This is a genomic window from Aequorivita sp. Q41 (assembly GCF_039831855.1).
GTDB lineage: Bacteria > Bacteroidota > Bacteroidia > Flavobacteriales > Flavobacteriaceae > Aequorivita.
In genome coordinates, this window is the sequence record NZ_JBDPMS010000001.1 from 1,897,277 (window position 1) to 2,069,487 (window position 172,211).

Consider the following 172,211-nt stretch of genomic DNA (forward strand, 5'->3'; position numbering starts at 1 on the left):
AAGCTTCCGCATTAGCTAAAAAAAGTATAATGATTGGTGATAGCCTTGAAGCAGATATTATGGGGGCAAATAAGGCTGGAATGCACACTTTGTTTTTTAATTATAGAAATGAAGCGATAAAAACGCCCTATATTGCAATTAATGAACTTTATGAGATTAAAAATTATTTATAGTAATAATTCAGTGTAAAATTGCGTTAACATCAAGTAAACGACCTATTTATGAATAAAATCATTAATTTTTCAGTTCTTTTGGTGTGTGGATGCTTTCTTTTCTCTGCCTGTATCCAAGATACAGATTTTGAACAGGCAGATGATGTTGCTTTAACTCCAATAGTTGAACTGGATTTAATTTATTTTAATCTTCCTGCTACTCATTTTTACGATTCTATAAATGCAACGCCAATTCTTACTGTTCGTGATACCACTCAAATTAAATTTTTGGATGATAGTTCAATTCAAGATAACTTAATTCGAGCGGAATTTTATTTTAAATTTACTAATAGTATCCCCCGAAGTTTTCTTGTAGATTTTCAGTTTTTAAGCGAACGCAATGATACTACATACGTAACGGCGACATCTGTAAATTCGGGTACGGTAGCAAAACCAGTAAATACAGAGTTTTTCCATAATGTTGCAGGCGAAGACATATTAGAGCTTACAAAAGCAAATAAAGTTGTGGTTTCGGTAACCATTCCCTCTTCTGAAGCAAATCTAGATGGAGTTTTAAACCTGAAATCCAAAACAACATATTTTTTCGAAAAAAACTAGAATGCAGTATATACTTGTCTATATTTTTTGCCTCATAGGGGTGTTTGCTATTTCTCAAAATAAGCAAATACTGTACGGGTTTGACGATGTGCCGCAATCGCTACTGCTTAATCCAGGTGCTAAAGTACCCCAGAAAAAACATTACGGGATTCCTTTTCTTTCACAATTACACTTTAATGGTGGTTCTTCAGGTGTTACGGTATATGATATTTTTAAAGAAGGTACGGGCGATATAAATGATCGGATTACTGAAAAGATATTCGAAATGAAAAATACTGACTTTTTTACGGCTACGCAGCAGTTAGAACTTGTTAATTTTGGTTGGAGAGCTCAGAATGAAATCTACTTTTCTGGCGGAATTTATCAGGAATTTGATTTTATATTTTACTTCCCAAGAGATTTAGCAATTCTTACTTGGCAAGGAAATCGCGATTATTTAGACTACGAATTCAATTTTGGGGAAATAAGCACTACGGGCGATTTTTTAACTGTGTATCATTTCGGACTCAACAAACAGATTACAAATAAATTGAATCTAGGTATCCGCTTTAAGCTGTATTCAAGTATGGCTAGTTTTCGAAGTGTAAATAATTACGGAACTTTTGTAACTACATTGGGCGATGAAAATTCAGAAAATATTTATGAACATACTGTAAAGAATGCAAATGTTAGTGTGCAAACTTCTGGCATAGCTTCTTTAACTGAAATGGAGACTTCATCACAAATAGTTGGTGAAATATTGGGGCGAACACTGTTTGGGGGTAATATTGGTGTTGGAGTGGATTTAGGCTTTAATTACGATATAACTAGTGCATTAAGCGTTTCTGCTAGTGCTATAGATCTTGGTGCTATATTTCACTCAAAGGATGTAGAAACGTATACTGCACATGGAAATTACACGTTGGATGGAATAAACTTACTTTTCCCGCCTTTAAGTCAAGGGGAAACTACATTTCCGTATTATGAAGATCTTGAAGATGAGCTAGAAAGAGAATTTCCAATTGACACAATTTATAGTGGATATACACAGATGCGTCCGGTAAAACTTAATGCAGCGATTAACTATGGATTTGGATTTTTTAATTCCTCAGGTGCTTGCGATTGCCTTAATATGGACAATGGAAATATATATAAGCATAATATAGGTTTGCAGTTTTATTCTATTTTTAGGCCCAAAGGCGCCCAATTGGCAGGTACTTTTTATTACCATAGAAGGTTGTCAGAATTTTTGTCTACTAAAGCGACCTATACTATTGATTCTTACGCAACTTCAAATATAGGACTGGGAATGTCAACTACTATTGGAAACTTAAATTTTTACCTAGCAGCTGATAACCTCTTAAAGTATGGTAATTTGGCAAAGGCAAAAAGTGTATCTTTACAATTAGGATTTAACATTATTATAGACGAAGAATGACACGATTTTTTATACTCTCAATTTCAGTATTACTTACCTTAAATGCGTTTTCTCAAAATAAAAATTTAAGTGACTATAGCTATATTGTAGTGCCCGATCAGTTTGATTTTTTAAATGAAAAAGATCAATTTCAATTAAATTCTATGACAAAGTTTTACTTTGAAAAAAGTGGTTATAATGCTTATTTAAGTGAATTGGCTCCTAATGCCAATCGTTGTGATGGTTTGTATGCAAATGTTGAAAAGCTAAAAATGATTCTAGGAACAAAGCTTCAAATCGTAATAAAAGATTGTAATGATGTTGAAATTTATAGAAGCTCAGAAGGGAAAAGTAAGTATAAAGAATTTGATAAATCTTATCAAGATGCCTTGCGAAAAGCATTCTCAAGCATTGAGGGTATGGGAGTAAAGCAAAAAGATATTGTTTTATTAGCGGATAAGGCCAATGCTACTGCAGCAGAAGAGACACTAAATGAGCCTGTTACAAAGGTAGTTAAGCCTAAGGCGTCTCATGTTTCAGGAAACATACTCCCAGATTCAAAATTTTCTAATTACTCTAGTTCTGGAAAGACATTTCTGCTTCGTAAAACGACAGAAGGTTATTCCCTCTACGAAGAAGCTACAACTGCAGCTGATGGACTTCTTCTAAAAGGCAAAATTATAGTTATGGGTAAAGTTGTAAAATATATGGATGTCTCTGGTAACAGTTATGATGCTACTTTTGATCCTTCGGGAAATTTAACGATCAAGAATGATGCTATGTTTAAGGTTTTTAAAGCAGAAAACTAAAAACTATATTTCTCTTTCCAAAGTTGTTTTAAATATGTCTTTAGTGCGTTTTCTTTTGGATTGTTACCTGGTTTATAAAAGGTGGTGCCTTTAATTTCTTCAGGCAAAAACTCATGGGGGACAAAGTTACCTTCATAATTGTGGGCGTATTCGTATTCTTTTCCATAACCCAATTGTTTCATAAGTTTGGTTGGCGCATTCCGTATGGATAACGGAACTGAAAGGTCGCCGGTTTGTCTTACCAACTGTTGCGCTTCACCAATCGCTTTGTAGGACGCATTACTTTTATGCGAAGTTGCTAAATAAATAGCACACTGACTTAAAATAATTCGTGCTTCTGGATAACCAATTGTGCTAACAGCCTGAAAAGTACTGTTTGCCAATAATAGTGCATTGGGGTTTGCATTGCCAATATCTTCAGATGCAAGGATAACCATTCTTCGGGCAATAAACTTAATGTCTTCTCCGCCTTCAATCATTCGTGCCAACCAATATACTGCTGCGTTTGGATCGCTACCTCGGATAGATTTTATAAAAGCAGAGATTATATCGTAATGTTGTTCGCCAGTTTTGTCATAGAGCACCGTATTTTTTTGTGCTTTTTGCATTACCAGTTCATTTGTAATTACAACTTTTTCTTTTTTTTCTGAAAGAATTACTAACTCTAAAATATTTAGGAGCTTACGTGCATCTCCTCCAGAAAGCCTTATAAGCGCTTCGGTTTCTTTTAAAGTTACTTTTTTTCTAGCTATTATTTCATCCTCCTTTAAAGCTCTGTTTAATAAAGCCTCCATGTCTTGCCGACTGAAAGACTCTAAAACATACACTTGACACCTAGATAAAAGCGCGGGAATAACCTCGAAACTCGGATTTTCGGTAGTTGCCCCAATCAATGTAATCCATCCTTTTTCTACAGCACCTAATAATGAATCTTGTTGTGATTTACTAAAGCGGTGTATTTCATCAATAAAGAGAATAGGATTTTTTGTCGAAAATAAGGTGTCACTCTTCTTTGCTTTCTCAATCACTTCTCTTACGGCAGCCACACCGCTATCCACTGCACTTAGCGTATAAAACGGCCTGCCGCTTTCGTTAGCTATTATATTTGCAAGGGTCGTTTTTCCAGTTCCTGGCGGTCCCCATAATATAATTGAAGGAATCATGCCTGTGTTTAACTGAGAGGTGAGTGAGCCTTTAGGACCAACGAGATGCTGCTGACTTAAATATCCTTCAAGATTTTGTGGTCGGATTCGTTCAGCGAGGGGTGCGTTCATTTTTTATTCTTTAATTTATTTGGATTATAAAGTAGAATTCGGCTATGAGTAACTTTTTTAATCCTCAGTTCAATTAAATCCACTTCAAAATTACAATTTTATTCTCTTGACTGACAATTTATCATTAAATTGATTTGAGGATTGTTTTTTGTAATAGGTTGTATATGTCTACTGAGAATCATCTAAAATTTAGCCCAGAAGTGTTTGGATATCCCTTGCTATTTGTTATAGTAATTTGGATTGTATATTGGGTGGAATCTCGTTTTGGTTTAAATTTTAATTCTTTTGGGGTGTATCCCCGAAAGGTTGAAGGTTTGCGAGGCATTATATTTAGTCCTTTTATTCATGGAAGCTTACAGCACCTTTTTAATAATTCCATTCCCCTATTTGTGCTTACCTCTGCCTTATTTTATTTCTATCGACCAATTCGTTGGCAGGTTTTAATTTTTGGGTTGTTACTTACAGGGCTTGCTACTTGGTTAATTGGTAGGCCATCCCTTCATATAGGTGCCAGTGGAGTGGTGTATTTATTGGCAGCTTTTTTGTTTTTTAAGGGAATTTTTTCAAAACAATTTCAACTTACTGCGCTATCACTAGCGGTCGTGTTTCTCTATGGTGGAATGTTATGGTATGTGTTTCCAGTGAATCCAGACATTTCATGGGAAGGTCATCTTTCAGGGTTTTTTATTGGTTTGGTATTTGCTTTTTTCTTTAAAGGAAACCCAGTTCAAAATAAAAAGTATGAATGGGAGAAAGAGGATTTTAACCCAGATAATGATCCATTTTTACGGCAATTTGATGCCCATGGGAATTTTATAGAGCCTATAAAAGAAGAGCCTATTGAAAATGCTACTACGGAAACAGTTGTGGGGAAAGTAAGGCGAATTAAAATTGTGTATACGCATCGAAAAAATACTGATTCTAAAACAAAATAGGTTTTAGTTTCTTTGGCGTACTACTTCATACAGAAAGGCACCACAAGCTACAGAAACATTTAAAGAGTTTATTTCTCCAAGCAAAGGTAGGGAAGCTTTTTGGTCAACCAAGCTAAGCACTGATTTGGAAACACCTTTTCCTTCTGATCCCATAATTATGGCTAGGGGTATTTTTAAATCTAAAGAATAAATTTGATCGTTTGTTTTTTCAGTAGCTGCAAGAGTTGTAATTCCGGATCCTTGTAGGTAGAAAATAGCGTCTTTAATATGTTCTACTTTACAAATTGGAATTTTAAATATAGCCCCTGCAGAAGTTTTTACAGTATCACCAGATACTGGTGCACCCCCTGTTTTTTGAATAATTACAGCATCAACACCCGTACATTCTGCGGTGCGTAAAATAGCTCCAAAATTTCTCACATCGGTAATCTGGTCTAAAATAAGGAATAGGGGAGTTTTTTCAGCTTCTAAAGCTTTTTCTACTACAGCTTCTAGTGTGTGAAAAGCAACCGGAGAGGTTAGGGCTACAATCCCTTGATGATTTCCTCTTGTAAGCCTATTCAGTTTTTCAAAAGGAACAAGATTTACTTGGATGTTTTCTTTTTCCAGATCTTTAATTAACCAGTCAATTTTATCGCTTTCAATTCCTTTTTGAACATAAACTTTGTCAAAAACAACTTTTGATGCTAAAGCTTCTTTAATAGGATAGATGCCGAATATAGTGTTTGTTTTGTCGCTCATTGAGTGTAAGTAATACTTAATTTATGTAGGGGGCAAAGGTAAGTAGAATAAACAGGATTATACCTATAAAAAAACACCCCTTATAAGTAAGGGGTGTTTTAAGTATATTAAATAAAACTTTTTAAAATTAATTTCTAAGTCCTATTACTGATTTAGTTCCTGAAACTACAGTCGCGCTTCCTTCAATTGCAATTGAAAAGTAGCTACGTTCATCTGTAATTGTAACATCAATTCCAGTTACTTCAATTTCGCCAACTCTAGAGTTAGCTGGAATAACTAGAGAAGATGGAAATGAGTAGTTTCCTGCATCTGTTGGAGGATTAGTTACTGGATCCTCGATAGGTACTTCAATAACATTAAATGTTCTATCTTCAGTAGAAACGTCATTTACAAATACTTTAACAGTAGTTGATTTTGATCCACCTTCTGGAATACTATTAATGTTCTTAGATTTATCTGTAAAACCAACAATGGTAGTACGGTCTGCATCGAATTCATTATTATCAGACTCGCAGGCAGTAGCTAGGACAACTAGTAATCCTAATAAATATAATATTCTAAATTTTTTCATTGTTTTAATTTTTTAAAGATTATTAATATCCTGGATTTTGAGCTATGTTAGGATTCTTGTCTATTGTCGTTTGCGAAAATGGCAATTGAAATAGATTACTTCCAGCTGGTAGTAATAAATCTTCAGAAGGAGTTCCGCTTCCATCTATAATATCTCCAAAATTCTCTCTTTGAACTGGAAGTCCCCATCTTTTTAAATCGAAGAAACGTTGGTATTCAAAAGCTAATTCTAGTCTTCTTTCTAAACGGATAGCATCGCGTAAAGCTGTACCTGTTTCTCCACTTGGAGGCGTTGTATATCTTTTCGTTCTTAATTCATCTAAAGCAGCACGAGCTTCAGCTTCTCTTCCACCAATATTGTATAGTGCTTCAGCACGGTTAAGTGCAGCTTCAGCAGCTCTAAGTATTTTGTAGTCTACAACACCATTACTTAATTGAGTAGTTGCTCCTTGCTTACCAAATAATTTTCTGATTGAATTGTATTCAACCCCTTGAGATTTCCCAGTAAAGATATATGCTTCTTTTCTAACATCATCAGCAGCAAACAAGTTCACTAATTCAAATGAAGCTACGTATTCATTTGTAATAGCAGCTTTTGTTCCTTGAGACCAGCTAACACCAATGGCGTTGTTAGTTGTAGTTTCAGTATTTGGAATAGAAAAGATAAGCCCAGCAGTGCTAGTGTCATCCCAGATATCTACGAAAGAATCCATAGGTGCAATCGCAGTTGTAACTTCAGCAGCTGCATCAGCAGCTTTTTGCCATTCTCCCATGTATAAATAAACGCGAGATAGCAATAAGTTTACTGCATTTTTACCCATTCTTCCTACACCATTGGATACATTGATGTCTTCAACGGCCTCAGTTAAATCTTTAACAATAGCGGCATAGTTCTCACCAACTGTATTTCTTGCTGGAGTTTGAAATTGATCTACACTAGTAACATAAGCAACACCTAGGCTAGAATTTGCGTCAGCAGATTGCGTAGGAATCTTTCCGAAAAAAGAAACTATGTTTAAATGTGCCATTGCTCTAAGCGCTTTAGCTTCTGCAAGGATGTTAGCTTTCGAATCATCTTCAAAGTTATCTGCATTGTCTAATATTAAATTAGCTCTGTAGATAATAGTATAAGCATTATTGTAAACAGTGGTAATTGTTGAATTTCCATTGTAATCCCAGTCATGCAAATCTCTTGCAGTAAAACGACCATTTTGTGAAAGGGTAACGTTATCTGAAAGAATATCTGGAGCACTTAACATAGAGCCAGAACCAATATAACCATACATACCAACAGTGGTAGATAAATCATCTGAAGAGATTAAACCTTCATAGGTACCTCTAATAGCGTTCTCAAAATCTTGAGGAGAGCTATAGGCATTATCGATTGATAATGAATCAAAAGGAATTTGATCCAAGTTGTCTTCACAAGAAGCTAATGCTCCAATAACAAAGACACCTGCTATTATTTTATTAAATATATTTTTCATTTTACTTTTTTTTTAAAAATTAGAAACTTACGTCCAAACCAATTTGAATTGATTTAGTGTTTGGATAGCTATATAAAGTTGCTTCACCAGGAGCTACTGCGTCTGCAAAGCTAATTGTTTCTCCAGAAGAAAGACCTACTTCAGGATCTCCATAAAATTCTGTAAAAGTCAATAGATTTTGTCCTTGAACATAGATTCTAAATGAATTGAAAGGTAGGTTGTCCATATACTTACGAGGAAGGTTGTAAGACAATGTTACGTTTCTCATACGGATATAATCACCTTTTTCAAGGAATCTATCAGAATTAATGTCATTTTCACCAGTAAGTGTAGTTCTAGGATCTGGTAAAACATTAGTGTCACCAGGTTGTTGCCAGTAGTTCAAAGCAGAAACAGCTTGGTTGTCTGTTAAAGCTCCATCAGAGTTTAAGTTAGATCTAACAAAGTTGTTAATCCAGTTTCCAGATTTGAATACGAAATCAGCTCTTAATCCAAAACCTTTATAGTTTAAGTTTGTAAAGAAACCACCTTCTTTATCTGCGATAGTAGACTTACCTTGTAATACACGGTCAGTATCTTGATTGATTTGATCAGCATAAACGATGTCGCCTTCTGCAGTATAATACTGAGGTCTACCATTTGCAGGATCAACACCAGCGTAACGTACTAAGTAATGCTCATTAATTTTAGCACCTTCACGATACAAAATGTTATAAGCAAGTGGTGGAGCTAAGTCATTTCCATCAGGAAGGGAAATAATTTCAGTATCTAGGAAGATGATGTTAGCGCCTAAAGTCCAAGTAAAGTCTGGAGTTCTAAATACATCAGCAGATAAAGATAATTCAAGACCGCTGTTTTCAATTTCTCCTAAGTTACCAGTAACTGTGTTTATACCAGATTCATCAGCTCTTGGAATTTCAAATAAAAGATCTTGTGTATTTCTAATGAAATAATCAGCAACACCTCGTACTCTGTTGTTAAACATGTTAAATTCTAAACCAATGTTTGAAGTAATAGTAGTTTCCCACTGTAATTCAGGGTTTGCAATATTAAAAGGGGTTGAAGATGGTCCTCCTGGATAAGAAAGCGCATAGCTTACTGTTCCTTGAGAAGCGTATCTGTCAATACCATTTCTATTACCTACAGTACCATAAGCTGCTCTTAACTTTAAGTCATCAACAAAATCAGCATTAAAGAAATTTTCTTTAGCAATGTTCCAACCTAAACTGAAACTATAAAAAAGACCCCACTGGTTGTCTTTACCAAAGTTAGAAGAAGCATCGTATCTAGCAGATGCAGATGCTAAGTATTTTTCTTTATAGTCATAATCAGCAAATAAACCATAAGAAAGTAAAGTCAATCTAGATGCACTTGTAGATGCAGCATTTATTTGTGAAGCATTAACTTGTGTAGAAAGTACAGGTGTTGGGAAACCTATATTTCTTGCAACAATGTTTCTAGCTGAATTTACGTTGTATTCGTATAACCCAAGTACGTTTAAGCTGTGATCGTTCTTGTTTAAGTTATAGTTAAGGTTGTTGCTGATTGTAATGTCTGTACGGAATGTTTCTGTATCTAGCTTGTTACCATCTAAATCAGCATTACCAATTGCAAGTTGCAATACACCTCCAGGTATAGAGTAGCTATCTCTTCTGCGATTGTTTGAGGTAAGGGAGTATCTAAATGAGTACGTAAAGTTTTTAGATAATTTTACATCAGCATTAGCACTTGCTAAAAAGCTATTCCAAGAATCAGTAGATGGTTCAGTAAGAATTGATCCAATACCAGCAAAAGTAGTGTTAGTTGGATTGTAAACTGGGTCACCGTATTGGTTAAATATTTGGTTTCCATCAACATCATATGTGTAAAGCTCCTCGTAAGGATTCACATCGTAAAGGAATCTAAATAAGTTTTGAGAGTTGTTTCTATCACGAGGCTCATCACTAATAGAGTGAGAGTATCCAGCATTAACACCAATTGAAAGCCATTCCTTAGCATCAAAATTAACATTCAAACGAGTGTTTGTTCTTTCGAAACCATTTAAGTTATTAATGATACCAGTATTTCTATCATTACCGATAGAGAAAAAGTAATCTACTTTATCAGCACCACCAGAAACAGAAGCGCTATTACTTGAAATAATACCTTCTTTAATTCCTAAATTTTGCCAGTCTGCAGCACGATTAATTAATTCTTGTCTTTCTGGGCTACCAGGTTCTGTTGAAACACCTGGAAGTGCAGCGGATCCAAGACCTAATGCATAAAGCTCAGCTTCATACTGAAGTTTTTGGTCGATGTTCATAATATCAAAATTCTGTTCAATCATAGATGTTACACCATATCTTGAACTGAATCTAACAGTTGCATCTTTATTTCTCTTACCATTTTTTGTAGTAATAACCACAACCCCACTTGCACCACGTGAACCGTATCTAGCAGTAGTAGCAGCATCCTTAAGAATGGTAATGTTTTCAATGTCTTCATTTGCAATCTGACCAAGGTCTTCTTCTCTAATTGTAGCTCCATCCACAATGTAAAGTGGTGATGATGCTCCAGCTGTTAGTGAACCAGTTCCTCGAATACGTACAAACGCTCCTTGTCCAGGCTTACCGTTAGCAGAAGTTACCTGTACACCTGCAGCTTTACCTTGTAAAAGGTTATCGATACTGGTTGTTGGTGCGAGTTCAGAAATTTCAGAAGCTGAAATCGAAACTACCGCCGAAGTTTGCACTGTTTGGTTTCTTGTAGAGTACCCAGTAACAACAACCTCTTCCAGAGAAGCCCCTGGGTTTAAAGTAATGTTAATGCTATTTTGAGCTCCTACTTTTACTTCCTTGGTGTCAAAACCTACATAACTAAAGGTAAGTGTCTGTCCCACATTGGCAGCGATGGTGTAATTTCCATCAAAATCCGATTGTGTTCCAGAGCTCGTGCCCTTGATTATAACGTTTGCACCAGGCAATGGCAGACCTGTGTCGTCCGTCACTGTACCTGTAATAGTTTTTTGCTGTGCGAAGGTAAGCTGCACAACTAACGCCAATACTAGCGTTAAGATTCCACTAAACTTTGTTCTCATTTTTATAAATTATTTGAATTAGCCAACGGCAAAAATCATAATAAAAAGTTAATTACACAAGTATTTGCTCCCAATTTTTGCGTTTTATTTGCGAAGTAAGGCGGTTTTAAGACAGAAATCTTAAAATTTTGAAGAAACACTGATGTGTATTTTTGTGTTCGAAAAGTTAAAGTCTTGGCTGTCTGAATTGCCATTTGCGATATTAAATTTGAATAAACCGGCTTTAGTGTTAAGTCCGAGGCCAACCCCATAGCTGTAGAGGTTTTGTTTTAAAGATTGTGTTTCGTTTTCAAAATAGCCAAAATCTATAATGCTGTGTATGTATACCCCATCATTAAATTGATATCTGTACTCGGTGTTTAAAATTGAAAAAAGCGATGCGTCTATGCTGTTTTCATTAAAACCGCGAATGCTGTTTATGCCTCCAAAACGAAACAGTTCATTAACTAAATATGTGTCACTAAAGAGAACGCTGGTTATGTTTTGTAAGAAAATCGAATTTTTAAAATTTAAATTGAATATGTTATTGAGAGTTGCTTCCACTCGTAATTGATCTTCGGTCTTGCCTTCTGTATCGCGTATTCCTATACCTGCATCAATAGAAATAGCGGTTTTAATTGGGAAAAGAATCTTGTTTTGTGGTTTTAAGTAAGTTGCGCCAGCGATGAGGAATTTTGATTTAAAATTCTCCACAGGATTTCCTGCAACTGCAATGTCTAATAAATTACTAGAGTCGTAGCTTCTATAGCCGATATAGGTAGTTGAAGTTGGGTTTATTTGATACGTTGCTTTTAATTGTTGTTCTGTTGTTATAAAAGTGCTGTCTCTTTTAAAAATTTTTAATTCTCCACTAACCCCAAATGGAGTTTTAAATACATATGGAAGTGTTAGTTTGGTTCTAAAATTAACCTGTTCTTTTCCGTCAGATTTGTAGTTTATTAATAATTGCTCCCCGTAATTCAGGTTGTTGTTTAGTTCTAAGTTTAAATAGCCATTAAATTCCAGTTTTTGGGTGTCTTCGTTTGTAGCAAAACCGAGAATACCATCAAAAAGATTGTTGTTTTGTTTTTCTAAATAAAAATATACCACGGTAGAGTCTTTTCTAAAAAGTGCTTCAGGGGGTTTTATGGTGGAGACAAAACCGAGGCTGTTTAGGTTTTCATTTTGTGTAATCAATTTTTGTTGATTAAAGACAGCTCCTTTTTTTACTCCAGCGTAATATCTTATAAACGATTGTGGAAATTTTTCATAGCCTTTAATTGCGATCGAGTCTACGATTCTTATGTTTCCATTTGCAACAGCTAAGGTTGCGGAAAGTTTGTCGTTTTCATCCTTTGTAAAATCGATAAGTCGTAATCGGGCAAAGGCATTTCCTTTTTGATTGCGAAGCGCGGTAAGTTTTTTTAATGAATTCGGGATTGTTTCAAAAGGAAGGATAAAATAGGTGTCTGTTATTTCGGAGGTAACCCGTTGCAATTCTTTTTGATTGAAATCTTCTTCCGAATAAAATATTTTTAATTCGTTGTATTTTTTTCCAAAGAAAAAGTGTGCGGTGTAGCTGCTGTCGTTTTCTTTTTGTATTTCAAGAAGTTCACTTTCAATATAGCCCATTCGTTGTATTTTTAAATGAATGGTGTCGGTTTCTTTTTTTAGCGATGCAAAATCGCTAAAATTTGTTTGCATTTGTAAAGAATCTAGCGTGGCTTCGGTAATTAGCTTTTCGCTTTTTATAGAAAGACTGAGTTCCTGTGCTTTTATTCCGAAGAAAAAACAGGTATATATATTAAGGTATACGAAAAAGTATAAAATTTGTTTCAAAAACTGCGAAAATTAACTCTGTAAAACTAACGTTTCAAGTTGCGATTTCATATTCAAAATAAAAAAATAATGAAAGTATGCTGAAAATTAATTCACTAAGGTTTGATTAGTGAAAAAAATATTCTACATTTGCATCCCCTAAAAATAGGGGTGTTTTATTTTTAAACAGTAATAATACATATTTTATATGCCAACAATTTCACAATTAGTACGTAAAGGAAGAACCAAAATAACCAAGAAGAGTAAATCGGTTGCTTTGGATTCGTGCCCACAACGTCGTGGTGTTTGTACGCGTGTATATACTACTACACCTAAGAAGCCAAACTCTGCTATGCGTAAAGTAGCAAGGGTAAGGTTAACAAACGGTAAGGAGGTAAACGCATACATCCCAGGCGAAGGACACAATCTCCAAGAGCACTCGATAGTATTGGTTAGAGGTGGAAGGGTAAAAGATTTGCCAGGAGTTAGGTATCACATTGTTCGTGGAGCATTAGACACCGCTGGTGTTGCAGGCCGCACACAACGTAGATCTAAGTACGGAGCAAAACGCCCAAAGAAGTAAAAATGAAAACGGGTTAAATTATTCGTAGCTGTGCAATTTATTGCATATAGGTTAAAAACGAATTGATTTACCATTAACAAACAACAAATGAGAAAAAGACAGGCCAAGAAAAGACCCCTTTTGCCAGATCCAAGGTTTAACGACCAGTTGGTTACGCGTTTCGTAAACAACATGATGTGGGATGGAAAAAAGAGTGTGGCTTTCAAAGTTTTCTATGATGCAATTGACATTGTAGATGAAAAGAAACAAGACGACGAAAAAACAGCGTTGGAGCTTTGGAAAGATGCACTTTCTAATGTTATGCCTCACGTAGAGGTGCGTAGTCGTAGAGTAGGTGGGGCAACCTTCCAAATACCTATGCAAATTCGTCCAGACCGTAAAATTGCAACTGCAATGAAGTGGTTAATTACCTATTCAAGAAAAAGAAACGAGAAATCTATGGCTGCGAAATTAGCAGGTGAGATTCTTGCTGCAGCAAAAGAAGAAGGTGCTGCTGTAAAGAAACGTATGGATACTCATAAAATGGCAGAAGCTAACAAAGCATTCTCACATTTCAGATTCTAAAAAATGGCACAAAGAGATTTAAAATACACAAGAAATATTGGAATTGCTGCGCATATTGATGCTGGTAAAACCACTACTACAGAGCGTATCCTTTTTTACACAGGGGTAAGCCATAAAATTGGTGAGGTTCACGATGGAGCTGCAACCATGGACTGGATGGAGCAAGAGCAAGAACGTGGTATTACTATCACATCTGCTGCTACTACTTGTACTTGGAAGTTTCCATTAGAAAACGCACAGCCACTTCCTGAAACTAAAGACTACCACTTTAACATTATTGACACTCCTGGTCACGTAGATTTTACCGTAGAGGTAAACCGTTCGTTACGTGTTCTTGATGGTTTGGTTTTTCTTTTTAGTGCAGTAGACGGTGTTGAGCCCCAATCTGAAACAAACTGGAGACTTGCGGATAACTATAAAGTGCCTCGTATTGGTTTCGTAAATAAAATGGACCGTCAAGGTGCAAACTTTATGGCTGTTTGTCAGCAAGTAAAAGAAATGTTAGGCTCTAATGCAGTGCCAATCGTTTTGAATATTGGTGATGAAGCAGACTTTAAAGGAATTGTGGATTTAGTGAAAAACCGTGCTGTAGTTTGGCATGATGATTCATTTGGGGCAACATTTGATGTTGTTGAAATTCCTGAAGAATTAAAAGCTGAAGCAAAGATTTTACGTGGTAAACTTATTGAAGAAGTTGCTGCATATGATGAAAACTTGCTTGAAAAATATATGGAAGATGAAGATTCTATTACTGAAGATGAAGTGCACGCTGCACTTCGTGCTGCTGTAATGGATATGTCTATTATACCAATGGTGTGTGGTTCTTCATTTAAAAATAAAGGAGTTCAGTTTCTTTTAGATGCTGTATGTCGTTATTTACCAGCTCCAACAGATAAAGAAGGTATTATTGGTGTAAACCCTGATACTGAAAAAGAAGAAATCCGTAAGCCTGATGTATCAGCTCCTTTCGCAGCATTAGCATTTAAGATTGCTACAGATCCTTTCGTAGGTCGTTTGGCTTTCTTCCGTGTGTATTCTGGTCGTTTGGATGCAGGTTCGTATATTTTGAACAACCGTTCAGGTAAAAAAGAACGTATCTCTCGTATCTACCAAATGCACTCTAACAAGCAAAACGCTATCGATTATATCGAAGCTGGAGATATTGGAGCAGCAGTTGGATTTAAAGACATTAAGACTGGTGATACCATGTCTGATGAAAAAAACCCTATTGTTTTAGAAAGTATGGACTTTCCAGATCCAGTAATTGGTATCGCGGTAGAGCCTAAAACAAAAGTGGATGTAGATAAATTAGGTATGGCTTTATCAAAGCTTGCTGAAGAAGATCCAACATTCCAAGTGCGTACAGACGAAGCTTCTGGACAAACTATTATTTCTGGAATGGGTGAGCTTCACTTAGATATTATTGTAGACCGTTTACGTCGCGAATTTAAAGTTGAAGTAAATCAAGGGCAACCACAAGTTGAGTACAAAGAAGCAGTTACTAAAGTTGCAGATCATAGAGAAGTTTACAAAAAACAATCTGGTGGTCGTGGTAAATTTGCTGACATCGTATTTACGCTTGAACCAGCTGAAGAAGGAAAAGTTGGATTGGAATTCATTAACGCTGTAAAAGGTGGTAACGTGCCAAAAGAATTTATCCCTTCTGTTGAAAAAGGGTTCAAACAAGCAATGATCAATGGTCCACTTGCAGGGTTTGAAGTAGATAGTATGAAGGTTACTTTAAAAGACGGATCTTTCCACCCTGTGGATTCGGATGCATTGTCTTTTGAATTGGCTGCAAAAATTGGTTTCAAAGAAGTTGCCAAAAAAGCTGGAGCTGTAATCCTTGAGCCTATAATGAAACTTGAGGTGCTTACACCTGAAGAAAACATGGGTGATATTGTTGGTGACCTTAACCGTCGTCGTGGTACAATTAGTAACATGAGCGATCGTGCCGGAGCTAAAGTAATAAAAGGCGAAGTGCCACTTTCTGAAATGTTTGGTTATGTAACCACATTAAGAACATTATCTTCTGGTCGTGCAACTTCAACTATGGAATTTTCACATTATGCAGAAACACCTTCTAATATTTCAGAAAGTGTTATTGCAGCAGCAAGAGGAACCGCTAACGAATAATAATTTCAGCAATGAGTCAAAAAATAAGAATAAAGTTAAAATCTTACGATCACAATTTAGTGGACAAATCTGCTGAAAAAATCGTAAAGACCGTAAAGAGTACTGGAGCTGTAGTTACAGGGCCAATTCCTTTACCAACACACAAAAAAATCTTTACAGTATTACGTTCTCCACACGTGAACAAGAAAAGTAGAGAGCAATTCCAATTAAGTTCTTACAAAAGACTTTTGGATATCTACAGTTCTTCTTCAAAAACAATTGACGCTCTAATGAAATTAGAGTTGCCAAGTGGTGTAGAAGTAGAGATCAAAGTATAGTTTTCTTGTAGGCGCTCGATGTATCAAGCGCCTACAAAAAACAAAAAAATGTCCTCAACGATGGTTGGGGAAAAACGGAAACAAAATAATATTCAGGGTTGAATTTATTTTGACCCTGTTTTTTTGAATAGAGAATTTAAATAAGTACTAATTATAAATAATTAAATATGTCTGGGTTAATTGGAAGAAAGATAGGGATGACCAGCATCTTTGACGAGAACGGAAAGAACATTCCGTGTACCGTTATTGAAGCAGGACCCTGTGTTGTTACCCAAGTCAGAACCATAGAGGTTGACGGGTACAAAGCTCTTCAACTTGGTTTCGATGACAAGAAGACTGTAACTAAAGCTGCTGAAGGGCATGCCAAAAAAGCAGGAACCGTTGCAAAACGCAAAGTCGCCGAATTCAAGGGATTTGAAGAAGATTACAAATTAGGTGACACAATTACGGTGGAGCATTTTATTGAAGGAGAATTCGTGGATATCGCGGGTACATCTAAAGGTAAAGGTTTCCAAGGGGTTGTAAAACGTCACGGTTTTGGCGGTGTAGGGCAAGCCACACACGGTCAGCATAACCGTCTACGTGCACCAGGTTCTATTGGGGCTGCATCGTATCCTGCGAGAGTATTCAAAGGAATGAGAATGGCGGGCCAAATGGGGAATGAAAGAGTAAAAGTAGAAAATTTAAGAGTTTTGAAAGTAGTTCCTGAAAAGAACCTACTTGTGGTAAAAGGAGCAGTTCCTGGCCATAAAAACGCTTATGTAATGATCGAGAAATAATGAAGGTAGCTGTATTAGATATAAACGGAAAAGACACAGGTCGGAAAGTTGAACTTTCTGCAGATGTGTTCGGAATAGAGCCTAACAATCACGCTGTTTACCTTGATGTGAAACAATACCTTGCCAATCAAAGACAAGGAACTCACAAAGCAAAGGAACGTGCTGAGATCGCTGGTTCTACCAGAAAGATAAAGAAACAAAAAGGAACTGGTACTGCCCGTGCGGGAAGTATTAAGTCTGGTGTATTTAAAGGTGGTGGTAGAATGTTTGGACCACGTCCAAGAAGCTATTCTTTTAAATTGAACAAAAACCTAAAGCGTTTGGCACGTAAATCTGCCTTATCGATGAAGGCAAACGATAAAGCAATTTATGTGGTTGAAGACCTTAATTTTGAAACTCCAAAAACCAAGAATTTTACCGCGGTTTTAAAGAGTTTAGGGCTTAATGACAAAAAATCTTTATTTGTGTTGGGAGACTTAAATAATAATGTATATTTGTCCTCTCGCAATTTGAAAGGTACTGAAGTTATAACTAACTCACATTTAAGTACTTACAAAATTATGAATGCAAACAGCGTAGTGTTGTTTGAAGGTTCTTTGGAAGGAATTGAAACAAACTTAAGTAAATAGAAACGAGATGAACATCTTAATTAAACCTATAATTACGGAAAAAGCTACCAAAGATGCTGAAGACAAAAATGTTTTTGGTTTTGTAGTGAACCCAAAGGCGAATAAGGTAGAAATCAAGAAAGCGGTGGAAGCTGCTTACGGAGTTTCTGTTGAAAAAGTTCGCACAATGAATGTCCGCCCTGATAGGAAGACCCGTTATACAAAGACAGGTGTCCAAACTGGTAAAACGAACGCTTATAAAAAAGCAATCGTACAGGTGGCGGAAGGTGATACAATAGATTTTTACAGTAACATCTAAGGAGACTTAGATTTAATTAGACACAAATGTCAGTAAGAAAATTAAAACCAATCACCCCAGGTCAGCGTTTTAGGGTTGTTAATGGTTTTGACGCCATTACAACCGATAAGCCGGAGAAGTCTTTACTTGCTCCGAACAAAAGATCTGGTGGTAGAAACAGTCAAGGAAAAATGACCATGCGCTACATAGGTGGTGGTCATAAGAAAAAATATCGAATTATCGATTTTAAACGCGACAAAGCGGGTGTTCCTGCTACAGTTGCTAGTATTCAATACGATCCAAACCGTACTGCATTTATTGCGCTTTTAAACTATCAAGATGGTGAAAAGCGCTATGTAATTGCACAAAACGGACTACAAGTTGGGCAAAATATCCTTTCTGGGGAAGCAGTTGCTCCGGAGATTGGAAATGCAATGCCACTTTCAGCTATTCCATTAGGTACTATTATTTCCTGCATCGAGCTTCGTCCCGGTCAAGGAGCTATTATGGCGCGTAGCGCTGGTGCTTTCGCACAATTAATGGCTCGTGATGGAAAATATGCTACCGTTAAACTTCCTTCAGGTGAAACCCGATTAATCTTGGTAAACTGTATGGCAACTATTGGTGCCGTATCAAACAGTGATCATCAATTATTGGTGTCTGGTAAAGCTGGTAGAAGTAGATGGTTGGGTAGAAGACCACGTACAAGACCAGTAGTGATGAACCCTGTCGATCACCCAATGGGTGGTGGTGAAGGTAAATCTTCTGGAGGTCACCCACGTTCTAGAAAAGGTATCCCTGCTAAAGGTTACAGAACCCGTACTAAAACGAAAGCGAGTAATAAATATATCTTAGAACGAAGAAAGAAATAAGTTATGGCAAGATCGTTAAAAAAAGGACCGTTCGTTCATTACAAACTAGACAAGAAAGTTCAGCAAAATGTTGATGATAATAAGAAAACCGTAATCAAAACTTGGTCACGTGCTTCTATGATTACACCAGATTTTGTTGGTCAAACCATCGCTGTGCACAACGGGCGTCAATTTGTACCTGTGTATGTAACAGAAAACATGGTTGGGCATAAACTAGGAGAATTTTCACCTACAAGATCATTCCGTGGTCACGCAGGTGCTAAAAACAAAGGTAAAAAATAATAGGCCATGGGAGTTCGTAAAAGAGAAAGAGCAGAAGCAATCAAGGAAGCAAAGAAAACAATGTACTTTGCTAAATTGAACAATTGCCCCACTTCACCAAGAAAAATGCGTTTAATGGCAGACTTGGTACGTGGTGAGAAAATAGACAAAGCACTTAATATTTTGAAGTTTAGTTCAAAAGAATCTTCACGTAAATTGGAGAAACTACTTTTGTCTGCCATCAATAACTGGCAGCAAAAAAACGAAGACGCTTCAGTAGAAGATGCAGATCTTTTTGTTAAGGAAATCCGTGTGGATGGTGGAACAATGTTAAAAAGACTTCGCCCAGCACCGCAAGGCCGCGCACACAGAATTAGAAAACGCTCCAACCACGTAACACTGGTATTGGCAGCTAACGATAACACACAAAGCAGGTAATTAAATGGGACAGAAGACAAATCCAATCGGGAATCGCTTAGGTATCATTAGAGGTTGGGAATCCAACTGGTACGGAGGCAACGACTACGGCGATAAATTAGCCGAAGACGACAAGATTAGAAAATATGTTCACGCACGTTTAAGTAAAGCTAGTGTGAGTAGAGTAATTATTGAGCGTACGCTTAAGCTTGTAACCGTTACTATAACCACTGCCCGTCCCGGTATCATTATCGGTAAAGGTGGTCAGGAAGTAGACAAGCTAAAAGAAGAGCTTAAAAAAATTACGGATAAAGAGGTACAGATCAACATACACGAGATTAAAAGACCTGAGCTTGATGCATTTTTGGTAGCTGCAAGTATTGCACGTCAAATTGAAAGCCGTATATCATACCGTCGTGCAATCAAAATGGCAATTGCTGCGACAATGCGTATGAATGCAGAAGGTATTAAAGTGCAAATTTCAGGACGTTTGAATGGTGCTGAAATGGCACGTTCGGAATCTTACAAAGAAGGTCGTATCCCATTATCAACTTTTAGAGCCGATATTGACTACGCTTTAGTTGAGGCACACACTACTTATGGTAGATTGGGTGTTAAAGTTTGGATTATGAAAGGCGAAGTATATGGAAAGAGAGAACTTTCCCCATTAGTTGGTCTATCGACTGGCAAAAAAGGTGGTGGTAAAGGAGCTCCAGCAGGACGCGGTGGCAACAAAGCACGTCGCAGAAAGTAATTTTTTAAATAAAAGAAAATGTTACAACCTAAAAGAACAAAATACCGTAAACAAATGAAAGGCCGGATGAAAGGCGATGCCGGTCGTGGCAACCAGCTAGCATACGGAACCTTCGGTATAAAATCGTTGGAATCAGAATTTCTTACAGCAAGACAAATTGAAGCTGCGCGTATCGCTGCTACTCGTTTTATGAAAAGAGAAGGTTCTATCTGGATTATGATTTTTCCAGATAAGCCAATTACTAAAAAACCTCTTGAAGTACGTATGGGTAAAGGTAAGGGTGCTGTAGAATATTACGCTGCTGTAGTTAAACCAGGAAGAGTGCTTTTTGAAGTATCTGGTGTTCCAGTTGAAACAGCAAAAGAAGCATTGCGCCTTGCGGCACAAAAGCTTCCGGTTAAAACTAAATTTGTAATGTCTCGGGATTTCCAAGCATAATTTTTTGAACGATGAAACAATCAGAAATTAAAAAAGCATCAACGGCTGAACTTCAGGAAGCATTTGCTGAATCTAGAAAAGCTTATTCAGACCTTAAAATGGCTCATACCATTTCGCCGTTGGAAAATCCAATTCAACTTAGAACCCAAAAAAGGGTAATAGCAAGAATAGCGACGGAACTAACTAATAGAGAAGTGCAATAATTGTACAGCTGAAAGATGGAAGAAATTAAAAGAAACTTAAGAAAAGAACGTATCGGTGTAGTAACCAGTAACAAAATGGATAAATCCATTGTAGTTGCAGAGGTTAAAAAAGTAAAACACCCTATGTACGGAAAGTTCGTGTTAAAAACGAAGAAATACGTTGCACACGACGAGACAAACAACTGCAATGAAGGCGATACAGTAAAGATCATGGAAACACGACCTTTAAGTAAAACCAAATGTTGGAGATTAGTAGAAATAATTGAAAGAGCGAAGTAATTATGTTACAACAAGAATCAAGACTCAAAGTCGCAGATAATACCGGTGCTAAGGAAGTACTTACCATCCGTGTATTGGGCGGTACAAAAAGAAGGTATGCTTCTATTGGTGATAAAATTGTAGTTTCTGTTAAAGAAGCAACACCAAACGGAAACATTAAAAAAGGTGCCGTTTCTACAGCAGTAGTTGTACGTACTGTTAAAGAAATAAGAAGACCTGATGGTTCTTACATCCGTTTCGATGACAATGCTTGTGTACTTTTAAACCCACAAGGGGAAATGAGAGGAACACGTGTTTTCGGACCGGTAGCAAGAGAACTTCGCGACAAGCAATTTATGAAAATAGTATCATTGGCACCAGAAGTGCTTTAATATGAAAACTAAGATGGCAAAGCTTAAAATAAAATCAGGCGATACAGTAGTAGTTACTGCCGGGGATCACAAAGGTTCAGAAGGTAAAGTAATGAAGGTATTCCTTGACAAAAACAAAGCAATCGTAGAAGGAGTGAACATGGTTTCAAAACATGAGAAACCAAGTGCAAAAAACCCTCAGGGTGGAATTGCAAAAAAAGAAGCTCCTATCCATATTTCAAACCTTTCACTTGTAGATCCTAAAACAGGAAAAGCAACGCGTACAGGATATAAAATGGAAGATGGTAAAAAAGTGCGATTTTCAAAACAATCGAATCAAGCAATATAGTTATGGCTTATATACCTAGACTTAAAGAAGAGTACAAAAGCAGAGTGGTAAATTCACTTACTGACGAATTTGGTTACAAAAACGTTATGCAGGTACCAAAATTAGAACGTATTGTTGTTTCCCGCGGTGTGGGTGCAGCAGTAGCTGATAAAAAACTTATTGACTATTCGGTTGATGAGTTTACAAAGATAACCGGGCAAAAAGCGGTTTCAACAAATTCTAAAAAGGATGTTGCAAACTTCAAACTTCGTAAAGGCATGCCAATTGGTGTGAAAGTTACGTTGCGTGGAGAGCGTATGTATGAATTTTTAGACAGGTTGGTAACTTCATCATTGCCAAGGGTACGTGACTTTAACGGAATTAAAGCAACAGGTTTTGACGGAAGAGGAAATTACTCTTTAGGAATTACGGAGCAAATTATCTTCCCAGAAATCGATATCGATAAGGTGAAGAAAATTGAAGGAATGAATATTACATTCATTACTACTGCAAATACCGATAAAGAAGCGAAATCATTATTACAAGAATTGGGATTACCCTTTAAAAAGAACTAAGAGATGGCTAAAGAATCAATGAAAGCCCGCGAGGTTAAGAGACAAAAAACGGTAGCAAAATATGCAGCCAAGCGCAAAGCTTTAAAAGAAGCTGGTGATTGGGAAGGTTTGCAAAAGTTGCCTAAAAATGCCTCACCAGTTCGTTTGCACAACCGTTGTAAACTTACCGGAAGACCTAGAGGGTATATGAGAACTTTTGGAATTTCACGTGTTTTGTTTCGTGAAATGGCAAATTCAGGGTTAATTCCAGGAGTGCGTAAAGCATCTTGGTAAGAGCAGGTTTTTCTGTTCAAAAGAAAAAAATATAAATTGGTTGAAGGTTTGGAATTATCCAAAAACCACTTCCGCAAATTCAAATAAATGAATACAGATCCAATTTCAGATTATCTAACACGTGTTAGAAATGCTGCAAAAGCCGGACATCGCGTAGTAGAGATTCCAGCGTCAAATCTTAAAAAGGAGATTACAAAAATCCTTTTTGATCAAGGTTACATTCTAAGCTATAAATTTGATGACGAAAGTACCCCACAAGGTATCATCAAAATTGCGTTGAAATACGATAAGCTTACCAAAGAATCGGTAATCAAGAAAATTCAAAGAATAAGTAAACCAGGTTTACGTAAATATGCAGGTTCAACAGAACTTCCTCGTATTTTGAACGGTTTGGGAATTGCTATTGTTTCTACTTCTTCAGGAGTAATGACTGGCAAGCAAGCTAAAGATCAGAAAGTAGGTGGTGAAGTATTGTGTTACGTTTACTAAAAAATAGACAAAGAAATGTCAAGAATAGGTAAAAACCCGGTAGCAATCCCACAAGGAGTTACAGTTGATGTAAAAGACAACGTAATTACCGTAAAAGGAAAATTAGGCGAGTTAACTCAGGAATATGCTGATGTAACCGTAAAGATAGAAGACGGACAAGTATTGGTTGAACTCCCTTCAGACTCTAAAGATCACACTGCGAAGCACGGTCTTTATAGATCCTTAATCAACAACATGATTCAAGGTGTAAGTAATGGCTGGACTAAGGAGTTAGAATTGGTAGGTGTAGGTTATAGAGCTAGCAACCAAGGACAAAAATTGGATTTAGCTTTAGGATATTCTCACAACATTGTTTTGGACATTGCTCCAGAAGTAAAGGTGGAAACAGTATCTGATAAAGGAAAAAATCCAATCGTAAAGTTAACGTCACACGACAAACAATTAGTAGGACAAGTAGCGGCTAAGATTCGTGCTTTCCGTAAGCCAGAACCTTACAAAGGAAAAGGAATCAAGTTTGTTGGTGAAATATTAAGAAGAAAAGCAGGTAAATCTGCATAACAAATAGAGTTATGGCATTATCAAAGTACGAAAGAAGAGAGCGCTTGCGCATGCGAATCAGAAAAACGGTTTCGGGGACTGAAAGTCGCCCACGTTTGGCTGTTTTTCGTAGCAATAAAGAAATATACGCTCAGATTATTGACGATGTAAATGGAAAGACCATTACCGCTGCATCTTCAAGAGATAAAGACATTGACGCTTCTAAAGTAAACAAAGTAGAAGCTGCAAAATTGGTAGGAAAAGCAATCGCTGAAAAAGCTGTTAAGGCTGGTGTAGACACCATTTCATTTGACAGAGGCGGTTACCTATACCACGGAAGAGTAAAATCATTAGCTGAAGGTGCACGCGAAGGTGGCCTTAAATTCTAAGTCATATTATGTATCAAGATTATAAAAACGTAGAATTAGTAAAACCAGGAGGTCTTGAATTGAAAGACCGTTTGGTAGGTGTACAACGTGTAACCAAGGTGACCAAAGGTGGTCGTGCCTTCGGATTTTCAGCTATTGTAGTTGTTGGTGACGAAAAAGGAGTGGTAGGCCACGGTCTTGGGAAATCCAAGGATGTAGCCAGTGCAATAGCAAAAGCTATTGAAGATGCCAAGAAAAACTTGGTTCGTATTCCACTTAACAAAGTGACACTTCCACACGAACAAAAAGGAAAATATGGCGGAGCCCGTGTTAATCTTCTTCCAGCAGCGCCTGGTACAGGGGTTATTGCTGGTGGTGCTGTACGTGCCGTATTGGAAGCAGTAGGAGTTCACGATGTATTATCAAAATCTCAAGGATCTTCCAATCCACATAACGTGGTAAAAGCAACTTTTGATGCGCTGTTGCAAATGCGAAGCGCGCAAACGGTAGCTAACCAACGTGGAATTTCACTTGAAAAAGTATTCAAAGGATAAATATCAGAGCGATGGCAAAAATTAAAGTAACAAAGGTAAGAAGCGTTATAAAACGCCCAAAAAACCAAAAAAGAATCATGGAATCTTTGGGTCTTCATAAAATGAACCAAACGGTTGAACATGAAGATACGCCAAACATTCTTGGTATGATCAATAAAGTTAATCACTTGGTTTCTGTTGAAACCAACTAAGTAAACACGATAATGAATTTAAGTAACTTACAACCCGCCGCTGGATCGGTGAAAAATCAAGGCAAGCGAGTAGGTCGCGGACAAGGTTCTGGTAAAGGTGGTACTGCCACACGAGGACACAAAGGTGCAAAATCACGTTCTGGATATTCTAAGAAAATTGGATTTGAAGGAGGACAAATGCCCTTACAACGTCGTGTGCCAAAGTTTGGATTTACAAACATCAACCGTAAGGAGTATAAAGGAATCAATATTGATACCTTACAACAATTGGTTGACGACAAAAAAATAAAGGATACTGTTGACTTTGAAACGCTAGTAGGTTTAGGACTTGCTGGAAAGAATGAGATGGTGAAGATTTTAGGAAGAGGCGAAATAAAAGCAAAACTGAAGGTATCTTCTCATAAGTTCACTGCATCGGCAAAAGAAGCTATTGAAGCTGCCGGAGGTGAAGTAGTAACATTGTAACAACAGCTAAGGATGAAATTTATCGATACCTTAAAAAATGTTTGGAATATAGAGGAGTTGCGTAACCGCATTCTGCTAACTCTTGGAATGTTATTGGTGTACCGTTTTGGGGCACAAGTAGTACTTCCAGGAATTGATGCTGATATGTTGGCGCAATTTGCAGGTCAATTCGATGCCGGTGGTATTGGAGGTTTGCTTAACGCATTTACAGGAGGGGCTTTCGCCAACGCTTCTGTTTTTGCCTTGGGTATTATGCCATATATCTCTGCCTCCATTGTTGTACAGTTAATGCAAATTGCTGTGCCATATCTACAAAAACTTCAGAAAGAAGGTGAAAGTGGTCGTAAAAAAATCAATCAAATTACCCGTTGGTTAACAATCGGTATCTGTTTGGTTCAAGCGCCAAGTTACCTTGCAGGGCTACCAGCAATGGGCGTGCCGCCAGAAGCTTTTGTTATGGGACAAAGCCTAATGTTTTATGTTTCATCAGTAATTATATTGGTAACTGGAACAATATTTGCAATGTGGTTGGGTGAAAAAATTACCGACAAGGGAATTGGTAATGGTATTTCCATACTTATTATGGTGGGTATCATTGCACGTTTGCCACAATCATTTGCTCAGGAATTTGTTTCAAGAGTAATGGAATCTAACGGTGGTTTGATAATGATTCTTATTGAATTGGTTATCTGGTTTGTTATTATCTTACTTTCTATTATGTTAGTAATGGCAGTCCGTAAAATACCGGTACAATACGCAAGAAGAACAGCAAGTGGCGAGTACGAAAAGAACATATTTGGTGCAAGACAATTTATTCCTTTAAAGCTTAATGCTTCGGGAGTAATGCCGATTATCTTTGCACAAGCAATTATGTTTGTACCTTCAGCTGTAGCGAGTTTGTCCGAAAGTGATTTTGCGCAAGGTGTGCAAGCTACTTTTAGTGATATCTTTGGACTTTGGTATAATGTAGTATTTGCAGTATTGATTATAATATTTACGTATTTCTATACAGCGATTACTGTTCCGACGAACAAGATGGCAGACGATCTTAAGCGAAGTGGCGGTTTTATTCCAGGTATTAAACCAGGAAGCCAAACAGGAGAATATTTAGATCGAATCATGTCTCAGATTACATTTCCTGGTTCTATCTTCTTAGCACTAATTGCAGTATTTCCTGCATTTGTAGTTAAGTTGATGGGAATTCAGCAAGGTTGGGCATTGTTTTACGGAGGTACTTCATTACTAATTATGGTTGGTGTGGCTATCGATACCATGCAACAAGTAAACTCGTATTTATTAAACCGTCACTATGATGGTTTAATGAAAAGCGGTAAAAACAGAAAGGCAGCAGTATAATTATGGCAAAACAAAGCGCAATAGAGCAAGATGGAAGTATAGTGGAAGCACTATCTAATGCAATGTTCCGTGTGGAACTGGAAAACGGTCATATAGTAACGGCCCATATTTCTGGGAAGATGCGTATGCACTACATTAAATTATTGCCCGGAGATAAAGTAAAATTAGAAATGAGCCCGTACGATTTAACAAAGGCTAGAATAACATACAGATATTAATACAAGGGGCCTCACGGTTCGTTGAACTATAAAAACAGAAACAGATGAAACCGGATGGTTCCATCTGACCTTTAAAAATCAAATACTAAAGACAGATGAAAGTTAGAGCATCCGTAAAGAAAAGAAGTGCCGACTGCAAGATTGTTCGCAGAAAAGGCAGATTATATGTAATTAATAAAAAGAACCCAAAGTTCAAACAAAGACAAGGATAAGTTATGGCAAGAATCGCAGGTGTAGATATCCCAAAGCAGAAAAGGGGTGTAATCGCGTTAACATATATCTTCGGAATCGGTAGAAGCCGTGCCCAAGATATTCTGAAAAAGGCCGAAGTTGACGAAGACAAAAAAGTAAGTGAATGGAACGATGATGAAATCGGTGCTATTCGTGATGCTGTAGGGTCTTTCAAAATCGAAGGTGAATTACGTAGTGAAGTTCAATTAAGCATTAAACGCTTAATGGATATTGGTTGTTACAGAGGTATTCGTCACAGATCGGGTCTTCCTTTAAGAGGACAGCGTACTAAGAATAACTCGCGTACAAGAAAAGGAAAACGTAAAACTGTTGCTAACAAGAAAAAAGCAACTAAATAAAACCTAGAGTTATGGCAAAGACAAGTCAAAAGACTACAAAGACAGTTAAAAAACGTAAGGTTAATGTTGAATCTGTTGGTGAAGCACACATTACTGCTTCCTTCAACAACATTATAGTTTCGTTGACAAATAAAAATGGAGATGTTATCTCATGGTCCTCAGCCGGTAAAATGGGCTTCCGTGGATCTAAGAAAAACACTCCCTATGCAGCTCAATTAGCGTCAGAAGATTGTGCTAAAGTTGCACATGATGCTGGTTTGCGTAAAGTAAAAGTTTACGTAAAAGGACCAGGAAACGGTAGAGAATCTGCAATACGTTCTATCCACAATGCAGGAATTGAAGTAACTGAAATTATCGATGTTACACCAATGCCGCACAACGGATGCCGTCCTCCAAAGCGTCGTCGCGTATAATAATTTAAAGTTTTAGGTATACGATTTAGCTTACTAAAATCGTATACCTAAAAAGACATACATTTTAAATAAATATCAACTGAAGGTAGATAGAAACTAAAGGATAAGAATAAGACCTTAATTTAGTTTTCCTTCAAAATTAAACCAAAGAAATGGCAAGATATACTGGTCCAAAAACTAAAATCGCCCGTAAATTCGGGGAAGCTATTTTCGGAGATGATAAATCTTTCGAAAAAAGAAATTACCCTCCTGGGCAACACGGTAACGCACGTCGTCGTGGAAAAAAATCTGAATATGCAATCCAGTTAATGGAAAAGCAAAAAGCGAAGTATACCTATGGTATATTAGAGCGTCAGTTCAGAAACATGTTCAAAAAAGCAACGGCAGCACCTGGAATTACAGGGCAAGTATTGCTTCAATTATGTGAGTCTCGTTTAGACAATGTAGTGTTCCGTATGGGGATTTCTCCAAGTCGCTCTGGTGCTAGACAATTAGTTTCTCACCGTCATATCACCGTTAATGGTGAAAAAGTAAACATTCCATCGTACCAGTTAAAACCTGGAGATGTAGTGGCCGTTAGAGAGAAGTCAAAATCTCTTGAGGCAATCAACAATTCGTTGGCAAATGCAAGTCATGTATATGAGTGGATCACTTGGAATGGTGAAAAAAAGGAAGGAACCTTTGTGGCAATTCCTGAGCGTATCCAAATCCCAGAAAACATCAACGAGCAGTTTATCGTCGAATTATATTCTAAATAATTAAAACACAGAAAGTCAATTATGGCAGTATTTAGTTTTCAGAAGCCTGATAAAGTTATAATGGTAAACTCTACCGATTTCGAAGGGAAATTTGAATTTCGCCCTTTGGAGCCAGGTTACGGACTTACCGTTGGTAACGCATTAAGACGTGTACTACTTTCCTCCTTGGAAGGATTCGCCATCACTTCGGTTCGCATCGAAGGCGTGGATCACGAATTTTCTACCATAGCTGGAGTTGTAGAAGATGTTACCGAAATCATTTTGAACCTTAAACAAGTTCGCTTCAAAAGACAGATTGAAGAAATAGACAACGAAACCGTTACTATTTCAGTTTCTGGAAATGAGCAATTAAAAGCTGGTGATTTCCAAAAATTCATCTCAGGTTTCCAAGTATTGAACCCAGAATTGGTTCTTTGCAATATGGATCCAAAAGTGAACCTAAATTTTGAAATTACTATCGAAAAAGGTCGCGGTTATGTTCCTGCTGAAGAGAACAAAAAAGCGAACGCTCCTTTAGGAACCATCTTTACGGATTCTATCTACACTCCAATAAAAAATGTGAAGTACAGTATTGAAAACTTCCGTGTAGAGCAGAAAACAGATTACGAAAAATTAGTATTCGAAATCGTTACAGACGGATCTATTCACCCAAAAGATGCTTTAACAGAAGCTGCAAAAACGTTGATTCACCACTTTATGTTGTTCAGTGATGAGCGCATTACATTAGAAGCTGACGAGATTGCACAAACTGAAACCTATGATGAAGAATCGCTTCATATGCGTCAGTTGCTTAAAACAAAATTAGTAGATATGGATCTTTCGGTTCGTGCGCTAAACTGTTTGAAAGCTGCAGAAGTTGATACCTTGGGTGACCTTGTGTCTTTCAATAAAAACGACTTGATGAAGTTCCGTAACTTCGGTAAAAAATCGCTTACTGAGCTTGAAGAGCTTGTAAACGTAAAAGGCCTAAACTTCGGAATGGATCTAGCAAAATATAAATTAGATAAAGACTAGAAGTTTTTTTGATTTTAGAGTTACGATTTTAGAAACTCTAAAATCGTAACTCTAAAATCATAACTCTAAAATTAATTTAACCCATCATAATTTGCTCTCCGCCAAACGGATCTGGTAGCAAGATGATGAAAATAAAAATGTCATGAGACACGGAAAAAAAATAAATCACTTAGGTAGAAAAACCGCCCATAGACACTCTATGTTGGCAAACATGGCTTGTTCTCTTATAGAGCACAAACGTATAAATACAACTGTAGCAAAAGCTAAAGCGTTGAAAAAATTTGTTGAGCCATTGGTAACTAAGTCTAAGGAAGACACTACTCATAACCGTCGTTTGGTTATGGCAAAAATGCGTCAAAAAGATGCAGTTGCAGAACTTTTTAGAACTGTAGCTCCAAAAGTTGGTGATCGTCCAGGAGGTTATACTCGTATCATTAAATTGGGTAATCGTTTAGGTGATAACGCTGATATGGCAATGATTGAGCTTGTAGATTTTAACGAAATCTATAATGCAGGGAAAGCTACTAAGAAAAAATCTACACGTAGAAGTCGTCGTGGTGGTACCGCAGCAGGAGCTGAAGCTACAGCTGCTAAAGCTGCTCCAGCGAAAGCTGAAAAAGAAGCAAAGAAAGAAGAAGAATAAATGAATTTAGATTCATTAAATAACAAAGGGATAAGCGTTTTCGTTTATCCCTTTTTTTTATACTATTTTTGCAAAGATTTTACGAAAAGGTAACTTAGAATAAAAATTCTAAATGCATTAAAAATATAGCATCCAAAGCATGAAATACCAAACACGAAAAAAAGCACTTATTTTACTAGCAGACGGAACTGTTTTTTATGGAAAAGCAGTTGGTAATAAAGAAGGTTCAGCCTTTGGCGAAGCTTGTTTCAATACTGGAATGACGGGCTATCAAGAAATTTTTACAGATCCTTCTTATTTTGGCCAAATTATGGTTGCTACAAATGCACATATTGGTAATTATGGTACTAATAAAGAGGAAGTAGAATCTGAAGGAATAAAAATTGCAGGCTTGGTGGTGCGTAATTTTAGCTACCATTATTCACGTGATGCTGCAGATGATTCATTGGAAGGTTTTCTAAATAAAAATAATTTACTAGCCATTAGTGATGTAGATACCCGAGCTTTGGTTAGTTACATTCGCGATAATGGTGCTATGAACGCAGTTATTTCAACTGAAGTTGATAATATTGAGGGGCTTAAAAAGCAATTGGCAGCAGTGCCAAATATGAATGGACTGGAACTCGCTTCAAAAGTTTCAACTAAAGAAGCTTATTTCTTCGGAAATGAAAATGCTAAATACAAAATTTCTGCATTGGATTTAGGAATAAAGAAAAACATTCTACGCAGGCTTGCTGAGCGTGATTGCTATATAAAAGTGTTTCCGTACAATGCTTCGTTTTCAGCAATGGAATCCTTTAATCCAGATGGATATTTTATCTCTAACGGTCCTGGTGATCCAGAACCACTTCATAGTGCAATTGAAGTAGTTAAAAATATTTTGGAAAAGGAATTACCGATGTTTGGAATATGTTTAGGACATCAAGTGTTGGCTTTGGCAAACGGGATATCAACCTATAAAATGCACAATGGCCACCGCGGAATCAACCATCCAATAATGAATTTGGTTACTGGTAAAGGTGAAATTACTTCACAAAATCACGGTTTTGCAATTAATAGAGAAGAAGCAGAAGCGAATCCGAATATCGAAATTACACACGAGCACTTAAACGATTATACGGCAAGTGGAATTAGGCTTAAAAACAAACCGGCCTTTTCTGTTCAATATCACCCAGAAGCAAGTCCAGGGCCGCACGATGCAACCTATCTTTTTGATCAATTCATCGAAAGTATAGAAAAATATAAATTACAAACGGTTTAAATTAAAAATAAGAAATAACCCTATAAATTAGCACTATGAGTATCATTATTGACATCATCGCACGCCAAATATTCGATTCAAGAGGTAATCCAACTGTAGAAGTGGATGTAATTACAGAAAATGGTTTTATGGGTCGTGCTGCTGTTCCTTCAGGAGCTTCAACAGGCGAATATGAAGCTGTCGAACTTCGTGATGGGGGAAAAGATTATATGGGCAAAGGTGTTTTGCAAGCTGTTGAAAATGTAACTGGAAGAATAGCGGGTACACTTCTCGGTATTTCTGTTTTTGAGCAAGAGTTGATTGATAAAACAATGATTGAGCTTGATGGAAGTAAAAATAAATCGAAATTAGGAGCCAATGCAATGTTAGGAGTTTCTTTAGCTTGTGCAAAAGCTGCAGCCAACGAACTGGGGATGCCTTTGTATAGATATGTAGGTGGTGTAAGTGCTAAAACACTTCCGCTGCCAATGATGAACATTATTAATGGGGGGTCACATAGCGATGCGCCTATTGCTTTTCAGGAGTTTATGGTGATGCCTGTAAAGGCAAAAAACTTTACGCATGCTATGCAAATGGGCTCTGAAATTTTTCATAACCTTAAAAAAGTATTGCATGACCGTGGGTTAAGTACAGCTGTTGGTGACGAAGGGGGCTTTGCGCCAACTTTAAATGGAACAGAAGATGCTTTAGAAACCATTGCAAAAGCTACTGAGAAAGCTGGGTACAAATTGGGTGATGAGGTGATGATTGCTTTAGATTGTGCCGCTGCGGAATTTTACGTGAATGAAAAATACGATTACACAAAATTTGAAGGCGATAAAGGAAAAGTGCGAACTTCAAAGGAACAGGCGGATTATTTAGCTGAATTGTGTGAAAAATACCCGATTATTTCAATCGAAGATGGGATGGATGAAAACGATTGGGAGGGCTGGAAATATTTAACAGAAAAAATTGGAAACAAAGTACAATTGGTTGGCGATGACCTTTTTGTAACGAATGTAGAAAGACTTTCCCGTGGAATTGACGAAAATATAGCGAATTCAATTTTGATTAAAGTAAATCAAATTGGTACGCTAACCGAAACAATTGCAGCCGTTAATATGGCGCATAATGCAGGTTATACTTCTGTAATGTCTCACAGAAGTGGTGAAACGGAGGATTATACAATTGCAGATTTAGCTGTTGCTTTAAATTGTGGTCAGATAAAAACAGGTTCTGCTTCTAGAAGCGATAGAATGGCCAAATACAATCAATTGCTTAGAATTGAGGAACAGTTAGGTGACGTTGCTTATTTTCCTGGACAAAACGCTTTTAAAATATAGTATAAAGCCAATATTTTAAGAACCTCGCTTTAAGCGGGGTTTCTTTTTTTATTTTTTTTTTGTGAGACCTATTATTTAAGTATTATTTAACCTAACAAAGCGTAAGAATGTTAAAAAAATCACTTGGAATTTTGTAATTTAGCATTTCTGAATAAATTAAAAAAATACACAATATTTTTATGGCAAAAATGGCGACCCTCGAGATAGAAGGTAAAAAATACGAGTTTCCAATTGTAGAAGGAACGGAGAATGAATTAGGGATAGATATAAAGAGCCTACGGTCAAACACGAGTGGTGTTGTGACCTTAGATCCTGGGTACAAAAACACAGGTGCTTGTGAAAGTGCAATAACGTTTTTGGATGGAGAAAAAGGAGTGTTGCGATATCGAGGATACTCAATTGAAGAGCTCGCAGAGAAAGCACATTTCTTAGAAGTTTGTTACCTACTTATTTTTGGTGAACTTCCAACGGAAGCACAGCTTAGTAAATTTCATACCGATATAAAAGCGCAATCTCATGTAGATGAAGATGTTAAGCGTATACTGGATGGCTTTCCAAAAGCGGCTCACCCTATGGGCGTATTGTCTTCATTGACTTCAGCCTTGGTTGCTTTTAATCCTTCTTCTGTAAATGTAGATAGTGAGGAAGATATGTATAAAGCCATAGTTAAAATACTTGGGAAATTTCCAGTACTAACTGCTTGGACGTATAGAAAACGAATGGGGCTTCCGTTAGATTACGGTGGAGATTCATTGGGGTATGTGGATAACTTTCTTAAAATGATGTTCAAAAAGCCTAGTGGGGATTATACAACTAATGATATTGTTTTAGAAGCATTAGATAAATTATTAATCCTTCATGCAGACCATGAACAAAACTGTTCTACTTCTACAGTGCGAATTGTAGGTTCTTCACATGCTGGTCTTTTTGTTTCAATTTCTGCGGGTATTGCAGCACTTTGGGGGCCACTTCACGGAGGTGCAAACCAGGCGGTAATAGAAATGCTTGAGGCAATTAAAGCAGATGGTGGGGATACCAAAAAGTTTATGGCCAAAGCTAAAGATAAAAATGATCCATTTAGATTAATGGGCTTTGGGCATAGAGTTTATAAAAACTTTGACCCTCGTGCGAAAATCATTAAAAGAGCAGCAGATAACGTTTTAGATAACCTTGGAATTGAAGATGATATTCTTGATATAGCGAAAGCTTTAGAAAAAGAAGCCTTGGAAGACCCCTATTTTGTTGATAGAAAATTATATCCAAACGTAGACTTCTATTCGGGTATTATTTATCGTGCTTTAGGTATTCCAGTAGAAATGTTTACGCCAATGTTTGCTTTAGGTCGTTTGCCAGGCTGGATTGCACAATGGAGAGAAATGCGCTTAAACAAAGAACCAATAGGACGACCACGTCAGATATATACAGGTGAAACCCTGAGAGATTTTAAACCTGTAGATAAAAGATAGAATCAAAAAATTTATAATTTTGAAAGCACTTCCTACAGAGGTGCTTTTTTTTATATTTGTTATATGATTAAACTTAACATTAACGACGAGATTTCAAAATTACGCGCAGTAGTATTAGGACGCGCAGATAGTAATGGGCCTGTTCCCAAGTTAGAAGAAGCTTACGACCCTAAATCTGCAGAACATATTAAAGCAGGTACCTACCCTAAAGATGAGGATATGGTTTGTGAAATGGAAGCCGTAGCGACAGTTTTTAAAAAATATAATGTAGAAGTTTATAGGCCAGTAAGTATACAGGACTACAATCAAATTTTTTCACGCGATATCGCTTTTGTTATAGAAGACAAGTTTATAATTGCAAATATTTTAGAAGATCGCTCTAAAGAAATTGAAGCCTTAGAAGCTGTAATTAGGCAAATAGATCCTTCAAAAATTATCAGATTTCCTGAAAACGCCCATATTGAAGGAGGCGATGTAATGCCTTGGGGTGAATATATTTTTGTAGGTGCATATTACGGCGATGATTACCCTAATTTTATAACAGCGCGCACCAATATGAATGCTGTAAATCACCTTCAAAAACTGTTTCCGCATAAAAAAGTGAAGCCTTTCAATTTAAAAAAGAGCAATACTATAGCAGATGAAAACGCACTACATCTAGATTGTTGTTTTCAACCTTTAGGTAAGGGAAAAGCAATTATTCATAAAGAAGGGTTTTTAATTGAAGAAGAATATGAATGGCTTGTAGATTTCTTCGGAAAAGAAAACTGTTTTCATATTACCAAGGAAGAAATGTATAATATGAACAGTAATGTATTCTCAATTTCACCCGAAATAGTTATTTCAGAAAAAAACTTTACGCGATTAAATACGTGGTTACGTAGCCAAGGATTTACTGTAGAAGAAGTGCCATATGCTGAAATTGCCAAACAAGAAGGCTTATTGCGCTGCTCTACGATGCCTTTGATTAGGGATTGATGTAATTTATGCACTTTAATTCCGATCTAATTGTTTAATTTAAAACTTAAATTAATTAGCAACGGAATTATGAAATTTTTATGCACGCTTGTATTTTCATTAGCTATAATTTTTAATGGCTTTTCACAAGGCAAAATAGATGGTTTCTATAAAGGAAAAAATAATGGAACAATAGTTTTAGGACTAGGTTTCGAAGACCCTAAAAATTATTTTGCAGGCTACGAAAAATTAGACTTAGGAAGAAGCTTATATTATGTTGCTATTTTTTCAGCATACGGAATAACAGATAATCTCGATGTAAATGTTTCCTTGCCCTATTTAAGCAGTAACAAGCAAAGTGGTTTTCAAGATATTTCAATATTTTTTAAACACCGTTTTTTTCAATCTGTTTCTGAAAAAGGTGACTTAGATTTCAGTTTTGGTGTTGGTCTTTCAACTCCTATTTCTAATTATAACATAGGAGGGTTAAATGATCTTGGTCAGCAAGCAACAATACTTGAGGCTCGTGTAATGGCTCATTATAAATGGAAAATAGGGTGGTTTGTCACGCTGCAGAGTGGTTTTTCATTTAAGTTTAAGGAAACACCTAACAGTATTCCTCTTACTTTTAAAGCAGGTAAAGCAGCCGGTAATTGGTATTACGATGTGTTTTATGATTACCAGCATTCCTTAGGCGGTATAGACTATCGTGGAACACCGAGCCCACAAAATTTTAAGGAACTTGGTGTAACGTATCAAAAAGTTGGTGGAACATTGTATAAATCTTTTACAGAGAACTTCGGAACGGCTATAAATCTCTCTTATAGCTTGCAAGGCCGAAACAGCTTTCAAGGACCTTCATACGGTTTATCAATAGTGTACAATTTGTAAGTAGTTGTAACTATTTGTTATTCGGATTAAATAAGGTTTTCAAGGGTTATTTAACAGAAAAACCATCCCCTATTTCACAAAATTTTAGTAAACTTGGCATATTAAAATTTTAACACTTTGAAGAAATTACACTCCCTAACTTTTTTAGCGCTGTTTTTAACAGCATTTTGCCCATTTACTGCCCAGCAGAAGAACGCTACTCTTGAAGAAATTTGGGGTGGCGAATTTAGAACACAGCATTTAGATGTGCTTCGCTCATTGAATAATGGTAAAGAATATGCCGTGCTTAATTTTGATAGGCAAAATAAAACCTCAACCGTAGATGTGTACGATTATAAAAGTGGGAAGAAAGCACGAACATTATTAAATTCAAACGATTTAAAAGGGATTAACTATGTAATTTCGTATGAGTTTAATAAAGACGAATCAAAAATTCTATTTTCAACGGAATTACAACAAGTATACCGTCGTTCTACACTCGGAACATACTATGTGTACGATGTAAAAACAAAAGATTTTAGCCTAGTTTCCACCAATAAAATACAGGAACCAACCTTTAGTAATGATGGCTCTAAGATTGCGTATGGTTTCGAAAACAATCTTTATATAAAAGATTTAAATTCGGGTAATACCAAACAAATCACTTTAGACGGAAAAAAGAATAGTATCATAAACGGGATTACAGATTGGGTTTATGAAGAAGAATTTGCCTTTGTCCGTGCTTTTGAATGGAGCGCAAATGGCGATAAGCTTGCGTATATAAAGTTTGATGAAACTGAAGTGCCGCAATTTAATATGGATGTTTACGGTAATGAGTTGTACCCTACGGCAGACACTTTTAAATATCCCAAAGCAGGTGAAAATAACTCTAAAGTTTCCTTGCATCTTTATAACCTTTCAAGTGAAACAACTTCAGAAGTAAAGCTTTCAGCATACAATAGTTATTACATTCCACGTTTGCTTTGGACTAAGGACAACGATTTGTTAAGCGTACAACTGACCAACCGTCACCAAAATGTACTGGATTTAATTTTTGTAAATGCGGCTACTAACACTTCAAAATTAATCTTGCAAGAGACGGATGAAGCCTATGTAGACATCACTGACAACCTTACTTTTTTAAACAATAACAGTTTCTTTTGGACGAGTGAAAAAGATGGTTGGAATCATATTTATCAATACGATAAGGATGGAAAATTGTTAAACCAAGTTACAAAAGGTTCTTGGGAAGTAACTGAATATTATGGTTTTGATCAAAATACAGGAAGAGTTTATTATCAAAGTGCCGAAAATGAAAGTATAAATCGCGATGTTTATTCTATCCTTCCTTCTGGAAAAAATAAAGTGCGTTTAACGCAACAAACAGGAACAAACGATGCAGATTTCAGTGCTGATTACACGTATTTTATTGGTTCCTTTTCAGATGCAACTACCCCTTATGTTTTTACACTTAATGATGCTAGAACAGGAAAAGTACTTCGTGAAATAAAAAACAACAACGATTTAAAAGATCGATTGGCTTCCTATAAAATTTCACCAAAAGAGTTTTCAACAATAAACATAAATGGTGAAGATTTGAACATGTATCTGATTAAGCCGTTAGATTTTGATGAAACAAAACAATATCCACTTTTTATGTTTCAATACTCAGGGCCAGGCTCTCAACAGGTTGCAAACCGTTGGATGGGAAGTAATGATTATTGGCACCAAATGCTTGCGCAGCAAGGGTATATTATTGCTTGCGTAGATGGTCGTGGAACGGGTTATAAAGGAAGAAAATTTAAAAAAATGACCCAAAAGGAATTGGGTAAATACGAAGTTAAAGACCAAATAGCAGCTGCTAAAAAATTAAGTGAGCTACCGTATATAGATGCTTCACGCACTGGGATTTGGGGCTGGAGTTATGGTGGTTTTATGTCGTCAAATTGTTTGTTTCAAGGAGCTGATACTTTTGAAATGGCTATTGCCGTTGCGCCAGTAACTAGCTGGAGGTTTTATGATAGCATTTATACCGAACGCTATATGCAGACTCCACAAGAGAATGCTTCGGGTTACGATAACAACTCACCGCTTTCGCACGTAGATAAACTAAAAGGAAACTATTTATTGGTTCACGGAACAGCAGACGACAATGTTCATGTTCAAAATAGTATGCGATTAATTGAAGCATTGGTGCAAGCTAATAAACCTTTTGACTGGCGTATTTACCCTGATAAAAATCATGGTATTTATGGCGGGAATACTCGTTTACACTTATATACTTTAATGACCGATTTTATCAAGAAAAATTTATAAAAATTAAAACTAACTAATCTAAAATTATATGTCAGACGCAATTCAATATCAAAAGCAAAAAGAATTATTCGGCCACCCAGTTGGGCTGTACATACTGTTTTTTACCGAAATGTGGGAACGTTTTTCTTATTATGGAATGCGTGCCATTTTGGTGCTTTATTTAGTGGCAGAAGCAACTAGTGGAAACCCAGGCTTAGGATGGACTAATGCAGAAGCTTTATCTCTTTATGGCACCTATACAATGTTAGTGTATGTAGCGTCGATTCCAGGAGGTTGGATAGCCGATAAATTTTTAGGGCAAAAACAATCTGTACTTGTAGGAGGAATTTTACTTGTAGCCGGGCATGGTATTCTTTCAATAGAGGAAATGTGGGCTTTTTATACCGGTTTAGGATTAATTATTGCCGGTGTAGGGATGTTGAAGCCAAATATTTCTACAATGGTAGGTGGTCTTTATAAAGCTGGAGATATTAGAAGAGATAAAGGATTTACTATTTTTTATATCGGAATAAATATAGGTGCTTTCCTTTCTAGTTTAATTGTTGGATATGTTGGTGAAGTATATGGATGGCATTATGGGTTTGGCCTTGCCGCAATTGGTATGCTTTTAGGATTACTTCAATATTTGTTGGGTCAAAAGCACTTAAAGTATGTTGGTAATAATACTAACAATTCTATGGATCCAGAAGAAAAAGCTGCCATGAAAAGACCCTTGTCTAAAATTGAAAAAGATAGAGTGGTTGTACTTTTCATATCTTTTATTTTGGTAATTGTATTCTGGGGAGCATTTGAACAAGCTGGAGGATTAATGAATATTTATGCGTCAGAAAAAACAGATAGATTACTAATGGGCTGGGAAGTTCCTGCATCTTGGTTTCAGTCACTGAATGCTATGTTTATAATTATCTTTGGAACAGCAGTTGCTGCTTTTTGGGCCAAAAGAAAGTTAAAAGGGAAAGTTTCTACTTCACTCTTTAAAATGTGTCTTGGGTTGATAATTATGGGGATGGGCTTCTTTTTCATGACTGCTGCCGCAGCACAATTTAGTAGTGATGGTGCTTCAGCTATGTACTGGTTGGTATTAGCATATTTATTCCACACAGTGGGAGAATTATGTTTGTCACCAGTTGCGCTTTCCTATATAACGAAATTGGCTCCATTAAAATATGCTTCACTTATGATGGGGGTTTATTTTGCAATGACTGGATTTGGAAATAAATTGGCAGGACTTCTAGGAGAATCTGCATCAGATTTAGGAGAATATACTGTATTTACTGGTATTGCAGTGTTTTGTGTGGTTTTTGGATTGTTAGTTTTACTAATAAGAAAGAAACTGGAGAACCTTACTCACGGTGCTGAGGATAACGAACGTAAGATAATGGATGACAATGAACCTTATGAATTGGCAGATCCAGACATAAACAAGTCTAATTAATTATTCAGAATTCAATTTAACGAAAGTATAAGCTGATGAATACCGATATAGAAAACCTATTTAAAGACAAAGTTTTAGGACACCCTGCGGGACTTTTTATCCTTTTCTTCACCGAAATGTGGGAGCGTTTTTCCTTCTATGGAATGCGAATTCTTTTGGTGCTTTTTTTAACAGCACCATTGCTAAGTGATAATCCAGGATGGGAATGGCCTAGAGAACATGCATTAGCCTTAATTGGAACCTATGCGTCGTTGCTTTACCTAACCCCAATAATTGGAGGATGGGTTGCAGATAAAATTACTGGATATAGAATGGCAGTAGTTTTAGGGTGTGTTATTATGACCCTTGGTCATGCTTCTATGGCATTAGAAACAACAACGTCTTTTTATATAGGTTTGGCTTTATTGGTAATAGGAACAGGTTTTTTTAAGCCAAATATTACTTCTATCATTTCTGAAATGTATAAAGGCAAAGAGTCTAAAAAAGACGGTGCATATACCATTTTCTATATGGGAGTAAATGCAGGTGCATTTTTTGGAATGATGCTTTGCGGATATTTAGCTGAAAACTATGGATGGTCTTGGGGCTTTGGTCTTGCTGGTATTTTTATGTTCTTTGGAATGTTACAATTCCTATTGGCAAAAGATCTATTTGGAAATATAGGCGGAAAGCCTTCTAAAGTTCACGAAGTTGAAATTCCACAGAATATAAATGAAAAAGCACCAGAAGTTGATCAAGAGGGTATTGAGGTTGCACCAACCAAATTGAATCCATTTACCATGTTCGACAAGGTGCTCGTAGTTCTATCATCTGTTGGCGGTTTGCTATATCTTTTTAATGACCCCTTGGAGAAAATAGGAGGAACCTCCTTAGTCCCTTTTGAAATGTTTGGGCTTAGTGGAACGAACATAGTAGTTTTAACTGCTTTAGTCTTGTTTTTAATTCTATTAATTGTACGTATTACAAGATATTTGCCAATAGTGCGCGATCGCATTATTGCTGTTTCCATATTTGGACTTTTTACAGTATTTTTCTTTTCGTTCTTTGAACAATCGCTTGGTTCAATGACAATTTTTGCAAGAGATTATACTGACAGAACGTTAGTTGGTGATTCTGCAATGATTTTTAAAATAGTGGATGCCTTATTAACAACGGTGCCTCTTGTAATAATTACTTGGGTAATTTATTTGCTTTTCAAAAAGACTTTTAATAGAATCGGATTTTCAAACATCATACTCGCTATTGCTTTTATAGGTGTGTGGGCGCTTGTTATTTATAGACTATACGATAAATTTTCACAAGAAGGAAACGAAGTAGATGCTACGTGGTTTGGAATATTAAACTCTTTCTTTATAATTACATTGGCACCTCTGTTCTCTAAATGGTGGGAAAGTAAATACAATCCGAGTGCGGCTATGAAATATGGAATAGGTTTAATACTCCTCGGTCTAGGGTTCGCAGTACTTTCTTATGGCGCATACGATATTCCTCAAGGCGCCATGACCGCTAAGGTGAGTATGATTTTCTTAATAGTAGCGTATTTATTTCATACCATGGGCGAACTATGTATTTCTCCTGTTGGTCTTTCATATTTAAGTAAACTGGTGCCAGCACGAATGATTGGTTTTATGTTTGGTGTTTGGTACCTTGCCATTGCTGTTGGACAAAAAGCTGCAAATACGATGGGGGGAATGATTGATAAAATTTCGGCTGAGTATTCCCTTGGAATTTTCTTTTTGATATTTACGCTTATACCTATTGGTGTGGGGCTAATAGCGATGGTTCTTAACCCTGTTCTGAAAAAATTAATGCACGGAATTCGTTAACACACAATACTTTTTACACAATGAGCGTTCCTTTTTTATGGAACGCTTTTTGTTTTAAAACCCAGAATCTTAAATAGCTTATACAATGAAATATTTTTTACTACTATTCCTTATTTTGTCTGTAGGGACTCTCCACGCCCAAAAAATTAATTGGATGACGATGAACGAAGCTTTAGAAGCGCAAAAAAAGGAGCCTAAGAAAATTTTTATGGATGTTTATACTACTTGGTGCGGCCCATGCAAAATGTTAGATAAAAATACATTTAGCGACAAAGAAGTTATTGAGTATGTAAACGAAAATTATTATGCCGTAAAGTTTAATGCTGAAGGTACTGAAGAAGTAAACTATCAGGATTTTGTTTATACAAACCCAAATTATGACCCTAATAGAAAAGGAAGAAATTCACAACACCTTTTTGCACACGCATTAAAAGTAACAGCATATCCAAGCGTTGTGTTTTTTAAAGAAAATGGAGATTTAATCCAAGCTGTGCCAGGGTATAGAACACCTCCACAACTTGAAATCTTTCTTAAAATGATTCACAGTGATGATTATTTAGAGATAACAACTGCAGCAGCATGGGAAGATTATCAGAAAAAATTTAAACCTACATTTTAGACTAGCATTTTCGGTTTCATATTCGAGCTATTCTAATGAGAAAGCTCCTTGTTTAGCAGTATGACTAAACGGGAGCTTTTTTATTTTACAGGTTTTCTCCCAGCGTACTACATAACTGAAATAATTACTTCCATCCGCAAGTATTTGTTTTGGCTTTAAACTATCAATAAGACGGTTTAAATTTACCTTTGGACTGTTTGTAAGGAATAAAGTGTGTATGTTTTTATGCTTCGGAAAAACTCCTAAACTATCTAATACCAATACATTTTTAAGCTTGTATTCAAATACCTTCGGTAGTTTTTCTTCAGAATAGCTTTTAGCATTAACTGCCGTTTTAAAGGATTTAATAGGATGGGTTTCTGTATAAGTCCGTGTAATATCATTACTAAATACAATAAAATCGGTTCCGTTTTTATAACCGATAAGGGTCTGTTTGCTCTTCTGAAAAACGATAAATTGGTTGGAAGAAACCTTGTATGCATCATAGCAATAAATCAATAGCAATATTGAAAAAGCAAGTAAAGAAGTCATTATTCTTCTATAATTCATTTTCTGAAAAAACAATGCAACTACAATAATCAATAGATAACTTCCTAATACTTTTAAAACAGAAAAAGGAATGTCTTTAAATAAAAAATCCTCCTGCATAGCTACCCAATGAATAAAACCATTGAGCCCTTCAATTAAAAAATTATAGCTTTCTGCAATCCAATCTGGTAAGGCGTTTATTGTAGCTAAAAAAACAATTATTAAGCCACCACACATTAAGATTGTTAAAAAGGGGAGCACCACAATATTGGTAATTAAAAATAAACCAGGAAATTGATGAAAATAATACAAGCTTAAAGGTAAAACTCCAATTTGTGCGCAAAGCGTAACCGTTACAATTGACCATACTTTACGAATTAACCAATGTTTAGAATACCCAATTTTGTAAAAAATAGGCTGCAACCATACAATAAAAAACACAGCCAAATAACTTAGCTGAAACCCAATTTGAAAAAGCCATAAAGGATTGATTATTAGTAGTGTTAAAAAAGAAAGAAACAGGGTGTTTATAGCATTTGTTTCTCTATTAAAAAGTTTTGCTGCTGCAAAAAAGCTAAACATTGTTACTGCACGAGTTACTGATGGCGATAAACCAGAAAGCATTGCAAACCCCCATAAAAGTGTGATAATTGAAATTGAACTTACAATCAACCCGTATTTTATCCGTGCTAAGGGTTTGAGTATAAATGCAAGAATAAGGTATAAAATGCCTACGTGAAGTCCGGATACAGCTAAAATATGCACCGCTCCCGCAGCTGCGTATGCTGTGTAAAGAGTTTTGTCAATATCCTTTTTTTCTCCTAAAATAAGTGCTTGAACAATGGCGCGCTCCTCCGTTTTTAACTTTGTTTGTCGAAGTTTTTCAACAATGGTTGCTCTAAAATTTTGTGCAAGCCCAAGGGTGGTTTTTGTTCCTTTTCGGGTTTTTAAAATAACTTTTTCAGAAATACGTAATTGTCCATACACTCCTAGTAATTTCATATATGCTGAATAATCAAATTGATGGGGATTTAGCGGTTTTGGAATTTCAGAAATACGGGCATTTACCAATAAAACTTCATCTGCTGAAAAGGAATTCATCAATGAATCTTTAGAAATATTCAACAGTATTTTTCCTGTCGAAGAAATACCGTTTATAGCATTCACATTGGCAATATATTTATGGTTGAACTTGTCTGGCTTTAAAGATTGACTAATTTTAAGTTGTATTAATTCAAGGTCTGTAGTTGTTTTAAACGAATAATGTGTGGGCTGAAATTGTGGTAACCGGAGTTGATAACTAAAATATCCAATAGTGAAAAAACAGAGGTAGCAGGCAATTCCAAAGTAAATAGTTTGGAAAAATTGCTTTTTCGCCCAAAGCCACAAGGCAAAAACAATAAATACCAGTGCTAAAAGAAAATTAAGTAATAAGGCAGAAATAGGGAAGAAGTGCGCGAAGACAATTCCTAGCACTATAAAAACAGAAAACTTTACTATTATAAAGTTTATGAATTTCATGCCCAAATAAATTAAGTTGATACTTAAATTTTTTGGGGAGGAGATTCTTAAAAGTAACGAATTTTACTTAAGCAAACAATAGTAACAGGTTATTAATTAACTGGTTAGATAATTCGGCGCACTTCAGCAAACGCTTTTTTCCAATAAGCTTCATCAAGAGATGAAATTATAACACCGGCTCGCGTGGTAGAATGTATAAATTTAACCTCACCTCGTTTTGCTTCCACCACCAAACCCACATGTGTGATCGTATTTTTCTTGCTGGTTTTAAAAAAAACTAAATCGCCTTTTTCAATATCTTTAAAGGAAATAAGTATTCCTTTTGTTGCCATATCGCGCGATACGCGAGGTAATGCAATGTTTTCTTTTAAAAATGCAGTATAAACCAAGCCAGAGCAATCCATTCCAGCGACGGTAGTTCCTCCATATTTATAACGTGTGCCTTGAAAAGTTTTGGCGTAATCAATAATTTCTTCCTTTATTTCCTTTGGGCTTTCCTCCTTATCTTTTTCTATTTCCTTGGAGATTCTATTGTTTTTATGCGGACTTACCTTCTTAATTGTTTTTGTGTTGGAATCGCTTTTACCAATTATTTCTTTAGGAATTTTACCTGTATTTTTCGTGCTTCCGCAAGAAATAAGAACTATAGAAAAAAAAGAAAGGAAAAGTAGTTTTCTCATCAATATGGAATAGTGGTTGATTGCCTAAATATATAAAACTTTATTTATTTCACCTTGATTGTGGAATGAATAAGTTTGGCTGTGTTTTCACTGGCTCCTCGACCGCCAAGTGCCTTTTCAAGATGGTAGTATTCCAGAAATATTGTTTCGCGTTTGTTGGAATCTAGAATAGCAGAAAGTTCTTCTTTGACTCTCTTTTTGTTAAAATCTGATTGTATTAATTCGGTAACCACAGTTTTGTTTAAAATGAGATTTACCAATGAAATGTACTCCAATTTAATAACACGTTTGGCAATTTCATACGAAATTTGGTTTCCTTTATAACATACTACTTGTGGAACTTTAAACAAGGCTGTCTCTAAAGTTGCAGTGCCCGAAGTTACCAATGCTGCTTCTGAAATGCTTAAAAGATCATAGGTTTTATTTGTTACAAAGTGTACGTTTTTGGTACTGAGAAATGTTTCGTAAAATGATTTTTCCTGACTAGGTGCACCAGCAATTACAAATTGATATTCTTTAAAATCTGTTGCTGCAGAAATCATAATCTCAAGCATTTTTTTTATTTCCTGTTTTCTACTTCCAGGAAGGAGTGCAATAATTGGACGTTCGTCTAATCCATTTTCTTCTTTAAATTTTTCCGGAATTACTTGGGGTCTATTATGTATGGCATCAATCAAAGGGTGACCCACAAAATGAACAGGAAACTTGTGTTTCGCCTCGTAAAATTCTTTTTCAAAAGGAAGAATCACATACATTTCATCTATATCTCGCTTTATTTCTTTGATACGTCCTTCTTTCCAAGCCCAGATTTGTGGGGAAATATAATAATGTGTTTTAAAACCTTTTTGCCGAGCCCATTTTGCGATGCGAAGGTTGAAGCCCGGGTAATCAATAAATATAATTACATCGGGATTATAGTCTTCTATGTCTTTTTTACAGAATTTAATATTCTTTAAAATAGTGCCAAGATTCATTATTACTTCAGCAAAACCCATAAAAGCTAAATCGCGGTAGTGTTTAACTTCAGTTCCGCCAGCAGCTTTCATTAAATCGCCACCCCAAAAACGAAAATCTGCCTCGGCATCTTCCTTTTTTAAAGCTTTAATTAAATTAGCACCGTGTAAATCTCCGGATGCTTCGCCTGCAATGAGGTAATATTTCATTTATTAAAAATTAAAAGTTTAAAACCTTTCAAGTTTGAAACTATTTTAGAATATTTTGTAGTAGTATGTCAAAAAAATGTGTCAATGTCATTCCAGCTTCTCGCGCTTGTTTAGGGATGATGCTTTCTGCTGAAAGTCCTGGGTTGGTGTTTATTTCAAGAAAATAAGGCTTTCCATTTTCAATGATAAATTCACTGCGGCAAATACCTTTCATATTCAATAATTTATAGATTCTAACAGCCTCTTTTTGTACCATTTCGGTTTCTTCTGGTGAAATACGTGCTGGAGTAATTTCATCCGATTTTCCTAGGTATTTCGCTTCATAATCAAAGAATTCATTTTCGGAAACAATTTCAGTTACCGGCAGCGCAATAATTTCTTCTCCATTATTATATACCCCCACGGAAACTTCTGTGCCCACCAAAGCAGTTTCAATAATTATTTCAGAATCTTCAGTAAATGCATTTTCAATAGCAGGCATTATTTCATCCATTTCATTCACTTTACTTATTCCAAAACTGGAACCAGAACGATTTGGTTTTACAAAACAGGGCAAGCCTGTTTTCTTAATTATTTCTTCAATATTGATTTCTACACCTTCGTTTACATAATATGAATTAGCTGCCCGAACACCAAAGTTTTTCAAAACCGAAAGGCAATCGCGTTTGTTAAAGCTAAGTGCAGCTTGATAATAATCGGTACTTGTATGCGGAATTTTTAGTAACTCCCAGTAAGCTTGTAGGTAACCATCCTCGCCAGGAGTACCGTGAATAGTGTTGAAAACAGCATCTGGATGGATGGTTTCACTGCCCTTTATAAAACTGAAATCAGCTTTGTTTATAGGGTGCTTTGTTCCATCTTTTGAAACATAGTACCATCCTTCCTCCAAAATATGGATAGGATATACTTCATATTTATTTTTATCGAGTGCATTGCAAACAATTTCGCCGCTGTTCAACGAAATTTTGTACTCGCTGGAATATCCGCCCATGGCAACGGCTATATGTTTTTTTTCCATAACAAATGCTTAAAACCTGCGTTTACAAAAGTATTAAAAATAAAGGTCTGTAGTGTGCTTAAAATTTAAAGTTGCACACTAATTAAACTACGTCACATCTTTTTAAAATAATAAATGTTCTAACGTACAAACTAAAGGAAGCATTCAAGGGTTTAATATGTTTGTAAGTAGCAATTAAAGTTTCATTAAAATTTCAAACTCAACAAAAGATACTACCTTTGGGTTTTATATTTTTGTACATTAACAAAGAAACGTATGAATTTTTTCCAGTTTGTATTAACCAAAGCATTTTTTAAACAATTGCTTTTGGCATTAGTCGCGCTACTTATTTTAGCATTTTTAATATTATGGTGGTTGCGAATTAGCACGAATCACAATGAAAAGATTGAAGTGCCTAATTTGGCCAAAATGTCTTTAGATAAAGTTGAAGAAAGGTTAAATGAAATGGATTTACGCTATGAAATCTTAGATTCTGCAAACTACAATCCAGATTATCCACGCTATTCAGTTATTGAACAGATTCCAAAACCTGGAAAATTTGTAAAGGAAGATAGAAAGCTATATTTAACGCTAAACCCTTCAGGATACAGAAAAATTGATGTTCCAGATGTTTTAGGGCGCACACGTAGACAAGCTGAGCCTACACTTTTGGCGATGGGTTTTGTAATTGGGAAAGTAAGTTATAGACCCCATATAAGTGATAATGTGTTGGAAATGCGCTATAAGGGTGAAAAACTTGATCCAGGAACCCCAATTGAAAAAACAGCAGTGATAGACTTGATCGTTGGTGATCAATCTTTAAATAGAATACAATCTAATGATGATTCTTCGGAGGAAAGTCCAGGCGCGTCAACAGAAAACATAGAAAACGATAATGGCGAATTTTAACGAAGCGGAAATTGATGAAACGGATGGTAATGATGACCTTTATGAGCATTACCGTTTTAAGGCAGATAAGGGGCAGGGCGCACTTCGAGTAGATAAATACTTGATGAACCTGATTGAAAAAGCGACTCGTAATAAAATTCAAAAAGCTGCGGTTGCGGGCAATATACACGTAAACGGAATTCCTGTAAAATCTAACTACAAGGTAAAAGGGAATGATGTGATTACGGTTCTTTTTGAACATCCACCTTACGAGTTTTTGTTAGTGCCTGAAAATATTCCCTTAGATATCGTGTATGAAGACGATGCTGTTCTGGTGGTTAACAAACCCGCTGGAATGGTGGTGCATCCTGGTCATGGTAATTATAGCGGAACGCTAATAAATGCCTTGACCTATCATTTTGAAAACCTTCCCAATAATTCCAGTAATAGACCTGGATTAGTTCATAGAATTGATAAGGATACTAGTGGCTTGTTGGTAGTTGCAAAGACGGAAGAAGCAATGACATTTCTTGCCAAGCAGTTTTTTGATAAAACAACAGAGCGTGAATATGTGGCTTTAGTTTGGGGAAATGTGGAAGATGAGGAAGGTACGATTGAAGGTAATATTGGCCGTCATCCCAAAAACCGTTTACAGAACACTGTTTACGAAAATGATGAAGAAGAAAAAGGAAAACCAGCCGTTACGCACTATAAAGTTTTAGAGCGTTTGGGATACGTTACTTTTGTTTCTTGTAGGCTGGAAACTGGAAGAACACACCAAATTAGAGTACATCTTAAATACATTGGGCATACGCTCTTTAACGATGAGCGTTATGGAGGTGAAAGAATTTTAAAAGGAACAACGTTTAGCAAATACAAGCAGTTTGTAGAAAACTGTTTTAAGGTATTGCCACGTCAAGCACTACACGCACGAACCTTAGGATTTGTGCATCCAGTTACGAAAGAGTTTATGCGTTTTGAATGCGCTATCCCTGATGATATGGAAGCCTGTTTAGATAAATGGCGTAGTTATTCGCAAAATGTTATCGAGTAAGATTATCTACTTTTGTAATTCTTAACTTCAAGAAGGTGGAATATAAAAAAATCCCTTTCCAATTACGGAAAGGGATTTTTGTTATTTTAGAATAACAAGTTGCTTAGTTTTTAATCCACTTTGCTGTTGAAGTATTTTTTCCGTCGGAAATGGTTACGAAATAGATGCCGTTTTTAAGATGCTTTAAATTATAGCTTGAAGTAGTTTCAAGATTTGTTTCTTCTGAAAGAATTACTTTCCCATCTATCCCGAATATTTTTACGGTAGCTTTTTGTATAGCAGCTGGAACTGTAAAGGTCAGCATTCCATTTGAAGGATTGGGAGCAATGTTTATTACATTTAGTTGGGTGTTTTCAGTAATACCAGCCACATCATCAAGCTTTACATAACCAGCACGGGTGTTTTCGCCTTTATAGCCATTGCGTTTTATTGTTGCAGGATTGTAGGGTACGTTTAGGTTATATAGGCTTACATACGTAGAGTCTACACCGCCACCAAAGGTTTGAGTATAACTATTTGCAGTAAGGTCTAACATGCCGTCATCATTCACATCTCCTAACACAGCACCGTTTAAAAATGTAAATCCGCGTGGGCGTAATGGAAAACCATCTATTTCACCCGTACCATCTAATGAAAAGGCATGAATATACCCTATACCATCAGCATCGGTAAGCACACTTGGGAAAACAATATCTAGTACGCCATCGTCATTTACATCAGCTATAGAAAGTACCCCTTCTGTACCACCATATTTATCTATTGGGAAATTAGGTAGGTTCCCTCCATCAGGGTCTAAACCATAGATGGTAGGAAGTAGATCGCCTTGGGTACTGCTCGTGTTTCTATCTGACATAAATATTTCGAAAGTACCGTCATTATCAATATCCAAAACAGTTGCTGGTGAATAGGTCCAACCACCTAGAGCAATAGGCCAGCCAGATTTATAAGTTCCATCGTGTTCCATTACGTAGAAACCTGGGGCATCCCCGTGGTTGCTTCCTATAATCTCTAAATCGTCATCACCGTCAAGATCTGCAAGTATTGGCGATTGGTAGGAATATTTCACATTTGCATCAACCACTGGGAAATTAGGAAAAACCTGTCCTTGATTGTCAAAAATATACATACCTCCGCTTGAAGCTGCAATAACTACATCTGCCTTGCCATCATTATCAACATCTGCAATAGAAGGTGTAAAGGCAGGAGTTGCGCCCACTTCTACAGGCCAGTTTGCATTAATCGAGGTTCCGTCTTTATTTATAACGTGCACAAACCCTTGTGTTCCGCTTACACGTTCGCCAGTAATTATTTCTAGGTCTCCATCACCGTCAACATCTGCGGCAGCTGGCGCGTTAATCATCCAGTGGTCGCTAAAGTTTAGGGGCCAACCAGGAAGGTCGTTTCCATTTGGGTCTATAAGGTAAACCCTACCTGCATTTGGTACGCCACCAGTATTTACAATAATTTCTAGTGTGCCGTCATCATCTAAATCTGCTACGGTAGGTGGTAATAATATTGTTCCGCTAAGGGTTTTATCCCAAAAAACGCTGCCATCGCCTTTAAGAGCGTATAGGGTGTTCCAAATTCCGAATAGAATTTCGTCTACTCCATCGTTATCGATATCTGCCAAGGTAACACCTCGTGTGTTTTTGAATGTAGGATTTGTAGGTTTTCCTAAATGCCATATCCTATCAAAAACTTGGGGTTGTTTTGAATTGTTATAATTATCAGGCAGTATTACTGTTTCAACTGAAATAGTGCCGTCTTCGTTTAAACTTGCTTTTTTACCTTGTTGTTGTGCAGTGGAAATAACTGTCGCTCCAAGGAATATGGCAGATAAGAGGGTAATTGTCTTTTTCATTAATAGGTGTTTGAAGTTAATTTCTCTAAAGGTATAGATTTATTTTGAGTATGCAAAAGCAATGTTTTGGAGGTGTTTGAATGCGGTTTAGCTATGGAGGTATTTTGTAGGTAGTTGTAAGAGAAGTATTCCATTGCGAGTGTGAGTAGAAAATAAGCAGATGGGAATATGTATTGAAAGTTTATAGGAGTATTAGAAAGCCTAATCACATTCATGCGGAAATACTTTCTTAGCGGCTGGAGCGTACTTTTTAAGTTTGCTAAGGAGCATCTCTTAATGAAATGTTAAATTTGCTTTGTTTTTATATTTTTAAAATGGGTTTAGGCTCTTAAAATCGGTATTCCGACTATATTTACTGCTTTTCAAAATTATTTTAAATATAAATTCAGCAATTAATGAAAAATTTTATTCTCTCACTTATTGTCGCTGCATTTGTTATGCCTGTTCAGGCTAATGAAGGTATGTGGTTTTTAATGCACATTGAACGGTTAAATTACCGCGATATGCAAAAAATGGGTCTTCAACTTACGCCCGAAGAAATTTACAGTATTAATAACGCTAGCCTAAAAGATGCTATTGTTCAGTTTAACGGTGGGTGTACTGCTGAAATAATTTCTGGTAATGGTTTAGTGTTAACCAACCATCACTGTGGATATAGCCAAATAGCAGAGCTTTCTACTGCTGAAAACGATTACCTAACCAATGGGTTTTGGGCAGCAAACCATAAAGAGGAATTAAAACCCAAAAGCCTTTCTGTTCGCTTTTTTGTGAGAATGGACGACGTTTCTAAGCGTATTTTAAGTTTAGTAAACGATTCTATGACGGAAGCAGAGCGCGAAGCAACCATAAACCGTGAAATAGCGAAGATTGAGCAAGAAAATAACGAAGGCGGAAAGTTTACTGTTTCTGTGAAGTCTTTCTACCAAGGAAATGAGTTTTATTATTTCGTGTACCAAGATTATACAGATGTTCGTTTGGTAGGAACGCCACCAGAAAGCATCGGGAAATTTGGAGGAGATACAGATAACTGGGAATGGCCAAGACATACAGGCGACTTTTCACTTTTTAGAGTATATGCAGATAAAGATGGAAATCCAGCTGAATATTCTGAAGCTAATGTGCCATTGAAGCCAAAACACCATTTAACGACCAACCTAAACGGTTTTAAAGAAAATGATTTTGCAATGATTATGGGTTATCCTGGTAGAACAAACCGTTGGATGCCAGCAGGTGGAATTGAGCAAAACGTAAAATATGCGTATCCAGCGTGGGTGGAAGCTTCAAAAACATCGATGGATGTTATGAAAAAATACATGAATGAAGATCAGCAAGTAAACCTTGACTATGCTTCTAGCTATGCATCTATCGCTAATTACTGGAAAAACCGTCAAGGAATGATTGACGCTTTAACACAACATAAAACTGCAGAAAGCAAGCGTAAAGACGAAAAAGCATTTCAGAAATGGGCTTCTAAAAAGGGCAATGAAAAGTTTGAGAATGTAATTCCAGTAATCAATAACTATTACGAAAAAACAAACGAAATAAGCAGTCATAACAACTACTTGATTATGATGTTGCGTACTAAAATGGGTATTTTACCATACCGTTTGGGAAGTTCTATTGAATACTATATTGAGCAAAACGAAGCAAAACGTGCTGAGTTATTACCCAAACTAAACGATGATATTGCAAACCTATATGAAGGAGTTCATGTTCCCTTAGAGAAAAATGTTTTGGCGGCACAGCTAAGACTTTATACTTCAAAAGCGAAAAATATAGCTCCAAATATAGCTGAGATTGCTGCTACAAATAAAAACAGCGATGCTGGTTGGGATGAATATTTAAATACTGCTTTTGCGAATAGTATTTTTGAGAGTAAAGAAAAACTAGAAGCATTTTTGGCTAATCCAGATGCTGAGGTATTAAAGAATGACCCCTTGTATTTATTTTCAACAGGTTTATTAGCACGTTACCGTTATAAGTCTGAAGAAGAAAAGCAATTAGCGGATGAATTTGAAGGTGCTTATAGATTGCTTGTTCAAGGAATGCGACTTCAAAATCCTGACGAAAAATATTACCCAGATGCAAACAGTACATTGCGTCTTACGTACGGAAAAGTAATTGCTTTGCCAGAAGACAAGCGTAATGATGCAACAAAAAACTATTACACAACCTTAAAAGGAACTGTCGCAAAATACCAGCCTGGGGATCATGAATTTGATATGCCAAAAGAATTGATTGATCTGTATGAGAAAAAAGACTTTGGGCGCTATGCAGATGCAGATGGCTATTTGCCAGTAAACTTTTTAACTGATAACGATATTACTGGTGGAAACTCTGGGTCTCCTGTACTTAATGGAAAAGGAGAGTTAATTGGTTTGGCTTTTGATGGTAATATTGAAGCAATGGCTGGAGATGTTATTTTTGATGACCAACTGCAACGTACCATCAACGTAGACATTCGTTATGTTATGTTTTTAATTGATAAGTTTGCAGGAGCAAGCCATATTATTGATGAGCTTACCTTGGCGAAGTAAATAGCATAATTAATAAACTTCATATATTCAGAAAGCCCCATAAATCTAGGTGTAGATTTGTGGGGCTTTTTTGTTTCAATTAAATTGCATCCTTAAATAAAACAACTTTATGGCTTCAGGATTTTTCGCAATATTAGATGATATCGCTGTATTACTAGATGATGTGGCAATGATGAGTAAAGTAGCAGCCAAAAAAACGGCTGGAATCTTAGGAGACGACTTGGCAGTAAATGCCGAAAAAGCTTCTGGATTTGCTTCTTCCCGTGAAATTCCTGTATTGTGGGCAATTACCAAAGGCTCGTTTTTAAATAAGTTAATTATTCTGCCTATAGCCTTTTTACTCAGTGCCTTTTTACCGTGGGCAGTAACCATTATTTTAGTGCTGGGAGGTATTTATCTTGCTTTTGAAGGCGCAGAAAAGATATATGAATTCTTTTTCCCACATGCGCATGAAAAGCAATCGTTTGTGGAAGATGGACTTACAGAAACAGAAATTTTAGCTATTGAAAAGGAGCGTGTAAAATCGGCTATCATTACAGATTTTATACTTTCTATAGAAATTGTAATCATAGCTTTAGGGACGGTGGTTGAAGAAACGCTGGCTACCCAAATTATGGTAGTTAGTATTATTGCTATTATCGCTACTATTGGTGTTTACGGTATTGTAGCTTTAATTGTGAGAATGGATGAAGCGGGTTACAAGCTGATAAAAAGAAGTAAAAGTGAAAATAGCTTTTCTAAGAAATTAGGAGTGGTTTTAGTGCAAGCACTCCCGAAAGTAATTAAAAGTTTAAGTATAATTGGTACCATTGCTTTGATTCTGGTAGCAGGAGGGATTTTTGTTCACAACATTGATTTCTTTCATCATTTTTTACCGCAACTACCTTCAATAGTAACGGAATTTATTGTGGGCCTTTTGGTTGGTTTTGCAAGTTTATTGGTGCTAATGGGAGTAAAGAAACTATGGCAGCTTTTTAAAAAGTAAGGTGAAAAGCTGTTGCTTATTAAATAAGCTCGTCTAGCATATTGTCTAGATTCAAATGAAAAATGGTGCCATCTAGTAAATCTTTTACTTGTTCAACTTCTATGTAACTCATAGCGAATGAAACAATTTCTGAAGGGGAAGCCACCAAAAGCGGACGTTTGGTTTCGTCGGCTTTGCAGTCTTCACATAAAGTACAATTTTCAAGGGTTTGGTTTACAGAATTTGAGAAACCTTTTAATTCTTTCATAGAAAGCAATAAACCTGTATAGCGGAAAACGAGTTGCACCTTTTTATAATCATTTGTAGCAGCGGGCTTCCATTGAAACGCAATTCCAAAGTTATTATAGTATATCGTGTTAAGGTCTTCCATGGCTTAGTAACAATCCATTTTTAACTGTCCGTTATGGATTAAAACATCTAATGTTTTATTAGATTTCTCTTTGAGTAATTGTTCCAAAACATCCAAAACGCCGTGTTGCATCGCTAAGGAACCACAAAGCATAAGTACTCCTCCATTAGCAATGGTTTTTAAAATAGCATCACTTTGTTGAATTACTAAATCTTGAACGTATTGTTTGTTTTTTTCTCTAGAGAAACACTTTAGAATAGTTATATCGTGGGTTTTAAGATTTTCAGCATCCAAAATAGCGTCATAAATTTGTGCGGAGTTTATTGAACGCCCACCCCAAAGTAGGTTTATAGTGGCATTACTATTTTCGTTTACCATTCCTAAAAAGGGTGCTATTCCAGTTCCATTTGAAATAAGAACCGCATTTTTTGTTTTCTTCGGAAAATGAAAGGTTGGGTTTGTTTCAATTGCCGCTTTAAATACAGCGCCTTCTTTTAAATTATAGAGATAGGAAGAACCACGGCCAAACGCATGTTTTTTGATGCTTAACACTATTTCATCTCCTATTCTGGCAATGGAATATTGTCGGGCAATGTCAGAGTTGTTTGGAAACACAGCTAGTAAATCCCCCGAAGTGAATGTAGTTTTTCGTTTCGGTTTTAGGCGAAGTAAAAACGTATTATCACTGTTTAATGCTGTTCGTTGAATTACTTTTAGTGGAATTTTATGGAGGGTTTTTTTCTGTTTAGGAGGTTCGATCTTTAAAGGAACATTTGTTTTTTCAGTCCATTTTACAACCCATTTTTTAAAGTCAGTGAAATTGGCATTATTAATTTTATAAAGTGGTAAAACTCCTTGAAAGTTTGTTTTTTCTTGTAAAAGTATATCCACATTAATTGCAAACTGGCAATAATCGGGGTATTCCAAGGAACCAAAACCTATAACAGCGTAGCTTATTTTATTAGGTTGCTGGATTGTTTGTAAAATAGTTTCAAATTTCCGAGCATTTGTAGGTGCTTCTCCTTCGCCATAAGTTGCTGTTAAAACAATAAGGTGTTTTGCCTTTGCGTAGGTGGTATAATTGTTTAATTCAGACAGATAAACTTGTTTTTTTGCAAGCGTCAGAGCGTTGTATAGTCGTGTGGCAAAAGCGAAGGTAGTTCCTGTTTCAGAGCCAACAAGAATAATAAATTCGCATTCGTCTTTGTGGGGCATTTTGGGTGTGGCACTTACTTTTTTTCGTCTTTTTAGTGTCATCACAAAGCCAGAATACATAAAGAAAAGTATGGAAGCGCTTGCTATAAGTAATATTATAGACCATACTACATTGCCTTCGCCAGTATGCAGTGTCATACTTAGCCTTGAAGCAAACACAATAAAAGGGTAGGAGTTGCTCCGAACAATGGTGCCAGTTTGCTGATTAAGCTGCACTTCTTTGTCTTGTAGCGCAATGTGGAAATAATCTTCAGGGGCTTCAGAAAAGGGGAAATCTACCTTTCTTACTTTCGAAAGCATGGTTTCTTTAAAAAAGGGAATTTCTGAAAGGTTTTCAAAAGTTTGACTTTCTTTTGAAATGGGTGTGTTTTGTGTTTTAGGGGTAGCTTCTGGCAATAAATCAAATTTTTCAGCAGATAGGTAAACACCTGTTAAGGCTATAATTAGTATTGGAATAAAAAGGATTCTACTTAGAATAACGTGGTAGCGCATTTCAAAATATTCCTTTTGCACTTTTGAGAAAAATTTTTTTAAGCCTCCTTGTCTTTTCGCTAGCAAGAATATACCCGTACTAGCAATGATAAAAAGTAGGAAAGAAACAAGGCCCACGAAAAACCGGCCGATACTTTTTAGGAATAATGACCGGTGAAGATTGGTGGCAAAACTATAAATTTCAGGGCGTTTTGAAACTTCACCTAGATTTTGAGCTGTGCTTGGATTTATATAAATATCGCGTGTTTCAAAATCTTCGGTTAGCACAGACGCTTTTACAAAACCAGAAGGTTCAATTTCCAAAGAAAACACTTCGTCATAGTTTTCCTTTATAGCCTCCATGGTGGTTGCTAATGAAACTTCCTCCAAATTTTGCACTGCAAACCCTTTTGATTGGTGGGTAATTGGTTCAACCGCCAAAATAATCCCGGTAACCGAAGCAACAATCAAAAACAGGGAAGAAACGACGGCAAGTGCTAAATGACTATACCTCCAGATGGAAATGGTCATGGGTTTGGATGTGAAATATTTGACTTGAGAATGGAGCTGCGGCACTCTACACCCAAGCTATTTGTATTATTGCAGAAGCATACGCACGTAACGAATAAAGCCTTTGCCTTCTTTTTTGCTTTTTAAATTTTCAGTGGTAAGTGGAAACTGGAGATCGTCCTTAAAATAGTTTTGATCTTCAACGGAAGTTTCAAAGCGTAGGCTATACCCTTTGTCAATTTTTGCAACGGGAATTTGTAAAATACTCACAGAGCGTTCCCCACCACTAACAGTTTCACCTGAAATGGCATCGATATTTGGACGGCGTTTGCCATAAAATTTCCACCATTCACTTATTTCACTATACCATTCACTGTCTTTGCCTTGTACGTATAGGGTTTCTTCATATTCGCCTTTTGGGTTCATTAATGAAACCACCACATAAGCACCTTCACCTGTATAATTTACCATTTGTATAAGGCATTTAACGGCTTTGGTTTCAGTTTTTGTAAATCCTGATGTTAAAAGTACTAGGATAAGTATTGCTGGAAATAGTTTAAAAAACTTCATCATCTTAATTTAAAAAATTCAATGGTACATTTTGTTTTTGTAAGAATTCGTTCTCACTTGCTAAATCATAAGCGGTTTCTTCAAAATCAGTTGTTGCTTTTTTATCGGCTCCTATTGAGATTAAATATTTTAATAGTTGCTCATCTTTAGCTTTCATAGCTGCTTGGTGTAAAGCGGTTAATCCTTCAGAGTTTGCTGCGTTTACAGGGATTTCAAAATTTGAAATGCGCTTCATTAAATCCAGGTTGTTTGCTTTTGCCGCAAGATGGTACAGTGTATTGCCATCAGCTTGAATGGTATTTAACTTTAAACCTTTTTCTTGAAGCATTTTTAATTTGCTTTCAAACGCTTCCGTTTTTTGTGAGTTAAAGGATTCAGCCAAATAATATGCCAATGAGTTTCCGCTGGTGTCTTTTGCTAGGGCATCACTCCCTTTTTGCAATAAAAATGCAACAACTTCTGGAGAATTACTTTCAACGGCAAGCATTAGGGCCGTTTGTCCTTTAATATTGGTATCGTTATAATCTTCTATATTTTGTGAAAGCAACTGAACAATTTCCAGATTATTGCGAGAAGCAGCATTTAGAAAGGGGGTGTTGCCAGCGGCATCTTTTTGGTTAACAGCTGCTCCAGCAGCAAGGAAAAACTCAAAAATAGATTTGTCAGTATTGTTTAATGCCAAGCGATGTAATGGGGTGTAGCCAGTATTAGTTATAACATTTGCAACTAGTCCAAGTGTTTTTAAATAGGTGTATACTTCTAGGCTATTTTCAAAGCCGCGTGTACCTTGCGCTGCGAATAAGTAGGCGTTGCCGCCGTTTTTATTAGGAGTTTTATAGTCAACCTCTTTTTTGACAAGCATTTTTAAAAAATCAATATTCCCTCGTTTAGCAGCATAATTGAATATACCATTGCCTTCATTATCTGTACTATTTAGTGAAATCCCTTTGTTGATAAAATACTCCAAATCCTTTTCATTCTTTAAATAAGGAGCTGCGAGCAGCAGCGTATTGGCGCCATCTTGATTTACTTCTTTAGAAAGGATAACCCCATTTTCAATAAACAAATCGTAGATTTCAAGGTTTGTAAGCCCAGAAGCAGCAGCAAAAATAAGTGGGGTACTTTCGTGGCTATCTAAAGCTGTTATGGACGAACCTTTAGCTAATAGTGTTTTTACAACCTCAGTTTTGCCTGCATAAGCAGCCCAATGTAAATAGATTCGGCTATCGTGCGTGCGCTTATCTACAGGATTCCCTTTAAGTGAAAGCAAATAACTTATTACTTTAGGATTTGCTTTTTCTATGATTGCATACACGGTAGCGTCAAAACCATTTTCATTTAAAGCAACCGCATCGTTGCCTTCTGAAATTTTTTCTTCTACTGTCGCTATATCTGGATTTGATTTCCAGAATGCACGATCGTGAAAAATATTTTTTTGCTGTGCTACCGAATTAAACACACACAAAAAAAGAAGGGTTTTGATTATAAGTTTCATAGTTTTATTTTTCAATTAATTTAGAACACCCTTTCTCAACCTCCCTTTTGGAAGGGAGGTGAGAAAAGAAGTATTTATTTTTTTACAAACGACTCGATTACGGCGTCAATTGTAGCTTTGTCGTTATAGTCTTCTTCTTCGAATAAAAACTTGTAAAGCGGTTTGTTGCTTACTTTTTCTTCCAATGAAAGGTCTTGGTTTCGGTTGTAAACCTCCTCCCATTTATTACGAACTAAAGCCCACTTTTCACCATTATCTTTCCACCATTTTGCAGCAACTGCACAACGGCTGTCAGCTACTTTTACGTAGGTGTTATAGCCTTTTTCTTTGGCCAAAATTACATCTTCCTTAGCATTTTCACGAATTACTTTAAGGTTATCTTGGTCGTGAATCCAACCAAAATCTGTTAATTCTACTCTATTCCCACGAACCGTAAGGTTGTAATCGCTTCGAGTTGTGTATTCACGTCTTGGCAAAGGTGCATTGGAAGTATTTTCCCAATAATTTTTGCCATCAACATGTACCCAGCTTCCAGAACCTTCATAACGAGGGCTGTCATCTACTTGATATACTTTTTGCGTCCACTGTCCTTTTACTTCCGCGGCTGGTTTTTTTACATATTTCCATGTATTATCGGCATTATAATCGTAGATAACGGTGTTTTCATACAGCCAATCTTGGCGCCAATGCTTAACAACCATTGGATTTGCTGGGTTACCAACTTGAAGCAAATGTTGAATAACGATTTTATCGTCTTCATCAGTTACTATTTCTGCCCATTCTAGTGCAGATGAAACTTCGGTATGTGAAGGTTTGTACAAGGAATCTTTGCTATAATTGAACGTTTCGGCGAAGTTAAAAGTAACCTCAAAACACCCACACATTTCCTTAATAGATTTTTTGTCTAAATCTTTTTTATCCTGTGCCTGAAGCGTTATTGCTGAAATTGCCAAGGCGAAAAGTAAAGTGATATTCTTTTGCATTATCGTATTAATTTAAGATTAGTTTTTTTGAAATAGTGTTATTCCCAGAAGTGAAGTTTACAAGATACATTCCGCTTTGTAAAGCTGAAAGATTCAATGTTTTATTGAAAAAACCATTGTTAGCATCAACTTTTGATGTGTGAACCAATTGCCCTTGAATGTTGTAAATTGAAATATTATTTTCCTGTGAAGTAGTGTTTTTTAGATTATAAACCAGCGTTACCATCTTGTCTGTTGAAGGGTTTGGGTACATGCCAAAAGCAATACCTTCAGTAATAGTTTCAAGACCTAAAAGATCTGATACATCTTCAAAATTAAAGCTTAGGTTTCCTGTAGCTGAACCTTCAAAAGAGCTGAATGTTAGTCTGTAAACTGTGCTTTCATCATACTTTACGTAATAAGCCATATCGCTATTTACTTCATAACCAGTGCCAGTGAATGTTTTCCAGTCGTATCCAATGGTATTTATTTCTTCAGAATATGTTTGGTTTGGGTCTGGAATACCAGAAGGTTCATCATTTTTGGCAACAGTAACATTTGGGTTGTGTAAAGTTCCTGTTACAAAATAATGTTCCCCAGGAGGATCCAAATAGGTATCGTATTTTCTAAAAACGAAATCCCATGCATCTATTGATGGCTCTGCGATAACTTCTGTATTGTTTTTTAGTGAATAATAGTTGTAGCGGGTAGTTGGATTGCTGCTGTTTGAAACTGTTGTTGTCGTTTCGCCAATCCATGCGGTTCCATTCCAAGTAGCATATTTAAAAGTATAGCCGCCAAAATAATCTTCATTTATAAACTTTCGGTAGGTGCCGTCTGCATACTTTAATACAAAAACGATAGTTCCTTCTACATGATGCGAAATAGGATTGTATTCTCCCCAACCATAGGTGGCAGAACCTTGCATAAACGCACCGTTGTCCCAGGTTGTATTATCATTATAAAGGGGTGTCCATGAAGCTTCGTTAGCAACATTTATAGTGTTAAATGCAGCAGGGTCGTTAGCCGCTTCAAATACTTGAATTCCGGCACCATCATTTACACGGATTCCAATGCTTTGTGCATTTTCACGCAAGAAAGCGATATCCCAATTTTCGGCGGTATAGGTATTTGTTTCACCCGAAGAAAGTTTGTAGTAAACTTCATTGGTGTATCCTGTACCCATAGAGAGATTTACAGCAGTTTGTTGGGCTGTGGCAATAAGGCCGAATAATGCTACGGCGGTTATTTGTAATAGTTTTTTCATAACAATAGTTTTTAGTTTTCTTTTAATAATTCATATTTAAATTCTGGGAAACCACGATCTCCATTATCACCTAATAAGGCTGTAAATTTGAGTTTGTATATGTTGCCGTTAGGATCTTTTACGATATAGAAAATAGTTTTAATAAGTTCTTTATCATCATTCATAACATCTCTCCAGCTTGCACCAATAGCACGCTGATCTTCTTTAAAGTTCCCATCAATTATATTTGAATGGGTAAATGTGTCATATTCATATTGATCGGTTGTTACACTATAGGCTCTTACCCCCCCTTTTCGGTTATGTAAAACACCATCTGAATATCCGTACGAACCAGCATCTTGAATAATATTTGTAAAAACGGTAAAGTTTAAATCCCATTTATCAGCTTCTGGTTCTACATTTACAATAGCATTTGTATTAAAGCTAAAGAATGTTGCATTATACCCAGCTGTTTTATTAATCGTGACTTCTTGATGTGTCGTATCATTTAGGTTTGCATATTGAAGCACATAGCTATCGCCATTTCGCAGTATTCTAATTTTCTTCCAGCCTCGTGCATCTCCTGTTAAACCTACACTTCCTGAGGCTGGGGCTTCAGTGCCAACTTCGTAGCCTAAATTCACTAAATAGACGTTGTTTTGAGTTTCCTCCAGATTAATTTCATTGATAGCAGTTCGGTTTATATCACCGTCAGGATAATCAATGTAGGCTTCATTTTCTGGGTCGAAGGTACCTATGGCAACTTGAGGCATTAAATCTGAAACAGTTGCTTGGGTAATGTTGTCAATATTTGTTTCATTTAATTCGGCAGCAGCCATAAAAATGGATCCATTAATACCAACCCGGAATTCGTCATGCGAAAAGAAAGCAAGGTCCCAAGTATCACGTTGTATTTTTACGGAAGTTTTTTTACTTAAATCTACATATACTTGATATTGCTCATTAGGGCCCCCAATTTCTGGAGCGATGCTTCCGTTGTTAACCGCTTCACTATTTATTTTAAAAACAGAATACCCTCGAATTTCAGCATTTGGGTACGCTATATTTGTTACTGTAAATGCTATTTGTGTGGTTTCATCTAGCGCGGTATTAAGTTTCGTGAATATTAAACTATTGCTAGTACTGCCTTTAGTAATAGGAAGTGTTATTTTCCCGTCAACAATTGCAGGTTCCGTTATAAAATCTGTCCCGTAAATTGCATTTTGAGCTTCTATTGAAAGGGTGAACGCCCCATCTGTTTCAGCATAATCAGAATAAACGATTGAAATGCTTTCGGAACCGTTTATTTCTCCCAAGTTTTTTGAAGACTCTTCAAAAGCCACTACAAATGGGTCGGAAGTAAGGTTGTTGTCATCAGAACTACAGGCGGAAATTCCTATAAGCGTTAAGAAAATACAAAGAATGTTTTTAAAAGGATTCATAGGTTAAAAGTTGAGATTATAAGCTAGTTTTAAAAAGTAGGATCTACCGTACCCCAAAGAGATTTGATTGGCAGCACCGTTATGTGCTCCACCATTAAAAGCACTAGAGTTTAGAGCGGTAACATCAAAAAGATTTCGGCAACCCAAGGTGGTTTCAAAAGCGTTCTTGAAAAATGATTTGCTAATAGTTGCGTCCATCCAGCTGTAACCATCAGTTTTTCCTGCTACAAAAACTTGTTCGCCTTCAGTATTTGTTTTTTCAACAAATTGTTGTTGTTCGCCTGTGTATTTAAAAAATGCGGAAAATGTGGTGTTCCATTTTGGAACGGTATAGCCTAAATTGGCGTTAAGTTGAAGGTTAAAAAGGAAATCATTATCAGCATTACTAGCTTCAATCACTTTTGATTCCCCTTGCACAGAGACTCCTAATTTTCCGCTGAAATTTTCGTAGTAAATCTCATTTTCCGTGAAAACTCCCAGGGTGCGGTAGCTGTCTATATTGCTGTATTGAAACTTCAATGGACTTTGTTCAATTACAATCAGTTCAATTCTATCTTTAAGCCCTAAATAATTAAAGCTTAGTTTGTTTTTCAGTCGAATTTTTCCATCTAATAGTTTGCTGCTTTTCTTTATATGGAAAAAAGAAGAAATTCCTTTTTCTGGCAGTAAATCTGGATTTCCAAGTACAGTATGATTTATATTAACATAGTAGGTGTATAGCTCATCATAATTTGGCGTTCTGTTTGCGGAACCAAGAATAGCACGCACTTCCCAATCATTATTGAAAAGATGCTTCGCACTTAATGACCCAATAAGTTGTGTTTCAAAAATTGTACTAAAGGAAACTCTAGCTCCGGGTCTAATTGAAAAACGTTTTGAAAACTTCATTTCAGCTGAGGCAAAAAAATCATAATTATCAAGACTTTGTGTTATTTTATCACCTCCTTGTGTAATTTCAAGTGAAATGGGGGAACCGCTACCACGCTCATTGGTTAATTCATAACCCGCCTGAAGGCTTGCGGTATTAGATTTAATAAGATTGCTAAAAGTACCACGTGAAAAGAAAACACTACGCGCTTGGTATTCTCCCGCTTCTACATTTTGTTTTTTGTCTTGTCTAATTACATAGGTATAGCGTTCCAAATCTTTTGTTTGCTCTTGGTAGCTTAAAGAAATATTGTAGTTTATTTTTTTGAAAAGTGATCCTGCTGCACTTAAATGATGGTAAAAGCGATTGTTTGTAAAAATTTGATCTTGCGCAATAGGACTTGATGTATTGGTTGATTCATCAGCTCTAGGTTTAACCGTTTGATTGTAATCTTCAATATGCTCATTTAAATAATCGAAGCGATAAAAAACGCTAAAGTCGTTTTTGGTATATGAGAGTAGTGCTTTTGCATTCTGTTGAAGTTTTGGCAACCATTCGTGTCCACGTAAATTATCATCTCTATCGTATTTCTCACCCATACGCCCATTCCAAAATCCTGTGAAATCGTTTCGGGTATATACCACATTTGCATAGAGATTTTCGGTGAAGTTATGCCCTAGTTTTATAGATTGTATATGACGCCCACGATTAAACCACTCGTATTCATTGCCTACACTTTCCTCTTGAAGGTAAGCGCCAATTTCCCAATCTTTTTTAGATGATTTTTTTGTTATAATATTGATAATTCCCGAAACTGCATTTGCGCCGTATTGCACTCCCATTGCGCCTTCAACAATTTCAATACGTTCCACGTCGTCTAGATTTATTAAGGTAAGGTCTGTGTTATTTCCCACACCTTCTTCATTGATTATCGGTACGTTATCAATTAATACTTTAAAATACTGGCTGTCTAAACCAAAAAGGCTGACCCCACTTTTTCCGGTTGAAGGATTGGGAGTAATACTAAGATTAAGTGTGTTGTTTAGAATATCGGCAAGGTTATTTCCCGCTTGGCGTTCAATGTCTTTACGGGAAATTACCTTTACTTCAAAAACTGATTTACCAACCGACTGCGGGTTGTGTTGCCCGGTTACAACGACCGCTTCTAGTTTTTCAATTTTCGTGCTGTCTTTAACGGTTTCATTTTGAGAGAAAAGATTAATTCCTAAAAAAAATAGAGCTAAGAAAAGTAGGTTTTGTTGGGTCATCATTTTGCTAATTCTGGGCAAAACTAATGTTTATTCTTATTTAGAACAAATAAAAATAATATTTTTATCAAATAATTTTTCTTACAAAAAATGGAAGGTTTTATTCGCTAAAAAATAAATGGAGTGACCTTAAACTTTGTTTAATTTTATAAGTCAGAAGTATTAATTGTTCCGTCAAAGGGTTATAATATTTTGTTAAATAAAATTTAGCACATATTGAAGTTGCCCATAAAAATTAGCTTTGTAAGATTTCTAATTTATTGCTTGCAGTTATATTTTCCAGCCACATATGAAGACCAAACACTTAGTTTATGCGCTATTAGTTATAGGGACAATAGCTTTTATTTCCTACAGAATAATTTATAATCAGCAGCAGAATGCTGTTGGAGAAAGAAAGAGTAGTCCAACCATCGCTGTTATTAGTGGGATGATTGCCACTCCTGAAAATTTTGCAGATAACCTTTCCCTTTCAGGAACTTTAGAAGCAAACGAACAAGTAGAAATACGCAGTGAGATTATGGGGGTTGTAGAGCATATTAACTTTGAAGAAGGCGCAAATGTTTCAAAAGGGCAGCTGCTTTTAAAAGTGAATGATATGGAAATGCGTGCGCAGCTTTCCCAAGTTCAAACCGCGCAACAACTAGCAGCCGAAAATGAACGCCGAGCAAAACTGCTACTCGAAAAACAAGCTATAAGTCAAGAGGAATACGACATTGCAAGTGCCGATTTTAAAAGTGCAAAAGCACAATCACAACTTATTTCTGCGCAATTGGCAAAGGCAACAATTCGGGCTCCATTTTCTGGAACCATTGGATTGCGTTACATTTCAGAAGGTACTTATGTTACTCCAACAACCCCAATTGCTTCATTAGTAAATACACAGAAACTAAAAATTACATTTAGTATTCCGGAAAAGTATGCCAGCCGAATGAAACTTAATAGCGAGATTAGTTTTACTACCTCTGGTTCAAAGGAAGCATATACCGCAAAGATTTACGCCATTGAGCCACAAGTTGATATTGCCACCCGTACTTTAAAAATGCGGGCTATTGCTGACAACCCGGAAGGGAAGCTCTATCCAGGAACTTTTGCAAATGTTATTTTTCCGTTAGAAACTGTGGATGATGCTTTATTGGTGCCAACAGAATCTTTAATTCCAATACAGAATGGAAAGATGATTTTTATTTCAAAAGGAGGGAAGGCAAAACAAGTTGAAGTAGAAACAGGTTCCCGAACGGATAGTTTGGTGCGTGTTATTTCTGGAATAAAAGCTGGAGATACCATTCTAACTTCTGGTGTTATGTCGCTTAAAGATGGTGTTCCGGTAAAGGTGAAGTTGGCTAAAAACACTAAAACTACTGTTGCGCAATGAACCTATCAACCCTAAGTATAAAACGTCCGGTGCTAACAATAGTAATGAACCTTGCTATAATTCTTTTTGGCATTATTGGGTATACCTATCTTGGTGTTCGAGAGTTTCCTTCCATAGACCCAGCACAGATTTCTGTACGAACTAATTATTCGGGTGCGAATGCGGATATTATTGAATCACAAATAACTGAACCGCTGGAAAAATCGATTAATTCGATAGATGGAATCCGAAATATTACCTCTTCAAGCAATCAAGGTTCAAGTAGAATTAATATTGAGTTTAACCTTGATAAAGATCTTGAAGCTGCAGCAAATGATGTGCGCGATAAAGTGTCGCAAGCTATACGAAGTCTTCCAGATGATATAGACGCACCGCCTGTAGTTTCGAAAGCAGATGCAGATTCAGATGCAATTATTTCGATGACAGTTCAGAGCGATAATAAAAATGTTTTGGAACTTTCAGATTATGCAGATAATGTAATTGCGCCGCGTCTTCAAACAATTCCAGGAGTGAGTAGCGTTCAGATTTGGGGGCAACGTAAATACGCCATGCGATTGTGGATAGATCCTATAAAATTAGCTTCCTACGGACTTACGGTTGCTGAGGTTAGAAGTGCGTTGTTGGCTCAAAATGTTGAGCTTCCTTCAGGAAAATTAACGGGAGCTAATACAGAGCTTACGGTAAAAACAATTGGCAATCTTGCAACAGAAGAAGAGTTTAATAACATAATTATTTATGCAGATGGTGAAAAAGTAGTCCGAATGAGCGATGTAGGGAGGGCTGTTTTGGAGGCTGAGAATATGGAAACCAAGCTAAGCGATAGCGGACAACCAATGGTTGCTATGGCGATTATTCCGCAGCCTGGAACCAATTATGTGGATATTGCTGATGCATTTTATATTGAATATGAAAAGCTTAAGAAAGACCTTCCAGCAGATTTTAAATTGAATATTGCCAGAGACAATACAGTTTTTGTGAAAAGAGCGATTGTTGAGGTTGTTGAAACACTTGCTATAGCTATAATACTTGTTATTTTAGTGATATTTTTCTTCTTTAGAAATTGGTCTATGGCCTTACGTCCGTTGATTGATATACCAGTTTCGTTGATTGCAACATTTTTTATAATGTGGCTTTTTGGGTATAGTATTAATGTACTTACACTTTTGGCAATTGTTCTTGCTACAGGCTTAGTGGTTGATGATGGAATTGTAGTTACAGAAAATATCTATAAAAAAGTAGAAGAAGGGATGAGTCCAATTGAGGCTGCAATAAAAGGATCTAAAGAAATATTTTTTGCTGTAATTTCAATCTCTGTTACCCTAGCGGCAGTCTTTCTTCCCGTAATATTTTTGGAAGGTTTCGTAGGAAGGCTTTTTCGTGAGTTTGGGGTAGTACTTGGAGCAGCTGTGCTGGTCTCGGCATTTGTTTCGCTTTCGTTAACACCTATGCTTAATGCCTATTTAATGAAACCGGGAAAACAGAAACAAGGTAAGTTTTATAGGGTAACGGAAAAGTATTTTGTAAAAATGAATACATCCTATGCAGAATCCTTAGGTAGTTTTATGAAAAAGAAATGGCTAAGCTTCCCTATTTTATTGGTTTGTATTGTGATGATTGGTCTTTTTTATAGCCTTCTAAAAAAAGAAACAGCTCCTTACGATGATCGTAGTTATATTCGTGCAACGGTTACTGCACCTGAAGGAGCATCTTACAATTATATGGATCGTTTTATGAATGAATTAACCGATTTAATAAACGATTCCATTCCAGAAAAGAAAGTGAACCTTATAATTACCTCTCCAAGTTTTGGGTCCGCATCTGTAAATACAGGTAGGGCAATTATTTCGCTTGTAGATCCTGAAGATAGGGCGCGCTCCCAGCACGAAATAGCAGAAGACTTAACCCGATGGACACGGCAGTATACGGATGCACGGGTAAGTATTTCTGAATCGCCTACAATTGCTGTAAACAGACGTGGCGGAATGCCAATTCAGTATATTATTCAAGCGCAGAATTTTGATAAATTAAAAGAGAAAATCCCACCTTTTATGGACGCTGTTGAAAGGGACCCAACTTTTTCGAATAGCAATGTGGATTTGAAGTTTAATAAACCTGAAATATACGTTACTATAGACAGAGAAAAAGCGCAAAGTTTAGGGGTTTCGGTGTTGGATGTGGCACAAACGCTTCAGCTTTCATTGAGTGGCCAACGTTTTGGTTATTTCTTAATGAATGGAAAACAATACCAAGTAATGGGGCAATTTGATAAAAAAGATCGAAATGCACCAATGGATCTTACTTCTATGTTTGTGAAAAATGACAAAGGCGAATTAATCCAGATGGATAACCTTGTTACAACCGAAGAACATAGCAGCCCGCCCCAATTATACCACAACAATCGTTATATGAGCGCTACGGTTTCTGCAGCTCTTGCTCCAGGCAAAAGTATAAGTGACGGCATAGATGCTATGGAAAATATAAAACAAAATGTGCTAGATGATACTTTTACAACAGATTTAGGTGGTGAATCGCGTGATTTTGTAGAAAGTAGTAGCAATACCTTATTTGCTTTTGGCTTAGCGTTGTTATTGATATTTTTAATTTTAGCCGCCCAGTTTGAAAGTTTTATAGACCCGTTTATAATAATTTTGACTGTTCCGATGGCGGTGGCAGGGGCCGTTTTTTCCCTGTGGTTGTTTGGGCAAACTTGGAATATTTTTAGTCAGATTGGGACCATAATGTTGATAGGTTTGGTGACGAAAAATGGTATTTTGATTGTTGAATTTGCAAACCAACTCCGGGAAGAAGGCATGCAAAAATCTAAAGCAATTATGAAAGCTGCAGAATCGCGTTTACGTCCAATACTTATGACGAGCTTAACCATTGCGCTTGGAGCGTTACCGATTGCCCTTTCGCTGGGAGCAGCATCAACCAGTAGAATTGGAATGGGAGTAGTTATTATTGGGGGAACAATGTTTTCATTAATACTTACTCTTTTTGTAATTCCTGCGCTATATTTAATGTGGTCGCGTGAAAAAGTACACCGTCCAGAATTTGATCAATTGGAAAAATATGAAGCTTAATAAAACACAATATACAGTATTTTTTTTCTTCACTTTCTTCGCTTTTAAAGGTGTTTCACAAGAAAAAGAGTTGCTTACCGTAGAAGAAGCGGTTTCCATTGCGTTAGAAAATAACTACCAAATAAAAATTGTTTCTAATAAGCTTAAAATTGACGAAACCTCTATTAGTCCTGGCTTTGCGGGAATGCTTCCGTCGGTTAATGCTGTTGCGGATTCTAATAACAGCCTTCAGAATATTACCCAAACACGCTCTGATGGAACAAAAGTTTCACTTGATAACGCCAAGAATAACAGTTTAAATTATGGGGTAGCATTGGATTGGACCATTTTTGACGGCCTGAGCATGTTTGCACGCTACGACCAATTGCAAGAAGTTAAAAAATTAGGGGAGGTAGCATTAAAACAAGCTATATTAAGTACTGTAAGCGATGTTATGATTACGTATTTTAATCTGGTACAGCAGCAGCAGCAATTAAATGCACTCGATAGCACGCTGGTAATTTCAAAACAAAGAGTTGTCCTGGCGAATAATCGCTTTAGTATAGGAAAGGCATCTAAACTAGAACTTTTAAATGCCCAAGTAGACGAAAATACGGACCAGACACTTTATTTAAGGCAACAAGAAGGATTTAAAAACGCTAAAATTCGCTTAAATGAAATATTAGCAAGAGATATAAAGACTGATTTCCGTGTTGTTGCTTTAATTTCAGTAGCTAAAAACTTAGAACTTACATCACTAGAAGAACAAGCGAAGTCCCAAAACCCACAATTACAAGCACACCTTATTAATAAAAGAATTGCAGAGCTAGCGTTAAAACAGCTTAAAGGAACACGTTTACCTACATTAAACGCCCAAGCGGGCTATATGTTTGGAGATTCTGAATCTAGTTTGGGGTTTACTACAAACAACAACGCAAAGGGGTTTAATTACGGGCTTTCGGCTAGGTTTAATATTTTTAATGGTTTTAATCAAAACCGAACTGAGAAGATAGCCAAAATTCAAATAGAAAATTCAGAATTACTTATAGCCCAACAAACACAGCTTTTAGCTTCTCAACTAGCAATAGCATACCAGACATATACAACAAACTTAAAATTAATGGAGCTGGAAGTTACTAATGAAATTATTGCCAAAGAAAACCTTGAAATTACTATGGCAAAATACAGAATAGGAACCATTCCGACCATAGAGTTTAGAACAGCACAGCTTAATTACATAAATGCAGTAGTGCGTTCAACAAATGCTGTTTATGAAGCCAAACTTTCAGAAATTACCTTAAAAGAACTTTCCGGTAGCTTAAAGCTTTAATGCCCTCCTTTTTTTTAATTTTTTCTTACAAAATTATTTTCATTTAAAATCCCAGCTTTTTCAGTGCTTTGTGGGATTATTAAAGATATTCTTTAAGACCGATTTAACAAAAAACACAAAATAATGTTAATAAATAGGTTCAGATTTACGATATTTGAAGCGTAATTTAATTGTATGTAAGCAATTATAAGTCAAAAAAAAAATCAGCTTTTATTCTTTAATATTCTCCTCTAATTTCAGAAAAAAGATGGTTGTATTTTCTAATTTATTCAAACACACTAACTAACCAAAATTATCATTTCATGAAAAAAACACTAGTATTGGCCTTGTTTTTATGCTTTAGCTTCAGCGTAATTAGTCAAGAGGAGGAGGTAGATTTAACCAACTATAAACGTAGTTCACTTTACACTTTTATAGTAACAGATCTAGAGCAAGAGCATAGTCAAACCATTCAGGAGGCTTTTATTAATTATCCTATTCCAGATAAATTTAATGATCACAATAGCGAGCTACGTACCTTGCCAAAGTTGGTAGACGAAAATTTATCTAAAAAGGAAATTAAGAAGCTTCAAAAGGATTCTATTTCACAATTTCTTACAAATAGAGCTGTTGCAAAAGCCATGGTTGCAAAGTGGTTTAATAGAAGTGAAGAAGGTGGTTTTAATATGGATTTGATAGCAGAACGAGGTTCGTATAGTGCTTCCGATATCGATATTAAGATAGCGAAACAAAGCGAACGCGGGTTGGCAATGGTAGCTGATGCTGGGGAAGAACTATTAAGCAACACCTTTGTTGTGGTTAACAACTTTAAGTATACCAATAAAGAAGAAGTTGCTAAAAAAGCCAGTGGATTTTTGTCAGTTGTTTCTACAGTGGCGTCTGTTGCTGGTGTTGATGCTGTAAGTCTAGCGGCAGATGCAGCAAGTTTAGGAGTTGGTGTAGCAGGTAAAGGCTATATCATTAAGACTGATGCTCATTTGTATAAACTTGTATGGGATGAAGAAACGGCTGCAATTTTCTATAATGACTATTGGACGGAAGATGGTGCCATAGACCCAGAAAAAGTGGAAGCTTTTGAAAATTCAAATATTTTTAAGCTAGAATACATCGGTACTGAAACTGCTTGGGCAGATTTACAGAGTACTGCATTTACAACGAAAACAGATGTTGAATTAATAACTGTAGCTACTAAAAAAGCGGGGGATGCTGTGATTGCTAAATTGCAAAAAGCATATGAAGTTTTCCGAACTAAGACTCCATTGTTAAGCGGTGATCCTCTTGCTGCAAAAATAGGAATGAAAGAAGGCTTGGAAAAAGGTGATAAGTATGAAGTACTAGAACAAATTATAAACAAAGATGGCCAAACTGAATACAAAAGAGTAGGCGTTATTAAAGTTGAAAAAAATATGATTTGGGACAACCGTTATATGGCAGATGAAGAAAACCCTTCTGAAATTGAATACACCACTTTTAGTGGTTCCAAAAATAAATATTATGCAGGAATGCTAATTAGACAAATAAACTAAAACAATCACTATTTATGAAACTACCTTATTTACTTACTACCATTTTCTTTGTGCTTGTAGCTAATTTTAGTGCACAAGCTCAATGGAAAAAAGAAAAGGCGCTTGAAGATACCAAAATATGGCGTTATGACATTGAATGCGAAGGCATCGCAAAGCAAGGTGCTAAGCTTGTAAAAGTTTGGTCCTACTCTAAAAATCCAAAACACGCAATAGGGAGCACTATGCGTAATGCTGTTCACGGAATTATTTTTAAAGGATATGCTGGGGGTGGCCAAGGATGTACTTCTTTTCAACCTTTAATAAAAGACCCATCTGTAGAAGAAGAAAACAAAGCGTTTTTTGATGCATTCTTTGCTGAAGGTGGGGAATATTTAAAATATGTTTCTGCCGCTACCGATGGCAATATTGCGCCTGGAGACCGATTAAAGGTAAGTAAGCGTGAGTATAAAATTGGGGCTGTAGTAAATGTAATGAGCGATCAACTTCGAAAAAGACTCGAAAAAGAAAACATTATTAAATCTCTAACCAGTGGGTTTTAAAATTTTATAAAAATGAGACAACCAAAATTTATACTATGTCTGTTAGCAATTTTTAGTATTACAATCGCTTTCGGACAAGCAAAAAAACCTACTTTAATGGTAGTGCCAAGTGATGCTTGGTGTATTCAAAATGGATATTCCCTTAGCTTTGACAATCAAGGTTCAATTGTAAAGATACCAGATTATAAACGTGCCTTTCAGGAAAACCCAGAGGTATTGCAGGTTATAAGCCAAATAAACGGAATGATGGCAGATCGTGGATTTCCATTAAAAAACATGGAATCTGCTATAAAGACGATGGAATCTAACAGTGCTGAAGACAATTTAAGACAGTCTAAAGATTCTGGATCTGATATTTCAGAAAGCCCAATAGACGAATTAAAAAAGGCAGCTAAAGCAGACATTATTATTCAACTTACTTGGACAGTAAATAAAACGGGCCCAAAAAAGTCTATCAACTTTAACCTTCAAGGATTAGATTCATATACAGACAAGCAAATAGCGACTGCTACAGGTACTGGAGCTCCTTCTTTTTCTGCGGAAACACCAGTGCTTCTCTCAGAGGCAGTACTTTCACATATGGATAATTTTACGGCTTCACTTCAATCCCACTTTGATGATATGTTTGAAAACGGACGTGAAATCATTGTACGTATCCAAAAGTGGGATGATTGGGATGGCGATCTGGAAACCGAATTTGGTGGAGGTGACGAACTGGGATTTGTAATTGAAGATTGGTTGCAAGCTAACACTGTAAAAGGTCGTTTTAGTACCACTGATATGACAGAAAATATGGCGTTGTTTGAACAAGTACGTATTCCTTTATACAATGACAGAGGAAACGCAATAGATGCAAGAAGATATGTAAGGGATTTGAGTAAATTTTTAAGCAGTGCGCCATTTAATATTCCAAACAAGTTGGTTATGAAGGGGCTAGGTCGCGCAACAATTATTTTAGGAAGCAAATAAAAAAATCAAATTATGAAAAAAATATTTTTTACAATCTGTTTACTTTTTGCCGTTGTGATAGGGACAGCGCAAAATAGCGATTCCAATATTGCATTGGGCACATATATTCCCTATGAAATGGCGCAGGTACCAGCTTCTGCTAGACAAATCTTAGAAACTAAATTGGGACAAATGGTAACCAAAAACGGCATCAGCGATGTTTCATATAATTCACGCTTTATTATCACACCAAATGTTTCAGTGATGAGTAAAGACGTACTTGCAGCTGCACCACCTAAAGTAGTTCTTAACCTAGACATTACACTTTATATTGGGGATGGCGTTAATGGTACCTTATATACTAGTAAAAGCTTTAATGTAAAAGGCGTAGGTTCAAATGAAACCAAGGCTTATATCGCTGCTATTAAAAATATGAAAACCAATAGTCAAGATGTACAAACCTTTGTAACTGAAGGAAAGAAAAAAATCATTGACTTTTTTAACAGTAATTGCGAACTGATTCAAAAAGAAGCAAACACTTTAGCAAACCAAAACAGATATGAAGAAGCATTGGCTTTATTGGTTAATGTTCCAGTAAATAGTACGTGTTATGATAAGGTAGGGGGTAGCTTAAAAACAATGTTTAAAAAGGCTATAGATCGTGATTGCGAAACTCAATACGCACAAGCAACTGCAATTTGGAATGCAGGTCAAGATATAGATTCAGCAAACACAGCTGGAGCTATTTTGGCTAGTGTAGACCCAGCATCTTCTTGTTACTCAAAAGTAAAATCACTTTTCTCAAAAATTGAAGCAAGAGTTAAAGTACTTAGTGACCGCCCTTGGGAATACAAACTTAAGGTGTTGGACGCAAACGTAGCTGTTGCAAAAGGTGCGCAAGAAGTATTAATGGCGTATGCTAAAAATCAACCGAGTACCGTGATGTACAATATAAGAGGTTGGTATTAAGCTTCTTGAAATTACAATTTTTAAAAAGACCACTTGAAGCACAGGTGGTCTTTTTTCTTCACTAAAGCCATTCTCATTAAAGGTTTTGTGTCCTCCTTGCCTAAATTGGTAACTATACTGTAAAAAGTGATAAAAAGGGATGGACAATACTTTCAATTTTACGACATTTGGCCTACAGTTGTTTTTTAATTTGAAAAAAAGAGTAGTCGCCATATCATTATTGTTTATATTATTTGCACCCGTTGCAACGATATATCTATATCTTCAATTTGAAAAATCGGCCATTCGGCGCGAAATAAAATGGAAGATGATTGCCGGACTCGATAAAGATGAATTGGTGCTTTTGAAATTTACAAAAGAAGAAGCTAAAAAGAAACTGCGCTGGGAACATTCTAAAGAATTTGAGTACAATGGGCAGATGTACGACATTGTTTCCACAGAAATAAATGGAGATTCTATAACTTATCACTGTTGGTGGGATCACGAGGAGACAAAGCTCAATAAAAAGCTTAAAAAAATGGTTTCTATGGCCTTTGATCAAGATGAAGACAAGCGTAGAACACAGCAAAATCTACACAACTATTTGTTTTCTTTTTTCTGTACAGCCCCTCCAAAATGGCAGCTTATACCATTTCAAAATTCTAAAATTGTTTTTCATAATATACTACAAACTACAATTTTTAAGCCGCATCAATTAACGCCACCCACGCCGCCTCCCAAGTTAAGTTAATCATTCTTTTAAATTAAACCAATGCCGTTACCATTAAAAGTGGTAGCGCAATCTCTTGTGTTCTTTGAAGAACATATTAACTTAAAACCAAACTTTAAAATGAAAAAAATATTCATATTATGGTTAGTGTTGGGTTTTGTAGGAAGTTCCTTTGCCCAAACAATAATTATAAAAGAACAAGACACCAACGAACCTATAGAGTTGGTTACATTAACTAATGCAAAATCTGGACTTTACGCTACAACGAATGCTAAAGGGGAGGCAGATATTTCGATGTTTAAGGGGCTTGAAAAAATTGAAATTCGCAGTTTAGGATATAAAACCCTCTTAAAGAGCTATACCGAATTAGAAAAAGAAGGATTCGCTATAACTCTTAAAGTTTCTAATTTAAGCTTGGATGAAGTAATAATTTCAGGGTCACGCTGGCGTCAAAATAGCGATGACGTGCCTTCCAAAATTGTTGCTATTTCAGCAAAAGAAGTCGCTTTGCAAAACCCTCAGACAGCGGCAGATCTTTTAAAAATTTCAGGAAAAGTATTCGTTCAGAAAAGTCAGCAAGGTGGTGGCAGCCCCATGATTCGTGGGTTTGCAACTAGTAGGTTGTTGTATTCTGTAGATGGGGTGCGGATGAATACCGCAATTTTTAGGTCAGGAAATTTACAGAATGTAATCAATATAGATCCTTTCGCAATTGAAGGAACAGAAGTGCTTTTTGGCCCTGGTTCTGTTATTTATGGAAGTGATGCAATAGGTGGGGTAATGAGTTTTCAAACCTTGACGCCTCAATTTTCACATACAGACAAACCTTATATTAAAGGAAAGGCAAATGTGCGTTTTTCATCAGCAAACAAAGAAAAAACCGCGCATTTTGATGTGAATTTAGGGTTTAAAAAATGGGCTTTTGTAACGAGTATTAGTTCTTGGGATTATGATCATCTTCGCCAAGGAAGCCACGGGCCAGACGATTATATAAAAGATTATTATGTGCAGCGACAGAACAGTACAGACGTGGTGATTTCGCAAGAAGATAAGTTATTACAGATTCCTTCGGCATATTCCCAGATAAATATGATGCAAAAAATCCGTTTTCAACCCAATGAGAATTGGGATTTTCAATACGGTTTCCACTTTTCTGAAACCTCCTCTTATGGAAGGTATGACAGGCATACACGAGTTCGTACTGGTACCGCTCGTTACGCAGAATGGGATTACGGTCCACAAATCTGGATGATGAATAACCTTAATGTGAATTACAGCGTTACTAATTCAGTTTTTGACCAAATGAGCTTGCGTCTTGCACACCAATGGTTTGAAGAAAGTAGAATTGATAGGTCTTTAAATAATAATGAACGAAATGCCCAAAATGAGGAAGTAGGTGCCTACTCTGCGAACCTAGATTTTAAAAAGGCGATGGGCGCTAAAAACACACTTTTCTACGGTTTTGAATATGTGTATGACGATGTAAATTCTGAAGGCGAACTAACCGATATTTCAACAGGAATAGCTGAAGTTGGCCCAGCGCGTTACCCAAAGTCTTCATGGCAATCAATGGCAGTATATGTAACAGATGAGTTTAAAGTTTCGGAAGATTTTACATTGAGTGCAGGTGCACGTTTTAATCATATTATACTTGATGCAGCTTTTGACACAACATTCTACCCCTTCCCATTTACAGAAGCAAATTTAAAAAACAGCGCCCTAACAGGAAGTGTTGGTGGGGTTTATCGCCCCGATGATTCATGGGTAATTAGTGCAAATCTAGGAACCGCTTTCCGTGCACCAAATGTAGATGACTTAGGAAAAGTATTCGATTCTGAACCTGGTAGTGTGGTTGTTCCTAATCCAGACTTAAAACCTGAATACGCTTATAACGCAGACTTAGGGATTGCCAAAGTTTTTGGCGATGTTTTAAAAATAGATGTTACAGGGTACTACACGCACCTTAAAGATGCACTTGTGCGTCGCGATTTTAAATTGAATGGTTTAGATAGCATCATGTATCAAGGCGAATTGAGCCAAGTGCAAGCAATTCAAAATGCTGCGATAGCTAAAGTTTATGGAGTTCAGATAGGTGCAGAGGTAAAGTTGCCAAAAGGCTTTGGCTTTTCTACAGATGTTAATATTCAAACAGGAGAAGAGGAATTGGATAATGGTACCACCAGCCCGTCACGTCATGCTTCCCCATTTTTTGGAACTTCACGTATAAACTATAAGGCAAATAAGCTTCAAATGGAACTTAATTTGGAGTATCAAGGAAAAGTTGATGCTGAAGATCTTCCTGAAGGTGAAAAGGATAAAACGGAGTTTTATGCTTTAGATGTAAACGGAGATGCCTATGCGCCTTCTTGGTACACGCTTAATTTTAAGGCACTGTATAAATTAACAGATACTTTTGATGTAAGCGGAGGAATAGAAAACCTAACCGATCAGCGTTACCGTCCGTATAGCTCCGGAATTTCGGGAGCTGGGAGAAATTTTATTATTTCCCTGACAGCTCATTTTTAAAATGTATTTTAAAACCTGCTACAAATTAAAAGTAGCAGGTTTTTTTTATCTCTACTTTAAGCTACAAGTTATCATCAAATTGATTCGCAATCCACAAGTTTTTAATAGTTTTGCAGCCTTTAAAAAAATGATATGATTTCAATAGATGGTTTAGCGGTTGAGTATAGTGGTGATACACTTTTTAGTGACGTCACTTTTGTGGTAAACGAGAATGATAAAATTGCCCTCATGGGAAAAAATGGCGCAGGAAAATCTACTATGATGAAGATTATTGCCGGCGTTCAAAAACCCACTCGCGGAAATGTTCGCGCTCCAAAGGACGCTGTGATTGCCTATTTACCGCAGCATTTATTGACTGATGATAATTGTACTGTGTTTGATGAAGCTTCAAAAGCCTTCAAGCAAATTTTTGAAATGCGAGATGAGATGGATCGTCTCAACAAAGAGTTAGAAACTCGAACCGATTACGAAAGTGATGCTTATATGAACATCATCACTAAAGTAGCGGAATTGGGTGAAAAATATTATGCTTTAGAAGAAATAAACTACGAAGCTGAAGTTGAAAAAGCACTTCGCGGCCTAGGTTTTAAAAGAAGCGATTTCCATCGGCAAACTTCAGAGTTTAGTGGTGGATGGCGAATGCGGATTGAATTGGCAAAATTATTACTTCAAAAACCAGACTTAATTTTGCTTGATGAGCCTACCAATCATGTTGATATTGAATCGGTAATCTGGTTGGAAGACTTTTTATTAAACAAAGCAAAAGCTGTAATAGTAATTTCGCACGATCGTAAATTTATCGATACTATTACCAATCGCACCATTGAAGTTACAATGGGTCGTATTTATGATTATAAGGCAAATTACAGTCATTATTTGCAGTTGCGTGCTGATAGACGAGCACACCAAATAAAAGCATACGAAGAACAACAAAAATTTATAGCTGAAACCCAACAGTTTATTGATCGTTTTAAGGGTACTTATTCCAAAACCAATCAAGTAAATTCGCGCGAGAAGATGCTTGAAAAACTTCAAATTATTGAGATTGATGAAATTGATACTTCCGCACTGGCACTTCGTTTTCCACCAGCGCAACGCAGTGGCGATTATCCAGTGACTGCTGAAGGCTTAACCAAAAAATATGGCGACCATGTAGTTTTCAATGATGCCAATATGAGTATTTCTCGCGGTCAGAAAGTGAGTTTTGTGGGTAGAAATGGCGAAGGAAAATCTACAATGATAAAAGCCATTATGGGCGAAATAGATTTTGAAGGAACTTGCGCCCTGGGGCACAATGCTAAAGTAGGGTACTTTGCTCAAAACCAAGCAGCACTTTTAGATAAAGAGCTTACCGTTTTTCAAACGGTTGATGAGGTTGCCAAAGGCGAAATACGAAACCAAATTAAAAATATTCTGGGTCGTTTTATGTTTAGTGGTGATGCTATTGACAAAAAAGTAGGCTTGCTTTCTGGAGGTGAAAAAACGCGTTTGGCAATGGTAAAATTATTGCTGGAGCCAGTAAATGTATTGATTCTTGATGAGCCTACGAATCACCTAGATTTAAAGTCGAAAGATGTATTAAAAGAAGCTTTACTTCAATTTGACGGCACCTTAATTTTAGTTTCTCACGACCGCGATTTCTTACAAGGTCTTTCTGAAAAAGTGTTTGAATTTAAGGATAAACGTGTAATAGAGCACTTTGAAAGCATAGACGATTTCCTTCAACGTAACAGAATTGAAAACTTGAAAGAGATTGATTTAAAGGCGTAATTATTGATTTTTGGCTTGATAAAATAAGCGCGATTTCTTTTTTCTATGATAATTTTTTATCTTTAGAAATAAAGAAGTTATGCAAAAACCAGATTTTTCAAAATTAAAAGTACTTTACATTAATTGTACTTTAAAGCAATCCCCTGAAGTTAGTCATACACAGGGATTAATAGATGTTTCACAAAAAATAATGAAAGCCGAAGGGGTTGCATTCGAAAATATTCGACTTGTAGATCACCCTGTTGCTTATGGTGTATATCCTGACATGACCGAGCATGGAGTGAAAGAAGATGCTTGGCCAGAAATATGGAAAAAAGTGGATGCCGCAGATATATTAATCATAGGTACTCCAATTTGGCTGGGAGAAAAATCTTCAGTCGCTACAAAACTGATTGAACGCCTCTATGCAATGAGTGGACTTCAAAACGAAAAAGGACAATATTATTTCTACGGAAAAGTGGGAGGGTGTATTATTACAGGAAATGAAGATGGTATAAAACATTGTGCGATGGGTATTTTATACGCTTTGCAGCATGTAGGGTACAGTATACCGCCGCAAGCGGATTGTGGTTGGATTGGAGAAGCAGGGCCAGGGCCAAGTTATTTGGATAAGGAAAGCGGAGCGAAGAACAACGATTTTACTAATAGAAATACCACTTTTATGACTTATAACTTGCTTCATTTGGCAAAAATGCTAAAAGATCAAGATGGCTATCCTAAATACGGAAATTCCCGAAGCGATTGGGATGATGGTTCCCGTTGGAATTTTGAAAACCCAGAATATCGGTAGTGAATAGTTTTTAAATTTATCATATTACTCCTTTTCTAACATCATATTTATGTGGAAAGAGTGTTTTTTTAGAGTACCAATTCCTTAAAAAGCCTTTCTAAAGTAGCGTCCAAATTATTGCTAAACCCATTATGGGGGCGCGAAGTTTGTAAAGAAGAACTTCGTTGTGCGGTAAGCCAACGAAATCTATCTGGTTTTTCCCATTGTGAAACTGTTCCACCATCTTTTGCGCCAGAGCAAATTTTATCGAATGCATTTAGGTTTATTTGAATCTCTTCAACTTCCAGTTCGCAGGAAAAAAGTTTTAACTTTTCGGTATTTATCTGTTGTTTACAATTCAAATAATTAGCCTTTTTACTAAACAAAATTATTCCAACGTTCAGAAATTCCTCGCGTTCTACGCGCGGCACCAAACGTATTACCGCGTATTCATACAAGTGTTTTCCTGGCATCACATATCTGTTTTACAAAATTGTTTGAGTTATTTCGTCTTAGCACTAAAAATTGATAATAAACTTCTCTAATTTCTTCTGAATTCATTTTAGAACCTTCCCATTCCAACCAAGTTGTTGGAATTAGATTGGTTATTTCACGCAATTTTTCATCTGGTAAAAGCGCGATCATTTCATCATTAATGTTTTCTACCCAAGAAGCTTGTGGTAATAGCACATGATCTTTTATATATGGAAAAGCACTAAGTGCTGCGTTTTCCCAATTGCTCCAAGCATGGTGGAAATAGAAGGTTGCGCCGTTGTCGATGAGCCACAATTCTTTATGCCAAATAAGCATGTTTGTGTTTTTTACGGTCCGATCTATATTGGTTGTAAATGCATCTAACCATACAATTTTGGATGCTAAACCTGCCTCAACTTCTGTTACCACTGGGTCGAAAGTAAGTGCGCCAGAAAGAAAATGAAGGGCTAGATTTAGACCCCGACTACCTTTTAAAAGATCTTGAATTTCTTCATCACCTTCACTTTGGCCAAAGGCTTCATCAAGATTCGCAAAAACAAGCTCTGGTATTCTAAGCCCTAATGTGCGTGCAATTTCACCCCCTAAAAGTTCCGAGATTAATGCTTTTACCCCGTGGCCTGCTCCGCGAAATTTAAGTACATATTTAAAATCGTCGTCTGCTTCCGCTAAAGCCGGTAAGGAACCTCCTTCGCGCAACGGGGTAATGTAGCGTGTAACGTTTACCGTTCTGAGCTCAATTTTTTCTACAATCATTGTGCTTTCTAATATAATATGTAAAATTAGGCTTATTTGTTAAATATGAACTAAAGTTTAATACTTCTATGTACGAATAAATTGAAATTCTCAAAACTTTTAAGCTTTAAAAGTTCTATTTTTGTGAAAATGAAAAAACCATTTAAAACTTCGATATATAGTTGAATTTAACCATTGAAAACATTCTGCTTGTAGGTTCTTTATTGCTTTTTATAAGCATAATAGCTGGTAAAACTTCTTATAAATTTGGCGTTCCTACCTTGGTGCTTTTCTTAGGTATTGGGATGCTTGCTGGGGAGGATGGTATTGGCGGAATTACTTTTAATGACCCGCATATTACACAGCTAATTGGTGTTATTTCTTTAAATTTCATATTGTTTTCAGGGGGGCTAGATACCAACTGGAAAGCCGTAAAGCCCATTATGAAAGAAGGTATTGCGCTTTCTACACTCGGTGTTTTATTGACGGCAGTTTCACTTGGTACCTTTGTATATTACGTTACCGATTTTACAATTTATGAAAGCTTACTTCTTGGAAGTATTGTTTCATCTACAGATGCAGCTGCGGTATTTTCCATTTTGCGATCAAAAAATCTTGCCCTTAAAACCAATTTACGTCCTACACTCGAAATGGAAAGCGGAAGTAACGACCCCATGGCATACGTACTTACCATTGCTTTTTTAGGATTGGTGGTGAATGAAGACCAAGGAGTTGCTTCTATGATTCCATTGTTTTTACAGCAAATGATTATTGGAGGAATAGCAGGTTTTGCTTTTGGAAAACTTAGCAAAATTGTAATAAATAGAATTCAATTAGATTTTGAAGGTCTTTATCCTGTTTTGGTAATTGCGTTAATGTTTATTACCTTTTCAGCAACAGATTTTGTAGGAGGAAACGGCTTTTTAGCTATTTATATTTGTGCGGTTTATTTAGGTAACCAGTACCTTATCCATAAAAAAACCATTCTAAAAATGTATGATGGTCTTGCATGGTTAATGCAGATTGTTCTTTTCCTTACCTTAGGCTTGCTGGTTTTTCCAACACAAATAATTCCTGTAATTGGCATTGGTCTTGTAATATCTTTATTCTTAATGTTTGTTGCACGCCCTTTGGGGGTCTTTATAAGTTTGATTCCTTTTAAAATGAAGTTGCGGCGTCGTTTTTATATTTCATGGGTTGGATTGCGTGGGGCTGTACCTATTGTATTTGCGACATACCCTTTATTAGCTGGTATTGACAAAGCAAATATGATATTTAATATTGTATTTTTTATTTCACTAACTTCTATTTTAATTCAAGGCACCACCCTTTCTATAGTGGCAAAATGGTTGAATGTTGGGCTTCCTGATACCGTGAAACCCCAAAGCCCAACCGATGCTTTTTTATCAGAACACCCTAAGACTGAAATGCGTGAAATTGGTATTTCCAACGGAAATTTTGCAGTCGGCAAAAAAATTGTTGATTTAGAATTTCCAAAAACAGCAATTATTGCTATGATTAAGAGGGATGATAAATATTTAACGCCAAACGGCGCAACAGTAATTAATGAAGATGATGTTTTAATTGTGCTTTCTGATACTAAAAAAGGAATTCAGAAAGTGTATAAGTCATTAAACATTATTCAGCCTATAGTTTAATAATGCGCTTGTTAATTTAAAATAATACTAGCGTATAAAACTATTTAAATTGAATAAGTAAAATAAAAACGGACAAATAATGAAGCAGTTTTATCTATATTTTTTACTATTTTTTGTTTTTCAGAGTGGTATTTCACAAGATATTTCTATTGGAAAACGCGATGCAATGTATTCGGAAATATTACAACAAAATCGTGAGTTTTCTATCTATCTTCCTCCTTCATACAATACTGCTATAAACCAAAAATATCCTGTTCTTTATATACTAGATGGGGATTATAACTTTCAATATGTAGCTGGTTTTCTAGAATTACAAGGTGCAATAAGCGAAGTTGTCCCGGAAATGATTTTGGTGGCAATTTCAGGAAAAGGTACAACCGAATACAGAAAAAACTGCAAACCAAATGTCGCAGGAGTTGAAGACAGTGGAAATGCTGAAGAAATGACAAGTTTTATAGCAAAGGAATTGATTCCCTATATTAATAAAAACTATAAGGCATCCGACTATAAAATTCTAGGAGGGCATTCTGCAGGGGGAATATTTATTGTGAATACCGCCTTAAACCACCCCAATCTTTTTAATAATTATATTGCTATTAGTCCCGCCTTATATTGGGGGAATAACGCCATGGAAGTGATTATGAAAAACACTTGGGGTGCAACTGAAAGCACAACAGCAAACGTTTATTTTTCGCTTGCTAATGAAAAAGGAATGGGTGTAGCAAGATTTTTGAAAAAAGTACCAAAAAAAATTATGGATAAAAACGTGAAATTTCAAGAATTTCCTGATGAAAACCATAATTCAGTTGGGCTTTTAACTTATAAATGGGCTTTAAGTGCCATTTTCGAAAAATGGTTTGTTGAAAAAGAATATTTTGCTTCTGCAGTAGAAATGAAAAATCATTATGCTGAAGTGCAAAGTCTTTATGGAAGCATTTTCAATATTCCTTACACTGTGATTGGAAATACGCACTATATGCTTCAAAAAGATGAAATGAAACTAAAAGAAGTACAAGCTGCATTAAAAGAACTGAACCCGAATGGTCTTGTGCTTTTTAATACATATCGCGCCGGAAAACTTATTGCCGAGAAAAAATATGATGAAGCTGAAAGCTTATTAAATGAAGCGCTAACCATAAACCCAAATAATTTTGACAGCTATAATGTTTTGGCAAAAGTTAAACTAGCAAAAGGAGATACCGAGGGCGCATCTACTGCAATTAAAAAAGGATTAGATTTTGCAAAACAACAAGAAGCTAGACAATGGCAAATCAATGAATTGCAAGAAACTCGTGACGGAATTCCAAAAAAATAATAACTTTAGCATAAAGAAAATACAATGAATACCTTGAAAAAAATAATTCAAATAGTAGTTCCTTTATTTCTTATAGGCTTTGTTACGGCTTGCGAAGAACCCAAGGAAATAAGCTCGTTTCATCCTAATCATTGGGAAGATCATTATATAGAGTCTGAGGCTTTAAGCAGGAAGAGGGCTTCTTTGGAAAATGGAAAAACCTATTTAAGTATTTACTCTAATATTTATAGTTTTTCATTGAAAAACCCACAAAATTTAACTGCAATTGCAAGTTTAAGAAATGTAAGTGTGACAGATACAATTTACATTTCAAAAGCTGATTACTACAATACAAAAGGACAATTAATTCGTAATTACTTTGAAAAACCTATTTTTTTAAAACCTCTTGAAACGGTTGAAATCATTATAGACGAATTTGATGAACAGGGAGGTAGTGGTGCAAACTTTATTTTTGAATGGGCTACCAATCCAACTACGCCAGAGCCGCTTTTTGAAGCAATTATGACCTCGCTGCGTGGGTCGCAAGGCTTAAGTTTTACCATGCAAGGGAAAAGGATAGAGTAGGAATCACTCACAGAGTTCAAAAGCGTCTCGTGTGATTTTCTTCATTCTTTTAGTTATTTTTGAAGAAAATTAATTAGATGAAAATAGTAGTCTCTCCAGCAAAAACGTTAGATTTTAAATCGGAACTTCCCACCACTCGTGCTACACAACCAATTTTTTTGGAAGAAGCAACTTTAATTAATAACAAACTAGAGGGGAAGAGTAAAAAAGCCATTGGCGAATTAATGGGTATCAGTGCTAAACTTGCCGAACTTAATTACCAACGCTATAAAGAATTTAATACTCCTTTTACTACCAAAAATGCCCGCCCTGCAGTGTATGCTTTTGCAGGCGATGTTTATACCGGTTTAGCTGCTTACACCATCCCTGCTGCAAAAATTGATGTTTTGCAGGATTCTTTACGTATTTTATCTGGTATGTATGGCATGCTTCGTCCATTAGATTTAATGCAACCTTATCGTTTAGAAATGGGAACAAAACTTCCTGTAAATAGAAAAAAAGACTTGTATTCGTTTTGGAAAAACACACTCACCGAAACTTTAAATAATGAATTAAAAACTGATGAGCTTTTCTTAAACCTTGCTAGTGTAGAATACTTTAGTGCTCTTGATGAAAAGAAATTGAAAGTGCCTGTTATTTCTCCAGTTTTTAAAGACTTTAAAAATGGTAAACTTAAAATAATTTCCTTTTTCGCAAAAAAAGCACGGGGAAGTATGGCGCGTTTTGCAATCGATAAAAATGTAAAAACGTTGGAAGAACTAAAAGCATTTGATTATGATGGTTATGCTTTTAGTGAAACACATACAACAGATAAAAATGCCCCTGTGTTTATTAGGTGATGATTATGAAGTTTAAAAGCAGACGCGATTATTTTTTTAGTTTCATAGTATTTGCACTTTGTTTTTTTTTGATTGGCATTACAATTTATGGGCATGTTACTGGTGAAATAAAACCAAGTGAGTATTGGACCTCTATTTTGATTGCTACAGTCGTCGGATTTTTACTTTGGATGTTTTTAGGAACGAACTACGAATTGAATCAAACAGATTTTATTTATAGAAGTGGCCCCATTCGGGGTTCCATAAGTTTAAATAGAATTCGAAAAATTAAAGTAGGAAAAACAATGTGGGTTGGCTTTAAGCCTGCAACAGCAAGAATGGGATTGATTGTATATTATGATAAATATAATGAGATCTATATTAGTCCAAAAACAAACGAAACCTTTGTAAAAGAAATTTTAAAGCTGAATAGTAATATTGAAATTGAAATAAAAAATCAGCTGTAAAAAAATCAACAAATAAAATAAAATTGTTTCTTCACACCCATCCATACCCACCATTTATTCCTGAAAACGCAACAAAACTTATAGTTGGTACTTTGCCGCCCCCAAGATTTACAACGGGGGAATTAAAGGAAGGAGATGTAGATTTTTGCTATGGAAGTAGGGATGGTCAGTTATGGGGAATCCTCGACAGAATATTTAATTTAAATTTAAAATTTGAAACCACAGCTGAAGCTATTGAACAACGAAAACATTTTCTAATAAAGCAAGGTATCGGAATTTGCGATATGGTTGCTTCCGCGAAGCGAGAAAAAATGGATGCTTCTGATATTGGAATGCAGGATGTAGTTTTACGTAATTTATTAGAAGTGCTTCAACAAACCCCAAAAATTAATACGCTTCTTTTTACTGGAGGAAATAGTAAAAATGGCCCAGAATATTTCTTTAGAAAACACCTTAAAGAATATAATATTTCATTAAAAGTAATTTCCAATACGGTTCCGAGGGTGCATTCGCTCGAAATGCCCAATTCTACACGGATAATAAAAACGGTTTCATTAATTGCACCCTCTGGAGCTGCAAATAGAGCAGTAGGAAGTCTTGATTCTTACAAAAAAATGAAAAAATTTTTTCCCGAAAAAACAACTATTGATTTTAGAATAGAACAGTATAAGTCATTTTTTTAAACAATACGCATAAGTGCTTCATTATCAAAAATATATAGTTTTGTAGGAGTAAGATTACTTTTTGGTTTTCATAATAATTTAGACATAAGTTGTTGAAATATTCAATTAAGGTTTATTTTCATTGAGGTTGTGTTTTGTTATTAACAAATATTTATCTTATTTTTAGAGAATATTAACTATAACTAAATTTCAAAATCTTATGAAAAAAACTACTCTTTCATTTTTAATGATGATGGTATTGTCAACATTTAGTTGGCAAGCTAGTGCCCAGTATTGTGTCAGTACATTTTCAAGTCAAGCCTTTGAGTTTCTTACAAATGTAAATTATGCGGGTATTGATAATACGACTACTGGTAGTGGCCCAAATAATGATTATACCGCTATGGTAGCAAGTGTTAATCCAGGTGGTACAAACACTATTTCGGTAACAATTGATCCTGATGGTGGGGATTATATTTATGCTTTTATTGACTGGAACCAAAATGATGTACTTAATGACGCAGGTGAGGTTTATACTATAGCTGCAAATGTAGCTCTTCCAGGTCCTTATACTCTGGATATTACAGTTCCTGCTGCTGCTGCTTTAGGAGATACACGTATGCGAGTAATGGTAGATTGGGGCAATTCTGTTCCAAATCCATGTAGAGCGGCTACGTTTGGTGAAGTAGAGGATTATACCGTGAACGTAAGTAATGTTGTTGGTAATGTACCAACAATTGTATGCCCTGCTACTATTATTGCAAACAATGTTCCTGGAACTTGTGGGGCAGTAGCTAATTTTGCAGGTACCGCTTTTGATACAGAAGACGGTATAATATCTGGTGATATTATTGCTAGCCCAGCTAGTGGAAGTACTTTCCCAGTTGGTGATACAACCGTTACACTTTCTGTTACTGATAGCGATAACAATACATCTACATGTACCTTTACAGTTACAGTTTTAGATGAAGAATTGCCAACGGCTTCTTGCCAAAACATAACAGTAGAAGTTGATCCTGTTACAGGAGTTGCAACAATTACACCTGCAGATATAGACAACGGTTCTATGGATAACTGTGGTATTGCTTCAATGAGTTTAGATATTTCTACTTTCGATTGTTCTATGATAGGTGATAATACAGTTACACTTACTGTTACTGACGATTCAGGAAATATAGCTACGTGTACTTCTACGGTTACAGTTACAGACGAAACTGCTCCTGTTATTGCTTGTCTTGGAGAGCCAGTGGCGGTTACAGCGTATGAAGATTTTGAGGCTGCAACGATTCCAGGAGGATGGTCTACAAATGTACTTGTTGGTACTTGGGACTGGACTTTCGGATCAGGTGCAATGCCAATTGGAGGAGATTTTGCTTCAAATGCGGCTATTTTTGATGATGACGCTGCAGGAGGAGAAGATAATGTTGCTGAATTATTATCGCCAGTTTACGATTTGAGCGGTTCTACAACGGCTGAATTATCTTTTGATTATGCAGTGCAAGATTTTATCGGTTTAGGTTTGTTCCGTGCAGAAGTATGGGATGGAGCTGCTTGGCAAGAAATTTTGCTAGTTGATGATACCGATGTTGCACCAGTAAATTCTGGAATTATAGATGTATCAGCTTATGTAAATGCTGCTTTCCAAGTAAAATTTACTTTTGATGATGAATTAGGATGGAATTGGGGTGCTGGAGTAGATAACTTCTTGTTGGAGTACGAAGCACCAGCTGCTGGAGGTCTTGATGTGTATCTTGATCCCGTTACTGGTACGGTAAGTGTAAACCCGATGGATTTAATACAGAGTGTTGATGAAGCTTGTGGTTACACAGTTACTGCTGGAGGTGGTGGCTCAACTGCAGGATCTATTACTACCTTATTTGACTCTAACAATAATGGTGGTGCTAATTGGACTGTTGTATACGATATTACTGTAGGTCCTAGTGATATTGAAATTACGGATCTTGATATAAACACAAGTGCAACAGGTGCATTTAATTTAGATCTTTACACATTAGTAGGAACATATGTAGGCAATGAGCTTAATGCTTCTGCTTGGGGAGCTCCTGCTGCTTCAGGTACTGGTACCGCTATGGGTCTTAACACACCTAGTAATGCTGTACTTGATACTCCTGTAACACTTTCTGCAAATACTACATACGGAATTGCTATATCAATGGATGTTGCCGTATCTTATTCTGGAACGGGAACAAGCCCATTACCTGGACAACTTAATTACTCAAACGCAGATTTATCTTTAACTTTAGGTAGTGGTATTTCAGGGATATTTAGTGGTTCAGTATTTACGCCACGTATTTGGAATGGAACTATTAACTACAATGTAGGTTCTGGTTCTGGTCTTGAATTTAGCTGTGCTGATATTGGTGAAAACCTAGTTGAAGTTACAGTAACAGATGCTAGTGGAAACTTCTCAACTTGTTTCGCTACTGTTAATGTTATAGACAATACAGCTCCTGTTATTACTTGTGGGCCTATGCCAACAGTTACAACAGAAACTGAAGATTTTGAAGCTGCAACGATTCCAGCTGGCTGGATGACAGACGTTCAGTCTGGTACAAATAATTGGGCTTTCGGTTCAGGTGTTATGCCAATTGGTGATAGTTTCGCAACTAACGCAGCAATCTTTAATGATGACGCTGCTGGAAACGGTTCTGTTAACCTTTTAAGTTTAATATCTCCAGTGTACGATCTTACTGGTGCTTCTAATGTGTCTGTAGGTTATGATGTAGCTTTCCAAGAATTTGGAGATCAAACATTTACTGTAGAAGTATATGATGGCGCATCTTGGCAACAAATTGCACTTTATGATGCAAGTTTAAACCCGAATATCCAAACAGAATCAATTGATGTTTCTGCTTATGCAAACGCTGCTTTCCAAGTTCGTTGGACGTATGATGATCTTGGCGGATGGGGCTGGGGTGCTGGTGTAGATAATTTCGAGCTAAGCTACGAAGTTGCGCCAACCAGTTCTACTGTTGTTATTGAATTAGGTCCAGATGGTACTGCTACTATCGACCCTTATGATATTATTAGTAGTGTAGACGAAGCTTGTGGTATTTCAACTGCGGCTGTAGATGTTACAGAAGTAAGCTGTGCAGATATAGGATCAACGATTACTGTTACTGTTTTTGTAAGTGATGCAAGTGGAAACATTGCTTCTTGTATGGCTGATATTACTGTTGTAGATCTTTTAGGGCCAGAACTTACGTGTCCAGCTGATCAAACTGTAGATCCAGGTCAAGGAAACTTATTCTACGTTTTACCAGACTATTTTGCAACTGGGGAAGCTACTGCAGAAGATAACTGTACAGACCCTGTAACTATTACTAGCCAGAGTCCAGCTGTAGGTACTCCATTACCTGATGGAACACATACTATTACATTGACAGCAGAAGACGAATATGGAAATGTTTCTACATGTTCTTTTGAACTTACGGTAGAAAGCGTTCTTGGCGTTGACTCTAATAGCTTGGATGCAGGTATAGCATTATATCCTAACCCAACTACTAGTATTGTGAACCTTGTGAACAGTACAAATATTTCGTTAGAAAAAATGATGATATATGACATAAATGGAAAACTTGTAAGTCAAGTTGACCTTCGCACTATGCAAAGCCAAAAAGCTGTTGATGTTTCCGCATTAGCTTCTGGAGTTTATGTTGTTCAAATTAGTGGTGATAATGCAAGCACTGTAAAGCGCTTGATTAAAGAGTAGCCACCAATAACCAACCAAATAAGAAAACCCCTTCAGCTTGCTGAGGGGGTTTTTGATTTTAGCAGTAGTGCCAATAATATTTTCGCTATTTGTGTATCTTTAGCTTTCAATTAAAACAGTAGAAAATGAAAAAAATAATTCCTTTTATTGCTTTGATGCTTATTATCGCATCGTGCAATAATTCCAAAGAAAAAGAAAACTCAGCTCAAAACAAACACCAAATGAACAGCACTGAAAACCCGTTACTCTCCGAAAGCACATTGCCTTATGGAACACCGGATTTCTCACTAATTAAAGATGAACACTTTCAGCCAGCAATGATGGAGGGTATTTCGCAACAAAAAAAAGCTATAGAAGCAATTGTTTCAAATAAAGAAGAGCCAACTTTTGACAATACAGTACTTGCATTGGAAAAAAGCGGCGAACTTTTAAACTGGTCCTCGCAGATATTCTATTCGCTTGCAAGTTCAAATACCAATGAAACCCTGCAAGCTGTAGAAGAAGAAATGGCTCCAAAATTTGCAGCTCAGAACGATATGATTTATCTCAATGAAGAATTATTTCAGCGGTTTAAAACATTATACAACAAAAAAGAAACTTTGAACCTTGATGCGGAATCTTTAAAACTTCTTGAAGAGTATTATGAAGATTTTAAAATAGCAGGCGCAAACCTTTCCCCAGAAGACAAAGAAAAACTAAAAGAATACAATGAGAAAATTGCAAGCTTGACAACTAAGTTTGGGAAAACATTACTGGATGCTAATAATGGGGGGGCAGTAACTTTCACAAACAAAGAAGATTTGGCAGGTGTTGCTGAAGATTTTTTAAAATCAAAGGAAAATAAAGAGGGTAAGGGATGGACAATTCCATTACAGAACACGACACAACAGCCACTTTTGCAATCGATGGACAACAGAGCCAGTCGCGAAAAATTATATAAAGCAGCTTGGAATAGAGCCGACGGAAGTGCCAACGATACTAAAAAAATAATAAAAGAGCTTGTGGAAGTGCGTGCACAGAAAGCAAAACTTTTAGGCTTTACTAATTATGCTGCATGGAGCCTTCAGAAAACAATGGCTAAAACTCCAGAAAATATAAATAATTTTTTTGCAGGCCTTATTCCAGCAGCTACAGCTAAAGGACAAGCGGAAGCTGATGAAATTCAAAAAATGGTAAAAGCAAAAGGAGAAGATTTTAAATTAGAACCTTGGGATTGGACCTACTATGCGGAAATGGTTCGAAAAGAAAAATATGATTTAGATGAAAATCAAATAAAACCATATTTTGAACTGAATAATGTACTTGAGAAAGGTGTTTTTTATGCTGCCAACAAGTTATATGGCATTACTTTTAAACAAAGAACAGACCTTCCTACCTATCATGAAGATGTAAAAGTGTACGAGCTTTTTGAAGAAGATGGAACACAATTAGGTCTTTTTTATACAGATTATTTTGCACGCCCAAGTAAAAGAGGAGGTGCATGGATGTCTAACTTTGTTACTCAATCTAAACTGTACGGAAAAAAACCAGTTATCTATAACGTATGTAATTACCCAAAACCTGCGGGTAATGAACCAGCATTACTAACGTATGATGAGGTAGAAACTATGTTTCATGAGTTTGGTCATGCCCTTCACGGTTTCTTTGCAGATCAGCAATATCCGTCACTTTCAGGAACAGCTGTCTCGCGAGATTTTGTAGAATTTCCTTCACAATTTAATGAGAACTGGGCATTGTATCCAGACGTGCTGAAAAATTACGCCTTACATTATAAAACTGGGGAACAAATTCCACAGCAGTTAATTGATAAAATTAAAAATTCAGGCACTTTTAATCAAGGTTATAGTCTTACTGAAAACTTAGCTGCAAGTAATTTAGATATGCAGTGGCACACTATTTCAGCTGAAGAAACAATAACTGATGTAAATGCATTTGAAAAAATGGCGCTAAGCAATACAAAACTAGATGCGGTACATGCAATTCCACCAAGATACCGTTCTACTTATTTTGCACATGTTTTTGCGGGCGGTTATGGCGCAGGTTACTATTCGTATCTATGGACTGAAATGCTACATCATGATGCTTACAATTGGTTTGAGAATAATGGCGGTTTAACACGTGAAAACGGGCAGCGTATTCGCGATATGGTGCTTTCAAGAGGAAATACATTAGCTGTGGAAGAAATGTATAAAAAATGGCGCGGTAGCGACCCAAAAATTGAGCCAATGCTAAAGGCAAGGGGTTTAAAGTAAATAGCTAATAAAACCACAAATCCACGAATAATTTTAAAACTATTCGTGGATTTGTGGTTTTTATACTTAACTAATAATAGCCTTTAGTTTAATTTTAAAATATCAGAATAAAGCTGATATTTAATTTAAAACTGCGTAAGACTACTGTATTACTTCTTTTTCTTCTTCTCTTTCTTCTTAGATTTTTCTTTTCCTTTTTTAGGGTGAACCAATTTTAATTCGGCTATTAAATTTTTTGCACCTGCATATTTGTCTACTATAAAAAGAACATAGCGAATATCTACCATGATGTTTCTAGATAGGGCAGGATCATAGTAATAATCACTCATGGTACCTTCCCAAACTCTATCAAAATTTAAACCAATCAAGTTTCCATGGGCATCAATTGCAGGGCTTCCGCTGTTTCCTCCAGTGGTATGGTTTGTACCTATAAAGTTTATAGGCATTTTGCCATTTTCACCGTATTGTCCATAATCTTTAGCGTTGTAAAGATCGATTAGTTTCTGTGGGACATCAAATTCATAGTCCCCAGGAACATATTTTTGTATCACCCCTTCAAGATGTGTTAGGGGCTCGTAATAAACAGCGTCTACAGGCGAATACCCTGCCACTTTTCCATAAGTAACCCGTAAGGTGCTATTTGCATTTGGAAAAATTCGTGCATCTTTTGGGCTAAGTTCCAGCAAAGCTTTCATATAATCCCGTTGTAAACCAGAGATGCTTAGTTCAAGGGCTTCATATTTTGGCGCTACCTTTTCATAATATGCATCTGCCATTTCTTTAACAATAGCAAACCCAGGGTCGTTGTTTAGCTTTTCTAGAACTGTTTCAGCATCGCCTTCTAAAAGATTTTTAACTGAAGCATAATCAATAAAGGCAGAGTTTTTATAGATGTTTTCAGTGATGGCTTTTGAATTTAAAGTTTTAAAGGAATCTGGCAAAAACTCCTGCGGCACTCCTTCAGCATAGATAGTAAGTAATGCTTCAAAAACGTCTTTATCTACCTGCTTGCTGTAATCTTTAAATTGACCTTCCAGTCTTTCTACAAGGTTATTTCGTCTGTCCTCAAAAGATTGTGCGCCTCGCGCTTCGTATACTTTTTTTAATTGATAGGATTGAAAAGCGGTGCGGAGTAACTCTACATTACGTAAAGCCGTTTCAAGAAAATACTCCCGCGCCAAGGTGTAGGGTTCAATTTCAGTATAATACTTTTCAAACTGTGGTAGTATATGTCCGTATTCTTTTTGTTTTCCTTGCTTGTTAATCTGCGCAGTAAGAGCACTTTCTTGTTGTTTTTTAATTCCTACGGCATCAGATTTTGTAAGGCCTAGTGATTCTCCTTGCCATTTTTTCCAATAGTTTGCAATTCGTGCAAATTTTGAAGCATATTGAATTTTTATTTGCGGATCTGCACGCATGTATTTATCCTGTATGGCCAAAGCAGCATCACGAATGGCTATTCGTGCTGGGTTTACAGTGTTTATAACCTGCTCAATTGCTATGGAAGGCAAATATTCGTCTGTGGTTCCTGGATATCCAAAAACCAAGGTAAAATCATTTTCTGTAACTCCATCTAAGGAAATAGGAAGGAAGTGTTTTGGTGTATACGGCACATTGTCTTCAGCATACTCTGCCGGACGGTTGTTTTTATCTGCATAAATTCTGAAAAGCGAAAAATCGCCCGTATGTCTTGGCCAAATCCAGTTATCCGTATCGCTACCAAATTTTCCGATAGAAGAAGGTGGGGCGCCTACCAAACGAATGTCTTTAAAGGTTTCAACGACAAAAAGCATGTACTGATTTCCTTCATAAAAAGTTCGAACACGGTTTTCTTGCCACGACTCTTTTTTTGAATTTTGAACAACTAAAGCAATATTTTCTTCTACTTTTTTCTGTTTAGCTGCTTCGGTCATTGCATCCGTAATTCCAGTCATTACCTGCGTTGTAACGTCTTCAATACGAACTATAAAGGTGGCAGTAACACCAGGGTTTGGCAATTCTTCTTTCTTGCTCATTGCCCAAAAGCCATCTTGTAAATAATCGTTTTCTAGTGTAGAATGACTTTGTATTTGTGAATAACCACAATGATGATTGGTTAGTAAAAGTCCTTGGTTTGAAATAACTTCGGAGGTACAACCTCCATTAAAATGGGGCACGGCATCTTTTAGACTCGCATTGTTAACATTATAAATATCTGCGGCAGACATTTTCATGCCTAGATTGGTCATTTCGGTTTCATTCATGCCTTCTAATAATGAAGGAATCCACATTCCGCCTTGTTGTGCAAATAATGGAAATGATAAAAAGATAAAGAGTAGTTGTAGTAATTTCATCTGTAGGTGGGATTATTTAATAATAACACGCAAGATAATAATATGGTCTCGATTTTGGGAATAATTATTTGAGGAATGCCACTAAAAATAGGTTTTTTTAAAACTTTTGTAGTGGTAAGTGGCTGTAGTGTTTCTGTGTAAGTTCAAATTAATAAATGAGCATTGAGTAATTCTATAATTATTTTGAATGGAATAGCAAATGGAAGTAAGTGCCTGCGTGCTTAATTAAATTTCAAAAAGTAAAAACCGAGCTGCTGTATTTGATGTAATTTTTAGTTCTGGAATATTTTTAAGCACCAAAGTATCTCTGTGTTCAAGTACTTCTCCATTTACAGTCATTTCTCCACTAATATTTAAAATTAAAATCCCTTTTTCTGTGTTTTTTAACGGATAGGTCTGTTGCGTATTGGTTTCTAAAAAGCCATAATGCAAATAGATGTCTTGCATTACTTTAGGATTAGCGGTATCAGTTTGATAAGGAATTACTTCTTGAAGCCCCGTTTTATTGGTTTCAATAGTAAGAATATGATTTTTTGGTTTTGTATAATTAATATGTGGGGCTATGGAAAACTGAATGCAATTTAATGTAGTCTCTGTAGATTCATTGTATTCAAAGTGCGAAACTCCTGTTCCGGCACTCATTATTTGCATGTTACCAGAAGCTAAATGATAGGTCTCGCCAAGATTGTTTTTTTGCGTCAACTTTCCTTCAATGAGAAATGTAATTAGTTCAATGTTTTTATGCTTGTGTGGTAAAATACCCATATTGGGTTTTATTTCAAAATCTTTAATAGAAACTAAATTTTTGAAATAATTTTCGACAGATAAATTGTTTTTTTCTTTATCGTAACAATAATGAATATTAAAAGCCCCTTTTTTTTCTGAAATTCGATTTTTTGATTTAAGTAAAAATATATCCATTGAGAATCGTTTTCTTTATAGTGCAAAAACTTTTTTTTAAAGCTAAATAAATAAAAATTAGGATTTTAAAAATTTAAAAAAGGGTGTTTTGCTTTTTCAAATATATAGAATTATCGTATAACTTTTAGATTAAATGCATAAATAAACGATGAGATGCGTTTATTTCTTTGTTTTTGGTGGTTTTTGGTGATTTATATTTAATTTCAGGCCGTTTTTTTGCGTTTGAGGAATCAAAATAGAAATATTAATTTTTGATTGTTTGTAGAAATAACGATATTTGATTTCTAGATAGCGATTATAAGGTTACGTTAAAAAAGTTAAACTCTGTATTGTTTTACCCGCCTTAGCTTATCTTCCCAGTATTATTTTCCAGCCCCAATTCGAACATAATAAGCAAACTTTTAAAAAACTTTTAAATGTCGCAAAAAGCGAATAGCTTAATTGATCGTCTTAAATCTGAACTTTCAGTTAAAAAAGATAAAGATTTGTGTGATATGCTAGGCATAAAACACAATACCTTGTCTACATGGAAAAAAAGAGATACACTAGACTTCAATAAAGTTTTGGAGTTATGTGAGCGTAATAATTTAGATTTAAATTTTATTTTCTTTGAGGAAGAAGATGAAAACACTAAAGCAAAACCCCAAGAATCATTAATTGCTGAAAAAAGAAAATCTAAATTGTCTCATTTTTTCTCCGCAAGTTTAGTAAATAAAAGCAGCAGGATATCGATTTTTTACAATCAACTAGAGGCTGATACAGATAAAAATAATGGGGAAATTCTTGTTTGTCAGAAAGTTTCACTAAAAAAAATTACTAAGAATAAACTCTATGTATTTGAGGATATACTTAATACTATTTTTTTGGATACACTGGTATTGGTAAAAGAACAAGGGGCGGATACCTCAAAACTCTATTTAAGCAATAGCAATAAAAATTTTGATTTAAAGACTATTGTAAACGCATGGCAAGTTTTAGAAAAGCCAAATAATATTACAAACTTTATTGGGCGCTTAAACCCCTTGGGAGTGTAATTGGTGTTTTTACCGAAACAGTTAAATAAACCCAGAGAAGATTACAGATTGCCTTTCTGAAACCTCACAAGCATGCTTTTGCAAAGCAAGCCTTGTTTAATTTAGCATTTGCAATGTGATATTTGTTTTTATCCACAATACAGTTGTGAATGATCGTGGAGCCGGAGATTATATAAAATATGATCCCTTGAGCTTGCGTACTGCAATTACAACTGCCAGTGCTTACAGTCCTGGTGTCTATAAACAAAAAAGCCCAATCAAGCGAAAATGCTTGTTGAGCTTTTTTATGTTTTATCCACAATACAGTTGTGAATGATCGTGGAGCCGGAGGGATTCGAACCCTCGTCCAAACAAGCAATTATAATGCTTTCTACATGCTTAGTTTTCAATTAGGTTTTCGTGAACTTGCCGGTCGAAAACTACCAACGCATCCCTTAGCTTCAATTGAGCTTCACGGCACCATCAAAGCCCTGATGCCGCTAGGTTTACTTTTACGAAGCCACTATAGCAACCGCCGTAAACCAAGGCCGTTGAGTGACTTCCTGCTTGCCCACCTTGTGGGCCGAGGCACATCCTACTATGATTCGGATTATGCAGCTAGGGCGTAGTTATTCTCGCCGTTTAAAAAGTGTGAAATATGATATTAACGAGCTGTATCCCAGCGCTCGGCATGCTTACAATACAATTAGACCCGCTGTCAAAACCAGTCGGCCCCATTTAGTAATGAGTATTCAGAAAAGAGGTTTAGTGTGTTAACCGTTAAACTCGAATCCTGAATCGGGCGACAAAGATACATAAAATCCCTATCTTTGACAGCCTATTAATCATTCAAAAAGCATACCATGCCCATTACCTTCGCCATCATTAAAGAACGTAAAAACCCTCCTGATCGTAGAGTTGTTTTTTCACCGATAAAATGTCAAGAAGTCATTAAAAAATTTCCAAACGCAAGGATTATCGTGGAAGCTTCAGACATACGGATCTTTCCAGACGAAGCATATCGGCAAGCAGGTTTTGAAGTAATGAACGATGTTTCTAAGGCTGATGTAATGCTGGGGGTAAAGGAAGTTCCTGTGTCCGCTTTACTTCCTAATAAAAAGTATTTTTTCTTTAGTCATACTATTAAAAAGCAACCTTATAACCGCAATTTATTAAAAGCTATTTTAGCTAATTCGATTGAGCTTTTTGATCATGAAACCATTGTAAGTCAACACAATCACAGATTGATTGGCTTTGGGTATTACGCTGGTTTAGTGGGGGCTTATAACGGTTTTAGAGCCTTGGGATTACGCGATAATTTATTTGAGTTGCCTAAAGTAGAAACGCTAGCTGATTTGGAAGCTGTAAAGGCTGAATTAGACAAAATAACCATTCCAAAAATAAAAATTATTCTTTCAGGAACTGGGAAGGTTACCCGAGGTGCAAAGGAAATTTTAGACCATTTAAAAATTCGTGAAGTTACGGATGTAGCCTATCTTGAAACGGAGTATAACGAACCAGTTTATTGTTTAATTGACGTTTCAGAATATAACAAACGTAAGGATGGTTCTCCCTTTAATAAAGAAGAGTTCTATAACGATCCTTTAGATTACGAAAGTGATTTTATGAAATATGCCAAGGTAAGCGATGTATTTATTGCAGGGCATTTTTATGGAAATGGCGCCCCTTATTTATTTACCCGTGAAGATGCTAAAAGTCCAGATTTCAAAATCAATCTTGTTGCTGATATTTCTTGTGATGTGGATGGGCCTGTGGCAAGTACAATTCGCGCCTCTACAATTGCAGCACCTTTTTATGGATATGATCCAAAAACAGAAGCTGAAACAAACTTTGATGCCCCTGGCGCCATTACTGTAATGGCTGTAGATAACTTGCCATGCGAATTGCCAAAAGATGCCAGTGAAGGTTTTGGTGAAATGTTTTTGGAAAATGTGATTCCGGCTTTTTTTAATGAAGATAAAGATGGAATTTTAAACCGTGCCAAAATCACCACTGAAAAAGGGAAATTAGCGGCCAAATTTGCATATCTACAAGAATATGTAGAAATTGCCGGCTAATTAAATTAACTTTTCGTTAACAATCCATAATTTTGATAACTACTGAACAAAAAACAGGCCTAGCCTTAGTTACTGGAGCAGCCTCGGGACTTGGATTCGAATTATCACTCCTTTTAGCCAAAGATGGGTATGATCTTGTTTTGGCAGATGTTGATGCTGAAAAATTGCAGCAAGCAAAACTTGAGATTGCAGCACTGTATGCTTCAGACATACAATTAATTATTAAAGACCTGAGTAAGTGTAATGTAGCTCAACAGATATATGAAGCGCTCGATGGCAAAGCTATAGATGTGCTTATTAATAATGCTGGTTTTGGTATTTACGGAAGTTTTAATGATACAGATTGGGAGCGTGAGGCCGCAATGCTAAATTTACATGTGCTAACCACAACCCATTTAACCAAGCTTGTTTTAAATGGAATGGTGGCTCGAAATCGAGGCAAGATTTTAAATATGTCTTCGCTTGCAGCATTTCAGCCTGGACCATTAATGTCTTTGTATTATGCTTCAAAGGCATATATTCTTTCTTTTTCTGAAGCAATTGCGAACGAGCTTAAAGGGACCGGTGTTAGTGTTACCTGCTTATGTCCTGGGCAAACCAATACTTGTTTTCAGGAAGTGGTTGCAAATGGTGCTTCGGTTTCTGATAATAAAATTAACTTCAATATTGCCTGCCCAAAACAAGTTGCAAAATACGGATATGAAGCGATGCAAAAAGGAAAAGTTGTAGCTATTCCAGGAAATATCAATAAGTTTTTATCTAAACTCCCTCGGTTTTTATCAAGAAAAACGGCGACTGCAGTTATCCGCAAAATACAAGAAAAAAATAGAGTGTGTAAAACTTAAATTTTCTTCAATTCAATGGGTTCTTCCGATTGAATTTTTACTAGTTCGGTGAAAAATTCCTGTAAAGCTTTATAGGCCTCGGGCGCGAAATTAGGGTTATTTAATTTTACACTTAAGCGAATATTTACTTTGTTTTCCGAGGTGTTATACACCACTGATATTTCTCCAGCTTCATCAGGAATTTTTAACATCCGGCTTTGCGGAATACTAATAATTTCGTATTTATCAGAAACATCTAAAGAAATTATATAATTATTCGCAAAAGGAAACCCAAGGGCTACAGGATAACGTCTGGTTTCATTAATAAAAGGATTTTCAGAAAAATAAGTTTTTAAAATAAAAGGGTATAAATATAACTTATCGCCAACGGTTTGCTCCTGCATTGTAACGGTATAGTTTTCTTTATAAGGCTGTTCGAGATCTTTATCATTTTCATTCTCAAAAGTTTTAATATCTATGGTTTTGTTCTCGCTTTGCTTCTTTTTAATTATTTCTACATTATTTAAATTATAATATCCTTTACGTTTATCAACAGCAATATATCCTGTGGAGATTTCATTTATTTCACCAGAAAAGACACCATTTTCTTCAGCTTTCAATTGAATATTTGCATAGTGCTGATTTTTTATTGGAGGATCTATGGAAGTCCAATAACTTTCTTTCTTGAAATCCAGTACCCTTCCAAAAAAGTTTAAATTGCGAAAGGGAACCATTCCAAAAGGTGAAAATTTATCGGTTGCATCTAAGAGGTATGTTTCTGTTTTAATTTTAAGGTAAACCATCGCATAGTTAAAATCTGTTAGTACCGGATATTTTGTTGTGGGTAAAGGTTGATCGCGTGTGGCTATAAGCATGATTTTAGCATCCAAGCCAGCAGATTCTAGTGCGTTTATAAGTCCTAAATTTATTTCTGAACTGTTTCCAGTTTTATTTTCAAAAGCATCTTTTACACGTATGTCTGAAAGAATTCGGCTTTTATTATTCCAAAACATTGTTTTTTGAAAATAATAATAAATTGCTTTTGCACGCTCTAAATCATCAGTGATTAAAAATAACTCAGTAGGAAGTTGTTCTTTAAAATAGTTTGCATATTTAAGTTGACGTCCTAAATCTTTATCTTTTTTAAATTTTGAATCAACGTCTTCCCATGTGTTTGTATAGGTTTTTTTTAACCCTTGTAAATCTACAATTTGAATTACTTCATATTTTATTTTAGCAATATAGTTTTCTTTTGAAAGCATATATTTCTCTTCCTTGAATGCAGGTAGATTTTTCATAACATAAGTGGCAGATTCACAATCTCCTGGTTTATCAAATCCGTTTAAAACAAAGCAAGTTTTTTTTAATTCAGCATGATTTACAGCTAAAGGAAAATCGCCTGTAAGTATGCGATTATAACTGAAATTGCCTGGTAATTCTGTATGTAGTTCTGAATATAATACGGGTAACTCGCTTTGAAATTCCCAAGACCCAAGTGAAAAAAAATAAGGCGTTTCTATTCTATAAGTGTACTCTAGGATACTGCCATTTTGAATATTTGGAAAAGTAAATTTTTTCTGAGACCAATTCAATGATTCATCAACATCAAAAATAGCATCTTGTTGAACGTGTTCTTTTTTACTGCCATTATGTATAACGGCTTTTAAATTGGTAACTTGTTCCTTAAAATTTTTTTCGTGGTAATATGAAATTGCTACAGTATTGTTTTTAAATTTTTTAGCGTCAAGCACTTTGGTTTTAATGTGGATTTCTTTAATAAGTTGAAGTTGGCCATTTATCGCTTCAACTGTGTAGTTGCCTCTTTTGTATAGAATTACACCTGAAGCTTCTGGGTCGGCAGGAAATTCATTCATTTCAAGCTCTTCTGAAGTAGGTTCTCCAAAAGATTGGATGTTACTAACTTGGGCAATACTAGAAAAAGCAAAAAAAAGGAGGGTAGTGGGTAGTAAATTCCTTAAAAACATAATTTAAATTTTCTTCAATTCAATGGGTTCTTCCGATTGAATTTTTACTAGTTCGGTGAAAAATTCCTGTAAAGCTTTATAGGCCTCGGGCGCGAAATTAGGGTTATTTAATTTTACACTTAAGCGAATATTTACTTTGTTTCCTAAAACATCGTACACAACAGATAATTCCCCATCATTTTCTGGAAGTTTTAAAAGTTTGTTTGAAGGAACATTCACAATCTCGTAAAAATCCTTTGTATCTATAGAAATCAAATAATTGTTTATAATCGGGAAACCAAAATCAATTGGGTAGGATCGTGTATTACTTTTAAAGGGGTTTTCAGAGAAAAAAGTTTGCATTAAAAAAGGATATACAAAGAGTTGGTCGCCAACAGCTTGCTGATGAAGTGAAATATCATAACTTTCTTTGTAGGGTTTTTCCAAATCTTTTTCATTTTCTATAACCAAATTGGAAACTTCAAATATTTCATTGCTACTTTGCTTTCTTTTAATAATTTCTTCTTTTGTGAAATTATTATTTTCTTTGCGTTTATTAACAGCTATATATCCTGTGGCAACTTCATTAGCTTTTCCAGAAAAATACCCAGCTTTATCTACAACAAGTTGCATATTTACATAGTGCATGTTTTTAGCAATAGGGGTAATGGGCTCCCAATAGCTTCCTTTTTTAAAGTCGAGCACACGCCCTTGTAGGCAAAGATCTCTAAAAGGTACTACGCCAAAAGGGGTGTGTTTATCAGTAGCGTCCAAGAAATATTTTTCGTTACCTATTTGAAGAAAAACAAGTGCATAAATAAAATTACTCATCACAGGATATTGCAGGGTAGGCATTGGATAATCACGTGTTGAAATCAATAGTATTTTGGGATCCATTCCAGCTGCTTCAAGCGCATTCATTAGGGAAAGGTTAATTTCTGAACTATTTCCAGATTTGCGCTCAAAAGCTTCTTTTACACGAACTTCAGATAAAATACGGTATTTACCGTTCCACGCCATTTGGTTTTGAATGTAATAATAGATTGCTTTTGCTTTTTCAAGATCAGTAGGTTTTGCATACAGGGATGCAGGCAATGCATCTTTAAAATAACTGGTGTATTTAAGTTGACGCCCCAAGTCTTTATCGTATTGGTAGTACGCATCTATATCTTTCCAACTGCGAGCGAAAGGGTGTTTGCTTCTATTAAAGTCTACATATTCAATTAACTCATACCGCATCCCTGCTAAATAGTTAGCTGACGAAAGCATAAAGTCTTCTTCCTTGGCAGCAGGAACATTTTTCATTGCATAGGTGGCAATTTCACACTCTGCTTGTACATCAAAACCTTCAATAGAAAAACAAGCTAAGGTTTTTTTTGCTTCGTTAAGATAAAGCTTTAGATTTCCGTATAAGGTTCTGTTGTATTTGTAGTTTCCTGGTAATTCGGTATGAAATTCTGAGTATATTTTAGGAAGTGTTCCCTGAAATTGCCACCCGCCAAAATTTGAATAATAACCAGATTCAATTCTGTAAGTGTATTCTAAAATACTTCCGTCTTTAATATTAGGAAAAGTAAATTTTTTTAATGACCAATATGGATTTTCATCTGTTTCAAAAATATCGGAATCCTTTATATAATTTTTTACAAGTCCGTTATGTGTAATTGCTATAATTTTAGCAACGTTTTCACCACTGCCTTTTGGGTTATAATACGGTATTGTAACAGTAGCATGATCAAATTTACTGGCATCAAGTACTTTAATTTTTACGTGAACTTCTTTTATTAGCTGCACATAATTTTCAACTAAAGCAAAATAATTTTTACCACTTTCAAAGAGGACTACCCCTGCAGCCTCGGGATCTTTTGAGTATTCTTTTAGTGCAAAATCTGCTTGTGAAGGTTCTCCAAATTCTGCTGTTTCTCTATTTTGTGAAAAAGCAATTAGACAAACGAAAAATGCTATACTGAAAAGAGTTTTTTTAGATGATATCATAAGTATGAGTTTTGAGAGGTTTTTTTAATTGAGGGCATAGGCGTACATTTTATGAGGGTTTTTATATCAGAATTTTTATATTTTTTTCCAAGCAAGAGGTTCTTCTTTAAGCATTGTTAGCATGGTTCCAAAATATTCCTTTAAAGATTGATAGGCATCAGAATTAAGACGATGGTTATATAAATATTGGTGCCCGAACATTCGCAGTCATCTTTACTTTACTGTTCTTATGAGATCCCATTAAATCTAATTTAAAAATGGAAATTAGAATTAAACAAATTTTTGATTTGAATATGGGAGCTTATTATTTATAAACGACACCGTATGATATTTGCCGAAAAGTCTATAAATATAAGATTTTTTTATAAAAATCCTTCAATTTATAATATAGCAATATTAAAGTATACTTTTTTTGAATATTAATTTTTCAAATACGAGAATTAACAGAAAGCCAATGCCGTAGGCCATCAAGTCATAATAATCGAATACAGAGCCTACTATGGTTAATATGATTTCTGAAGAAATGTTTAATTTTTCAGTAACCTTACTGTATTGCAACATTTCTACAGAACATGCGAAACACAAAACTAATAATGCGGTTTTTAGAACACCTTTCTTAATAAAAATCTTTAAAAAACTATATAGGAGAAGAATCACCAATACATCTCCCACAAAACCTCTTATAAAATTATTAAAATGGAAATACGCAATTAGAATTTCAATAAAGAAAATTATAAGGGTTACTAAAAAGTAATTTTTCTGTATATAAACTTTCATCTAATGCTGATTTGGCTGCCTAAATATTTAGGTTTTGTTTTGAAAATAACATCTAAAAAAGCTTTGCTCCTTGCCAAATATTCTCGCATATTCGTTTTTAAAGCCTTTTTTCCAAAAATTGTTTTAGCATTATAACCTATAGCATTAATACCGTTTTTATTAGCTAAGAAAATAGCCCGGTCATTGTGAAATTTTTGTGAGATAAGCGTGAATGCTGTTAAGCCAAATATTTTTTGTGCTCTTATTACTGAGTCTAATGTGCTAAATCCGGCATAGTCTAAAACTATTTTGTCTTTGGGAATCCCTAGCTTTATTAAATCATTTTTAAAAGTGAGGGGTTCGTTATAATTTGTTCTTCCATTATCGCCACTAACCAAAACAAAATCGATTTTCTGAGCTTTATACAAACTAACAGTTGCTTCAATTCTATAGCGATAATAAGGGTTTGTACTACCATCTTTTAAATATTTTGAAGTGCCCAAAAGCAAACCAACTTTGTTATAGGGAATTTGTTGGGTGTTTTCAAAAGTTTGTCCTTCGGCTTCCATAAGGATATAATTATCCACACAGAGTATTAAAAACAAGCCAAATGGGCTTAGCAATAAAGCCCATTTAGAAAGTTTAATGATTTTATAATAGATTGAATGCATTATCGTTTTATTCATTGTTCCAATCTATTTTTCGCGATGCCAACATAATTACAGCAAGGATTAAAAACAGGCCGATGCTTCCCACTAAAAGCGCGTAGTTTTCTAACTGAATAATCACATAAATAAAACCGTATAAGGAAGCTAGCGACCCACAGATAAGCAGTGGAAATTTGAAGCCTTTTAAGATAAGCCGTGAGTAAATGGTTACTAAGCCAAGCACAGCAAGCGCTGCAATAGTGTAGGCTTTTAAAAAATTACTGTGTTCCGAAATAGATATTAGCAGGGTGTAAAACATCACTAATGCCAAGCCTATCATTACATACTGAAACGGATGTATGTATATTTTACTCACTAATTGTATAAGTAAAAACACGAGTAGGGTAAGACCTATTACCAAAAAACCGTATTTAGCCGTTCGTTCACTTTTTTGATACTCGTCTACAGGAATAATAAGCTTGGTGCCAAAAGCCGAAGCCGAAAGATCTGGAAGCTGTCCAAAAAAAGATTGCTCAAACTGACGGTTAATTTGGAGTACGCGCCAATTGGCAGAAAACCCGTCTTGTGATATTTGTTTGTCGGTATCTTCGGGTAAAAAATTGCCGTCAAAACTAGGGGAGTGCCAGTTAGATGTCATAGTGGCTGTGGTTTCCTTTCCTATGGGTAAGAACTTTAAACTCTCGCTTCCGTTTATTTTTAGATTAAAAGAGAACGGTCGCTGCTCACTAAACAACTCCTTTGCGTTGGCAATGTGGTTGCTTTGTATAGTGTTTAAATAGCTTGTTGCATACTGTGGCGTCATCGCTAAAGCTTGAGTATCTATGTTTACTAGGGGAGTGGTTTTAATACCCTTTAGGTTAGAGGTTTCTAAGAGTATCGTAGCCTTATCCCAAAATATATCTTCTTCGGCTATTTCCATTTCCGAAAAATCTATGATAGGAAATGTACCCTGTATAGCTATAGCCGCGGTATATACTACAGACTCGTAAATACTTCTGTTTAGCGGTTTTGTTTCTACTTGCGAATTAATATCGAGTTTCTCCGGAAAGAAATACGCTTGACTATAGGTTTCATTTGTTTTTGTGTAATACGAATTTGTTTTCTCATTAAACAGCTTCTCTTCGGTACGTATTTTATAAGGTATTTTTACGATAGGACCAGAGAGTAATACTTCATTTCCCCATTTCGTGTTTATTTCGCGAACAACTTCCTCTTGCCTAAAGGCTCTTTCGTCTATAAGCGATTGTACAAACTCTAAGGGTATGAGTAAAACCAATAGTAAAAAGCCTACTACGAGCATTCTTGCTGTAATGGAGTTGCGCATCCAATTACTAAATCTACTTTTTCTCTTTTCCATAATTTTTAGTGTTTAATGTTAATTTTTAATTGAGTGTTAAGTATGCCTGCCTTAAGTGTAGCTAGGTTGTGATAGCTTTTTAACTTGGCGGTTTTTATTTTGTAAGTGTTGAAGTTTTTGCAGCTGTGCTTCGGAAAAAATCACTTTTCTGAAATTTTCAAAATCTGTAGTTAACAACAGTTTATAATCGAAATGATGAAAGCTGTTAAGCTGTTTTCCTATTGCATACGATTTGCGGTAGAAGCTTAAATACTCCGGAAGAAGAACGGTCCCCAATATAAGTACGGCGGTTAAATACGGAGTGCGTTTGCCGTTTCCGAAGCATATATACTGAAGTGCTATTTCATCTTCTACATTAGTGCCAAAACCAGTAAGCACGTGGTAGGCGTCGTGTCGCTCTACTTTTCCTATTAGTTCAAAGCCATTTTTATGGAGAAATACACCCAAATGGTTTCCAAAAGTGTTTTTTGGAAGCGCTAATAGCTCGTTACAACTAATGCCCCAAGCTTCTTTCTTTTTAAATTTTAAATAGAATTTTTGAGACCATTCAAAAAGTTTTTCAATAAGTTTTTTCCGTGCTTTCATATTTATAAAGTACTTTGTATTTCAAAGTGATTGAATAAAAAAATAGTCGTTTTTAGTATTTGGGTTTATTAATAAGACTTTCTAGGGCTTCTATATGTTTTTTAAATTCGGCTTTCCCTAGTTTTGTCGCACTGTAACTGGTATTTGGTTTTCTACCCACAAAGCTTTTTTCTACTAAAATGTATTCTGCTTGTTCTAGCGCTTTAATATGGCTAGCCAGGTTGCCATCTGTAACCTCTAGAAGTTCTTTTAGTCTATTAAAATCGGCGTCTTCATTTACAACCAATATGCTCATTATACCCAAGCGGATACGATGATCAAAAAGTTTATTTATGTTGTCTATTATGCCCACGTTTAGTTTTTAGATTCTTTAAAATACATTATGCTTCCGTAAATAATGTGTAGAAGGCCAAAGCCCAATATCCAAAACCACAAACCATAACCAGGTAGTACGGCACAGATAAGACCGATGCAAATTTCGGTATATCCTAAATACTTTACGTTACCAATAGTGTATTTTGATGCGTTTACTAATGCCAAGCCGTAAAAAATAAGCATTAAGGAAGCTGTGAGTCCGTAATGTTGGCTATTTAGTTTTATAATAATATAGATACCACCAGTAACTAAAGGAATTAAAAAGTTGATAAGCAAACGGCGGGTTGTAGCATCCCAAACTTTTTCATTGTTTTTTTTAGCCTTTCTAGTTGTAATTATATAAGCCGTCAATACACTTAGTAATGCTACACTAGCTAAGAGAGCTAGTAAAAGTTTAAAGTTTAAACTGTGGAGCGTAAGATACTCTCCTGGTTTTGGGAAAAGATAGAAATAAGCAATTACAGCACCTATAATCGCGTACATACCAGCAAAGATTCCTGAAAGTCCACTAAGAGATATAAATCGGGAGGAGCGATTCATTAAGTTTTTTATCTCAGTTATGTCTTTTAAATAATTTTTATCACTCATATTAAAGTACTTTGAAAAACAAAGTAAATGTAAAAACTTCACTTATCCAAGTTTTATTGCATAAATCAAGGATGCATTTTTAAGTAGTTTTTTGACTTTAGAAAAAATCTTTTTAAAAAAGGGGGAAATCCCCCTTGACTAGCTTTATAATAAACATCATCTTTGTACTACTAATAATTAATTGGGGAGTTAATGAATAGTAATTTTAGGGAAGGTCGTCCGTTTCGGATGGCCTTTTTTAGTTTATAAGTTATTGACAGCTAGGATTAATCATTGAAAAAGGGGGATTTCCCCCTTGATTGCTATTGTTTTTTATACCATCTTTGAATAACAATTTTTTTTAGAAGTAATAACGTAACGATTATTACTCTAAATAATATGAGTTCTTTATTTAGATGCCATATTCAAAAGGTTTTGTTTTTAGCCGAAGAGCCCTACTATAATAATATAGCAGGGCTCTTTTTTTAATTTATTTCTAGCTCTATAGTTGGTTAATAGTTTTACGAATGGCTACAAGATCGGTTAATAATTTTTCAAGTAAGTTTAGATTCAGCATATTGGCACCATCGCTTTTTGCGTTTGCTGGATCAAAATGTGTTTCTATAAATATTCCATCTGCGCCCGTAGCAATCCCTGCTCTAGCAATTGTTGAAATCATTTCAGGCCTTCCACCGGTAACACCCGCACTTTGGTTGGGTTGCTGTAGGCTATGAGTGACATCTAAAATTACAGGGGCAAATTGTTTCATTGTTGGAATACCACGAAAATCTACAATCATATCTTGATAGCCAAACATGGTTCCGCGATCGGTAATTGTTACTTGCTCGTTATTGCAGTCTGTCACTTTTGTAACGGCATGCTTCATACTTTCAGGGCTCATAAACTGCCCTTTTTTAAGATTAACCACTTTTCCTGTTTTAGCAGCAGCAACTACTAAATCTGTTTGTCGCACCAAAAAAGCAGGAATTTGCAGTACATCAACATATTCGGCAGCCATTGTGGCGTCGCTAACTTCATGTATATCTGTAACGGTTGGAACATCAAAAGTTTTAGAAACTTTACGAAGAATCTTCAATGCTTTTTCATCGCCTATTCCTGTAAAACTATCTATTCTACTACGGTTTGCTTTTTTAAAACTTCCTTTAAAAATGAAAGGAATTTCTAGCTTATCAGTAATCTTTACAATCTTTTCGGCAATTTGTAATGCCATTTCTTCACTTTCAATAGCACAAGGGCCAGCGAGAAGAAAAAAATTGTTAGTATTTATGTGTTTTATTCTTGGAATTAGTTCAAGTTTCATACTTCATATTTAGTAGGGTAAAGATACGTATTTTGACGTTCTGATGCGATAATATGCTTTTTCAACTTAATTAAAAAGCCCACCTAGTATTTTTAGTAAAAATAATATGATGGGATTTTGCTTCTAATCCACTTATAAACACTACTTTTGCACCCTCTTAAAAAAGGAGTAGCTTTATGAAAATCAAAAACATCGCCATTATAGCCCACGTTGACCACGGTAAAACCACACTGGTTGATAAAATTATGCACCACTGTAGTATTTTTCGTGAAAACGAAAATACTGGAGATCTTATCTTGGATAATAATGATTTAGAGCGTGAAAGAGGTATAACAATTACTTCTAAGAACGTTTCTGTAATATATAAGGACACGAAAATAAATATTATTGATACACCTGGTCACGCCGATTTTGGAGGTGAAGTAGAACGTGTATTAAACATGGCCGATGGAGTATTACTTTTGGTTGATGCCTTTGAAGGCCCGATGCCACAAACACGTTTTGTGCTTCAAAAAGCAATTTCACTTGGTTTAAAGCCGTGTGTTGTTGTAAATAAAGTAGATAAAGAAAACTGTACTCCAGATGAAGTTCATGAAGGGGTATTCGATTTAATGTTTGAATTAGGTGCTGAAGAATGGCAGCTAGATTTTCCAACGGTATACGGTTCTGCAAAGAACAACTGGATGAGTGATGATTGGAAAAATCAAACAGAAAATATTGAGCCATTATTAGATATGGTTTTAGAACACATTCCAGCTCCAAAAATTGAGGAAGGAACCGTTCAGATGTTAATTACATCTTTAGACTTTTCTTCATTTACAGGCCGTATTGCAATTGGACGTTTACAAAGAGGAGTTTTAAAAGAAGGAATGCAGATTGCTTTGGTAAAGCGTGATGGTTCTATAGTGAAATCAAAAATTAAAGAACTTCATACTTTTGAAGGCCTAGGGCGTAAAAAAGTTGCGGAAGTACATGCAGGCGATATTTGTGCCTTGGTTGGTCTAGAAGGTTTTGAAATTGGTGATACCGTTGCCGATGTAGAAAATCCAGAAGCGTTAAAAACCATTGCGATCGATGAGCCTACAATGAGTATGCTTTTCACAATTAACGATTCTCCTTTCTTCGGAAAAGATGGAAAATTTGTTACTTCACGCCACATTAGAGAGCGTCTTGAAAAAGAATTAGAGAAAAACCTTGCGCTGCGAATGGAGCCAACGGATAGTGCAGATAAGTTTATGGTTTTTGGCCGTGGCGTTTTGCACCTTTCAGTTTTAATTGAAACAATGCGTCGTGAAGGTTATGAGCTTCAAATTGGACAACCACAAGTTATCATTAAAGAAATTGATGGTGTAAAATGTGAACCAGTTGAAGAAATGACCATCGATTTACCTGAAACCGTGAGTGGAACCGCTATAAACATGGTTACAATTCGTAAAGGTGAAATGTTGAGCATGGAAGGAAAAGGCGAACGTATGGTTTGTAAATTTACAATTCCATCGCGTGGAATTATCGGCCTTCGTAACCAATTGCTTACGGCAACTGCTGGGGAAGCGATTATGACACATCGTTTTCTTGAATACCAACCACTAAAAGGTGGAATTCCTGAAAGACAAAACGGAAGTTTGGTTTCAATGGAAACAGGTTCCGCAATTCCGTATTCTATCGATAAATTACAAGATAGAGGTCGCTTCTTTGTGAACCCTAACGAAGAAATATATGAAGGTCAGGTTATTGGAGAAAACTCGCGCCAAGACGATATGGCTGTGAATATTACCAAAACCAAAAAGCTTTCAAACGTACGTTCTTCAGGAGCTGACGATAAAGCACGTATTATTCCTGCTATCAAATTTTCATTAGAAGAAGCTTTGGAATACATTCAAAAAGACGAATATTGCGAAGTTACACCAAACCATTTAAGACTTCGCAAAATATACCTAAAGGAAACAGACCGTAAGCGAAACAAGCTTTAATCCTAGTACTTTAAAATTTGGATGACATAAGGTAAGGGCAAGCTAAAGTATAAAAAACTTCAGTTTTAACCGTACATCTTATGTCATCTTGTTTTTGGCTGTTTTTAAATTTAATCGGCTTTCAATTCCATAAACTCACCGTTTTTTAGTTTATTTGCTATTACTAAAAGGTTATTTTAGTGTAAATTAAACAAGTATGAATTTTCTTTATTTCGATCCGGGCATAGGAGCAATGGTGGTGCAAGCATTAGTGGCAGTAGGAGCTGGCATTTTGCTTTTCTCAAAAGGTATTTTGTATAAGGTGAAATCTTTTTTCGGATTGGTAAAAGAGAAAGATGATGCTTACGATTCAATTGATATTGAAGAGAAAGACACCGATACAAATGACAAAAAAGACTGACGCACATCACGCTTCGTTCCGCGACCCTTCTGGATACATGTTTTATGATGGAAAAACCCTGCGAAGGGTAATTAATCCAATCTATTTTCCGCAGTACAACAAACTAACAGAAAGTGGCTTTTTCAAAACATTAATTTCAAATGGGTTATTAATTTCGCATGAAGAGACTTCAGTTTCTTCAGAAGAAATTATTATTACTCCTGAAAAAATTCCATTCATCACAAACCCCTATGAATGGAGTTTTGAACAATACAAACACGCCGCACTTCACACGCTGAAAATTCAGAAATATGCACTTTCAAAAGGATTTATTTTGAAAGATGCCTCCTCCTATAACGTTACTTTTTATAAAGGAAAGCCTGTTTTTATAGACACACTTTCATTCGATTTTTATGAAGAAGGAACTCCTTGGCGTGCCTACAAACAATTCATTACACACTTTTTAGGGCCTTTAGTTCTTGCAAAATACCACGGAACAGAAATTTTTAAAATGATGCAAACGCACATTGATGGAATTCCTGTGAAATTAATTTCTTCATTATTACCAACACGTTCCAAGCTCAGTTCAGTACTTTATCCAAACATCCACCTGCTTGCAAAAATGGAAAGCAAGCACAGTGAAGATTATAAAGCTGAAACTAAAATTACAAAGCTTTCAAAAAAAGCACAGGAAAATATTTTGGAAAGTCTTTATGATTATATCAAAAATTTATCGCTCAAAGAAAGCAGCGAATGGGGTGATTATTACAGCAAAACAAACTATGATGAAGCTGCTTTTGAAGCCAAAAAAACACTGATAAAATCGTGGATAAAACCGTTGGCGCCTCAAAAATTAATTGATGTTGGGGGTAACGACGGTACTTTTGCACGTACAGTTATTGATAGTGTTCCAGATATTATTGTAACCGATATTGATAGTAACGCAGTAGATTTTAATTACCAGCAACTCCAAAAAAATAAGGAAACCAATATGCTTCCTTTTGTTTGCGATGTGCTGCAACCCGCACCAGGTATTGGGTTTAACAATACCGAACGCAATTCTTTAATAAAACGCTTAGCAGCCTATGCGCCAGATGTAACAATGGCTTTGGCGTTGATTCATCACATTACACTTTCTGGAAATGTGCCTTTTGAAAAGTCGGCTGAATTTTTCGCTTCATTTTCTAAATACCTAATTATTGAGTTTCCAACACGAGCCGATTCTTGGGTAACCTCGTTATTGGTTCGTAAGCGTGAGTTTATAAATCACTTTGATTTTTACAACGAAGAAGCGTTTGAAAAAGGGTACCTCAATTATTTCACTCTTGAAAAAAAAGAAACCGTAGAGGGAACCAACCGCTTGCTTTATCTGCTAAAAAATAAACGTTATGAAAGCCAATAAAGAAAAAGGTTTTTTTTCGAATTTTATGAATAATAACAAGGCGTATCCAGTATTAACAGCCCTTGCAGCAAGTTTATATCCTGTTTTGTTTTACTATTCCAGAAATTTCGATATGGTAAAATCTTGGCAACACCTTGTTTATTTTGGGTGCGTTTTTTTGCTTATACCAATCCTAGTTTTTCTTAGTGTTTACAAGTTTTCTAAATTAAAAATATTTGAAAAGTACAGTAACTATGTACTCCCTTTTTTAAATGTATTTGTGTTTTTATTTTTTTTAAAAACCTTTCTTTTTGAACCCATTGAGCGGAAAATGATAGTGGGGATTTTTGTGATAGCTGTTTTATTCGCAAGGTTTTTTCATTCGCACCTTAAAAAGCTTATTGTTATAGAATTGCTTTTGGCATTAATGGGCGTTTTTACTGTTTCGCATATAATATTCAATAAGATTACGTATTCAGATGCTTGGATGCAGCAAGCTGACGATATTGAAAATGTGGTTTTTAAAAAGAAGCCCAATGTGTATTTTATAGAGCCAGATGGGTATGTAAGTTTTGAAACCTTAAAGAATGAACTTTATAATGTTGAAAATAGTGAATTTGAAGGTTTTCTTCAAGAAAATAATTTTAAAACATATCCAGGCTTTCATACAAATTACAAATCTACATTAGCTTCAAACAGTGCTACTTTTATGATGAAGCATCATTATTATGATTTTAACATCCATAAACAGGAAGTTGAGAATGCCAGAGATATAATCATTTCAGACAATCCTGTTCTAAATGCATTTAAGAGAAATAATTACGAAACCTATTTTCTTTCAGAAACATATTATTTTCTTCAGAATAGGCCCAAAATGGGGTATGACCATTGCAGTATAGATTATTCAATTATGCCTTATTTAAACAAAGGCTTGGGTGAAAGCGAACCAATTTTGGAGCCCTTAGCTACGTATCTTTCAGATGGGATTACTAAACCGAAGTTTTTTTTCATACAAATATTAAAGCCAGCACACATTAATACTTCCGCAGCTAGCTCACAGGGCGCTACGAAAGAAAGAGAACTTTGGATAGAAAGAATGAGAGAGGCTAATACAGAAATGACAGCGATTATACACCAAATACTAAAAAATGACCCAGAAGCTTTTATAATGATTTTGGCAGATCATGGGGGTTTTGTAGGTTTAAATCACACTAGAGAAGGTGACAGAAAAACGGAAGATAAAAACATAAAGAATACTATTTTCAGCACGAATTTAACGATACATTGGCCAAATAATGACATTCCGAGTTACGATTCAAAAATTAAGTCGTCTGTAAATATTTTTAGAATTTTATTTTCTTATTTATCTGAGGATGAGAAGTACCTTGAAAACCTTCAACCTGATGAGAGTTTTATTTGTTTAACAGAAGGTACTACTCCTGGAGTTTATAAATATATTGATGGGGAGGGGAATTATGTTTTTGAGAAAATGGAACCTCAAAAAAGCAATTAACAATCCTATTTATTTTGCGAATACATTGTATTTGAAGATGCACCAAAGTGCCCAAACACCATCTTTCCAGTTTATTTTTTTTCCTTCTTCGTAAGTACGGCCGTAATATGAAATTCCTACTTCATAAATACGTATTTTTTTAACACGCGAAATTTTTGCCGTTACCTCTGGCTCAAATCCAAACCTTTTTTCTTTTAGCGTTAGTCCTTTTAGTATGTCAGCTCTAAAAAGTTTATAACAGGTTTCCATGTCCGTAAGGTTCAAATTAGTGAACATATTACTTAAAAATGTTAGAAACTTATTGCCGATGGTATGCCAAAAAAATAAAATACGGTGTGGATTACCACCCATAAACCTAGAGCCATATACTACATCTGCTTTGTTCTCTAATATTGGTTTTAATAATAAGGAATATTCGTTTGGATCGTATTCTAAATCTGCATCTTGAATAATAATATAATCTCCAGAAGCCAACTCAATTCCTTTGTTTAAGGCGGCTCCCTTACCTTGATTTATTTCAAAAGAAAAATATTGAACGCGAAGGTCTGGATGGTTTTGGGTAAAGGTTTTTATAATTTGTAGCGTATTATCCTTAGAGCAATCATCTACAATCACGAGTTCTTTGCCAAGATTATTAGGCAAGTTAAGATTGTAAAGTATCTCCAGAATTTCAAGAATGGTATTCTCTTCGTTATAGGCTGGAATAATTATAGAAAGCGTTTTTTCCATGAAATTGATTTGATGGCAAATATATGCATCTATTTTTTATAAATTAATAAATAGGTGTTATTGCGAGAATGGTTTTAAATGTGTTAAAAATAGCTACTTTTGAAACTATATTCTGATGAAAACAAAATTCATAATTTATATATTAACGTTATTGGGCCTTGTTCCATTGGGGTTTTGGTGTTTTTATTATATTGATTACGACCTTTGGTATGATGAAGTTTATTCGTTAGAAGAGTTTGCGCTTCAGGGTTTTTCAACCACAATGTTCTATTATCCAGCACCCAATAATCATATTTTTTATAATTTAACGAGCCTGATTATTTCTAAAGTTTTTGGCTTACGGGATATTTTTTCTGTTGAAGCTCATGTGTATATTTTTCGTTCTTTTCAATTAGTGATTTCGCTTTTAACTGCCTTTTTTTCGGTGCGAATTTTAAAACAATTTTTCGGCTATAAAAGCAGCTTTCTGTTGTACGCCATACTTTTTACAACGATTCCTTATATGAATTTTTCACTACAGCTACGAGGCTATAATATGAGTGCCTTGTTTTTGGTGATGTTGGTGTATTATTCGTGGAATTATATAAGTGCTAAAAAAACTTTATCACTGTTTATGGTTTTAATTTCAAGTATGTTGCTTTTATATACCATTCCTTCCAACCTCTATGCATTAGTGGCTTTCTGGTTGATTCTTTTTTCTAGTTGGTTTTATTATTTTAAAAAAAGCGCAACTATTTCAAAGTTTTATTTGAAGCCCTTAACCTATATTTCAATAGGGGTTGTTCTTACTTTTTTATTGTATTTACCCATTTTGGAAGATGTAATTTTCAATAAATATTCCAATAGCAAACCAATGACTTTTCTCTTTTCATTTTATGTTTTAAAGATTACAAGTATCGGTTTTTTCTCGAATAGATTTTTTCTACTATTGTTATTCCTACCAGGAATTTATGTTTTCTATAAGAAGAGCAGTTTTAACGAAAAGTATTATTTTTTATCGTTAGCGGCTTTATGTTTTTTGCCGTTTTTCCTTTCTTTTTTACATCAAAAGGGGCCTTTTCCAAGAGTTTTTGTTCCGCTGGCACCTATATTTTGCATGGTTTTTACGATAGTACTAGTGAAGTTTATTGATAGCCTTGCATTATATCAAACCCGAATTTTACAAATATTGGTTTCCCTTTATTGTGCTTTTGTATTTATAAATGAATTTGATAAAAATGATACTTTAATTTCGAAAAGTATGGTCGAAGCCAATGTGGAGCCACAAGGATTGTCAAGAAATTTTTATTTAGGAAGTTTTTATAAACAAGATGAAACTATGAAACTTTTAGGAGATGTTTATAAAGATTATCCAGTAGTTAAATTGTACCAGCGCGATAAACCTTCTACAGATTTGTATTTAAGAAAATATAAAATTCCTTTTACGGAAATAGATACGTTGAGCGATATTTCACCAAAACTAAAAACCTATGGAAAGGTTTATATTTTAACTTCCTATAAAAAGAATATTTTGAGTGAATTAAAAAATTGTGATTCTCTTGAAGCTAGCGTATTAACCCCTGAATATTCCTTCACAAATATTATTGAGGTTACAACAAAAGCGAAATAAATTATTTTTTAAGTCCTAGAATACTAAAAAATAAGCTAAATAAAATTACCTGAACGCCTAATAAAATTAGCGTAACCGCAGGGATTACCATCCTAAAAACAGACATATTTTCTATATTTCCAAAACGAATTGCTTGCCAATTTGAATAAGCAGTGAAGCTTAAAACAATTCCTGCAATAACGAGTGCTAAACCAACAATTAAGCCTTTTTCTAAGTTTATGAATTTAAAAAGACGGTCGTATTTTTTTGATTTTGGCAACAATTCATTTTCAACAGTAAAAACTTTTGTAAGTCCATAAAATAAGATAAATTGAAATCCAATAAGCACAAACCCTGAACTAAATAGGAGTGTATGAACATCAAAATTTACCGTGCCAATACTAACGGGGCCATTTAAAAGAAATGCAGAAGTAATAATTCCGAAAATCATTAATAACAAACCAGGAATTAGAAAAAGCCAACTTGGGCTGTAAAGCACCAAAAAGCGCAAATGACGCCAGCCATCGCGCCAAGTGTTTAAGTGTGGTGGCCGTGAGCGCCCATCTGGGGAAAGAATGGTAGGAACTTCCGCTATTTTTAAATTTTTTAGGCTGGCTTTTACAATCATTTCACTTGCAAATTCCATTCCTGTGGTTTTTAATTCCATTTTAGCATACGCTTCTTTGCTAAAACCACGAAGGCCACAATGAAAATCGCCAATTTTACTTTTAAAGAATAACCTTCCAATAAATGAAAGTACTGGATTTCCTAAATACTTATGCAAAAAAGGCATGGCGCCTTTTTTTATTCCACCTTTAAAACGGTTGCCCATAACCAAATCAAATCCTTCGCGAAGCTTTAAAAGATACGGCATTAAATTATTAAAATCATAGCTGTCATCTGCGTCGCCCATAATAACATATTTGCCGTTTGCAGCTTCTATGCCACCGCGTAACGCACTTCCGTAGCCTTTCTGAGGGACATTTACAACAGTAGCATTTAGATCTTCCGCAATTTTCTGAGAACCATCAGTACTGCCATTATCGGCGATAATTACTTCCCCATTTATTTTTTCACGCTCAAAAAAGTGCTGTGCTTTTTTAATACAAACGGCAAGCGTTTCAGCTTCATTGAGACATGGCATTACAACAGATAATTCTTTGGTCATAATTTGGAAATGGATTTTCTAGTTATCAAAAATACAATGATAAAACAAAAAGCGAGGTTGTAAAAGGTATAACGAATAATTGTATGGACTGCAAAGGCAGTAATAAATGCATTTGAAAGTATAAGTATGGATGAAAAAAAGAGTAAACCGTTGTAAAGATTAAAGCTTTTTAAACTCTTAATACCGTTATAAATGAATAGCAGCACCATAAATACAAACAGAATAACGGAGCCAAAACCATGAAAAATACTAGTAAAATATAGCTGAATCCACTCTTTATAATGTTCTTTAAATAATATTGGGAACATCCTTTTTGCTGTTTTTTCAGTTAAAATGGTGCTTTCCCAAATGTGATTTCCTTGATTTAAATAATAATTTTCTCCTTTAATTTGAAAGGTTTGGTTACAGATATATGGAAAGTTATCATGAAAAACCTTATAGCGTTGTTGAAGTGTCCCTCCAACTTTATGGCTTAATAGCCCCAAACTATCAATCCGAGTGTATGTTTCAGAAAAAATTTGTTGGGCTTCTTTTTCAGAGAAAAGATTTGCGTCTTTTTCATCCGAAAGATACAGCGGTAACGTAAGCGCATTTATAAAAGTGTATGGAGTAGAAGTATAATGGCCATGTACTATTTTTCGGTAACTGCTGTCTAAAAAGCTAACAAAAAAAGGCAGTAAAATTAAAAGGATTAAAATTTTTAATTTCGAAGCTTTAAAAGCTTCTTTTTTATACTTTAAAGCAAAGAGAAAAGCAACCATCGGTGCAAAGAGTATAAACTGTCCCCGCGTTAAACAAAGCGCAATATATGCTATCGTTAAGAGTATTATTTCTTTCGTTTTATTTTCAAAAAGTAATTTTAGGGAAGCAATAGTTACAAGTAAATAAAGAGGGTATGATAAGCCTTCAGAAGTAATATTATTGGCGACAGAGAGTGGTGGGAAAAAAGGAAAAACCAATAACGCGAACAATATTAAAAAGGGAATGAGTGATAAATTGAGAAGTGGTTTTATTTTTCTTAGGAAAACATAAACAGCAAAAAAACCAAAAACCAATTGAAAACCTACGATTGATAGGTTGTAATAACTGCCAAAGAGAAAATCCATCGTTCTTAAAAATAATCCATAAACGGGATATCGATAAATGTTTAAATGCCAATAGGTGTATGTGTCTGGGGAGTATATTGCGGCTTGTGAAATAAAATAACAGAACAAGCCCAAATACACTACGAATTGGAAAACATCCAGTTTTGAAAAATTTAAATCTTTTAAAAAATACGTGGACAATTTTAAGGCTTTAATTAGGTTTCATTCTTAAGGTAAAACTAAAAATAAATTTTAGCTTTACATGTTATTATCAAAAGGCTTTTTTAAATAGTAAATTATTTGACGACCAACACTTTTACAGTAAAAAAATATACTTTGCAAGATAAATCTATGTGGAATGAATTTATGCGCTTGGCCAAAAATAGCACATTTTTATTCCAAAGGGATTTTTTGGAATATCATTCTGATAGGTTTGAGGATTATTCATTGCTGGTTTTAAAAAACGAAAAGCTTGTAGGATTACTGCCAGCTAATATTTCTAAGAACACGCTATATTCTCATCAAGGCCTCACCTATGGTGGCTTGGTGCTTACTAAAAAAACAAAATTAAAGGAAGCTGTAGCTATTTTTAATAGTGTATTGCGCTTTCTTTCTTCGGAAGGGATTGAAAAACTTCAACTAAAATTATCGCCAAAAATTTATCATAAGCTCCCTTCAGACGAAATGGATTATTTGCTTTTTATAGCAAACGCAACATTAATTAGAACCGATATTCTAAGTGTGATTGATACTCAAAATGCTATAAAAATTGCTTCAAATCGTATAGAAGGCGTTAAAAAAGCACAAAAATTTGATTTAAAAATTGTTGAAGGTCATGATTTTGAACCCTTTTGGGATGAAATTTTAATTCCAAATTTAGCTTTACGACACGATGCTTTGCCCGTACATTCTAAGGATGAAATTTCGCAATTGGCATCAAATTTCCCGAAGCATATTATTCAGTTTAATGTATTTAATGATGGTAAAATTGTAGGTGGCGCAACTATTTTTGAAACCGAAAATGTAGCGCATGTACAGTATATTTCAGCAAATGAAGACAAGCAAAAATTCGGTACTTTAGATTTTTTATTCGAATATTTAATAAACAAACGTTTTAAACAGAAAAGATATTTCGACTTTGGAACTTCCAATGAAAACGCAGGAAAAAACGTAAACGAAGGTTTGTTATATTGGAAAGAATGTTTTGGTGCTAGAAGTATTGCCCAACAATTTCACGAAGTAGAAACTTCAAATTATAAAAAACTCGAATCCATTTTTATATGATTCCATTTTTAGATCTTCACGCAATAAACAAACGTTTTGAAACCGATTTTCAGAAAAGCTTTCAAGCTTTTTTAGATTCTGGATATTACATTTTAGGCAATCAAGTTCAATTATTTGAAAAATCATTTGCCGAATATTGCGGCACTAAACATTGCGTGGGTGTTGCCAATGGTCTTGATGCCTTGCGATTGATTTTGGAAGGTTATAAAATTCTTGGAAAACTGAAAGATGGAGATGAAGTTTTGGTTGCTTCAAATACATATATCGCAACAATTATTGCAATAAAACAAACTGGAATGATTCCTGTTTTGGTGGAAAGTGATTCAGCTACTTATAATTTTGATATTACTTCCCTTAAAAAATCCATCACAGAAAAAACAAAAGCCATTATGCCAGTTCATCTGTACGGACAGTTGGCACCTATGGATGACATCCTTAAAATTTCGAAAGATTTATTGGTAATTGAAGATGCGGCACAAGCACATGGCGCAAGAAATGCCAAGGGGATATTGGCTGGAAACCTTGCCAATGCTGCTGGTTTTAGTTTCTACCCAAGTAAAAATTTGGGTGCTTTGGGCGATGGCGGCGCTGTAACAACAAATGATGGGGAATTGGCAGTTGTTATTAAAAAGCTCCGAAATTATGGGGCATCCTCAAAATATGTAAATGAATTTGTTGGCATAAACTCTAGATTGGATGAAGTGCAAGCTGCTTTTTTAAATTGTAAATTACCAACTTTAGATGCGGATAATAACCGCCGAAGAAAAATTGCGAAAAAGTATATCTTAGAAATAAAAAACACAAAAATTAAGCTTCCGAAATGGGATGGAAGTGAAAACCATATTTTTCATCTTTTTGTAGTTCGTGTTGATAACAGAAACGATTTTATTGAATATTTGAAAGAAAACCAAGTTGGTTTTTTAGTTCATTACCCCATTCCACCACATAGGCAGGAAGCATTTGTAGAATACGCAGATTTAAGTTTCCCCGTTACAGACAAGATACACAATGAAGTTGTGAGTATTCCTATAAGTCCTGTGCTTAGTGATACAGATGTTGAGAAGATAATTTCAGTTTTAAACAACTATTAATTGAAGCTGCCATCCTATATACGCGGTAATTTACTTTTAAAAATGACCTCGCTGAATGCGGTTGTTGTAACCATTCGGCTTGTTATTTCTGCAGTTGTGCAACGGCTTTTATACGATTATGTAGGGCCCGTAGGACAATATAAAATTGGGCAACTTCGAAGTCTGTCGCAGCTGGTAATGTCTTTGTCTTCCCTTGGAACTTTTAGTGGAATTGTAAAATACGTAGCTGAATATAAAACCGATAAAGAACAGCTTCAAAAACTATTTTCTACCACCTTTGTCTTTACAATAGTAGGGGTTTTAGTCAGTGGAATTTCATTATTTCTGTTTGCCAATACAATAAGCAACTATTTATTTGCCTCTGAAGATTTTTCATACCTTATAAAACTTACCGCTGTTGTAGTTCCTTTTATAGCGATGCAAAGGGTTTTTAATGGAGTAATAAACGGGCTTTCAGAATACAAGAAATTTGCTAAAATAGATTTAGTTAGCTATTTGTTTAGTGTAGTCTTGACCCTTGTTTTTTTGTTTCAATACGAACTCGATGGCGCACTGATTGCGATAGCAATTACTCCCATAATTCAGGTATCAGTATTGTTGTTTTTCTTCTTTAAAACGCTTCGAGAATATTTACATTTTAAAGATTTAAAGTTGCAATCGCCAATGGCGAAAAGTCTTTTAGCATTTACACTAATGTCTTTTGTAACTTCTATATTATTGCCAATTGTAGAAATTGATATACGAAGTATGCTTGAAGAGAAAATGTCTGGGAGAGATGCAGGTGTTTGGACCAACCTTACTTTTATTTCGAAAAATTATATGGTTTTTTCAGGTTCTATTTTTACACTTTATGTGATTCCAAAGTTTGCCGGAATTTATACTTCTATAAATTTTAGAAAGGAGCTTTTTAATATTTATAAAACAATTTTACCCTTGTTTGCCGTGGGAATGTTACTCGTTTTTTTATTTAGAAACGTAATTATAGAACTTCTTTATCCTGGATTAACAGAAATGGCTCCACTCTTTAAGTGGCAGTTGTTGGGCGATTTTATACGGTTGGCATCTTTGGTGCTTCTAAATCAATTTTTGGCTAAAAAATTAGTCCGAAATTTTATATTTTCAGAATTATTTTCTGTTGTTGTTTTTTATCTACTCGCTCAAGTTTTGGTTGCTCCATTTGGTGTTGAAGGGGTCGTTTTAGCACATTTAATACGCTATATTTTGTATTTCATCTTGGTTGCCTTCCTCGTTTTTAGATATTTTAATAAACAGAAAAAAGCTTCTGAAGAGCAAACTTCAGAAGCGATTAGATAGCTTTACGGTAATTTCAAAAATGCAGGAATCAAAAAATTCATATAGACAAGTAATGAAAGCCACATCGCTTTTTGGCGGGGTACAGGTTTTTAATATTTTGATTTCAATTGTAAAATCAAAGTTTGTAGCGTTATGGATTGGCCCAGCAGGATATGGAATTGTAACACTTTTTAATACTGCATTAAATTTGGTTGCTGGAATGACCAATTTAGGATTGGATCAAAGTGCGGTAAAAGATATTTCATTCAGTTATAACAATGAAAAACCTGAAGGTGTTGCACGAACCATTAGTATCTTAAAAAGATTGGTTTGGTTTACTGCTATCATTGGTGCGTTGCTAATGATTGTATGTTCCCCATGGTTAAGCGAATTAGCTTTTGAAAGCAACGAATATTCCTTTTCGTTTATTTGGATTTCTATAGCGCTACTTTTCAAACAACTTTCTAACGGACAATTAGCAATTTTGCAAGGGCTTAGAAAGCTTAAACAGCTCGCAAAAGCAAATCTTTATGGAAATCTTTTAGGATTGCTCATAAGCTTGCCGTTGTATTATTTTTATAGAATAGATGCTATTGTTCCCGCCATTATTATTTCTTCATTTATAGCATTCATTTTTACTTTTTATTATTTACAAAAAGAAAAAATAGAACCGGCAAAACTTAGCAATAAAGAAGCCTTTTCTGAAGGGAAACCAATGATACAATTAGGGGTTGTGCTAAGCATTAGTTCTATAATTGGATTGTTGGTTGCGTATGGTATTCAAATTTTTATAAGTCAAACTGGTGGAGTGGTACAAGTAGGTTTGTACAATGCAGGTTTTGTGATTTTAAACTCCTACGTCGGACTTATTTTTAATGCAATGGGAACTGATTATTACCCGAGACTGTCTGCTATTATAGATAAAATTGAAGCCATCCGTAAAACAGTTTTTGAACAAGCGTATATAGCAATTTTACTTATTACACCAATAGTAGTGCTTTTTTTGGCGGCAGCCCCATTAATAATCGTGTTGTTGTATACAGATGAATTTACCCCAATAATAGAAATGGTGCGCTGGGGAATTTTAGGAATGGTATTTAAAGCAGTTTCTTTTTCAATGGGCTATATTATAATTGCAAAAGGCGATTCAAAATTATTTATAAAAACAGCCATTGGTTTTAATGCTTTGCTGTTAGTAATGAATGTTTTAGGATATTATTATGGTGGTTTGGAAGGCTTGGGGATAAGCTTCTTGGTATATTATTTTATTCATTTTATAGCAATACGTATTATTGTAAAGTCGCGTTATAATTTCTTTTTTGAAAAGAGTTTTTATGCGGTTTTTAGTATATGTATTTTACTTTGTTTAGCATCATTTTTAGTTACTTATATAGAGACTTCTTTTATAAAATATGGAGCATTTGTGTTGTTGACACTGATTTCTATAATATTTTCATATATTCAACTGGACAAAAAAATGAATATAAAAGAATTGTTTAGTAAGGTTTTCAAAAGAAAATAATGGGGTGGATTCATAATAAATATAATGGTGGGAAAAGAAGAGTTAAACACTTTGCTTCAATTAATTGGGTAAAAACCATTTATTTCAACTTCAAAATGTTTCCTTTTGAAGTTGCAAAAAAGTTACCTGTATATTTTTATGGGAGAATAAAATTTTCAAGCTTAAAAGGGAAAATAATAATTGAAGGCCCAATTAAAAAAGCGATGATAGGTTTTGGTCAGAAATTTGAATTTCCCAGTACCTCAAAAGGGGTTGCAGAACTTTCGCTGAATGGAACGCTTTGCTTTAAAAGTAATGCACATATTGGGTTGGATTGTGTAATGCTAATTACAGAAAATGCCTATTGTGAATTTGGATTTATGGGGTGTTTAGGGTCAAATGTTAAACTTATTTGTACCGAAAAGATTATTATAGGAACGTGGTGTGGTATTGGGTATAATTCGCAAGTAATTGATACCAATTCACACCCCATGAAAAATACTGAAACGGGTGAAATTTATCCTATTTCATCTCCAATTGAATTAGGAGATTATAATGCTATTTCTAACTCAGTTTCAATTATGGCAGGAACTAAAACCCCAAACAACTGTGTTATTGCTTCACATTCAGTATGTGGAAAGGATTATCGAAATTTAGGAGAAAATGTTTTGATAGGGGGCATTCCTGCAAAATTGATAAAAAATAACTTTGCACGCGATTGGGAAAGTGAAAAAGAAGTACTTCTAAAAAACAAAAGAGTAATCTAGTTTACTTCGAATTCATTTTCTGAAACTTTGCTGGATTTCCGAACCAAACTTCATCTTTTGGCACATCTTTATTGATAAAAGACATTGAGCCAAGTACGGTATTATCGCCGATTTCTATTCCGTGTTGTATTATACAACCTGTGCCGATAAAAACGTTTTTTCCTATTTGTGCGCCACCAATTTGTTCATGCTCGGTGTTGAGGTTGTTTGTCATAACTTTTGGGCAAACATAGGTGCCGTCGCCAATTTTAATTCCACGCGCAATAATGCTATCATAGCGAATAATCACGTTGTTGCCTATAGTGCAATTTCCCGAAGAAGAAACTCTAGAATCTATATAGCAGTTTTTTCCAATTATAGTGCCTTTACGTAATTCTACATAGCTTTTTATAACTGTATTATCACCAATTTCTACATCTTCATCGATTATACAGAAGGAACCGATTTCGACATTTTCTCCAATTTTGGCTTTGTCTGAAATTATATTATTTGGCATTTTTATTCAATTTTTATACAAAGTTACGGATTCAACTTTATAATTGATTTACTTTACTCCAAGTCTTTAAATATTGTTTTGCAACTTTCATACTATCATGTTCCTTTTCAATAAATTCACCTGCATTTTTTCCTATGCGTTCAATTTTTTCAGGATTTAATATAAGGTTTTCCAGTGCCTCATAAATTTTTACTGAATCTGGCAATGCATTTATGGCTACGGGTTCTTCTAGCTTATAATGCGCTACAAATTCTTTTTCAGCACCTGTAAACACCACTTTTCCACGTGCCATTGCTTCCAGAGCATTGTAGCCTTGATCATAAGCATATACATTATCCATCAGGATATCGCAATGCGCTAATTCTGTCACGTACTTTTGAAAAGGTAAATTTTTAGTTCGTTTAATTTCAACTAAGTGTGGGTATTTTTCTTCAATACGATCAAGTGCTTCATCAAAAAAACGATAGCCTTTTTTTGTATAATTCATCGTATTAATACCAAAAAGAATCCGAACCTTTCTATTTGAAATATCTATGGGTGAAAACGTTTCAGAAAGAATAATAGGGTTCGGTATTAATTCAGCAACTTTTTCCCATTCCTGCCACGGGAGCTTATAATCCATATCGCTCGGAATTACTGCTTCCGCATTTTCATAGACAAAATCAAATAACTTTTTATAGGGTTCCGTCATGTATTTTAATGAAAAATCTGCATTCAGGGTTGAGCCACTTTCTAAATAGGGCGTGAGCATATGATACCGCATTTTGCCTTCCAAATAATATTTAACTACCGGATAATCGTCCCCGCAGCCCATTAAAAAGACGTTGCCGTTTTGCTTGAAAAGTTGTTTTAGAAGTTTTATTTCAAATTCGGGATAGGTGCCTATGCTGTGTGAATTAATAAGCTGAACCACATCATATCCCTTCAATTTAGGTGCTAATTTTTTAAAACGGTAGCCTATTTCCCATTGTGCAGGGTCTTTTTTGAAAATCCGTAAATATATTTTCCGAAGCAATAACGGAAAAGGATCATCATTAAGCCATTTTGCTCTAATGGATTCGTCTACCGGAAATTTTTTAAACATATCGCCAGTGCCCACAAGGGTAACTTCATGCCCCAATTGTTCCAGGCCTTGTTTTAGCGAATTGTGTAGCCTGCTATATTCTCCAACGAGTAAAACCTTCATTAACTTCAGTTTTCAGTATTCAGCGTTCGATATTCAAGAATCAATGTTCAATATTCGTTTTGCATTTAATACATTTGTTAAAAACAATTTTGAATGCCCGAAGATACTTATAAAACCTCAGATTTAGAGATTTTGATAGCCACGATGAATCGCACATCGTTAGATTTTTTGCATACAATGTTTGCCAGGTCAGGTATTAACGATTTTAAAATCCTAATAATAAACCAAACTTCTGAAAATTCATTGTTGCATTCAGAGCTGCCTAATGTTCGGGTAATCAATTCGTTTGAAAAAGGACTTTCAAAAAGTAGAAATCTTGCGATAAAAAATGCTAAAGGTTCTGTTTGCTTGAATGTGGATGATGATGTGGTTTTTATTGAAGGGTTTTCAGAAATAATTATAGCTGCTTACAATGAGTTTAAACACCCAATTATAACCTTTCAAACACTTACTACAGAAGGAAAACCCTATTGGAAATATCCAAAAAAAGCAAAAGCTCACAATAGCTATGTAAGTCAAAAAACGCTTTCAATTGAAATTTCATTTAACGTAGCCGAACTACTTAAAAAGAATTTATTTTTTGATGAACGCTTTGGTCTTGGGGCTCAATTTGAAGACGCTGAAAATTTTGTTTTTTTAACCGATGCCAAGAAAAAAGGAATCATGCCGTTTTTCTATCCCAAGGCAGTAACCATTCATCCACCATATTCATCAAGTGATGATGTTGCAGCAGACCGATTGCTCTATGCCAAGGCTGCCATAAAAACCTATGCCTATAAAAATTTGAGTTACCTTTGGGTTTTTAAGTTTGTGTTTTTTATTTATAGGAAAAAATACATTCCGTTTTCCGAAATACCTAGAAAGATAAAAATAGGCTTTAAAAGTATATCCGATTATAAAAAAACAACACCGAATGAAGAATACCGTTGAAGATTGTAATGTAATGGACATCCCGAAAATTGCAGATAGCAGAGGGAATTTAGCAGTTATTGAAGGAAAAACCTTGCCGTTTGAATTTAAACGGGTTTATTATTTATTTGATGTTCCCAGCGATGCCCATAGAGGAGGACACGCCCATAAAGAGCAACAAGAATTTTTGATAGCAGTAAGCGGGAGTTTTGAAGTAACACTTGATGACGGAAACAACAAAAAACGGGTAACTTTAAACAAACCAAATAAAGGCTTACTTATTCCCACAGGAATTTGGCGTGAACTTGAAAATTTTTCTTCAGGAGCTATTTGCCTTGTGTTTTCTTCAGGAGCTTTTCTTGAAGAAGATTACATCCGTGAATACAATGTATTTGAAAAATCTTACCGATAGACACTAAAGTAAAATCCAGAGGTGTGAAGCATTTCTTTCAATCTTTTTGAAGCGACTAAAATTACTTTCGGTACACCTAATAATAAGCGTTGCTTTGAGTTCAAGCTAGTCGTAGCTATTTTACTTTTATATTTTTTGAAATTTTCAATATCTCCATCTAGTTTATAATTAAGTGCAATAGAAAACCGATGTACATCTAAATATTTTTTTAGGGAAGAATTCATTTCTGCTTGCGCATTAAAAACATCATAATCTGGAAAAATACGTGTTTTTAAACTGGTATGATTTAATCTATTACTGGAGTCTAGCATTATAGTGGCAGAAATTTTATTTGAAAAAGCTAAAGGTGCTTTTAGCGCAGCCCGAATCCATAAATCTGTATCTTCTGAAAAAGTAATCGCAGTATTATGGCCACCAAGATTTAAAAAAAAACTCTTTTTCATTCCTACACTTGAAGGGTGCGTTAATGAATCTACCATACTTTCCTTAAAATAGTCCTCAATTACTCCAATCCAGTTTTCGCCTTTTTCAAGAGTTGGAGCAATCATACTTCGGGTTAGGTTATCACTGTGCTTTTTTTCATAAGCGGCAGCAAACCATTGTGCTTCAGGAAGTTTTTTTAATATAGCAGCCATGTTTTCCAAATGAAAAGGATGCCAAGAATCATCTGCGTCTATCCAAATAACATCTTCCGTATTAGCGCGTGCTACTCCATAATTTCGTGTTGCTGCTAAACCTTCATTCTTTTTATTGAAAATTTTTATCCGACTGTCCGTTTTGGCTTCAGCTTCAGCTATGGCTAAGCTGTTGTCTGTAGATCCATCATTAACAATAATTACCTCAAAATCTTTGAAAGTTTGTGCCATTACACTTTTCAAGGTTAAAGGAAAATCCTTTTCTTTATTATAAAGCGGAATGATTACAGAAAATTTAGGCATTATATTTTTTTTTAAGCTGAATGTAATAATTTAACCGATATAGGTCAAACCAAAAAAGGTTTGGGTTTTCTGAATACATGTTTTGCTCCATTACCTTTTTAAATTTTGAAATAATAAAGCTAAAACAATTTAATAAGTAATACTTTTTGAGCTTTAAAAAGCTTTTTTGAATGGGGCGCATATTGGTATCCATCAATCCTTTACTTTCAAGTATTACAGTAGTTTCAACAGCGGCTAAAGCTTTTTTTATGAATATTTTATTTTCTTCCAAACCAAAATGTATTACAGGATTGTCTATATGTAAAACATTCGCTCCCATTTTTTTTAATTGATTTGAGAAAAAATTATCCAAGCCGTAATAATTTTCTGTAGTAGTATTGGCATTCAAAAAAACACTTCGTTTAATTAATAAATTTTGTGAAATAATAAAATAAGGGTCTTTTTTTCGTTCTGAAACTGATTTTGCTTCACGGTCATTTCCATATTTCCAACGCAGTATTTTATCTTTTTTTGGACTTAATTTTTCATAAGTAATACCTCCAAAAATAACATCTGCATCATTTTTTTTTAATTCAGATAAATAGTTTTTAATAAAAGCTGTTTTTTCTGGGAGCACATCTGCATCTAAAAAAAGAAGTATATCGAAGGCTGCTATTTTTGCTAAATACTGTCGTGTTGCAGTTCTTCCTATATTTTTTTCGTTTTGTATAAACCGACAATTGCTTAGATTTTCAATTTCAGAATTTGAAGAAACTAGTTCCTTCTTTGTTGAACAATCATCAACAACCAATATTTCGAAAGAAATGTTTGTTTCAATAGCTTGGTTATAAAGAGTTTTTACAAGCTTTACAATTGGATAGTTATATGTAGGTATTAATATGGAAAGCATTTCTATATATGAGTGGCTAATTTACGATTTACAGAGTTGCTATCTATAAATACTTTTCAAAAAAAAGGAATTGTTTTTTGATTATTCATTAATTTGTAACGTATTCTAAAGTTTGATGAAATATTTACTATTCTTTTTTTTAATTATATGTATGTCAAATTCCCTTGCACAAAATGAAGCATGGTTTTATTTGGTTGCAAAAGATGCTACTGTTAACCCAACGTTTGTGCAAACGGGAGATGTTTTAACATATTCAGGAAATGATACTGAGTTAAAAAATATTTTTTCAAAATATAAAATTGAAACATTCAAAAAGACTTTAAAAAAAGCCAAAAAGCAACATCTTGATAAAACTTTTTTTGTACGGTGTAATAGTGAAGCGTTATTGCAAGAGTTGTTAAAAAATAAAGCGAACCTATTTATTTCTGGAGTAATTATTCCAAAAGAAGACCGAAAAATATTTGAACCAAATGATTATGGGTTAACTAGTACGGTGGGTGAAAACAAAGGTTTTAAAGTGAATTTAGATTATTTAGATTTCCTGGAAGTTCCAAAAGCATGGTATTATACCGTTGGTAATCCAGAAACAATAATTGGAATCTCTGATGCCAGTGTAGATACCACAGATGTTGAATTTGCAGGAAAAACGAAGGTCGTAAAAAAATCTAAGTATTCAGGAGGTCATGGAAATGGAGTAGCGTCACTTGCAGCTGCACAAGGGGATAATGGATATGGTGTGCCTGGGGTTTGCTATGATTGTGGAATTTATACAACGTTTTATGGAAGCTTTAAGGGCTTTGAACAGTTGTTAGAATTATCTGAAATTGGTGTGAAAGTAATAAATTGTAGTTGGTATAGTAGTTATAAAGCCAAATCTGGACAAGATGCTATAAATAAAATGTTTGATAATGGCACTCTATTAGTCGTTGCTGCAGGAAATAAAAACTGGATGGAAACTAAATCTGGTGAGATTAAATATTACCCCGCATCATACGACCATGTTATTTCGGTTTCTTCAGCGATGTATAAATATGAAACTATCTCTGAAAATATTCTTGAAGAACCAAATGGAAAAAAATATGCGGAGAATATAAAGGGATATGTTGGTCGCACCATGGGTTTTAGGGACGAAGATGTTTCAAAACCTCATATTTACCCTGTATCTGTTACTTCACTCAATACAGAAGTAGATATTTTAGCGCCTTCAACGGGCACGTTTTTGTATGGAAGATACCTAAATAATGATGAAAATATATATGATTCTAATGAGCATACAAGTAATTCCACGCCTTTGGTTACAGGCACCATTGGCTTAATGCTTTCTTTATACCCTTGTTTACCTATCGATGAGGTTGAAAGTATTTTAAAAATGACTTCATTAAATATTGATGACATTGAAGCCAACAAACCCTTTGCTGGAAAATACGGTGCTGGGATGCTAAATACTGGAAAGTCGGTAGCAATGGTCTTTAATATGTTTGCGGAAAAAAATCCTGTGAAAATTGAAAATCAACGTTTCAGTCGCTGGGATTTTAAGTTAACTTCTCTTTCTGAAGTTGTTATGAAAAACCAAGAATTTACTGAAAATGCTACCTTAAATCTTACGTCCAAAAAGCAAATAGTTATTTCAGAAAAAACAGCTTTAAAGCCAAACGCCAATGGAAAAATTCATTTAAAAATTGATCCTTCTTTAAAAAAAGAATGTGAGTTACAGTTACGCGACCCAAGTATTTTGAATGAATGAAAACTTACTTTTTTTAAACAGTATGTGAGTTTCAATAATTAAGTTTCAGACTGCCAGCTCTTACTGAATACTTTCTTTAAACTGTTTTTTGCACTACTTCAAAAATCTGATTTTCATCACACTTCAACGTTTTTGAAGGATACTTTAATAACAACGCATAATCATGCGTAGCCATTAAAATTGTGTTACCGTTTTTGTTTATTTCACGTAAAACCTCCATTACTTCCACACTGGTTTGTGGGTCAAGATTTCCTGTTGGCTCGTCGGCAAGAATTAGTTCTGGGTCATTTAAAAGAGCCCTAGCAATGGCTACACGTTGTTGCTCTCCACCCGAAAGTTGATACGGATATTTAAAAGCTTTCGTTTTCATAGATACTTTATCCAACACTTCATTTATTTTGCTTTCCATAGCAATTTTGTCTTTCCAGCCTGTTGCTGTAAGCACAAAATATAAGTTATCACGCACCGTACGGTCGTTTAATAATTTAAAATCTTGAAAAACAACGCCCAATTTTCTTCTTAAAAAAGGAATGTCTTTTTCTTTCAATGTCGCCAAATCATACCCCACAATATCTCCTTCACCTTCTTGAAGCGGAAGATCGCCATAAAGAGTTTTCATAAAACTACTTTTTCCGGTACCGGTTTTTCCAATTAAATACACAAATTCACCTTTTTCAACGGAAACAGAAACATCTGAAAGCACTAAGTTTTCCCCTTGAAAAATAGATGCATCTTTTAAAAATAATACGTTATCGGCCATTGTGGATTTTAGATTTAGGATTGTCAATTTCGATTTCAAAAGTAATTTGAATTACTGCAAACTGCAACTCAATACTGTCAACATATTTAATTTTCTAGAATTTTTTCTTTTAAAGCATCAATTTCTTTCTGCTGCTGAAGTGTATAAAGGGTCAATTCCTCAATTTTTTGAAGCAGTATTAAATTCATTTCTTTTAAGGAAATGCCCTCATCTTTCATGGTTTCTGCAGAAGGAACATTTGGTAGATGGTTATTTTCTTTTATAAAAACTTCTAATTCTTCTAAAGAAATCAATTTATAATTTGGCATTATTTCTGAAAAACCACTAAAATAAGTTTCAAAAACATAGTCGGGTGCAATGGCGCCTTCCAAGTCTACCAATACCTCTTGGGTGTGTATTTTTCCTTTTACGGTTAAAAGTTCATCGGGAGTGGTGGTTCCAATACCGATTTTACCATTTTTTTCGGAAAGATTTGAAAAAGGATTACGTTGCGCAAGTACTGAAATAGAAGTAAAAAATACAACAAGCATTATTAGCTTCTTCATAATAGTGTGTTTAAGGTTTTTGAAATTTTAAAATTACAGTATTTTTCTTGAGTAATCATCTTGTGTTTAATTCTGAAGTAGAGTTATATACGTATTGCCTTTTTTTACCGTTATAAATTAAAGAAAATTTGCTTCAAAATCCATTCGTTAATAAAACCCTAAAAATTTACAATATCGCAGAAAGCTACCTTTAAAGTTAAATATCTTTACATCTTAAAAATTGTAAATAATGATAAAGAATTTCTGTGTCTTTTCACTTTTTCTAGCGCTTTCATATACCTCATTTTCGCAGCAAACGGCGATTTACACGAACGATCTTGCTGCATTTAATCAAGCATTAGAGCTTTATAATAATGGACAATATTTAGCGGCCCAAAGTCTTTTTGATAAAATAGAAAGCAGTAGTACTAACATAACAGTGCAAAGCGATTGTGCGTATTATATTGCGAATGCGGCGGTGCGGTTAAACCAGCAGAATGCCGATCAGCTAATGGAAAAATTTGTGGAGAAATACCCCACGAGCATCAAACGCAATTCTGCTTACATCGAGGTGGCGAATTATTATTTTGAAAACGGAAAATATTCCTACGCTCAAAAATGGTATGCTAAAGTTGCTGAGAATAGCTTAAGCCGAAACGAGCAGGAGCGGTTTAACTTTAATAATGGCTATGTTTATTTTAAAGCGAAGCGATATGACGAAGCGAAACCATATTTCAATAAAGTTTCTACTTCACAGAAATATGGCTCACAAGCAAAATATTACTTAGGTTTTATTGCCTATGAAGGAGATGATTATGAAGAAGCAAACAAAAATTTTGAAGATGTAAAGGGGGAGGAACGGTATTCGGAAGATCTTTCTTATTACCAGGCAGATATGAATTTTAAACTCGGAAATTTCCAAAAAGCAATTGATATGGGGAAGGAGCAGTTGGGAAAAAGTAATGCTGAAGAGAAAAGCCAGCTGTCTAAAATTATTGGTGAAAGCTATTTTAATCTAGAAAATTATTCAGAAGCAATCCCGTATTTAAAAGAATATAAAGGCACACGCGGCAAGTGGAATAACACAGACTATTACCAATTGGGCTACGCATATTACAAACAGAACGCATATGAAAAAGCGGTTGGGGAGTTTAATAAAATTGTAGATGGAAAAAATGCAGTTGCCCAAAATGCTTATTATCATTTGGCGGAAAGCTATTTAAAACTAGCTAAAAAACAAGAAGCATTGAATGCGTTTAAAAATGCTTCAGAAATGGATTTTAGCACCGAAATTCAAGAAGACGCTTATTTAAATTACGCCAAATTGAGTTATGAAATTGGCAATAGCTATAAAAGCACCCCACAAGTTTTGCTTTCTTTTATAGAAAAATATCCAAATAATGCGAATAACGATGAACTTAAAAAACTGCTAATAGACAGTTATATTACTTCAAAAAATTATAAAGAAGCATTGCATTTATTGGAGAACAACAAAAATTTTACAGATAAAACTGCGTTTCAAAAAGTTGCTTTTTACAGGGGAATAGAGCTTTATAATGAATCAAATTATAAGGAAGCAATTACATATTTTGAAAAAAGTGTGAAAGAACCTCAGGATTCAAATTTCACTGCGCGTGCTACTTATTGGAAAGCAGAAAGTGATTACCAACTTTCAAATTTTGAAAAAGCGTTGACTGGATATGAGGCATTTCAAAAACTGCCTGGCTCGCAAAACACTTCAGAATACAAGAATTTAAAGTATAATTTGGCGTATACCTACTTTAAACTTAAAAATTACCCTGAAGCAATAGCGAATTTCAAAAGTTACACAAATACTTCCACTGCTGAAATAGCACGTAAAAGGGATGCTTTTTTGCGTTTGGGCGATAGTTATTTTGTAACCAGCCAGTATTGGCCAGCAATGGAAAACTACAATGCTGCAATTGAATTGGATGGAGAGAACGATTATGCGCAGTTTCAAAAAGCAATTAGCTACGGTTTTGTAGCTAGAAGCGAAAAGAAAATTGAAGAATTAATTGCTTTCGTAAAAAAATACCCAAAATCTGTTTATCGCGATGATGCTTTATATGAATTAGGGAATGCCTATGTGGCGCAAAATAAAAATGAGGAAGCAATTTCTGCCTACGACCAGATGATTCGCGATATTCCAAACAGTAGTTTTGTTTCAAAAGCACTGTTGAAAAAGGCTTTGATTTATGATAATACAGGAAAAAGTAACGAAGCTTTGGCGATCTTTAAGCGTGTTGCGAAAGATTTTCCATCTACTCCCGAAGCATTGCAAGCTGTTTCATCTGCAAAAATTATTTATATAGATCAAGGAAATGTAGACGAATATGCACGCTGGGTGAAAACCTTAGATTATGTGCAAGTAGGCGATACGGAGCTTGATGACGCAACGTATTTGGCTGCTGAACAACCGTATTTAGAGAATAATCAGTCGCAGGCTAAAACGCGTTTTCAAGGATATTTGAAGCAGTTCCCGAATGGGCAACATGCATTAAACGCACATTTTTATTTGGGTCAAATATATTTTGCAGATGAGAAAAAGGAGGAAGCGATTCCACATTTCGAATTTGTGGTAAATAGGGAGCGTAGTGAATTTACGGAACAAGCCTTGGCGCGCGTTTCAGAATTGTATTTGGGTAAAAAAGAATATAAAAATGCCTTAATATATTTAATACGTTTGGAGGCTGAAGCAGATTTTCCTCAGAATATAATCTTTGCGCAGACTAATAGTATGAAGGCTTCCTATGAATTAAAACAATACGCCGAAGCAGTAAATTACGCTGAAAAAGTACTTCAAAATTCAAAAATTGACAATTCAATTAAAAGTGATGCGCAAGTGATTATTGCACGCGCTGCAATGAAAACGAATAACGAAGCAAAAGCCAAAATCGCTTATGCTGAGGTTGGAAAAATAGCAACAGGACAACTTGCTGCGGAAGCACTCTATTACGATGCTTATTTCAAAAACAAGGACAGTAATTTTGAAGCTTCAAATATTTCTGTGCAGCGATTGGCGAAAGATTATTCTGGCTACAAACGCTATGGGGCAAAAGGTTTGGTGTTGATGGCAAAAAATTTTTATGCCTTGAAAGATGCGTATCAAGCAAGCTATATTTTGGAAAGTGTAATCAACAATTTCACAGATTTCCCAGATGTGGTTGAAGAAGCAAAAGGGGAGCTTGCCCTAATCAAAAATGCAGAAGCAAAAACCAATTCATCCGTTGAAACTAACGGAAACTAAGAAATAATTTTAAACGATATATTTATAAACATGTCAAAAAAGCGCATTGTATTATTTTCATTTATAGCAAGTTTAGGGTTCAGTCTTTCAATGTTTTCACAAGAAAAAGAACTTGATCCTGAGGTTGTAAATATTGTAAAACCATATACTCCGGCAATTTCGGATGCTTTTAAAGTAAAGGAAACTGCAACATTAAACGATTCTGTTTCTACCATAAAAAAGGAAGTAAAATACAGTATTTTTTCTGTTCCTGTGGCTTCAACTTTTACACCTGCAAAAGGGAAAGCTACAACAGTAGAAAAAGCAAAACCGGTTAAATTGTATGATAATTATGCAACTTTAGGCTTTGGGAATTACACGTCAATTCTGGGGGAACTTTATAGTAATCTTGAAATAAGTCGTACCGATAATGCCGGTTTTTTCTTTCGCCATAATTCATCTCAAGGCGATATAAAAGACGTGAAATTGGACAATAAATATTACGATACCCGCCTTGATGCCAATTATACAAGCAGACAAAAAGATGCAACATATAGGCTTGATGCAGGCGTGGAGCACCAGCTTTATAATTGGTATGGATTGCCAGAGGAATATACTACTTTCACCCCCGAAACCATTACGAGCATTGCCCCACAACAAAGTTATTTAAGTGGCTATGCTGGTGGAAGTATCGCTTTAGAAGACTCGTTTTTTGAAAAAGCAATGCTACACATTCGTTATTTAGGAGATGCTTTTGCTTCTTCAGAAATTAACGCCACGCTAAAACCAGAGTTTTCTTTTCCCTTAGAAAATTTAACGCTGCACGTTGTGGGAGATATTGATTACTTAAGTGGAAGTTTTGATAGAAATTATGCAAATACTACTCGCATTGAATACAGTTTTTTAAATGCGGGGCTTGCTCCTTCCCTTGCTTTTGTGAATGAAGATCTTTCGGTTTCTTTAGGTGTTGCGGCATACGTAAGCTTAGATTCTGAGAATAGTGAAACCGATTTTTCATTATACCCAAGGTTAAATATTTCATATAGATTGTTGGATGAAACGGTGATTGTTTATGGTGGGGCAGAAGGTGGTTTAAGTCAAAATACGTATTATAATTTGAAAGAAGAAAACCCATTTATTTCACCTACACTTTATATTGCTCCAACTAAAAAGGTGTACGAAGGTTTTGGTGGTATTAAAGGAAAACTATCCAACTCTGTAGGTTATAATGTTAGAGCTTCCTATGGAAAAGACGAGAATCACGCACTTTTTCAAGTCAATCCTATTAAAACCATAACCCCAGATTTTGAAGGTTATGAATATGGAAACTCTTTTAATGTTGTTTACGATGCTATAAATACACTTGCTTTTTTTGGGGAATTAAATGTTGCGGTTTCCGATAGATTTTCTTTGGGAATCAATGCCAATTATTATAATTATAGCACCGATTTTCAAAGTGAAGCTTGGAACCTACCTAATTTAAAAGCTTCTGTATTTTCAAATTTCAATATTACGGAACAGTTATTTGGAGGCGCTTCCTTGTTTTATGTGGGTGAACGTAAGGATCTTGTTGCTAATGAAAGCCTAATTATACCTTCAACAGGTCAAGAAATAACCTTAGATGGCTACCTAGATGCCAATATTAATTTGGGGTATAGATTTACAGATAGGCTTTCTGTATTTGTAAAAGGAAGTAATCTTCTTAGTGATAACTATGAAAAATGGATAAACTATCCAGTTCAAGGAATTCAAGGCTTGGCTGGAGCTACTTATAAGTTTGATTGGTAACTGCTAAAAATTATAATTTTCTAAAACATCCGTCTTTAGCGGATGTTTTCTATTTTTACACTTTAATAAACCAATGATGAAAAAACTACTATTTCTTTTTTTAGCGTTCACTATTTTTTCGTGTGCTCCAGATAAACTACCCGCAGATTTACTAATAAAAAATGCTACAATTTACACGGTAGATAAAGATTTTAGCACAGCAAATGCCGTTGTAGTTAAAGACGGAAAAATCCTAGAAATAGGTTTAAAACCTGAACTTGAGTTAAAATATAAAATCACTGAAACCTATGATGCAAAAGGGAATACCGTTGTTCCTGGACTTATAGATGCCCATGCGCATTTGTACGGTCTGGGTCTTGGACTTCAAAATGTTGATTTAACAGGGACTACAAGTTTTGAAGAAGTTTTAGGGCGTGTTTTAGCTTTCCAAGAGGTAAAAAACACTTCATATATAATAGGTAGAGGCTGGGATCAAAATGATTGGGAGGATAAAAATTTTCCAACAAAAAAAGAATTGGATTCACTTTTTCCTGATACACCCGTTGCCTTGCAGCGTGTAGATGGGCATGCGTATTTGGTAAATTCGAAAGCTTTAGAACTTGCTGGAATTACTTCAAAAACAAAAATTCCTGGCGGGGAAGTGGTTATAGACAATGGTGAACCTACAGGTATTCTGATTGATAGCCCGATGGATCTTATCGATAAAACTTTTCCTGAAATTACGGAGGCTTTTTCAACCGAAGCACTTTTAGAAGCCGAAAAAATATGTTTTCAATATGGATTAACAACCGTTGATGATGCAGGGCTTAATCGAAATATTATTGAGTTGATTGATACACTTCAAAAGCAAGAAAAATTCAAATTACGCATGTATGCCATGGTAAGCAATACGCCTGAAAATATAGCTTACTATCTAAATAATGGTATTTATAAAACCGATCGGTTGAATGTGCGCTCCTTTAAAATTTATGGCGATGGGGCTTTAGGGTCACGTGGTGCTGCCATGCGAAGCCCATATAGCGATATGCCGGAGCATTTTGGAGCGATGATTACACCTGCCGATGATTTAAATAGGTTGGCTGAAAAGATTGCCGATTCAGAGTTTCAAATGAATACACATGCTATTGGCGATTCTGCAAATATTTCGGTTTTACGAACCTATAAAAATGTGTTGGAAGGAAAAAATGATAGACGTTGGCGTGTAGAGCATGCACAGATTATTTCAGAAGCAGATTTCGATTATTTTTCTGATAATATTTTGCCTTCCGTTCAGCCCACACATGCTACCAGCGATATGTATTGGGCGGAAGATAGAGTGGGCGCAGAGCGAATGAAAGGTGCTTATGCGTATAAAACTCTTCTGGAAAAATCAGGAAAGATTGCTTTGGGAACAGATTTTCCAGTAGAAAATGTAAACCCAATGTACACCTTTTACGCTGCTGTTGCTCGAAAAGATTTAAAAAATTATCCTGAGAATGGTTTTCAGATGGCGGGTGCTTTAACACGTGAAGAAGCATTACGCGGAATGACTATTTGGGCTGCGTATGCCAATTTTGAAGAAAATGAAAAAGGAAGCATTGAAGTAGGAAAGTTTGCAGATTTCACCATTCTGGATAAAGACATTATGAAAGTTGATGAAAGTGAAATTCCCAATACAAAAGTAATTGCAACGTTCATTAATGGTGAAAAAGTCTATGAAAAAGAATAATGGAAGAAATTCTAAAACAACTTCCACAGCAAGCAAAAGAAGCTGAAAACGAGAATAAAAAGTTTTTTGCGAAGCTAAAGAAACGTCCGCCCAAACATTTGGACATTTTAATGCAAGATTTGCATGACGAAGAGTTTACAAAAACGGATTGTTTAACATGCGCTAATTGCTGTAAAACCACGGGACCACTTTTTACCGATAAAGATGTGGAGCGTATTGCCAAACATTTTCGGATGAAACCGCAGCAGTTTATTGAAAACTATCTGCGCATCGATGAAGATAAAGATTATGTTTTGCAAAGTGTTCCATGTACCTTTTTGGGAGCAGACAATCTGTGTAGTATTTATGAAGTTCGTCCGAAAGCCTGCCGCGAATTTCCGCATACCGATCGTAAAAAATTTCAACAGATTTCAAATCTTACACTAAAGAATGTTGCCATTTGTCCAGCGGCTTTCAATATAGTAGAAGAAATGAAACGACTTTTGAATAAGTAGCAGTTAGCAGTTGCGGTGGGCAATTAAGAACTGCATACTACCACTTTTTTTAAGGATAAAGTAAGTATTTCTCCCTAGTTTTCTGGAATTCTGAAAGCCCTTCTTTCCAGGAATCTCGAATTTCTTCTGCCGATACACCTTGCTCAATTTGTTGTTGCAATTTTTCTGTTCCAGCAAGTTTCACAAAAAATGAATTGAAAAAATCTTTCTTTTTTCCGTTTGCATTGTACGCATCAATTAGCCATTCTAAATTTAACTTGTTCAATCTCGGCTCGTTTCGAAGGTCTTTTCCTTGGCAAAGGTGTCCTTTAAATTTTGGACTTTTAGAACCTTCGTTAGATTCTGGAGTATATTGAAAAGGATATTTTGAAGCTGGCAAATTGGGCGCGCCAAAAATCTGAAATTGCATATCGGTACCACGACCGGCGTTTATAAAGGTTCCTTCAAAAAAACAAAGGCTTGGATAGAGGTTTATAGCCTTATCGTTCGGTAAATTAGGCGATGGTTTTATGGGTAATGCGTATGGAGTTTTATGGGTGTAATTTTGCATTTCAATCACCGTTAGCTTGCATTTCACTTTGTTTTTTAACCAAGCTTCGCCATTTATCATTGTTGCATATTCGCCAATCGTCATGCCATGAACCACAGGAATTGGATGCATTCCTACGAAACTTTGGTTTTCAGACTCCATAATGGGGCCGTCAATATAATGTCCATTCGGATTTGGTCTGTCCAAAACAATTACAGGAATTCCTGCTTCGGCACAGGCTTCCATTACATAGTGAAGTGTAGAAATATAAGTGTAAAACCGTGCGCCAACATCCTGAATATCAAAAACAACAACATCAATTCCTTTTAATTGTTCATGGGAAGGTTTTTTATTGCTTCCATAAAGTGAAATTAAAGGCACGCCCGTTTTTGCATCAACACCATCTTTTACGTGTTCGCCAGCATCTGCAGTGCCACGAAAACCGTGTTCTGGCGCGAAAACTTTTGTAACGGAAATATTTTTAGAAATTAAAAAATCGACTAAATGTGTGTTCAAAATGAGGTAACTCACATTTCCGTTAATTTCTGTTGGATTGGTTTTTTCCTTTACAATAGAAGTCTGATTGGCAACGACACCAACATTTTTACCTTTTAACATTTCAGAATAAAGGTGAAATTGCTCCGCTGCTACGATGATTTGCGCGTCTCGAGTCTTGACGCTTGCTTCTTGCTTCTCTTTTCTCACTTCACTTTGTTCTTTTTTTTCTGTAGAACTTCCGCAGGAAAAAATGGTTAAAACAACCAATAAAACTGTATTTTTGAAAAAAGTAAAGCCCATAAAACTCACGTGAATTTCGAATTTTTCATCGCCCGGCGCATCATTGCTTCCAAGGACTATAAAAGTAGTATTTCGGCACCGATAATAAAAATTGCAATTACAGCAATTGCAATTGGAATTGTTATGATGTTGATTTCCATTGCTGCTGGCGTTGGACTTCAAAATAAAATTCGGGAAAAAGTTTCTGCTTTCAATGGCGATATCATTATCACCAATTTTGACACTAATTTTTCCAACGATTCACAAAACCCGATTTCAAAAAATCAAGAATTTTATCCTTCATTCAAAAACATTGAGGGTATAAAACACCTGCAAGTTTCTGCTTCAAAAGGAGGTATAATCCGTACTGAAACCGATTTTGAAGGCGTTGTGGTAAAAGGAGTTGGCGCAGATTATAACTGGGAATATTTCAAGGATTATTTAGTTGCTGGAAAACTCCCAGATTTTATGGGCGATTTGAATCAAGATATTTTAATTTCAGAATACCTTGCAAATCGGTTACACTTTAAAGTTGGTGATAAAGTAACTACCTTTTATTTAAATGATGAAGTTTCCAAAACACCGCGAAGTAGAGGGTTTACTATTGTGGGAATTTACAATAGTGGTTTTCAACAGTTTGATGAGCAATTTATTATTACAGACATTCGTCACATTCAGCGATTGAACAAGTGGGAAGATGACCAAATTGGTGCTTTTGAAGTATTTGTAACTGATTTTGATGATATAATCCCAATAGGAAATGCGGTGTATAATGAAACGGGTAGCACACTAGATACCCAAACCATACGAACAAAATACGCTTCTATTTTTGAGTGGCTCGATCTATTCGACTTCAATATTATTATGATAATTGGTATCATGATTTTGGTTGCTGGCATCAATATGATTACAGCACTTTTGGTACTTATTTTAGAACGTACCCAAATGATTGGCATCTTAAAAGCTTTGGGAAGCAGCGATTGGAGCGTGCGCAAAGTATTTTTATACAATGCGATGTATTTAATTGGGGTAGGGCTTTTCTGGGGAAATTTAATAGGAATTGGGTTGTTGTTAATTCAGAAATACGGGAAATTTTTTCCGTTAAATCCAGATACATATTACGTAAATGAAGCCCCTGTTTATTTGAGCTTAGACTATATTTTAATTTTAAATGCAGGAACATTTTTGCTGTGTCTTATCATGCTTTTAATTCCTTCATTTATTATTTCTAAAATTTCTCCAGTGAAAGCAATAAGGTTTGACTAACCATTGACAAACCCATTGGCTTTTGTACCTTTGCGCTTCTAAAAATAGGTATGGAATACGCAGAAAATATATTAGGCACTATCGGCAACACGCCCATGGTAAAAATTAATAAAATAATTGGGGATATTCCCGCTTTGGTGCTCGCCAAATACGAAACTTTTAATCCAGGTAATTCTGTAAAAGACCGTATGGCAGTAAAAATGATTGAAGATGCTGAAGCTAATGGAAGCCTAAAACCAGGCGGCACAATTATAGAAGGAACTTCTGGCAATACTGGAATGGGCCTTGCACTTGCTGCAATCGTGAAGGGCTATAAAATGATTTGTGTAATTAGCGACAAGCAAAGCAAGGAAAAAATCGATATTCTAAAAGCCGTGGGAAGCAAAGTAGTGGTTTGTCCAACAAACGTTTCACCCGAAGATCCACGTAGTTATTATTCCACTTCAAAACGCCTTTCCGAAGAAACGCCGAATAGCTGGTATGTAAACCAATATGACAACCCCAGCAATGCAAAAGCGCATTATGAAAGTACAGGACCAGAAATTTGGAAACAGACTGATGGCAAAGTAACACATTTTGTGGTTGGCGTTGGTACTGGAGGAACCATTAGCGGTGTGGGAAAATATTTAAAAGAACAAAATCCAAATATTAAAATTTGGGGAATTGATACTTACGGAAGTGTTTTCAAGAAATATCACGAAACGGGAATTTTTGATGAAAACGAAATCTACCCATACATTACAGAAGGAATAGGCGAAGATATACTACCGAAGAATGTAGATTTTAGTGTTATTGATGGCTTTACAAAAGTGACTGACAAAGACGCTGCAATCTACACGCAGAAACTTGCAAAAATGGAAGGTTTCTTTTTAGGGAATTCTGCAGGTGCTGCAATTAAAGGATTGCTTCAGTTGAAAGATAATTTCACCAAAGACGATGTTGTAGTTGTGCTTTTTCACGATCATGGAAGTCGTTATGTAGGTAAAATGTATAATGACGAATGGATGCGGGAACGTGGTTTTGTAGAAGACGAAGCTAAAATTGCTTCCGATTTAATAAAAGAACATCAAGACAGCCCATTGATTACTGTAAAAACCGAAGAGCTTGTTGGTCATGCTATTGAGCGTATGAAAAAATACAATATTTCTCAGATTCCTGTAACGGATACTACTGGGTTTGTTGGTGCTTTAGACGAAACTGATTTGCTTCGAAAATATTTGGAAAACAAAAATGTGGCAGATCTTCCTATAAAAGAAGTGATGCATAAACCTTTTCCTATCGTTAAGGAAAGCACACCAATTGAAGAAATTTCAAAACTAATTCACAAAGAAAACAATGCCGTTTTAGTAGATTTAGGAGCTGGTAATTTTAGTATAATTACAAAGCACGATATCATTAGCGCATTGTAGTTTACTTTTTGAATAGTAAAATAAAACCCCGCTTCATTATAAATGGAGCGGGATTTTTATTAATTTTAAGCTGAAATGAAAGAAAATACAAAAAAGCTGTTCAAATTTTTACGCACTAAGCCAGTGCCGGCAAATACCAATGAAATATTAGCTTTGGAGCGGACTAAACTGGCTAATGAACGCACCTTACTTTCCTATATTCGTTCGTCACTTTACCTACTTTTGGGTGGAATCGCAATACTTCAGCTCAAAGATTTTAGAAACATTCATTGGCTTGGGTATGTTGCGCTGGTAGTCTGTATTGTTTTTTTAACTGTTGGGGTTTTTAGGTATGTCCTTTTATACCGTCGATTGCACAAGTGGAATCGGGTTCTTTTTGTAGATACTATTTCAGAGAAAGTAAGCAAACAGGCTGATAATCAAGAAAAAGAGGGGGAGGAAACAGCAAAATCTGAATAATTCTACCTACCTTACCTTCTATAAAGCTCCCCGTAAAATAGTTATAAAATGAAAGAAGATTTTCTGCACTACGTGTGGAAACTTCAGAAATTCGAGGGACGTGAATTTCAAACTTCGAATAATGAAAAACTATACGTAAAGAAACAAGGGAGCCATAATTTTAGCGCTGGACCAGATTTTTTTAATTCTCAAATAGAATTGGCAGATCAGTTATGGGCTGGAAACGTTGAAATTCATATAAAATCTTCCGATTGGTATGCGCACGGTCATGAGAAAGATGCTGCGTACGATAATGTTATTCTACATGTGGTTTGGAAACACGACACCGAAATTTATAGAAAAGATGGTACTGTTATCCCAACTTTAGTTTTAAAAAATCTCATTCCAGAAAATACCTTAGAAAGGTACCAAAAGCTATTTTCAAAAGAAAAAAAGTGGATTAATTGCGAAAATGATTTTGCTGGAGTCGATCAATTTGTCATTGATAATTGGTTGGAGCGCTTATATTTTGAAAGACTTCAAAAGAAAGAAAAATTAATTCTAAAAGAATTAGAAGAATCTCAAAATCATTGGGAAAGTTTGCTTTTTAGAATGCTTTGCAAAAATTTTGGGCTATATGTAAATGGAGAATCATTTTATAGCATTGCAAAATCTGTATCCTTTTCAGTGGTAAAAAAATGCTGTCAAGAACGTCAAGATATTGAAGCGCTTTTAATGGGGCAAGCAGGTTTTTTAGAAGGAGATAAGGAAGATTGGTATTTTAAAACATTAAAAAACAACTATCAGTTTTTGAAGCATAAGTTTAAATTGGATAATGAAACTGTAATTGCACCAAAATTTTTTCGGCTTCGACCACCTAATTTTCCTACAGTTCGTCTTGCGCAATTTGCAATGCTTTACTATAAGCGTGACAATTTGTTTTCGAAACTTATAGCTGCCCAAACCCTTCCAGATATTTATGAAATTTTTAATTTATATGGAAGTGAATATTGGGAAGAACACTACAATTTTGGAATTTCCTCACTAAAACGAAAAAAACGGATGACCAATAAATTTGTAGATCTTTTGGTGGTAAATACAATTATTCCACTTAAGTTTTGCTTTGCGGTGCAACAAGGTCGCGACATTACAGAAGAAATTTTACAGCTAGCTTCAGCTGTTTCTTCAGAAGAAAATACAATTGTAAATAAATTTAATTCACTTAAAAAAGTTTCAAATAACGGATGCGAGAGTCAAGCCTTACTGCAGCTAAAAAATGAATATTGTGATAAAAATTTATGTCTGCAATGTGCGGTAGGGAGTTCGATACTAGTTTCTGATGTAAAAACAAATTAAAAGCTATAATACAATAGTCTAGTATTGCCTAGGTAGATTTTTTTAATTTGAATGAAAAATAGTATTTTGCAGCAATGTTACAGACCATTTATTCTTTACGTCATTATCTTGAAAAAAGAGGTTTTTATGTCTCATCTCGCTTTGCAGATAGGCTAGGGATGCGGGCTAAGAGTGTTCGCCTGTTTTTTATTTACGTTTCTTTCGCTACTTTAGGGGCTGGGTTTGCAATTTATCTTACACTTGCTTTTTTGCTCAAACTTAAAGATCTTGTAAATACTAAGCGGACTTCGGTTTTTGATTTATAAGTTTTTTTAAATTCAAATATGAATATTTAGCTTGTTACAACCAGATAAAGCGTTTTAGAATTAAGCACAAGGTTTAAGAGTTCGTTAACAAATTTCTGCTCAATTCTTTGAAATTGTAATTTTTTTTAAGCATCTTGCTTCGTTTTAATAAAAAAACGTTTCATTTTAAATCTCCACCATGAAGAAATATCTTCTTTCGCTAATTACATTATTACTACCATTTTTGACATTTGCTCAGGAAACAACAACTTCAGAACAAATAGATACACTCTTTAAAAAGTATACAGGTTGGTTTGTAGATGGTATATTTTATGAAATACCTTTTTCTGAAACATTTCAAATTCCATGGGTACTTATTGTCTTGATAGGTGGTGCTGTTTATTTTACAATTTATTTTAAGTTGATAAACTTTACTGGCTTTGGTACTGCAATTCGTGTTGTAAGAGGTAAGTATGAAGATATAGAAAAACACGGAGCCGATACCTTGTACGGTGATGTAACAGCAAACGAACAAGAAAATCTTATTGAAACAATCCGCGATGATAGTGCCGAGGGGGAGGTTTCTCACTTTCAAGCGTTAACAGCAGCATTATCTGCAACGGTAGGTTTAGGTAATATAGCAGGTGTTGCAGTAGCACTTTCTATTGGAGGGCCAGGAGCTACTTTCTGGATGATAGTAGCAGGTTTATTAGGAATGGCGTCCAAATTTGCGGAATGTACCTTAGGTGTAAAGTATAGAGATGTTGGTCCCGATGGTACCGTTTACGGGGGGCCGATGTATTATCTTAAAAAAGGTTTGAAAGAAAAAAAGATGGGCGGGCTTGGAAAAGTGCTAGCCGTTCTTTTTGCAATATTCGTTATTGGAGGTTCTTTTGGTGGTGGAAATATGTTTCAAGCCAACCAAGCAGCTGCACAATTCGTACAACTTTTTGAACTACAAGGTACCAGCGGAGCAATGTGGTTTGGTATTGTTATGGCGCTTATTGTTGCTGTAGTAATTATTGGAGGAATTAAGCGTATTGCGAAAGTAACCGAAAAGATTGTGCCTTTTATGGCAGGGATATATGTGTTAGGTGCGGTAATTATTTTGGCAGCAAACTATATGCATATCGGTGATGCTTTTGCATTAATATTTGAAGGTGCTTTTTCTGGCCTTGGTATTGCTGGTGGTTTAGTTGGTGTGCTTATACAAGGGATTCGTAGAGGAGCATTCTCTAACGAAGCCGGTGTTGGTTCAGCGGCAATTGCACACTCTGCGGTACGTACAAAATATCCAGCTTCTGAAGGGATTGTGGCTCTTTTAGAGCCATTTATTGATACTGTAGTTATATGTACAATGACCGCGCTTGTAATTGTAATCACGAATTTTGACAATAATATCATTCAATACGGAGTAGAGGTAAAAGAAGGTGTGGAACTTACTGCTACTGCTTTTGATAGTGTAATACCCCATTTCTCAATCGTATTAACAATTGCTGTTATTCTTTTTGCTTTTTCTACTATGATTTCGTGGTCGTATTATGGGATGCAAGGTTGGGTGTATCTTTTTGGAAGAGGAAAGGTTACCGAGCTGATTTATAAGTTATTATTTTGTATCTTTATTTGGGTTGGTTCTGTTATAAGCCTTGGCTCAGTTATCAACTTCTCTGATGCAATGATTTTTGCTATGGTTGTGCCAAACATTATAGGGGTTATTATATTAACGCCAGTGGTAAGAAAAGAATTAAAACGGTATATGGGCGCCATTAAAAAGAAACACGATGCGCTTGATGAAGGCTTAGAAGATATGCAGAAGCATATGTAAAAAATAAATTATGGAATTAAAATCCCACTTCACGTTCAATAAGCAACAACGAAGTGGGATTTTGCTTTTGTTGCTTCTCATCATTTCACTTCTATGTATTTATTGGTTTGTAGATTTTTCAGAAGAAGATACATTCAATATTTCTTCTGCTGAAATTGTTGCTATTCAAAAAGAAATAGATTCCCTTCAGCTTATTGAAATTGAAAGCCGGAAACCGAAAATATATCCCTTTAACCCTAATTTTATAACAGATTATAAAGGCTACACTTTAGGGATGGCTAACGAAGAAATTGACCGTTTACTTCAATATCGCAAAGAAAATAAATGGATAAATTCTGCTGCAGACTTTAAAAAAGTAACTGGTGTTTCAGATTCGTTATTAGCTGCGCTAAGTCCATTCTTTAAATTTCCAGATTGGGTTGCCAATCCAAAGCCGAAGCGTGATTTCAAAGATTATAAAAGTGAAAAAGGTTTTTCTGAAAAAACGTATGCTCAAAAAACGGATCTTAATATAGCAACCGAAGCGCAGTTGCAACAAGTTAGCGGTATTGGTGAAGCGTTAAGCAAACGAATTATTTCGTATCGTGAAAAAATTAATGGCTTTTCAACCGACCTTCAACTTTATGAAGTGTATGGATTAAATGCGGAGCTTGTGCAACGAACATTAACCCTTTTTACTGTAAAAACACCAAAGGAAATAGTGAAAATGAATTTCAGCAAAGCTTCTGCTTCTGATATTTCAACCATTCCAGGAATTAATTTTGAATTGGCGAAAAAAATCTGGGAATACCAAAGACTTCGCAAAAAAGTAACAAGCTTTCAAGAACTAGAAAAAATTGAAGGAATGACGGAAAGAAAGTTACAGCTAATTCAGTTATATTTGTCCATTGATTGAATTAAAAAAGTTACCTAAAGACTTATAAATAATTGTTTTATAAAAATATGGATAAATTATACTTTACAGAAGAACACGCGTTTTTTAGAAAAAGCTTTCAGGATTTCCTTCAAAAAGAAGTTGTTCCACACATTGATAAGTGGGAAAAAACAGGGCAAATAGAACGTTTCATCTGGGAGAAATTTGGTGAAATGGGGTACTTCGGGATCTATCAACCCGAAGAATATGGAGGGTTAAATTTAGATCTTTTTTATACGGTTATATTTTTAGAAGAACTTCAAAAAGTAAACAGCGGTGGCTTTGCTGCTGCCATGTGGGCACATGCTTATTTGGCGATGACCCATCTTAAAAAAGAAGCGAATCACGAACAAAAAGAAAAATACCTAGCTCCAAGTATAACTGGTGAAAAAATTGGGTGTCTTTGTATTACCGAACCTTTTGGGGGAAGTGATGTTTCAGGAATGCGCACAACTGCAGAGAAAAAAGGGAATAGCTATATCTTAAACGGTTCAAAAACGTTTATTACTAACGGAATTTATAGCGATTATTTAATCGTTGCTGCCAAAACAGCTCCCGAATTAGGCAATAAGGGTATCAGTATTTTTGTTGTTGATAGAGACACAAAAGGTATTACATCGACAAAACTCGATAAATTAGGGTGGCGCGCTAGCGATACGGGTGAGATAGCTTTTGATAATGTAGAAATTCCGCTTACAAACTTAATGGGTGAGGAGAATGCAGGGTTTCCATACATAATGCAGCATTTTGCTTTAGAGCGTTTAATTATGGGTATTAATGCGCACGCGCGCAGCGAATTTGCGTTAGAATATACCATTCAATATATGAAAGATCGTTTTGCGTTTGGAAAAAGTATTTCTAAGTTTCAAGCATTGCGTCACCGTGTGGCACAACTTGCCAGTGAAATTGAAGTTAGTAAAACATTCAATTATGTTACTGCAAAACGTCTTAATGATGGCGAATATGTTGTGAAAGAAGCAACAATGAGCAAGCTTATTTCTACAAAAGTAGCTGATGAGGTGATGACCGAATGTCTTCAATTTTTAGGTGGTTACGGGTACATGGAAGATTACCCATTGGCACGTTTACTTCGCGACAGCAGATTGGGGCCAATTGGTGGTGGCACTTCAGAAATTTTGAGAGAAATTATTTCTAAGATGATAATTGAAGGGATAGAGTATAAGCCAGCTACCTAAAAACGCACTGTTGAATTTTTAAATCTATTTTCCGAAAATGAACTATCCTAATATGAAACATTTTCTTGCGTTACTTATTTTTTTAGTCGGCGCAACCGCGTTTGCTCAAACAGAGTTAAGAGGTAAAGTTGCCGATTTTTTAACGTACGAACCCATTGAAAGCGCTAGTGTATATATAGAAAATACAACTATAGGCTCCATAACAAATACGGATGGTAATTTTATTTTAAAAGTGCCTCAAGAACATTTAAAGGATACTTTGGTTATTTCATCTATTGGGTACAAAAGTTTTAGGGTTGTTATAGATGGGTTTGAAAATAATTCAGATATCTATTTAGAAGAAGATGTTGCGTCTCTGGATGAGGTTGTAATTGTATCTGATCCACGACCAACCACAGGAAATGAAATTGTAGTAAAGGCAATTGAGCGATTACCGAGAAATTTGCCAGAACATTCCTATTTGCAAAAAGGGTTTTTACGCCACAAAGAACGAAACAAAAAAGAGTATAAATGGCTTATTGAAAGTGCAATTACGTTGTATGATTCTAGTTATGCTTCCGCAGCAAAAAATGAATTAAAAATAAATGTGGACGAAACCAGAAAAAGTTACGATTTAAGAAACATTGATACGCTTTTCACCTATTCCGCTTATCTTAAAAGTATAGGGTCTAAAGCAGGAAATTTAAATCGTAATTCTATAAAAACCGCTACTTTAATTGAAGCCATAAAATGGAACGATACACGTGTTAATGGTTTGGAAAATCTTTTTAAAGGAAAACTTAACCTGATTAGAAACTCAAATGTTACAGGTGCATTGTTTGGGAATAATATGCTAGAAAAGCATCAATTTAAGTTGGATACGATTCTAGTAGATAACGGTAGAAAAATATATAAAATTGAAATTTCAAAAGGAAGTGATTTTGTTGGCTTAAACACTCCAAATATTTATAATGAAGGCTTTGAAGCAAAAGGATGGATTTATATTTATTATGACAATTACGCGGTTAAAAAAGTAGAATACGAACTTATAGCTTCGTCTGATGTTCAGAAAAAACGCAGCAAAAGCCTTTATGATACGCAGGTAATCCATAAGCTTGTGGTAGGTTATAAGGAATATGATGATAAAATGTATCCGAATTATATATATTATGAAACTCCTAAATTGGTAAACACTGGCGATAGGTCTTCAGATAGATTTAAAACCGAAGCAGCACTAGGTTTTGATAAGGGAGAACAATATTACTATACCATTCAGGAAATACTTTTTACTGAAATAATTAAAGATCCAGAGCTTTTAAAGCAAGAATTGCAACAAAATGATTGGTCGGCAGATATATTTTCAAGCAGACCTTATAATGAGTCATTTTGGGAAAACTACAACGTATTACTAGAAAGTAAAGAAGAAGCAAAGTTGATTCAGGATTTGACACAACGGGCAACTTTATTTAAACAATAATTTTTTTAGCTCAAAATTGAAAAAAAACAATATTCATTGTTTGATATCCATTAATAATTTATAATTTTGCCGTCCTAAAGAAAGGAGGTGATGACACTATGTTAATTATACCAGTTAAAGACGGAGAAAATATCGACAGAGCGCTAAAGCGTTTTAAGCGTAAGTTTGATAGAACCGGAACTATGCGCCAGCTTCGTTCCAGACAAGCTTTTACAAAGCCATCTGTTAAAAAGAGAGCGCAAATTCAAAAAGCGCAATACATACAAGGCCTTAGAGATCAGGAAGATATTTAATTATCTTTTGATTGCTAAATACACAAAATCCGTTGGAATTATTTCCAACGGATTTTTTTATTGCTATTCCTTAAACAAGCTAGTATTAATTCAGTAATTTTAGCTAACAACTAATAATCAGAAAAAATGTCCTTCCAAGCCTTTGTGGATTATCTTCAGCTAGAGCGCAAGTATTCGCCAAATACGGTGACTGCGTATTTGAAAGATTTGGAGACTTTTCAAGAATTTGCTTCAGAAGAATACCAATACGCTGAAATTGATGTTGTTAATTATTCAATAATAAGAAGTTGGATAATTTCACTTGTAGATTCTGGAATTTCTAACCGAACAGTAAATCGAAAGATTTCTTCACTTAAAACCTACTATAAATTTCTTTTAAAGATTGGGCAGATAGAAATTAATCCTTTGGCAAAGCACAAAGCACTAAAAACTTCAAAAAAGATTCAAATCCCTTTTTCTGAAAAAGAAATTGAAGGTGTAATGGAAATGCTTCAGACTGAAAATAATTTTGAAGCATTGCGAAATCGATTAATTGTAGAGTTATTTTATACTACTGGAATACGAAGGGCTGAATTAATAAACATTAAGATGGCTGATGTTTCTTTAACACAACAAACGGTTAAGGTTTTAGGGAAAAGAAACAAAGAGCGTATCATTCCATTATTGCCAGTTAGTATTAAAACGATTACTGATTATATTTTTTTTAGGAATAAGCTGGAAAATATAAAAGATAACGAAATGCTTTTTCTTACAAAAAAAGGGGTTAAAGTTTATGAAACCCTTGTCTATAGGATTATAAATTCTTACTTTAGTAAAACTTCAGAAAAGGTAAAAAAGAGTCCACATATATTGCGGCATTCTTTTGCAACACATCTTTTAAATGAAGGTGCTGATATTAATGCGGTAAAGGAGCTTTTGGGGCATTCAAGTCTTGCTTCAACACAGGTGTATACGCAAAATAGTATAGCTAAATTAAAAGAGGTGTATAAAAACGCTCACCCAAGGAATTAAAAAAAATAAAAGAAGCCTATGGCATAAAAATACATAATATATTAACTGTTTAAAATAATATAATATGAGAATAAACGTGCAAACCCCCAACTTTGCAGCTAAGGATGAGCTATTGGTATTTATTGAAAAGCGATTATCCAAACTGGAGCAGTTTTACGACAAGATAGTTTTTGCGGATGTTTTTTTAAAAGTTCAAAAAACGAGTGAAAAGGAAAATAAGATTGTAGAAGTTTTATTAAGTATTCCTGGAGATGATGTAATGGTGAAAAAAGAAGCGAAAACTTTTGAAGAAGCTATTGATGAAGTAGTTAAGACTTTAGAGCGTCAATTGAAAAAAAGAAAGCAAAAACAAAAAGCATATTTGTAGTAATATTTTTTAGAAAAAGTTTTGTAGAAAAAATATTTTTTCTACATTTGCAGTCCGTTAGAAATAGCGGACTTTTTTATGGCTGAAAAATCAGTGTTAAAAGAGGATAAAAAGCCGATGTAGCTCAGCTGGCTAGAGCAGCTGATTTGTAATCAGCAGGTCGTGGGTTCGAGTCCCTCTATCGGCTCTTTTTAAACTTTGAAATGTTCATTTAAAGCAGCAGTGTTTTAAATGGCTCCGGGGAGATACTCAAGCGGCCAACGAGGGCAGACTGTAAATCTGCTGACTACGTCTTCGCAGGTTCGAATCCTGCTCTCCCCACAATTGAGCGTAAGCTGAATGGGAATTTTTGCAGGTTCTCCCGAAGCGTCGGGACTGCTCTCCCCACAATTGAGCGTAAGCTGAATGGGAATTTTTGCAGGTTCTCCCGAAGCGTCGGGACTGCTCTCCTCACATTAAATTTCGCGGCGTCGAAATCGTTGAATTGAAATATTGAAAACCAAGATTCTGAAATAAGAATTAAAAGCGGGAGTAGCTCAGTTGGTAGAGCGTCAGCCTTCCAAGCTGAATGTCGCCGGTTCGAACCCGGTCTCCCGCTCTAATAAAGTTCATTTGAAATTGAAGCTATTGTTTAACGCAATATGTTTAATATGAGTTAAAGAGTAGGGTGAGAAGTTTATTCTGAGCAAAGTCAAAGTAGATCCGGTCTCCCACTCTATAAAAAATTTATGAGTTGCGAGGTGCGGTCTATTTATCGTAAATCTAAATATCGGCAATCGTAAATGAAAGGCCGGTGTAGCTCAGGGGTAGAGCGTTTCCTTGGTAAGGAAGAGGTCATGGGTTCAATTCCCATCATTGGCTCAAATTTGATTACAAAGATCACTAATATATATAACTAAGATTAAAATTAATACAAAATGGCAAAAGCAACATTCGATCGTTCAAAACCACACTTGAATGTAGGTACAATTGGACACGTAGATCATGGTAAAACAACTTTAACAGCTGCAATTACTAAAGTAATGGCGGATGCTGGATTTTCTGAAGCGCGTTCTTTCGATCAGATAGATAACGCACCAGAGGAAAAAGAAAGAGGTATAACAATTAACTCTTCACACGTAGAGTATCAAACAGCAAATCGTCACTACGCACACGTTGACTGTCCTGGTCACGCGGATTACGTAAAAAACATGGTTACTGGTGCTGCTCAAATGGACGGAGCTATACTTGTTGTAGCTGCAACTGATGGTCCTATGCCACAAACACGTGAGCACATCCTTCTTGGTCGCCAGGTAGGTATTCCACGTATCGTTGTATTTATGAATAAAGTAGATATGGTTGATGATGAGGAATTATTAGAATTGGTTGAGATGGAAATTCGTGACCTTCTTAGTTTCTACGAATATGATGGTGATAATGGACCTGTAATTGCTGGTTCTGCTCTTGGTGCACTTAACGGGGAGCAAAAATGGGTAGATACTGTATTGCAACTTATGGAAGCTGTTGATGCATGGATTGAAGAGCCAACTCGTGAAGTTGACAAGCCATTCTTGATGCCTATTGAAGATGTATTCTCTATTACTGGTCGTGGAACTGTTGCTACAGGTCGTATCGAAACTGGTGTAGCAAAAACTGGGGATCCTGTTGAGATCATTGGTATGGGTGCTGAAAAATTAACTTCTACAATTACTGGTATTGAAATGTTCCGTCAAATCCTTGATAGAGGTGAGGCTGGAGATAATGCTGGTATCCTTTTAAGAGGTATTGAAAAATCACAGATTTCTAGAGGTATGGTTATTACTAAGCCAGGATCTGTAACGCCACACGCTAAGTTTAAAGCTGAGGTTTATATCCTTAAGAAAGAAGAAGGTGGACGTCACACTCCATTCCACAACAACTACCGTCCACAGTTCTACGTACGTACTACTGATGTAACAGGAACAATTATGCTTCCTGATGGTGTTGAAATGGTAATGCCAGGTGATAACTTAACTATTCATGTTGAATTACTACAGTCAATTGCAATGAACGTAGGTCTTCGTTTCGCTATCCGTGAAGGTGGACGTACTGTAGGTGCAGGTCAGGTAACTGAGATTTTAGACTAATTATCATATAATTAAAAAGCTCTGGGTGTCCCGAATATAATTCGGGATACCTTAGCTTTTATAACGGGTTTAGCGTAATCTAGGTAAAGTGCTAATCCTTTCTAATACGGGTTTAGCTCAGTTGGTAGAGCACTGGTCTCCAAAACCAGGTGTCGGGAGTTCGAGTCTCTCAACCCGTGCAAAAATTGATTCTTCTGAAGTGCTTAAAGCAAGCTAAAAATTCAGAAATATCCAAACCAAATACGACGCAGAAATGGTAAACTATATTACAGAATCGTACAAAGAACTAAAAAACCATGTTACTTGGCCTACTTGGGCAGAAGCGCAGAAGCTTACCGTGATTGTTGCGGTTTTTTCTGTTTTGTTAGCCTTGGCAGTTTGGGGAGTAGATACCGTTTTTAGTAAAGTGGTAGGTGTATATTTTGATTGGATCAAGTCGTAAGCAATGACCGAAACAACAAGTGCAAAAAAGTGGTATGTAGTCCGTTCAGTAAGTGGACAGGAGAACAAGATCAAATCGTATATCGAAACAGAGATAAAACGATTAGAGCTTGAGGATTATATTGATCAGGTGCTAGTGCCTACTGAAAAAGTAATACAAATACGTAACGGGAAAAAAATTAACAAAGAGCGTGTTTATTTTCCTGGATACATAATGATACAAGCAAACTTAGGTGGTGAAATACCTCACATTATAAAATCTATTAACGGTGTTATTGGGTTTTTAGGTGAAGTAAAAGGAGGAGATCCTGTGCCACTTAGACAGTCTGAGGTAAACAGAATGTTAGGTAAGGTGGATGAGCTTTCGGTGAAAGACGATAACGTGAATATACCTTATGTAATCGGAGAGACTGTAAAAGTTATTGACGGTCCGTTTAACGGCTTTAATGGAACCGTAGAAAAAATAAATGAAGAAAAACGCAAGCTTGAAGTAATGGTGAAAATTTTCGGAAGAAAAACACCATTAGAGTTAAGTTATATGCAAGTAGAAAAAGTTTAATTGTTACGCTTAATAGGTTTTTTCAAAGGCTTCCACTTTTGAAAATCCAAACTAAAATTTAGAAATGGCAAAAGAAATCAGTAAAGTAGTTAAGTTGCAAGTTCGTGGAGGTGCTGCTAACCCATCACCACCAGTTGGACCTGCTCTTGGTGCTGCCGGTGTTAACATCATGGAGTTCTGTAAGCAATTTAATGCGAGAACTCAAGATAAGCAGGGTAAAGTATTGCCAGTAGCGATCACGGTTTATAAAGACAAATCTTTTGATTTTGTTATTAAAACCCCACCAGCTGCAGTGCAAATCCTTGAGGCTGCTAAAGCTAAAAAAGGCTCCGGTGAACCACATGCAAAAAAAGTAGCCACTATCTCTTGGGACCAAGTTAAAATGATCGCGGAAGATAAAATGCCCGATCTTAACGCATTTACCGTAGAGTCTGCTATGAAAATGGTAGCCGGTACTGCACGTTCTATGGGAATTAAAGTAAAAGGTGATGCACCTTTTTAATCTGAAAAAAGAATCTATAAAATGGCACGATTAACTAAAAAGCAAAAGGAAGCCAACTCCAAAATAGAGCCTAATAAGGCCTATTCAGTAGCTGAAGCTTCTGCTTTAATAAAAGAAATCACCAGCGTAAAGTTTGATGCTTCCGTTGACCTTGCGGTTCGCCTTAACGTGGATCCACGTAAAGCAAACCAAATGGTTAGAGGTGTTGTTACCCTTCCACACGGAACAGGTAAAGACGTAAAAGTATTAGCATTGGTAACTCCGGATAAGGAAGCTGAAGCTAAGGAAGCAGGAGCAGACTACGTAGGTCTTGATGAGTACCTCGATAAAATTAAAGGAGGATGGACAGATGTTGACGTAATTGTAACTATGCCAAGTGTAATGGGTAAATTAGGTCCTTTAGGACGTGTGTTAGGGCCTCGTGGTCTTATGCCAAACCCAAAAACTGGTACCGTAACAATGGACGTTGCTAAAGCAGTTTCAGATGTAAAAGCTGGTAAGATCGACTTTAAAGTAGACAAAACCGGGATTGTACATGCAGCAATAGGAAAAGCATCTTTCGATGCAGATAAAATTGCAGGAAACGCAAGAGAATTATTAACAACCCTCGTTAAACTTAAGCCTCAGGCTTCAAAAGGTATTTACATAAAGAGCATCTTTATGTCTAGCACTATGAGTCCAGGAGTTGAAGTGGATACAAAAAGGTTTACTGAGCAGTAAAAACTTGAAATTATGACAAGAGAAGAAAAATCACAAGTAATTGAAACGTTAACTGCGCAGTTGTCTGATAATGCCAATATCTATTTGGCAGATATTTCAGGCCTTAACGCAGGGACCACTTCCAACCTTCGCCGCGCTTGTTTCAAAGCGGGAATTCAGTTGGCAGTAGTTAAGAACACATTGCTTAAAAAAGCAATGGAGAGTTCAGATAAAGACTTTGGTGAATTAACAGAAATCCTTAAAGGAAATACTTCTTTAATGTTCTCTGAAACAGGTAATGCACCTGCCAAAGTAATTAAAGAATTCAGAAAAAAATCTGACAAGCCTCTTTTAAAAGGAGCCTATATTCAAGAGTCTATTTATATTGGTGACAATCAATTGGATAGCTTGGTTGATCTTAAGTCTAAAGATGAACTTGTTGGAGAAATCATCGGGTTATTGCAATCACCAGCTAAAAACGTTATTTCTGCACTTAAATCAAGTGGTGGAAAAATCGCAGGGATTGTTAAAACCTTATCCGAAAGAGAAGGATAAAATACATTTAGCACTAATTAATTTATATAAACACAATTATTTTTAAAAACGATAGAAATGGCAGATTTGAAAGATTTCGCAGAAAAATTGGTTAACCTAACAGTAAAAGAAGTTAATGAGTTAGCTACAATATTAAAAGACGAGTATGGTATTGAGCCTGCTGCTGCAGCTGTAGCTGTTGCTGCTGGTGGTGCTGCTGGTGGCGATGCTGCTGAAGAGCAATCAGAATTCACAGTAATGTTGAAAGCTGCTGGTGCTTCAAAACTTGCAGTAGTAAAACTAGTTAAAGAATTAACTGGTGCTGGTCTTAAAGAAGCAAAAGAAATGGTTGATAGTGCTCCTTCTCCAATAAAAGAAGGTGTATCTAAAGATGAAGCGGAAGCTTTAAAAGCACAACTAGAAGAAGCTGGAGCTGAGGTTGAGCTTAAGTAAGCTCCTTACGTTCCAAACCTTAAGGTTTAGGTCTTCCGAATTTACTTCGGAAAGACCTAAACCATTTTGCGTATATAATGGTTAATACCTTTTTTATACGTTTTTCATTATTATTTTAATTAAAATTCCGTCCATAGATGTCAGCAACGCAAACTGAAAGATTGAATTTTTCCTCTGTAAAAAATAAGCCGGATTATCCCGACTTTTTGGACATTCAGATTAAATCCTTTCAGGATTTTTTCCAGTTGGAAACCAAATCAGAAGAAAGAGGCCAAGAAGGATTGTATAAAACCTTTTTGGAAAATTTCCCGATTACCGATACCCGTAACCAATTCGTTTTAGAGTTTTTAGACTATTTCGTAGATCCACCAAGATACTCCATTCAAGAGTGTATAGAGCGTGGTCTTACCTATAGCGTGCCTCTTAAAGCGCGGTTAAAACTGTACTGTACAGACGCAGAACATGAAGATTTTGAAACCATCGTACAGGATGTTTACCTAGGTACAATCCCTTATATGACTCCAAGCGGAACTTTCTGCATCAACGGAGCCGAACGTGTTGTTGTATCGCAACTTCACCGTTCTCCTGGTGTATTCTTTGGCCAGTCATTCCACGCAAATGGAACAAAACTTTATTCTGCACGTGTAATTCCTTTTAAGGGTTCATGGATAGAATTTGCTACAGATATCAACAGTGTAATGTATGCTTACATAGACCGTAAGAAAAAATTACCTGTAACCACACTTTTCCGTGCCATTGGTTTTGAAAGAGATAAGGATATTCTTGAAATATTTGACCTTGCGGAAGAAGTGAAAGCTTCAAAAACAGGACTAAAAAAATATATTGGCCGTAAGCTAGCTGCTCGTGTACTTAAAACTTGGCATGAAGATTTTGTAGATGAAGATACAGGGGAAGTAGTTTCTATTGAGCGTAATGAAATTATTTTAGACCGTGATACGGTTCTTGAAAAAGAACACATCGATGAAATAATCGATTCAGGTACAAAAACAATTCTTTTGCATAAAGAAGATAATCTTTTAGCAGATTATGCTATTATCCACAATACATTGCAAAAAGATCCTACCAACTCTGAAAAAGAAGCGGTAGAACATATATACAGACAACTTCGTAACGCTGAACCGCCAGATGAAGAAACTGCTCGTGGAATTATCCATAAACTTTTCTTTAGCGATCAAAGATATAATCTTGGGGAAGTTGGACGTTATAGAATGAACAAAAAACTAGGTCTTGATATTGCTATGGATAAGCAAGTGCTTACCAAAGAAGATATCATTACTATCGTTAAATATTTAATAGAGCTTATTAACTCTAAAGCTGAGATTGATGATATTGATCACCTTAGTAACCGTCGTGTACGTACTGTAGGAGAGCAATTATCACAACAGTTTGGAGTTGGGCTTGCACGTATGGCGCGCACCATTCGCGAGCGTATGAATGTTCGTGACAATGAGGTGTTTACCCCTATAGATTTGATTAACGCAAAGACCTTGTCTTCTGTTATTAATTCATTCTTTGGGACCAACCAGCTTTCACAGTTTATGGATCAAACCAACCCGTTGGCAGAGATTACGCACAAGCGTCGTCTATCTGCACTTGGGCCAGGGGGTCTTTCTCGTGAAAGAGCAGGTTTCGAGGTGCGTGATGTGCACTATACGCATTACGGAAGATTATGTCCTATTGAAACTCCAGAAGGACCAAACATTGGTCTTATCTCTTCACTTGCGGTTTATGCAAAAGTGAACAATCTTGGTTTTATAGAGACACCTTACCGTAAAGTTACGGATGGTAAAATCGATTTGAAGCACAAACCAGTTTATCTTTCTGCTGAAGAAGAGGAAGATCAACATATTGCGCAAGCAAACATACCATTAACAGATAAAGGTGAAATTGATACCGATAAAGTAATTGCCCGTATGGAAGGCGATTTCCCGTTGGTAGATCCAACTGTATTGAACTATGCTGATGTTGCGCCAAACCAGATTGCATCTATTTCTGCCTCGTTGATTCCTTTCTTGGAGCATGATGATGCAAACCGAGCATTGATGGGCTCAAACATGATGCGCCAGGCAGTGCCATTATTAATTGCAGATTCTCCAATTGTAGGAACAGGTCTTGAAAGACAAGTTGCTTCAGATAGCCGGGTATTGATTAATGCTGAAGGTGATGGTGTGGTAGAATATGTTGACGCAAATGAAATTACAATCAAATACGACCGTACTGAAAACGAACGTATGGTGAGTTTTGATTCAGATGAAAAAACATACCAATTAGTAAAATTTAGAAAAACCAACCAAAGTACTTCTATTAACTTGAAGCCAATTGTTCGCAAAGGAGATAGAGTGAAAAAAGGACAAGTACTTTGCCAAGGATATGCAACTGAAAAAGGAGAACTTGCCCTAGGAAGAAACATGAAGGTAGCCTTCATGCCTTGGAAAGGTTACAACTTTGAGGATGCAATTGTAATTTCTGAAAAAGTAGTTCGTGAAGATATTTTTACATCGATACATATAGATGAGTATTCTTTGGAAGTTCGCGATACCAAATTAGGTAATGAAGAATTGACCAACGATATTCCAAACGTTTCAGAAGAGGCTACAAAAGACTTAGATGAAGCTGGGATGATTCGTATTGGTGCCGAGGTTAAACCTGGCGATATCCTTATCGGGAAAATTACTCCAAAAGGAGAAAGCGATCCTACGCCGGAAGAAAAACTGTTACGTGCTATTTTTGGTGACAAAGCAGGCGATGTAAAAGATGCTTCACTTAAAGCTTCCCCGTCTTTGCACGGTGTGGTAATAGAGAAGAAATTATTTGCTCGTGCCGTTAAAGATAAGCGTAAGCGTGCGAAGGATAAAGAAGACATCGCAGAACTTGAAGCAAAATACGAAGCAAAATTTGTTGCACTTCAAGATGTATTGGTTGAAAAACTTTTTGCCATTGTAGGTGGAAAAACGGCACAAGGTGTAAACAATGACCTTGGTGAAGTTGTATTCCCTAAAGGTAAAAAATTCACTTTAAAGATGCTTCACGCTGTAGACGATTACACCCACTTAACAGGTGGTACTTGGACTACAGATGATGAAACCAACGTCTTGGTAGCAGATTTAATGCACAATTATAAAATTAAAGAAAACGACCTTCAAGGTAATTTACGTAGGGAGAAATTTACCATCTCTGTTGGAGATGAGCTTCCTTCTGGTATTTTAAAACTTGCTAAAGTTTACATCGCTAAAAAGCGTAAACTGAAAGTAGGGGATAAGATGGCGGGACGTCACGGTAACAAAGGTATTGTTGCGCGTATAGTACGTGAAGAAGATATGCCATTCCTTGAAGATGGAACACCAGTAGATATCGTGCTAAACCCACTTGGGGTACCATCACGTATGAACATTGGGCAGATTTATGAAACGGTTCTTGGATGGGCAGGACAAAAATTAGGTCGCAAATACGCTACTCCTATTTTTGACGGTGCAACCATAGACCAGATTAATGAATTAACGGATGAGGCTGGAATTCCAAGATTTGGGCACACTTATCTATTTGATGGTGGTACTGGAAAGCGTTTTGATCAACCTGCAACTGTAGGTATTATCTATATGCTTAAACTAGGGCACATGGTAGACGATAAGATGCACGCTCGTTCTATAGGACCTTACTCGCTTATTACGCAACAACCGCTTGGTGGTAAAGCACAATTTGGGGGTCAGCGTTTTGGAGAGATGGAAGTATGGGCCTTGGAAGCATACGGTGCGTCTAGTACCCTTAGAGAAATATTGACTGTTAAATCTGATGATGTTATTGGAAGGGCTAAAACCTACGAGGCAATCGTAAAAGGGGAAACCATGCCAGAACCAGGATTACCAGAATCTTTCAACGTACTTATGCACGAATTGAAAGGATTGGGTCTAGATATTAGATTAGAAGAATAGCCGAAAGGTAGTTCAGTAGGTGCGCGATTTATTGCGCACCTACAAAACAACAACAAAGTTTATTTTAAATCATGATGAACAGAAATAAAGAAAACACAGTACAGAAATTCGACAAGATTTCTATTGGTTTGGCTTCCCCTGAATCCATTTTGGCGGAATCACGTGGTGAAGTATTAAAGCCCGAAACAATCAACTACCGTACGCACAAACCTGAGCGTGACGGTCTTTTCTGTGAGCGCATTTTTGGTCCAGTAAAGGATTATGAGTGTGCCTGTGGTAAATATAAAAGAATTCGCTACAAAGGTATTGTTTGTGACCGTTGTGGTGTGGAAGTAACAGAGAAAAAAGTACGTCGTGACCGTGTGGGGCATATCAACTTGGTAGTTCCTGTGGCGCATATATGGTATTTCCGTAGCCTTCCAAACAAAATTGGTTACCTTCTTGGACTGCCTTCTAAGAAATTAGATATGATTATTTACTACGAGCGTTATGTAGTAATTCAACCAGGTATTGCGCAGTATGAGGGTGGAGAAGCTGTTAAAAAATTAGACTTCCTTACTGAAGAAGAATATTTGGCAATTCTAGATACCCTTCCACAAGAGAATCAATATTTGGAAGAAACAGATCCAAATAAATTTATTGCTAAGATGGGAGCAGAGTGCTTAATCGATCTTTTACAAAGAATCGATTTAGATACGTTGTCTTACAATCTTCGTCATAAAGCAAATAACGAAACTTCTAAACAACGTAAAACTGAAGCTTTAAAACGTCTTCAAGTTGTAGAGGCTCTTCGAGATGCAAATAAAAACCGCGAGAACAAAGCCGAGTGGATGATTATGAAGGTTGTTCCGGTTATACCACCAGAATTACGTCCGTTGGTGCCGCTTGATGGGGGCCGTTTCGCAACTTCAGATTTAAATGATTTATACCGTCGTGTAATTATTCGTAATAACCGTTTGAAGCGATTGATGGAGATTAAAGCTCCAGAAGTAATTCTTCGTAACGAAAAACGTATGCTTCAGGAATCGGTAGATTCATTGTTTGATAATACACGTAAATCTTCCGCAGTAAAAACGGATAGCAACCGTCCGTTGAAATCACTTTCAGATTCCTTGAAAGGAAAACAAGGGCGTTTCCGTCAAAACTTACTTGGTAAGCGTGTGGATTATTCAGCACGTTCGGTAATTGTTGTTGGACCAGAATTGAAATTATTCGAATGCGGTATTCCAAAAGATATGGCTGCCGAGCTGTACAAGCCTTTCGTAATCCGTAAATTGATTGAAAGAGGAATTGTAAAAACTGTAAAATCTGCAAAGAAAATTATAGATAAAAAAGAGCCTGTAGTTTGGGATATTCTTGAAAACGTACTGAAAGGACACCCGGTTATGCTTAACCGCGCTCCTACGCTTCACCGTTTGGGAATCCAAGCATTTCAGCCTAAGTTAATTGAAGGGAAAGCAATCCAGTTACACCCATTAGTGTGTACCGCATTTAACGCGGATTTTGATGGGGATCAGATGGCGGTTCACCTTCCTCTTGGCCCAGAAGCAATTTTGGAATGTCAACTCTTGATGCTTGCTTCACATAACATATTAAACCCTGCAAACGGTTCGCCAGTTGCAGTACCATCTCAGGATATGGTTTTGGGTCTTTACTATATGACCAAACTTAGAAAATCTACTGCAGATGTTAAAGTGAAAGGGGAAGGACTTACTTTTTATTCAGCCGAAGAAGCTATTATTGCCTACAATGAAGGAATGGTAGATTTGAATGCAGAAATAAAAATTAGAACTAAAGATTTCAATGATCAAGGTGAATTGGTAATGCAGATCATCACCACTACTTTAGGTAGAGTAATCTTTAACGAAAAAGTTCCTGAAGCTGCTGGATATATTAATGAAGTATTGACTAAAAAGTCACTTCGTGATATTATCGGTGGAATTTTGAAAGTAACTTCTGTACCCGTTACTTCAGCTTTCCTTGATGAGATTAAAACGCTAGGTTATAAATTCGCATTTGAAGGTGGATTGTCTTTCAGCCTTGGAGATATTATTATCCCAGCTGAAAAACAAACTATGATTGATAGCGCCAATACGCAAGTAGATGGTATTATCAACAGTTACAACATGGGACTTATTACAAACAACGAACGTTACAACCAGGTAATTGATATTTGGACTGCAACCAACGCAGAACTTACGGAACTTTCTATGAAACGTATTCGTGAAGATCAGCAAGGGTTCAACTCTGTGTATATGATGCTTGATTCTGGTGCGAGGGGTTCTAAGGAACAAATCCGTCAGCTTACAGGTATGCGTGGATTGATGGCAAAACCTAAAAAATCAAACTCAGGTGGAGGTGAAATTATTGAAAACCCAATTCTTTCTAACTTTAAGGAAGGTCTTTCAATTCTTGAATACTTTATCTCTACCCACGGTGCACGTAAAGGTCTTGCGGATACCGCTCTTAAAACTGCGGATGCTGGATACCTAACACGTCGTTTGGTGGATGTTTCACAAGATGTTATAATTAATATTGAAGACTGTTACACACTTCGTGGAATTGAAGTTTCGGCTTTAAAGAAAAACGAAGAAATTGTTGAGTCACTTCGCGATAGAATTGTGGGACGTACTGCTCTTAATGATGTAGTAAACCCGCTAACTAAAGAATTACTTGTAGCTTCTGGCGAACACATTTACGAAGAAATAGCAGATGCTATTGCTGCCTCTCCTTTAGAAAGCGTAGAAGTTCGTTCTGCACTTACATGTGAAGCTAAAAAAGGAATCTGTTCGCAATGTTACGGACGTAACCTTGCTACCAATAAAATGGTTCAGCGTGGTGAAGCTGTTGGTGTTGTTGCGGCTCAGTCAATTGGGGAACCAGGAACCCAGCTTACCCTTCGTACATTCCACGTGGGAGGTATTGCAGGTAACATTTCTGAAGAAAACAAATTGGTTGTTAAGTTTGATGGGAAAGCAGAGATCGAAGATCTTAAAACCGTTAAAGGAGAAGACAATCAAGGAAAATCAGTTGATATTGTTATTTCTCGTACTTCTGAAATTAAACTTACCGATAAGAAAACTGGAATTGTACTAAGTACTAACAACATTCCTTACGGTTCTACACTGTATGTAAAAGATGGTGATAGCTTAAGCGCTGGTGATGTAGTATGTTCTTGGGATCCATATAACGGTGTTATTATTTCAGAATTTGCTGGAAAAATTAAATACGAAAACATTGTTCAAGGTATGACCTATCAGGTTGAAATCGATGAACAAACTGGTTTCCAAGAAAAAGTAATTTCTGAATCAAGAGATAAAAAACGTATTCCAACCCTTCAAATTTTAGGGAAGAAAGACGAAGTTATCCGTAGCTATAACCTACCTGTTGGGGCTCACTTAATGGTGGACGATGGCGACAAAATTAAGATTGGTAAAGTACTTGTGAAAATTCCACGTAAATCTGCAAAAGCAGGTGATATTACGGGAGGTCTTCCACGTGTTACCGAACTTTTTGAAGCGCGTAACCCTTCAAACCCAGCTGTAGTTAGTGAAATTGACGGGGTCGTTTCTTTCGGAAAAATAAAACGTGGTAACCGTGAAATTATCGTAGAGTCTAAACTAGGCGAATTGAAAAAGTACTTGGTTAAACTTAGTAACCAGATTCTTGTTCAAGAAAACGATTATGTTCGCGCAGGTATGCCGCTTTCTGATGGTTCTATTACGCCAGAAGACATCCTTCGTATTAAAGGCCCTTCAGCAGTACAACAGTATCTTGTGAATGAAGTTCAGGAGGTTTATCGTCTGCAAGGGGTGAAGATTAACGACAAGCACTTTGAGGTTGTTGTGCGTCAAATGATGCGTAAGGTGAGAATTCAAGATCCAGGAGATACTACTTTCCTTGAAGATCAATTAGCTCATAAAGATGATTTTATTGAAGAAAATGATAAAATCTTCGGAATGAAGGTTGTTACAAATGCAGGGGATTCTGAGAACTTAAAAGAGGGTCAGATTCTTACGCCACGTACACTTCGTGATGAGAACTCTTTATTGAGAAGAAATGATAAAGTACTTGCAGAAGCCCGCGATGCGGTTCCTGCAACGGCTACTCCGGTACTTCAGGGTATCACGAGAGCTTCGTTACAGACCAAATCGTTCATCTCTGCGGCTTCCTTCCAGGAAACCACTAAAGTATTAAACGAAGCTGCTGTTGCAGGTAAAGTTGATACCTTAGAAGGCTTGAAAGAGAATGTAATTGTAGGACATAAAATACCAGCCGGTACCGGTATGCGTAGATATGACACTATAATTGTAGGCTCAAAACAAGAGCTTGAAGAAATGAATCGTGTAAAGCAAGAAGTAAATTATAATTAATTTTTAAAAGAGGTGCATTTCTAAGATGCACCTCTTTTTTTTTAGACTGAATTTTTAGTATACTAATCTCTCAAATCTAACTATGGCAGATCAAAAAAAAGAACAACCCAAACAAGGACAGATTAATATTGAATTGGATGAGAATGTGGCACAAGGCATATATAGCAATCTAGCTATTATTAACCATTCTGTATCTGAATTTGTTGTGGATTTTGTTACCATTATGCCTGGAGTTCCAAAAAGTAAAGTGAAATCTAGAATAATTCTTACCCCACAACATGCTAAAAGATTTCTAAAAGCTTTAAGTGATAATGTGAACAGATTTGAAAATGCACATGGTGAAATTAAAGATTATGAGCAGCCACCGATTCCTTTAAATTTTGGCCCAACAGGAGAAGCATAATAAATTATAATTTTTGTTTATTTAAAAACACACCAACAATAGTTTTTGTTGATTTGCTTGAAATCCCCGCTTGTTTTAAGGGTGGTTTAAGATGTTTTAATTTGTTTTGTGAGTAGTTTTATTCTTTTAAGAATTAACAGTCTTAAATTCGCTTACAAAATGAAATTTAATATTTGCGTATTTAGATTGCGTCATTTGAAGTGTAAAAGATGAATCTGCAAAAAATACTAGCTGGCCTCTTTTATCCTTCGCTAAAAATTTAGACTTAACTCTTTTAAAGTCTGCAAATTCTTCACTTTTCGGATCTTTTGCTTCTACCCAGCAAGCTTTAAAAACATTTAGATTTTCATAACTGCATTTTGCGCCATACTCGTGTTCTAGTCTATATTGTATTACTTCAAATTGAAGTGCGCCAACGGTTCCAATTACTTTTCTACCGTTAAGTTCTAGAGTAAAAAGCTGGGCAACACCTTCATCCATTAATTGATCGATTCCTTTTTCAAGTTGTTTGCTCTTCATTGGGTCGGCATTATTAATATATTTAAAGTGTTCTGGTGAAAAACTTGGAATGCCTTTGTAGCGCATTTCTTCACCTTCGGTTAGGGTGTCGCCAATTTTAAAGTTTCCGGTGTCGTGAAGACCAACAATATCCCCTGGGTACGAAATATCTACAATTTGTTTCTTTTCAGCAAAGAATGCATTGGGGCTACTGAACTTTAATTTTTTACCATTGCGAACGTGAAGATAGGGTGAATTTCGTTCAAAAGTACCAGATACTATTTTCACAAAAGCCAGGCGATCCCGGTGTTTTGGGTCCATGTTTGCATGAATTTTAAAAACAAATCCAGAAAATTCTTTTTCATCTGGTTTCACCAAGCGTGTATCACTTTCTTTTGGGCGTGGGGTAGGTGCTATTTCAACGAAGCAATCTAACAATTCGCGTACTCCAAAATTATTTAAAGCGGACCCAAAAAATACAGGCTGAAGTTCTCCTTCTAAATATTCCTCATTACTAAAGTCAGGATAAACCTCATATACAAGTTCTAGTTCTTCTCGAAGAGTTTCAGCAGCTTTTGTGCCAATCAACTCTTCAAGTTCAGGATTGCTTACATCTTCTATTTTAATGGTTTCTTCTATGTTTTTACGGCTATCACCGCTAAAAAGGTTAACATTTTTTTCCCAAATATTATAGATCCCCTTAAAATCATACCCCATTCCGATAGGGAAACTTAGAGGCGTAACACGAAGTTTTAATTTTTGTTCAATTTCATCAAGAAGCTCAAATGCATCTTTACCTTCTCGATCCATTTTATTTATAAAAACAATCATAGGGATATTTCGCATACGGCAAACTTCAACAAGTTTCTCAGTTTGTTCCTCCACCCCTTTTGCCACATCAATTACCACAATTACACTGTCTACGGCTGTAAGAGTTCTAAATGTATCTTCTGCAAAATCTTTGTGTCCTGGTGTATCGAGAATATTGATTTTTATTCCTTCATATTCAAAAGCCAAAACAGAAGTAGCGACAGAGATTCCACGTTGCCGCTCAATCTCCATAAAATCACTGGTAGCGCCTTTTTTTATTTTATTACTTTTTACAGCGCCTGCTTCTTGAATAGCGCCCCCAAAAAGGAGTAATTTTTCGGTTAAGGTTGTTTTACCGGCATCAGGGTGACTGATAATTCCAAATGTTCTTCGGCGCTTTATTTCTTTTATTAATGACATTTCTATTGTTTATATGAAGCAGCAAAGATAAAGTTTGTTATTGGAGTAATAAACTCAAGATGTGTTTAAAAGTTATAATAATCTGTATTTCGATTTTCGAAAAACCTTTAAATAATAGCTCGATTAAAATAAGTTTATCCTTATATAAAATATCAACTTTTGTTAATTATTAGGGATATAAATAAAAGTAATTTTAGTTAAAGGCTTGGTTTTTTTCTTACTCTTTATGTATTTAAAATCCTCATATACATCGAATATACGTACTAACACGTATATCTTTTTCTTACAATAAGCAGTTCTTTTTTATCCAATTAATGTCGTTTGCCGAGTATTTTTTACAGTTCAACTAATACTTGTTTATTCCTAATTCCTTGACACTTTTTCCACTGTATATTTGAAAATTAATTGAAGAGAAATATTCAATTATTGTATTGAAAAAAAGATTGGTATTAATAAAATTATAACTTATGTTTAAAATATTTACTAAATTATTTACTTCTGATAAGAGGTTTTTAATAGGTCTCATTTTGATTTTTGCTTTTAGTTTCGGTTACGGACAACAGACTGAAAAAGTAAGGGTTGGAAATAGTCCTGAAAAAAGTAAAAATGAAGGTTTATTTTTTAAAGGTCCAGGAGGTGCAGGTAGTATTTTAGTACCGAATGATGATGCGACATATGGATCTACACCAAAAATACTCGTTGAGAATATTTTGGCGGCTTCTTGTATGACGATAGGAGATGTTAGGTTTGGATATTATAGTAGAAGTAGTGGTAATTGGAATAATCAATTTGGTAGCTCAACCTTAGATCGTCAATTAGGGTACTTTAATGATGGAAGTGCTCAAAATTTTCCAATAGAAGAAGGGTTGCTGCTGTCTACAGGTAAAATTAAAAATGCTATGGGGCCGAGCTCTTCAGGAAGTTATTCCGATCAAATGAATAGTTTGGCAAGTGATCCTGATTTAGCGCTTATTACTGGTCGTAATATGTATGATGCCGCAGTTCTTGAAATTAATTTCACACCAGTTGGAACGAAAATTGAGTTTCAATTTGTTTTTGCTTCCGAAGAATATTTAGAATATTGTGGGACACAATATGAAGATATTTTTGGCTTCTTTTTAAGTGGCCCTGGTATTGCTGGCGGGCAGGGTTATCAGCACAATGCTGTTAATTTAGCTAAATTACCTAATGGTAGTCCAATTACTATTAATACAATTCACCCTTATGTTGCTTCAAATGTTAATGGTAATCCAGTAGCAGCACAAAACCCAGCTTACTACGCTAATAATAATATAAATGTTTCAACTGAATTTGATGGCGGGACTGTTGTATTAACAGCTGTTTATAACGGCCTTGTGTCTGGATCAGAATACAAAATGAAAATGGCTATTGCGGATGCATCTGATCAAAGATGGGATGCAGGAGTTTTTTTAAAAGCTAAAAGTTTTACTTCAAATGCATTAGTTGTTACGAATCCTACCCCTGTTTGTTTTGGGGCAACCGTTGATATTACAGCCCCTGCAATTACAACAGGAAGTACTCTCCCAGGGCCATATACTTATTGGATAGATGAGAATGCTACAGTGCCTTTTGCTACTCCAACTGTGGCTACGGCTGGAACATATTATATTAAAGCAGCCGATACTAATAGTGGTTGTGAAGTTATTCAGCCAGTTACGGTTACCGTATATGATAAACCTCTAGTAGACAATCCTTCAGATGTTACTGTCTGCGATAGCTATACATTGCCAGGGCTTACTAATGGTTCTTATTACGCTAATTCAGGAGGTCAAAATCCAATATCAGTCGGAACAGTCATTACTTCTACTCAGACTATATATGTATACGCAGAGACTGGAACAATTCCAAACTGTACATCTGAAAATAGCTTTTTAGTAACGATAAACACAGCACCAATAGTTGATGCTGGAACGTACGGACCACTTTGTGATAATGTAAATGCGATTACTTTAACGGGAACTCCAACCAACTCAAACGGAAGTTGGAGTGGAACTGGAATCACCGACAATGGAGATGGAACGGCAAGTTTTAATCCTACAGGCTTGAGTGGTTCAATAACTGTTACTTACGATTATACAGACGGAAACAGCTGTTCAAACAGTGACACCGCAACTATAGAAGTAAACACAGCACCTACAGTTGATGCTGGAACGTACGGACCACTTTGTAATAATGTGAGTGCGATTGCTTTAACAGGAACTCCAACCAACTCAAACGGAAGTTGGAGTGGAACAGGAATCACCGACAATGGAGATGGAACAGCAAGTTTTAATCCTACAGGCTTGAGTGGTTCAATAACTGTTACTTACGATTATACAGACGGAAACAGCTGTTCAAA

The 172,211-nt window shown here is 35.7% G+C and carries 156 protein-coding genes, 5 tRNA genes and 1 other RNA gene (1 of these 162 cut by a window edge); 117 read left to right on the top strand and 45 right to left on the bottom strand.

Annotation, left to right across the window (positions count from 1 at the left end; translation table 11 throughout):
* The 4 genes in view from ABJ955_RS08710 to ABJ955_RS08725 are tightly spaced (at most 48 nt apart) and all read left to right on the top strand, a layout consistent with a single transcriptional unit that may run on beyond the window.
* A protein-coding gene (locus ABJ955_RS08710) for a YjjG family noncanonical pyrimidine nucleotidase (RefSeq protein ID WP_347374198.1) crosses the window boundary here: on the top strand, positions 1 to 173 show its 3' end. It extends 517 nt beyond the left edge of the window; the window shows 173 of its 690 coding nt (coding positions 518-690); its start codon lies off the left edge, out of view; its stop codon occupies positions 171 to 173.
* Positions 174 to 221: 48 nt separating this feature from the next.
* The gene (locus ABJ955_RS08715; RefSeq protein WP_347374199.1) at positions 222 to 770 is read left to right on the top strand and encodes a hypothetical protein; all 549 of its coding nucleotides are present in this window, start codon (positions 222 to 224) and stop codon (positions 768 to 770) included.
* A gap of 1 nt (position 771) precedes the next feature.
* Positions 772 to 2,187, top strand: coding sequence for a DUF5723 family protein (locus ABJ955_RS08720; protein ID WP_347374200.1), 1,416 nt, complete (start codon positions 772 to 774; stop codon positions 2,185 to 2,187).
* Positions 2,184 to 2,975 carry a hypothetical protein gene (locus ABJ955_RS08725; protein WP_347374201.1) on the top strand — a complete coding sequence of 264 codons (792 nt, stop codon included), beginning with the start codon at positions 2,184 to 2,186 and terminating at the stop codon, positions 2,973 to 2,975. Before ABJ955_RS08720 ends, ABJ955_RS08725 begins: the two co-directional genes overlap by 4 nt.
* Here ABJ955_RS08725 and ABJ955_RS08730 read toward each other — a convergent pair.
* Positions 2,972 to 4,249: a replication-associated recombination protein A gene (locus ABJ955_RS08730; protein WP_347374202.1), complete on the bottom strand. Its 1,278-nt coding sequence runs from the start codon at positions 4,247 to 4,249 to the stop codon at positions 2,972 to 2,974. The genes ABJ955_RS08725 and ABJ955_RS08730 overlap by 4 nt on opposite strands.
* A 164-nt stretch (positions 4,250 to 4,413) precedes the next feature.
* Here ABJ955_RS08730 and ABJ955_RS08735 point away from each other — a divergent pair, with 164 nt between their 5' ends.
* Positions 4,414 to 5,184 carry a rhomboid family intramembrane serine protease gene (locus tag ABJ955_RS08735; RefSeq protein ID WP_347374203.1) on the top strand — a complete coding sequence of 257 codons (771 nt, stop codon included), beginning with the start codon at positions 4,414 to 4,416 and terminating at the stop codon, positions 5,182 to 5,184.
* A 3-nt stretch (positions 5,185 to 5,187) separates the two neighbouring features.
* Here the strand turns inward: ABJ955_RS08735 and rlmB are convergent, their stop codons facing one another.
* The 5 genes from rlmB to ABJ955_RS08760 all read right to left on the bottom strand — a co-directional run bounded on the left by rlmB (position 5,188) and on the right by ABJ955_RS08760 (position 12,876).
* Positions 5,188 to 5,925, bottom strand: coding sequence for a 23S rRNA (guanosine(2251)-2'-O)-methyltransferase RlmB (gene rlmB, locus ABJ955_RS08740; RefSeq protein WP_347374204.1), 738 nt, complete (start codon positions 5,923 to 5,925; stop codon positions 5,188 to 5,190).
* Between the two features lie 127 nt (positions 5,926 to 6,052).
* On the bottom strand, positions 6,053 to 6,496 hold the full coding sequence (locus tag ABJ955_RS08745) for a hypothetical protein (protein WP_347374205.1): 444 nt from the start codon (positions 6,494 to 6,496) through the stop codon (positions 6,053 to 6,055).
* Between the two features lie 22 nt (positions 6,497 to 6,518).
* A complete protein-coding gene (locus ABJ955_RS08750; protein ID WP_347374206.1) occupies positions 6,519 to 7,982 on the bottom strand; it encodes a RagB/SusD family nutrient uptake outer membrane protein in 1,464 nt (487 codons plus the stop codon).
* A 19-nt stretch (positions 7,983 to 8,001) separates the two neighbouring features.
* Entirely contained in the window at positions 8,002 to 11,058 is a 3,057-nt protein-coding gene (locus tag ABJ955_RS08755; RefSeq protein ID WP_347374207.1) for a SusC/RagA family TonB-linked outer membrane protein, read from the bottom strand.
* Between the two features lie 120 nt (positions 11,059 to 11,178).
* Positions 11,179 to 12,876, bottom strand: coding sequence for a ShlB/FhaC/HecB family hemolysin secretion/activation protein (locus ABJ955_RS08760; RefSeq protein WP_347374208.1), 1,698 nt, complete (start codon positions 12,874 to 12,876; stop codon positions 11,179 to 11,181).
* A gap of 187 nt (positions 12,877 to 13,063) precedes the next feature.
* Between ABJ955_RS08760 and rpsL the strand changes: the two genes are divergently transcribed.
* The 41 genes from rpsL (at position 13,064) to ABJ955_RS08965 (ending at position 42,558) form a co-directional block, all read left to right on the top strand.
* Complete coding sequence (gene rpsL / locus ABJ955_RS08765) at positions 13,064 to 13,438, top strand: 30S ribosomal protein S12 (RefSeq protein ID WP_014782632.1); 375 nt, start codon at positions 13,064 to 13,066, stop codon at positions 13,436 to 13,438.
* 87 nt (positions 13,439 to 13,525) lie between these two features.
* Positions 13,526 to 14,002 (top strand): 30S ribosomal protein S7, encoded by a 477-nt coding sequence (gene rpsG, locus ABJ955_RS08770; protein WP_347374209.1) that lies wholly within the window; start codon positions 13,526 to 13,528, stop codon positions 14,000 to 14,002.
* 3 nt (positions 14,003 to 14,005) lie between these two features.
* Positions 14,006 to 16,138 (top strand): elongation factor G, encoded by a 2,133-nt coding sequence (fusA, locus tag ABJ955_RS08775; protein ID WP_347374210.1) that lies wholly within the window; start codon positions 14,006 to 14,008, stop codon positions 16,136 to 16,138.
* Positions 16,139 to 16,149: 11 nt separating this feature from the next.
* Entirely contained in the window at positions 16,150 to 16,455 is a 306-nt protein-coding gene (rpsJ, locus tag ABJ955_RS08780) for a 30S ribosomal protein S10 (RefSeq protein WP_010181931.1), read from the top strand.
* A gap of 167 nt (positions 16,456 to 16,622) precedes the next feature.
* Positions 16,623 to 17,234, top strand: a complete 612-nt coding sequence (gene rplC / locus ABJ955_RS08785) for a 50S ribosomal protein L3 (protein ID WP_347374211.1) — start codon at positions 16,623 to 16,625, stop codon at positions 17,232 to 17,234.
* Complete coding sequence (gene rplD, locus ABJ955_RS08790; RefSeq protein WP_347374212.1) at positions 17,234 to 17,863, top strand: 50S ribosomal protein L4; 630 nt, start codon at positions 17,234 to 17,236, stop codon at positions 17,861 to 17,863. Before rplC ends, rplD begins: the two co-directional genes overlap by 1 nt.
* A gap of 7 nt (positions 17,864 to 17,870) precedes the next feature.
* Positions 17,871 to 18,161: a 50S ribosomal protein L23 gene (gene rplW / locus ABJ955_RS08795; RefSeq protein WP_045079239.1), complete on the top strand. Its 291-nt coding sequence runs from the start codon at positions 17,871 to 17,873 to the stop codon at positions 18,159 to 18,161.
* Between the two features lie 26 nt (positions 18,162 to 18,187).
* On the top strand, positions 18,188 to 19,012 hold the full coding sequence (gene rplB / locus ABJ955_RS08800) for a 50S ribosomal protein L2 (protein ID WP_068763093.1): 825 nt from the start codon (positions 18,188 to 18,190) through the stop codon (positions 19,010 to 19,012).
* Positions 19,013 to 19,015: 3 nt separating this feature from the next.
* Positions 19,016 to 19,294, top strand: a complete 279-nt coding sequence (rpsS, locus tag ABJ955_RS08805) for a 30S ribosomal protein S19 (protein WP_111880330.1) — start codon at positions 19,016 to 19,018, stop codon at positions 19,292 to 19,294.
* 6 nt (positions 19,295 to 19,300) lie between these two features.
* Complete coding sequence (gene rplV / locus ABJ955_RS08810) at positions 19,301 to 19,711, top strand: 50S ribosomal protein L22 (protein WP_347374213.1); 411 nt, start codon at positions 19,301 to 19,303, stop codon at positions 19,709 to 19,711.
* A gap of 4 nt (positions 19,712 to 19,715) precedes the next feature.
* Positions 19,716 to 20,444, top strand: a complete 729-nt coding sequence (gene rpsC / locus ABJ955_RS08815; protein ID WP_347374214.1) for a 30S ribosomal protein S3 — start codon at positions 19,716 to 19,718, stop codon at positions 20,442 to 20,444.
* An 18-nt stretch (positions 20,445 to 20,462) separates the two neighbouring features.
* A complete protein-coding gene (rplP, locus tag ABJ955_RS08820; RefSeq protein ID WP_347374215.1) occupies positions 20,463 to 20,882 on the top strand; it encodes a 50S ribosomal protein L16 in 420 nt (139 codons plus the stop codon).
* Between the two features lie 11 nt (positions 20,883 to 20,893).
* Positions 20,894 to 21,085, top strand: a complete 192-nt coding sequence (gene rpmC / locus ABJ955_RS08825; protein ID WP_347374216.1) for a 50S ribosomal protein L29 — start codon at positions 20,894 to 20,896, stop codon at positions 21,083 to 21,085.
* 15 nt (positions 21,086 to 21,100) lie between these two features.
* Positions 21,101 to 21,364: a 30S ribosomal protein S17 gene (rpsQ, locus tag ABJ955_RS08830; protein ID WP_014782644.1), complete on the top strand. Its 264-nt coding sequence runs from the start codon at positions 21,101 to 21,103 to the stop codon at positions 21,362 to 21,364.
* A gap of 2 nt (positions 21,365 to 21,366) precedes the next feature.
* Entirely contained in the window at positions 21,367 to 21,735 is a 369-nt protein-coding gene (gene rplN, locus ABJ955_RS08835; RefSeq protein ID WP_347374217.1) for a 50S ribosomal protein L14, read from the top strand.
* 13 nt (positions 21,736 to 21,748) lie between these two features.
* Positions 21,749 to 22,063 (top strand): 50S ribosomal protein L24, encoded by a 315-nt coding sequence (gene rplX / locus ABJ955_RS08840; protein ID WP_347374384.1) that lies wholly within the window; start codon positions 21,749 to 21,751, stop codon positions 22,061 to 22,063.
* A gap of 2 nt (positions 22,064 to 22,065) precedes the next feature.
* Complete coding sequence (gene rplE, locus ABJ955_RS08845) at positions 22,066 to 22,617, top strand: 50S ribosomal protein L5 (protein ID WP_347374218.1); 552 nt, start codon at positions 22,066 to 22,068, stop codon at positions 22,615 to 22,617.
* 3 nt (positions 22,618 to 22,620) lie between these two features.
* On the top strand, positions 22,621 to 22,890 hold the full coding sequence (gene rpsN / locus ABJ955_RS08850; protein ID WP_068763100.1) for a 30S ribosomal protein S14: 270 nt from the start codon (positions 22,621 to 22,623) through the stop codon (positions 22,888 to 22,890).
* Positions 22,891 to 22,977: 87 nt separating this feature from the next.
* Positions 22,978 to 23,379 carry a 30S ribosomal protein S8 gene (gene rpsH / locus ABJ955_RS08855; protein ID WP_347374219.1) on the top strand — a complete coding sequence of 134 codons (402 nt, stop codon included), beginning with the start codon at positions 22,978 to 22,980 and terminating at the stop codon, positions 23,377 to 23,379.
* 15 nt (positions 23,380 to 23,394) lie between these two features.
* Positions 23,395 to 23,937 (top strand): 50S ribosomal protein L6, encoded by a 543-nt coding sequence (gene rplF / locus ABJ955_RS08860; protein WP_347374220.1) that lies wholly within the window; start codon positions 23,395 to 23,397, stop codon positions 23,935 to 23,937.
* A gap of 11 nt (positions 23,938 to 23,948) precedes the next feature.
* Positions 23,949 to 24,305, top strand: coding sequence for a 50S ribosomal protein L18 (gene rplR / locus ABJ955_RS08865; protein WP_347374221.1), 357 nt, complete (start codon positions 23,949 to 23,951; stop codon positions 24,303 to 24,305).
* 8 nt (positions 24,306 to 24,313) lie between these two features.
* The gene (rpsE, locus tag ABJ955_RS08870) at positions 24,314 to 24,838 is read left to right on the top strand and encodes a 30S ribosomal protein S5 (protein WP_068763104.1); all 525 of its coding nucleotides are present in this window, start codon (positions 24,314 to 24,316) and stop codon (positions 24,836 to 24,838) included.
* 11 nt (positions 24,839 to 24,849) lie between these two features.
* Complete coding sequence (gene rpmD / locus ABJ955_RS08875) at positions 24,850 to 25,029, top strand: 50S ribosomal protein L30 (protein WP_272855223.1); 180 nt, start codon at positions 24,850 to 24,852, stop codon at positions 25,027 to 25,029.
* 12 nt (positions 25,030 to 25,041) lie between these two features.
* On the top strand, positions 25,042 to 25,494 hold the full coding sequence (gene rplO, locus ABJ955_RS08880) for a 50S ribosomal protein L15 (protein ID WP_347374222.1): 453 nt from the start codon (positions 25,042 to 25,044) through the stop codon (positions 25,492 to 25,494).
* Between the two features lie 12 nt (positions 25,495 to 25,506).
* On the top strand, positions 25,507 to 26,850 hold the full coding sequence (secY, locus tag ABJ955_RS08885) for a preprotein translocase subunit SecY (protein WP_347374223.1): 1,344 nt from the start codon (positions 25,507 to 25,509) through the stop codon (positions 26,848 to 26,850).
* Positions 26,851 to 26,852: 2 nt separating this feature from the next.
* Entirely contained in the window at positions 26,853 to 27,068 is a 216-nt protein-coding gene (infA, locus tag ABJ955_RS08890) for a translation initiation factor IF-1 (protein ID WP_026452613.1), read from the top strand.
* 95 nt (positions 27,069 to 27,163) lie between these two features.
* Positions 27,164 to 27,280, top strand: a complete 117-nt coding sequence (gene ykgO, locus ABJ955_RS08895; RefSeq protein ID WP_009779203.1) for a type B 50S ribosomal protein L36 — start codon at positions 27,164 to 27,166, stop codon at positions 27,278 to 27,280.
* 3 nt (positions 27,281 to 27,283) lie between these two features.
* Positions 27,284 to 27,658: a 30S ribosomal protein S13 gene (rpsM, locus tag ABJ955_RS08900; protein WP_347374224.1), complete on the top strand. Its 375-nt coding sequence runs from the start codon at positions 27,284 to 27,286 to the stop codon at positions 27,656 to 27,658.
* Positions 27,659 to 27,669: 11 nt separating this feature from the next.
* Positions 27,670 to 28,071 carry a 30S ribosomal protein S11 gene (gene rpsK / locus ABJ955_RS08905; RefSeq protein ID WP_202335259.1) on the top strand — a complete coding sequence of 134 codons (402 nt, stop codon included), beginning with the start codon at positions 27,670 to 27,672 and terminating at the stop codon, positions 28,069 to 28,071.
* Positions 28,072 to 28,223: 152 nt separating this feature from the next.
* Complete coding sequence (gene rpsD, locus ABJ955_RS08910; RefSeq protein WP_347374225.1) at positions 28,224 to 28,829, top strand: 30S ribosomal protein S4; 606 nt, start codon at positions 28,224 to 28,226, stop codon at positions 28,827 to 28,829.
* Between the two features lie 21 nt (positions 28,830 to 28,850).
* A complete protein-coding gene (locus ABJ955_RS08915) occupies positions 28,851 to 29,843 on the top strand; it encodes a DNA-directed RNA polymerase subunit alpha (RefSeq protein WP_347374226.1) in 993 nt (330 codons plus the stop codon).
* 142 nt (positions 29,844 to 29,985) lie between these two features.
* Positions 29,986 to 30,486, top strand: coding sequence for a 50S ribosomal protein L17 (gene rplQ / locus ABJ955_RS08920; protein ID WP_347374227.1), 501 nt, complete (start codon positions 29,986 to 29,988; stop codon positions 30,484 to 30,486).
* Between the two features lie 139 nt (positions 30,487 to 30,625).
* A complete protein-coding gene (carA, locus tag ABJ955_RS08925) occupies positions 30,626 to 31,747 on the top strand; it encodes a glutamine-hydrolyzing carbamoyl-phosphate synthase small subunit (RefSeq protein WP_347374228.1) in 1,122 nt (373 codons plus the stop codon).
* A 35-nt stretch (positions 31,748 to 31,782) separates the two neighbouring features.
* On the top strand, positions 31,783 to 33,069 hold the full coding sequence (gene eno, locus ABJ955_RS08930) for a phosphopyruvate hydratase (RefSeq protein WP_347374229.1): 1,287 nt from the start codon (positions 31,783 to 31,785) through the stop codon (positions 33,067 to 33,069).
* A gap of 179 nt (positions 33,070 to 33,248) precedes the next feature.
* The gene (locus tag ABJ955_RS08935; RefSeq protein ID WP_347374230.1) at positions 33,249 to 34,535 is read left to right on the top strand and encodes a citrate synthase; all 1,287 of its coding nucleotides are present in this window, start codon (positions 33,249 to 33,251) and stop codon (positions 34,533 to 34,535) included.
* Between the two features lie 63 nt (positions 34,536 to 34,598).
* Positions 34,599 to 35,513, top strand: coding sequence for an arginine deiminase family protein (locus tag ABJ955_RS08940; RefSeq protein ID WP_347374231.1), 915 nt, complete (start codon positions 34,599 to 34,601; stop codon positions 35,511 to 35,513).
* A gap of 69 nt (positions 35,514 to 35,582) precedes the next feature.
* A complete protein-coding gene (locus ABJ955_RS08945; protein WP_347374232.1) occupies positions 35,583 to 36,383 on the top strand; it encodes a transporter in 801 nt (266 codons plus the stop codon).
* Positions 36,384 to 36,500: 117 nt separating this feature from the next.
* Positions 36,501 to 38,678 (top strand): S9 family peptidase, encoded by a 2,178-nt coding sequence (locus ABJ955_RS08950; RefSeq protein ID WP_347374233.1) that lies wholly within the window; start codon positions 36,501 to 36,503, stop codon positions 38,676 to 38,678.
* 28 nt (positions 38,679 to 38,706) lie between these two features.
* Positions 38,707 to 40,113 (top strand): peptide MFS transporter, encoded by a 1,407-nt coding sequence (locus tag ABJ955_RS08955; RefSeq protein WP_347374234.1) that lies wholly within the window; start codon positions 38,707 to 38,709, stop codon positions 40,111 to 40,113.
* Between the two features lie 35 nt (positions 40,114 to 40,148).
* Entirely contained in the window at positions 40,149 to 41,939 is a 1,791-nt protein-coding gene (locus ABJ955_RS08960; protein ID WP_347374235.1) for a peptide MFS transporter, read from the top strand.
* Between the two features lie 85 nt (positions 41,940 to 42,024).
* Complete coding sequence (locus ABJ955_RS08965) at positions 42,025 to 42,558, top strand: thioredoxin fold domain-containing protein (protein WP_347374236.1); 534 nt, start codon at positions 42,025 to 42,027, stop codon at positions 42,556 to 42,558.
* Between the two features lie 27 nt (positions 42,559 to 42,585).
* Here ABJ955_RS08965 and ABJ955_RS08970 read toward each other — a convergent pair whose 3' ends face one another.
* From ABJ955_RS08970 to ABJ955_RS08985, 4 genes are all read right to left on the bottom strand, one after another.
* Positions 42,586 to 44,607, bottom strand: coding sequence for a ComEC/Rec2 family competence protein (locus ABJ955_RS08970; protein WP_347374237.1), 2,022 nt, complete (start codon positions 44,605 to 44,607; stop codon positions 42,586 to 42,588).
* Between the two features lie 104 nt (positions 44,608 to 44,711).
* Entirely contained in the window at positions 44,712 to 45,287 is a 576-nt protein-coding gene (locus ABJ955_RS08975) for a C40 family peptidase (protein WP_347374238.1), read from the bottom strand.
* A 44-nt stretch (positions 45,288 to 45,331) separates the two neighbouring features.
* Positions 45,332 to 46,450 (bottom strand): lipid-A-disaccharide synthase, encoded by a 1,119-nt coding sequence (gene lpxB, locus ABJ955_RS08980; protein ID WP_347374239.1) that lies wholly within the window; start codon positions 46,448 to 46,450, stop codon positions 45,332 to 45,334.
* Between the two features lie 40 nt (positions 46,451 to 46,490).
* Positions 46,491 to 47,468: a D-alanine--D-alanine ligase gene (locus ABJ955_RS08985; RefSeq protein WP_347374240.1), complete on the bottom strand. Its 978-nt coding sequence runs from the start codon at positions 47,466 to 47,468 to the stop codon at positions 46,491 to 46,493.
* A 255-nt stretch (positions 47,469 to 47,723) separates the two neighbouring features.
* Here ABJ955_RS08985 and ABJ955_RS08990 point away from each other — a divergent pair, with 255 nt between their 5' ends.
* Both ABJ955_RS08990 and ABJ955_RS08995 read left to right on the top strand, forming a co-directional pair.
* Positions 47,724 to 48,356, top strand: coding sequence for a PASTA domain-containing protein (locus tag ABJ955_RS08990; protein ID WP_347374241.1), 633 nt, complete (start codon positions 47,724 to 47,726; stop codon positions 48,354 to 48,356).
* Positions 48,343 to 49,389: an RluA family pseudouridine synthase gene (locus tag ABJ955_RS08995; protein WP_347374242.1), complete on the top strand. Its 1,047-nt coding sequence runs from the start codon at positions 48,343 to 48,345 to the stop codon at positions 49,387 to 49,389. Before ABJ955_RS08990 ends, ABJ955_RS08995 begins: the two co-directional genes overlap by 14 nt.
* A 103-nt stretch (positions 49,390 to 49,492) precedes the next feature.
* On the opposite strand, the gene ABJ955_RS09000 is transcribed toward ABJ955_RS08995, so the two are convergent.
* The gene (locus ABJ955_RS09000; RefSeq protein WP_347374243.1) at positions 49,493 to 51,250 is read right to left on the bottom strand and encodes a T9SS type A sorting domain-containing protein; all 1,758 of its coding nucleotides are present in this window, start codon (positions 51,248 to 51,250) and stop codon (positions 49,493 to 49,495) included.
* Positions 51,251 to 51,645: 395 nt separating this feature from the next.
* On the opposite strand from ABJ955_RS09000, the gene ABJ955_RS09005 reads away from it, so the two are divergent.
* Both ABJ955_RS09005 and ABJ955_RS09010 read left to right on the top strand, forming a co-directional pair.
* Positions 51,646 to 53,787, top strand: coding sequence for a S46 family peptidase (locus ABJ955_RS09005; RefSeq protein WP_347374244.1), 2,142 nt, complete (start codon positions 51,646 to 51,648; stop codon positions 53,785 to 53,787).
* A 109-nt stretch (positions 53,788 to 53,896) separates the two neighbouring features.
* Positions 53,897 to 54,772: a DUF808 domain-containing protein gene (locus ABJ955_RS09010; RefSeq protein ID WP_347374245.1), complete on the top strand. Its 876-nt coding sequence runs from the start codon at positions 53,897 to 53,899 to the stop codon at positions 54,770 to 54,772.
* 19 nt (positions 54,773 to 54,791) lie between these two features.
* Here ABJ955_RS09010 and ABJ955_RS09015 read toward each other — a convergent pair whose 3' ends face one another.
* The 8 genes from ABJ955_RS09015 to ABJ955_RS09050 form a co-directional block, all read right to left on the bottom strand.
* The gene (locus tag ABJ955_RS09015) at positions 54,792 to 55,142 is read right to left on the bottom strand and encodes a hypothetical protein (RefSeq protein ID WP_347374246.1); all 351 of its coding nucleotides are present in this window, start codon (positions 55,140 to 55,142) and stop codon (positions 54,792 to 54,794) included.
* A 3-nt stretch (positions 55,143 to 55,145) separates the two neighbouring features.
* Positions 55,146 to 57,338 (bottom strand): PepSY domain-containing protein, encoded by a 2,193-nt coding sequence (locus tag ABJ955_RS09020; RefSeq protein WP_347374247.1) that lies wholly within the window; start codon positions 57,336 to 57,338, stop codon positions 55,146 to 55,148.
* Between the two features lie 66 nt (positions 57,339 to 57,404).
* Positions 57,405 to 57,890 (bottom strand): DUF2271 domain-containing protein, encoded by a 486-nt coding sequence (locus ABJ955_RS09025; RefSeq protein ID WP_347374248.1) that lies wholly within the window; start codon positions 57,888 to 57,890, stop codon positions 57,405 to 57,407.
* A 1-nt stretch (position 57,891) separates the two neighbouring features.
* On the bottom strand, positions 57,892 to 59,382 hold the full coding sequence (locus ABJ955_RS09030) for an ankyrin repeat domain-containing protein (RefSeq protein ID WP_347374249.1): 1,491 nt from the start codon (positions 59,380 to 59,382) through the stop codon (positions 57,892 to 57,894).
* 74 nt (positions 59,383 to 59,456) lie between these two features.
* A complete protein-coding gene (locus ABJ955_RS09035) occupies positions 59,457 to 60,365 on the bottom strand; it encodes a DUF6607 family protein (RefSeq protein WP_347374250.1) in 909 nt (302 codons plus the stop codon).
* Positions 60,366 to 60,372: 7 nt separating this feature from the next.
* Positions 60,373 to 61,611, bottom strand: coding sequence for a T9SS type A sorting domain-containing protein (locus ABJ955_RS09040; RefSeq protein ID WP_347374251.1), 1,239 nt, complete (start codon positions 61,609 to 61,611; stop codon positions 60,373 to 60,375).
* Between the two features lie 11 nt (positions 61,612 to 61,622).
* A complete protein-coding gene (locus ABJ955_RS09045; protein ID WP_347374252.1) occupies positions 61,623 to 63,032 on the bottom strand; it encodes an HmuY family protein in 1,410 nt (469 codons plus the stop codon).
* 3 nt (positions 63,033 to 63,035) lie between these two features.
* A complete protein-coding gene (locus tag ABJ955_RS09050; RefSeq protein WP_347374253.1) occupies positions 63,036 to 65,171 on the bottom strand; it encodes a TonB-dependent receptor plug domain-containing protein in 2,136 nt (711 codons plus the stop codon).
* 286 nt (positions 65,172 to 65,457) lie between these two features.
* On the opposite strand from ABJ955_RS09050, the gene ABJ955_RS09055 reads away from it, so the two are divergent.
* The 11 genes from ABJ955_RS09055 to ABJ955_RS09105 all read left to right on the top strand — a co-directional run bounded on the left by ABJ955_RS09055 (position 65,458) and on the right by ABJ955_RS09105 (position 80,709).
* The gene (locus ABJ955_RS09055; RefSeq protein WP_347374254.1) at positions 65,458 to 66,540 is read left to right on the top strand and encodes an efflux RND transporter periplasmic adaptor subunit; all 1,083 of its coding nucleotides are present in this window, start codon (positions 65,458 to 65,460) and stop codon (positions 66,538 to 66,540) included.
* Positions 66,537 to 69,623 (top strand): efflux RND transporter permease subunit, encoded by a 3,087-nt coding sequence (locus ABJ955_RS09060; protein ID WP_347374255.1) that lies wholly within the window; start codon positions 66,537 to 66,539, stop codon positions 69,621 to 69,623. Before ABJ955_RS09055 ends, ABJ955_RS09060 begins: the two co-directional genes overlap by 4 nt.
* Complete coding sequence (locus ABJ955_RS09065) at positions 69,613 to 70,932, top strand: TolC family protein (protein WP_347374256.1); 1,320 nt, start codon at positions 69,613 to 69,615, stop codon at positions 70,930 to 70,932. Before ABJ955_RS09060 ends, ABJ955_RS09065 begins: the two co-directional genes overlap by 11 nt.
* A 302-nt stretch (positions 70,933 to 71,234) precedes the next feature.
* Positions 71,235 to 72,458: a hypothetical protein gene (locus ABJ955_RS09070; protein WP_347374257.1), complete on the top strand. Its 1,224-nt coding sequence runs from the start codon at positions 71,235 to 71,237 to the stop codon at positions 72,456 to 72,458.
* A 14-nt stretch (positions 72,459 to 72,472) separates the two neighbouring features.
* Complete coding sequence (locus ABJ955_RS09075) at positions 72,473 to 72,997, top strand: hypothetical protein (protein WP_347374258.1); 525 nt, start codon at positions 72,473 to 72,475, stop codon at positions 72,995 to 72,997.
* A 12-nt stretch (positions 72,998 to 73,009) separates the two neighbouring features.
* Positions 73,010 to 73,966 (top strand): DUF6175 family protein, encoded by a 957-nt coding sequence (locus ABJ955_RS09080; protein ID WP_347374259.1) that lies wholly within the window; start codon positions 73,010 to 73,012, stop codon positions 73,964 to 73,966.
* Between the two features lie 12 nt (positions 73,967 to 73,978).
* The gene (locus ABJ955_RS09085) at positions 73,979 to 74,914 is read left to right on the top strand and encodes a hypothetical protein (protein ID WP_347374260.1); all 936 of its coding nucleotides are present in this window, start codon (positions 73,979 to 73,981) and stop codon (positions 74,912 to 74,914) included.
* Positions 74,915 to 75,104: 190 nt separating this feature from the next.
* A complete protein-coding gene (locus tag ABJ955_RS09090) occupies positions 75,105 to 75,644 on the top strand; it encodes a hypothetical protein (RefSeq protein ID WP_347374261.1) in 540 nt (179 codons plus the stop codon).
* Between the two features lie 99 nt (positions 75,645 to 75,743).
* Entirely contained in the window at positions 75,744 to 78,149 is a 2,406-nt protein-coding gene (locus tag ABJ955_RS09095) for a TonB-dependent receptor (protein ID WP_347374262.1), read from the top strand.
* Between the two features lie 132 nt (positions 78,150 to 78,281).
* Positions 78,282 to 79,919 carry an ABC-F family ATP-binding cassette domain-containing protein gene (locus tag ABJ955_RS09100; protein ID WP_347374263.1) on the top strand — a complete coding sequence of 546 codons (1,638 nt, stop codon included), beginning with the start codon at positions 78,282 to 78,284 and terminating at the stop codon, positions 79,917 to 79,919.
* A gap of 79 nt (positions 79,920 to 79,998) precedes the next feature.
* Positions 79,999 to 80,709: a flavodoxin family protein gene (locus ABJ955_RS09105; RefSeq protein WP_347374264.1), complete on the top strand. Its 711-nt coding sequence runs from the start codon at positions 79,999 to 80,001 to the stop codon at positions 80,707 to 80,709.
* 68 nt (positions 80,710 to 80,777) lie between these two features.
* Here ABJ955_RS09105 and ABJ955_RS09110 read toward each other — a convergent pair whose 3' ends face one another.
* Positions 80,778 to 81,161, bottom strand: a complete 384-nt coding sequence (locus ABJ955_RS09110; RefSeq protein ID WP_347374265.1) for a DUF3037 domain-containing protein — start codon at positions 81,159 to 81,161, stop codon at positions 80,778 to 80,780.
* On the bottom strand, positions 81,139 to 81,936 hold the full coding sequence (locus ABJ955_RS09115) for a HipA family kinase (protein WP_347374266.1): 798 nt from the start codon (positions 81,934 to 81,936) through the stop codon (positions 81,139 to 81,141). The genes ABJ955_RS09110 and ABJ955_RS09115 overlap by 23 nt, the downstream gene beginning before the upstream one ends.
* Positions 81,937 to 82,097: 161 nt before the next feature.
* Here ABJ955_RS09115 and ABJ955_RS09120 point away from each other — a divergent pair, with 161 nt between their 5' ends.
* From ABJ955_RS09120 to ABJ955_RS09155, 8 genes are all read left to right on the top strand, one after another.
* Positions 82,098 to 83,573 carry a potassium/proton antiporter gene (locus tag ABJ955_RS09120; protein ID WP_347374267.1) on the top strand — a complete coding sequence of 492 codons (1,476 nt, stop codon included), beginning with the start codon at positions 82,098 to 82,100 and terminating at the stop codon, positions 83,571 to 83,573.
* Between the two features lie 79 nt (positions 83,574 to 83,652).
* Entirely contained in the window at positions 83,653 to 84,888 is a 1,236-nt protein-coding gene (locus tag ABJ955_RS09125) for an alpha/beta hydrolase-fold protein (protein ID WP_347374268.1), read from the top strand.
* A gap of 24 nt (positions 84,889 to 84,912) precedes the next feature.
* Positions 84,913 to 85,452: a DUF3124 domain-containing protein gene (locus tag ABJ955_RS09130; RefSeq protein ID WP_347374269.1), complete on the top strand. Its 540-nt coding sequence runs from the start codon at positions 84,913 to 84,915 to the stop codon at positions 85,450 to 85,452.
* Positions 85,453 to 85,529: 77 nt separating this feature from the next.
* Complete coding sequence (gene yaaA / locus ABJ955_RS09135) at positions 85,530 to 86,291, top strand: peroxide stress protein YaaA (RefSeq protein ID WP_347374270.1); 762 nt, start codon at positions 85,530 to 85,532, stop codon at positions 86,289 to 86,291.
* A gap of 68 nt (positions 86,292 to 86,359) precedes the next feature.
* Complete coding sequence (locus ABJ955_RS09140) at positions 86,360 to 86,737, top strand: PH domain-containing protein (protein WP_347374271.1); 378 nt, start codon at positions 86,360 to 86,362, stop codon at positions 86,735 to 86,737.
* A gap of 23 nt (positions 86,738 to 86,760) precedes the next feature.
* Positions 86,761 to 87,420 (top strand): uracil-DNA glycosylase family protein, encoded by a 660-nt coding sequence (locus tag ABJ955_RS09145; protein ID WP_347374272.1) that lies wholly within the window; start codon positions 86,761 to 86,763, stop codon positions 87,418 to 87,420.
* Positions 87,421 to 87,619: 199 nt separating this feature from the next.
* Entirely contained in the window at positions 87,620 to 91,132 is a 3,513-nt protein-coding gene (locus ABJ955_RS09150; RefSeq protein ID WP_347374273.1) for an HYR domain-containing protein, read from the top strand.
* 125 nt (positions 91,133 to 91,257) lie between these two features.
* Positions 91,258 to 93,384 carry a M3 family metallopeptidase gene (locus tag ABJ955_RS09155; protein ID WP_347374274.1) on the top strand — a complete coding sequence of 709 codons (2,127 nt, stop codon included), beginning with the start codon at positions 91,258 to 91,260 and terminating at the stop codon, positions 93,382 to 93,384.
* A gap of 149 nt (positions 93,385 to 93,533) precedes the next feature.
* Here ABJ955_RS09155 and ABJ955_RS09160 read toward each other — a convergent pair whose 3' ends face one another.
* Both ABJ955_RS09160 and ABJ955_RS09165 read right to left on the bottom strand, forming a co-directional pair.
* Positions 93,534 to 95,717 (bottom strand): S46 family peptidase, encoded by a 2,184-nt coding sequence (locus ABJ955_RS09160; protein ID WP_347374275.1) that lies wholly within the window; start codon positions 95,715 to 95,717, stop codon positions 93,534 to 93,536.
* A 225-nt stretch (positions 95,718 to 95,942) separates the two neighbouring features.
* Complete coding sequence (locus ABJ955_RS09165) at positions 95,943 to 96,638, bottom strand: pirin family protein (protein WP_347374276.1); 696 nt, start codon at positions 96,636 to 96,638, stop codon at positions 95,943 to 95,945.
* Positions 96,639 to 97,054: 416 nt separating this feature from the next.
* Between ABJ955_RS09165 and ABJ955_RS09170 the strand changes: the two genes are divergently transcribed.
* A complete protein-coding gene (locus tag ABJ955_RS09170) occupies positions 97,055 to 97,672 on the top strand; it encodes a helix-turn-helix domain-containing protein (RefSeq protein WP_347374277.1) in 618 nt (205 codons plus the stop codon).
* Positions 97,673 to 97,988: 316 nt separating this feature from the next.
* Here ABJ955_RS09170 and ssrA read toward each other — a convergent pair.
* Positions 97,989 to 98,387, bottom strand: a transfer-messenger RNA (tmRNA) gene (gene ssrA, locus ABJ955_RS09175).
* 133 nt (positions 98,388 to 98,520) lie between these two features.
* Between ssrA and ABJ955_RS09180 the strand changes: the two genes are divergently transcribed.
* Both ABJ955_RS09180 and ABJ955_RS09185 read left to right on the top strand, forming a co-directional pair.
* Positions 98,521 to 99,729 carry an NAD(P)-dependent oxidoreductase gene (locus ABJ955_RS09180; protein WP_347374385.1) on the top strand — a complete coding sequence of 403 codons (1,209 nt, stop codon included), beginning with the start codon at positions 98,521 to 98,523 and terminating at the stop codon, positions 99,727 to 99,729.
* 32 nt (positions 99,730 to 99,761) lie between these two features.
* A complete protein-coding gene (locus ABJ955_RS09185; protein WP_347374278.1) occupies positions 99,762 to 100,574 on the top strand; it encodes an SDR family oxidoreductase in 813 nt (270 codons plus the stop codon).
* On the opposite strand, the gene ABJ955_RS09190 is transcribed toward ABJ955_RS09185, so the two are convergent.
* The 10 genes from ABJ955_RS09190 to kdsA all read right to left on the bottom strand — a co-directional run bounded on the left by ABJ955_RS09190 (position 100,571) and on the right by kdsA (position 110,141).
* Positions 100,571 to 102,538, bottom strand: a complete 1,968-nt coding sequence (locus ABJ955_RS09190; RefSeq protein WP_347374279.1) for a DUF3857 domain-containing protein — start codon at positions 102,536 to 102,538, stop codon at positions 100,571 to 100,573. The genes ABJ955_RS09185 and ABJ955_RS09190 overlap by 4 nt on opposite strands.
* Positions 102,539 to 102,541: 3 nt before the next feature.
* Positions 102,542 to 104,512, bottom strand: a complete 1,971-nt coding sequence (locus tag ABJ955_RS09195; RefSeq protein WP_347374280.1) for a hypothetical protein — start codon at positions 104,510 to 104,512, stop codon at positions 102,542 to 102,544.
* 75 nt (positions 104,513 to 104,587) lie between these two features.
* Positions 104,588 to 104,713 (bottom strand): hypothetical protein, encoded by a 126-nt coding sequence (locus tag ABJ955_RS09200; RefSeq protein ID WP_347374281.1) that lies wholly within the window; start codon positions 104,711 to 104,713, stop codon positions 104,588 to 104,590.
* 195 nt (positions 104,714 to 104,908) lie between these two features.
* A complete protein-coding gene (locus ABJ955_RS09205; protein ID WP_347374282.1) occupies positions 104,909 to 105,289 on the bottom strand; it encodes a DUF2809 domain-containing protein in 381 nt (126 codons plus the stop codon).
* Positions 105,286 to 105,954 (bottom strand): ElyC/SanA/YdcF family protein, encoded by a 669-nt coding sequence (locus ABJ955_RS09210; RefSeq protein ID WP_347374283.1) that lies wholly within the window; start codon positions 105,952 to 105,954, stop codon positions 105,286 to 105,288. The genes ABJ955_RS09205 and ABJ955_RS09210 overlap by 4 nt, the downstream gene beginning before the upstream one ends.
* Complete coding sequence (creD, locus tag ABJ955_RS09215; protein ID WP_347374284.1) at positions 105,947 to 107,293, bottom strand: cell envelope integrity protein CreD; 1,347 nt, start codon at positions 107,291 to 107,293, stop codon at positions 105,947 to 105,949. Before creD ends, ABJ955_RS09210 begins: the two co-directional genes overlap by 8 nt.
* Before the next feature lie 51 nt (positions 107,294 to 107,344).
* Positions 107,345 to 107,878 carry a Coq4 family protein gene (locus tag ABJ955_RS09220; protein WP_347374285.1) on the bottom strand — a complete coding sequence of 178 codons (534 nt, stop codon included), beginning with the start codon at positions 107,876 to 107,878 and terminating at the stop codon, positions 107,345 to 107,347.
* 52 nt (positions 107,879 to 107,930) lie between these two features.
* Positions 107,931 to 108,230 carry a transcriptional regulator gene (locus tag ABJ955_RS09225; RefSeq protein WP_347374286.1) on the bottom strand — a complete coding sequence of 100 codons (300 nt, stop codon included), beginning with the start codon at positions 108,228 to 108,230 and terminating at the stop codon, positions 107,931 to 107,933.
* 2 nt (positions 108,231 to 108,232) lie between these two features.
* Positions 108,233 to 108,841, bottom strand: coding sequence for a hypothetical protein (locus ABJ955_RS09230; protein WP_347374287.1), 609 nt, complete (start codon positions 108,839 to 108,841; stop codon positions 108,233 to 108,235).
* A 481-nt stretch (positions 108,842 to 109,322) separates the two neighbouring features.
* Complete coding sequence (gene kdsA / locus ABJ955_RS09235; RefSeq protein ID WP_347374288.1) at positions 109,323 to 110,141, bottom strand: 3-deoxy-8-phosphooctulonate synthase; 819 nt, start codon at positions 110,139 to 110,141, stop codon at positions 109,323 to 109,325.
* Positions 110,142 to 110,317: 176 nt separating this feature from the next.
* Here kdsA and typA point away from each other — a divergent pair, with 176 nt between their 5' ends.
* From typA to ABJ955_RS09255, 4 genes are all read left to right on the top strand, one after another.
* Positions 110,318 to 112,111 (top strand): translational GTPase TypA, encoded by a 1,794-nt coding sequence (gene typA / locus ABJ955_RS09240; RefSeq protein ID WP_347374289.1) that lies wholly within the window; start codon positions 110,318 to 110,320, stop codon positions 112,109 to 112,111.
* 196 nt (positions 112,112 to 112,307) lie between these two features.
* Positions 112,308 to 112,511 (top strand): hypothetical protein, encoded by a 204-nt coding sequence (locus ABJ955_RS09245; protein WP_347374290.1) that lies wholly within the window; start codon positions 112,308 to 112,310, stop codon positions 112,509 to 112,511.
* Positions 112,495 to 113,892: a class I SAM-dependent methyltransferase gene (locus tag ABJ955_RS09250; RefSeq protein ID WP_347374291.1), complete on the top strand. Its 1,398-nt coding sequence runs from the start codon at positions 112,495 to 112,497 to the stop codon at positions 113,890 to 113,892. Before ABJ955_RS09245 ends, ABJ955_RS09250 begins: the two co-directional genes overlap by 17 nt.
* Positions 113,879 to 115,384 (top strand): hypothetical protein, encoded by a 1,506-nt coding sequence (locus ABJ955_RS09255; RefSeq protein WP_347374292.1) that lies wholly within the window; start codon positions 113,879 to 113,881, stop codon positions 115,382 to 115,384. The genes ABJ955_RS09250 and ABJ955_RS09255 overlap by 14 nt, the downstream gene beginning before the upstream one ends.
* Positions 115,385 to 115,393: 9 nt before the next feature.
* Here the strand turns inward: ABJ955_RS09255 and ABJ955_RS09260 are convergent, their stop codons facing one another.
* Positions 115,394 to 116,113 (bottom strand): glycosyltransferase family 2 protein, encoded by a 720-nt coding sequence (locus ABJ955_RS09260; protein WP_347374293.1) that lies wholly within the window; start codon positions 116,111 to 116,113, stop codon positions 115,394 to 115,396.
* Positions 116,114 to 116,228: 115 nt separating this feature from the next.
* Between ABJ955_RS09260 and ABJ955_RS09265 the strand changes: the two genes are divergently transcribed.
* A complete protein-coding gene (locus ABJ955_RS09265) occupies positions 116,229 to 117,722 on the top strand; it encodes a hypothetical protein (RefSeq protein WP_347374294.1) in 1,494 nt (497 codons plus the stop codon).
* Position 117,723: 1 nt separating this feature from the next.
* Here the strand turns inward: ABJ955_RS09265 and ABJ955_RS09270 are convergent, their stop codons facing one another.
* Both ABJ955_RS09270 and ABJ955_RS09275 read right to left on the bottom strand, forming a co-directional pair.
* Positions 117,724 to 118,869 (bottom strand): glycosyltransferase, encoded by a 1,146-nt coding sequence (locus tag ABJ955_RS09270; RefSeq protein ID WP_347374295.1) that lies wholly within the window; start codon positions 118,867 to 118,869, stop codon positions 117,724 to 117,726.
* Complete coding sequence (locus ABJ955_RS09275; RefSeq protein WP_347374296.1) at positions 118,866 to 120,155, bottom strand: hypothetical protein; 1,290 nt, start codon at positions 120,153 to 120,155, stop codon at positions 118,866 to 118,868. Before ABJ955_RS09275 ends, ABJ955_RS09270 begins: the two co-directional genes overlap by 4 nt.
* Positions 120,156 to 120,290: 135 nt before the next feature.
* Here ABJ955_RS09275 and ABJ955_RS09280 point away from each other — a divergent pair, with 135 nt between their 5' ends.
* The 5 genes from ABJ955_RS09280 to ABJ955_RS09300 are packed head-to-tail and all read left to right on the top strand — an operon-like array spanning position 120,291 to position 125,890.
* Positions 120,291 to 121,238 (top strand): GNAT family N-acetyltransferase, encoded by a 948-nt coding sequence (locus tag ABJ955_RS09280; RefSeq protein ID WP_347374297.1) that lies wholly within the window; start codon positions 120,291 to 120,293, stop codon positions 121,236 to 121,238.
* Positions 121,235 to 122,329, top strand: a complete 1,095-nt coding sequence (locus ABJ955_RS09285; protein ID WP_347374298.1) for a DegT/DnrJ/EryC1/StrS family aminotransferase — start codon at positions 121,235 to 121,237, stop codon at positions 122,327 to 122,329. Before ABJ955_RS09280 ends, ABJ955_RS09285 begins: the two co-directional genes overlap by 4 nt.
* A gap of 42 nt (positions 122,330 to 122,371) precedes the next feature.
* Positions 122,372 to 123,643 (top strand): O-antigen translocase, encoded by a 1,272-nt coding sequence (locus ABJ955_RS09290; RefSeq protein ID WP_347374299.1) that lies wholly within the window; start codon positions 122,372 to 122,374, stop codon positions 123,641 to 123,643.
* Positions 123,644 to 123,662: 19 nt separating this feature from the next.
* The gene (locus ABJ955_RS09295) at positions 123,663 to 125,144 is read left to right on the top strand and encodes an O-antigen translocase (RefSeq protein WP_347374300.1); all 1,482 of its coding nucleotides are present in this window, start codon (positions 123,663 to 123,665) and stop codon (positions 125,142 to 125,144) included.
* Positions 125,144 to 125,890 (top strand): transferase, encoded by a 747-nt coding sequence (locus ABJ955_RS09300; protein WP_347374301.1) that lies wholly within the window; start codon positions 125,144 to 125,146, stop codon positions 125,888 to 125,890. The genes ABJ955_RS09295 and ABJ955_RS09300 overlap by 1 nt, the downstream gene beginning before the upstream one ends.
* Position 125,891: 1 nt before the next feature.
* Here the strand turns inward: ABJ955_RS09300 and ABJ955_RS09305 are convergent, their stop codons facing one another.
* Both ABJ955_RS09305 and ABJ955_RS09310 read right to left on the bottom strand, forming a co-directional pair.
* Positions 125,892 to 126,386: a DapH/DapD/GlmU-related protein gene (locus ABJ955_RS09305; RefSeq protein WP_347374302.1), complete on the bottom strand. Its 495-nt coding sequence runs from the start codon at positions 126,384 to 126,386 to the stop codon at positions 125,892 to 125,894.
* 37 nt (positions 126,387 to 126,423) lie between these two features.
* On the bottom strand, positions 126,424 to 127,572 hold the full coding sequence (locus tag ABJ955_RS09310) for a glycosyltransferase (protein ID WP_347374303.1): 1,149 nt from the start codon (positions 127,570 to 127,572) through the stop codon (positions 126,424 to 126,426).
* A 93-nt stretch (positions 127,573 to 127,665) separates the two neighbouring features.
* Here ABJ955_RS09310 and ABJ955_RS09315 point away from each other — a divergent pair, with 93 nt between their 5' ends.
* Together ABJ955_RS09315 and ABJ955_RS09320 are read left to right on the top strand one after the other, a co-directional pair.
* Positions 127,666 to 128,502: a glycosyltransferase gene (locus tag ABJ955_RS09315; protein ID WP_347374304.1), complete on the top strand. Its 837-nt coding sequence runs from the start codon at positions 127,666 to 127,668 to the stop codon at positions 128,500 to 128,502.
* Positions 128,486 to 128,893, top strand: a complete 408-nt coding sequence (locus ABJ955_RS09320; RefSeq protein WP_347374305.1) for an FdtA/QdtA family cupin domain-containing protein — start codon at positions 128,486 to 128,488, stop codon at positions 128,891 to 128,893. The genes ABJ955_RS09315 and ABJ955_RS09320 overlap by 17 nt, the downstream gene beginning before the upstream one ends.
* Here the strand turns inward: ABJ955_RS09320 and ABJ955_RS09325 are convergent.
* Together ABJ955_RS09325 and ABJ955_RS09330 are read right to left on the bottom strand one after the other, a co-directional pair.
* On the bottom strand, positions 128,884 to 129,831 hold the full coding sequence (locus tag ABJ955_RS09325) for a glycosyltransferase family A protein (protein ID WP_347374306.1): 948 nt from the start codon (positions 129,829 to 129,831) through the stop codon (positions 128,884 to 128,886). The two genes, ABJ955_RS09320 and ABJ955_RS09325, sit on opposite strands and share 10 nt — an antisense overlap.
* The gene (locus ABJ955_RS09330; protein ID WP_347374307.1) at positions 129,824 to 130,720 is read right to left on the bottom strand and encodes a glycosyltransferase family A protein; all 897 of its coding nucleotides are present in this window, start codon (positions 130,718 to 130,720) and stop codon (positions 129,824 to 129,826) included. Before ABJ955_RS09330 ends, ABJ955_RS09325 begins: the two co-directional genes overlap by 8 nt.
* A 151-nt stretch (positions 130,721 to 130,871) precedes the next feature.
* On the opposite strand from ABJ955_RS09330, the gene ABJ955_RS09335 reads away from it, so the two are divergent.
* Positions 130,872 to 132,464, top strand: a complete 1,593-nt coding sequence (locus tag ABJ955_RS09335; protein ID WP_347374308.1) for a S8 family serine peptidase — start codon at positions 130,872 to 130,874, stop codon at positions 132,462 to 132,464.
* Between the two features lie 76 nt (positions 132,465 to 132,540).
* Here the strand turns inward: ABJ955_RS09335 and ABJ955_RS09340 are convergent, their stop codons facing one another.
* The gene (locus tag ABJ955_RS09340; protein ID WP_347374309.1) at positions 132,541 to 133,224 is read right to left on the bottom strand and encodes an ATP-binding cassette domain-containing protein; all 684 of its coding nucleotides are present in this window, start codon (positions 133,222 to 133,224) and stop codon (positions 132,541 to 132,543) included.
* An 86-nt stretch (positions 133,225 to 133,310) separates the two neighbouring features.
* On the bottom strand, positions 133,311 to 133,769 hold the full coding sequence (locus ABJ955_RS09345) for a hypothetical protein (RefSeq protein ID WP_347374310.1): 459 nt from the start codon (positions 133,767 to 133,769) through the stop codon (positions 133,311 to 133,313).
* A 229-nt stretch (positions 133,770 to 133,998) separates the two neighbouring features.
* Between ABJ955_RS09345 and ABJ955_RS09350 the strand changes: the two genes are divergently transcribed.
* The 4 genes from ABJ955_RS09350 (at position 133,999) to ABJ955_RS09365 (ending at position 140,985) form a co-directional block, all read left to right on the top strand.
* Complete coding sequence (locus ABJ955_RS09350) at positions 133,999 to 137,016, top strand: tetratricopeptide repeat protein (protein WP_347374311.1); 3,018 nt, start codon at positions 133,999 to 134,001, stop codon at positions 137,014 to 137,016.
* 30 nt (positions 137,017 to 137,046) lie between these two features.
* Complete coding sequence (locus tag ABJ955_RS09355; protein ID WP_347374312.1) at positions 137,047 to 138,783, top strand: TonB-dependent receptor; 1,737 nt, start codon at positions 137,047 to 137,049, stop codon at positions 138,781 to 138,783.
* A gap of 76 nt (positions 138,784 to 138,859) precedes the next feature.
* The gene (locus tag ABJ955_RS09360) at positions 138,860 to 140,491 is read left to right on the top strand and encodes an amidohydrolase (RefSeq protein WP_347374386.1); all 1,632 of its coding nucleotides are present in this window, start codon (positions 138,860 to 138,862) and stop codon (positions 140,489 to 140,491) included.
* A complete protein-coding gene (locus ABJ955_RS09365; protein WP_347374313.1) occupies positions 140,491 to 140,985 on the top strand; it encodes a YkgJ family cysteine cluster protein in 495 nt (164 codons plus the stop codon). Before ABJ955_RS09360 ends, ABJ955_RS09365 begins: the two co-directional genes overlap by 1 nt.
* A 49-nt stretch (positions 140,986 to 141,034) precedes the next feature.
* Here ABJ955_RS09365 and ABJ955_RS09370 read toward each other — a convergent pair whose 3' ends face one another.
* Complete coding sequence (locus ABJ955_RS09370; protein ID WP_347374314.1) at positions 141,035 to 142,312, bottom strand: DUF1343 domain-containing protein; 1,278 nt, start codon at positions 142,310 to 142,312, stop codon at positions 141,035 to 141,037.
* Between the two features lie 9 nt (positions 142,313 to 142,321).
* Here ABJ955_RS09370 and ABJ955_RS09375 point away from each other — a divergent pair, with 9 nt between their 5' ends.
* The 27 genes from ABJ955_RS09375 (at position 142,322) to ABJ955_RS09505 (ending at position 168,124) form a co-directional block, all read left to right on the top strand.
* The gene (locus ABJ955_RS09375) at positions 142,322 to 143,557 is read left to right on the top strand and encodes an FtsX-like permease family protein (RefSeq protein WP_347374315.1); all 1,236 of its coding nucleotides are present in this window, start codon (positions 142,322 to 142,324) and stop codon (positions 143,555 to 143,557) included.
* A gap of 50 nt (positions 143,558 to 143,607) precedes the next feature.
* A complete protein-coding gene (locus ABJ955_RS09380) occupies positions 143,608 to 144,966 on the top strand; it encodes a pyridoxal-phosphate dependent enzyme (protein ID WP_347374316.1) in 1,359 nt (452 codons plus the stop codon).
* 75 nt (positions 144,967 to 145,041) lie between these two features.
* Positions 145,042 to 145,425, top strand: a complete 384-nt coding sequence (locus tag ABJ955_RS09385; protein ID WP_347374317.1) for a DUF202 domain-containing protein — start codon at positions 145,042 to 145,044, stop codon at positions 145,423 to 145,425.
* A gap of 48 nt (positions 145,426 to 145,473) precedes the next feature.
* Positions 145,474 to 146,760, top strand: a complete 1,287-nt coding sequence (locus ABJ955_RS09390; RefSeq protein ID WP_347374318.1) for a DUF2851 family protein — start codon at positions 145,474 to 145,476, stop codon at positions 146,758 to 146,760.
* A gap of 74 nt (positions 146,761 to 146,834) precedes the next feature.
* Positions 146,835 to 147,065: a PspC domain-containing protein gene (locus ABJ955_RS09395; RefSeq protein ID WP_347374319.1), complete on the top strand. Its 231-nt coding sequence runs from the start codon at positions 146,835 to 146,837 to the stop codon at positions 147,063 to 147,065.
* Positions 147,066 to 147,243: 178 nt separating this feature from the next.
* Positions 147,244 to 148,869, top strand: a complete 1,626-nt coding sequence (locus ABJ955_RS09400) for an alanine/glycine:cation symporter family protein (RefSeq protein WP_347374320.1) — start codon at positions 147,244 to 147,246, stop codon at positions 148,867 to 148,869.
* 10 nt (positions 148,870 to 148,879) lie between these two features.
* On the top strand, positions 148,880 to 149,764 hold the full coding sequence (locus ABJ955_RS09405) for a helix-hairpin-helix domain-containing protein (protein WP_347374321.1): 885 nt from the start codon (positions 148,880 to 148,882) through the stop codon (positions 149,762 to 149,764).
* A gap of 47 nt (positions 149,765 to 149,811) precedes the next feature.
* Positions 149,812 to 150,978, top strand: coding sequence for an acyl-CoA dehydrogenase family protein (locus ABJ955_RS09410; protein ID WP_347374322.1), 1,167 nt, complete (start codon positions 149,812 to 149,814; stop codon positions 150,976 to 150,978).
* Between the two features lie 52 nt (positions 150,979 to 151,030).
* Positions 151,031 to 152,434: a carboxypeptidase-like regulatory domain-containing protein gene (locus ABJ955_RS09415; protein ID WP_347374323.1), complete on the top strand. Its 1,404-nt coding sequence runs from the start codon at positions 151,031 to 151,033 to the stop codon at positions 152,432 to 152,434.
* A gap of 98 nt (positions 152,435 to 152,532) precedes the next feature.
* A complete protein-coding gene (rpsU, locus tag ABJ955_RS09420) occupies positions 152,533 to 152,727 on the top strand; it encodes a 30S ribosomal protein S21 (protein WP_068761365.1) in 195 nt (64 codons plus the stop codon).
* Between the two features lie 126 nt (positions 152,728 to 152,853).
* Entirely contained in the window at positions 152,854 to 153,738 is an 885-nt protein-coding gene (locus ABJ955_RS09425; protein WP_347374324.1) for a tyrosine-type recombinase/integrase, read from the top strand.
* Between the two features lie 64 nt (positions 153,739 to 153,802).
* A complete protein-coding gene (raiA, locus tag ABJ955_RS09430) occupies positions 153,803 to 154,105 on the top strand; it encodes a ribosome-associated translation inhibitor RaiA (RefSeq protein ID WP_347374325.1) in 303 nt (100 codons plus the stop codon).
* Positions 154,106 to 154,218: 113 nt separating this feature from the next.
* Positions 154,219 to 154,292, top strand: a tRNA-Thr gene (locus ABJ955_RS09435).
* Positions 154,293 to 154,344: 52 nt separating this feature from the next.
* A tRNA-Tyr gene (locus tag ABJ955_RS09440) sits at positions 154,345 to 154,426 on the top strand.
* Positions 154,427 to 154,630: 204 nt separating this feature from the next.
* Positions 154,631 to 154,703, top strand: a tRNA-Gly gene (locus tag ABJ955_RS09445).
* A gap of 191 nt (positions 154,704 to 154,894) precedes the next feature.
* Positions 154,895 to 154,966, top strand: a tRNA-Thr gene (locus ABJ955_RS09450).
* 56 nt (positions 154,967 to 155,022) lie between these two features.
* Entirely contained in the window at positions 155,023 to 156,210 is a 1,188-nt protein-coding gene (gene tuf / locus ABJ955_RS09455) for an elongation factor Tu (RefSeq protein WP_347374326.1), read from the top strand.
* Between the two features lie 106 nt (positions 156,211 to 156,316).
* A tRNA-Trp gene (locus ABJ955_RS09460) sits at positions 156,317 to 156,389 on the top strand.
* Positions 156,390 to 156,463: 74 nt separating this feature from the next.
* Entirely contained in the window at positions 156,464 to 156,652 is a 189-nt protein-coding gene (gene secE, locus ABJ955_RS09465; protein WP_347374327.1) for a preprotein translocase subunit SecE, read from the top strand.
* Positions 156,653 to 156,655: 3 nt separating this feature from the next.
* Complete coding sequence (gene nusG, locus ABJ955_RS09470) at positions 156,656 to 157,210, top strand: transcription termination/antitermination protein NusG (protein ID WP_347374328.1); 555 nt, start codon at positions 156,656 to 156,658, stop codon at positions 157,208 to 157,210.
* A gap of 64 nt (positions 157,211 to 157,274) precedes the next feature.
* The gene (gene rplK, locus ABJ955_RS09475) at positions 157,275 to 157,712 is read left to right on the top strand and encodes a 50S ribosomal protein L11 (RefSeq protein WP_347374329.1); all 438 of its coding nucleotides are present in this window, start codon (positions 157,275 to 157,277) and stop codon (positions 157,710 to 157,712) included.
* A 21-nt stretch (positions 157,713 to 157,733) separates the two neighbouring features.
* On the top strand, positions 157,734 to 158,432 hold the full coding sequence (rplA, locus tag ABJ955_RS09480; protein ID WP_347374330.1) for a 50S ribosomal protein L1: 699 nt from the start codon (positions 157,734 to 157,736) through the stop codon (positions 158,430 to 158,432).
* A gap of 12 nt (positions 158,433 to 158,444) precedes the next feature.
* On the top strand, positions 158,445 to 158,966 hold the full coding sequence (gene rplJ, locus ABJ955_RS09485; protein ID WP_347374331.1) for a 50S ribosomal protein L10: 522 nt from the start codon (positions 158,445 to 158,447) through the stop codon (positions 158,964 to 158,966).
* Between the two features lie 57 nt (positions 158,967 to 159,023).
* Positions 159,024 to 159,398, top strand: coding sequence for a 50S ribosomal protein L7/L12 (gene rplL / locus ABJ955_RS09490; protein ID WP_347374332.1), 375 nt, complete (start codon positions 159,024 to 159,026; stop codon positions 159,396 to 159,398).
* A gap of 137 nt (positions 159,399 to 159,535) precedes the next feature.
* The gene (rpoB, locus tag ABJ955_RS09495; RefSeq protein ID WP_347374333.1) at positions 159,536 to 163,348 is read left to right on the top strand and encodes a DNA-directed RNA polymerase subunit beta; all 3,813 of its coding nucleotides are present in this window, start codon (positions 159,536 to 159,538) and stop codon (positions 163,346 to 163,348) included.
* A 74-nt stretch (positions 163,349 to 163,422) separates the two neighbouring features.
* Positions 163,423 to 167,721: a DNA-directed RNA polymerase subunit beta' gene (gene rpoC / locus ABJ955_RS09500; protein ID WP_347374387.1), complete on the top strand. Its 4,299-nt coding sequence runs from the start codon at positions 163,423 to 163,425 to the stop codon at positions 167,719 to 167,721.
* 82 nt (positions 167,722 to 167,803) lie between these two features.
* Positions 167,804 to 168,124, top strand: a complete 321-nt coding sequence (locus ABJ955_RS09505; RefSeq protein WP_347374334.1) for a DUF3467 domain-containing protein — start codon at positions 167,804 to 167,806, stop codon at positions 168,122 to 168,124.
* Positions 168,125 to 168,250: 126 nt separating this feature from the next.
* Here the strand turns inward: ABJ955_RS09505 and ABJ955_RS09510 are convergent, their stop codons facing one another.
* Positions 168,251 to 169,852, bottom strand: coding sequence for a peptide chain release factor 3 (locus ABJ955_RS09510; protein WP_347374335.1), 1,602 nt, complete (start codon positions 169,850 to 169,852; stop codon positions 168,251 to 168,253).
* Between the two features lie 467 nt (positions 169,853 to 170,319).
* On the opposite strand from ABJ955_RS09510, the gene ABJ955_RS09515 reads away from it, so the two are divergent.
* Positions 170,320 to 172,211: choice-of-anchor L domain-containing protein (locus tag ABJ955_RS09515; protein WP_347374336.1), on the top strand; the 1,892-nt coding region annotated here is incomplete at its 3' end.

Coding starts and splice junctions, on each gene's coding strand:
- ABJ955_RS08715 (WP_347374199.1), top strand. CDS start 222: ATGAATAAAATCATTAATTTTTCAGTTCTTTTGGTGTGTGGATGCTTT.
- ABJ955_RS08720 (WP_347374200.1), top strand. CDS start 772: ATGCAGTATATACTTGTCTATATTTTTTGCCTCATAGGGGTGTTTGCT.
- ABJ955_RS08725 (WP_347374201.1), top strand. CDS start 2,184: ATGACACGATTTTTTATACTCTCAATTTCAGTATTACTTACCTTAAAT.
- ABJ955_RS08730 (WP_347374202.1), bottom strand. CDS start 4,249: ATGAACGCACCCCTCGCTGAACGAATCCGACCACAAAATCTTGAAGGA.
- ABJ955_RS08735 (WP_347374203.1), top strand. CDS start 4,414: ATGTCTACTGAGAATCATCTAAAATTTAGCCCAGAAGTGTTTGGATAT.
- rlmB (WP_347374204.1), bottom strand. CDS start 5,925: ATGAGCGACAAAACAAACACTATATTCGGCATCTATCCTATTAAAGAA.
- ABJ955_RS08745 (WP_347374205.1), bottom strand. CDS start 6,496: ATGAAAAAATTTAGAATATTATATTTATTAGGATTACTAGTTGTCCTA.
- ABJ955_RS08750 (WP_347374206.1), bottom strand. CDS start 7,982: ATGAAAAATATATTTAATAAAATAATAGCAGGTGTCTTTGTTATTGGA.
- ABJ955_RS08755 (WP_347374207.1), bottom strand. CDS start 11,058: ATGAGAACAAAGTTTAGTGGAATCTTAACGCTAGTATTGGCGTTAGTT.
- rpsL (WP_014782632.1), top strand. CDS start 13,064: ATGCCAACAATTTCACAATTAGTACGTAAAGGAAGAACCAAAATAACC.
- rpsG (WP_347374209.1), top strand. CDS start 13,526: ATGAGAAAAAGACAGGCCAAGAAAAGACCCCTTTTGCCAGATCCAAGG.
- fusA (WP_347374210.1), top strand. CDS start 14,006: ATGGCACAAAGAGATTTAAAATACACAAGAAATATTGGAATTGCTGCG.
- rpsJ (WP_010181931.1), top strand. CDS start 16,150: ATGAGTCAAAAAATAAGAATAAAGTTAAAATCTTACGATCACAATTTA.
- rplC (WP_347374211.1), top strand. CDS start 16,623: ATGTCTGGGTTAATTGGAAGAAAGATAGGGATGACCAGCATCTTTGAC.
- rplD (WP_347374212.1), top strand. CDS start 17,234: ATGAAGGTAGCTGTATTAGATATAAACGGAAAAGACACAGGTCGGAAA.
- rplW (WP_045079239.1), top strand. CDS start 17,871: ATGAACATCTTAATTAAACCTATAATTACGGAAAAAGCTACCAAAGAT.
- rplB (WP_068763093.1), top strand. CDS start 18,188: ATGTCAGTAAGAAAATTAAAACCAATCACCCCAGGTCAGCGTTTTAGG.
- rpsS (WP_111880330.1), top strand. CDS start 19,016: ATGGCAAGATCGTTAAAAAAAGGACCGTTCGTTCATTACAAACTAGAC.
- rplV (WP_347374213.1), top strand. CDS start 19,301: ATGGGAGTTCGTAAAAGAGAAAGAGCAGAAGCAATCAAGGAAGCAAAG.
- rpsC (WP_347374214.1), top strand. CDS start 19,716: ATGGGACAGAAGACAAATCCAATCGGGAATCGCTTAGGTATCATTAGA.
- rplP (WP_347374215.1), top strand. CDS start 20,463: ATGTTACAACCTAAAAGAACAAAATACCGTAAACAAATGAAAGGCCGG.
- rpmC (WP_347374216.1), top strand. CDS start 20,894: ATGAAACAATCAGAAATTAAAAAAGCATCAACGGCTGAACTTCAGGAA.
- rpsQ (WP_014782644.1), top strand. CDS start 21,101: ATGGAAGAAATTAAAAGAAACTTAAGAAAAGAACGTATCGGTGTAGTA.
- rplN (WP_347374217.1), top strand. CDS start 21,367: ATGTTACAACAAGAATCAAGACTCAAAGTCGCAGATAATACCGGTGCT.
- rplX (WP_347374384.1), top strand. CDS start 21,749: ATGGCAAAGCTTAAAATAAAATCAGGCGATACAGTAGTAGTTACTGCC.
- rplE (WP_347374218.1), top strand. CDS start 22,066: ATGGCTTATATACCTAGACTTAAAGAAGAGTACAAAAGCAGAGTGGTA.
- rpsN (WP_068763100.1), top strand. CDS start 22,621: ATGGCTAAAGAATCAATGAAAGCCCGCGAGGTTAAGAGACAAAAAACG.
- rpsH (WP_347374219.1), top strand. CDS start 22,978: ATGAATACAGATCCAATTTCAGATTATCTAACACGTGTTAGAAATGCT.
- rplF (WP_347374220.1), top strand. CDS start 23,395: ATGTCAAGAATAGGTAAAAACCCGGTAGCAATCCCACAAGGAGTTACA.
- rplR (WP_347374221.1), top strand. CDS start 23,949: ATGGCATTATCAAAGTACGAAAGAAGAGAGCGCTTGCGCATGCGAATC.
- rpsE (WP_068763104.1), top strand. CDS start 24,314: ATGTATCAAGATTATAAAAACGTAGAATTAGTAAAACCAGGAGGTCTT.
- rpmD (WP_272855223.1), top strand. CDS start 24,850: ATGGCAAAAATTAAAGTAACAAAGGTAAGAAGCGTTATAAAACGCCCA.
- rplO (WP_347374222.1), top strand. CDS start 25,042: ATGAATTTAAGTAACTTACAACCCGCCGCTGGATCGGTGAAAAATCAA.
- secY (WP_347374223.1), top strand. CDS start 25,507: ATGAAATTTATCGATACCTTAAAAAATGTTTGGAATATAGAGGAGTTG.
- infA (WP_026452613.1), top strand. CDS start 26,853: ATGGCAAAACAAAGCGCAATAGAGCAAGATGGAAGTATAGTGGAAGCA.
- ykgO (WP_009779203.1), top strand. CDS start 27,164: ATGAAAGTTAGAGCATCCGTAAAGAAAAGAAGTGCCGACTGCAAGATT.
- rpsM (WP_347374224.1), top strand. CDS start 27,284: ATGGCAAGAATCGCAGGTGTAGATATCCCAAAGCAGAAAAGGGGTGTA.
- rpsK (WP_202335259.1), top strand. CDS start 27,670: ATGGCAAAGACAAGTCAAAAGACTACAAAGACAGTTAAAAAACGTAAG.
- rpsD (WP_347374225.1), top strand. CDS start 28,224: ATGGCAAGATATACTGGTCCAAAAACTAAAATCGCCCGTAAATTCGGG.
- ABJ955_RS08915 (WP_347374226.1), top strand. CDS start 28,851: ATGGCAGTATTTAGTTTTCAGAAGCCTGATAAAGTTATAATGGTAAAC.
- rplQ (WP_347374227.1), top strand. CDS start 29,986: ATGAGACACGGAAAAAAAATAAATCACTTAGGTAGAAAAACCGCCCAT.
- carA (WP_347374228.1), top strand. CDS start 30,626: ATGAAATACCAAACACGAAAAAAAGCACTTATTTTACTAGCAGACGGA.
- eno (WP_347374229.1), top strand. CDS start 31,783: ATGAGTATCATTATTGACATCATCGCACGCCAAATATTCGATTCAAGA.
- ABJ955_RS08935 (WP_347374230.1), top strand. CDS start 33,249: ATGGCAAAAATGGCGACCCTCGAGATAGAAGGTAAAAAATACGAGTTT.
- ABJ955_RS08940 (WP_347374231.1), top strand. CDS start 34,599: ATGATTAAACTTAACATTAACGACGAGATTTCAAAATTACGCGCAGTA.
- ABJ955_RS08945 (WP_347374232.1), top strand. CDS start 35,583: ATGAAATTTTTATGCACGCTTGTATTTTCATTAGCTATAATTTTTAAT.
- ABJ955_RS08955 (WP_347374234.1), top strand. CDS start 38,707: ATGTCAGACGCAATTCAATATCAAAAGCAAAAAGAATTATTCGGCCAC.
- ABJ955_RS08960 (WP_347374235.1), top strand. CDS start 40,149: ATGAATACCGATATAGAAAACCTATTTAAAGACAAAGTTTTAGGACAC.
- ABJ955_RS08965 (WP_347374236.1), top strand. CDS start 42,025: ATGAAATATTTTTTACTACTATTCCTTATTTTGTCTGTAGGGACTCTC.
- ABJ955_RS08970 (WP_347374237.1), bottom strand. CDS start 44,607: ATGAAATTCATAAACTTTATAATAGTAAAGTTTTCTGTTTTTATAGTG.
- ABJ955_RS08975 (WP_347374238.1), bottom strand. CDS start 45,287: ATGAGAAAACTACTTTTCCTTTCTTTTTTTTCTATAGTTCTTATTTCT.
- lpxB (WP_347374239.1), bottom strand. CDS start 46,450: ATGAAATATTACCTCATTGCAGGCGAAGCATCCGGAGATTTACACGGT.
- ABJ955_RS08985 (WP_347374240.1), bottom strand. CDS start 47,468: ATGGAAAAAAAACATATAGCCGTTGCCATGGGCGGATATTCCAGCGAG.
- ABJ955_RS08990 (WP_347374241.1), top strand. CDS start 47,724: ATGAATTTTTTCCAGTTTGTATTAACCAAAGCATTTTTTAAACAATTG.
- ABJ955_RS08995 (WP_347374242.1), top strand. CDS start 48,343: ATGGCGAATTTTAACGAAGCGGAAATTGATGAAACGGATGGTAATGAT.
- ABJ955_RS09000 (WP_347374243.1), bottom strand. CDS start 51,250: ATGAAAAAGACAATTACCCTCTTATCTGCCATATTCCTTGGAGCGACA.
- ABJ955_RS09005 (WP_347374244.1), top strand. CDS start 51,646: ATGAAAAATTTTATTCTCTCACTTATTGTCGCTGCATTTGTTATGCCT.
- ABJ955_RS09010 (WP_347374245.1), top strand. CDS start 53,897: ATGGCTTCAGGATTTTTCGCAATATTAGATGATATCGCTGTATTACTA.
- ABJ955_RS09015 (WP_347374246.1), bottom strand. CDS start 55,142: ATGGAAGACCTTAACACGATATACTATAATAACTTTGGAATTGCGTTT.
- ABJ955_RS09020 (WP_347374247.1), bottom strand. CDS start 57,338: ATGACCATTTCCATCTGGAGGTATAGTCATTTAGCACTTGCCGTCGTT.
- ABJ955_RS09025 (WP_347374248.1), bottom strand. CDS start 57,890: ATGATGAAGTTTTTTAAACTATTTCCAGCAATACTTATCCTAGTACTT.
- ABJ955_RS09030 (WP_347374249.1), bottom strand. CDS start 59,382: ATGAAACTTATAATCAAAACCCTTCTTTTTTTGTGTGTGTTTAATTCG.
- ABJ955_RS09035 (WP_347374250.1), bottom strand. CDS start 60,365: ATGCAAAAGAATATCACTTTACTTTTCGCCTTGGCAATTTCAGCAATA.
- ABJ955_RS09040 (WP_347374251.1), bottom strand. CDS start 61,611: ATGAAAAAACTATTACAAATAACCGCCGTAGCATTATTCGGCCTTATT.
- ABJ955_RS09045 (WP_347374252.1), bottom strand. CDS start 63,032: ATGAATCCTTTTAAAAACATTCTTTGTATTTTCTTAACGCTTATAGGA.
- ABJ955_RS09050 (WP_347374253.1), bottom strand. CDS start 65,171: ATGATGACCCAACAAAACCTACTTTTCTTAGCTCTATTTTTTTTAGGA.
- ABJ955_RS09055 (WP_347374254.1), top strand. CDS start 65,458: ATGAAGACCAAACACTTAGTTTATGCGCTATTAGTTATAGGGACAATA.
- ABJ955_RS09060 (WP_347374255.1), top strand. CDS start 66,537: ATGAACCTATCAACCCTAAGTATAAAACGTCCGGTGCTAACAATAGTA.
- ABJ955_RS09065 (WP_347374256.1), top strand. CDS start 69,613: ATGAAGCTTAATAAAACACAATATACAGTATTTTTTTTCTTCACTTTC.
- ABJ955_RS09070 (WP_347374257.1), top strand. CDS start 71,235: ATGAAAAAAACACTAGTATTGGCCTTGTTTTTATGCTTTAGCTTCAGC.
- ABJ955_RS09075 (WP_347374258.1), top strand. CDS start 72,473: ATGAAACTACCTTATTTACTTACTACCATTTTCTTTGTGCTTGTAGCT.
- ABJ955_RS09080 (WP_347374259.1), top strand. CDS start 73,010: ATGAGACAACCAAAATTTATACTATGTCTGTTAGCAATTTTTAGTATT.
- ABJ955_RS09085 (WP_347374260.1), top strand. CDS start 73,979: ATGAAAAAAATATTTTTTACAATCTGTTTACTTTTTGCCGTTGTGATA.
- ABJ955_RS09095 (WP_347374262.1), top strand. CDS start 75,744: ATGAAAAAAATATTCATATTATGGTTAGTGTTGGGTTTTGTAGGAAGT.
- ABJ955_RS09100 (WP_347374263.1), top strand. CDS start 78,282: ATGATTTCAATAGATGGTTTAGCGGTTGAGTATAGTGGTGATACACTT.
- ABJ955_RS09105 (WP_347374264.1), top strand. CDS start 79,999: ATGCAAAAACCAGATTTTTCAAAATTAAAAGTACTTTACATTAATTGT.
- ABJ955_RS09110 (WP_347374265.1), bottom strand. CDS start 81,161: ATGCCAGGAAAACACTTGTATGAATACGCGGTAATACGTTTGGTGCCG.
- ABJ955_RS09115 (WP_347374266.1), bottom strand. CDS start 81,936: ATGATTGTAGAAAAAATTGAGCTCAGAACGGTAAACGTTACACGCTAC.
- ABJ955_RS09125 (WP_347374268.1), top strand. CDS start 83,653: ATGAAGCAGTTTTATCTATATTTTTTACTATTTTTTGTTTTTCAGAGT.
- ABJ955_RS09130 (WP_347374269.1), top strand. CDS start 84,913: ATGAATACCTTGAAAAAAATAATTCAAATAGTAGTTCCTTTATTTCTT.
- yaaA (WP_347374270.1), top strand. CDS start 85,530: ATGAAAATAGTAGTCTCTCCAGCAAAAACGTTAGATTTTAAATCGGAA.
- ABJ955_RS09150 (WP_347374273.1), top strand. CDS start 87,620: ATGAAAAAAACTACTCTTTCATTTTTAATGATGATGGTATTGTCAACA.
- ABJ955_RS09155 (WP_347374274.1), top strand. CDS start 91,258: ATGAAAAAAATAATTCCTTTTATTGCTTTGATGCTTATTATCGCATCG.
- ABJ955_RS09160 (WP_347374275.1), bottom strand. CDS start 95,717: ATGAAATTACTACAACTACTCTTTATCTTTTTATCATTTCCATTATTT.
- ABJ955_RS09165 (WP_347374276.1), bottom strand. CDS start 96,638: ATGGATATATTTTTACTTAAATCAAAAAATCGAATTTCAGAAAAAAAA.
- ABJ955_RS09170 (WP_347374277.1), top strand. CDS start 97,055: ATGTCGCAAAAAGCGAATAGCTTAATTGATCGTCTTAAATCTGAACTT.
- ABJ955_RS09190 (WP_347374279.1), bottom strand. CDS start 102,538: ATGTTTTTAAGGAATTTACTACCCACTACCCTCCTTTTTTTTGCTTTT.
- ABJ955_RS09195 (WP_347374280.1), bottom strand. CDS start 104,512: ATGATATCATCTAAAAAAACTCTTTTCAGTATAGCATTTTTCGTTTGT.
- ABJ955_RS09200 (WP_347374281.1), bottom strand. CDS start 104,713: ATGTTCGGGCACCAATATTTATATAACCATCGTCTTAATTCTGATGCC.
- ABJ955_RS09205 (WP_347374282.1), bottom strand. CDS start 105,289: ATGAAAGTTTATATACAGAAAAATTACTTTTTAGTAACCCTTATAATT.
- ABJ955_RS09210 (WP_347374283.1), bottom strand. CDS start 105,954: ATGAATAAAACGATAATGCATTCAATCTATTATAAAATCATTAAACTT.
- creD (WP_347374284.1), bottom strand. CDS start 107,293: ATGGAAAAGAGAAAAAGTAGATTTAGTAATTGGATGCGCAACTCCATT.
- ABJ955_RS09220 (WP_347374285.1), bottom strand. CDS start 107,878: ATGAAAGCACGGAAAAAACTTATTGAAAAACTTTTTGAATGGTCTCAA.
- ABJ955_RS09230 (WP_347374287.1), bottom strand. CDS start 108,841: ATGAGTGATAAAAATTATTTAAAAGACATAACTGAGATAAAAAACTTA.
- kdsA (WP_347374288.1), bottom strand. CDS start 110,141: ATGAAACTTGAACTAATTCCAAGAATAAAACACATAAATACTAACAAT.
- typA (WP_347374289.1), top strand. CDS start 110,318: ATGAAAATCAAAAACATCGCCATTATAGCCCACGTTGACCACGGTAAA.
- ABJ955_RS09245 (WP_347374290.1), top strand. CDS start 112,308: ATGAATTTTCTTTATTTCGATCCGGGCATAGGAGCAATGGTGGTGCAA.
- ABJ955_RS09250 (WP_347374291.1), top strand. CDS start 112,495: ATGACAAAAAAGACTGACGCACATCACGCTTCGTTCCGCGACCCTTCT.
- ABJ955_RS09255 (WP_347374292.1), top strand. CDS start 113,879: ATGAAAGCCAATAAAGAAAAAGGTTTTTTTTCGAATTTTATGAATAAT.
- ABJ955_RS09260 (WP_347374293.1), bottom strand. CDS start 116,113: ATGGAAAAAACGCTTTCTATAATTATTCCAGCCTATAACGAAGAGAAT.
- ABJ955_RS09265 (WP_347374294.1), top strand. CDS start 116,229: ATGAAAACAAAATTCATAATTTATATATTAACGTTATTGGGCCTTGTT.
- ABJ955_RS09270 (WP_347374295.1), bottom strand. CDS start 118,869: ATGACCAAAGAATTATCTGTTGTAATGCCATGTCTCAATGAAGCTGAA.
- ABJ955_RS09285 (WP_347374298.1), top strand. CDS start 121,235: ATGATTCCATTTTTAGATCTTCACGCAATAAACAAACGTTTTGAAACC.
- ABJ955_RS09290 (WP_347374299.1), top strand. CDS start 122,372: ATGACCTCGCTGAATGCGGTTGTTGTAACCATTCGGCTTGTTATTTCT.
- ABJ955_RS09295 (WP_347374300.1), top strand. CDS start 123,663: ATGCAGGAATCAAAAAATTCATATAGACAAGTAATGAAAGCCACATCG.
- ABJ955_RS09300 (WP_347374301.1), top strand. CDS start 125,144: ATGGGGTGGATTCATAATAAATATAATGGTGGGAAAAGAAGAGTTAAA.
- ABJ955_RS09305 (WP_347374302.1), bottom strand. CDS start 126,386: ATGCCAAATAATATAATTTCAGACAAAGCCAAAATTGGAGAAAATGTC.
- ABJ955_RS09310 (WP_347374303.1), bottom strand. CDS start 127,572: ATGAAGGTTTTACTCGTTGGAGAATATAGCAGGCTACACAATTCGCTA.
- ABJ955_RS09315 (WP_347374304.1), top strand. CDS start 127,666: ATGCCCGAAGATACTTATAAAACCTCAGATTTAGAGATTTTGATAGCC.
- ABJ955_RS09320 (WP_347374305.1), top strand. CDS start 128,486: ATGAAGAATACCGTTGAAGATTGTAATGTAATGGACATCCCGAAAATT.
- ABJ955_RS09325 (WP_347374306.1), bottom strand. CDS start 129,831: ATGCCTAAATTTTCTGTAATCATTCCGCTTTATAATAAAGAAAAGGAT.
- ABJ955_RS09330 (WP_347374307.1), bottom strand. CDS start 130,720: ATGCTTTCCATATTAATACCTACATATAACTATCCAATTGTAAAGCTT.
- ABJ955_RS09335 (WP_347374308.1), top strand. CDS start 130,872: ATGTCAAATTCCCTTGCACAAAATGAAGCATGGTTTTATTTGGTTGCA.
- ABJ955_RS09340 (WP_347374309.1), bottom strand. CDS start 133,224: ATGGCCGATAACGTATTATTTTTAAAAGATGCATCTATTTTTCAAGGG.
- ABJ955_RS09345 (WP_347374310.1), bottom strand. CDS start 133,769: ATGAAGAAGCTAATAATGCTTGTTGTATTTTTTACTTCTATTTCAGTA.
- ABJ955_RS09350 (WP_347374311.1), top strand. CDS start 133,999: ATGATAAAGAATTTCTGTGTCTTTTCACTTTTTCTAGCGCTTTCATAT.
- ABJ955_RS09355 (WP_347374312.1), top strand. CDS start 137,047: ATGTCAAAAAAGCGCATTGTATTATTTTCATTTATAGCAAGTTTAGGG.
- ABJ955_RS09360 (WP_347374386.1), top strand. CDS start 138,860: ATGAAAAAACTACTATTTCTTTTTTTAGCGTTCACTATTTTTTCGTGT.
- ABJ955_RS09365 (WP_347374313.1), top strand. CDS start 140,491: ATGGAAGAAATTCTAAAACAACTTCCACAGCAAGCAAAAGAAGCTGAA.
- ABJ955_RS09370 (WP_347374314.1), bottom strand. CDS start 142,312: ATGGGCTTTACTTTTTTCAAAAATACAGTTTTATTGGTTGTTTTAACC.
- ABJ955_RS09380 (WP_347374316.1), top strand. CDS start 143,608: ATGGAATACGCAGAAAATATATTAGGCACTATCGGCAACACGCCCATG.
- ABJ955_RS09385 (WP_347374317.1), top strand. CDS start 145,042: ATGAAAGAAAATACAAAAAAGCTGTTCAAATTTTTACGCACTAAGCCA.
- ABJ955_RS09390 (WP_347374318.1), top strand. CDS start 145,474: ATGAAAGAAGATTTTCTGCACTACGTGTGGAAACTTCAGAAATTCGAG.
- ABJ955_RS09395 (WP_347374319.1), top strand. CDS start 146,835: ATGTTACAGACCATTTATTCTTTACGTCATTATCTTGAAAAAAGAGGT.
- ABJ955_RS09400 (WP_347374320.1), top strand. CDS start 147,244: ATGAAGAAATATCTTCTTTCGCTAATTACATTATTACTACCATTTTTG.
- ABJ955_RS09405 (WP_347374321.1), top strand. CDS start 148,880: ATGGAATTAAAATCCCACTTCACGTTCAATAAGCAACAACGAAGTGGG.
- ABJ955_RS09410 (WP_347374322.1), top strand. CDS start 149,812: ATGGATAAATTATACTTTACAGAAGAACACGCGTTTTTTAGAAAAAGC.
- ABJ955_RS09415 (WP_347374323.1), top strand. CDS start 151,031: ATGAAACATTTTCTTGCGTTACTTATTTTTTTAGTCGGCGCAACCGCG.
- rpsU (WP_068761365.1), top strand. CDS start 152,533: ATGTTAATTATACCAGTTAAAGACGGAGAAAATATCGACAGAGCGCTA.
- ABJ955_RS09425 (WP_347374324.1), top strand. CDS start 152,854: ATGTCCTTCCAAGCCTTTGTGGATTATCTTCAGCTAGAGCGCAAGTAT.
- raiA (WP_347374325.1), top strand. CDS start 153,803: ATGAGAATAAACGTGCAAACCCCCAACTTTGCAGCTAAGGATGAGCTA.
- tuf (WP_347374326.1), top strand. CDS start 155,023: ATGGCAAAAGCAACATTCGATCGTTCAAAACCACACTTGAATGTAGGT.
- secE (WP_347374327.1), top strand. CDS start 156,464: ATGGTAAACTATATTACAGAATCGTACAAAGAACTAAAAAACCATGTT.
- nusG (WP_347374328.1), top strand. CDS start 156,656: ATGACCGAAACAACAAGTGCAAAAAAGTGGTATGTAGTCCGTTCAGTA.
- rplK (WP_347374329.1), top strand. CDS start 157,275: ATGGCAAAAGAAATCAGTAAAGTAGTTAAGTTGCAAGTTCGTGGAGGT.
- rplA (WP_347374330.1), top strand. CDS start 157,734: ATGGCACGATTAACTAAAAAGCAAAAGGAAGCCAACTCCAAAATAGAG.
- rplJ (WP_347374331.1), top strand. CDS start 158,445: ATGACAAGAGAAGAAAAATCACAAGTAATTGAAACGTTAACTGCGCAG.
- rplL (WP_347374332.1), top strand. CDS start 159,024: ATGGCAGATTTGAAAGATTTCGCAGAAAAATTGGTTAACCTAACAGTA.
- rpoB (WP_347374333.1), top strand. CDS start 159,536: ATGTCAGCAACGCAAACTGAAAGATTGAATTTTTCCTCTGTAAAAAAT.
- rpoC (WP_347374387.1), top strand. CDS start 163,423: ATGAACAGAAATAAAGAAAACACAGTACAGAAATTCGACAAGATTTCT.
- ABJ955_RS09505 (WP_347374334.1), top strand. CDS start 167,804: ATGGCAGATCAAAAAAAAGAACAACCCAAACAAGGACAGATTAATATT.
- ABJ955_RS09510 (WP_347374335.1), bottom strand. CDS start 169,852: ATGTCATTAATAAAAGAAATAAAGCGCCGAAGAACATTTGGAATTATC.